Below are 230,686 nucleotides of genomic sequence, written 5' to 3' on the forward strand. Positions count from 1 at the left end.
CCCAGGATTTGCCCATGGACGGTGTGTTTTTGGCCATTGGTCACAAACCCAATACAGAAATTTTTAAAGGACAGCTTGAGATGAATGAAACAGGATATCTGGTGACCCAAGCAAAAAGCACCTACACCTCAGTGGAGGGTGTATTCGCTGCAGGTGACGTTCAGGATCATGTCTATCGCCAGGCTATTTCAGCTGCGGGCACTGGATGTATGGCAGCAATCGACTGTGAGCGTTGGTTGGAAGCGCAGGAGCACAGTTGATAAGCCGCAGGTTCACGTTCTAAGGAGGGGACGAAGGCCATGTCCAAAAATAAGAAGATCGACACAAAGGACTTTCTCGACAAAGTCAAAAAAATGGCCAAAGACAGAATGTCCGAGGGAAAAGTGGTCTCTCTGGACTCCTTTCGTGGCCTGGAAAAGAAGGATCCCCATCGCATCCTGATTATTGAGGATGACGAGACCATGAGGGCAGCCCTCAAGCGCATATTTGTGGCCGATGGTTTTGAAGTGGTGACGGTAGCCGATGGTACTCACCTCACCCAGGTGTTGGACGATTCCCCTATTGACCTTGTGATTCTTGATATAGGCTTGCCATGGATCAATGGATTTGAGTTGGCCCAACTGATGAAGGAAGATCAGGACTTGCGGCGCATCCCTCTGATTTTTGTTTCGGGTCGCACTAGCGATTTAGATGTGCGCAAAGGCTTTGAGCTAGGGGCCGTGGACTACATCAAAAAGCCCTTTGATGTGGAGAAGATCCGCAAAACAGTACAAACTCTACTAAAACTGAATAAGTAGCAGATCCCGCAAAACACGGGGGCTGAATCGATCTTCTGGGCGAGCCTAGTGGGTGACTTTTCCTTCCAATTCCTTTGGAACTCCCTTGGGAATCGCGCTCAGAAGTTTCTTTGTGTAGTCATCCTTAGGATTCTCATAAATCTCAACCGCATCGGCCATTTCAACCACTTGTCCTTTATTCATCACGGCAAGTTCATCAGAAATGAACTTCACAACCGCCAAGTCGTGGGAAATGAAAATATAGGTCAGATTAAACTCTTCCTGGAGGTCCAAGAGGAGATTCAAGATCTGAGATTGGATGGACACATCCAAGGCTGAAACAGACTCGTCACAAATGATGAATTCAGGCTCAACAGCCAGTGCGCGAGCAATGCAGATTCTTTGGCGCTGGCCGCCGGAGAATTCGTGGGGGTAGCGATTAAGCATACTGCGATCCAGGCCCACTCTTTCCATCAGGCGGCCCGCCATCTCAATGCGCTCGGTTTTATTTTTGCCAAGATTGTGAATCACCATGGGCTCCATGATGGCAGCCCCGACCGTCATGCGTGGGTTCAGTGAGGCATAGGGGTCTTGAAAGATAATCTGCATTTTGCGACGCATGGCCCGCAGCTCGTTGCGGTCCAGTCCCGTTAATTCTTTGCCATTATAGATGATCTCGCCGCCAGTGGGCTCAATAAGGCGCAGAATCGTGCGTCCCAGCGTAGTCTTCCCACATCCCGATTCTCCCACCAGGCCAAGCGTGCGGCCCCGACGAACCTTGAGGCTCACATCGTCCACAGCTTTCACCCATGATAGAACATTGCCAAAAATACCCTTCTTAAGCGGGAAATGCTTTTTGACATTGCGAATTTCCAGCACCACAGGATTTTCCTGGTCATTGAAAGGGCGAACACCCTTTGTTTGGTTGACGCTCGACATATCAAAAGACTTTTCCTTGCCGTCTTCGGTCATAAAATCTGAAACTGTGGGCAGACGGTGGGGATTGCGATCCAATCGAGGGCGACAAGCCAAAAGACCCTTTGTATAGGGGTGTTTGGGGTGGGTGAAAAGATCCATGGACTTCTCATTTTCGACGATGTCACCGCGATACATGACCACCACTTCGTCGGCGATATCAGCGATCACCCCTAAATCGTGAGTAATGAAGAGCACGGACATTTTGTATTTAGCCTGAAGGTCGGCCAAAAGATCCAAAATCTGCTTTTGAATGGTCACATCAAGGGCCGTTGTCGGCTCGTCAGCAATCAACAGGTCTGGCTCACAGGCGATGGCCATGGCGATCATCACCCGCTGGCGCTGTCCACCACTCATTTCGTGAGGGTAAGAATCGATCCGTTCAGAAGGATTGGGAATGCCAACCTGGTCCAGAAGATCTAGGGATTTGGCCAAGGCTTGCTTGCGATCCAGACTTTGGTGAAGCATCAGGGTTTCAGCGATTTGATCCCCCACAGTAAATACCGGGTTCAGGCTTGTCATGGGCTCTTGAAAAATCATGGAGATCCGGTTGCCACGAACCTTACGCATATCGGCTTCGCTGGCTTTGACCAGATCCTGCCCCTCAAACCAGATGGAGCCAGTGGTGATTTTTCCAGGAGGGTTGGGGATCAGCTTCATGATGGCCAAAGAGGTAACACTCTTTCCCGATCCAGACTCGCCTACCAAGCCGACAGTCTTTCCCTTTGGAATGTTAAAGGAGATATTTTTTACCGCCTTAACAATGCCGTCGTCGGTTTTGAAATCAACAGAGAGATTTTCAATTCTCACCAAGGTGTCCGCAGAATTCATCGCTTCCCGCCTTATTTATTTTTCAGTTTGGGATCAAGGGCATCCCTAAGTGCATCATTAAACAAGTTAAAGGCCAATACCAGAAAGAACATAAAGAGGGTGGCAGCCAAAAGGCCCCACCACACTTCACGAGCCAACTCCTGCTTGGCGTAGTTGATCATGGTCCCCCACGAAGGAGTGCCCGGCTCAACGCCAAGTCCCAGGTAGCTCAGAATTACTTCGCCTTTGACGGCGCCCACAAAGCCCAAGCTGAAGTTAATCAAGATCAAGTGGGAAACATTGGGGAGAATGTGGAGAAAGATCCTCCTGGCATTACTTGCCCCCAGGGCAAAAGCTCCTTGTACATATTCACGATCCCGGTGTTTCATAAACTCAGCGCGCACCACACGGCAGAGGCCGACCCAGCTGGTAAGACCAATGGCAATACAAAGTGTCTTGAGGCTCGGGCCCATGACCAGAGAAAAGGCCACAACCAGAAGGATGTAGGGAATGGTGTCGATGGTGGTGTAAAACCATACAATGAGATCATCAATTTTGCCGCCAAAGTAACCGGCAATGGAACCAAAAAAAGTACCTATGACAATTGCCAGGCCGGCACCAAAAAATCCCACAGTCAAAGAGGTTAGGGTTCCGTGGGCGGCACGAGCCAGTACATCGCGACCAAAAATGTCGGTGCCAAACCAGTGCGCCCACGTTGGGGCCTGGTAAGCAAGGTCGTGGCTGGTTTCATTATAGTTGGTGAAGATGATCCCGGCTCCGCAAAGAGCTGCCATCAGCACATACCCAACCATTACAAAAAAGCAAATGACGGCTACACGGTCCTTTTTGATGCGGCGGTAGGCATCCCACCACAATGAGTTGCGTAGGCCCCTAGTGGAAATCGTTGCGCTCTGTGCTGAAGCTGTGGCTGTTTGAACGGTACTCATCGACACACCTACCTCAACTGAATCTTAGGATCGACGACCGCATAGAGGACATCGGAGAGAAGTTGAAAGAACATGTACAAAATAGCACCCATAAAGGTCATGGCTTTAATTACAGGAAAGTCGGAGTTCTGAATACCCTGAAAGACCAAGCCTCCTAAGCCGGGAATGCCAAAGAAAGATTCAATCAAAAGAGAGCCCGTAATCAGGTAGGGCATCTGCATGACGACCAGGGTGATAATGGTCACCATCGCGTTACGTAATACGTGTTTGAACAAAATGGTTTTGGTGTCCAAACCTTTTGAGCGGGCCGTGCGCACATAGTCCTGATAGATCTCATCAAGAAAGGCTGTGCGATAAAAGAGAATGTTGCCGCCCAAGGAGAGGGAAACAAATATGATTGTCGGCAATATCAAGTACTCCCAGCGGCCAACCCAACTTGGGTCCCAGCCGGCAATGGGAAAAAGATCTAACTTATAAGCCAGGTAATACTGCCCATAGAGAATGTAGACCAGAGAGCTCAGGCTCATCAGGGCCAAACAAATAACCATCACAGACTTATCGAATAAGGTGCCACGCAAATGGGCGGTCAGCAATGCTAGTGATATGGTAATAAACAATGTTAGCAAGAAGGCAGGAATGGTCAGGCTTAAACTGACGCCAACACCATCGGCAATCATGGTCGAAATCAACTGCTTGGTCGACCAGCTACGGCCGTAATCAAAAGTCACGATCTGCTTAACAAAAAACAGGTACTGCATGTGGAGAGGGCGATCAAGCCCCAGCTCCTTTTGAATCTGGGCGATTTGCTCAGGAGAGGCATGTTTTCCGGCGGCCTGAGCTGCAGGGTCTCCACCTGCCACGTTAAACAGCAGGAAGGTGACAATGGTGATCCCGAACATAATCGGGATCATATACAGGGCTCGCCGGATTACATACTTCAGCATTAGAGTTTCGCCTTCAAATCTCCCTGTGCCTTGGTGTCAACGCGCAGGTATTTAAATGTGTCGTTCACAATCGAGTGAGACTTATAGTTCTTCAACCAGCCGTGATAGAGGCGGTAGCCCAAGCGGTGAACGCCGGGAACCCACGGAGACTGCTCAACCACGATATCGCGCATGCGCTGATAAACCTTTGTGCGGTCCGCACCTGGGGGCATCAGAGCCGCCTTTTCATACAGGTCGTCGAACTCTTTGTTCTTAAAGTTGGAACCGTTGGGTCCTGGGCTGGAGTTCTTGCCGTACAGCAGCTGCAGGAAGTTTTCCGCATCTGGATAGTCGGCCAACCATGCAATTCCCCAGATCTGGGCCTTCTTGTCGCGAATCTTTTCGGTGAACTGAGGCCAGGAAGACTGCTCAATCTTAACCTCGACACCAATCTGTTGCATATTGAGTTTGAAAAACTCAGCCATTTGCGCGGCAGTCGAAGAGTTGGTGGTTGAGAAAGTCAGAGCAGGAAGGTTTTTGCCGTCGGGAAACCCGGCCTTGGCTAAGAGCTCTTTGGCTTTTTCAACATCAAATTTTTTGTAGGGATTTTCAAATTTGGGATCGTAGGCATCAACTCCAGGGGGAATTGGGCTATGAGCAGTGACGGCCCGGCCATTGTAGAACTTCTCAATGGAGGTGGGAGTGTCAATGGCCATGGAAATGGCTTTACGCAAATTCTCGTTTTTACCGATTAGTGGGTCCAGCATGTTGAAGGCCGTGTAGGTCACGTCGGGCTCGACAGTTACTTCCAGCTGCATGCCCTTTTTCTTCATGTCCTCAGACAGATTGTTGTTTACAACTGCACTGTCGAAGTTGTCCTTGGGGATGCCCAGGATATCCAGCTGACCCTTTTGGAACTTCAACCAGGCCGGTTGATCCTCAATGATCTCGTGGAAAACCAGCTTGTCGACGAATGGCAACTTTTTGCCAGCATCGGCGAGAAGACCGTTGGCCTCGTCGGAAGCTTCGCCCTCAGTCGGATAGGTGTGGCCTGACCAGTTGGGGTTCTTAACCAAAACAACTTTGCTGTTTCGCACCCAGCTTTCAAATTTAAAAGGGCCTGTACCAACAGGGTGGTTGAGGAACTCTTTTCCATATTTATCAACAGCTTCTTTGGGAACGACAGAGGCGTAGCCCATTGCCAGCACATAATGCAGTTGATAGTAAGGCTTTGTGAGCTTAATCACCAATGTGTGATCATTGGTGGCCGTAATGCCTTCAATCTCGTCTTCAAATTTACCTTCGCCCTTGGAAAGTTTCTCGCGCCATTTATCCAAACCGACGATACGCCCTTCGAAAATCCATGCGCCATCTGAGGCCGCAGCAGGGTCCATCAGACGCTTCCAGGAGTAAATGAAATCCTGGGCTGTGATGTCGCGGCCCTTTCCTTCTGGGAAGGCGGGGTCGTCATGGAACTTAACCCCTTTACGGATTTTAAACGTGTGAGTGAGGCCGTCTTTGGTAACTTCCGGTAGGCTCTCAGCTAACAGGGGGGCCAACTCAAGAGGGCGCTTCAGGTAGTGGTAGTGAACCAGAGTTTCATAAATTTGAGAAACAACACTGTTGGAGTAAGTGTCGCTGGCGTAAACCGGATCCAACCCTTTGAGGTTGGCGCGCAGAACAGCATTGATTGTGTTCTCGCCTTCTGATGATTTTTTCGTACACGATGTTGTGGTCAATCCAAGGACTAAAACCAAGGCGGTCGTCATCCATGCTAGGGGCTTGAAACTTGCCATTTCCTCCTCCTTCCAAAGGTCCGTGTTGTGTAGCGTTATGGGTGATCAAAGTCAACGATCAGTGCGCCTACGGAGTGGGTTGTGCAGAATGTTATTTAGCTAAAATCTGATGGAGTTCTGAAAAGTATCGAATGCGATACGTGGCGCCCGCCTGCATAAGTTCTTCGATTGGGCCATAGCCAAAATCCACCGCCACACAGGGGATTTGGCAGGCCTTTGCGCCCCCAACATCAGGGAATCCGTCTCCCACCATGTAAGCATTTTCAGATGAAACTCCAGCCTTGGCCATGGCCGTCAACAGAGGCATAGGGTGGGGCTTTTTGTGCTGGAGTGAATCTCCGCCAATGAGAGCCACCCAGGGCAGGTCCATCAGGCCCAGATGATCAAGGATTTTTGGGATAAACCGCTCTCGCTTATTGGAAACCACGGCAATCTGGTAGGGGCAGTCTCGCAAAAATTCCACCGCGTCCCTGAGTGGGCGGGGGTTGTTCAGCACGTGGCGATCGTAGACGTCCAGGAATTCCCGCTCAATGGTTTTGAGTTGTAGCAAATCCGCAGCGGTCTCCGGAGCAATGGCCTGGACCAACTCGGCGAGGCCCCGCCCGATGTAGTTGATGATGGTTTCTTCAGGCAGCGCCGGTGCCTTTTTGATTGCAAGAAATTCATTCACAGCAGCCACAATATCGGGGCCTGTGTCGATAAGAGTGCCGTCGAAATCAAACATTAACAATGGAGTCATGAAAAATAGATAAGAAAGATGGGACAATTTGTAAACCAAAACCTGGAGTGCCATAAAACAGATTCAAAAGGAGGTCGAAAATGAAAGGTTGGACTCTTGTGACTGGCGCCTCGGGCGGAATTGGTTTGGATATGGCCGAAATGTTCGCCGAGAAGGGGCATAATCTCATACTTGTCGCCCGCTCGGAGGATAAGCTGAAGGCATTGGCCGGGACACTGAAAGAAAAATACAAAATTGAAGCCGAAGTCATTCCCTGTGACCTAGGGGTCCCCCGGGGAGCCGAGGCTCTTTACAAAGCGACACAGGACAAAGGCTTCAAAGTTCAGGTCTTGGTCAATAATGCGGGATTTGGTGAAATGGCGCCGTTTGCAAAGATGAGCGCGGGCCGAGTGAAACAAATGGTTCAACTCAATATTGCCACACTCGTCGACCTTTGCCACCTGTACCTTCAGGGCATGGAAGAGTTTGAAAAGGGTGCGGGAATTCTCAACGTGGCCTCAACCGCAGCCTTTCAACCCGGCCCGGAAATGAGCCTCTACTACGCCACCAAAGCCTTTGTTTTGTCTTTCAGTGAAGGCTTGCATGAGGAGATGAAGCCCAAGGGCATTCACGTGTCGGCTTTGTGTCCCGGTCCGACCCGAACTCAGTTTATGGCGGAGGCCGGAATAGAGGACGGCGCCATGTTCAAGCTTCCTATTGTCCTGGATTCAAAGCCAGTGGCTCGCGCCGGGGTGAATGGATTCTTGCGCAATAAGGCTATTGTTGTTCCTGGATTTGGCAATCGCAGTCTGATTTTCTCTCTCCGGTTGACACCGAGGTCATGGGTGCGGTGTATGGTTAAGAGTTTGCACAAGACGGCTGTGAAGTCGGCCGAACAATGACGGGTCTTGTAGGAGTAAAGAATGCCTGCAAATAGCTGGGGATCACGATTTGTGGTGACAAGCTTTGGTGAAAGCCACGGTGAGGCCATGGGTGTGGTCATCGATGGCTGTCCCGCAGGCGTTCCATTTGACCGAGAGCTGTTGCTGCATAACCTGCAGAGGCGCAGACCCGGCCAGCACGGAGATCCGCAGCGGGTGGTGTCCGTCCGATCTGAGGAGGATATGCCCCAGATACTCAGTGGTATCTTTGCCGATAAGACTCTGGGGACTCCAATTGCTTTGCTGGTTTATAACAAAGACCAACGATCACAGGACTATGATCAAATCGCCCACCAGCCACGCCCGGGTCATGCCGATGATGTGTGGCGCGAGAAGTTTACCCACGTCGATCATCGTGGCGGCGGTCGGGCTTCGGGGCGCGAAACCCTTTCGCGGGTGATGGCCGGTTCTGTGGCCCAGATGTACCTGAGAGCTGTTACCCCAGAAACTCGCGTGACAGCAAAGGCTCTGCAGATTGGACCCGTTCATCTTCAGGGCTCAGAGGTGATGACCCCTGAAGTGATTGATCTTTTGCAGAAGGCCCGAGCCGAGGGGAGAAGTTATGGCGGCAGAGTTTTGCTGACCATCACTCAGCCCCCAGCTTCGCTAGGCCAGCCGGTTTTTCATAAGCTCAAGGCGGATCTGGCTTCAGCGATTATGGGGATTGGCGCGGTCAACGGCATTGAAATCGGCGCTGGCGTTGTAGCAGCTGATGCCGAAGGAAGTGAATTTCACTCTCGTCCCGAACAAGATCAGTACGGCGGCATCAGAGGCGGGATCAGCACAGGTGAAGAGATTCAGATAACTGTTAGCTTCAAGCCGACGGCAACAGTCCTTGATCAGGCCAAGGCAGGTCGACACGACCCTTGCATCATTCCCAGAGCCTTGCCTGTCCTAGAAGCCATGGTGAACCTGGTTTTGGCCGACCATTACCTGTGGCGATTAACAGACAAAATCTAAAGAGGCCGATTTTAAGTGTTCAACCAAATCAGGAGTGGGCAGTTGGAGAAGGCGATGCTTCGGTGGCCACGGGAGTGGAAATAGAGGCCAAAAACTTTTCCACCCGGGGTTTGTATTCGTTAGGTGCGCGGCTCAGGCCCTGAAGATGACCGATTTCCGGAATGCTCAACACCTCGACGGCCAGGTGATCCAAGCCCTCCAAATATTCTTCCAGCGCTCGGGTAGAGACCATTTGGTCGTTCCAGGCGCGGACACTTAGAATTGGAAAGTCCTGAGGCAGATTCCTCAGGCGCGGTTTGGAATCGGGTAGAAAACTGGAGCCGCCTAAAAGTTCATAGACGAGAAAGGCCATGGCGCCGCGAAGAACCGGGTTTTTGATTTTAAACTCGTGAGTAAAGTAATTCCAATAGCCGCGCCGAACCTGGGTGAACGGACCACCTTCACAGACACAGCCCTTGATTTCGCCTTTAGGTCTTTCAGAGGCAGCATTGAGGGTGGCGCCCGATGGGCTGGAAAAACTCATAAGAATTTTTGGGCGATCAACTGCATTCAAAATGTCGGTGATCTGCTCCTCCCATACCTTGGCTACGCCAAATTTGTAATCTCTTGTCATTGGCAAGCGCAGGATCTGCCAGGGTGAGGCCAGGCGAAGTTGAAAGGCGACGGCATCAAAGCCCAACTCATTGACAAAACTGATGTGTCTTCCCAGGGTCTGTGGGGAGCCTCCAAAGTGATGGACAAAGACAATCACTTCTTGGTAGCGCCGATTTTCGGCGGCCTTAAAGACTCCAGAATGGGGAAGCTCCACGCTTAGCTATCTTTCCCTGGCCATAGTTCACGCCAGTTTCCAATGGTTGATTCGGAAACAGCTGTTTCATGGAGAACGCGTCGGCTAACTTCCACCTGCTCCAAAGCTGTCTCGGACAGAACCTTACCACAAGCTTCCACAATCGCCACCTCATCAATGCCATGATATGCATAAACGTCTACGGGGCGGCCACAGCGAGAATGCTTGCGCACAGCCAGAGACTCATGCCTCACCCCGATGATGGAGCCCAGATTGTCTAACAACCCCGGTTCACCATCGTGGACACTAACAACTGGAATTCTTCGGCCGGCCAGGGTGGCCATCTCGGCTCTCTCAGTGGAACCGTTCAGGTAGGGAACCAAGTGCAAGTTGCCATTCACACCGAGGGTGATTCTCAAGTGTGAATAATCAGTTTCATGTCCAAGGTTGCCGACCAACAAATCTGGGCTGGTGACGACAACGACGTTGGCGTAAACTCCTTTTTTAAGCAGGATCTCGGATGCTTCAATGGCTTCTTTGGTCATAGCACCCATGGCAAAGAGATTGACCACATTGTCACCAGGCTCGTAACCAGCATAGCCGCGATAATCAATCAAGTAGTAGGCCCCAGCTAAGACGTCCTGGCGGACAGTTTCCATCATGGAGTCCTCATCGATTGTCGCCACGTCATTGACCGAAATGCAGCCCGGGATCTCAATGTCGGCAGGGCTCAGCGATGTGCCCTCATCCAGGCCGGTTTTAAAGCGTCGTTGGCGGCTCAGGTATTTTAGGAAGTCCTTTTGTTCAATCCCGCGGGTCACGCCACGAATAATCACGCCAGAGCGACCTTGGTTATCATAGGTGAGGTGGCGGTGCATGGATTCACACAAAATCCAATCTAACTCCTGACAGAAGTAAGGTTCCCAGGTGATCTGATTAGGAACCTGGAGATCCGACTTCCAACCATGTTGAGCACCTTCAGGTGAGAGTGTGATCCCAGAAGGAGTTCCACAAAGAATGAAACTGGACTGCCAATAGAGATCATAAAAATACTGATCGAGGGCCCGCTTAATAAAAAAGTCGTAGACAGTCATCAGGGGCATCAGGGGAATCCCAAGAGTGTCGCGCATCCGGCCATAGGCACCCATGCAGGACATCACATTGCCTTCAGCAATTTCGAAGCGCAGGTAGCGGTCATCCGACTGTTCACCAGGAATCAGATCAGGAGTTTTGCTATCTTTAACGCCAACAGCAGCTTCATAGTCGTCTTCCACATAGGCGCCGAAAATGTGCCCATCCATAGCCGGATTCAGATTAGTGCTGGTGCCCACGTCAGGAGCCATGGCCACCATCATCTCTCCAGCCTGTTTGAAGGCAATCTCCTGGGGGGTCAGAGCCTTTTGCTTGGCCTTGAGTTGAGCAGGATCAAGAGGGGTGTTGGCAATCCTTGTGAGTTTTGCCGTCAGCTGACCCAACATCCACTGAGTGTGTGGATAGCTGGCCAGTTTCAGGCTGATACCAAGACTTGTGGGTACACCCCCATTGCGTTCTAGTTGATCGAGGAACATCCTTTTGTTCAACTCTTTAAGCTCATGTTGGCCCTTGATATCCTGATAAAGAGAAGATCCTCTTTCGCGCAGGTAACGGCCTTCGTCGCTGTTTTCAGCGAAGCGAACAAATGGATCAGGATTTGTGATCCCAACCTTTTGTTTAAGCTCTTCTACTTCATCCGCGTCCGGTAAGGCGGAATGGTTACCTGGAGTGGCGGCCATCTTTAGCCCCCAGCCCTTAAGTGTGTGCGCGATGATCATGCACGGGCGGCGGGGATTTTCTTTGCTCTTTTCCAAGGCCTCAACCAAAACCGCAAAATCATGGCCGCCAAGGTCGCGAATGGCGTCAAAGACCTCCCGGTCAGAAAGGGACCCAATAAACCCACTGATTTTAGGGTGGTTCTTTTCCAGTTCGGTCCTCAAAGCAGCGCCATCTGGAAGCTGCAACAACACTTGAAGGCCGTAGTCTGAAAGATCCTCCTCCAGCCACTGCTTCAGAGCATCGCCACCTTTTTTGGCGAAGATCTCCTGGCGCTTCCGTCCGTGACGAACCTGAATCACTTCCCAGCCATTGGCCTCTGCCGTTCGCTGGATGCGGTCATCGTCCGTACCGCCCATGATTTCCTTATTGGTGATGCGATGGCCGTCTAGGCTCTGGCGATTGTAATCGATGATCCAAGTGAGTTGGCCTAACTCCCGTTCTGCAAAATCAGGGATGGCTTCAAACAATGAACCTTCACGAAATTCAGCGTCCCCCACCACTGACCAAAAATGGGCATCTGGAACATTGTAGCCATGTTCTCGCGCATAGCGATAGGCGAGGGCCAGGTAGCCAGCCTTCACGGGTGGGATTCCCACTGTGCCACTGGGGAAAAAGTTGTGGTGATCTGGGTCATAGGTCGAGTGATAGGACTGAAACACATCTTCGCCCGCCTGGGGAAAGGCGCGAAGGCCATGCATGGCTTTGTTGCTTTCTTCAAGAGTCAGCTTGCTCAAGTCCTTGTGTAGGTGCAGATCAAGAAGATAGCTATAGGCATGATCTGTCGGTGAGGCGTGGGGTTTGTTGGCGATGTGGTCATAGCCGGATTTCACCACCAAATGGAGAGCGCCTAAGATGTGGAGGGCACTTGAGCAGGCGGCGGGATGGCCACCCACTTTGGGATCGCCTTTGGCTTTGTCACTGCGATGATTAGCGATATAGATCATCTGGTTGGCCAGGTAGTGGGCCCGACGGGCGATTGAATCAAGTAGTTCCAGACTTGGTTTTTTGCTCATATCCATCCCTTTGTATTCATGCACAATCAAAGTGGAGAAACCATTCACCGGGACCCATGGTCTTATCGGCACTTCACCCCCCCTGGGGGTATCTCCAAAAGTCTTGATATCTATAGGAAAAGTGCCTGTTTAGGCAAGATCTCTGAGTGGAGAATGTGGGGCGGGAAATAAGGCAATGATGTCTTGGGAAAGAATGGGGACACGGGAGACGGTGATTCTCTCATCAGTTAACGAGGTGAAGTTTCGCTCATCGCGAAAAAGCTTCAGGCCCTTGCGGGTAATCAACAATGGAAAGCCTGCAATCAATTCCCCCCTTTGGGGGCAAAAGGGTTGAAACAGAGCACAGGAGGATTCGTGGGCCTTCTTATAGAAATGGTGTTCCATCCTCAGCCAAGTGGGCTTGGCCGGAACAGGCGTATGCAAAGGGAGGGCAAAAAACCTCTCTTCGCTGCCATAACAGGCAGCCGAGAGCTGAGAGAAAAAGCCAGAATCTTCATTGGGATCAAAGATCAATTCGCATTCGCTCAGAAGCTTGCTACTACGGAGAATGTCTTCACAGTCCCCATAATTGAGAATCGCCATGACTTCCAGGCCCAATTTTTGGAGACCCGCAATTTGGACATCAATCAGGCGTTGGCCACCCAAATCCTCCAGTGCCCGCGTTGATCCCTGGTCGGCGCCGTTTTTATCTCCTGCTAAAAGAGCAACTTTCAAGGTCAGCCTCATTCACTCGTCGGTTGGCACCGGCGAGATTCCTAGGCCTTAGGCTTCAAGGATAAAATCCCACCTGATGCGGATGTGACCATCCTGTTCCACCATTCCCTGTGGAGGGTTGGGGAAAGGAGCCGCTGCCCGGAAAGCGTCTATGGCAGCGTTGTCTAGCTCCATGATACCACTCTCGCCGATCACTTGAACCTGGAGCAAGGTCCCATTTTTGTCCAGGGTGATCAGGACTCGAGTCCGTCGGTCGCGGGCCGAAGCAATGGTGCGGCCCTGGCGAACCACTCTTTGCACGTTGGCCTTGACGGTGGGTTCCCAATGCTGGCGGATCTTCTCTTTGATCCGTGCGTAGTAGGAGTAATACACAAATTCGCGGGTGCTTAATAGGGTTTGAACCCCAATCTGAGTGTCCTTCAAATAGTCATCTGTTTGGCTGGGTGTTCCCGGAGGCTGCTGATTGGGCTTTGTGGGGCCCGGAGGTGTGGGGCTAAAATTGGGTCGGAGAGCAGCCAATGTTGGCAGTTGCCCATTGGTAAGGGCCTTCAGATTCTTTTTGGGCTTCTCCTGCTTGTCCCCATCTCGACTTCCGGGCTTGGGGGCTCCGGCTTTGGCTGTATTTTCAAATTTTCCGGACTTGGCGGCCCGGGTCTCCTTTTCCACCCGCTGATTGTGGCGGCTGAGGAAGCGAGCTTTGTCGGGCATCTCGTCGTTGAGGCGATTTTTATCCTGCTCCACGATTTGTTGCGAAATCTTATCTTCAGGCTGGCTGGGCTGAGGCTTCTTCTCAGTCTCCATAATGACCACTTCAACCGCAGGGGCGGGCAAGGCCGTCGGCTGCGACCTGAAAATCTGCATTCCCCCCCAAATCCCCAAGTGTAAAAACAATGAACATAAGAGGAAGATGGCAATCGAATTTGTGAGTTTCCGGAGCATGAAGACCTCTTATTTAGCCTATCGGAAGGGGGTGGTGAAAAATTTAGGCGTTAATCCAGAAAATCCTAAAGTTTTAGGTCGATCGTCCGGGGGGAACTCGACCTGGGGAAATCTCTTGGTCGAAAGGTGTAGCTAACGTAAACTACTGTCATGAAATTTGACGTTTGGGCCAAGACGGATGTGGGTCTAAAACGGGACATTAACCAAGACACCATCTTGGTCGACCCGGAACTGAATCTCTTTATCGTGGCTGACGGCATGGGCGGCCATAAAGGCGGTGAAGTGGCTTCGGCCTTGGCCGTTGAGACAGTCCAAGAAGTCATTCGCACCAAGCTTCAATCTAAGGGAAGGCTAAACCCAAAAGATGCCATTCTTGAGGCCTATCGCGAGTCTAGTACCCGAATTCATGCCAAGAGCACCCTGGAGAACCCTGAGCTGATGGGCATGGGAACGACCATGGTTCTCATCTTTGGTCATGGCAACAAGCTCTATATTGGTAATGTTGGGGACTCCCGGGCTTATCTTTATCGGGACCCCTACCTTTGGCAGCTCACGGAAGACCACTCACTTATTAATGAACAGGTGAAGGCCGGGGTGATCAGCGAGGAAGATGCTCCTCATGTTATTGGCCGCAATGTTATCACCCGTAGTGTGGGTTATGAGAGAGACGTAATCGTCGACGTTTTGGTCCGGGACTTTCAACCAGGGGAGCAGTACCTGCTCTGTTCGGATGGTCTATCAAGCCTGGTTGCCGACCAAAAAGTGGCGGAAATCTTCAAGACCTCAGAGCCCCAAGAGGTTGTATTGCGGTGCATCGACAAGGCTAAAGCCGCGGGCGGTGACGACAATGTTTCCGTTGTGCTTGTACGTGTGCGACAATAACTAGGTGGGCCCGGCAATTCTTCAACTTTGGCATTGACGCAACCTGCTACCCCCCTTAGAGTCAATTTCGATCGGGACACAGAGTGACAGGGTGATGAGTGAAAGGCAGAATGATTCTGCACATTTCCCTCTGAAGGTCGAGGCATGGAGAAGAAGTCCTTTACGATTTTGGTGACGAGCAATCGGCGCGGTCGAACTCGCACTCTGACAGTTTCAGCTGCCTGGTTGAAGGCCCTCACTTTTCTGGGTGGGGTGCTGCTTGTGACTTTTGGTGCTGCCACGGTCGATTATGTTGGACTCTTGCTTGAGGCCGGCGAAAACAAAATCCTAAAAGCTGAAAATGCCCAACTGAAACGCCAGTTTCAGATTGTGGAAAGTAAGCTCCATTCTCTCGAAAACAGTCTTGAGCGGGTTAAGAGTTACTCCACTAAACTGCGTTTGATCACCAATATTGAAGACGAAGATCGGGCGGTCAAATTGGCCGTTGGCACGGAGCCTAAGCTCGGCCAAAAGGTCAACGAGTACGATGAGGAAATGGGTGAGCGTGGCCCGGCCTCAGAATTCTTAGTCAAAGACTCGATGTTTTTGGAAAAACCACCCTTGGATGAAATGCGGGGTGAGTTGAGTGCCATCAATCAAAAAGACTATGCCACCCTCTCGATCCGAATCGACCGTGCGGTTAAAGAAACTCAGCTACGTGAACTGGGGGTTCTCCAGTTGTGGGACTCCCTGTCTGAAAGACAGAGTTTGTTAAATGCCACGCCAAGTATTAAGCCAGCAGCCGGCTGGTTCACTTCCCGCTTTGGCTATCGAATTGACCCCTTTACTGGAAAGCCTGTGATGCACGCGGGACTTGATATTGCCGCCCCTCCGGGCACTCCGGTTGTCGCCCCGGCTGACGGAGTGATTTCCTTTGTTGGTTATGAAGCAGGATATGGAAAACTTGTCTCCATTGACCACGGTTACGGGGTCGTCACCCGCTTTGCTCACAACTCACAGATTTTTGTGGAGTCCGGGCAAAAGGTGAAGAGGCGTGATGTGATTTCCGCGATTGGAAGCACAGGGCGATCTTCGGGTCCTCACTGTCACTACGAAGTGCGGGTTCACGGTGTTCCGGTCGACCCGATCAACTACATCCTCAACGAATAGTCTATCGCCTGATAAATCGAGCAAGAAAAACGGCGGCAATGAACTGGGGCATGATCAATTGGATCAGGCCTTCGAGTATCATGAGTGGGTAAAACAGAGCCTTCTTGATGGGTTTCGACAGACGGAAAATCAGAGAATTAAAAATCAGGTAATAGGCGGGACCGCCGCCAAAGGCGAGCTTCTCGACCCTCATCTTTTCAGTGGTCAATTCAACGGGGGCAATAGCCCTTTCGTTGGATTCGTCAAAGTAAGGATCTCGCTTGTACCAGTAGTTGCGAATTGAATTGAGAATCGTCCCCGAGTAGGGCTCAACGGTCAGTAGCTTTCCGCCAGGCTTAAGCATGTTTTCAATATTGGCCACGGTCTGGGGAAGGTTGGCCACGCAATGGTGGAGCCCCCCTATACAAATCAGGTAGTCAAACCGGCCGACCCACTCAGGTCCAACAGGCCGAGTGAGATCTATTTCAAAGGCCTGGGTATTGAGGGAGACCCGGTAAGTGGCGACAGCCGTGGGGGAGATATCAAAGCCCGTAAGTTCAGCCTTAGGAAAGCGCCTTTTCACCGCCAGTGAGTTGATGCCGTCCCCGCAACAGAGATCGCCCACCTGTTTGCCGTTGAGATCCAGGCCCTGAAACAAGTAGCGAAAAAAGAACCGGTCCCGATAGCGGTCCGAAAACTCATCGTAATAGTGCTCAGCATAGGCCTTGTGGATCTTTTCGTAGTGAGCTTTTTGTGAGTTTGGGCCAGGCTCCAGTTGGGTCATGTGTTCATGCTAAGGTCATTGGCCGCACTTGGCCAGGCCAGGGCAAAAAAAAAGCACGTCTAGGACGTGCTTTTTTTCTTCTCGTTTCCAAGTCGATATTAACGCTTGGAGAACTGAGGGCGACGACGAGCGCCGTGGAGACCGTACTTCTTACGCTCAACCTTACGAGAGTCACGAGTCAGCAGACCAGCTTTCTTCAAAGGTCCACGCAGAGATTCGTCGGCGACCATCAGGGCCCGGGACAAACCGTGGCGAATGGCTTCAGCCTGACCAGTTGTTCCACCACCGCGAACAGTGACGTAAGCATCAAACTTGTTCTTGGTATCAGTCGTGCTGAAAGGAACCAAAATGGAAGATTTCCCAGAAGGAGTGGTCAGGTATTGCTCAGCAGGCTTACCATTGATGGTGATCTTGCCAGAGCCAGGCTTCAAGAATACGCGAGCTGCACTCGTCTTTCTTCTTCCAGTTGCGTAGTAGACTTTGTCGTTTGCCATTCTCTCGTTACTCCAATTCTAATTACAAAGTGTAGGCTGAAGGATTTTGCGCTGAATGAGGATGGCTACCATCCTTATATGTCTTCAGCTTGGTGATCAGACCGTTGGCCAGCTTGTTCTTTGGAAGCATGCCTTTAACAGCTTCTTGAACCAGGTGAGTGGAGTCTTTATCCATCCACTGCTGAGCCGTGCGCTCACGAACAGAGCCAAAATAGCGGGACATAGTGAAATACTTTTTGTCCTGCATCTTGGTGCCGCTCATCTTCAGCTTGTCAGTATTAGTAACAATCACGAAATCCCCAGTGTCAACGTGGGGGGTGAATTGCGGCTTGTGCTTGCCGCGCAGGAGGTTCGCAACTTGAGTGGCCAAACGACCAAGGGTCTGGTCAGTTGCATCTACAACCCACCATTTTCGCTCTACCTCACCAGCTTTCGCATTCCAGGTCTTCATTTCAATCCTCATTATTCGAAAAAACGCTCTTTTTCCGCGATGTAGTAAGACACGTGGTTTTAAAGGGTTCGGCACCTGTTGTCAAGGTCCCGGGGGTAGTAGACCCGGCAAAGATGCAATCCCTCTGGACGGGCCGTCCCAAGGGCTTTCTGGCGGTTCTGGGCAGCCAGGATGACCCCCATATCCGAGGCCGGGCGGCCAGCAAAGTGGAGATCCACCATGGTCCCCACCAGATTTCTCACCATCTGCTTGAGAAAACCCTGAGAAGTTACAGAAAAGCACAGTAAATTTGACGATTTACGTGTCCATGAAGCTTCCCTTAGGTGGCGCACCGTGGGCCCAGAATCCGTCCCGCTAGTTTGAAAGCTGGCAAAGTCGTGCTCACCCTTAATGGGGGTGAGGCAGGCTTGGAGGTAATCCAAGTCCAGGGGGCGGGGGATCCAGGTCAAATACCGGCCGCGGAGCGCCGAAGGGACTGGGCTGTTGTGAACCCAGTAGCGGTAGGTTTTGTGGGTGGCCGAGGCCAGGGCATGAAAATCATCGGGAGCAGCCCAGGCCCGACGGATGACAATGCCGGGGGGGAGAAGGGCATTGGCGGCGCGGACCAATTGATAACGGGAAACATCCTTTGTGGTTTTAAGGTGAGCGACTTGTCCAATGGCATGAACACCGGCATCGGTGCGCCCGGAACCCACAACTTGAATGGGCTCATCAAACAAGCGGCTGAAAACAGATTCGAGCGAGCCTTGAATGGTGGGCTTACCCTCCAATTGCTTTTGCCAGCCACCGAAGTCGGTGCCGTCATAGGCGAGAAGGAGGCGAATTTTTTGCGTCGGCTTTTGGCTCATCTGTTTTTGTTCCCAGTTTTTGGTCGTAACCAGTGGTGGTTGTATACCTTGATGGGCTTCTGGGTCCAGAGGGGAAAAGTTTTTCTTGAGAGCCGTTGTCGTAGTCTTTTTTCCGTAACCCGTGGTCCGTGATCCGTAAACGTTTCCGTGCCGGTTTCCGTTTCTGTATTTGGAACCTGGCACCTAAAAAAAAGCGTCGGTTCTGCTTGAACCGACGCTAGCACCCTAGACCCATTCGTTCATAAGCCAACCCTAGGCTTACTCAGAGGTAAAAAAGGAGGTGGTGTTCAATTACTACCGACGACGTTGTCGATAGGTTCAATGCCACTTTTATCATCCGTGAGGAGCAGTCGGCCGTGATCGCGAGTGTGGACCACGACTTCGCCGCTTAACCGTCCATCTGCATTTGGTTCGAGTGGTGATAAACTTGTTCTCAACTCAAGCCCACTCACACAAATGTTTTTAGGAACACGGTCGGTCGATCCATTTGCCAGATTTTTCTGCACCTTTGCCAGACTCACCTGGATGCGGCCAAAGCCGTTCACGGTGGGACCGTTTTGCTCCAGATCGTGGAAGCTCAGACGAACAGTGTGATCGCCCTTCTGTGCCCGCCAAAAACTGTAGCGAGGCATGACTTCAGGCATGAGAGGGCAGAGATGGCCGTCTTTCCAAAAGCAGTCCTCGTAGGCCTGGCCTTTGGCTTCGTAAAAACCGAACTTGATGTAGATCGGAAGGGCTCCATTGTTAGGATCACTGCCCGAGACGGATTCTGCATAGAGCATGCGGCCCCAGGAGCGGAACGGGAAGTTGTAAAAGGCTTCATTGGTGGATCCGTTCTCCACTCCCTGTAAAGGCACTTCCACGCAAGCCTGAGGAGGTGGAGGCGGAGGGGGAGGAGGTTGAATCTCGTCCTTCAGAGTGATCACGCCAGAATTGCGGGTCACAATGCGAACTTCACCGTGAAAGGAGCCAAAGCGAATGTAAGGAGGCTCAATGGGCGGCATGATTTCCGGAGGACCAATGTACTCGGGCGAGGACTCGGTTCTCTCCAGCGGTTGCCCACCATTTGACGGCTGTTGACCTTCGATGCCACCTGGATTGGCGGGAACACCGATCCACAAATCATTCATGAAAAGGGAGTTCTGCACGAACTCAATTCTTTGCACGCAGATCTCGCGCTGAGCGGGGCGTCCCTCATCTTCCAGGTTGGATACGCCTCCGCCGATGGAGTTGTCATCACGAAGAGTGATGTGTCCAACCGAACCCTGTTTGCCGGCACGCAGCTCGTAGAGACCGAAATTGATACTGTGATTACGCGTCTTGCGCGCAAACTGGTAGTTGGCCGGAGCAATGGCAATTGCCGGACAAATATTGTTGTAGCACAGTTCAAAGTTGTTCACCCGGCCTTCACCAGAGAAGATGCCCGCAAACCCAACCGGGGCAAATCCTGGCTCATTTGCGTTTTGCAAATGAGCGGTCGCCAGTAAATCCAACTCACCGTCTGCCACATAAGGAATGTGAAAGGTGCCCGACCCATCAGAGGTCACCTTGACACAACTGCCGAGCGATCCCCCACCGCCAGAGTCGTCTGTCGAAAACACGACTTTACAGGCGCTGAGCCCCATGGCCACAGCCAGACCTGTTATTAGCCTTAATCCCAAGAGTTTTCTCATAACTTTTACTCCCATTGTCGTTCTCTACCTACCGAACATCATGGGCTCACATTGACGTACCGAAGAGCTGTCCCATCTTCTGTATTCTTAGGATAAGTTGCTTAAAGGAAAGTTGCGACGGACAAGTTTGTCGCGATTATTGATTCTGCAACCAGCAGGTCAATTTGAGATCAACAACTTCACTGTCGAGATTGGCTTGCATGGAGCCAGAGGTGACAGTGTTATTGATAGGGTTTGGAGCAAAGACATCAAGAGAAAAGCCAATACCTCTATATAGAATGGGGCTTCCGCTGTCATCTTCATCCACTGGGATGGCACTCCAGATTTTGCGCAAGTTTGTATTCGAATTTGCGTCTGCCCGACCGCGAATGACCGTAGCCTCTATATTGCCCGCGCGACGCTGAATGATAACGTCCCAACCATAGTCAACACCGTTTGCTCCAGAGCCCGTGACTTGCCTGCAGAGAGCAAGGGTATAAGGAGTGGCATCGCTACTCACGGCCTGGTTGAGCAGCTGGTAGATCTTGCCATCAAGAATGACAAACCAAGGGTTATAGGATGAGACGATGGGCTGAACCATATCACTAGAGTTGGTTCGCGAACCGCAATCGTATTCCGTTAGAACAGTCCGATCCTGAAGGAAAGAAACCACTTCAACAGCGCTTTCCTGGGCATTGCTTGTTCCCAAGCAGTTCTTAGTCTGGGAGAACAAGTAGTAATCTCGCAGAGTCACTGGTCTTGGATCAGCGCCGTTGGCAGGTGCGCCGACTTGGTTCTCCTGGCCATAGTTCGGGAGCAACACGGTTGAACCGGGATTAAAGGGGCCGTAGGCGGATTCCTCTTGAAATCCAGTGTAGCCACCACCGTTACCGGTGCTTTCGAACTCGCAGTTTTGGAAGGCAAAAAGATAGAGAAAGGCCACGGCGGAAGCCAAAATAGTAGTGCTAACTGTCCAGGCCCGAGAGCGCATACCGATCCCTTCTTCTATTAATCTATATTACCCTAAGCAGAACCCCAATCTAACCGATAAAATTGTCGCGATTATTCCTCTTTTGTTTCACTTTGATACACTTTTTCTCAGATCACCTGGGCGTGCGTCTTGATTTTTCCAGGGGGCCGACCGACAAGTTTGTCGTGATGTCAGAAGACTGGAACAAGCAAATTCAAGACTGGGAAGATCAGATCAGGGCCGGCCACGGAGGCTTGGTTCGCCTCTCTCTTTTGGGACTCAAGCGCACGGAAATCCCACGCGAACACCTTTGTCAAATCGTGAATTTGTCACGAAGGACCCGTCTTGAACGCTGGGGGATGAAGCTTCTCTTTCCCTACGTGCGCGGGGATGAATCCAAAAAAGGGGCCTCGGCCCAGGAGATCTGCGAGTACTCAAGTGCTCTCATGGAGCTGGGCTCTTTGGACGAAGCAAAATCTCTTTTGTCCACAGTAGACCCAAAGCAGGAACCACGGGCTCTTTTGTATTTGGCCTTTCTTTGTTTTCGCAACTGGGATGGCGAAGGAGCCAGACAGTTCTTGCACGAGTACTTGACCCATGAAATGGGCGATTATGCTCGTTTGGTGGGAGAGGTAAATCTCGCTGCGGCTCTGGTGCAGACCCGAGGATCTGAAGAAGCCAAAAGGTTGTTGGCTCACCTCGAAGAGTCCGCCCGCAGCCAGGAAAAGAAAATGCTTCTGGGCAACATTCTTGAGCTCCGCTCCCAGATTGCAATTCAGGAAAGGGACTGGGAAAGGGCCAATAAGGATCTGGAGCAAAGTGCCCTGTTACTGCAGGCATCCCATCACGATTCGCTACTGTTTACTCTCAAGTGGCAGGCTGTGGTCGGTTTACATCAAGGCCATGCAGACGCCGTTCGACGCCTAGCTGAAGTTCAACAGAAGGCTCGGCGAATGAGGCTGTGGGAAACGGTTCGTGACTGCGACCGTCACCTGGCTGTTCACCAAGTCCGTCCAGATCTGCTTAATCGTCTCTACTTTGGATCTCCTTACAAAACCTTCCGGGACATTTTACTCGGCGAGTATCCCGACTCCAGCCACTTAAGGGAACATTACGATTGGATTGGAGGTAAAGAGGGAAAGTCATGGAAGGTATTGGTCGACTTGGGGAGTTGGGAGGGCGAAGGTCAGCCTCATCATCTACGCCCGGGCCACCTCATTCATTCACTTGTAATTGTATTGTCTGCTGACCTATATTCGCCACAGAAAATGGGAACACTGTTTGGTGCTCTTTTTCCAGGTGAACACTTTAATCCCCATAGCTCTCCTGAGAAGGTCTACAAAGTCATTCAGCGCTCTCGAGAGTGGTTTGAGGGTTCTGGCTTAGGGCTTTCTGTTGAACAAAACGGGGGGTTTTATCGCCTTAGGGTTTTATCAGGCACGGCCGTGCGCCTTCGCTGTCGACTTAAGGATTCCATTGCCAAGCCTGACAAGGTGGAGCACTTGGGTGAGTATTTGCTTCGTCACTTTGGTGAAGGTCGGTTTTCCGCCAAGCAGTTGAGTGAAAACCTGTCGGTTTCTCAGCGCACAGCCAATCGCTTGCTTAAAGAAGCTCAGGAACAGGGTTGGGTGGAAAAAACAGGAAAGGGCCCGTCGACCCGCTTTCGGGTGCAAAAGAAAGAAGCCTCTTAGAACTCGACGAGAAACCCAGCGTTGATGATATCAGCCGAAAAATCAAACTTGTCGCTGAGGCCTAAGAGCTTGCGGAATTCAGCTGTCAACCAAACGCTATTAATGCCAAAATCTCGGTCTAACTCAATCAATGATGAGCGATCCAAGAATCCAAGGTTGAATGCAGCACCAGCGGCAACGTGGGCAGCGGGGGCAAGACCGAATTTGGGAGATTTTCCATCATCCCGAATTTCGGCAAAGGTAAATACGTCACCGCCCCCTTCAACAAATGGGACCACCGGTTGAGTGTCCCAGTACTGAAGGCGATAGATCACGCCGATGGTGTTGGGGAAGGCTACAAAGGTAAAGTTCTCCCTCGGAGTCAGTGCCGCGTTCTCCGCACTCTTGAATGCTCCATTGCCGCTAGCCGCGTAAATACCTGTTCCCAATTTCCAACCCAGACGACCAAAGCCCTTCCATAACTGCCATTCATAATCAAAAAACAGCATAGGCATTTCTGATTCAGGGTAGAGATCCGAAAAAGCCACATCAGTATCCGGACTGGCAAGGTCGATGGGGTCAAAAAAGCCAAAGCGAACAGACGAGGCTCGGTCCTGTTTTGAAACTTCCGTTTGATAGAGATAAACTTTGTCTCGCGTAATACGAATAAGACCCTTGTCCGCAAACGGATGGGGAACCTTTTGTTCTGTCGTGACGTTAGGATCTATCTTTGGTTCCTGTGTTCGCGATGGGGGGAGGTTCTCAACCGGTCTGACTCGTTGTTCCGAGTAGACGCGGGAAGTGGGTTCATCAGCTTTGTCATCCGGAGGGCTGGCATAGATGGGCTCATCCAGATCCTCCACGTCCATCGGCTCATCCACTGGCGGTTCTTCTTCCTCGTCTGCTACATTCGAGGCTTCTGCTTCACCCTCTTCGCCCGCTACGGCTGGTTCTTCCTCAGATCCTTCAGTCTTTTCTTCCTCTTCCTCTGAGGACTGCTTGAGATCCTCATCTCCAGCCTCTTCGGCCGCGACGGCGGATTCGTCCTCTTCCTGAAAAAAGCCACTTTCAGTTTCCAAATTGGAGTTGTCTTCACCAACCGCAGACGGGGCTCCAATGGCTGAGAAAAGTGCCAAAGCGAAAATGAGATTGTTGGTGCAAAGCCTAAGGCACCATTTCATGCGTGCGTCTCCACATCAGCAGTTGACGTCCAAGGAGTATCATCAGGAGGAAACTCGAAAGAAATACCAGGGTCGAAAGCCAGACCCCGACTTTGAGCGACAGGGCTGTCCAAGCCCACACCGGCCAAAGAAGGAGGCGCGCAATTGGTTTAGCCCAGGAGTTGTTGTTCATCCAGCGGGCACCATAGGGGCCAAACTTGTAATAGGAACGAACAAGCCTCTTGCCGAAGTCACTCGTGAGAAGAATCTTGTGGCGAAACTTGCGGAAGGTCTTGAGGTGCCGATCAAGTGAAGAACCATAGGCCGCGGTGGCGATGAAACAATTCACGTCTTCGGAAAGGAGTCCCACCACTTCATCTGGACGGGCTATAAACTGGCAATTGGCATCGTCTGTCGCATCCGGAGCCAAGGTATTTGCCGCCTTGCCACAGCCAAACAAAATGGCATTGTCAGAAGTGATAAAGGCCACGTTTTTGGCCTGGTCGAGCATGGAGATGCGGAAAAAATAGTAGGTGCCATTCTCCAAGCCGTCCACATTGTTCTTAGACAAAAAGTATTCGTCACCTTCAGTCTCAATTTCGATGTCCACATGGCCAAACTGAGAGCCTGGATTGGCCCCATCAACTCCCCCAGTGAATCCGACGGTGGAATAAAAAAATCGTGCGTGGGAAAACTGGATGTTGCCTGAGTTGGGAAATGTGGTCGTCGGATCAAGGTCTTCAATATAAACCTTTTCGTCTCCCGGGAAAGCAGTGAAGGCGCAGATCCCATCGGTAAAGGTCGCCCCCGAGTCATTACAGTGATCAATGGTGTCGGCCGTCACCGGCATGTGGACCTTCACCTGGATAGTGTCGCCTTCTGAAGTGCTCAGTTGACCATCGTCGTTTTCATCGACGCCAATTTTGAGAGTAGCAATGTCGCTGGGATTGGTGGTGGTGGCACAGCTAGCCCCGGCCTTCCCGCTAAAGGCAGCACTACATAGAGTGGACCAGGACATCTTGACCGTTCCCACCGTGTCTTTGCCCACCCTATCCCCATCTGTTCCAATCTGGGTGTTTCCATCAGATGTTGTTATAATGACCGGCCCGATGCTGGCAGCAGAATCTGACTTGATGGTAATGCTCAAATCGGAGCCAACAAGTGCGCGACGCTCATTGCAGGCGACCAGTGAAACGGTGCAGTTGTTACAAGTCCCATCCTCGTTGGAGACACAAGAGGTGTCCGATCCGGCAAAGCCGCCATAGACGATAACACTTCCACCTTCTTCTTCCCAATTGGAAGCACCGGTCACTGATTCGACCTTAATGGCCGCCCATGCGGGCAAGCCCATTAAGGACCCGGCCAAAGAAACCAAAATGAAAAGTCGGTAGAAAGGGCGCAATAAGGTCATCATTATTATGAGATCACGGGTTTGCGCCCTTGTCAAAAAAGGCCCTCAATTAGAGCTTGTAGATTTTCTCAGCGATTCTAATGCCATTTAAAGCAGCACCGACCCGCAAGTTATCGGCCACAATCCACATGATCCAGGTCAGAGGATCATGAAGGTCTTGATGCAGGCGACCCACATAGACCGGATCGGTCCCTGAACATTTGGCGGCCGTGGGGTAGTGGGAATCAGTGGGGTTGTCCCACACTTCAATGGCAGTTAAAGACTGAAGGGATTTAACCACTTCCTCGCGAGAGGCCTGTTTTTTCAGTGTCACCCAGGCCGCTTCCGCATGGCCATTGAGGGTGGGCACGCGAACAGTGAAAGCGCTGACCTTGATATCTGCATCACGCAGGATTTTATTGGTCTCTTTCATGATCTTCATTTCTTCGCTGCAAAAGCCCTGATCATTAAAGCCACCGATTTGCGGAATGCAGTTGTAAGCGATGGTATGAGGAAAGGCGCTTGGGGCCGGAGCGGGTTCGCCCGAGACCACACACCTGGTTTGGTTGAGTAGCTCCTCCTTGCCCGCTTTTCCGGCACCACTGACAGCCTGGTAACTGGCCACATGTACCTGGGAAATGCCGAATGACTCTTTAAGAGGGGCCAGGGCTAAAACCAACTGAATGGTTGAGCAGTTAGGGTTGGCAATGACTTTTGGCAGCCCCGGTTTAGGCAGTAGATCTCCATTGATTTCTGGCACGACCAGGGCCGTATTAGGGTCCATGCGAAAGGCTGCGGAGTTATCGATAGCAAAGGCCCCGTCCTCAACAGCTTTGGGAGCCCACTCTTTGCTGATGTCGTCGCCCGAGGAAAAGAACACCAAATCAAGTCCCTTAAAGCAACCGGGCTCCAAGGTCGTACAGGTCCACTCCTGCCCATTGCAGATGACTTTCTTGCCTTTGCTGTCGTCACTGGCAAAGGGCTTTAGCTCTTTTAGAGGGAATCTTCGTTGTTCAATAAGGGAAAGGAACTCTTCTCCGACCATTCCGGTGGCGCCAACCACCCCGACACTGAGACTCACAAATCCTCCTCAACCTCCTCGTGGAGGTCATCTTCTTCGGCATAGGGGTCATCCTCTTCAAACTCCGGAAGGCGCTTTTTGATGGGGCGACCGAGGCGGAGGATGCCAAAAACGGCGCCTAGGATAGCATAAGTCAGAAATAAGACAAACAGCATGACTTCAGGTCGAATGGCAATCAGGGCCAACATAAAGACGCCCAGGACTAGGTAGGTGAAGGGTAGACGCTGTTTGAGATCGATGTCTTTGAAGCTGCGGTAGCGAAAGGTGCTGACCATGACGAACCCCAAAAGAAAGGTCATGGCAAGGAGCCAGGGGCTTCTATAAGCCACCAACTCCAAATCCTGAAAAGCCAGGACCGAGGAGGCCACAATACCAGCCGCCATCGGGATGGGTAAGCCCTGGAAATAGGCCTTTTCAATGATGTCCTGCTGGACATTAAAGCGGGCCAAGCGAAGGGCACCACAGGCGACAAAAAAGAAAGCCGCCAACCAGCCAATGCGGCCAAATGGTTGGAGGGCCCACAGAAACAGCAACAAACTTGGGGCAATACCAAAACTGACCAGGTCACAAAGCGAGTCGTATTCGGCCCCGAACTCGCTGGTGGAGTGGGTGAGGCGGGCCACGCGGCCATCCAACAGGTCGAAGACGGCCGCCGCGACAATGGCGTAGGCGGCATAAGGGAAATTACCCTTAATGGCATAGATAATGGCAAAAAAGCCAAAGAACATATTCATTGTGGTGAGCAGGTTAGGGAGCACATAAATGTGCATCGTGAGCCGGCGTCGGAACCTCTTGGTTCTTTGATTTAGTTTTTTGAAGCGTTTACGTTCGCCGCCCATTGGATCTCTATCTCCACTCAAGGAAAACATCGAATTAAAATCCCCCAAACAAATAAAACAGACCCCACAAAAAGGTGGAGCTGACGATTGGGAAGGTGAAATTGTCATCGAGCTTGAAAATCGGGATTAGCTCAGCAAAAGCACCAACCAAACCGGAGAGGATACTGACGATCAAAATCCGATCTGTCATCATATTGTGTGAAAGATAATAGGTGGCGGCGATCAGGGTGCAACACACGAAAGCAGCCACAAATCCCTGAAGGCTCTTTTGCCCGATGATCTTATCCCGTCCGTAGAGGACCCCCACATATCCAGCTAAGGGGTCAGCCATGGCCAAAAACAACAGGGCCAGGGTGACGATGGTTTTTGGGAACAGGAACATGACAATAAAGGTCCCGCTCAAAAGATAGGTTGTTCCCGCCAGGGCGTTGCGCTCATGTTCGCGCATAATTGGATGAAAGACCGACATCAAGACTTGATTAACGACCGGGAAATAGCCTCGCAAAATATCCAGCACGATGAACAGGCAGGCAGAGAAGGTCATTAATTGCAGAGCCATGGCTCGACTAACGTTGTGGTAGACCACCAAAATAAAAATGACTCCAGTGAAGTGCCAAATCTTACGAGCCAAATGCACATCAGACCGCTGTTTTAGTTGGTGATGACTCATTTCCAAAGGTTGCTCCTGGTTAGTAATCCGGCCCTTTTCCGGCACTGAACTGTTACCGTTCAGGTACAACTAAATAGTTGTTTTTATTAGATTTTCCCAGACTTATCCGGCTGGCCGTCAAATCCTTTTTAGAGCTTTTTTAATTCCTTGGCTAGTAAAACATAAGTCCTGCAATTTCAAAGGTTTACCCCATGCTCTTTTGGTCCAAGCGTTGCAATCTATTTGGTCGGAGGACTGCGTCTATGTGTTTTCGGCGAGTTATCGCATTCATCTTAAGCCTGATATTGAGCCAGGTGGCTCATGGACAGGAGCGTCATGTGGCCAAAGTGGTCGGTGAGCACTGGGGTTATTTGCCCACAATTGCCGAGGAGCGTAATTTACGGGTGGTGGAAATGGTCCTGATCGATGATCCGACCCGAAAAGCGACCCCCCTTAACGAGATCATTTTTGATGAAGAACTAAGTAAGGAATTCCGCCTGCGCTACGAAATGCAGTTTGGCCGGACTGAGGTCGAGCAGAACCTCAACGCCCCGAATCAGTATCAAACCTACGAGTACGCGACAGGAGTTAGAGTGACTCCAGAGGAAGATGTGGAAAAAAAGCAGGCCTATGGCGATTACATGATTCGTCGTCTGGCTGAACATCACGTCGATCAATATGCGAAGTCTAGTCCCAATCTTAGACCCGTTTATGAGCTTAAGGAGAGAGTGAGTAATGTGAATCTTGAGGTCCGCAAGGGTTATAAGGTGAAGCTGCACTATTCATTGAGCGGAAATTATGTGGACGTCAAGGTGGACAATCCCTATGAGGTTGCCACCCAGATCACATTGCAAATGAACGAGGAATCCTTTGGCCCCACCAGCGTGAGTGAGACCATTGTTTCCGTGGGTTACCCTGTGACCAAGTCCATTTCTGTGGGTTCGTACTACACCGTCAATGCTGGTGCCTTTTCACTCGCGGGATACAAGGTTCTCAAAGACAATCTGTCCACGTCCATTACCGGCTCCACCCATTTGGCGGACGCCGACAAAGAGTCAAAAATAATTATTGGCTTTACCTGGTCACAGTAAGGGGGTCTTGTTCGCGGACGATGACAAATTCAGAGTGAATTTTGTCACCTTCTTCGGTTTCCCAGATCAGGCGAACTTGGTTTTTCCCCTTGGCGAGGTAAATATAGTCTGAAGTGAAAAGGTTGGATTCGGGAACAAAAACCGTGGCCAAAAACCCATTGGTTTCATTGATAATATCGGGCACTCCGAACTTGCCATCTTTGGGAGACTTGGCCGGACAAAGTCTTCCCACAAGACGCAATTGCCGGGCCTGGGTTTGGTGTTCCAGCAATTGCCCATGGGTGATGCATTTCAGCTCCAGTGTTTCGGTCTGGCCATTGATCTTGTTATCCGCCGAGGACTCACTAATATTAATCGAGCTGGCGGGGGCTCGGCTTTTGTCGCCGGGAGCCTGATTGTCTGCCAATTGTGGTGGGCGGAGGGTGGCCCAAGTGATAAGCCCCAACACTCCAACAAGAGTGAATGTGACGCCTAGAAAGTGCACTTGAAAGGTTTTGTGAGCCATCGCGAAACTCATCGGAGTCTCGCAAGCAAGCCTTTAGTTGTGTCGGATTGAGACAGGCCTTAGGACCGAGGGCAGCCAAGGTTCAACAATTAAGGGGCTAGTCTTGCAGGTTTACTTTTCGTCCGCGCCTTCTTTTTTGCTTTTGGCCTCAGACTCGGCTTCAGCCTTGGCCTTGGCGGCAGCCCGTTCGGCTCTCTTCTTGGCTCGGGCTTCTTCGTCTTTTAGGATAGCACCGGCCGTGGTGGATGGGCTTTTTGTGTTATACATACTGCGAAGTTTTCTTTCGTTAGCCACCTTTTCCGGAATCTTGATGTTGGCGTCGCGGATTTTGGTGATGAGGGTTTTGAACTCTTCTTTGTGTTCCAGCTCCGGACGGATTTCGCTCATCAGGTTTTCCAATATAAACAAAGCTGTCCCTCGATACACCACGGGCAATTTATCGTTGGCAATGGTGCGGATCGACTCATCGGAGACGCTGGAAAGCGTGTCTTCAAAGGCGCTGAAGTTGTTCAGCTCGGAACGTACAATGGGTAGGAGTTTGGACACCATGTTGTCTTCATTAGGACGAGAAAGAATCAGCTTCAAAGTGGTGCGCAGGATCTCAATGGCTTCCCGGTCGCCTTCTTCGTCGGCCCCTTCAGCTTGCTTTTCCATGGAGACTTTTTTGGCGCTCATCACCCGGGCTTTCACCTCGGTGAGCATTTCGTCGTAGTCGCGGATTTGCAGCTCGCTGTACTTGAAATTTTCGGCCGAGACCCCCAAGGATAACAGAAAGCTAATTGCAAACGGAAACAGCCAGTTGATTGAGCGAAGCATTGGTGCCCCTCCATGTAGTGCTATTAAAAAGTTAAGTGGAAGTGCTCACCCCATCAAGATCGACTTTAGTCTTTGACATACAGCAGCCAGTCAGATGGTGGATAAATTTTTCCTCTGCCACTGTGTGGTCATCTGTGACACAATTGATGAGCTTAAAGACTCTATCTTAACCAGGAGAAGACCCTTGAGAAACCTTGCCCTCGTCCTTTCTGGATTCGTTATTACCGTATTGGCCTTCAGCTGTACGCCATCCCCATCACAATTGAAAAAGGCGGTTGAAGAAAACCCCGATATCGTTTTTGCCGCCATTGAAAAGGACCCGCAGAAGTTTATTGAGGTGGTGAACAAGGCTGCTCGTGAAGCCCAAATGAAGGGCCGCGAAAAGGAAATGCAGGAAGAGCGCGACCGTATGGAAGCCGAATTCAAAAACCCAAAGAAGCCAGAAATTGGCGACAGTCGGGTGATATTCGGCGCCAAGGATGCTCCGGTGACAATTGTTGAATACTCAGACTTTCAGTGTCCCTACTGTCAGCGCGGTTATAACACGATGAAAGAGGTATTGAAGGCCTATGAGGGTAAAGTCCGAGTGATCTATAAACACCTGCCTTTGGACTTTCACCCCATGGCGGAGCCGGCGGCCAGGTATTTTGAAGCAATTGGACTTCAGAGCCCGTCTAAGGCTGAAAAGTTTCATGATGCTGTGTTTGAGGACCAGCAGTCTTTGGGTGCTGAAAAGGGGGACTTCCTGGATAAAATGGCCAAGAAGGTGGGCGCAGATATGGGTAAGCTGAAAAAGGATTTGGAGAGCGAGGCCGTAAAGGGAATAATTGCTGCTGATATGGCGGAAGCTCGCAAGTTTGAATTTTCTGGTACTCCCGGCTTTTTGGTGAATGGCGTTTCTCTTAAGGGAGCCTATCCCCTTGATGAATTCAAGAAAATCATCGACCGTCACCTGGGTGAGAGTAAGTAAGGACCGATAAGGTTTCTTGGATTATGAGAGTTCAAAGCCCCCAGATGTTGGGGGCTTTTTTTATTGTCCCGTCGATTACAATTCCAGTTTCAAAGGTTGTCCGGTGTCGAGTTGAATGCCGGATTTTTCGAGGCGGCAAGGGTAGGCACTGACAACCAGGCCCTGTTTGACAGCCTGTCGTAGAAGCTTGCCATACTCAGGGTCAATGTCGTCGGCGGGCGAAAACACTAGGCAGTCCTCACGCTGAATAGTAAAGACGATCTCAGCTGAATGGCCTTGTATGATCAGCTCCATCAGTTCCTCCAAGTGCTTCTGGCCACGGGTGGTGACCGCATCCGGAAACAGGGCTCTGCCCCCTTCAGCTAAAGACACATTTTTGATTTCAACGAAGTGGAATTTACTGGTCATAAAATCCGCCATTGAAAGGCGTTTGGTGGGGCTGGGTGCACCGTCACGGTTCTCCCACAACACCAAATCAATGCGGGACTTATCTGAAATTTTAACTTCCCTTTGGCCGTTGTCCCAGTGTTCCCACCGCTTCACTTTGCCCGAGGTAAAGGCTTCCCACACCAGATCATTGCTGAGGCCTGTGTTGACTCCCACCCAACTGGTGGGGGTTTTGATCATCTGCAGAGTGTACTTGAGCTTGCGGGCCGGGTTGTCGTTGTGGGTGACCCGGCAGGGCGCATTTTCCGCCAAGCAGCCTTTAAGGCTTCCGGTATTAGGCACATGGGCCACCACTTCGGGATCGTCTCCCCCAAGCTGAACATCAGCGAAAAACCGCTTATAGCGCTTCAGGAATTGGCCCTCCAGGACCGGCTCTGAAAATTTCATAATCCCCACCTCCCTTGTCATGTCCTAGGGGTAAACCCGGGCATATGCAATCTTCCAGGGTTTGAATCATTTTGCGGGCCTGCGGTGCGCCGTGATGCAACCAGGCCCGATGAGTCAGGAGTTTGTAATATTTTATCAAGAGTTTTGTAAGGGTTCTTATTTTGACAAGGGGGGTTGTCGGGGTTATTGCAACTCATCTTGTTTGTCTATGTGGAGGCGCTTATGAAAAAATTTGTTTGGATTGGGTTGGCAGCCTGTATGGGATTGGCTGGAACCGCAGGGGCGAGCGAGTCGGTATTGAGAAAAGGGAATCCTGTTATGGGTCCCGTTCAGCAGAGCTGCTCCGGAAACTTTGTTGAGGACAGTGTTGCTGCCTTTTGCGCCCTTTTTCCAGGAAATTTTTGTAGTTTCACTCGTCGTGACTGTCGGAGTTACAAGCGTCAACTGTTCACAGGAACCAAAATTGGCCCCTCTCCCAACAATAACCCAAATGATTGGAATGGGATGGGCGGTTCTGGCGAAATAATGGCAGATGCTCTGCTTTGCACCCTACGGCAGACCCACCCAATGGGAGCAGGCACTATTCACAAAGATGTTGATGTCAATATTGGTTTAGGCACGGTAAAGGTGAGACACTCCTTCGAGTTCAAGAGCTTTGATCATCAGACTCAGAGATTTGAGGGACAAAGACGAGTGTACTTCGAGATGCCAGTTCTAGGGAGCCTAGAGGCAATTACCCAAAATATTGTGGTGGAAAAGAGAACATATGGACTCGCTGGTCTTCCCCAGTCGGCGGGGAATCGCCCCATTTACTCCGCCTACGCCTTAGATGTATCCTCTCAGGAAAAGAACAAGCATTTAGAAATCATTCCACCGGCGATACCAGTACACACCCCGATCGGCACCTTTAGTGCGCAGCCGAAGTTTGTATTCATGAACAACTCGATTGTGAGTGATGGCCCCTTTAACGGTGGTGCTGTGGATATTCCTCAGTTCTTGGGTGGAAACACGGTTCGGTTATTCGATATGTGGGGAGTGGATGAGGGAGTAATCCGCTCAGCAAAAAAGGTGACTCCGGCTAATCATGTATCGTTGAGAAATGGTTGGAATTCTCAGATTGGAATTGGTTCCCGTGGACGTTTGGTAGGAGGAGAGGTGTGGCAGCCGGGAAGTGGTCCCCTTCTGGATCGGCCCGATTTGGACCTAACCAGACCTCGTTCTTCTGAGGAGGGAACCCCTTCTCTCTATGCCCGGGCTGAGGCCAAAGTCACTTTCCCAACCAATCCTTGGGATATCTTGCCATCCTGGGTCGCCAATATTCCCTTCCTGCGACCACCCATTATTCAAGTTTCCCTGACTCCATTGGTGGAAGCAGGGATGGGTGGTGAACTGCTGATGTTTGGATCCGAGGGCAGTGATCTTAGAGAACATCAGGAGTTTCGGATTACGCCCTATCGGGCGGCAAACGCGGGCCTGGCCATGAATGCTACAGCCGAAGCATCGTTTAGAATTGACGCTGGATTTAGGTTTAAGTTGGAGGTTGGACTGCCCTGGCCGGTCGGTGACAAGACCTTGGTGGACATCAACAAGACGATCCCTATTCCAATTACGGGAGACAGAGCCCAATCACCTCAGACGATGGCAACAATTTGGTCAACCGGTGGTGAGTATCCGGAGTCACTTGATTTGTGGCAGAGCTTGAAGGGTGACCATGTTGGTCCTGTCCAAACAGGCCAGGCCCTCAAGGCTTGTTTATCCGTGCCCTCACAACAAGTGACGCCATCGAAGGCCAAAGAGCCTGAACTGGGAGATCCGGCGGATCTGTTTAAAGCGGATCTCTGGCATTGCAATATCTGTGTGGTGACGGAAAAGGCTGATTACTATGGAGACGATCCAAATCATCCGGATCCTGTTCATATTCCGAGCTACAAAGCAGTCCTCCTTCCGGCCGTCCAACCCCCGAGTTACAACTGCGCTTTCACGTACAAAAGCGGCTGCTTCGAGCTCTGTAAGTTTGATAAAGAAACAGGTAAACTGAATCGAGTTCGCACAGTCCAGCAAATCGCAAGTGGAATGCCAGCGGATCATCCTGATAAGAAGTTCATGGAGCAGTGTTCTTACGACCCCCCTCATTAATTGGGGAGTGGGTCGCAAGAGGGGTTATAAGGCCAGTTTTGCGGGAGCCGCCGAAGGAGCACTCCGGCAGAGCCCAATGAGCGACGTGTCACCATGCTCCAGCAGGGCTCTGCGGTGGACTTTTTGGCCAGTGGCGGCTAAGTATACCAATATTATTGTGTCCTGCGGAGAAATTGGATGCTGAAAACTGCCCCTCGTGGTGGCAAAGCGCCGGAACCCCGTCAGCCGAAACCGGATTGGATCAAGGTGAGGGCTCCGGGCGGGCAAAGCTATCTGGCCATCAAAGAACTTCTCGGTGAGTTGAAACTGGCAACAGTTTGTCAGGAGGCTCGCTGTCCCAACATGGGTGAGTGTTGGGGCGGGGGCACGGCCACCTTTATGCTTTTGGGTGAGGTTTGCACCCGAGGCTGCCGCTTTTGCGCGGTCAAGACTGGAAACCCCAGGGGTCAGGTCAGCCCGGATGAGCCGGACAAGGTGGGATACGCCATTAGCCAGATGAAGCTCGACTATGTGGTGCTGACTTCCGTCGACCGGGATGACCTGGCGGACGAAGGGGCCGATCACTTTGCTCGTACAGTTGAAGTGATCAAAGCCAATGCGCCTGAGATGATCGTTGAGGTTTTGACTCCTGACTTTCATGGCCGTCCCGAGTTGATCGAACGAGTGGTCAGGGCCAAGCCCGACGTTTTTGCCCACAATGTGGAAACTGTTCGCCGTTTGCAGCGACCGGTGCGCGACCCTCGGGCGGGATATGACTTGTCTTTGGGCGTTCTCCGCCAAATCAAGGAAGTGGACCCGTCGCGATTTACCAAGACCTCGATTATGCTCGGTCTCGGCGAAACTGATGACGAGATAAAAGAAACCTTGGCGGATTTACGCCAGGTGGGTTGCGATGTGGTGACCTTTGGACAATACCTGCAGCCCACATCCAAGCATTTAAAAGTCATCAAGTTCTATCGTCCTGAGGAATTTCAGTTTTGGCAAAAAACGGCTGAGGATATGGGATTTTTGTATGTTGCCAGCGGCCCCCTTGTGAGAAGCTCTTACCGTGCCGGTGAGTTTTTTATGAAGGGAATGATAAAACGTAATCAATCAACAATGGAGTGAACATGGCTACTCAAGAAGTGAATCTTCCTGATATTGGTGAAGGAGTCACAGAAGGGGAATTGGTGAAGTGGCTGGTAAAGCCCGGTGATAAGGTAGAGCCGGATCAGCCGGTAGCCGAAGTCATGACAGATAAAGCGACTGTCGAGGTGCCCACACCTGTTGCTGGGGTGGTGAAAGAGCTCCTTCGTCAGGAAGGGGACATCATTCCCATCGAAACGGCGATGTTGGTTTTAGAGACCGATGGTGCTGCCAAGACGGCTCCTGCGCCAAAACATGAAGAGCCTAAGCCCGCGCCCGCCATGGCCGCGGCCTCTGGCCCAGCGCCGACCGCAGCTGTGGTTGCCAGACCCACGCCCACTTCGGGAGGCATGGAAGTTTATCCGCCGGCGGCAAGTAGTAAGATTTTGGCCACTCCCGGGACACGTCGTTTGGCCCGTGAATTTGGAGTGGACATCAACAACTTGCCAGGCACCGGACCCTTGGGGCGAGTGACTCGCGAGGATGTGATTCGCGCTAAAGACTTGAGCAGTGGACTGGGTGCCACGGTTGCGGGTCGACCAACCATGCAGATGCCGCCAAAGGTGGCCTATCAAGGTGCTGGTGGGGAAATGGAAGAGAGAGTTCCTCTGCGCGGGATTCGCAAGAAGATCGCCGAGAACCTGCAAATGGCCAAGCAGATCGTGCCTCACTTTACTTTGATGGAAGAAGTCAATGTGACCGAGTTGGTCCACTTCCGAAATCAGGCAAAAGAGGCGGGCGAAAAGGCAGGGGTCAAGGTGACTTATCTGCCATTTGTCATGAAGGCTTTGATTGCTACTATTCGTGAATTCCCGATGTTCAACGCCTCAATTGACGATGCGGCTGGCGAAATCGTCTACAAAAAATACTTCAATCTGGGCTTTGCGGCCGACACCCCCAACGGACTTTTGGTACCGGTGGTGAAAAATGCAGATCAAAAGACGATCATTGAAATGAGCCGCGACATCAAAGACCTGGCACTTAAGGCTCGGGATGGGAAGTTGGCACTGGATGAGATGAAGGGCGCGACGATCACCATCACCAACATTGGCAGTGTGGGTGGGGTTTATGCCACTCCGATCATCAATCATCCAGAGGTCGCAATTCTCGGTATGTACAAGATCACCGAGCGTCCGATTTGGGTCGATGGCGAGTGGTGGCCAGCTCAGTTTATGAATTTCACTATTACCTGTGATCATCGTTTGATTGACGGAGCCGTCGCTGCCAACTTTATGAAGGCCTTTGCCACGCGAATTGAGAATCCTTCAACCTTGATGCTCGACATGATGTAATGGCCACCGAGGCCACCTACATGGCGGACCTTGGCTTTAAAGGAGATTTTTGTGAGTCAGACTTTTGATGTTTGTGTGATCGGTGCAGGTCCTGGTGGATATGTGGCGGCGATTCGTTCGGCACAGTTGGGATTGAACACTTGCGTGATAGAGAGAGAGGCCCTGGGCGGTGTTTGCCTAAACGTTGGATGTATTCCCAGTAAAGCCATGATCACTGCGGCCCACTTTCTTCACCGCGCCCAGCATGATGCTCCGGAAATGGGTTTTGAAATCCCCGGTGAGATCAAAGTGAATATGAAAAAGCTGGTCGCCTGGAAGCAATCAGTCTGCGACAAGATGTCTGGTGGCGTGTCCATGCTCCTAAAAGGGAATAAAGTGACCATCATCAATGGCGACGCCACTTTCAAAACCGCGCAGGAATTGACAGTGAAGTCTTCCTCGGGAACTCAGTCCGTTATGGCCAAGAGCTTTATTATTGCCACAGGTTCGCGCCCCATTGAGATTCCCGGATTTGCCTTTGATGAGAAGAATGTGTTGTCCTCGACTGGGGCACTGGCTTTGGACTCAGTTCCCAAACGCATTGCCGTAATTGGTGGTGGCTATATTGGACTGGAGATCAGCTCTTATTTGGCTAAACTTGGTGCCGAAGTGGAAGTCATCGAAGCCGCTAGTGGAGTTTTGAGTGGTGCCGCTGATCCAGAGTGTGTACAGGTGGTGCAGCGTCGCCTGAAGAAAAACGGCGTGAAAATTCATACTGGAGCCAAGGCTAAATCCTATAAGCAAAACGGTAAGACCATGGAAGTCCGCCTTGAAGTGAATGGCAAGGAAGAGGCCATCAAGGTGGACAAGGTGTTGGTCACTGTTGGTCGCAGGCCAAATTCTGACCAAATGAATCTCAAAGGGATAGGTCTGAACATTGACGACAAGGGCTTTATCAAGGTCAACGCCCAGAGGCGAACAAATCTGCCCCATGTGTTTGCCATTGGTGATATAGCCGGACAACCTATGTTGGCCCACAAAGCCAGTCATGAGGGCGTACTGGTCGCTGAAGTTATTGGTGGGCAAAATCGGGCCTACGATGCCAAGACTGTCCCCGCTGTCATCTTCACTGATCCTGAGATCGCTTCGGCGGGATGGACGGAGGAAGAGTGCAAGGCCCACGGTCACAAGGAGCTCAAAGTTGGCAAATTCCCTTTCGCAGCCAACGGTCGTGCAGTTTCGATGATGGAAACCGATGGTTTTGTTAAAATCATTGCCGACGCTAAAACTCACCTTGTTCTCGGTGTTCACATTGTTGGTCCCGAGGCGAGCAACCTGGTCAGTGAGGCCGTGCTGGCGGTTGAAATGGGTGCCACACTCGAAGACTTGGCTCTATCTATTCATCCTCATCCCACTCTTGGGGAAACCATGATGGAGGCAGCTGAGGCAGCTCTTGGACACGCGATTCATGTGATTCAACGTCCCTTGAATCGGGGAAACGGCAGTAATGCGAGAGCCAACCCGTGAAGAGACCCCATTAAGGGGTCCCTTATCTCAATTGCCCTTCCACGTGGAGGACTGGGGCCTTGTTGGCTATGGCGAGGCCCTGGCCAAGCAGGTGGAATTGGTTGAAGCGGTGAGATCTGGCCAGAGTAAAGACACTTTGGTCTTTTGCAGCCATCCTCCCGTCGTCACTCTAGGCCGCTCGTCGCAAGAACAGGATTTGGATGGCTGGCAGGGTGAAGTTCACGAGGTTTCGCGTGGCGGAAGGGCCACTTATCATGGTCCCAATCAGTTAGTGATCTATCCAATCATTTCTTTGAGTGCCGACAGCCGTGAGTTTCTTCACCAGAAGGACGTGCACAGTTATTTGCGCTGTCTGGAATCAGCCTTAGTCCGCACTCTTCAGTCGTATGGTTTAAAGGCAAGTGTTAGCTCATCTACAGCAGCAGAGGACGACTCGCTAAAAATGACCGGAGTTTGGGTGGGAGACCGCAAGGTGGCCTCCATTGGTGTCGCCGTTCGCGGCTGGGTCACCTATCATGGTGTGGCCCTCAATGTGGATCATGATCCTGATGCTTTTAAGGGGATCAGTCCCTGCGGTTTTTCTCAGGCGACCATGATTTCCCTTGAATATTTGCTTGGTCAAAAAGTGGATCGCTCCGAACTCCAAAGCCTCCTCATCGACTCTTTCAATCACTACTTTTCCTAAACGCTCTCACCATGCCAAAAATCGACTTCCTTAAGTAGCCATTCGCAAAATAAGGGGAGCTATTTTTTATCGATAGTGATGGCGAACTTTTTCACGCCGGCAGCTTTGACAATATCAATGAGAGTGACGACGCGGCCGTGAGTTACATCTCGGTCGGCGGTGATAATGGCCTGAACTTCTGGGTGAGTCTTCGACAAATTATTCGCGAAAATACTGATCTCTTCATCAACAGCTGCGCGACCGTTCAGCAGGGTTCTGCCATCGGCAGCAACGGTAATCGCAAGCTGGGAAGGTGTGGACTCATCGCCACTTGCGGCTTTCGGCAAGTTTACGTTGATACTTGGCTTCATGATGAAGGGAGTGGTGACCATAAAAATAATCAACACCACAAGAATAATATCAACAAAGGGGACAATGTTGATTTCGGCAATCGTACCGTCGTTATCTCCTGAGATTTTTGCCCCCATCAGGCCTTCCCTTTAAGAGATTTGGCGTAGGCAATGCACAAATCCCGAACACCCTCGAGATTCTGAAAAATACCCCGCACTTGTTTGTTGAAGTGGTTGTAGGCAATTACGGCGGGAATGGCCACGAGTAGACCGATTGCTGTGGCGACCAGGGCCTTGGAGATTCCAATCATCACGGCGGCAGCGTCCCCTTGGCTGGTGGCCAGGCCGCGAAAGGCATCCATGATTCCAAATACCGTTCCCAGTAGTCCGATAAAAGGAGCATTGGAACCAACTGTGGCCAAAAAGTTAAGGTACTTTTCCAGCTTTGGTCTCTCAGTTTGAGCGTAGGTGTTAAAGATTTCCTCAAGTCCTACGGCGCCGTTTTCTTTCACGTGGCGAAGGCCATAGGCCAGAGCCCGGCCCTCGAGAGTCTCTCGGTCACGGCTGAGGTCTTCCAGGTCGGCCAGATTGTTGCTTTGGAGAGTTTCGCGCAGCCGGTGTGAGATCTTGTTTGAAGACGCCTTGACCCGGCGAATGGAAATCAAGCGCTCCAAAATAAAGGCGATGCTTAAAATACTCAGTAGGATGAGAAGCCAAAGAGTTGCTTCGTGTCCGGCTTCGGCAATGAGGAAAAACTTGTCAGTTAACATGAAGAAAACTCCTTCTCGCAGAGTAGATCTCTATTATCCCCGGGGTAAAAATGGGTGGTCAAGGTCGGGTGGAGCATGATGATTAGCGTTAACAGGACTCATCATTTCACTTTTGAATCACCATCATGAAGACTGTGGAAGTGAGTAAGACGATTGTAATTTGCATTTGCGCATTCATAGTGACGTTGGTCCTGTCGGGCTGCAATTGGGGGGGGAAGCAGACTCCTTCAATTTTGATAATAGCCGTCGAGTACTTGGGCTTTGATTCCTTTTCCTGTGGATCAAATGAAGATCGGGATGGGCGAGGATTGGGAGGCTTTGCCGTCTTTTGTGACGAATCGGTGCGTTTCACTCACGCATTTACCCCATCTGTCATGAGTCAGGCCTCGCTTTCATCAGTTATGACGGCCCGCTATCCGTTTGAACATGGGGTCTGGCACAACGGTTCACAGTATTTGAGTTCCCACTTCAAAACTGTTGCGGAAATAGCCATTGAAAAAGGATATCGGACTTCATTTTTTTCCGGCGGCCCCCCTGTATGGCGAAAGTCTGGTCTCAGCCAGGGTTTTGAGGTTTTTGAGGATAACGTCAAGCCGGGGCTCAAGCTTCCTTATCGACCAATCATGGAAAATATTCGGGAGTTTCTGCAGTGGTGGAGGCGCGAAGCCAATGATCAGCCCTTTTTCTCGGTGATCTATGTACCTGATCTTCAGTTTCCTGACGTCACGACATTTAATGATCTTGGTGAAGCCAGAGAGAGATCGTCGGCGGGACAGTTGAAAGAGGTTGGGGAGAGCTTAGGTTCTCTCGTTCGCCACCTTAAAGATGCGCGTCGATGGGACAACACGACCGTATTTTTGATGGGACTCAATGGCCGGCCAAAGGTCGGGCGACCAGGAGAGCTTGAGTCTTACAGCCTCTACTCTGAATCCGCGCAGGTGGCCTTGTACATAAAGCCGGCACGAAAAAAGAGGGATCTGGCGCTAGAATGGAAGATCGATAAAAATGTTTCCCTTGTGGATGTGGGAGCCACCCTCTTTGATTTGCTCGGCTCACCAATTCCATCCTCGGCCGAAAAACGACTGGAAATTGCATCGCTAACAGGCGTTTTGGAAAAGCCCGAGGTTTCCTGGAATCAGGATCGAATTCTCATGGTCGAGTCAGGTTGGCCCCAGTGGAGGGGAGTCGGTGGGAGTCGGTTTTCACTGCGCAAAGGTCATTACTTCGTCCTTTATGATCGTCGGCCTAAGATTTTTAACACGCTTATTGATCGACAGGAAATATCCCCCCTGTCAAACAAGGACCCTCTCTACCGATCGCTTGAGCTCGATATATTGACTTATCTTCAGGACAAAGGATTTTTGCCCTGGTCACCCCTTCCGGGAATGCTTGTGGCAAAGCTTGAAATCGCAAAAAATCTTTGGCGGCAAAAGAAGGATTCCCAGGAGGCCCGACAACGGATTGGTCTGATCGCGAAGCAAAGATCCTGGGACCGTCAACTGAGCGGCTGGCAGGCGGAACTTGCCCTGAGTGCCGGTCAATGGGAAGATCTCAAGCAATTGGCTGAGGACTCGGGCGAGGACTTGTGGGAATTCGTGGCCGACGTTAATTTGGGGAAAAAGACCAATTTATCCGATAGAGGATGTGAGGCGGTCTTTCTGTTTGGCAGCAAACGTTTTCGTCGACCGGGCCCACAGGAATGTGAAGACGAATTGTTGATGGATTTATTGAAGTGGGTCGACTCGGGAAAGAACTCGAAACGGATTTCTCTCCAAGATCATTTTTTGCGTCAATACGTGCAGGCGAAAATTGAGCAGCGAATCGGGAAGTGGAATTTCATCAATGCATTAAATTGGGACGTCAATGTGGAGATCCCCGGAGGGCCGCTTCTGGCTGACCTATTCCTTTCTCTGCCTCGCAACCGCAAGTACGCAGCAATTGTCGAGAATCGTCTGTTACGGGAAAACTAAAGCCTCAATACTGGTTCTTCGCTTTAGCTTTGATGCGATAGTATAAAGGGTGTCCTCGTCGGCAGCCTTTAGTCCAGATATTGGCGGTATTCTTTTGAGGCCGTAGATATAAACCTTTTGAGGAGCCATCATGCCGATGACTTCCATCCACTCCTCTACAGCGACATTGGTGGTGTTGTCGATGGAGCCCTGAACAAAAAAGGCTTGGGCAGAGAATCTTTTCAACTTCCTGGTTCCGGCAATTATTTTTGTGATATTTGATCGAACGAGTGGGCTATTGACGGATTTAAAAACGTCCTCATTTCCGGCATCCACCTTGATCATGACTTCATTTGCCATCTCCAGACCCATAATGGTCTTGCGGGCGTCCAAATGGGCACCATTGGTCATGACAACAATAGGAATATCTGGCATTAGCTCATCCCTGGCTGTGGTGAGAAGCTCCATAGCTTCAAAAAACTGGGGATATAGAGTTGGCTCCCCATTTCCCGCGACCACGATACTCTCAACACCGGAATCCACCTGATCTCGCAAACCTTCACGAACCTTCGTTTCAATCTCCTCGGGTGAAAGAAATTGAATGTCCTTCTTTATTTGATTCATGCGGACATTGGTTCGGCCTAACTCACAATAGGGGCAGTCAAAAGAACAGATTTTCTCATCCCCGAGTAGGTTCACGCCAACAGTCATCCCCATCCGCCGACTTCCAATAGGTCCATAAAAGACAGAAGTCGGGTTTATGAGCTCGTCTAGGTGTTCATATTCAGGTGTTTTAACGGGGATTCCCATAATCTGATTAAGTCCTATTTTTTGGCGAAATTCAATACCTTCCATACCTTGCGCTGGTAGATAAAGGTCACTAGAATAGGCCTATGCCTAACTGCTGTCGAAGAGTCATCTTGTTTCTCGGTTTGGTCCTTTTCACGGTCACTGCTGTCGGTGAGGACGAGATTGCCGGACGTGGCTCAAAGTTTCCCGGATTCAAGAGTGGGCAGTACGGCTGGGGCGGTGTCGTTGGGCAGCCTTTTGCAGCCCGTTATCAACGTTGGATTGATTGGAAACGAGCGTGGTTTGCCGACGTAGGATTCACAATTGACGAGTTTCTTGTGACCCATGCCAACTATGCCATTTATCTGATTAGTGAAGATGATCGTTGGAAGATGGATCGGCGGGTGGGCACGGCTCTTTTTAATGTTTTTGGCGGAGTGATGGCCTCCGCTTACTTGGGCGACAAGGAGGAGGAGGACTCTCAATTGGGTTTGCGAATTGGCGGAGCCTTTGAGTATCTCATTCCCAAATCCTCCTGGTCGGTTCGTCTGGAAGTGGCGCCGGTCTTGTTTTTGAGTGGTCGTACAGCCGGTGGACTTGAAGGCGGAATTGCCGCCGTCTATTACTTTGACCCAAAAACAGGTAAGGGAGCGGTCAAAGACTATAGTGGGGAAAGCGGAATAGACGACAATACTCAGAAATTTCTTTCCGGTGAGGCGGACTTTGAAGACACTGAGTTATCTAAAGAAAAGCCCAAGCCCAAGGCCAAGAAGAAGCGCAAGGTGAAAAAGCGCAAGAAAAAGCCCCGATCCAAGAAGAAGACCAAACCGAAGTCAGAAGATGACTCCTACCGAATTGAAAAATTCGAGGAAAACGAAGAGGTCATGGTAGAGGAAGTGGAGCTCTAGGTATCAGGGTTCAAGATATCCAAGCCAATAGGGCTCATCCGGAGCCTGATTTGCCAATACAGAAGATAAGGAATCCAAATTTCTCTTTCCACGCTCCAAGGAAAAAAAAGGTGTGGGCACCCAGCTGTGACTCAGTAGTACGACACGGTCACCTTCGCCAATTCGCAAGGTGCGAATTGTTGGTGCTGTTGTGCTGTGAACTCCTAACAGTGTGTTGGGCAATGGAGCAAATTTTTTGCGTTTGGGACTAAAGTCTAAGGCCAGGTCAGTTAGGCATCCCGTGGTTATCAAATCAGCCCCTGGGCGATCGAGGAAGATTTGCGGATGGCCGACCTGAATAAATGAGAATTCATTGCCATCTTTGGCACCAACAAACAGCTCCAGGCCAGAAAGGTATTCACTCCGATTTTCTTCCTGATAGACAATGTCATTGGCAAGCATGACAGCAACGCGCAGATTATTTGCCATAGGAGACAGGCAAGTGAGCTTTTGAAATGGTGACGTCACTTCCACGTCGTCCTTGGCTGCAAGAAAGAATTCAGTAATGGATTGAATGGCCCTCCGGGCTCCGGACCGATTTCCCCAGGGCGTGGCAATAATAACCAGCGAGGCGTGCTCCTCAACGTGCACTTCTGGACGAGGTCGCGTGAATTGGCCATTGTAGGAGCGTTCCTGTAGGTTCATTTCTTACATTCCAATGCCGTACTTGCGAAGCTTTCGTTTTGCTTTTTGATAATAGTCGTCCGATTCAATGTCATTTTGGATGATCTTCTTCCACTTCTCTTTGGCGCCTTCGATTTCGCCAAGACTTTCCTCGAGGACGCTGTCTTCATATATGGCCTTCATTTCCCTTCTTAAGTCGGAGAGAACTGAGGCCTTGGTGCTATTTGCTTCCTTGTGAGTCGGGTCCTCGCCAAGGGCAGCGTTACAGGCTTCAATGGCCGGTTTGTAATTCTTCTTCTCGTAATGGGACTTACACAAGGAGAGCTTATCCTGAACCTTCACATCCAGCTGCTTGCGTACGCTGGCCAACTCACGTTTTGCTGTTGGGTTAAGTCCCTTCAAGTCTGGGAATCCACCACTTAAATACCTTTCATATTCCTTGATCGAGTCGCGGAGGCGTCCTTTCTGAAAGAGGTTTTTCGCCTTATTATACTGAGACTCACCGGCACGGGCTCGTGACTGAAGGGCATTCTTTTGCATCATTTGCTGGCGTTCTTGTTCCTCACGGGCTTCAATTGCAGTGAGGATTTCCATGATACCGGCATCTGTGGGGTCCAATTCAATAGCCGGACCCAAACACTCCTTGGCGGCATCCATGCTGGCATCATTGCCAAGTTTGGTACGGCATTCGGTGACGATATACTGAATTCTTTGTTGAGCTTCCAGGCGCATCCGCTCCTTGCGTTCAAGCTCTTGGTTTTCTCTTGTCATCTCCGAACCCGAAACGCAGTGGGTTTGTAGTGACTTGGAATCTTCATAAAATGGTATGATTTCATGTAGCTTGTTGAGTTCAGCCAGGCACAGCTCGTATCGGCCCTGCGTGTAATGATTTCGGGCGAGATTAAATATGTCTTTAACCGCTGACTTCTGCTCAGGTGTGAGGTTTTCAAATAGTAGACCATTTTCCTGCGAGGAATTCTCGGTCTGGCCGTTTTTGGGTTTGTCTGGCATCATCAGTCCAATGAGCACCAAAGGCACTAACACAACCAAAGCCATTCTCACTTTGTTCTTTTTAAGACCAATGAAAAATGCTTTCGCTCCCGTGGGCTCGGGAGCACCAAGCTTCACGGCCGAAGGGCCTTCTGGGTCGAAATACAGATTTGGATTGAAAGGCATCGGCGCGTTAAAATCAACCGTTGCAGGAACTTGTGGTGGAGGTAGATCACCAACAACCATCATCTTGTTTTTAAAGTTGGTATCTCGAAGCTCCATAACGACGGTGAGATCCATGATGGCGATGCGATCTCCGCTATTGAGTCGGAATGGCTCATGCGGAGTAATTGGCTGTCCGTTTACCTCGGTACCATTGGCGCTACCCAGGTCAGTAATGTAAATACCTTCATTTGTTTGGGTCAGCTCAAAGTGGCGGCGGCTAACGTGCCCATCATCAATTGGAATCTCACAGTTGGCATCCCGTCCAGCAACCCACAGGTTTCCTTCCAATTCGAGAACATCATCACGGTCGTGGCCAGGATAGCGAATCCGCAAATAGGGAGTTAGATCCGTTAAACCTGGAGAGGTTGCTTCAAGATTGCCTTCGGGTAGGTGCTCACCGCCGATGCCTGGTATACCTCCTCCAGAGGGCACCAGCCCATTTCCAGGAGGCTGTTTTGCTGGTGGAATTCCAGGGCCGTTTCCGTAGGGAGTCGGCATGGCACTTGTGGGCGCCGTCGATGTTGACGCCGATGTTAGATTGGTTTTTCCAGGGCTTGCCGGTTGGTCCTCGGTCTGAATCGGGGCAAGCTCGGCCGAGGGGGTCTCAGTATCGACAAATACAAATTCATAGGGGGGAACCTGGAAAGCGGTCCCATCCATAAGCTGAATGGCTTCAGCCTCTGTACCTTCGTAAATCAAGCATCCATAACGGGAGATGAGTTGGGCAATCCATGCATCTCCATCTTGATAGATCTTGAGATGGTGACGTGAAATCCCTTTTTGATTTGCTAAAGGAATATGGCAATCCTGGCTGCGGCCAGAAATGTATTCTTGGCCATCGACTAAGTCGATCACCGAAACATCTTTGCCATGTAATTTCAGTCTAATCCTAGCCATTAAAATCGATCCTCTAGCATCGTGTCACAGGCGTCATAGTTGGCCTTCGCCTCCTTATATATGGCGCTGTTTGTGTCCAGCACCATGACCATTACGTTTCGAAATGAAGCGCGGCAGGCTGAGTACTGAGCTTGTTCTCGATACTTTCTACCCAAAATCATGTGGTATTGGACAAGTTCGTTGAATCTTCTTCTTGCCAGACCAAGGTAGCGGTTGCACAGGACATGATTGGGAAACAGCGACAGACAAGCTTGAAAAGCCTCAGACGCGCGACCAAAATTACCTTGTTTGTAGTCACGAAATCCGCGTACATAGGCCGCCTGAGCACTTTCAAATTGCTGACTGTTTTCTCCAGCCTTGTTTTTCTTGGCAAGGGCAGCTTCCCTCAGTTTGTTTGCCTTCTCGATTTCAGCCTCAACGGCCTCATCAGTTCGAATTTCAGTGGCCTCTTTCTTATTAGTTGGCGTCGAGGTCATGATGTAGACAAACAGTAGGCCAAGGCCAACGACCAAGAGCTTAAATAGACCTCCGCCCCTTTTTTGCTTTGAGGGCGAAAAGGTGTTTTCCGTCGCCTGATTGCCAAACTCGGGAGGGGGCAATGGGGATCCGTCCGGGCGGGTAGCCAATCCGCCACTTACTCCAGCAGGCCCCAGTGCTGCTGGAGTGGGGGTCTTAACGTTGAGCCGCAATTTGGTTTCCCCAATTATGATTTCCGAACCATGTTTGATGCGTGCCCTGTGAATTTCCTTGTTGTCGACAATTACATGGTTTGAATCAGAAACATTCTCAATTTCAATACCGTTCTCATTAAACTCAATCACTGCGTGATGACGACTGCACTTCATGTCGTTCGGGAATTGAATAGCGTTATCCTGTCCGCGGCCAATGGTGATCTGTTGTCCCGTCAGACGATACACAGCTCCCTGGTCCTCGCCTTTGAGGACGACAAGCGAGAATTCAAATCCTGGTGCAAGTGCGGGTGCCGCACCACCCTTCATCATACGATTTCACCCCCCGATGGCCCAGGTAATAGGGTGATCAAAAAGTAAGAGACATTTTCACTCCCGTGAACCGCCTGGGCCGCGATTTCATAGGTTTCTCCCGAAATCTCCAAACTGTTTGTAGCAATTTGATAAGGAGTTTGAGTACATCGCTCAATTAAGTCAGCAATATTCAATCGTAGAGCCTGGTCGTTGATCTTGTCGACAGTTTGGAACACCAGATCCTGGGAATGCATTCCCGTTCTGGACTCAAACTCGGGATTTACGGCTTGAATGGTATTGTCATGGGCGGTGATGCCCATGCAGCCGAAGCCAACAAGCTGGACGAGGTTACTCAGCTCGGAACTGCGATCATATTCCATGGCCCGTCCGCCCCCCATGTCATCGCCGCCCATACGGCTGAGGGCGCTATTGATGTTTGAAACCAGCTTTTGCAAAGGTGGAAAAAGATAGCTGGTTTTGAGGTCGTCACGATTTTCCTTGAGTGCTCGATCCAGTTGGACGTTTAGACTGCGAATTGGGAATTCTATGGCCTTATAGAGGAAGAAAAACAAGATGGACCCAACAATCAGGGCGATGAAGAAGGTCTGAATAAAAAGACTCAAAGTCCTCGAGTCGTCAACGGCCAATGAGCCCATGTTGTAGATCACGGCGGCATAGGCGGTCACAGCTTGCGAGCCGGTTTCGGGATTGTAAAACTCAATAGGAACCAGGGCCCCAATCGTACCGTCATCAATTTGAGTGACAACTTCTTTGCCTTCGCGGCGGGCTTCGTGAATGAATGGCAAATCAGGAACCTGTCCGGCTCTTGATGCGGGGGCTTTAATGTTGCCATCAACGCTGTCAATGATCAGAGCCTGTTCAACTCCGGGTTCCCGAGACGCAATATCCACATTGATGGCAGACTCCATCCCCTGACTCAAGGGTGCCCGATTCACTTTGGCCAGCGTACGGGCGATGGTCAGGGCTCGGCGCTGACTTTCTTTTTCAATGCTTGCCTTGAGAATTCGCATTAAGGGTACAGCCGAGAGTGATGTTACAAAGAAAATAAAGGCGCCCATGAACAGTGCCAGCACCCACTTGAATTCCATGATCTCTGGCAATTTGTAAACACCTGGAAGGGCAACGTCGTCGATGTACTTCTGGGCCAACTTAAAAAGAGTGGGCTTGCCTTGAGCCTGAGCCGATGCACCCGGTGCCCCATGATGAACGGCCTGCGGCCCGGCTTGTGGGCCCGGCTGTTGGGCGTACCCCGGATTGTATTGGTAGGCGACGTTACCTTGGTAATGCGGCCCACCTCCGGGAATTCCCTGCTGATATCCGGCTCCGCCACCGAATGCTGGGGCCGCGACGGTTGCCTTGTTGATGTCAACGATGACATCGTGAAGGGCGATTTTTTCAGCACCTTGAAGGCGAATGCTCTGGACCTTAACGCCGTTTACAAAGGTTCCATTACGGGAGCCCAGGTCGGTGATAATCAGTTTGCCATCGAAAACGTCAATCTTACAATGCTGTTTGGAGACTCCACCACTAGCCAGGATGATGTCACAGCCCGGCTCGCGACCGATGACATTGGTGCCCTCAGAGAGTTTGTATGTTTGCCCCGCTTGTGGGCCTGAGAGAACTCTAATCACCCACATGCAGTTGATCTCCTACCTGAATATTCATTTCCCTCGCCAGGCCTGCGGCCATTTCAAAAACTGAGCTCGAACCAAATGTCGGAACGGTGATTCGCCCTGGAGGGATTTTGTCTTTGATGCTCGTTACCTTGAGCTGGTGGTCAACAAACACGGCATCAATTGTGAAGCGCATGAAGAATGTGTGTATACTCGGACACTGATGTATCCACATCGAGGTGTCCCGATCAATGCCGTCGCGGCCGAGAAGCCCCTTGCTTCTCTCCCAAAAAGTTCTGGCCTCAATGACCTTGGCCGTAATGATTTGGTTTTTGGTGAGGTTCTTAAGTTGTGCCATCACTTGCCCCCATAGAAAAACTGAAGGATGACTGGGGCAAATACCATAATGAAGACTGCAGGAAGAATAAACACCATCATCGGAATCAACATGGCCTGAGAGGCCTTTGATCCGGCCTTTTCGGCGCGCACAAATCGCTCTAGGCGCATTTGTGCAGATTGGTCTTTCAAAACCACGGAAATTGGGGCGCCAGTGTAATCCGCATCGGTGACCACGGCAACGAAGCTCGTGATCTCGGGTATGTCGAGCCTTTGGGCAAGAGCTTTCATCGAGTCAGCCCTTGAGCTTCCGAGCTTGATGTCCTTGAGCATAATGGAAAACTCATCCGCCAACACACTATTCTCGGCCTTTTCCACGATCCGCTGGATGGAGTTAATGAAATCCAGTCCCGCCTCTGTTGACAGGGCCAATAGGTCGATGAAGAAGGGAAGGTCGCAAACCACGCTGACGTAGCGCCTTTTCTTTTCGTTATTGGCGTACAAATGCGGGAACTGAAAGCCAACTAAGCCAAAGACAAGGCAGAACCAATAGGGGTATCCGAGTTGCAGGGCAAAGTTGAGTATCACCAAAACGATTGGGACCATGATGCCCCAAAGAATCTGCAGTCCAATGAACTCGTTGACGTTGATTTCCTGGGAGAGACCTGAAGTCAAAATGAGCTTTTCAACTTTTTTACGGTAGCGTTCATTCTTAAACCGCAGTGCATGTTGCAGAGTGAAGTTGTGAACAAGAGGGCGGGAGAAGTTCACCAGGGGCGACTTGGATTTGCGTGGTTCATCGCCAGAAGCCCAGGCGAGCGCATCGGCGTCTGAATTGTTTGTGAACACAGCTGTGGTGAAAAGGTAAACAGCCAAGGCTGCTAACCCCAATCCGCTTAATAGGATTAAGAAATCAAAGCTTAACATTCACAACCTTTTTGTGATCTATAGAGCTCATGCACAAACTCATCCTTGCTTCCCAATCTCCGCGTCGCCGTGATCTGCTAACAGATGCAGGTTTTTCTTTCCGCGTGGATTCAGTTAAACTATCGGAAATAATTGATAAAAACCTGAATCCACGAGCCGTCGCGGAATCCCTGGCCCGGGCCAAAGCCGAGGCCTACGTCAAAGAGGCTAAACCGCTGAAAAATAATGGTTTTTTAATTCTCTCCGCAGACACCATTGTGGTTCTCGACGGCGCGATCATGGGAAAGCCCAAAAATTCGCCCGAAGCCCAGCTCTTTTTGCGCCAACTTTCTGCAAAAACGCACAGCGTTATCACGGGAGTCTGTGTCTATGATGTGGACAACTGTCGATCTATTGTCGAGTCGGACGAGACCTTGGTCACCTTTCGGCCTCTCACCGAGGACGAAATTCTTGCTTACGTACAAAGCGGCGAACCAATGGACAAAGCAGGTGCTTATGCTATTCAGGGCGAGGGCGGAAAGTTTGTAATGAAGACAGAGGGGTCCTATTCCAATATCGTGGGACTTCCCATTGAGCTATTCAAAAAGTTGGTCAAAGACAATGGCTGGAACTTCGATCGCCAATAATTGGCAAAAAATCCAAGAACAGATCCACGAAGCGGCTCAGGCGGCGGGAAGAAACCCCACTGAGGTTCGTGTGGTTGGGGTCGCAAAAAAACAGCCGGTTGACTCCGTAGAAGCCGCTGTCCAAGCGGGTTTACGGATTGTTGGTGAAAACTATGCACAGGAGTTCTTGCGCAAGAGAGAGTCTTTAGAGCATTTGCCAATCACGTGGCACTTCGTCGGGCATCTACAGTCAAACAAGGCCAGGCACATTGTCGGTTCTGTGGATTTGATTCACTCTGTGGATCGCGTGTCCCTAGTAAGAAAAATTGGGGAGTTGGCAGCCGGAAGGGGCAGTGTGCAGGATATTCTTATCGAGGTAAATGTTGACAGCGAGCTGACGAAGAATGGGATCAATGAAGCCGACGGTCCAGCCTTAATCGGATCAATTCAACAAATTCCGGGAATCAGGCTTTGTGGGCTCATGGGAATGCCGAGTCTTGAGCAGTCTCCCGAGGAGTCCAGCCGCAGTTTTGCCCGTCTGCGTGAGTTGCGGGATCGATGGCGGTCGGAGTTATCCAGCGGAGATGTGGGTCATCATCTGAATGAATTATCTATGGGAACCACACACGATTTTGGTTATGCTATTCGAGAGGGTGCCACACTCGTTCGTTTGGGTACCCTGCTGTTTGGTCCCCGCCAGTAGGGGAGGAGAGTTCATGACTGAGCAATATCTGAAATCAAAAAAAGTTGGATTTGTCGGCACCGGTAACATGGGGCAGGCGATCATCCGGGCTTTGATCAACTCGGGCAAGGTGCCGGCCTCCAACATTTTTGCCACCAATCGCACACCGGGAAAGCTACAAAAATTGGTCGATCAACTGGGAGTTAATCCGGTCAATAGCATTGAGGAATTGCTCGATCGAAGCGACATTGTGATATTGGGAATTAAGCCTCAGGATTTTTATGCGGCCATTGAGCCGATTGCATCATCCTTTGGCCCTCAGCACATAGTTGTTAGTCTCCTGGCTGGTGTGTCGATCAAATCCCTACAGAAAGTAATGAGAAATGTGAAAATCCTTATTCGCGCCATGCCGAATACGGCCGCCACGATAAACAAATCAGTTGTTGGATACTGTTTGGCGGAGTCAGCTAAAGGCATGGATGGCCTTGCCGAGGACCTCCTCAGCCCCTTGGGTTTTGTGGTACAGGTGGAAGAAGGAGAAGAATTTGAGGCTCTCACTGTGTCCTGTTCCAGTGGAATTGGCTTTGTTTTTGAACTGATGATCTATTGGCAGGAGTGGTTAGAGGAACATGGATTTGATGCGGAAACGGCGAGGGCCATGACCGTCAAAACCTTTCTGGGCGCATCTTTGCTGGCAGATCAAGCGGAGGGCACCAGCCTGCAGGATCTTCAGAACAGGGTGGTATCCAAAAAAGGGGTGACAGCAGCAGGCCTTGATTCCATGGGCGAATTGGAAGTGGAGCGGGCAATCCGCTACAGCTTTGAAAAAGCCGTGCTGCGCGACCGAGAGCTAGGCCAGACCTCGGTCTAGTTTTTGCTTAAAACCAACCGTGCCTTTTCCAGTCTTTGTCATCACTCAGAAGGGGGATTATCCTCACTCTATATTGCAAGTTGTCAACAGGGAGCTCATCGAGCGAACAGGTTCTTGATTGGAGATGGGGTCTTCCTTAAGCTGAGAGAGTATTAGAACCCAGGGGGAAAAATGAAGATTGCGCCGATTGATATAGCCCATAAGACGTTTGGCCGAAAGATGATGGGCCTTGATCCGGATGAGGTGATGGACTTCTTGCGGATTGTAGCCGACGAGATGGAATCTCTCGTGCGTGATCGTAATAGCTTGCGTGAGGCGGTCAGAGAAAAGGAACTGGCCATAGCTGAATTCAAAGAGCGGGATGAGTTGCTAAAAACCACTATTACCACGGCAACTCGTATGGCTGAGAAGATTCGTGAGGATGCCGAGCGGGAATCCAAGCTGATCATTGGAGATGCCAATCAAAAATCGGAAATGATTGTTCGCGATGCTCGGGATTCCTTAAAAAAGATTTATGGCGAAATCACTGATCTTAAACGTGTGCGTATGCAGTTTGAAAACAATTTGCGTGCGCTCGTTCAGTCCCATCTCACTATGCTTGAGCAAGGTCAAAAAATCATGCCGAGCCCGGCTGTTGAAGCAGCCCCACTTCAGGCGCCGATGAATGAGGAAGATATCATCAAGGCGAAGGTGAGCGAGGTTGTTGCCAAGGCCGCAAAACCTTTGGATCTATAGTTGTCTTTGAAGAAATCCTATTTGAATTTTGTAAAGGGAGAGCTAAGGCTCTCCCTTTATGTTCAACCTAACGCCTCAAAAACATCCTTTGCCGGAGAATTTGACGGAGCCCTGAAGCTCAAGGTCCACGCGCCTCCTGTCGAAGGCAAGGCCAATGAGGAAATTATCAGATTTTTGGCCAAGTATTTGGGTATTCCCAAAAGTCGAATCACGATTGACAAAGGATCTGCAAGTCGAAAAAAACTGGTGGTCATTGGTGGCGATGGTCTGGAGGGCATTGCCGGCAAGTTGCAGCTCTATTGATCCAAATACTCTTCAGCTTCGTTGAGGATCTGGTCGACGGATTTTTTGGGCTTCTTGCCTTTCTTACGCACTGGTTTGGGCTTTTCTTCACGGAAAAGGCTTTCGTCGTATTCGGTTGCTTCCACATTGAACTTTTCCACGTCTTGATTGCGTCGGCTTTTGCGTCGACTCTTGGTGAACTCCTCATGAGTGGCATTCAAATCCCAGATAAGATTGAAAAAAATTGTCGTACCCTTGGCCATGCTCTTTCCCTGAATATCAAAACCATAACCTCCTTGCAGGGAAAAGGCGTCACTCATCTGCAGGCCGACAGTAAAATTGGCAGATAAGAGCGATGGATTAATTCCATAATACTTGAGGCTGCCGCCATTGACTTTGTCTGTAACAACTGTACGCTTAGTCGGTGTATCAGTGAATTCATCATCGGTGACACTTTCAAACCCTCTGACTTCTGCGCCAAACTCCAAGCCTTCTAAATCTTTCTTGGTGCCGACGGCATACTCAGCCAATGCCGATCTTCCCTCCGCACGATAGGTTGCTCCGACGTAAGCGTAATTATCCAGGGTCAGCCATTTTTTTTGCATCCACAGGCCGAGCTTGGCCGTAGGCACCCCTTCACTGGCAATGGATTCATCAGTTGTAACTTCCACTGATTTCACTGGGTAGGAGATAAACAGCTCGGGCTTCAACTTAAAAGGCCTGGCGATCCAAAAAAATTGGTAACCAAGCATAATGTCGGTGAGGGCTGAGTTTTTGCGCACAAAAGAACCATCAAAGCTCTCGGATTGTGCGGCATTGAATCCAAACCGCCACGCAGCTCGCTTGGAAACAACCTGATCCCATAAGACACCAATGCTAAGAGCTTTATAATATTTTTCATCTCCAAGGCGCACAAATGTACCGTCTTCGGGATCAAAATTAGCAGCAGAATCAAAGTAGGAGGTGGAAATGGATACCCGGTGGGTGTCCGGACGAAAAAAAATGGGCTCTGCCCAAGAGAAATTCGGAAGCGCCGCTGCGAAAAGCGCACAAAGCTGGAATGCGAGCCCAAACTGCACTAAGATTCGGGCATTTCGAAGAGTCGTCGTCAACATAACGTATATATTATAACAGGTTGGCCATTGAGCACAAAAAAGAAACCCCTTATCGTCATTTTCTTTACTGTTTTTATTGATCTCATCGGTTTTGGGATCATCATCCCTTTGAGCCCTTATTTGGCTTCTGAGTTCGGAGCAGATGCCCTTCAGGTTGGGCTGCTGATGACGGTCTATTCAGGTGCCCAATTCTTGTTCTCCCCACTATGGGGGCAACTGAGCGATAAGTTTGGCAGACGTCCAATTATTCTTATGAGTCTGGTCGGGGCGGGAGTGGCTCACCTTATCTTTGCCATGGCCCAGACTTATTGGCTGCTCTTTGCGGCTCGCCTTTTTGCAGGAGTATTTGGCGCTAACATTTCAACAGCTATGGCCTATATTGCAGACATTACTGAAGAGAAGGATCGGTCCAAAAACATGGGATTGGTCGGTGCTGCTTTTGGTTTGGGATTTGTTTTGGGGCCCGCACTTGGAGCTCTCTTTGGTTGGGTGGGTGAACTCCTTGGTACGGCACCTCCTTTTGGAAAAAGTTTTGCAGCAGTGGTGGCGTCGGCCATTTGTTTAGCTAATGCTGCAGTAGCCTGGAGAGTTCTTAAAGAGTCTCTCCCTATGGGCAAGAGAGGAATGCGCGAGCGGAAACCTCGGTTCGAAATGATCATGATTCACCTGAAGAGACCGGTAGTTGGCCAGCTCCAAGTGATGTATTTTTTGGCTTCGTTTGCGATGGCGCACATGGAAGCGTCATTGTTTCTGTTTGTACAGGATGATTTTCAGTGGTCATTGACAAAGGCAGGTCTTGGCTTTGCCTACGTTGGAGTGATCATGGTGATTACCCAGGGCTATCTCATTCGCAAACTTTTGCCCAAGATCGGGGAAAAGCGAATGCTGATGTCGGGACTCGTCATGAAGGCCGCAGGGCTGTCTGGAATTGCCCTCTCGGGGCAGATTTGGGGACTGGCGGTTGCGGTGACCTTGCTTGGATTGGGGACAGGCTTTATTAATCCCGCCTTGTCTGGGTCCATTAGTTTGCTGACTCCTGAGGACCAGCAGGGGGGCGTGATGGGGGTCAACCAGAGCCTGTCCGCCTTGGGGCGAATTGTGGGGCCGGTTCTTGGTGGGTGGTTCTATAGAGACATCACACATCAGACGCCATTTTGGGCTGGAGCCATGATTGTCGTTGTTTCCCTCTTGATCGGTCTTTCTGTGTTTACCCGGTTACCCGTGCGAGCTCAAGAGGGCCGATAATGAAGTTGTTTGGTCGGTCAGAAGTCTGGGAAATTGGCCCGTTTCAGCTGGAGAATATCCTTACCAACATTCCTGTTTTTTGGTTTTTTGATTTGTCCAAAAGCCCATTGGGGGAAGGGGTCCTCGAGATGATGGGGGAAGTTCTTTCCCCCTGTGTAAAAATCCGGCCTGAAGGGGTTTTGGAGGAGCTAAAGAGAAAGGGGGCTAGCCTGGAGCAGCCGGTAGTTCTCATTTGCGAAGATGGAAAACGATCGCGTAAGGTCGCTCTGAGACTGACAAAATCCAAATACCTCAATGTCTACGTTGTGGCAGGAGGCAAGCAAGCCTTGGCCGAGTACTTCAAGGCCCCTGAGTAATTTCGACAAAGGCCCAAGCTTCTTCCCTCCCATCTTGTCTTGAAGGCCTAAATAGTGATAATGTCTGACAATTACTGAAATTAAGGCCGGGATCAAGGGTCTTGGTGAGCAGGTGACGGGAGACCTTATGGAGTTGTCGGATCGTTATAATCCGGAAGAAGTTGAAGGACGCATTTACCAGTGGTGGGTCAATCAAGGCTACTTCAAAGCCGAAGATGTATCTACTAAGCCGCCATACTGTATTATTCTCCCTCCTCCAAATGTGACAGGTTCATTGCACATGGGCCACGCACTTAACCACACCATCCAGGACGCCTTGGTTCGTTGGAAGCGCATGAGTGGCTTTAACACTCTTTGGCTCCCAGGAACCGACCACGCGGGTATTGCCACCCAGTCAGTGGTAGAAAAAAACTTAGCCAAAGAGGGAGTAACCAGGCAGCAGCTGGGTCGTGACAAGTTTGTTGAAAAGGTATGGGAGTGGAAGCACCAATATGGAAATCGCATTGTCGAGCAGATGAAGAGACTGGGTGATTCCTGTGATTGGGAAAGAACCTGCTTCACACTGGACGAGGGTGTTTCTCAGGCGGTTCGAAAAGTCTTTGTACACCTTTATCAAAAGGAATGGATTTACCGAGGCACCCGTCTCATAAACTGGAGTCCCAAGCTTGAGTCGGCCCTGTCTGATCTCGAAGTGGAGTACAAGGAAGTAAAAGGAAATCTTTGGCACATTCGTTATCCCCTTGAAGATGGAAGCGGCGAGATCATCGTGGCCACCACCCGTCCGGAGACCATGCTTGGCGATACGGCAGTGGCCGTGCATCCGAGCGATGACCGCTACAAGGAGATGCTTGGTAAAAAAATCCTGCAGCCGCTGACCGGCCGTAAGATCACCATTATCGCTGACGACTATGTCGACAAGGAGTTTGGTTCGGGCGCAGTTAAGATCACCCCGGCTCACGATTTTAACGACTATGAAATGGGTAAGAGACACAACCTAGAGTTTCTCAACATCCTCAATAAGGACGGCACTCTTAACGACACCGTGCCGGAGGCCTTTCGCGGTCAGCCTGTTAAGAAGGCTCGTGAATTGGTGGTTCAGCATTTGGAGGAGCAGGGCTTCCTAGTACAGATTGAGCCCCATTTGCACTCGGTTGGTCACTGTTCTCGCTCAGGAGCAGTGGTCGAGCCGCTGTTATCTGAACAGTGGTTCGTCAAAACTGCTGATTTAGCCACTCCAGCCAAGCGGGTTGTGGAAAGTGGAACCATTCAATTTGAACCGGAAAATTGGACAAAGACCTACTTGCACTGGATGAACATCATTCAGGACTGGTGTATTTCCCGACAGCTTTGGTGGGGGCATCGCATCCCGGCCTGGTACTGCGGTGATTGCAACCACGTCACCGTCGCCGAGGATGATCCAGATTGCTGTGATAAGTGTAGCAGTCATAATATTCGCCAGGAAGAGGACGTGTTGGATACATGGTTTTCCTCTGCTTTATGGCCATTTAGCACCATGGGTTGGCCTGAGGAAAATGAGACGCAAAAGACCTTTTACCCCACTAATGTTTTGGTCACAGGCCATGACATTATCTTTTTCTGGGTCGCCCGAATGATCATGTCAGGCCTGGAGTTTAAAAAAGATGTACCTTTCAGAACCGTGTACATTCACGGTTTGGTGCGGGATTCGCAAGGTCGGAAGATGTCCAAGTCCTTGGGTAATTCGGTGGACCCGGTCGAATTGATTGAGAAAACCGGAGCAGATGCTCTGCGCTTTACGCTCTTATCTCAAATCTCAACCGGAAAAGACTTGAAATTCTCGGAGGCTAGGCTTGAAGGCTACCGGAATTTCATGAATAAGATCTGGAATGCCACGCGCTTTGCCCTAAATGCACTCGAAAGTGTGAATCTGAAGGGTGTAGATGTAAAGACGCCTCCTCCGGCCAAGGACCTTTCTCACGCCGATCAATGGATCATTTATAAGATGGGCGTTTGCATGAAAGAAGTTGATGCGGCCCTGACAGCTCACCGATTTTCCGATGCTGCCAATGCTGTGTACTCTTTTGCCTGGCATGAGTTCTGTGACTGGTATCTAGAGTTTATTAAACCGACGATGTATGGTGAAGATGGCGCGGAGAAAGCGGCCACCCAGACGATTTTAGCACAGACATTGAACCGCTTGATGAGGCTTCTGCATCCATTTGTCCCCTTTATTTCCGAAGAGCTTTATCAAAAGCTCCCGATCAAGGCTGAAGCCTGCATTGTTGATGAGTATCCCAGCACCATTAACGACAAAGAGTGGTTAAAAGCGGGTTCTGAAGAAAAAGCTTATGAACTTGATGTTGTAAAGGGAGTGATCACGGCCCTTCGAAACATCCGCGGTGAGAACCGGATCAAACCGGGCTTGGAGATTACGGCTCGCTTGGCCCCGAGTGACGATAAACTGCAAAAGATTCTTCAGTCTAACAAAGTGGCCATTTGTCGATTGGCAAAACTGTCAGAGTGCCTCATTGGTGAGGCTGGAGCTCTGCAGAAGTGTGCCTTGAGTCCTTTCGTTATCGGTGACGACAAAGTGGATGTGATTGTTCCCCTTGAAGGTCTGGTGGATTTTGACGAGGAGATCAAGCGCCTGGAAAAGGCCATCGAAAAGATTGAAAAGGAAATCTCCGGACTTAGTGGGCGTCTGTCTAATGATAATTTTGTCGCCAATGCTCCGGACGATGTTGTCGCTCAGGCCAAGCATCAGTTGGAGAGCCACCAATCAAAGGTGTCGGTACTGAAAGAAAGTTTGGCCCGGCTAAAGTAGTCATGTTCCCGGTAAAAACTTGTAATGCGGCACGGCCGGATAAGAGAATTTATCCGGCCACGCTGTATTACAAGTTTTGGATCGGGAATTTTACTAGTACTGAACCAGTTCACCCTCTCCAGATAGGAAGAAGGTGCTGGTCTTGCGATTCTCAACAAGGGGTGTTTTGACCATCCAGTCGAGATTCATTTCCATTCCAGCCTTCGGATTTTGCCTAGAGCCCAGATTCACGACTTGGCTAATGTTGACGTTTGCACCAAACGTATATCCCCAGACAACATTGACGTCGGCGGGCACAATTGTGGCGTTGGTGATATAGCGGCCTTTCCCTCGGTACTGGCCACCGTAGGTGAAAATTACCCGGAATGAAAAGCGCACAACTTCAATTCCCATGAGGTTTTTGTAGACGACTTTGTAGGTTTCCGCCTTTGGGAAATTCCAACTCTCAAGTTGATCCCAGCACTGGATTCCTTTGGGCAGAGCATTTGCGGTTTTGGTTTTGACCTCAACCACAGGTTTGTTGGCCTTAACGATTTCCCAGATTTTTTTACCAATGTTGATGATTTGATCCACCACTACAGTGGCGCTTTGTGGCTTTTGTTGTGACCAGGCTTCGCTGGTGCCACAGTCATCTTCTAGAGACGACAACCAGGACAGATCTTCAGATTTGTCTTCAGCGACTTTGCTTAACGTCACATCCGAAATAGTGTAGAAATTCTTTTCTAGCTCGGAGACAGGTGATTCGGCCTTAGCCGCAAACACGGTTAAAACAAGCGACCCGACAATGGCCACACCAGCCATGGTTTTGGCAACTCTCCCCATTTTAGACCCCCTTGATCACCAGCGCCCCCCGCTTGGTGTTTGTTTTGCTAAGCCTATCAATGGGGTCTCAAGCCACCTATGAAATTGGTTCACTTGAAGCTATTTCCAGCCCGTGATGTTCTTTCTCAGTTGGTTTTGGGTAATTTTTACAACCTAAAAAGCGCCCAAAATACCGGGACTTATGCCAACTATAAAGATATCTTCGCGCCGATTCTCTCCTTCAATAAAGGACCAGCGGAATTGGAGGGGCAAGCCGGTGAACTCCACTGTCATAGACCAGCCACTAAAGTCCCTTTTCTGGCCCGCGAAGTTGTAGGTCCATTGCTCCCAGGCAGGTACGACCGTCATTATAATCGAACGGGAGAAGGGAATATGCACCGCCCATCCTGCACCGAGAAGGTCATATTCCGGTTCATCATCAAAGCTATTCTCAAAGTACAATCTCAGCCGATCAAAGAAATCGATGTGAAAGTAATAGCCAGTGAGCCACGAATCCAGACCGGGAACATCGTCCATGCGGCTGTGCTGAGAGCCGGTCAAATACAGCCCCGCTCTGGATCTTCCGTCCCGAAGCCTCGGCTGAATGACCTCTTTCTCTGGCTCCTTAGCCATGAGAGTGGCGATTCCATCGGGACCAGGAGTGAGGCCAATTTGCCCGACCCCAAACCCCATGTGTTTGCGTGAGACAACGCCAACTTGTTCCCCTCGACGGTTAACGACCGGGCCACCAGAATTCCCCGGGCTGAGAGACATATCAGTGACAAATTCCTTCTGCTTTTTGTTTATTTTGGAAACGACCCCAGTCGAAAACAGACCCACCAACTCCTCATTCACTGAGCCTTTGGCAAAGGGTTTCATGGCCATTGGATGCCCCATCGTGGAGACGGGTTCACCAATCTTAAGTTTGCCTGGCTCAGCCAGAACCACCAAGGGTCGATCGGTCGGGCGAGAGAGTTTTAAAAGGGCCAGGTCAAGTTTTTTATGGGCCCGAATAATAGTGGCCGATGTTCCATTTTCAATGTCATCCTGCCAAGCCACTTCGATGGGGAGCATACGGTTCACACAGTGCCAGGCGGTGAGGACTTTGTCTGGTGCAACCAGAGATCCTGAACACAGACCTCCACCAGAAAAGATGACCGGAACACTCTTTTCCAGCTTTGGAGTCACTTCGGACCAGTCGACCTCAGCGAAGGAAGGGAGGGGGAGAAGAATCAACATGTAGAGGCACATCCTGATCACAATTTGCTCCTGTTTGTAGGGGGCCCAAAATCGGCTCCGCTTTTGAAATTAGAACAGAGGGAATTGCCTACTCTGTGGACAGTAAAACCTATAGGGTCTAGAACCCCGAAATAACACCACAATATTAGCTCACAATTAGGCCTTTCTGGCACCCCTTATGCTTTGCTTCTCCACTATCGGGTTAGCTGAAAACTAGGGGAATTAACGTGAGTACTTGGGCAAGACTTTTGAAAGTTTGCCCTGGGCCAAGAGGGCTTTGGGCAATGGCATGCGGGCTGTTTTTTGTGTCGGTTCTGACCGAGGCAGCCAATTGGCAGACCGGCTGGGTTCAGAACGATCTGGCGGATAAGCCGGCCTATAGCGGAAAATGTGAAAACAGGAATTTTGGCTCGTGGTCCTATCCGGGAACAGCCCCATGGGGTTGTGATGCAGATAATTACGGTGAATCCTACCGGGCCGAAATCGTTTACGCACCATTCACCTTGAATTTGGATCGATTACATCTGGGTATGGGTAGGGGCAGCGGGAGCGAATATGAATTGGCGGTTCTGGATCGGGCATCACACCTGAAAGACTACATGACTCAAATGTATCTTTTGGTGAGGTCCCTTGCGGCAAAGTACTATGCCCAACGACGGCCACAGGCTCCGGCAGACGAAGTGGATGCCTGGATTCAAGCCATTCTTGCCGTGGTGGCGCAGGAAAGCAATTTCAGTCACTTCCGCAAGGTGGACCCAAGCCTCCCTCTAAAAATTGTCATGGGTGATCATAATCAGTCGATTGGGCTCATGCAGATTTACCTGCAGGCGCACGCGGTAAGAACCCCTGATCATTATTTCGATTTAACCAAAAACATTCTCTTTGGGATGGATCAATTTTACCTCAGTTGGGAGAGGGCAGAAAAGGCAAGTGAGAAGTGTTTGCCGGTCAAGAGTCGGCAGGATCAGGCCAAAGCGGCTTATTCATCGTATAATGGAGGAAGAATTGCCATTTGCAGATGGTCAACGGCAAGTGCTCTTTGGCACCAAGCGAATCCTGGTTGCACCTTTGGCAGTCAAACGGACTATGAGGATAAGTGCAGTAAGGATTCGAATTTAAAATTCCTCCTCCATGATCTGCACTATGCAAAGAAGTTAAGTAAGTCGCCATGGATGAGACACATTGACTTGAAGCCTGATACAGAATTGGCTCTAGATGTAGATTGTCTCATGCGAGGTAATGATCTGTGTGCCATCAGTGAAGAGCAAAGAGTTGAGTATTTGTCTGGTCACATTCTGACCTTCTACAATCCCGAGGAGTCGACAAAAAATGAGTATTGTGTGATTGGTGAAGATGGTGACCTCCACTGCATCTATGGAGACCACGATGTCGCCTGTCTTAATCGCTACGCTGAAATCAAGCAGTACAACCGAGTTTATCGTCTCAATCAACCGGATTTGGACTTCACTCGGATCACCTACCAGAATCGACACTTCGTTTGTCAAAATGCTGTCGATGGTTTGGTTCCGGTTGGTGGCTTCATTAAAACCCACAAGGCCATTGCCATTCGCCGTGGACCGTCACGAGACTCTGATGCCATTGGCTCAACCGAAAATAGGGTTTTCCAAGTCATAGACTTTTTTGTTCGCCCTGGTCGAGAACTGGATCGCTATTATGTGGTCCCGGTCATGACCAAACAGGGCCTGGATTTTGGGTACATCTATGCTGGCTCAGTTAAGGCCAGCAAGAAGCCTCAGTATGGAGACTGGGACAGATGGGCGACGCCTATGACCGTAAAAGAAGCGCTAAGCTCCGAGGACCTGGTGCGACCATTGCCGGTGGTGGGGGAGTGGATGCGGGTCGTGACGGAAACCAAACAACCGGTCTTGGCGGACATTCTGAGTTCGGATCCTCACCCCCAGGCAATCAGTATGCTTGATTCAGGAGATGAGTTTGAGGTCTTGAATCTGGAGCTGCGTGGAGACGAGACAGCGAACAAGATGTATTTGAAAATTCGTGGGCCAAGTGGAGAGGTTGGATATCTTTACTCTGGTCAGACTTCACCCAACTACACAATTAATAGGTATGTTGAATCTGTGAGTGAAAAAGGAGTTTCACAATGAAAAACTGGTGGACGTCTATTCTGTTTGTCGTTGGTGTTACAACACTGTTTATCGGTGGGCAGGGCAGTATGCACCTGATCCAGTCATGGAAGCCATCTGGAGACAATGGGGAGAAAATTGGGTCGGCAGCTCGATCTCAAATGGGGCGAAGGTTCGTCTCAAGAGCAGGGTCAGACGCAAAGCGAGCTGCGCCAAAAAACCCCTCCTCTCAGGTGGGGCTCAGTGGTTTTCAGGCCATCCGACAAGACGTTGGTGAACTTAAGATGTGTTTGGAAAACCGGGACTGCTTCCAGTTTTTTCAGCAGGATGATGGAAAACTCGGTTACCACTTTGCAGTTTCAAAGGAGGTAGCATCGGCGGCAAGTGAGCTGTTGCCGTTATTGGAGCAGGGTGAATTGGCGGTTGATCAAGAGGTTATTCAGTTTGTCCATGAGCTACTTTCTTTCCCCGAAGATCATGTGCGTGATGCCGCCTTAAGATTGGTTCCCTTTTTGCCTCATTCTGAACAGACTTTGCGGGCCAGCTTGGCTGCATTGGACGATTCTGTTAGTGCGCCTCTCTACTCGCTTGGATTGCGCACTTTGAGGGATTACAGCCAGGACCCGGCCTACAACGATGTCATGTCTCAGTTTCTCGCCCACAAGCTGGTCAATGGTGGACACTTTGCGAGCGTTGAGGTTGCGAAAGGGCTTTTGCCCATTATCAACTCTGGAAATGTAGAGCTGTTTCAGGACACTTTGAAGAAAATGTCTCCAGCCTCAAAGGCACACGAATTCCTCCGAAGCGGTTTAGAAGAATACAAAATGCTCACGGCGGGCTTTTAATGTGGATAACTGTGGGGGCAATGTGCACAACATGGTTCCCGGTTAAAACTTGTAATGCGATACGCTCTGATAACCATAAGTAACCTGTGTGTGTCGCATTACAAGTTTTAACCGGGAACATTAAAGAGACCAAAAAAAAGAGGACCCGAAGGTCCTCTTTTCATTTCTCACCTAGTTAGCGGCGAGGTGGTCGTCCTGGATTTCCAGGTCTTCCTCCAGGAGGAGGGCGCCGAGGTGGCTCAGGTCTTACTGGCGGATTAGGCCTAGGGTTCGGACGCGGATTGGGTCTTACCGGCGGCGGATTAGGCCTAGGGTTCGGACGCGGATTGGGTCTTACCGGCGGCGGTTCAGGCCTAGGGTTCGGACGCGGATTGGGTCTTACCGGCGGCGGATTAGGCCTAGGGTTCGGACGCGGATTGGGTCTTACCGGCGGCGGTTCAGGCCTAGGGTTCGGACGCGGATTGGGTCTTACCGGCGGCGGTTCAGGCCTAGGGTTCGGACGCGGATTGGGTCTTACCGGCGGCGGTTCAGGCCTAGGGTTCGGACGCGGATTGGGTCTTACCGGCGGCGGTTCAGGCCTAGGGTTCGGACGCGGATTGGGTCTTACCGGCGGCGGATTAGGCCTAGGGTTCGGACGCGGATTGGGTCTTACTGGCGGCGGATTAGGCCTAGGGTTCGGACGCGGATTCGGTCTTACTGGTGGCGGTGTTGGTCTTGGAGGACGAGGGCCTGGTCTCACGGGTGGTGGAACCGGGCGTGGATTAGGAACGGGTCGGCGGTAAATCACACAACGACCTAATACAGGATCCCAACGACGATCACCTTCACATCTGCGGATGGGTCCACCCGGGCGCACGCAACGTCCCAGCACGGAGTCCCACACTCTTCCGGGGCCGCAGTAACGAACACGATCTACGCAGCGGTTACGAGCAGGATCCCACATTTCTCCAGGATAACAGTTGCGCACTTCACGCACACAAACGCCACGATAAGAGTCCCAGTGGGAGCCAATCGGACAAGTGCGAGAACGGGACACGCAACGGCCGTAGTAGGAATCCCAATAGGAATCAATCGGGCACACACGATGGTGGTGGCGGCGCACACACATTCCCAGATCCCAGTCATAGCGTTCGCCTACACTGCAAGTGTAAGGCAGACGGGTACAACGACCATAGTAGGAATCCCAGCGGTAATTGATGGGACAGCGGGGCACGCCACTGCGTACACAGCGGTCAATGTAGTGATCGTAGTAATAGCCGGGCTGACAACGAATAGTCGGAGGAGGCGCCGGGTATTGGATACAGGCATTCTCATCGGGATTGTAGTAAGAGCCATCCGGACAAGTGTCGAGACGAATTTGTACACAGTAGCCGACAACGTCATCGTAATAGTATCCGGGAGGACAGGAGTAGCGATCTTCGTCTTCCTCAAGGATATTCAATTCAAACTGACGGGTGTTTTTGCGGCCATCACTATCGGTGACCTGAAAGGCAAAGTGGAAGAGGCCGGCATCGCGAGGTTCATCCTTAATCTTGATCGCATTTTTTGACCATCTCTTGCGCCAGTCCATACCAGGTGGCAGTTCAGATTCAAAGAGTTCGGCATCCCAAGATCCCCAAGAAGAGGACAGTTCAACATCAATGTCCTCTTCATAGTCCTTACCCACTTTTGCTGCTGGTAGGAGACGTGAGGTTTTAAAACGCGGGTACTCAAGACGATCATTGTCTTCGGCATGCATACAGATGTTGCTGGTCGCCATCAGCTTGTCGTCAAGGCGGGCGCCCAAAACAAAACACCAGGTTCCGGTGAATTCAGGCGTTCCATAGATTAGAGAACGATTGCTATCGATCTCAGCTAAACTCAATCCCGCAGGAAGAGTGTTGTAAAGAACCTCCCAGTGCACGGGTCGTGCAGGGGCGTCGTCGAGTGCGATTTCCAATTCCTGGTAATCACCAATTCTACCTACTAGTTCTTGCTCGTCATAGAGCAGCTGTCCACCCTCGTCGGTCGACTCATTAGTATAGCGATTGTCATCTGTTGGATGAAAATCGTTGTCGCGAGATTCGGCACATGCGGATGTCGCAAAGCTGAGTGCCACCAGCATAGAACACAGCGTCGTCCACATGGACGAGCTAGAACGTCTTTTCATGTATTTCCCCCCGATTCAGACTTTTGTCGTAATCGGTTCCATATTCAGCAATGTGGGTGCCATGTCGAGGAAGATTTTACGAGGTGGTGACAGAATTGCACCTGGTGCATGACTTGGTGTGCGGAGAGCTTTTGACACCAGAACGGGGGTGCAGATTGGCTCCGTTATTTTTTGACGGGTTTCTCCTGAGAGCGGATTTGCGCTGCGCGCAACTCGGAGTCCAACCATTGCTTAACCTTCAATGGGTGATTGGTAAAGACCCAATCGATGCCCCTACTGAGCTCTCGGCGAAGGCTATTGCGGGAGGCAACAAAGCCAACGCCAACCTTTTGCTCGGCCTGATGGTGCTCGTCGATCAACTTTTGCTTGAGTAAAAGGTAGTGGCCGGTCAATCCGCCAAATGATCGCTTCAGACACTCTTGACTCATTTCCTTTACATTGAATTCGGCAATCCCCAAGCAGGCTTTTGGTGTCACAAAGTCCACGCGCTTAAGGATCTCTGTCGAAAAAGACATAAAGTGATAATCTTCAGCCGGACGCAACCGACTCAGGATCTCCTGCAACCTCTTGATTTTGACATTGTCTGGGTCAGACAGACTTTCTTTGAGCTCAATCATCAAATGCAATTGCAAACCAAAGTGATCGACGACCTCGGCGAGAGTGGGAATGTGGGGTGCATGTTGCCGGAGCATCTTTAGAGTGTAGCGAGCCGGCGAGATGTTGGGCCGCCCAAAAACCCGACCACAATCGGGGTCATGAAGGACAACCGGCTCCAGGTCTTCAGTCCAGCGCAAATCAAACTCGATGCCCCAAATCTTATTGCGCGCACAGGTTTCAAATGCCGGAAGAGTGTTTTCGATGACGTTAAAATTGTCGTGTTGTCCGCGATGAGCAACGGGACGGCAATGCATGAGCTGCTCCAACGACGGCTTTTTTTGGGGCCAAAGGGAGAAGAAGTCGTCAGCCCGATTCTGCAGGAATTCGTTGAATGATGCGGAGCTCATGATTCGATTGTAGGGTTTGCCAACGGAGAGGGTCAATTGCCGCCGAATACGGGTGGACAGGAATCAGAATTTTGAACAGACTTAAGACCGGAGAAAGGCCTTAACAAGGAGAGTTTTATGGCTGGAAAAATCATCGGGATGATCGTGATGACTCTGATGGCAGTCAGCCTTGTGGCTTGTGGCGGAAAGGAAAAACCCAAAGCCCTGTCGCCTTTGACATCCGAACAGCTGGACCAGGTTGAGTCTTTGACCCGCTCCATGGATCAGGTGGAAGAGGCCATCGGTAGAGCAAAGACCACCGGTAATTTTGCAGAGTTCAATACGCCCTTGCCAAAAGCCAAAGTGGGCTCAGCCCGCAAGATGGCGGAGAAAATCAGCAAGACATTTTGTCGTTACCGGGAAAACCCAAACAATCCTGGCGGAGTTAATAGGGAAAGCTTTTTAATTGTTGATGGAGCGGACTGCCCCGTTCGTTACGAGACCCGCAGTCGTGAAGTGGAATCAAACACTGAGTTCAGCACCGCTTTGTCGATGGACTATGAAGTTGTGGGACTTGATTTTAAAGAGATGAATGACATCGAGGCTTTTAAGGTCGAAGGCACCATTGGTGCCAGGGGGACCATTCGTGGCGCTGAATTCTTTGGTCGAGTTCAGGGCACAGCTAGGTCCCAGTCTTTTGGTACGATCCACATCATTGTCGATAACGGTGGTCTGGTGTCGCGCGACGGCGGCAGTCAGATCTTAAGTCTAACTCTCCGCTATCTGGATGTTGTGGCAACAGGTCGGGTTGAGACCCAGTACAACTCCAATGGTGATAAAGTAGGGCATAGCTACTTCATCAACGATGTCCCGTTTGCCGAGAAGGACTTTCGCGACATCATGGGCTCAACCCTTCTCGACAAATAGCTAAGTTCCCTCTCTAGATTACTGTTACACGGGGGCTGTAGATAAAAGTCCAGAGTCCCCCGCCCTGGTTGAACTCCCTGGCAAACTACCTGAAAATAATATGGTCAACTTCCAGGGGGGAACACAAAATGGGGAACAGGGTTTTTCGTGCATTTGTTCTGATGGCCGCACTCATTGGTGCGGGAAGTGCTTTCGCCGCTCGGGGCGGTGGTGGCGGTTGGTCACTTGGGGCCAACATCGGTATTACCGCGGCCGACCAAAAAGATTTGGATACACTGGTGACTCGCTCGAATCAGCGTGCAGGTGGTATTACCACTGGTCAGCTGGGCAATGCCTGGGAAGGCAATGGTTATATCAGTTACCGTTTTGGTGGAATGACAGCGATTCAGCTGCGCATCGGATTTCTTTACCAAAATGAAGATGGTTCTGATACGTCTGGCAACAATTACGAATATGGACTTTTCGGTTTCACCATCTTCCCCATGTTTCGCTTTTATCTGTTAGAGGACACGATGATCAAATTCTACACCCAGCTGGGATTGGGCTGGGGAAGTGTCAGCGGGGATATCAAAGAGGGAAATAACTCAGTGGAATTCTCTGGCAGCGCCTTGGGTTACATGGGCGGTATTGGAGCGGAGTTCTGCTTTTGGAGTTCCAGTCACTGCATTACTGTTGAGGGTAATCTGCGCATTCTTGGCGTTGAGAGGCTGATCGCCGACAGCGTATCTGGTGACTTCCTTGCCGGTCCACCAAGCCCGGCCAGTTTGAGCCAGGCTCAAAAGGGCAAAGAGGTGGAGCTCGATGGGCGTGACCTGGGTGTGACCTTGTCGGGGATCGAAGGTTTTATTGGTTACGTCTTTTACTTCTAGAGAAGCTCAAAAATGAATATGAGAGTCAAACTTTGGGGTGTTCGCGGATCGTTGCCCTCACCCCATTCTCCCGAGCAGCTGACGGACAAGTTCCGCGCTCTGCTTGAGGAGTATGATGAATTCCGCAAAAACAACTCTGGTGGTGTTGACGAATTCTTGAGGCGGACCCCCGATTACAAGGTTGGCGGTTTTGGTGGTCATACGGCTTGTGTGCAGGTCACTACGCCCAAGAGGGACATTGTGATCGACGGCGGCAGTGGCATTCGCCGATATGGCGAAGCCCTTTTGGTTGGACCTTGTGGAATGGGTAAAGGTGAAGTTCATATTTTCATGACCCACTTTCACTGGGATCATATGATTGGCCTGCCTTTTTTTGTGCCTATTTTTATTCCTGGCAACATCATTCATTTTTATGCTGTTCAGGACGACCTAGAGGACCGGGTGCGGGCCATGTTTTGTAAGCCCCATTTTCCGGTTCCTTTTGAGCGCCTAGGTGCCCAGGTTCTCTTTCACAAGCTTGAGCCGCGGCAGCCGAGGAAAATGGAGGACCTCACCATTACTCCCTACCAATTGGATCATCCCGATCCCTGTTGGGGATTTCGCTGTGAGAGTGGGGGTAAGGTGTTTTCTCACTGTGTGGACACGGAGGGGACCAGGGTCAGCCAGAAGGATTTGGACAAAGACCTGCCTCTTTATACCAATGCGGACCTGGCTATTTATGATGCCCAGTATTCCTTCTTGGAAGCTGCAGAAAAGATCGACTGGGGACACGCTTCTGGGCCCATAGGTATCGATATTGCGATGCGGGAGAAAATCAAAGAGATCCTCTTTATTCACCATGACCCGGCCGCATCAGACGAAAAGGTGCAGCGAGCAGAGGATCAGACCAGGGCCTACTATGATTCCTGCGTTCGCATGGCCAAGGATCAGGGAATTGAGGTCCATGAATTTAAATGGTGTTTCGCTCGGGAAGGTTTGGTAGTAGAGTTGTAGTCCACTTGGGGTATTTGCATGGAAGACGGATTACAAATTGACCAATCCAAGAGCGGAGATCAGCTCCTTTTGACCTTTCGTGGTGATATTAATGAAAATGCGGACTTTTCAGGTGTGGAGCTCAGCGGGGCAAAGGAAATTGTCCTGGATATGGCGCAAATTCGCCTGTTGAACTCAGTGGGCCTTCGCTCCTGGCTATTGTGGATCAAGACTTTTGCTGGCGACCGGAGCCTGGTCTTCATTAACTGCCCCCGCCACGTAGTCGATCAGATGAACATCCTGGATGGGTTTTTGCCCCTTTCCGCTCGGGTGGAGTCTTTTTTTGTCCCCTATTTTTGTGAGCATTGTGAAAAAACGGACTCGGTACTGGCTGTGCGAGGGAAAGACTACATGGAGGCAACTGCCAATGCCAAAGAGGGCGTAACCCTTCCCGATGAAAAGACCTGTCCTCACTGCAATCAGCAGATGGAGATGGATGTCTTGAAAGATCGGTATTTCAGCTTTCTTAAGCACAAGAAGTGAGATAGCCTGCCCCAATCAAGCATATCTCAGGTTCCAGATGACTAACGGTAATTCATGAAGAAACAGCAAAACAGTATGAAGGATTCCCAAGAAGGAATCGTCAAGCGCCACCCGGACGGATTTGGCTTTTTTATTCCCGATAACCAAGATCTTCCCGATATCTACGTTCCCAAAAGGCAGATGCGTGGGGTGATGACCAATGATCGGGTGTTGATTCGCGTTGTACCTGAGAAATTCTCAGATCGCCTCAGGGCTGAGGTATTGGAAATTAAAACCCGGGCGCAAACGAGGGCTACCGGTCAGTACTACAGCTTGGGTGGCAACAAAGGAATTTTGCGCGACACCAGCCACGGTTGGGGTGAAGATCTACTGGCCGTATGCCCCCCCCATCTCAATGTGGAAAATGGTGAGTGGGTGAGTGTTCAGATTAAAGGCTATCCTGGAGACGACGAAGGCTTTTACGGAGACGTAGTGGCCGTGATCGGCGACGGATTGAACCCCTTAAACGATTCCATGCGGGTGCTTCACACCCATTCCATCCCCTATGATTTTTCGGTGGCCACCCTCAAAGCTGCCGAGGCTCTGCACGAAGATTTGAACGAGGCCGAATTTAAGGCTCGCCGTGACCTTCGTCATTTATCCTTTGTGACCATCGACGGAGTGACAGCCAAAGACTTTGACGACGCGATTTTTGTTGAAACTGACAACCAAGGGTTTCACCTTTTGGTCGCCATTGCTGATGTCAGCCACTATGTGCGCCCGGGGACAAGCATTGACGATGAGGCCTACGAGAGGGGAACAAGCGTTTACTTCCCCAACTTTGTTTCGCCCATGTTGCCTGAAGCCCTCAGTAACGACTTGTGCTCCTTGAAGCCGGGAGTTCCTCGCTTGGCTTTGGTCGCTGACATGAAATTGGATTTTAGCGGCACATTAGGGGAAACTCAGTTCTATGAAGCTGTCATCGAAAGTAAGGCGCGGGTCACCTATGGTGAGGCCCAAGAAGTTTTAGAGGGAAATCACCCGGACAAGCACAAGCACGTGGCGGAGATGATCCTCAGGGCCGGGGATTTGGCCAAAATCCTCATGGCCAAGCGTTTCCGCGAAGGCTCTTTGGATTTGGATATCCCAGAAACAGAGATCGAAGTCGATCAGACCGGCAACCCGGTGGATATTATTAAGGCCGAAAGGCTCTTCTCTCACAAACTTATTGAAGAGATGATGTTGGTGGCCAATGTGGCTGTGGCCCGCTTTTTTACTGAAAAGGAAATCGATGCTCTTTATAGAATTCACGAGGAGCCAGCCGCCGACAGCATTCACGACCTGGAGTCCTATTTGGCCACCTTTGGTTTTCAAAAGAAACTCAGTGGCGGCAAATTGCAGAAAAAGATCAGTCGGGCACTGGAGCACTTTTCCGGACAACCTCAGGAGCATATTCTTCACATTTTGACTTTAAGATCCATGAGTCAGGCCAAGTACAGCCCGGACAACGTCGGCCATTTTGGTTTGGGTTTTCCCCTCTACACTCATTTTACCTCACCGATCCGCCGCTACCCTGACTTGGTGGTGCATCGCCTGATTAAGGCCCTGATGATTCCCCAGAGGGGCTATCAGCTGATTCCCTATGGGCTTCTCCAATCCATGGGGACTATGACCAGCGCTAGGGAACAGAGGGCGGTTAAGGCGGAGCGGCAAGTCATTTCCATCAAAAAAGCCCGCTTTATGACCCAACATATTGGGCAGGAGTTTGAGGGCACGATCAGTTCTGTGGCCAAGTTCGGTATTTTTGTAATTCTCCGCCAGTTTGATGTGGATGGTTTGGTGCGAATTGAGGATTTGCCCCAGCGGGATTTGATCTTTGATGAGGAACATCTCCGATTGGTTGGTAAAAAGTCAGGAGTGTCGTATAACATTGGAGACCACATGAGGGTTCAGGTGGCTGCCACCGATACCCAGGATGGAAAAATCGACTTTTTGCCCATAAGGGATGGCGACCGTGTTGAGAGTCCTGCTGAAGAGACAAAACCCGCTGGCAAACGCGGCAAGGTTAAAAAACATCGTGGCCGTGTTCGCAAAGCACGGGTTTCAAGAAGTCGCCGTAAAGGCTAAGCTCGGCCGATTTGTTATCGAAAAACTGACCTCGCAAGAAATGGAAAACCTCTCCCTTGGGGAGAGGCTACGCCTTTGCTTTGAGCAATTGGGGCCGACCTTCGTTAAATTAGGTCAGCTATTGGCCACCCGACCCGACTTGATACCCCAAGATGTGGCCGATGAGCTTAAAAAGCTCCACGACCAGGTGGCAACACTTCCCTTTAGCCAGATTCGCACCGTTTTGGAGAGTCACTTTGGAACCGACCTCAACGAAGTGTTTTTGTCATTCGATGAAGACCCTTTGGCTGCGGCCAGTATTGCCCAGGTTCACCGGGCGGTGCTCAAGGACGGCTCCAAGGTGGTGGTCAAAATCCAGCGGCCGGGAATTCAAGACATCATCGCTGAAGATCTGAGTGTGATGTACACCCTGGCTGAGCTTCTGGATAAATATATTCCCGAAGCTCGGTTGTATCAGGTCAGTTCCATTGTGAATGAGTTTTTTAAGGCCTTGGATCAAGAGACCAACTTTGTCATTGAGGCCAACAACATCCGGCGGTTTCATAAGAACTTCATCAATGAGCCGAATATCAAGATCCCCGAAGTCTATATGGAACAAACCGGTCGCAAGGTGCTGGTCCTGGAAGAGCTTCAGGGGATTCCTCTCAGTCATAAAAATGCTCTGGAACAAGAGGGGATTAACCGCGAAGCCATTCTCAAAGTGGGTTTGCGCTGTTACCTGAAGATGGTGTTTACCGACGGTCTTTTCCACGGAGACCTTCACGCAGGCAACTTGTTGGTATTGCCGAATAATCAAATTGGCTTGATTGATTTTGGCGTGGTCGGCCGGCTCAACAAAAAAACCCAGGCGGCCATTGCCAATATGCTATTGGCCTTGTTCTCCGAGGACTACGAGCGCCTGGCCTACGAGTACGTGGATCTAGCGCCCTATTCGGGACATGTGGACGCGGACCGCTTTGCCCGAGACCTGAGGGACTTGATTGCTCCTTATCACGGACTGACTTTCAAGAACGTCAATGCAGGACGATTGCTCCTGGACTCAACCGGGATTGCCGCCCGCCACGGGCTGCAGCTGCCCACGGAACTGGTGTTATTCTTTAAATCCATCGTCGCCATTGAGGGAATGGGACGAATTGTGGTGCGGGACTTTGATTTTCTCTCTTACTCCCTGGAGTTCGCCGACGAGATCGTGCGTGGCCGACTGGAAACGACAAGGGTTATTCGCGAGCTGACCAATACAGCTAAAGACTTAAGCTCGGTGGCAGGCGGTTTTCCTCGGCACCTTAAGCAGTATTTGCGTAAGATTAACAGCCCGTCTTATGCCATAAAGATTGAGCTCTTGGCCCTGGAAAAGCTTCGTTCCTCGGTGGTCAATTCGGCTCATACAATATTTCTGGGCTTGGTTATTGGGGGATTTCTCATTTCCTCGTCTATTGTCGTCATCGTTGACCGGGGGCCCCGCTTTTTCGAAATCCCCATTCTTGCCCTTCTCGGCTACAGCTTTGCCGGAATTCTCGGACTGGTCGCCTTTTATCGGTATTTGCGGCAGTAGTAAGGTGACCGTCACTTTTTGGTATTGTACTGCAATACCAAAAAGTGACGGTCACTCTACAGCTTGTAGGCTAGTCCAAAGCCTTGTTGTTCGAGGGCAAAAATAATGCTCCGTGACCCAAGAAAAAGAACCTGGAACCTCTATAGGGGGTTTTCTATAATTGGAGGTCATGAAAAAGGGCTTACTGATAGCTGCCGGGGTTGTGGCCCTGGCGGTTTTACTTGGGGTTGGGGTACTGGCCTGGGGCTATCAGTATTTGCAGAGTCCGGCGGGGCTTCGCTGGGTGGTGGGACAGGCCAACGAACAGGTTCTCAGTGATCAAAAAATTCAAATGGCGGTGGAGTCGGGTGGGATTTCGCTGTTATCGGGAATCAAGCTACAAAACATCAAAGTGCAAATGGAACAGGGGGGAAAACCTCTTGAGATTCAGATTGGTGAACTGGTGGGGGAATGGAACATCAGTTTTGTCACTCGTCATTTGCAGATGAAGAAACTCTATCTCACCGGCCTTGAGATCAAAGGTGAGTTGGCCGCCGGCGGAGAAGAGGCTCAGGTTCAAGTCGGTGTTGAGGCGCCCTCGGGTCCATTCGGCTTTCTCGAAGATCTACCGGTATCGGTGGAAATTGAAGACTGTCGGATCAGTCAGTCGTCGATCGATTTGGTGATGGACCAGGGTGAAGAGAAAACTCACATTGTGATTTCAAAACTTGAGGAGCAATTAATAGCCCGGGTGGAAGACAAACATCTGTTTGTCTCAAGTCAGATGGCGATTGAGCAAAACGTCAAGCAACAGGTGTCCAAGCTCGATTTGGCCTTGAATCTTGAGAACCGGTTGGTTTTGGATCTGAAACTTGTAAAGAGCACTCCTCAACTGGTGATGGAAAATTACGGTCTAAAGCTTCAAGCCGAGATGAAAGGTCCCCAGGCTCCGCTGAGGGCGTTTAGTTTGACTGGGGAGAAGATTGCCGATGGCAACTTATCCCACAAGTGGCAGGCGCGGGGAGTGAAGCTCGGTGAGGGGAAGCGAAAGGACCTCGAAGGTGAACTGGATTGGACCTTTGAATTTCCCATGCACAACCTGGTCACCCGGTTGGTTGCCCGCATGGGTGGGGAACCTCTGCTCAACTTGTCCAATCACTTCGTCCTTGCCGACCAACACTTGAAAACTAAAGGCGAAGTGGTGGTCCCCAGGGAATTTAGGCCAGCCGACATTGGTTTAAGCCCCTTGGCCATCGACTTGGAGGTCCGCCTTGGTGAAATGAAACCCAAGGTGAGTGTGGTGGCCGAGAAAGTGAGTTTTCAAGGTCAAGAGTTCAAAACTTTGGTTGAACTTACGGCTGATGTTCTTGATGCCACCAAGCCCAAGTTTGATATTCAGGTTTTTGTCGCCGATCAAAAGTGGGTGGATCTAAAGGGGCAGGCGGAAGTTACAGAAACAGTGAGTGCTATGGATTTTGATCTTCATGCCACGCCGGCCGGCCCTCTTTGGCAGAAGTTTAATCCGGGCGTGATAAAGCTTCCTCAGGGTTTGAACCTGCGTGGTCGGGCCGTCGCCGGTGCGGAAACCCAGATTGACGTAAGGGTGGACAATCAGGCTCCCAGTGAAAAAGCCCATGTGGATCTGCAAGCTCGGTTGGCGGCCAACGAGGATTTAATCATCCAAAAGCTGTCCGTCAACTATATGAACGACGACATTTTATTTGATCTTTCAGGCCGCTACAACTTGGCGAGGGAAAGAGGTCAACTCAAGGGAAAGTTGGAGATCAAAGGGGCTGGCGCGGGACTTGAGGCCTTCATCCCAAATTCCAGCTACAGTGGGCGGGTCTTGTTCCCCTTTGAGCTGGCAATTAACCGGACAGGGACTATGGCCCTCAACGGAGCCCTTGAATTCTCAAGTTTCAGTTTCAGTATGCCCAAGTATCGGGTGTCGGGCCTGAATGGAGCCATGGCCATCTCTGAGGAGTTTAAGGTCATGGGGGACAAGTTTTCATTTAGTCGTCTTCTTCAGCGCAATGCTTTTGAGCGGGTGGACTTTGAGAGCTTTCGGCCACTATTGGCGAGCAAAAAGCCACTTAAGATTAAATCCATTCATGTGGAGCAAAGGGCTTTTGGCCCTTTTGTTGGCTTCGTCAGTCTTCATCAGAATCTTTTGAGTTTGCACAAGTTTGATCTCCAAGCCGGCGGTGCCCGCTTCGCCGGCGAATCCTACGTGGATCTGCAGCCGCAAAATCTTCAACTGGGTTTTCTGATGCGCTTCTCCCAGGTCGACTTTCTAAAGCTGCTGCCGGACCGCTTTCTCACCAATTTGAAGCCCGGCCCTCCCCTTCATGGTCGCACGAATTTGTTGGTGGATCTCACCAAGGCTTCCGTGGTCGGTCGGGCCGATGTTCTGGAGATCAGCTCCAATCAACTTCTGGCTATGCTCAACATCGTTGATCCTGAGTATAAGGACGACAAGATCAATAGTGTGCGTACAGCACTGGCTTATGCCCATCCTACCTATGTTGGACTGGATTTTAATCACAGCTACGTGGATGTTCAGGTCGATACAAATGTGGGTCGTCTACCCCAGGTGAAGTCAATTCCCATTGGCAGTGCTTTAGTAGATGTTTCCACCGAAGTGAATAAAGTCATGGCGGAGGTGCCCTTATTATGAAAAAGATTTTTCTGTTGATCCTTTTGTCTCAGGTCGTGGCCTGTGCTCCGGTGATTTACACGATCGATCGGCAAACGGTGATGGAGGCCGATGCCTCTGGTGATTGGCCGGACGTGGAAAAAAAGCTCCTCAAAGCAGGCTTGAAAGAAGGCACAACCTTTTTTGCCAAAGTCAGACCAAAAAAAGGAGCTGAAGAAAATGAAAACATCCTCAACGGGGAGTTGAGCGGCAAATGAGAATCCATAAGCTGATTGCCAGTGGACTGGTTGCTTGGGGGTCCTTTGTCGGACAAAGCTCTGGCGAAACCATTGTTCAAAAAAGACTCAACGAGCTACCCCGAATCCTGACCCCAACGAAAATGACCGTGGGGCCAGATGACAACTTCCAGGTGGACGTGGATAGCGGTGAGAGTCTGATGGTCTTTACCCGCAGAGCTAACCTTTCGACTCAGCTCTACTCCCAACGTTTGAATGAAGTAACGGAACACAGGATTCTCGATGATTCCGCTGACTCCCGCAGTGCGATCTTAAGCCCCAGTGGCAAGACCTTGGCCTTTATCTACTACAAGGCGGATGCCCAGGGAGATTTGTGTGAAATGCCCGTCGGGAGTCCCGCTTCTGTCACCTGTTATAAGATTGCGGGCTCCCTGGAGTCACCGAGCTGGTTTGGTGAAGATAAAATTCTTTTTGTCCGCCGCAAGGATGCTGAAAAGGGCGAGCTTGTCCTCCTGGATCGTAAGTCAAAGAAACAGGACGTCCTCGATGAGGGAGACCTGTGGTCCACAGCCGTTCATCCAGCGCAAAGTCACATTGCCTACGTCAAGGCGGACCAATTCGGTATCCAGGTGAGAGTGCGCAAGGTCGGTCAAAGTGAAGTCACGGTGATCAATGTGGATCTACCGGGAGTGTCGGGCTTTCCTGAATTTTCGCCCGATGGCCAGTGGATCTATTTTAGTCATTACTTTAGCGACTCCAACCGCGATCAAAAGATTGATGCCAGTGACAATAGTGTTATTTTTCGTGCTCGACTGTCTGATGTGATGGCCGGGAAACAGGTCATTCCTCAACAGCTGACCTCGTCCAACGAAAATTGCAGTTTCCCTAGGGCGCGGAAGAGCTTTCTTTACGTGACCTGTGACTTCGAGGGCTCTTTGGATGTCTACCGACTTCCCTTAACCGGTGTGGTTCCCGAAAGCTGGGACGCAGCCATGGTGAGTAACGCCCACAGAACATCGCGGAACTACGGTCAAAGAATCCTTTTGGCTAATGGCCTCTACTATCGAGGTCAGATTAAAAGTCGCAGTGAGTACCTGTGGCTGATGCTCAGTAACTTTGTTCTAAAAGAGGATGCGGTGGCCGGTCGCTACTACCTGGGTCAGTTGATCCGCGAGGATAAGTCGGTGAATAAGTCCCAGTTGGCCATGACTGACTTATTCCTTCAGGCCTCAGCTGAAAAGAACCTACAGATCTCAAATCAAATCACCTCTGAGTTTCGCAGCAAGGCGCAAAAGTGGTTGAGCAAGGCCAAGTCTTCGTCGGGGGTGACTGCTAGATTGACTCAAGCGGCAGTGCTCGGCTTTTTAAATCAGTGGAATCAGGTCCGCGGGATATTGAAGTCGATCAAAGGTAGTCAGCTCAGCGGCTTGGATCACTATCTCTATCACCGTGTTGTGCAGAACCTGACAGCTGCTGGGAAGTTGCCTCCCGGCGAACTGGTCGCCGTTTACCAGCCCCTATTTTTGGGTTCAAAGATGACGGACGAGTCCCGGCTTTATTACCTCTACGAGATCTTGAGTGAAGCGCAGCTTCGCTATTCCCTGGCTGAGAGGCAGTCAACGGTCGTGCGTTTAGAGAAATTGGTTTCAGGGGTAAAGGTTTTAGTGCCGCTACTTAATGCAGAAGAAGTTGCCTTAAAACTTGTGGCCGACAAGACCCCCGCAGGAAAGGCCGCCGCCTACAGGGAACTTGATAAAATCATGAGTGAAAATCGCGCCAAGTACTTTGTTTTTAGGACCTTGGCGGTGCGGTCGATCGATAATTTTATTGCTGATGACGAGTTCAAGTACCTCAACTATGTGGCGACGACTTGGCTCAAGTACACGCAGAAGTCAGACACTGAGTTTGCCTACGCCCGGCAAATTTATGTGGACAAGGTCCTGGCCCGTGCTTATGGGAATTTTGGTGAGAAAAAATACCGGTATGCCTCTAATCATTTCTATGGCTCCTTGAGTCTCACCGATGATTTGGAATCTCACTACGGCTACATCAAAGCCATGGAATTGGACGGCAAACAGGGTGAACTAGCGACTGTCTATGACAGTCTCACCAAGCGGGGATTTGTCAGCGACAATCTGGGTTATGTGCAATCCTTAATGGAAATCAGTAACGGCAAAATGAGCTCAGAAAATGCCGATAAGCTTCTCTCTGAACTCCATAAAATTGATTCGGCCTATCAGTCGCCCATGTATCAATTGCTACTGGGTTACCTGTACCTAAAAAAACTGGAGTTGAGCTTGGATGGCCTCGGGTTCTCCCAGGACCTTTTAGCTTCTTCCCACAAACATTTAATGCTGGCCTATGATTTGGGACGGGAAAACCGCAGGATTGCCGCCTCGGCCTTATCCAATCTGGCCACTCTGCACTTTTTTGTCGCTAACTGGGGTTTGAGTCGTCGTTTCTTTGAACTCCGGGAGCCCTATGGATTTGTCGACAAAGAGGAAGAAGGACACTTCCGCTGGTTCTTTGCCCGAACTCTTTACCAATTGGCTGACGGCAAGGCGGCGGCCGAGCAAATGAGAAAGCTCCATAAGGGAGCCGATCCCTCCATGCGGCCCCTATTGGAACAACAAATGGGGTTTTACCTGCTGGAGGCCGGACGCTATTCGGAGGCGGCAAAGTACTTGTCGGACTTTCTTAAGGGTAAGGGCCACAGCCAATGGAATCTAGCTAGAGCTCGATTGGCCTTGGCCTACTCATTAATGAAGGCCGCGACAGCCGGCAAAAAAGCTCTTGGCGCAACCGAGAAAAACAAAATTGTTCAGCATCTTGACCGGGTTGTTGCGGATTCAAAGAGCCTCACTGTTGTGCCGGCTAAGGGTCGACAAAGAGTGCAGCTCACGCCATTGCGAATTCGTCTTCTGGCAACGGGTCTCAAGGCTCAGTTGATTTCCGGAAGCAAACGGACTGAGAGTCTTAATGAGTTGGCTCGGCAGCTGGAGGAGGTCAAATCTCAACTTAAAGATGTTTCCATGACTCCAGAAAATTGGTTGGTGTTTCGCCTAAAGGGGCAGTACCAGATGGCTGACCTGGAGCACAGTCAGGGCAACAAGACTGGTGTTCATCAGATCCTGGATTCCTCATGGCCGCAGGTCGTTGAGTTGGCTGAAACCGTTGGTTATGGTTTTCACACTCAGTTGATTGAGGCTCTGGTGGGCTACTGGGGTTTTGCCCGTCTGTCGGGTTACGAAGGTAAGACGAAGTCCGATGCTGAAAAGCTCACGCAAAATGTCTTAGCCAAAATGGCTGAAATGGAAGACCCCAGTGGCGTGGTGAAGCACCACTCCGGGCGAATTCAGCGGGTGATGAAGTAACTTGTCTTAGTTATTTTGCGCGCCGGCGTTGATCCAGTCGACAATGGCGGTTTCTTCGCTGCTGGAAAGATTCTGGTCACTGAGGTGAACACTATAGGGAGTGCAGCCTGAGACTCCGGCAAAATTGCTGATGTGGTAAGTGCTAAAGAGAACCCCAGCGAGAAAGCTGGTCTGGGGAGTGGTGTTTACGATCTTGACCGATCCACAGGTGCCGACACTTGTTGCTCCAGTTACATTTTTGGTCGTCAAAGTGCTGTGGGCGAGAGCCTGGGTGGAGAAGTCCAATTGAACCCCGTCCGTGTCGTAGGCCGAGCCGCCAGGGGAGTGGCAGGAATGGCAATTATGGAAGCGCAGGATGTTAGTGTAAATACTGGAGAATTTCGAAGGATCGGTGGAACTCGGTTTTTCATCACCGCTACAGCCCCAAAGGCCCAGAGCCATTAATCCACCGAAAACAATAACCAGACTTCTTTTGCTCATAAAACTCATCCTCATGGGGCGGTTTTACTTCAAATTTTAGGCCAAATTCAACCTGAAAGTGGCCTTGCCACGGAGGCAAAATAGATGTGATCCTCAATAGATACAATGAAGCGCATTATTCTCTGGTCTGTTTTGTTTCTTTTCTGCCTGGAAGTCGCCATGCGCTTGGCCGGCTGGATTCTCATGTCGCCCACAAGAGAGATGAACCAGGGTGGGGGAGGGTTCCGAATCCTCGTCCTTGGGGAGTCCACCTCGGCTGAAGCATTCGCCGACACTAGTAAGGCGGCCTGGCCGCGGGTTTTGGAAAAGCTTCTCCGTGATGCCGGTCGAGACGTGAAGGTCATTAACAAGGCCCTTCCTGCGACCACCACCTCATTGATTGTTTCTCACCTGTCTCAACAGCTAGATGAAATTAAGCCTCAGCTGGTGATTTCCATGATGGGGGTCAACGATGCAGGATACACGCGCTTTGTTGGTGATCCCACCGCCTGGAATCTATTTTGGAATCGAATTCGCCTGGTAAAACTCGTGCGCAGCCTAGTTGATCAGTACCAGCTTCGCTACCGATATCCTCAGGTTCGAGAAGGTTTGCCAGTATACAATCTCAAATCAAGCGAAGAAGGTGTTTTTCAACGACTAAGCAACCAATCCCTGTCAGTTGACCAGTTGTCAGTCGAGATCACTGATCAAGATCATCCACCATGTGGCGAAGCCAAGTTGTTGATTGATCTGGTGCAGAGAAACAAAGACGGAAAGAGTTTGAACGAAGATCAAACATTTTCCTTACTCAAACGTTCTCTGCAGCTGTGTCCACAATACAGTATGCTGCAAATGCTGACTCTCATGGAGGCCAGAGAAATCAACAACTACCGCGGCTGTGGTCAATTGGCCAATGAACTTTTCAAATTTGGTCGTAACCTCCGCGACGATGTGATTATTGCTCTGGCAGATTGTTATTTCGGCAAATCTGAAGTTCCAGAACCTCTTCTCGATGTGATGAGGTATCGCGGTCTGGAGTTTGGAGATCCAAATACGGAGGATATCGACCCTTCACAGGCTCGATCGCGCACCACTGACAAAAACTACCGCCGCGTTTACGCGATTTTAAGATCACGCGCCGTCCCCTGGATTATCATGCAGTACCCAACTCTACCCCTGCAGTCGCGGATAAAAATGTTCACTGAAGAAGAAGTCAGAACTTTGCCCATCTTTTTTGTCTCTAATGAAGAGAACTTCAAAAAGGTCCTTTCAGAGAAGCCCTATGACGAAGTCTTCAATGATCGGTTCGCCCGAACCTGGGGACACACCACCAACTACGGTCACGAACTCATCGCCCACCAAGTTCTCCCCGCCGTCCTCCAAGCCCTCAACAAATAAGTTCGCGGAAATAAAGCTGGTGTGCAGCTGATGACTGTACAAAAAATACCTAATTTAATTGTTGATCCGCAAAACTTGGGGCCGCCTTTGTCTGGGAATAGGTCCGGTTGCCGAGCCATTCTCCGTGAATCCGAATCCTCCACCGTCGCGCATGGGCGTATCCGAACTGCGGCAGCAATGCTGACGCAGTCCGAAGACGCGCCTGCGGCCGTAAGGTGCGTGAGGATTTACGGAGAATGGTCGGCAGAGGGCCAGTTTCACTGACAAAGGATTTTGCGGATTAAAAAAGCCCCGGTCTCCGACCGGGGCTCCGCGATCACTAGGCGAGTAGTTTCAAGGCAACCTGCTGGATGCTGTTGGCTTGACTGAGAACCGAAACTCCAGCCTGGGTCAGGATTGAGTTTCGTGTCAGCTCGGCCGACTCCGCAGCAATGTCCGCATCCCGAATTCGGGAATTGGCTGCCGACAGGTTCTCGTGGGCGATGTTCAGGTTATTAATCGTCGACTGCAGTCTGTTCTGCATGGCGCCGAAGTTGGCCCGCATCGCATTCACCGAGATCATTCCTTGGTCCACCACATCGATACTGGACTGTGCCTGTTCCTTTGTGGAGACCGACTCGGCGGTCATCCCGAGAGCTTCCAGGGTGGCGTTGGCTGCCGAGGTGTTAAACGAGATCCGGTCTTTGAAGGGATCATTATGCACACCCACTTGGATGTCGATGATCCCGCCGCTTCCGTTTAGCAAATCGTAGCCGTTGAACGCAGTCACTTCTGAAACCCGCTGAATCTCAGATTTCAGTTGCTGATACTCGACGTCCAAGAACTTTCTCTCCACATCCCCAATGGTGTCTGAAGATGCTTGGATTGCCAGTTCGCGGAGTCGGATCAACATATTGCTGACCTCGTTCAGTCCGCCTTCCGCAATTTGTACCAATGATACTCCATCATTGGAGTTGCGGTTTGCCTGTCCCAAGCCGCGAATTTGGGCCCGCAGGTTTTCGCTGATCGCGAGTCCGGCGGCGTCGTCGGCGGCTTGGTTGATTCGGTAACCCGAACTCAAGCGTGCCAGTGACTGATCCAATGCACGGTTGGTGTTGACCAAATTTTTCTGGGCGTTGAGTGACGCCACATTGGTCGTTATTCTGAGTGCCATTGTTATCCTCCTTGCATGGCTGATCCTCCTTGATTAGCTGCCATCCGTTGGCTTATGAGCACATTCTGTACTCAATGGTTAAACTCGTGAGTGCTTCCCAATGAAGTCACTCATCACTCTCGGGCCTGACGTCAATCAATAGACGAGAGTACCCAATAACGGATCGGAATTTTTTCCCTTGATCTCGAGTCCAGTTTTTATGAGGAGTTTTTTCTTTTCAGCTGCAGGAGATTTTTCCTGCTCTTGCCCTGGCTGTTGATAAGAAGAAACAACTAACCTTTGAGTGTACAGAGAACCATTTTGATCACCACTCATCACTTCATCTGTGATGCGCTGTCATCATCGTTGTCTCTTTCTGCCAACTTCTTGAGGTGGGCAGAGTTATTCTCAACATCTCCAACCCCGTTCATAGGTTGGACCATTTTTGTCTCTTCATTCTCCCATGACCTGCCAGAGTCATGAAGTACTCTCCTGCTATTGGCATTTCTCCACCAAATTTGGAAGTCGCCGCCTTTTACGGGGCGACCCCCCGCAGGAAACAGTGTTCGTTCATTCAGTTACCCACCGACATATTGCCGGGGCGGTGAGTTTGGGTCGACACCCGTATCTCACCAGTGAGCTAAAGTTCGTGAACTAAGGTTCACTCAGCTAATCAGGGATTAGCTGAATGACCGGTTCAAGAGACCCAGTGCGACTTGCGCTGACTGATTCGCTTGTGCAAGGACAGAAGTGCCTGCGTTCAACAGAATGTTATTTCTGGTGAGTTCGGCAGTTTCTTCGGCCACATCCACGTCACGAATTCGGCTATTCGCGGCAGACATGTTCTCGACGGACACAGCTAGGTTGTTCAGGGTCGACTGCAGACGGTTTTGGATGGCACCAAAGTCCGCACGCATGGCCGAAACACTGACAATAGCTGAGTCGATCGCACTTAACGTGTTCTGCGCGGAAGCCTTGTCGGCCACGCTCGTCAAGTTGACCCCAAGGGCTGCCGCATTGGCATCCGCTTTGGAAGCGTCAAAACTCAATCTATCAATATTGGGATCGTTTTTGGTTCCCACTTGGAAATCCAAGATGGAGCCGGTTCCACTCAAGAGCTGAGTGCCATTGAACTCGGTGCCATCGGCGATCCGGTCGATTTCCGAAACCAGCTGATCGTATTCCACGTTTAGGAATTGTCGTTCCACTGGTCCGATGGTGTCTGAAGCAGCTTGCACTGCCAATTCACGCAATCGAATCAGGATGGAGCTGATTTCGTTAAGGCCCCCTTCCGCCACCTGGACCAGTGAAACACCGTCCTGGGCGTTCCGCGAGGCTTGCTTTAAGCCGCGGACCTGAGCCTTAAGGTTTTCTGATATGGCGAGTCCGGCGGCGTCGTCACCAGCCCGGTTAATCCGGTAACCCGATGACAAGCGTTCCAGACTCTTGTCGAGTGCTAGCTTGGTGCCCGTCAGATTCCTCTGGGCATTCAAACTAGCCGTATTGGTATTGATCCTTAAACCCATTTTCCTCCTCCTTGAAGAACAAGGCATCGTTCCTTGATGCCAGCGGATCACTCCTGTAATCCGAGGGTTGTCTCTTTTCTCTCCCAATTGATCGGCGTCTCATTGTGAGGCTTGAGTCAAAACGAGAAAAACTGGACCTTCACCTAGTGCGCCGGGTCAGGGTTTTCTCGCCGACCTAGTGGTTGAATTGGTCGTAAAATACTGATTTCATGAACTTTGCTCTGGGGGATGGCTCTTGGCCGAAGATAAGAAAAAAGACAACTACGAGACCTATGATTTCAAGCCCGATATCGGCGATCGTGTGTCTCCGACCTTTTGTGCCCTGGCCTGGCTTCATCGCTTTACTAATATCGCTGGAGAAGTTCAGCTTTGCTGTGTGGCTGAAGAGTACGACAGTGATATCTTGGACAGTAAGGGTATCAAGATGAACCTGGATCGGGTTCAAGATGATGAGACCATCATGAACTCACAGTGGATGAAGGACCTTCGTCTAAAGATGCTCAAAGGGGAATGGCCTTCCTATTGTGAACGTTGTCGTTTGACTGAAGCAGGGGGCGGCTTTAGTCGCCGTCAGTTTGAAAATGCTGGGAATTCTCGCTTTATAACTAAACTCATTAATGACACCAAGTCTGATGGCACAATCAACGTTCAGGTACGATCAGTAGATTTTCGTTTGGGGAATTTGTGCAACTTGGCATGCCGAATGTGCACCCCCCGATCTTCGTCCAAATGGGTGCGTGACTGGCCAAAGGTGGACCAGGATTGGTTTGGAAAGACTGAGCAGGAGTTGGAGCAGTATCGACGCTATCGTTATTACGAAAACCCCAAGGTTTGGGAGAACTTTAAAAAGCAGGTTCCCTATCTTCGTCACCTCCACTTTGCCGGAGGTGAGCCCATGATTGTGCCCCAAATGGTCGAGGCCTTGAAAACCTGCATTGATTCCGGCAATGCGGGCAATATGTCTTTGACCTACAATACCAACGTCATGCTCATTCCCGACGAAGTTAAGGAGCTGTGGCAGAAGTTTGGCTATGTGCGCATTTACGCCAGCATTGATGCCTTCGGAAAGCTAAACGACTACATTCGTCACCCATCCAAGTGGGAGGTCATCAGTCGAAATCTTGAGGACCTGGAGGCTAATTTTGACAAGTACCACTTGCGCCAGGTCCTAGTGATGAGCACGGTTCAAGTTTATAACATCACTCAAGTGGGAGACTTATTTACCTACTTGCGTGAAAATTTTGAGCGCATCACTCCAGTCCCTCATTTGATTAATCTCCATCATCCCCATCACTACAGGACGCAAATTCTCCCTCCAGAGCTCAAGGCCTTGGCCAAAGAGAGGTTGATGGAACATAAGATATTGGCTAAGGAAAAAATGCTCAGCATCCCTCGTATGCATCGGTTCTTGTTTTATCTGGAAGCCATGGATGAAGCCGTTCACTTCATGGAAAGTGAGGATCGACAGGATTTGTTGCCTGAGTTCTTGAGGTCGGCACTTTCAAAAGATCGTTTTCGCGGAGAGAACATGTTTGAGCTTCTTCCGGAATTTGAAGTGCTCAAAAAATGGTTGCCTCAAAATTTTGACAAATCAGTTCGTCAAGGGGCTCCTTCAGTAAATCTATAGTTGGATAACCTTTCATGCTTGGGCGCAGACCATTTCACAACTTTGTTTTGCTTATAGGATCCGTTGTTCTAACGTTGGCACTGGCTGAATTGAGCATCCGGGGATACTTTACCATTTCTGGCGGAGCGCCCGAGGGGGCGAAGAGCCTGTTTAACAAAATCAGCATGATTGATCTGAAGGGGGAAAGCGAATGTTCCGGTACAGGATCAGAAGTTATTCCCCATCCTTACTTTGCCTTCACCAAGAACCCATATCATCCGTGCAACAGGCGCGGGTCCACTACAAATCGGCATGGATTCCTTAACCCTTCTGAATTTCCAGAATTTAATGAGGATACACACTTTGACATTGTACTATTGGGTGGTTCCGTGGCCTCCATTATGGCACTTGGTTGGGATCATAAAGATCGAGCGGCCAACTATATCGAAAAAATCCTTAACGATAGATTTCAGCCACCTCATGGTCAGTCTTTTCGAGTTTACAATGGCGGCATGGATGGTGGCAGTCAGCCCTTACAAAATGCGGTACTGATGAATTTGGGTGAACGGTTTGATGGGGTGATAATCATCGATGGCTATAACGAGAGCCTGCATTCCAACCATTTTCTTATGGGAACTCCGGCAATTGGGCTGTACCTGGATGGATTTAAGACTTTAAACAATCAGGTAAACGCCGGATTAATGGTCAAATTGGCAAAGATATTGCGTTCAAATTCCGCATTTAGCTGGTCTTATCTGGCCGGGTCACTTCACGGGTCACTGCTAAATTTGAGTGTTCACTACGAGATGAACCAGTTAGCTGAAGACCTTGAGAAGATTTATTATGGTGCTGCTCAGCCGCCGGCGACCTGGTCAAAAGAGGATTTGCATTCCTATAACGCTGAAAAATACGCTCAACTGACCTTGATGGCCCAGTCTATGAGCAATGTGATGGGTCTAAAGTTTGCTCACTTTCTGCAGCCCATAAGATGGCTCTATAAGCCCCTCACCGAAAGGGAAAGGTCTTTTCAGAAGTATTGTGAGGTTGAGTTCTACCAAAAAATGGAAGACGCTCTGAGGATGGCTCGCGAGACCAAGGGATTACAAACCTTTAGCCTCTTGAAGCTCCTGGAAGGCAATGCCAACGAATTCTATGGCGACCACATTCACTTTAAGTTTTCCGATGACGGACAAAACGAAGGCAATCGTTTGATGGCCGAGGCCATTGTCAAAGAGCTGGAAAAGGTCTGGGCCCTTCAGCCCAATCAATAGGGCCGATTTGAATAAATGGACTAGAGAGTGGTTTCAGCCTGGAGGCGGATCTGAACGGCTGGATTCGCCTTAGGTGTTAAAATATCCGTGCTGCAATGACAGAAGTCTTTATTGCAAACAATAGGTCCGGTTGGAAAGTGCCAATCTTCATCGAACATATGTCCTAAAATGCCACCCACCTGGCAGCCGGCGCGCCAGACCTGGCCTTTGAAATCAATAAACAGCTGATCAACACCAATGCCACAATTCCATCCCTTGAAATGGGCCAAATCATGATTGACCAACAAAGTAGGGTCCAAATGCTCAACAGATCCATCGGCATAGACAATCTGTGAATCCAACTTGGATTCTTTCAGATACTTCATGGGCTTCCCGCCTAGCGTGTCCACGAACTCGCGATCCTGATTGATGAAATACTCTTCCTGCCAGGGCTCATACTCCTGTTGAAAAGGAGCCTCTGTTCCAAAACCGCCCAACACCCGAACTGGCCACAGGGAGTACCAATGGTCGCCAGGTGCGGCCTTGAGTCGCTTCATAAAATCAATCGATTTGTCCCACAGCTCTTTTTGTGGGGGCATCATCACGCGGACACCCAGGTGACACTTGCCAGACAGGTTGGTGGCATTTTGAATAACGATGTCATCCCGGTCTGCTTCAGGGTGATAGCTGATAGCCACCACATCAAACATATGGGCACACTTGGCAAAAAACTCAGGTCGCCGAGTGGCATTGGTGGTCAAGGCAATATTGACGCCACGGTCATATAGGTACTCACAGAGCTTAAAGAAGTCAGGCCAAATGCAGGGTTCACCGCCCGTAAATGAGACCAAATACTCCTTGCCCATGGGATCGTAGTGCTTAAACACCCGCTCAAGAAAGGAAACCACCTGCTCGTATTTGAGCCATTTGTGGGAGCCTTCGTAATTGGCCGGATGGCAGTAGGAGCACTTCTGGTTGCATTGGTTGTGAATCATCCACATGACATGGAGAAGATTGTCTGACCGACTGTACTCAATGCGAGCAATGGGTTTATCGAGGTTCAAGACATTCTCCTTGGGCTTGTTTGTTCAAAAACTCAGGCGCAAACTTGGAAATCTCAATGTTGGTGGGGCAGTTGCATGAGTGAGTCGTGCAAACTAAGGGTTTGGTCGGAAACCGAATGTTATTAGGCTCCGTCGCCCAGCCAATCACTCCTCCTAGTTTACAACCGCCACGATAAACTTCCCCACCATAGCCAATAAATAGACTTTCCAGGCCCACATAGCAAGTCCACCCCCAGAAATCCGTGAAACCGGCGTTGATAAGATCGTTGGATTTGAGGAGCGCCTCTTTTCCATCGGAATAGGTCACAGAGTACTGCAAATAGGTGGAGGGCTCATATATCCACTCTGGGTAGGACTTATGGTGCTTCTGCGGAGTGTCTTGAAGGAGCCTGAGCTGTTCAGGCGTATATTGTTGCTTCACAATGTCGACGCCAAAATCATCCTGAAGGTGGACGTACTCATAGGCGTAATTTTGTAGTTCGGTTTGTATGCGATCAGTAAAATCCAGGCACTTCCTCCAGTAGACGGGATCGGCCATCATTGAAAAGCGAATTGCGGGCAGGCAGATTTCCCGATCTTTCTCAAACTGTTTGAGGGTTGCCATGAGTCTATCGTCATCAACAAATTCCGGTTGATAGGAAAAAGCCAGCCACTCAAACTCTTTGGCGAAATCGACCCAATAATTGGGATGAACACTGGCATTGGTGGTCAATCCCAGGCGAATGCCCTTGCCGCGGGCGTAAAGGCACAGCTCTTTGAAGCCCTTCCAAAGAGTGGGTTCGCCACCGGTAAAAGAGAGAAGAATCTCCTTGTATCCGAGCCTTCCGCAGTAGTGTTCGACCAATTTATCAATCAGCTGCCTGGCCAGCTCAATAGACAGCCACTTTTCCGAACCAACTTTGTTGTAATCAGGGCAGTAGTTGCAATCAAAGTTACATCGGTTGTGGAGTGACCAACAGATATGAAGATCAATCTTGGACCCTCTGGCCTTGGTAATCTGAATGGGGTAGGGTTGCGCCTTAGTCATGGGCTTACTCATCTAGCAATGTATTGCGGTCACTCTTACTACTGCGTGGTCGAAATTTAGAAATATTGACCTTTTCCTTTTTGGCATTTTTTTGCGGGAAGTAGTCTTCGAGCCAATCGCCCTCAATCTGTTGCAGTTCCTCGGTGGTGTAGGATTCAGGGTAGACTTTGCCCTTTGAGGCTCCGCCCCCTTCGAGCATGGGAATTAGCTTAAACTCAATCCCCTGTTTGCCAAATTCTTCGCGGTATTCGTCCAGGCGTTCAAACAGTGAGGGGTGGGCGACGGCGGTGATATAAAATCGCTCAAACCCGGAATCCACCATGGCTTTGTAGCTATCGAAAAACTGCTGAGTGATGTTCTTGCGTTGCATGGGATGAATATGCAGGGAAATATGAACATTGCTAATCTGTTCGTGGGGAACCCTGGTCCAAAATTCATGGGGTACCGCACATAGGTTTGTGTTGGCTCCTATCATATGCCCCCGCTCAGCAAGACGCTCGCAAACCTCAACCACATTGGGCACGAGAAAGGGTTCGCCACCCATCAGTGAAAAACAAAACTTCAGGCCGGACTCATCAACCACCTTGAGCATCGAATCAATGGGCACTGGCTTGGAGCGGGTTTTCTTGTCTTTGGTGTCAGTCGCACGATCAGGACCCGTCACAATACAATACTCGCACATCATTTGGCATTCGTAGGTGATGTGCCAGTGGGCAAACACATCGTAGGGAACCGGTCGTGTTGCGGGCTCGCCCTTGGCAATGGCATGGAGGTCTTTTTCAAAGGCCCAAAGGGGGCAAGCGCAGTGAACCAAATCACAATTGATCAGCTGGTTGCGAAGCTTAAAGCCGCCCTCGTAGATGTTACCCAGATTTTCAGACTTGCGGTCCCAGCAAACATTCATACTGCCGTCTGGCAGAATCGATACGGCGTTGATCCCGGCATTGCAGACCCACTTGGAGCCAGCCTCTGGTTTTTCCATCTATATTATTCCTCCATGAAATCAGGCAAAGGCTAGAATCCATCACCCTTTCAGGTGATGGCAACTATTTTCTTTTGAAGGTGAGAAAGGTGAATGGAACGGGCTCCTGGCGCTCGTTACGCTCGATTTCCTCAAATTTATCCAAAGGCATTTGAGGGTAATAGGTGTCGCCGGGGATTTCCTGGTGAATGCGGGTCAGGTAGATCTTATCCACCATATCCATCGATTGTTCAAAAATTTCGCCGCCACCGGCGATAAAAATCTCTTCACCCCAAGTGGCAGATTCTCTTTCGCAGTAGGCTATGGCTTCCGCAAGGGAGGGAAATACAGCAGTCCCTTCCGGATGGTAATCTTTCTGTCGAGTGACGATGACATTCAAGCGTTTGGGCAGGGGACGGCCGACGGATTCGTAGGTTTTTCTGCCCATAATAATGGCGTGACCCAAAGTCTTATCTTTAAAAAATTTGAGATCTTCAGGGATATGCCAGGGCAATCCACCCTCACGACCAATAACGTCGTTCTCTGCTGCCGCAACAATGTGGGAGAGGGTTACGGTCATACCGATACCTCGGCCTTGATATGGGGGTCAGGATTGTACTCAACCAACTGAAAATCCTCGAACTTAAAATCAAAAATGCTCTTAACTGAAGGGTCAATCAACATTTTTGGCCCTTCTTTGGGAGCCCTGGTTAACTGAAGGCGAGCTTGATCGAGATGGTTCAGATACAAATGGGCATCACCAAAAGTGTGAATGAATTCACCAGGAGCCAAATCACAAACCTGAGCCATCATCATGGTCAATAGACTGTAGCTGGCAATGTTGAAGGGCACACCCAGAAAAACATCGGCCGAACGCTGGTACATCTGGCAACTAAGGCGGCCATTGCTGACGTAAAACTGAAAAAAGGCATGGCAGGGAGGTAGTGCCATCTTATCCAACTCTCCAGGATTAAATGCGACCACCACCAGTCGACGAGAGTCAGGATTCGCTTTGATTTGCTCAACCACTTGAGAAATCTGATCTACGGTATTGCCATCGGGAGTTTTCCAAGATCTCCATTGGGCACCATACACGGGCCCTAAGTTACCTTCTTCATCGGCCCACTCGTCCCAGATGCGCACATTATTTTCTTTGAGATACTTGATGTTGGTGTCGCCACTTAAAAACCACAAAAGTTCATGAATGATTGAGCGTAAATGAAGTTTTTTGGTGGTCAATAGTGGAAAGCTCTTTTGCAAATCAAAGCGCATTTGATGCCCAAACACACTCAGGGTGCCCGTGCCCGTGCGATCCGCTTTCTCTGTGCCTTCGTCGAGTATCCGTGACATCAGGTTCAGGTATTGTTTCATGGAGTCTCCTTCTTAACTGACTCGACCATAACGTGTGGATTTTTGCCAGCCAAGTCCGGACATAAGGGGTCACAAAACAAGTTGAGAACTAAATCTAGGAGTGGTCCTGCGTCATTGGTGGAGCCATCGGCAAAAGCTGAAGGCCATCCTTTACTCGGCGCACCAGGTTTGCTATGAAAATGGGCTTCTAGCTCGGGAGTGAGAAAGCAAAATGGAAATTCGTGATCCCATCCACGGCTCGTTGCCCCTGGAAGACGGCGAGGTCGCCGTCCTGGACACCGCTGTCTATCAGCGGTTGAGGGCCATCAAACAGCTCGGTTTTATGGAGTTTAGCTTCCCGGGCGCTACCCACAGTCGCTACCTCCACTCCCTTGGGGTCTGCCACTTGGCGGGGCAAGCCTTTGATCACATTTTCGCCCATTACCCTTTTCGCTCAAGCGAAACTTATAGGAGGCTGAAGCAATCGCTTCGTCTCGCAGCTCTGCTTCACGATGTTGGCCACGGTCCTCTAAGTCATACCACGGAGGAGGTGATGCCTCCACTGAGGGATTTGGGTGTCGGGGTCTACAAGAGGCGCCGGGCGGGATGGGAAAAAGATGACGATCATCACCGTCAGGCTAACCACGAAGATTACACCATCAAGTTCTTAACTGACTCCAGTCTAACTCCAGTTCTAAAGCGCGAGTTCCCAGGTATTGATCCCCTCCATATTGCCTGTCTCGTGGATAAGTCCCTTGAATGTCCCGATGACTTTTTCCGTGAGGACGACCACGATTTTCGCACCATTCTCAGCCAGATTGTAAGTTCTGAAATGGATGTGGACCGCATGGATTACCTGGAGAGGGATGCCTATTTTTGTGGAACCAACTACGGTCGGGTGGAGCTGAACTGGTTGTTGGGCAATTTGACCTACCATGAGGTCGAGGGGAACCTCCATTTGGCCTTAAATCGCCGGGCTCTTTATACCTTCGATGATTTCCTCTTAGCCCGTCACCATATGCACTTGATGGTCTATTTTCATCACAAGTCGATCATCTATGAAGAAATGTTGATGCGCTATCTGGCCAGTGATGAGTGCCAGTTTTTCTTGCCATCCGATATTGAGGAATACATTGGCTATACGGACTATGCCTTGTTTCAACACCTCTCCCAGGTGGACAACCGTTGGGCGCGTCGGGTTGCGGAGACTCGACCTTTCAGAATGCTGTTTGAGTACCACTCGACCGAAGCCAACAAACGCACAGAAAAGATGGAGAAATTCCTTAACGGTGAGGGAGTTGAGACCATTTTGGCCAGTACGACGACGCGATTGAGCAAATACCATAGTCCCAGTGCGGAAGAGCGATCCGTTCAGATCTACGTAGTGGACCAGTACGATCGCCAGGCGAAGCCCTATCCCATTGAGAAATCCACGGAGATTTTTCAAAAATACGAAGAGATTCGCCGCATCGAGAGGATCTATGTGGCACCAGAGGACTTTGATCGGGCGGAAAAGGTCATGCTCGACAATCGACTCTAAGTTAGCCGTTGTGACCTATTCATCGCCTTGCTATCCTTTGTAGTGGTTTTGTGGGCCCAAGGCGGGCTGAGTAAGCCAATTCAAGGATGAGAAAATGTTGATTCTGGGGATATCATGCTATTATCACGACAGTGCCGCCGTTCTGTTAAAGGATGGCGAGATTCTGGCTGCCGCCCAAGAGGAAAGATTTACGAGAAAAAAGCATGATCCGGCCTTCCCTAGGGAGGCCGTTCTCTTTTGCCTAAAGCAGGCAGGGGTTAAACTTGGTGATGTGGATTACATCGCTTATTACGATAAGCCCTTTTTGACTTTTGAAAGGCTCATCGAAACCTACATTGCATTAGCGCCAAAAGGGTGGAGAAGTTTTGTCACCTCAATGCCGGTTTGGTTAAAGGACAAGCTGAATCTCAAATGGTTGCTCAAACGTGAACTGGCCGATCTCGAAGAAGGATTAAAGACCAAAGATCTACCCCCCTTGCTATTCTCCCGTCACCATCTCTCCCATGCAGCCAGCGCATTTTATCCCAGTCCCTTTAAAGAAGCAGCGGTGCTTTGTTTAGATGGGGTGGGCGAGTGGGCAACAACTTCAGTATGGACCGGGCGGGGAAAGGATTTGAAGCCCGAATGGGAAATTCGTTTTCCTCACTCTTTAGGGCTTCTTTATTCTGCTTTTACCTACTTCACCGGGTTCAAAGTAAATTCCGGTGAGTACAAACTGATGGGATTGGCGCCTTACGGTGAGCCTCTGTATGTGAATCAGATCCGCGATCATCTGATTGATATTAAAGAAGACGGCACATTCAGGCTGAATCTTGAGTACTTTGATTTTGCTACCGGCCTTAAAATGACAAATAAAAAGTTCAACCAGCTTTTTGGAGGGCCCGAGAGAAAAACCGAAGCTCCGGTCACGGTTCGAGAAATGGACATTGCCCGTTCTATTCAGCAAGTCACCGAAGAGGTGGTCTTAAAACTGGCGCGAACCATTCGCAAAGAGACGGGCATGACCAACCTGTGTATGGCCGGCGGAGTGGCCCTCAATTGCGTCGCCAATGGGAAGCTGGTGGACGAGAAAGTTTTTGCAGGATTATGGGTGCAGCCCGCAGCAGGTGATGCCGGAGGCGCACTGGGGGCGGCCCTCTGTGCCTGGCATCAGCACTTGGGTAATGAAAGGGCACTGGCCGTCGGCGACAAGATGCACGGTTCCTACCTGGGGCCAGAGTATGGACCAAAGGAGATCGAGCAATTTTTGGCTGCTCAGGGGGCGCCGGCCCATCGCTACTCTGAGGTGGATCTGGTCGAAAAAGTCTCATCACTTTTAGCTGAAGGCAATGTCATCGGATGGTACCAAGGCCGTATGGAGTATGGCCCAAGGGCTTTGGGCAACCGGTCGATTTTGGGTGATGCGCGAAGTCCTGAAATGCAGACGACAATGAATTTGAAAATCAAATTTCGCGAATCCTTCCGGCCTTTCGCCCCGGCGGTCCTTGCTGAAAAAAGCGATCAGGTCTTCACCTTAGGTGCGGAAAGTCCCTATATGCTCCTGGTCGGTCATATCGGCGAGGGTTGGCGCAAACCGACCAACGGATCTGAGAAGGGGAAGCGGGGGTTGGATCAGCTAAAGGTCCAGAGGTCAGCCATACCGGCGATCACCCATGTTGATTACTCCGCTCGGGTGCAAACTGTTCATTTAGAAACCAATCCCCTGTTTCATCAGCTTCTTGAGAAGTTTGAGGCGAAAACCCAGACGCCCGTCCTGGTAAACACTTCTTTCAATGTTAGAGGTGAACCAATTGTCTGTCGCCCTGAGGAAGCCTATAATTGCTTTATGCAGACCAATATCGATTACCTTGTGCTTGGCCCCTATGTGCTTGCCAAGACTGAGCAAAAGGGAAGTCGTGAGGACTTTGCCCAAAAGTTTGAACTGGATTAGCGGATGAAAGAGTTTTTTAAATCAATCTACGCCAAATGGATGAAGTTCAGTCATTTCCTTGGTCTTATAGTCACCGGGTTTTGGTTAACCGTGTTTTACTATTTGGTTCTTACTTCTATTGGATTAATGTGGCGATTATTGGGTAAAGACCCCCTTCGCCTCAAGTGGGATTCGAATCTTGAGAGTTATCGTGAACCAAGCGATCTTCTTGATCCGCGACACATGGAGCATCCCTATTGATTAAAGACCTAATGACAGACTTCTGGGGATTCATGAAAGTACGTAAGAAGTTTTGGTTAGCGCCAATTATTCTCGTACTGATTTTGCTCGGGCTTCTGCTGGTGTTTGCCCAGACGAGTCCTCTTGCCCCCTTTATCTATCCGTTGTTTTAGCGAGTTAGGGTGAGATGAGACCACTGAGCCCATTGGTCGAAAAATTCCTGGTTCCCGGACGAAAGGGTCAGACCCTTTTAATAGCCTTGGCCTGTACTATTTTTGTCTGGTATTCGCAGAAGGCCTACTTCGCAGACTCAGAGATCTTTTCTCTCACTATTGCCAGAACCAAGCAGGCTTTGGATATTGGTCAGGCCTACAAGCTTTTGTTCTCCCTGGTTTTAAAGGCTACTGTTTGGTTTGACCTCAAGGAGGAGCAGCCCCTCCTGTTTGCCCGCTTTATTTTTGCCATTATCGGCGTTTTCAATTTATTGTTAGCCGCATCTCTCTACAAATTAGTTTTCCGTCGACCTCACCTGGAAGTAACACCGATCCTTTTTATTCTCGGTTTCACTGTGTTTTTCGAGCGAGGCTTTCGTATTCGTGCGGACAATCTGTCGGCGACCTGGCATTTGCTCATACTTTGGTATTTCATGCGCTATTGGTATTACCGGGTTGACTTCAAGAACTCGGGAAGTCTCCATATTGTCGCCCTAACGCTGATGGAAATCCTCATGATTCTAACATCAGTGAAGGCGGGGATGGTTTTATTAGCTCTTCACGTCTTTTATTTTACATCCATCAAGGGTCTAGGATCCGAGCGATACCAACAAGTCAAGAGGGCTTTGTTTTGGAAGATTCGGAATCAGGTGGATTTGGTCCTTCTGGTGATGGTTTTCATTTTCTATTTTGATGCTTCATTTGACCTTCTTGATATTCTGTTTGGCTCAACCACTTACCTGGTCGAGGCCACCCATGCCAGCGCGGGCATGCCCGACTACTTGTCTCGTGTTTCGTTTTATCACGTGACGAAATTTTTGCAGGAGAACCCTTTTTCAGCACTGTTAATGTATTTGCCCTTGGTTTTCGTTGTTAGTCGCAGTCTGCGTCGGTTCCTGTCCCGCCAGTCCTGGGCTGATCGGGTCAGTTCCTTTTATCTTTACTGTTTCGTAGTTACTCTTTTCTTTGTTTTGTTTCCCGAGAAATACCCATTCTTTCTTGCCAGCCTCCTTCCGGTATTAAGTCTGCCGGCGGTCCGCTTCGGAAGCCTTCTGTTATTCTTGACCACGAGATTTTTGAGGCGATGGCAATGGACTCGCCGTCAGCGGTACGCTCTTGCTCGGATTTTGTTCATTGTTTGTAGTATTGGCTCAGTTATCATAGGGGCACAAACCGTTATCAGTCGCAGTAGCAATGCCGGACAGATTCACTTCATCAAAAATATGACCAAGTTCCTTAATCAGTTTGGCCGGGTCAAGTATTACGATGTCATCGGCACACTGCCGGATCATGACCCACTCATTGCCTTTGCGGGTCCCAATCAGGATGAGGAAAATCGTCAGGCGTTTTTTCGGGTTATGGCAGAGCTTCCGCCTTTTATTTTTTATACCCGTAAGATCACTTTTCTTGAGCCTCACATCAATTCACTCTTGTCGCGCCGGTATCTCAATTTAGGGCAGGGAGTGTTTGCCCGCGGAGTGCGACATATTCCTAATGAAATGGAAAAGCGGGAGTGGATGGGAGAAACCTTTTGGGCGGTTCCCCTTAACGACATCAATGATTCATTAGGCGAGCTGGAGGTCCCATTTAAGGATATTGAGACCTTTGTTGAACCCAATGAGATTGAACCCCTTGTCGACAAGGTCCCCATCTATTTCTATATGATTGAGGCCACGGGGGCGGTCTTTCCTCTTCATGAGGTTTGGCTTGAGGATGAGTCTGGGTGGATCACCCTCTATGATGAAATTCAGCCTTGGAAGTATGTGCGGGGTAAGTATAAGTACCTACTGATTCCCAAAACTGGTAAAAATATCGGGATTAGTATTTATCCGCCTATTGGGTTCCAGGCCAAGGACTCCCTGCTATTCCTTTTCGCCTTCGATGTGGAATTTTAGTGCCTGTTGAAAGGCCGGGTTCTCTCTCCAGCCTTGATTCCTGTACTCCTTTGGGAGAAAGTTAAAGATCGGCCCTCTCGGGGACTGGATTAATAGGGGGATATTCTGGATCTCAGTATTGTCATACCGACTGTTGGACGCCTTGCGCCTTTGCGGGCCTGCCTGCGCTCACTCTTGAATCAGCATCGCCCTACCTATGCCTACCAGATTTTAGTCGTCTGTAATCCAGGGAGTGAGTCTGTTCGTGCGATGACGCTTGAGTTTCGCGCCATGGGATTACCCGTCCAATACTATTTCAGTGAAGGCCGCGGTGCCAATAGAGCTCGAAACAAGGGGGCCAAGATCGCAGAAGGCCGTTATCTTCTCTTCTTGGACGATGACACAGAGCTGCCGGATTGGGATTTTCTCAAGCGCATTAGGGATCGCGTTGTCGGTCATCGTACAGAAGTGGCACTTGGTGGCTTCTACTTGAGTCCTCAAGGGAGTAGTCTTCCTGCCCGTGTCTACAATTGCGCCGCAAATCTATGGATGATGAAGGCTTCGAAAAGCCCTCACCGTCGACCTGTGATGGTTGGCGGCTGCACTCTCATTGATCGGCAGATTTTTTGGGGAGTCGGAGGATTCGAGGAGAGCCAGGAAGGGGCGGCTGAGGAGCTCGCCCTGAGCCAGCGCATTCAAGCCCGGGGCCACAAAGTTGTTCTGAGTCCGCAGATTTCGGTTCATCACTATTTTCAAGGCGGTTGGACGCGGCTCTATGGCAACGCTTTTAGACACGGCCAGGCAAAGCCTGCCAACCAGAATCAGCGGCTGGATTCCATCTCGTCGCGTCAGGTTCTTTCCCTTTTGAGGCGCGGTAGGGCCATTGACCGACGCTTAGGCGAGAGTGCTCTCGCTCGGCTCTTGATTCCCAGCCTTGCTGCCTATTATTTTGTGGTATTGACAGGCTCCACTGTTGGAAAATGGTTGGGGCGAAGGTCAAATGCTCAAGATGGTTACTTGGAAGCAGTCGGCTCCCAGTCCCATCCCGACCTTTAGGCCCAAGGAGTTTGAGAATATTATGGTTAAAAATCTAATTAGGAAGTTTCCTCTTGCTCGTCGGGCCTATCGCCAGACGGCAGATGTTGCCAAGCCTGATATCTCGATCGCTCATCCCAAGATGATCCGCATCGAAGCATCCTCCTACTGCCAGTTAAAATGTCCTGCTTGTCCCACAGCCCAGGGTGATATCCATAAGAGCATCGTAGGTTCAAAGTTCCTCAAATTTGAAGATTTCAAAAGAATTGTGGATGCCGCTGATTGGATTATGGAGATTGAATTGAGCAATTGGGGAGAGATCTTTTTAAATCCGGAGATCGTCAAAATTTTCAATTATGCTTACAAAAAGGGAATAGACCTTGTTGCCTATAACGGAGTTAATTTTAATACCGTCAAAGATGAGGCACTCGAGGGCCTGGTTAAATATAAAGTCAAAGCTCTTACCTGTTCCATCGACGGTGCCTCTCAGGAAACCTACGTTCAATATCGTCGGCGTGGCAACTTTGACCAGGTGATAGCCAACATCCGTCGTCTCAATGAGTTTAAGAAGGCTTATAATTCTGAATATCCACGCCTCACTTGGCAGTTCGTTCTATTTCAACATAACAAGCACGAACTCGAAGCGGCACGGGCTATGGCCAAGGAACTCGGCATGGAGTTTTATACCAAGGTGTCTTGGGATGATAATCTGGCCGCCAAGAACGAAGACGGTGAAGTCATTCAGGAGGTGAGCCCGTGAGTGAAGAACTGAAGAGTCACCAAGAAGCCAGTCAACCTCAAGCGGAACGCCCTAAAGAGAAGTCGGTCAAAGACACCATCTCTGAGCTGGAAGAGAACAAGAATCAATATTACAAAGGTATTTGTTACCAGCTCTGGACCCAGCCCCAAATTCACGCTGACGGCAAAATCCTCGGCTGTTGCTCCAACTTTTGGGGAGATTTCGGCAGCGTATTTGATTTTCCGACTCTTTTAGAGGCTATCAATAACGATAAGATACGTTATGCACGCAAGATGTTGGCCGGCATTGAGCCTGAAAAAGAAGGAATCCCTTGTACTGATTGTCATCACTGGAAGGTGATAAGAGACATGAAGAATTGGGTGACTCAGGACGAGATCAACTCCTCCTACTAGAGGATCGCTGAAAACAGCTCATCTGCGGCGTTAATCGCCTTCCCGCTCACTCCATCTAGCATTGCGGGTCTTCGACCCGGCCAGTTGAGCCTACTCCCTCCGGTCGCTCAACTGACTGCCTATCCTCCAATTGGTCTCACGCGCCTCGTATTTCGGCCCTTTTGACGAATTTATCTACTTGCCTTGCATCAATCTGATGCCCGAGGCACCTGAACTGTTTTGAGCGATCCTCATATCTAATCTTTCTCAAAGTGAATACAGGGATGAGATAGGTGCTTTTGCGGATCTGTTTTTGGAGTCACAGTCCCTTTGAGACGCGTCGAGTGCGCGCGACGGAGCGTATTGGACTGCGGGATCACATTAAGTGATCGTGCTGTCCGAAGACGATCCGCGGCCGCAAGCGGGTGTCGAAAAGGGAACTTTGACTCCAAAAACAGACAGGAAAAAGTACTTCGAAGGGAACTAGTGAGCCTTGCTTTCTTCCATTGGTTGGCGCAGAATCCGCTTGCGGTATTGGTAAGAGATCATATGGAAGGGCTTACGGATAGGCCAGGTGAGCTTGAATAACAACCAACCAACTGGCAACAAAACCTTGCCGTAAAGGGGGCGGATCGCCTTGTGATATATGTTGGCGATAACCTTCCAGTAAAAAGGCAAGAGGAGCTTTCCGTAAATCATACCGGCAATAAATCGGAATGGTCTCGTCACCTGCCAATAGATCGGCACAATGGCTTTCCAGTAAAAGGGCATCAAAACTCGCCAGCGGAGATTGCCAATGACCCGCCAACGAAAAAGATTGGTTAGGCCATAGACTCGCCAATAGGTCCAATTGGCGATGGCCTTAATCCTCCAGTAAATCCAGCAGGCCGTGGGCCAAATGGCCCGCCAATAAATGAGCTGCAGGGTTCTGCGGGTCAGTCCACCTGTCAGTCGCACGGTCGCCTTGGGGGCTGGGTGAAACAGGAACCACATCAGGCGCCAGCGGAACTGATGATACAACTGGGTCAGCCAAAACAAGGTGGCCTTGGTATTGATCGCAGGCATATCGATCTTCATATTTTCACTGGGAGCCAGCATTCCGCGAAAATCCTGAAAGGCCGAATCATCCAAGCTGTGATGAAAAAAGATTCGACAGGTTTTGGAGAGAATCATCTGTCGACGAGCCGGTGAGCGATTGTACTCCGACTGGCTCGGCGGCGGATGCAGGTGGTAAATCTCCACGTCATTGAGCAAAAATCGGCAGCCATCTTTGGCCAACCGGTAGCCCAAGTCCACATCTTCAAATCCATAATACAAAAATGTTTTGCGAAACCATCCCAGACGTTTAAAGTCAGCTGCTTTTACCGCCAGGGAGTGGGTACATACGTACTTCCAATGATTGTGGAGCTTGTTCCAGTCATCCGTGGCCTGAAATTGGGCCCAATAGGGGTCCTCTGGATAAGTGTCGATCTCCGGGTCAACCAACTGGTAACTCGTGAGCTCGTTGCTGACGTCTTCATTGAGAAACAGCCTCTTCCCCTGAATGACGTCATAGTCCGTCATCTTTTCAATCAAATCTGACAGGTAATGGGGGGGGAGAAGCATATCCGAATCCAAAAACAGGTAGACCTTACCCTTGGCATTCTTGACTCCCGCATTGCGGGCAATTCCAGCACGAAACTGGCTGTCTCCCCTCTTGCGTGGGGTGAGCCTTGAAAAGAACAGATATTTAAAATTTCTCACACCCTGAAAAGGGGCAATGAATTTTAAAAGCTCCTCTTGGGTGCCATCGTCACTGCCATCGTCAACGACAATGACCTCATATTTGTTGGCATCCAGATTTTGTTTAAAAATATGCCTCAACACATTTTTCAGATAGTCCCGGCAGTTGTAGGCTGGAATGATGACCGAGACTTGCACATCCGAAGTGTCTTCGGTTGCGGACTCAATCAAGGGTGAAAGGCTTGGCTCCAGTTCACGATCATTAGGGATGTGAGGCTCAAACACGTCCACGCCTTTTGGTCCCTTGATTCGCAAAGACTTTCCAGCCTTTCTCACCAGCTGAGCGGTTTTTCTTAAAGTCTGATTAATCTCCGGAGTGATAAACATTCTTTTGGTTTCAATGGGGTCCAAAGGAAAATAAAAATGCAGGTCGTTCAATACCGCATGAGGAAGTGAGGCCACGTATTTTGGAATCTTTCTCGGGTGGGTACCTACAATCGTGTAATAGGCGTAGTCAGCCTGATCCTTCATAAGCTGAAACAGCTTATCCTCTTCATCGCCGGGAAAACCAAGCAGCACATTGAAGAAGACCCGTTCCTGAGCCAAACGAATGAGTTTGTCGTGAAAACTTGGGCTCCAACTTTTCGCAGAGACCTGAAGCACAACTTCTAACCCCAGATCGTGGCATTGCTTAACTATCTGATGAGACTTGGGATGATTCAGAAAATAGCAGGGGAAGACCACCGCCTGATACTGGCCGTCTTTGGCCCTTTTGAGGCTGGCGGTAATCTCTTCTCCTGATTTGTCTTCGCTCCGTCCACCGGTTTCGCCACAATATCCGCAAATACAAACTTCATCTTGGGCGAAAGGAAGAAAGTAAAACCGGCAAAACTCGGCCTCAATCTCCCTTCCCTGGAAATGGCTGCCAATCCCCAAATTTCGGTCGCGAACTTCTAACTGCATCCTGCGTTTTCTTAAGTTTTAAGCCTCAATGGTGCGGCCGCAAACGGAGCCACTCTTTGTATCTATTAAGGGTAAAATCCTTTTTCAATATAAAAATAAACAGTGCAGAAACCTCGTGGGGTTTCGGTTTCCGATTTTGGTTCTTTGCCGCCCACTCCTTTCCCATTTGAAAAGAGTGATCATAAAAAACTAGCAGGAGTTCTGTGAGTTTGGAAGGATAAGGACAGGCATCAAAAATGGAAGATGGTGTCATTTCCAGGGACACACCGGCCTGTGATCTTCTTTCGGCTCCAAAACCCTGCCAAAAGGCCTTGGCAAAAAATCCCTTTAGACGCAGGTTGAGGCGATGTTCGACAGTTAGGTTTGGATCAAATTTTAGGCGATGACCTGACTTCACCAGACGAATGTTGAGTTCGGTTTCTGCCCCACCAAACTGAATATCGGGGTTAAAGCGAATTCCACTGTCAAAAACGGAGCGGCGGAAAGCCATGTTGCCCCCCACCAGATTGGTGGTAAACCCACTGCGTCTCACCGAGTTGTCCAACCATTGGCGGCAGATAGAATTGTAGACCTGCTCCATATTGTTGGATTCCTCCGGAATTGTGTAGGGGCCGCCAACCGCTGAGACCTCCGGCCACCGTTTGAGTTGGGCCACACAGCGACGCAGGTGATCCTTCTGATCCAAATAGCAATCATCATCAAGAAACACGATAAAATCGCCCTCGGACTTTTTGAGGCCAAAGTTTCTGGCATGATTGACCCCAAGCCGCCCCACTTCCCAGAAATGCCAGTTCGAATAATCAGACAGCTTGCTCTTTAATTTCCTCCCCAGGCTGTAATCAGGAAGATTGCTGACGATATGAACTTCGAATTCATCAAGAGGAAGGTCCTGAAGATAAATAGAAGTGACCAGGTCGAGTATGTTCTGGTGCCGCTTATGAGTAGGAATGACAACTGAAACCAACATAGAAAATTTCTATCAAGTCCTCTGCCTATGGTGCAACAATCCTCTTCTTAAGTAAGGCCTTGATTGACACTGATCGTCTGTCCGGTCAGTGATTGGCTCAGGGGAGACAGCAAATAGGCCACCATATTGGCCACATCGGTAATTGAAGTCGTGCGTAGGTGTTTGATATTGTGGCGCAATTTCTCCTCAGTGGCTGACTGGGAGGCACTTCCTGGGTGTCTGGACAAATAATAGTCCTCGCTAAACCCTGTCGTCACACAGTTAACAGTAATATTTTGGTCCATCACTTCACGAGCAAGAGAGAGGCAAAAGGCTTGGAGCCCGGTTCGGCAGGCGGCTCCAACAGCTTCCTCGGGAAAGCCAAGTCGGAGTGCGTCTTGGAGAATAAAGATCAATCGCCCTTTTTTTCGCCCCTCTAAGAACTTCAAGGTCGCGTGGGCCATGATCAAGGTTGGACGCAGGCACGTGTCGATGACTTCGTCCAGAGCACTGAGGGCATGAGGGTCATTCAAAGGTTTGCCCGGTGGACTGGCATGAAGATCCACATAACCCTCGATAGTCCCAAATAGCTCAGCCACACGAGATACAGTTTCATGAGCCTGCTTGGGATCACAAAGATTGGCCGCCATCGCGGCTGCCCGGCCATATTCCGGATGGACTTCCCGGGCATCGCTCAAATTTTCCGCAAATCGGCGGGCATGGTCCACATCCTGAGCAATCATCACCACGTCAGCCCCAGCCTCGGTCAGGGTTGTCGCCAGAGACCGGGTTAAACCCGAAAACGGGCCGCCAATGATAATGGTCTTTTCCGTAAGGCGAATGCCAATTTGGGCTTTCATGCTGACTGTCTCCGTGAGTCTGGTGAGGTGAATGTGAGTGTCATGAGAATAGAAACATTATCTAAGACGGTCAATTGACAGTCCGCAATGAGTTCAATACAAGCGAGACCGGAGGTAATGCTATGAAGGTTCTGGTCATTGGTCAGGGGGGTCGCGAGCACGCTCTGGTGAGAGCCCTTAAACTTTCGCCGAGTGTGGTGGAAGTGCATGCAATACCAGGGAGTGCAGGGATGGCAGGAGATGCCATTTGCCATGAAATCTCCCCATCTGATCCTCCTGCTGTTGCCAAGTTTTGCCATCAACATGAGGTAGGTTTGGTGGTCATTGGTCCCGAGGTTCCACTGGCGGAAGGGCTATCAGATCAGCTAAGAGAAAAGGGTCTCCATGTTTTTGCCCCATCACAGGCGGCAGCCCAACTGGAAGCCTCAAAAGTCTTTTCCAAACAATTTATGGAGAGAGCTGGTGTGCCCACTGCCCGATACTTTGTGGTCAAAACCTTGGCTGAGACGATGGAGAGATCTAAGGAGTTTTCTCCCCCCTTTGTTCTCAAAGCCGATGGTTTGGCGGCCGGCAAAGGTGTTTTCATCTGCAAAACCGAGGACGAGTTGAGACGAGCTGCGCACTCTTTGTTTGAAGAAAAAAGCCTTGGTGAAAGTGGAAACCAAGCTCTGCTTGAAGAGTTTCAGCCCGGTTGGGAGCTGAGTTATTTGATTTTGACTAACGGTCAGTCCTATCAACCCTTGCCTCTCAGTCAGGATCACAAGAGATTGGGTGATGGGGATTTGGGTCCCAATACCGGAGGCATGGGGGTCGTTGGCCCCCTGGAGGTTTCGCCCGAGTTGCGAAAAAAGATTCATGAGGAAATCCTCGCTCCCTCGGTGCGCCAGTTAGCAGCAGAATCTTTGCTCTATCGGGGAATTTTGTATGTTGGGGTCATGGTCACGGAAAATGGCCCCAGCGTATTGGAATACAATGTGCGTTTTGGCGATCCCGAAGCGCAGGTGGTGTTGCCGCTTTTGAACGGCGATTGGGGCCAGGTGATGAAGGCCGTCAGCCTTGGTGAGCTACCCGAACTCGAGTGGAGGCCCCTTCACTGCGCGTGTGTGGTTTTGGCCGCCGAAGGATACCCTGATCAACCCAAAAAGGGTGTGGTGATTGATGGCGACCTGAGCGCTCAGACAGCAAATAGTTACTTTCTCCATGCCGGAACCAAGCGCAATGCTGAGGGTGAGTGGGTGACCGGTGGTGGTCGAGTTTTGAATGCAATTGGCATAGGTTCGAGTCTCAAGGAAGCCTTGGGTACAGCTTACAATCAGGCAGAGAGGGCGCAGTGGCCGGGTCGTCAAATGAGAAGTGATATTGGCCATAAAGTTTTGGGTTCGCAATGAATTTTGATGATGTTCACCAACACTTGGAAGGTGGTGGAATAATTGCTTACCCCACAGAGACGGTATGGGGGATTGGGGTCTTGTTCGATAATGAAAGGGCCCTGGAATCCCTGATTGAGCTCAAAGGACGTGAGGTGAGCAAGGGTGTGAGCTTGTTGGTTTCAGATTTTTATATGGCTAACGAGATTGCTCAAATCGACAGTGAAGAAGTGAAGAGGTTTTTGCAGATTGTTTGGCCAGGCCCTTTGACCGCCGTTTTGCCAGCAAAGGACTTTGTTTCTCCCGTTATTCATGGGGGAACAGGATATGTCGGGCTGCGATTATCCAGTCACCCATTGGTTTCCCGCTTAATGGGAGTTCTACAAAAGCCTTTGACCACAACCAGCGCCAATAAATCTGGCGAAGATCCCGCGCTTTCAGAGGATGATTTGTACTGGTTGCCCGAGCAAGTCAGGGTAGTGTCTGAAATAGGGGAGGGGGCTGGAGGGCAAAAGCCCTCCACTGTTGTCAGAATTGATGGCGCAGGAGTCGAGATATTGCGGGCTGGGGCAATTGGCGAAGAGGAGTTAACCCGCCTCGCTCACATTTGCGGTTTGCACCTTGTTGAGTCCAAATAAGAGATCCCAATATCCACGCAGACTTCCCCATCCATAGCTAAAATGGGTGAGCGCCATCAGAGCGATAACGGGAAACACTTGATCTATTTTGCGATGACTTCGATAGAGCCGCCAAGACTCGATCATTAACAAGGCTCCATAAATGGCATAAAGGTGTAGCGCTCGTGGCTGAAAAAAACCAATAAGAGGCAGAAGGGCAAATGTCAGTGTGCCTGCCGCTGAGGCAATCGATGGCAGATGGAGTCCTCGGCGCTTGGCGGAAATCCACCTTGCCTGGCTGTATCCGAAGCGCACCATCCTTGAGCCCCACTCCCTCCAGTCGTTGGCACAACGATTGATCACCACAGGGTCAGGCCCCATAAATAGGGGTGAGCCCGATTGGTTCAGACGGACTCCTAGATCCACGTCCTCGCAAGTTCTGGAAAATGAAGAGTCAAAGTTACCAATATCCAAAATCCGTCGGCGAACAAAGAGGGCATTGGTCGTAGGGATATGGTCCGCTGGAGACAGTTCGCTCACCCACTGAGCCTGAGCCGAACCTCCGTGGCCGAGGGGGCTACTCAAAACCAGATTGAGAGTCTCACCCAATCGAGTCGTAGCATCCATGCGATTTGGCCCCCCCACGCCTCCGGTCTTGGCTTGTCTCACCTGGCAGAGACGAAGATTTTCCCGGAGCCGGGCCAGCCATCCCGGGGGAACCTGGCAATCACCATCAACAAAGGCGATCAGCTCACCACAGGACCCATTAACTGCCATAGCCCGACTATGACCCAGGTTATTTTGAGGGGCTTCAAAGATTTTGAAAACAATCGGGCTCAAAGCCTGAGCTTGTCTGAGAACATCCAGTGTGGAATTTTTCCCGCCATTGTGGACCACAAGAACCTCAATCGGGCGACTGTCCTGGGGTTCAGAGAAAATCTGACGAAACAAGGGCAATAAGAGACCACCCTCATCAAAGGTGATGATCGCTAAGCTAATGCTTGCTGTTTCGCTGTGCAAAATACCTCCAAAGGGCGAAAAATTCCCTTTCGGGGGAAAAAGTCGTTTACTGAGTCTCATCCAACCCTTATCTTTTAATAGCCTATTTCCTCAGAATTTCGAAGTCCTAGAGGTAGATGAAAAAGCAGACCGTTTTTATTTCAGGAATAGCCGGGTTTCTTGGCAGTCACTTGGCCGACGCGATGTTAGCTCAAGGCCACCGAGTGGTGGGCTGTGACAACCTATGGAGCGGTGACATAAGCCATGTACCCAGCGACGCGGACTTCTTTGAGGCTGACCTTAACGACTATAAGAAGATCAACAAGATCACCCAGAATGTAGATGTGATTTTTCACACAGCCGCAACGGCCTACGATGGACTTAGCGTCTTTAGTCCCCATTTTGTAACGCAAAACGTCTATTCCAATACTGTATCCTTAGCAGCTGCGGCAATAGATAATAATGTTCGGCGGTTTGTGTTTTGCTCCTCAATGGCTCGTTACGGACGCCAAGAAGTTCCCTTCCGCGAAGAAATGACCCCATCCCCGCGGACTCCCTATGGTGTGGCCAAGTATGCGGCGGAAAAAACAATTGAAAGCCTCTGCCGCATCCACCAGCGTGAGTTTGTAATCTGTGTTCCTCACAATATTATTGGACCACGTCAAAAATATGATGATCCTTTTCGCAACGTTGCTGCCATCATGATCAATCGGATGCTGCAGGGTAAGCAGCCCATCATCTACGGAACCGGCCAGCAGAAGCGTTGTTTCAGCTATATCAAAGACACTCTCCAAGTTTTGGAGCAACTGGTCTTTGCCGATCAGGCGGCTGGACAGACCATTAATGTCGGTCCCGATGAAGAGTTTGTGACCATCCTTGAGCTGGCTCAAACCATTGCTGAAGTCATCAATTTTGATCTTCGGCCCATCTTTGTCGATGGTCGTCCCGGCGAAGATACCTTTGCCAACTGCTCCGCTGACAAAGCCCGCCGCATGTTTAGCTACGAAACCAAATACAGTCTTCGTCAGGGCATCGTAGACATGGTGGAATGGATTCAGGCTAAGGGGCCCAAGCCCTTTCAGTACGATATCGAAATCGAAATCAAGAACGAACTACTACCCTGCACCTGGCGCGAAGCCATCATCTAAGTATGGCTGGTGAAAATGGGTCATCTGCGGCGTTAGAGACCCCTCTCTCTCACTCCAACGTACATCTATGTACGCCTCCGCTCATTCGAGGGGCCTCTGCCTTGCATCTAACCCATTTTGACCAGCCATAGACTGCCGAAAAGAGCCCATCTCCATCGTTGAACGGGATTTTCTAATTGTTGATCCACAAAATCCTTTATCCGTTAATTCGGTCCTTTGCCGACCATTCTCCGCAAATCCTCACGCGCCTTTCGGCCGCAGGCGTGTCTTCGGAGTGCGTCAGCCCGCTGCCGCACCCCGTTCGGCTGAGCCTATTCCCTTCGGTCACTCAGCCTCCCGCCCTGCGCGACGGCGGAGGATTCGGATTTCCGGGAATGGCTCGGCAATCGGGCCTCTTCCCGGACAAAGGCAGCACATAGTTTTGTGGTTCAACAATTAGGGGGGCCAGATTTTAATGAAAATTGCCAGGGGGCAGCTCTCCATGAGGCGAACTCCCGCTTTCCCAGTGAGTGAAAATCGAGTTCGGCTCGGTGCTGCACACTGAGAGAGAGCGCTGCTGCCAGACGCAATGTCTGAAGATTTTTACTCAGCTGGGATAAGAGGGAGAGAGACTCATGGACTGACCCATCAATACTGCAGGCGGTTTTTTTCGATCAGCCTAGGTTTATTGGAAGGAGTAGCGGAGGAGGGTCCAGAGGAACAATGGGCCATCGGTGAAGACCGAGAGTTTGGATTCTCCCAAGCGGCGATGGTACTGGATGGGAATCTCCCGGTAGGTACCACCGCTTTTCAAAAAGCGAATGGTCATGGCGAGGGAGAAATTCAGATCATCGGGTAAGGTTTGGCAAAACTCTTCCCGGTAGCCGGCTGAAAAGACCCTCATGCCTGTGCAGCAGTCCTGGACCTCGTGTTTCAGGAGGGCTCGGGTAAGGTTCCGGTAGAGCCAATTGCCCAGATAGCGCTGGGGAGGCATTTTGGTGTTTTCATTGAGGCGATTGCCACAGACCATGCCCGCGTCTTCTTCGTCGAGAGTGCGCACCATGGGAATCAAATCTTCCGGTTGGCAGGTATCGTCCAAATCGTAAAAGCCCAGGAGTTGTCCCCGAGCGGCGGTAAACCCAGTCTTCAATGCCCGACCATAGCCTTGGTTTTCTTCCAGTCTAATGAAGCGAATCTCGGGTTCCAGTTTTCGTAACAAATCAGCACTGCCATCAGTTGATCCGTCGTCGACGACAATGATCTCCAAATCAGTGAGCCCCGCTTCCTCAATGATTCGCGAACGGTCACGCAGCAATTTGTCGAGAACAACGGGAATGGCCTCTTGTTCATTGTGGCAAGGTAAAACTAGGGACAAAACGGACACGCAGGCCTCCTGGCAGAGTCAGGTCTGAACCTCTAGTTTAAAACCAAGGGTTGGTGCAGGGGCAAGCCCTAACTGCGTTTCCGGTCCTGGAGGCAGGTTTAGCCCATCTTAGGGCGGTGCGCGTAAGATTGCGATTCGTTGATAAAGAACTTGTGAAGTTCCTCCACCAAAGGCGCCACAGCCGGGAGGCATACACATCTTAATCTGAATGCAGCTAATATTGGGATCAGCGCAGCGAACACAGAAATCAGGTCCTCCGGGAGCATCGGCACAAGCGGGAACATTGGCCGTATTGGTGGTGGCGCCGATCGCTGGCTTGTTGGGGCGAGCGTCGAGAAAGGCCTCAACACCTAACTGAGCATAGGCCTTTTCCGGATATCCGGTGTAGGGAACTGCCTTTTCAAGGGCCGGTTGGGCCGATTCCAACAGTTGATCCCAGATGGCTACAGCCTGATTTTTGATTTTCTTGTGAATGGGAGTGACATCTTTGATGTTCATTTCCAAAGTGGGAATAGCCGTGCCGTCCGCATCATATTCATTTTTGGAAATCACTCCCGTGGTATCCAGACAATAGTCGCTTCCGTTGGTGGAACGAATACAGAAGTTGGCACTGGCCGCATTGCCATCAATGTCATTGGTCACACAGATTGCGTTCAGTCCAGCATCAATATTCACTTGCGTCGTTCCAAGAGGGCAGGGCTGAGCTGGCCAGGCACAGTACTGAGACCCTGGAGGGTAGGGTGGTGTTGGGGCAGCGCCTTGAGCTACACTATTGATCGGTCCGGGTGCCGTTGGGCAAGCCACGGTTGGAGGACTTATGACAAACCAAGAGGGATTGCGCAATTCAAAGGCTCCATTAAAACGCACGGCGAACTGTTCCATCATGGTGTAGGCCTGAAGAGATAGGCGTAATTTACTTCGTGTCTTAGACGACATTTGAATATCGGACATCATCAGCGACACGCCCGTTCCCAAAATAATTACCGTGGCCATAGCCATAGCGAGAGTCGAAACACCACGTTGATTAGCTAGGGGAGTTTGAAATGAAAGAAGTTGCCTGACCTTCATCAAAAGCCCTCCGTTGAATTAAAGCGGGTGATATTGGGAAAGTTAAAATCAAAAAAGTAAAGCCCACCATTGACCCGCTCAAAAAATCGCCTGTCAGCAGGAGGGTTGGTGGTATGCAATGGTGGCCCGAGAATATTATTGCGGAAGACCACATGGATGGTGCGGTCCATTTCCGAATAAGGGGCCAGATTGGCGCACATGGCAGAGGCGCCCATCTCGTTTGGTCGGCAAAAGCGCCATAGATCCCGTTCAGGCGTATTGAAGACTCGCATCACTAGGCGTATATCGACTCCTCTTAAGGGAACCGCTAGGGAGGCCGTGGGAGGATCAGGGTTGTCGACCATCACATCGACGATATTACCAAAGGAAATAGAGCTACCAGCGGCCGAGTTGTCGCCGGCTCGTAAGTTTCCAGCGCCCGGCCCTAAGGCTTCGGTGACCCACAGGACACCTGAGAAGGCAGAGGTCTGATGCTGGTAATAAACTCCCACGGCGTTAACATCTGTTAGTTTACTGGCCGCGGCGTTGACGCCACTTCTTTGAGCCTCTTTTAAGAAAACGGCCAATGTGGTGACGGCCGGAGTTGGAGGAGCAGCAAGAGAGGATGCGACGGTATTTGGTGCTTGAACAAGCTGGCGGACCCGTCCGCAGGTACTGCCCGTAAAGCAGGATCCACCGGTCACCTGAGCACCAAAGGCGTTTAGATTAGCTGCACCTGACCAGCGCATGCCCAAACCTTGTCCCATATGGCGAAGGATGGCCATGTTGGCAGACATCAGATTGTCGATCATATGTTGACGTTGCTGGTTGATCTTAATGCCTTCATTGGTTTGAATGATGAGACCACCGACACTGACAAAGATCACCGAGGCGACGACCATGGTGATCATCAATTCAGGAAGGGTATAGCCCTTCTCATCTAGGTGAAAATAGGATTTGCAATTACCAATCCCCAAAGGAAATCCTCCCGTTCCAACTCTAGGATCAAGAATACCATCACTAGCCAATCAGAACCCAGTCGGGTGGTATCCATGTCTCTTGTTTAGACATAATTTCTGCCGACCCCATGTCGATCTTCACAATTCCTTATCGGCCCGATAAACAAATCATTGCAGTCGGTTTTCGTTTGTTGGAATTCTCAATGTGAGACGTAATCCCTTAGAAATTGTCGTTACAGCCTGAGACGCGGATAATTTTTTAGTGTTGTGATGGGTCATTTATGCCGATGATAGTAACAGGTAGAAAGTACTTAATTTTGGGTACTTGTTTGACGTTACCTGGACTTAATAACTTGGGGTAGTGAACTTGTCGCGTTGGGCACCAGGTTCGAACAATAGCAGAGGTTTCTCTCTGCCTGAGGTGATGGTATCGATTGCGATCATTGGCGTGACCGCATTGGGTATCTCTCGCCTTTTTATCAGCGGAGCCGCCGGCACCAAAGCCATGAACCAATCCAGTGCTTGTGTGAACCACCTAAACTCGGTGATCAATCGCATCCGTGCTCTCGGAACGCGGGTAAATATTGGTGACTTTATTCCGCCGGCCGGTAGTTCTCCTGTCAATCGTTGGGCGGTTGTTGGTGGAACGATCCAGGTGGAGCAGGATGCGGCGACTATTGATCCTGCCCATCGCTATCCGCCTTCTACGGCCTATAACATTACCAACGTTCCTGCGGGGCCGGCTGCACCAGTCCTTGTTCGAACACCTCATCTTATTCAAGGTATTATGGGTGGTATGCTCGCCATCTATAACAGTAGTACGGCCAATTTCTGTACCAACGTAAATGGATCCGTTTACAGTGTCGCCGGCCCAGCGCTCAGTAGTTTGTTTGCTCCGGCCTCGAACACCCAAACATTAATTAATTTGTCGACCACTGTTCGCATTCAACCCTTTGATTTGGGTTCTGGAGCGATTGTCGGCTGTCCGGCAGCACCACTGTTTATTGCACCTCGTGGTCAGCCGTCCAATATGTCTACAGCGATGACCACCGGACGAGGAGGAGGATTAGGTAATGGTCTGGACAACACCATGGCTCCTCAGGGGATCGCCTGGGCTGCCGGTGTTCGAAACGATGTGGGCTTGCTCGTGACCTTGCGAGCTAGTTATGAAGATGTCAATGGAGTGGCTTTGGGTTGTACTGCGGAAATGCGGCTTCAATATCCAGAAGACGGTGGTGTCCCCGGCGCACCCACAGTGAGCATTGAACGGAACTCTACCTGGGATGACCCTGGTATCGGCCTTCCTGCTGATCAGCGCGTTGGCGAATCTGGTGCTGGAACAGGTCCGGTGACACCCACTTCAACTGATGTCGATTGTTCGGCATTCAACACTAACACCATCCAACTTAATGTGGGATATCAGGATGCGGTCAATAACCCCAATGAGGCAGGTACAGTTCTTCTCTGTCGAGACAGATCCTACCGTCTTCTTCATCCGCGCAATGATGTGGGCTATTTTGCGGCCTGTACAAATGCGGGAGGCGCAGTGATAGCAGGTCGAGAGCAGTTTCCACCCATGGCTTACTTTTCGGGCGCCGCTCCTGGTGACCAGGGTTTGCCTCGCCCCCAATGGAACCCAGCTGTTCCATATGTTAATGGTGGATTTGTCGACGTGCCTTACCTGGATACGGCAGCCCACCCGGGGTACTTCAATCTGGCTATGTCCAACAACACCTGGACCCCTTGTGATCAAGCGCAGGTTTGTGGTGTTGCTCCCGGATTAGGTCCGGCCACTCTCGGTGCTGGCACCAAATTCTATTCTTTTACATGGACCAATTTACCTTCGGGCTGTGTGATGCAGATGGATGTTCGCTCCATGGATACAGCTGGTAACCTTTCTCCCATTTCTTCGGTGGACAATACGACAATTTCTTCTTCTGCTAACATCGTTCAGTATCCACGTTGTGGTAACTGGTGTGGTACCGGCGGTGGGTACATTGGTGGTCAGGCCGGATATTTCCGTTGCGGACCTTGTCCTTAATCTCCCTGTCTCATTTTTCGCCAAAAGTAAATATTCTGTCTCATGCTAGGAGCTTAGACAGCATTCGTGCGCTTTTGAGACAGCAAAACTGTACACTCTGTTGACGATGTATTGTTTTGAAATTCGTCGATTGTTTTGACGACCTCAATGGGTTCGACAACTTACCATTCACCAGAGCTAAAGTTCTGCGTTATGACAAAGTGAAGCCTGGCCTATTCCTTGCTCATTCCTATTGTGTACCGGGGAATTTAAGTGTCTCAAGATGAGACCGGGAATAAGAGCATGAAATTCAAGGTTTTCAAGAAATCCATTTTAATTGTCAGCATCGCCTTAATGGCTATGCCTACAGGGTTGTGGGCAGCGGTCAGAAATCCGTTTGTACTTCCTCACGAAGCAGGGATTGAGTTGGATCTGAGTGCCATCGAAAAGATCCGACCCAAAGAAGAACTGGCCCGCATTCAGACGGAACTATATATTCCCGTCAACATCGCAGCCAGTTCGGACGAGACCTACGTTGCCACCCGCATTCTCACTCATAGTGTAGGAACACTACTGGAGTCACCTGAGTTGCGCAAAACCAGCGTTGGCTATGCGGCCTACACTATCAATGAGTCCATGAACACTCAGGTAACCTTCAGGCCCGACGGTTCGGATGTGAAACACAGGGTTCGCTTTCAGGTGAAAGCTGCAGAGACCGTTGCAGCTGTGAACTATGAAGGTTATGTGAATGCAAAACTGGCCTACCGAATCGACAATAGTAATCTGGACTTCGAAATGACTAAGTCACTGGACCCGGCCACGACCCTGGTTTTTAACCACTCGGACGTGCCAGGAGAGACAAAAGATCTGTTGTCTCTGCGCTGGGTATTTTAATTCTCTTAAAATCAAACTTGCTTCCAGGAAGGAAACGGGCGCTAACAGGCCATGGATGGCCTTATCAAAATCACGCCGATGCTTCTGGCGGAGCCAGGCCCTTCTTTTTAATCTTCTCGACCAGCGTGGTTCGATTCAATCTCAGCAAGATGGCTGCCTGATTTCGGTTCCAGCCAGTCTTTTCTAAGGCCCGCAAGATGAGGGCATTTTCGAAACCATCGACCGCAGAATTGAAGTCCATTCCTGATTCGGGAATTTCAATCTTCTCCGGATTGGTTTGCACGCTGCCACGGCTTTGGTACTTTATGGGCAAGTCGCTCAGGCCCACAATGCCCTCGCCCTTCAGAATCGTTAGGCGTTCGACCAAGTTCTCCAACTCACGGATGTTTCCCGGCCAGGGATAGGAGTAAAGCACTTCCATGGCCTCGGGAGCCATTCCAGAGAGTTTTCTCTCTCTGCCTTTATTGAATTGCTCCATGAAATGGTGGACTAGGAGTGGAATATCGGAGCGGCGCTCACGAAGAGAGGGGATGCCAATAGGGATCACATTGAGCCGATAGTAAAGGTCCTCGCGAAAGCGTCCTTCCTCCACCGCCTTTTCCAAATTAGCATTAGTAGCCGCCACGACTCGCACGTTGGCGGTGATGGTCTTTGTGCTTCCCACTGGCTCAAAAGTTCTCTCTTGTAGCACGCGCAGGAGCTTTACCTGCAGGTTGGCACTCATATCGCCAATCTCATCCAGAAACAGAGTCCCGCCCTCGGCCATTTCAAATCGTCCTATGCGATTGGCGATAGCTCCCGTGAAGGCTCCTTTGACGTGACCAAAAAGCTCACTCTCCAAAAGCTCGCTGGGGATAGCTCCGCAATTAATTGGGATAAATGGCTTGGTGGCCCGAGGTGAGTTGAAATGAATGGCCTTCGCTACCAATTCCTTTCCGGTTCCACTTTCTCCAGTTATGAGAACCGTGGAGTCGGACTCGGCTACTCTTTCGATGAGATTGAGGACCGAAAGTATCTCGTCACTTTGACCAATGATATTGTCGAATCGGTATTTCTTGTGCAGGGCGGACTTAAGTTGATGGTTCTCCGCCTCAAGCTCCTTGTGTTGAAGGGCCTTATCGATCAGCGAGAGAATTTCATCCAGATTAAAGGGCTTGCTGACAAAGTGGTAGGCGCCCTTTTGGGTCGCCTCCACGGCAAGTTCAATAGTTCCAAAGCCAGTGAGGATGATGACTTGAAGCTGAGGCTGATACATTTGCAGCTTGGTCATAAGCTCAATGCCATCGCCATCGGGCAAACGCAAATCGACAAGAGCTAAGTCTAGCGGCGTATCTGACTGTGAGAAGCTTTCAGCCTCAGAACAGCTGGAGGCTGTAATAACCTGGTATCCCCTTCGGTCCAAAGCCCTGAACAGGGCTGTACGAAGACTTGTTTCATCGTCAACTATAAGGATTCTTCGCGCTTGCATTCCGCTCCCTTCCTTGGTTTTTAGTCACCTCAATCCTTGAGATGCATTATTGTGCCACTCATACTTTGCAAGCTGTTGTCTCTTGTGAATTTGCTTGGAATCGTCGTCTTGCACTTAGGCGAACCAACGTTCTACTAGGATCATGTTAAGGCTGAAGATTTGGCAGTGTCAAATTTTGCAGTCAAAAACTTGGCTCTAAGCCTTTAAATCTGGACGTTTCAGGGAAATCCTTGCCGAAGTACCAGTGCCTGGCTGGGAAGAAATTTCCAGAACTCCCCCATGGTCCGATATGATTGTAAACGCGACCGTCAATCCTAAGCCTGGATTATGGCCCGTACTTTTGGTGGAATAGAGGGGGTTAAAAATCTTTTGTTGATCTTTACTGGGAATACCAGGGCCGTTGTCATCTATATTGATCTGATAGGAATTCCTTTCTGCGATCAGACGAACATCAATACAGCCGGGGTATCCAGGGTCCTGGATCATCTTTTCTGTCACCGCATCTATTGAATTTTGCAGGAGATTGCGCAGGGCCTGGCTCAGGTGTGAGGGTTGTCCTTTTATTTGACAGGACTCCTCCGGGATCTGGGCTTTGAGCGTGATTCCCTGGCTTCGCGTCTGTAGCTCCATAATTCTAACCGCCTGGGTGATCACGTCACCGAGGTCAAACGTCTGGCTGTCAGAGGCCCCATCCCAGCGGGCAAAGCCGAGAAGGTTTTCTACGATTTCCTTGCACCGCCGAGCGGCCTCTTCCATGGCCTCGATATCCTCTTTGATTTCGGAGTCCGGATCGAGGTCCATGCGGATTAGCTGTAAAAAGGACATGATGCCACCAAGAGGATTATTGAGTTCATGAGCAATGCTGCTGCCAATGGTTCCCAATTCAGCCATCTTTGCCCCTTCCAGAACCTGCCGTTCCATTCTTAGCTGGTCGGTAACGTTACGAAAGAATAGGATTCTAACCTTGTCCGGATTGGATCGTAATGACAGAGGTTTTTGGGAAATGTCCCACACCTGTCGGTCCTTGTCGTTAGTCGGAAAAACCTCCCAGCGCTGTACTTGTCCACTCTGGACATCCTCTGGGGCCTTGCGGCCGCTTAAAGCTTCAAAACAATCTTTGCCAAGAAGTTCATTGTAAGGGCGTCCCGAGGAGATCATATAGGCGCGGTTCATGCGAATCACTTTGTATTGGCTATCGGTAATACACAGGGGCTCGGCAATCGCATCAAAGGTGGCTTCCCACTGGGCCTTCAGGCTGCGTGTTTGTTCAAGAGTTTTTAGTCGATCAATGGCGAGAGCCACGGTTTCAGCAATCTGATTGCAGAAGTCGATTTCGTCACCGCCAAAGTCGGGTTTCTCAATTGGGCGGGCAAAGCAAATCGATCCAGACCTCTTTTTGCCAATGTGCAAGGGTGCTTTATAGACCCGTATAGAGCCAGAGGCAGAAAACTGATCGTTCCCCAAAAGACTGCTTTGCGAGGAAAACAGTATGCGTGTCCAGCTCAATTGCAGGTGTTTGGCAAGCGCCTCATTCAGATGCCTCTCCATTTCACTGACACTTTGGGCCTGGTGAATGGCGAGGAGGGCCCCATGAAGGGCCTCAACTTGCAGGTTGGTTCGCAAGACCCGCTCTCGGGCGCGAGAGAGATACTTTTGTCTCTTTTCAACTTTGACTTCCAACTCTTTATTGAGTTTTTTTAATCGCTCATTTTGATCGTGAACGAGGTTGAGCAGATCGGAATTCTGGCGCGTCAGTTGAAACTCTTCAAGAGCTTGAGTAACCAAATCAGGGAGAAGATCCTCACGGAAGCCAATAAGAATTTTAAAGGGGTGGTTTCGGTTAATCAGTTTTTTCAGATTGGTTATCGACAGGCCTTCGTTGATGAGGATGACCTTTGTCTCTGGGGCGTCCTTGCGAAGTTCATCGAGAATTCTACTCAACAGAGGAAGCTCCTGATCCCTGGCCACGAGCACCACCACCCAATAGTGGTGTTCTTTTAGTTGAGGTTCGGCCTGAATCAAGTCAGGTACCCAATCGGCGCCAAGAGGACCCTGTAAATGACTGCCGCCACCGGTGAGTAAAACGCTGGAGCGTATATCCGTCGCCATGCTTTTATTTTACGGGAAGAGGAATCTCCTGCTCAAAGATCTTTTGCAATCCCGGTCCGAAGCGGGTCCAGGTTTCGTCAGCCGATGCACCTTCAGCTTCTTCAGTACAGATGACAGGTATCCCTTGGTCCAGCCATCCCCACTGTCCCAGACTTCCTGGTGTGGGATAGCCGATATCGGGCTGAATAGGGTAGCCTGAACTTTGGGCGAGATAGCCAGGTGCGGGGTGAGTGGGGTCCCCAGCGAATATAACTCCAGGTTTCCAAGAGTGGAAATGCACGATCAAGCGAGGGCGGTACTTGAGAGCGAGAGCGACAAGAGCCTGAACCTCGGGTTCACTTCCAGGATTGGGGCCAGGATAATAGCGCTGTCCCTTGGACTCTGAAGACCAATCCCGCGAGGGGAAATTGCGATTCAAATCCACACCATTGCCGTTGGTTCTTTGCTTGGTCGCTTCTCCATCAGGGTTAATACATTCGATCAGGAGCCAGGGATTATGAGACTGTACAGTGTTGTTTTTTAGCCACGCGAGTAGTTTTTTGGCCAGAGCAATTCCTTCAGGTTCATCTCCGTGCACCCCACCGACAAAGAGTAGGGGTCTCAGCCTTTCTAGTTCAGAAAGTGGAACGGAGTGATGCAATTGGATGTTGCGGCCACTAGCGGAGTGGGCCCAATCTTGAACCACTAAAGACATGTCTCTAACACACAGTCCTTTCTTGACCTTTCACAGAGTCGATCATAACAAGAATACATGGCAAAAAAGGGATTTTCCACCATTCTATTGGCAGCGGGTAAAGGGACACGAATGAAGTCTCCTTTGCCTAAGGTTTTACACCCGGTCGCAGGCCACCCCATGATTAGTCGAATTGTGGGTGAGGTTAAAAAGGCAGGCGCTAAAGAAATCCGGGCCGTTCTTGGTTTCGGTGAGAACCTGGTGAAGCAGGTGATCGAGCCCCTTGGAGCTTGCTCCTTTCACCAGAAGGAGCAAATGGGAACAGCGGACGCGGTCAGAGCAGCCCAGCCGGAAAGTCTGGAAGGTACAGTTCTTATTCTTAACGGCGATCATCCCTTGATTGAAGCTGATGAAATTCGAGCCCTGGTGAGCGAGTTTGACGAGTCCAACTATGACCTGTGTGTTGTAACAGCGGTTGTGCCCAACCCCAAGGGCTTCGGACGCATCGTCAGGCAAAATGACACCATCAAGGCCATCGTTGAAGAGAAAGATGCCTCCCATGATACCAAGCAAATTTGTGAAATCAACACTGGTGTTTACCTCATTAGGTCCGAAGTTCTCAACGAGTACTTGCCTCAGATTAAGAGTGAGAATGCGCAAGGCGAGTTTTACCTTACAGATATTATTTCATTGGGTCTAAAGGGTGGTTCTTCTGTGGGAACTTTGCGGGCCAGTCGCAAAATGGCCTTTGGAGTCAACAGCCAGGAAGAGTTGGCAAAAGCAACGGGTTACATTTTTCGTCGTAAAGCTCGTCAATTGATGGAATCAGGTGTGATGATGGTTGATCCAAAAGTCACTTACATTGAAGACGACGTGGAGATCGGTGAAGGCACCGTAGTCTATCCAGGAGTCCTAATTAAAGGGCCTGCGCAGGTTGGCCGCTTCTGTGTATTGGAGCCAAATTCGGTGATCAATCGCTGTGAGTTGGGAGATTCAGTTCAGGTGAGAGCTGGCTGTTATTTGCAGGAAGCCGTGATTAAGGAAAAGGCTCAGCTTGGCCCTTATGCTCACATCCGTCCGGGAAGTGAAGTTGGGGTTGATGCACGAATTGGGAATTTTGTTGAGCTGAAGAAAGTGAAGTTTGGTGATCGCGCCAAAGCATCTCACCTGACCTACCTTGGTGATGCAGAAATTGGCGAAGATACCAATATTGGATGTGGAACCATTACCTGTAATTATGCTGTTGATCGCAAGAAGTACAAAACCATCATTGGCAAGAACGCCTTTATTGGCAGCGACACTCAGTTTATTGCCCCGGTGGAAGTTGGTGATGGCGCCGTTGTTGCTTCAGGATCAACTATTACCAAGAATGTTCCAGCCGGAGCCCTGGCTGTGGCTCGTGGCAAACAGATCATCAAGGAGAACTACAAGCCCGCGGGCACTTCGAATGTGGTTACTCCCGTGGGACCTGACGAGGTGGCCCCATCATCACGGAAGGAATAGATCATGTGTGGAATCGTCGGATATTTGGGTCACCGTGATCCGAAAGTCGTTCTGTTAAACGGATTAAAGAGTCTTGAATACCGGGGATACGATTCTGCAGGAGTCGCAATTTTAGACGGTGGAGAATTCAAGAGAGTTAGAGCCGAAGGTAAATTGGTCAATTTGGAAAAGAAGGTTAAAGACGAATCCTTTGATGGCCGCCTTGGGATTGGTCATACCCGCTGGGCGACTCATGGTCCCCCGAGCGAGAGAAATGCCCATCCCCATTGCGTGGGAGGAGTGAGCCTAGTTCACAATGGCATCATTGAAAACTACGCGGAGCTTAGGGAAGAGCTTGCAAAAAAAGGGGCCACCTTTGACTCGGATACGGACTCAGAACTGGTGGTTCACCTTCTGGCCCGGGAAGTGGCCAAGAGTCAAAGCCTTTACCAGTCGGTGTTAAAGGTCTTGCCTCAGTTGCGTGGTGCCTATTCTATTTTGGCAGTTTCAAAGGACGAACCCGATGTCCTGGTGGCTTTTAAAAACGGCCCACCCTTGGTTGTGGGGAAGGGCCAGGACGAGGTGGTGATTGCTAGTGATGTGCAAGCCCTTCTTCCCTACACAAAAGATGTAGTATTTTTGAAAGATCATGAGGTCTTAGAGGTAACAGGGGCGGAGTTTCGCCTGACCAGTCCCGATGGGAAAGATCTTCCCGTTAAACCGATTCACATTGAGTGGAGTCCGGAACAGGCTGAAAAACAGGGCTACCCACACTTCATGTTGAAGGAGATTTTTGAGCAACCTCGCGCTGTAGCTTCGGCCATCGCGCCACATGTAAATCTGGTGACCAAAGAGATTCAGCTCAATCGAGTAGGTTTTTCCGGTGTCGCGGTTGAGGATCTTGCATCCATCGACGAAAACAAGGACTGGCAAATCACCCGCAAGACTTTGTGTGAAATCGAGAGGGTGTTTGTCGTTGCCTGCGGAACAAGTTATTACGCAGCCATGACAGGTGAGTATCTGATCGAACGATTGGCCCAAGTGCCGGTGGAAGTGGACCTGGCCAGTGAGTTTCGCTATAGGCACCCGGTGTTGCCTAAAAATTCACTTTTGATTGTGATTTCCCAGAGTGGTGAGACGGCGGACACCTTGGCGGCGCTCCGTATGGCCAAGGAGATGGGCACCCGGACACTGAGTATTTGTAATGTCATGAATTCCTCCATTGATCGTGAGGCGGATGGGCACATGTACATGAACGCCGGTGTTGAAATTGGGGTGGCCAGTACCAAGGCGTTGGTTTCGACAATGGCTTTACTTAATGTGCTGGCCCTCGCTTTAGGGCAGGAGAGAGGATGCCTTGCCGCGAATCAAATTAGGGAGAATGTCGAAGCTCTTCAGGCTGCTCCAAGTCAGATGGAGAATGTTCTTGCCTACAATCAGTGGTTTGCCGAGGCCGCCGATACCTTGAAGCAACACAAGGGTTTTCTCTATATGGGTCGGGGCGTGAGTTACCCCATGGCGATGGAGGGTGCCTTAAAACTAAAAGAGCTGGCTTATATGCACGCCGAAGGCTATGCCGCGGGTGAAATGAAGCACGGTCCACTGGCTCTTATTGACGAGCGCATGGCTGTGGTGATGCTGGCTCCACAGGATGATTTACAGGAAAAAACCATCAGTAATTTGGAAGAGGCCAAAGCCCGTGGCGGCAAGATTATTTCCATCGGCACGGGTGAGGATGAGAAGCTCAGACGAGTGTCCGAGCATTACCTGGCATTACCCGAGGCCCCCTGGATGGTGAACCCGCTTTTGGAAGTGATTCCTCTCCAATTGCTTGCCTATCACGTGGCCTCAAGCCTCGGCCACGACGTCGATCAACCCCGCAACCTGGCCAAATCTGTAACCGTGGAATAAAAGTCGCACAAGGTACCGCTTATCTATGAAAATGGGGGTAGACTGGTACAGGTGACCTTGGATGAATTCACGTAACAATTTCCAGATCCGTCTTTGGCGTAAATTCCGCTTGTGTCGACGGTGAAAGTCGCGGCATCTGCATCCACAAGGTGGGTTGTTTGGTAGAAGACCTTTGTCGCATCCTTGTAAAACAATCCATTCAAATTTTGAATTGATCCGCTATCGGCAGTGACGAGGGTGAGATTGCCACTCCCATACCAGTAGACTTTTACACCAACGAGCAGGTAATAGTTGACACTCACTTTTTGCAGAAAGGTCATGTTGGTACTAGTTTCATCTGCAATGGGATTTGATCGAACAAACACCTGATCGTCATCTTTAGCTAGATACCCGCTGATTAGGGTGAATTGCGCCGGGTCGGCACCAGCTAGGGTCACCCCATAATAGTAGACGTTATTCTTGTCCTTATAGTAATAGGAGGAAGTGGGGACTTGGGTAAACGTTGAGGGATCCGAGTTGGCTAATAGAGTTCCATTATAGTAGATGCTGGTTCCACCATAATAATTTCCAGACAGGTACTTGAAATTTTGCGGGTCCTCGCCGGTGAGAACGTTACATCCATAGACAACCGAGTCGTTATCAAAATAGTAGCCACTTCTGAATGACTTGAACGAGTTGGGATCGATACCGTTTACGACCTTTTCCATGCAATATAATTGATTTTTGTCAGCTCCATAGGTGGCACCGACATAGTGAAATGTTGTAGGGTCACCACCGGTGACTTCAGTGATCTGGTAATAAAGTTTGTTACCAGCAGACCAATAGGAGGATGAAAACTGGCGGACCGAAACTGGAGCCACCCCGTCCGCCACATCTTGATCATAGTAGACTTGACTGTTGTCGTACCAAAGATTGTCGCTAATGGGTACAAAGCTATGGGAATCGCTGACGGAGAGAGGACCATCTTCCCAATTTCCTATCCAGAAAACCTGATCGCCCAGGCGAACGAATTGCCCCAGGTAAAATCGGGGGGAGATGTCGCCCAAGAGGTCTATGGACTTAATCTCAATGGGACTAGAGCTTCCAATGGACCGCCCGTAATAGAGTTTATTGCCATAGACGAGTTCAAGATCTCCCGTCACGTCGACGAGGTCACTTAATGGGCCAAGGACTTCATTACCATTAACAACATTGCCACTCTCAACTCGGTGGATATAATTGAGGGCTGTCCAATTGGGATCTACAATATCGGCTACCGGCCCGGAGCGCACGACTGTTGTCGAATTGGTGTTGCCTGAAGGCATATTGGTCATTTTAATGTCGTCGTAAAAGATTGCCCCGCCGACTGACTTGGTCTTTTTGGGATCGAAGGCATTAGTATTCTGAATGGCGTTTCCAGATGTGGTGTAGAATCCAGTGGCATCCGCGAGAACTGAATCTGGGGTGAGACATCTGACGGTCTGAGGAGAGGGGCCAGAGACCGTGTAGTATCCAAATCGAATGGTATCGTTGATGACGCTCAGGGCGCCCTCAGCCTTAGTAACCATGTCTGGAGTTGCTCCATCGATGGTTCTATCTCGGCTCCATACTCTGTCCTTGTCGACCGCGATATAGGATGAAAGAGGCTTAAATGTTTCGGGGTCCGGATTGTATCGAACATCATCATCCCCGCGATAGAATGTGCGGCCTACCCGGGAATAACCAAAACCTAGATTGGCGTATCCTGAAAAAGGTCCCGCCCGTTCATCCCAATAGAACACATCTTTCCCGTTGGTCCACAGGCCTTCTACTCCGCTACCTAGAGTTTCAATCTTACCGAGTCCCGAGTCAAAAATGACATAATCCTGGTAATAGACATAGTTTTTATCAATGGCCACAGATAAATAGGATCCAACCGGGCCTCGAAAGGAGTCTGGATCGGCTTCGTAAATCGGGAATTCATCCAGGCCTTGGTAAAAATATATTGTGTCTCCCCGACGAAAATAGCCCCCGCCGACATAAGTCAAATCGCTTCCGGGCTGTCCGAGTGATGCAAACCGGGAGTCATGGGTGAGCCGGGTGCCATTGTAAACCCCATAGCGGTCAACGGCCTCATCCTCTTCACCTGGCATGAAGACGAACGTCTCGAAGTCCCCATGAAGGATCTCGCCATCGTAAAATATGAGGTCAGGCCCATGGAGCTTGAGGTAGTAACCCCCTGGGTAGGACTCGGCAACATCACCAGGATTCAATGTTTCAAGCGTGTGCTCCTGTGAATAGAGGTAATCTTTATCTCGGGCAAATGAGTCGTTGAAAGCTCGGAATGTTTCGGGATCTGCCTGTGGCATCCATCGGTCGTAGTAGAAGACTCCCTTCCCATTCGGTAAGTGTGAGTTCTCCCTGACGTGGTAGCCGTGCCCATTGACCACCCACAGGTCCTCACCGCAGTGCTCCTCAGAGTAACTCTTGAGTATGGCTCCATACGACTCTTGAGGGCCAACTTGAGTAAGGCCACCGGGCCCAGAACTGTTGCTTTCCAGCTTTGTGGCCACATATCCTTTTCCGCAGTTTTGAAATGCCAGGAGTGTCGCAAGGCCAATAACGAAGAGCCCGGAAAGGATGAGAGATTTTTGCACATTCGCCCCCATTTGCAGGATTGGAGTCAGAGCCAGCCTCGTGGATTCAATCTGTCTCAGTCTGAGTCGCTGTTGAGAATACCCCGGCCATTTGTTCTTCAATTTATAGACGAATCGGTCGCAACAGTTGTTTCGTAAAGGGGGCCGCCAATGAAAATTAAAAGGTACCTCTTAGAACAAATGGGCGCCGGGCAGTGGGCGTGTGGGCCTGGGTGGCAGCACCCAAGGCTTTTTCTCAGCCAGCCACTGAGTCAAATCAAAACGGGCCCGTTGGATTTGCTTGCCCCTTTTGAGTTCACGGCGATTACGCCTTTTTCCCTTGATGCGTGGAACCTCAACGTCTGGAAGCAAACCAAAGTTGATGTTGGTCGGCTGGAAGTTATCCTTGTCCTCACCGAGGGCGTGAAGAAGCGAGCCAATGGCTGTGGTCCGTGGTGGTAAGTTGGCAGCTCGGCCATTCAATTGATCATGAATAAAATGGGCAACCATCAATCCCATACAAGTGGATTCAAAGTATCCCTCTACACCGGTGATTTGACCAGCAAAGTAAAGATCAGGATCCTTGCGGCTGGAAAGCCATGGTGTGAGTCGACGAGGGGAGTTGATGTAGAGATTTCGGTGCATGCTACCTAGCTTCAAAAATTCAGCCTCTTCAAGACCAGGGATCATTCTGAAGACCCGCTGCTGCTCCGGGTAGGCCATCTTAGTTTGAAACCCCACCATGTTGTAGGCTGTTCCTTCTCGATTGTCCTGGCGCAATTGCACGACGGCATAGGGTCTTTCGCTGCTCCGTGGGTTGGGCAATCCCTTCGGCGAAAGGGGACCATAGCGCAAGGTCTCCGTTCCTCTTTCAGCCATTACCTCAATGGGCATACAGCCTTCAAAGTAGGGAACATTCTCAAATTCCTTTGGTTCCACTTTTCGCGCGCTGTGAATTTCTCGAATCAGGTTTTCGTACTGCTCTTTGTTGAGTGGGCAATTGAGGTAATCACCGGTTCCCTTGCCCCAGCGGTCGCCTCGCCAAATGATGTCCATGTTGAGGCTGTCGGTGTCCAACACAGGAGCAATGGCATCAAAGAAGTACAAAAACTCTTCATCAAAGTGCTGAGCCATGGCTTCTGCGAGTTTCGAATGAGTCAAGGGGCCTGTGGCAATGACAGCCGGACGGGGAATTTGCTCAAAGCTCTCTACCACTTCATTGACAATCTGGATGCGCGGATGATGATGAATAATATCAGTAATCTTTTGCGCAAATCGCTGCCGATCCACGCCCAGGGCCATCCCGGCAGGAATGGCTGTATCCTCGGCAACTCGCAGTATGAGTGAGTTGAGACGGTCAGCCTCCCACTTCAGTTGGCCCGGAGCAGAATAGTCCGTCTGGCTGCCAAATGAATTGGAGCACACCAATTCAGCAAATAGGCCGGTCTTGTGAGCTGGAGTCGTCGTCTTTTCACGCATTTCATGCAGGACGACAGAGTAACCCATATGGGCCAACTGGTAAGCACATTCACTTCCAGCCAGGCCAGCGCCGACAATATGAATTTGCTGTGTCCCAGGGCTCATGGTAGGCCTTTCCAGGTATGGGTGATAAAAATCGCAATGGACGGCTCGAAACCGCTGCTGATGTCCTACAAAGTCTTTTGGCCAATGGCAAGTCGGGTCTTTCTGACCAATTTCAACGCTGGCGTCTGTGGCGTCAATGGCCCCGAGTGGTCGGCGACTCCCTGTCGCAAAACACCTGTCCTGTGGGCTATCAGGGCGGAATCCTTATCATTTGGGTCGATCACCCGGCGCGGATGCAGGATCTCCATTACGTAAAAAAGGCGATGATTGATCGAATAAACAATCACTTAGGCCGAAGGTGGGTCAAAAATTTACGCTTTACGACTGATCGCAAAGCTGTTCCCACTGTTGAAGAAAGTGAAAAGGGTCTGCGTGATTACCTTTCCAAATCACCTCCCAATGGAGATGGGGAGCCTCCACACGGCCGGTAGCTCCTGAAAGGCCAACGATTTCCCCGGCCTTAACCACATCGCCTTCTTTCACCTTGATCTTGCTCAAATGCATATACCGGGAAAACAATCCGCCGCCATGATTGAGAACGACTACATTCCCAGGAACAATCATTGGGTTGGCGTAGCTGACCCGCCCCATGGCCATTGCCATGATAGGTGTGCCGCTGGCGGCCCGAAGATCCACCCCAGTGTGATGGTAGGAGCGGCCGTTGGGCAAAGTGCGAGGAGAGGCAAAGCGGGAAACAATTTTTGAATCCAGGGGCGGACGAAAGCACTTGGTTGGCGGGTCTCCAGCTCGCTGGGAAAGAATATTCGCCATAAGATCCCGTTCGTGTTTTTTTTGCGGGGCAAACTTGTCATTCATTTTCTTCCAAGTACTGCTGGGAATCCTCAGCTTTGAGGCCTTTGCCAGCTCTGGGTTTTCCACCGGAATATAGGCTCGATAATAGCTGACTGTTTTGTGAAAGGCTGAGAAGGATTGGGGAGATCTGGATTCTCCGTAAATCACCGTTGCCTTGGCATCAGTCAGCCCAGCGATTCCCCACCAACGATCACCCTTTGGCGACACCGTAAAGGACTCCCCATTTATACGGGGGACACCAAGGTTTTTGCTCATCGGAATAGTGAGGATTTCACCTGGCTTGATGGTGGCTGGTAGTTCCCACCGAGGGCTTTCCCAAACTTCGCGGACTAAATCATAGGAGGGAAAGAAGGATAGCAGGCATAGGCCTGAGTAGATGGCCAGGAACAGTCCCGCATCCGTCAGCCACGCCCGAATCAGGGAGACTTGTCCTGACTTTGAATGGTGTCCCGAATGAGGGGTTTGAGATACTTGTTCCGTGGCGACTCTCCCAACAATGACATCAGTCTCTCGTGGACGGAGGGGTCATTGATAATTGCACCTAATGTGCCTTGGCCTTTGTCCACTTTCTCCAAAATACTGGCTAAATGAACCATGGCTTCTCTAAGGTTCTTATTGTCTCTTTCACCGCCGCGAAGATCTTTGACCGCCAATCGGGACTCTACCAGGAGATGATTCAAATTCTCACTGGAGTTCACCAAATTGGCCATCAACTTGGCTCCGCGGTTGCCTTCATTTAAACTTCTTATCAGAAAATGGACCTCTTTGATAGCATCCACCAGATGTCCCAGCTCAGGTCCTTTTTCTTTAATCATATCAATAATATCCCCGCTCTCATCAGCGAGTAAATAATCCCCGTCTTTGAGGGAGTGGGTATCCGTCGGACCGGGCTCAATATAAATATATTTGTCTCCTAGGGCCCCTTGAGTTCTGACTGAAGCTCGGCTGCCATCGGTGATTCGCACGGCAAAATCCCGATCAATGTCGAGCACCAGCTCCAGCTTGGAGTCTGGGGTAAAAGTGATCTCTTTGATATGTCCGACATCCACTCCAGACAGACTGACCACGCTCCCTTGGGTGAGGCCCTGGACCTGTTCCATTTTCACATGAAGATTATAGGTGCTCTTAAATAGAAGGCGGTCACCACCCAGCATAAGAATGGATGTGAGAAGCAGTGCCAAGCCACCGGTGACGAATAAGCCCACGCGTATTTCGTCTTTAAATGTGGACTCCATATTTTCTCCTCAGTAGGCAAAAGATCCATTAATAAAGCGTTGCAAGAGACCATTGGGATCAGCCTTCATATCTGCGATCGTCCCAATAGCGCGGATCTCCCCATTTAGCAGCAAAGCAATTCGATCACATACCGCAAAGGCGCTGGGCATATCATGCGTCACGAACATAGAGGTCACGCCTTTGTTTTTGAGACGAAGAATCATCTCCTGAATCTTCTTGGTATTGAAGGGGTCAAGTCCCGCCGTCGGCTCATCATAGAGTACCACTTTTGGTCGAGTAATGATGGCTCTCGCCAATCCCACACGTTTTTGCATTCCACCAGACAGCTCAGCCGGCATAAGTTTTTCCGCATTCTCCAGGCCAAACTCTGCTAATTGCTCCTTGATGCGAGCATCAATCTCATTCTTGGTCATCTCCATATGTTCGCGCAAGGGGTAGGCCAGGTTGTCGTAGACACTCATGGAGTCGAAAAGAGCTCCACCCTGAAAGACATAGGCCACCTTTTTTCTCACTGGTATGAGCTGCCGTTCACTGTATCGAGAAATGCGCTCACCATCGATAGAGATCAACCCTGAATCTGGCTTTTCAAGGCCAATCAGACTGCGCAAAATAACACTTTTTCCGGCGCCCGATCCGCCGACCAAACCCAGGCACTCGCCTTCATTGACATCAAAGTTGACACCTTTGTGGACCAGCTTCCCTTCGAATGATTTGCGAAAGCGGCGGACCTTAATCATGAGATCCACCTTTCAATGAGGAAAAAGAGCTTAGTGAGGAAGAAGTCTCCCACCATGATAAGGATGGAGGCCGTCACCACAGATTTAGTGGTGGCCTGTCCGACGCCCTGGGTTCCGCCGCGGACCCGGAGTCCGTAGTAGCACGCTGGAATACTTATGAATAGAGCAAAGAAAAAGGTCTTACCTAGGCCCGACACGTAATCAGCAATCTTGATTGTTGAAACCACTTTCTGAAAATAGAAATTGGGATCTAGGCCCAAATCGATGGCGCCCACTAAGAGGCCACCGATGACACCGATGGTGTTAGCCACCACACAGACCAGAGGAACGGCGATTAGGGAGCCGACCACACGGGGAATCACAATCTTTTTGAGCGGAGAGGTGCCCAGTGCCCGAATGGCGTCAATTTGTTGGGTCACCTGCATCGAACCGATTTCAGACGTGATTCCAGCTCCCACTCGACCGGCGAGCATGAGGGACGAAAACACAGGTCCTAATTCGCGGATGATGGATAAGGAGACTATTTTGGGAACGTAAAGTTGGCCACCAAACTTTTCCAAGCCAATACCGAACTGCAGGGCCATGACCATGCCTGTGCTGGCTGAAACGATAATGATCAAGGGTAGGGACTTAACTCCGATCAGGTAAACCTGCTCGATGATGAGAGAGAGGTAAAGAGGTCGTCGCATGCTTTCAAGAAACGACTGATAGGCGAGGAGAGTCGTCCCACCAAGAAATTCAAAGAGTCTGAGGGTGCCTCCAAATCGCTTGGACATCATGGTGCCTGAAACCCCCGGACAAAAGAATCAAACTCCTTCTGATTTGTCCCAAAGTGAGAGTCCAGACCCACGTAGGTAAGAACATATATGCATTTGTTCTTCCTCAGGATAACGAGCTTAATCTGGCTGGGAATTCCATCCACCTCCCCCTTCACTTCAGTGAAAAGGGCTTGGCGTCCATTGAAACGCTTGTACTCGGAGAGCAATACCTCTTGTTTTTGGATGCCTTGTAGGATTCCTTTTTGAATACTGTTTAGTGAAGGGTCATTTTTGGGATCGCAATCAGACAAATAGGAAATGCTGTTGCCGTTCTTGGGATTCTTCCAGGCGGCATCCAAGTGGTCTGGAGAAAAGGAAGCAAAGTCCCCGCCGGGCGCGGAATAGCGCACACCATCGGCCTTTTTGACTTCAGGATTAGCAAGCCGGACGGACACGCAAGAAACACTGAAAACCAGTGGAATTGCGAGCCAGAGGAGAACTCGTGACGCAGTATTCATGAAGCTGTATTCACCACCTGTGTTGTCAGTCTATTTATCGGAAAAGACTGGGTTTGCCCTAAAGCGAAAGAGAAAAATGGAGCTTTAGTCTGGGCGGGGGTGCGCACGGACTTTCGAAGAGTGTCATTGCTTTGTCGTAGTGACAGAATTCCTGCTGGCCCGGACCCGTCTTACTGAGGTCAGAAGGCATTTCTTTCCTATTCCAGCTTGGCATCCATCCTGCTTTATATCTTGTTAGGCAAAAACCAGACATGAGGTCGAGGTTGTGAGAATTCAGGAAGAATTCAGCAAAGGGTTGAAAATTCAACCTCTTAAGCAGATGTCAAAGTTGAGTTTTTTCAGCTTAGGATGTCGCATCCTTGACGTGACCTTCTTTCGTCTTGTCTGTGCCTGGATGATGATCTTGATTTCCGGGCAAATGGCCAGTGCCGCCGATGTCAGCGGCCACGTCTCTCGCGTCGGTGATGCGACTCACGTCGAGTTTCGTGGGAAAGATCAATGGAATTATGAACTCGAGAAGTCGGGGAAACAAAAAGTTCGCCTCGTAGTTCCTCCATTTGATGTTCCGACCGAAGCGGTGATGAAAACCTGGTCAGATGCACTGGTCAGCGGAATTTCCGTCGACAAAAATGGTAAGGACGGCAAATACATCATTACTTTTGATCTTGCCAGTGACAAGGTGGAGAGCTTTGACTACCTCACGGACGAGCCCTCCCGACTGATTGTCGACTTTTATTTGCCGGAGGTCCCCAAACAAAATAAGCCGGAAGAAAGCAAGACGGCGGTTAAAAAGGGCAAGGCAGCGAAGGGTAAAAGGGTTGCCAAAAAAGGCAAGATTTCCAAAGACCGTGGTGATCAGGATTACACAAAACGAAACGCCGATCGTGACCCGGCCGGAAGCGAGCTATTGGGTGTGGATGATTCTTTGAAAGGATCACGAGTTGCCGGGATCGCAGGTCTGACAGGCGTTTTCGACGGAAATGATCCTAGATACTCACGGTTTATTGTTAAGGACCATGAGATTAAAGAAGAAGCGATCATCGCCAGCAAACAAAATATCTACATACGCTTTCCTATGCTCAGTATGTCAGCCAGTGAACTTTCGACATTGGTCGAGAATTCTCCTGAATATGCCATTCGGCCAAACGATGAAGAGGAAAACAAACGGGCTCGTTTTCTTCTCACCCTGTTTATGAAAAACCGTCCGGCCGCATTTTTGAAAACCTACGACTTCTTTGTGCGTCAGTATCCGGATTCCATCTACGATGAGATCGTTCGCAACTTGTCGGCAGAAACTCACTATCGCCTCTATACCGAAACAGGAGAGGCCTTGCACTATGCCAGGGCTAAGTCTGAATATGAGTATTTGCTGGCCAAGTATCCAGACTCACCATTGGCTGAAAGAACAGAGTTGTTTTTGGGTTATATGGACTTGGAGCGTAAGGATGGTGTGGGTGCTTTGCAGGTCTTCCAGAGGTTTCTTGAGACCAAGCCCAATTCAACGGAAAGGGACAAAGCACAAAGAGCACTTGGCGCAGCATACCTGATGCTCAAGAAGTTCGCTGATGCGACCAAGGCTTACAAGGAACTGGAAAAGTCAGCCAAGGACAAAAGCATGAGCAAAGAGGCCACCTATCGATTGGGTGACGTGGCCTTTAGTCGGCGTGATTATCCCGAGGCTATTAAACTCTATCAAGAAGCTCTCAAAACCCATCCCGAATCCGAGTCTCAGTTCCCCAACGCTCACTATAATATGGCAGAGTCTTTCTTTTGGACAGGTGATTATCCAAAGAGCCTTGAACACTATTTGGCCTACCTGCGCTTGTTTCCATCCCATGACCACGGAGGGTATGCCATCACTCGTATTGGCGAATTAATGGAAATTATGGGTGTGGATCAAGGTCGTGTCATGGGCGCATTTCTTGAGAGCTACTTCCGTTTTCGCGAAAATCCGGGCGCCGGAGTGGCTCGGGTCAGAATGCTTAGTCAGCGCATGAAGGGCATGAAGGAAAATGAGCTGGAGAGATCAGTTAAAGAAATGCGGGAAATTGGCGACAAATCTGAACTTCCCAGAATGGGTGAATTCGTTAATCTAATGATTGCTGATGGCTACCATCGTCGAGGGGAGTATAAAAAGGCCCTGGATTTCCTGGTGAGCTACTACCAGCAGAATCCCACTTCTTCCAATCTCGATTTCTTCCATCGTAGAATCTTGCGTAACATCACTGATGATCTCGGTGGCATGATTGCCCGTAACGACTATATGGATGTCCTTGGTACGTTCTCCAAACACTCAGCCACCTGGCTCAAGAATCCAGATCGCCTAGATGTTCCTTACTTCCTGGGCCAAGCCTATGAGAGGGCTGGGGTGTTTAAAGAGGCGGGAAAGATATACGGAAGTCTTTTGGCAAGCTTGGATAAAATTAAGGGAACCTCGGAGGAGAGGGAGCGAAGGGTCAATGAGCACCTCCCGACGATGGATGAACTCTATCTCCGGCTGTCTTCTGTCGCTTTGAAAGGGCGACAAACCACTGAGGCCAGCCAACATCTACAAAGGATTGAAAAGCCCGACCAATTGAAGCCCGAGAATCAGGTCGAGTGGGTGGAAAATATGGCCCATGTAGCCGAGGAGCGGGGCAAGACTAAGGAAGCCGTTAAGCACCTACTTTCACTTACTGACAGTTGGAAAGATAAGCCTGAGCTTCTACCGCCAATTTATTTACGTCTCGCTGAAATGCAAATTAAGGGCGGTCAGTTAGACGATGCGGAAAGCTCCCTCGGATTGATTAAGAAAATGCAGGCCAACAAGGTGAGTGTTGATGAGGATGTTTGGGCAAAGGCCTTAGAAAGAAGAGGGGATGTACTCCTTCACCAGGGAAAGTCCGTGGCGGCAGTCGAGGCCTATTTGGAGATGTTGGACGAGTTTGAGGACAAGCGCCCACTGGCCTATGTTCGTTACAAGGTTGGCTCCATCCTCTACGAAAAGGGTGACCTAAAGGGTGCCGAGAAGATTTGGGCATCACTCAGTGGTGATAATGGCCAAATGTATCGCAAGCTTGCTGACGAGCGTTTAACACAGGCCCAGTGGCAAGACGATTACAAAAAGTATATTAACCGAATTCCCGCGATGTCGGGTGTGAAGAAGGGGAGATGAATGGCTGAAAGAGATTTCAGTATCATCCAAACGGCTGATCCAAGAATGAAAAATGTGTTGGCGATTGCCGAAAATATCGCCGCCAGCAGAGCTGCCGTACTGATTCAGGGTGAAAGTGGCACGGGCAAGGAGCTGCTGGCGCGGTACATTCATGCTCGGAGCCCTAGAGCTTCACAGAGGTTCGTTGCCATCAATTGCGCAGCAGTTCCTGATAACTTGTTAGAGAGCGAGCTTTTTGGATACGAAAAAGGCGCCTTTACGGGTGCAGATGTTCGTCGCGCAGGGCGGTTTGAGATTGCAAATAATAGTACCTTTCTGCTCGATGAAATCAGTGAAATGCCCATACTACTCCAGGCAAAGTTGCTGAGGGTTATCCAGGAGGGCGAGGTTGAAAGGCTGGGCGGCAGTGGCCCGATCAAAGTCAATGTCAGAATTGTTGCTACCTCGAATCGGGATCTCAAGCAGCTGGTCGAAGACGGGCGATTTCGAGAGGACCTGTTTTACCGCCTGAATGTGATACCTCTTCAGGTTCCACCTCTGCGCTCCCGTCCTCTGGACATCGAGATGTTGGCCCAGATGTTTATGGAGATTTCTTGTCAGGAAAACGGCCTAGGTCGCAAAAGTTTGTCTGCTGAGGCGCTGGATAAACTCAAATCCTGGAAGTGGCCTGGAAACGTCAGGGAACTTCAGAATGTGATTGAGCGCAGTGTTCTGCTGTGTGCAGACCCATCCATCCCCCGCGATGGAGTTTTAATCAACGGCTACGAGGAAATGGTGGATGAAAACCGCTTGCGCCCAGGTATGACTGTTTCCGAGGCTGAAAAACTACTTATTTTAAAAACCCTAGAACACACGGGGCAGAATCGAACCCACGCGGCCGAAATGCTGGGAATTAGTATTCGGACCTTGCGTAACAAGATTAATGAGTACAAAGAGGTGATTGCTCATGAGCGATCTGTTTGACAAAACAACGGATGCTCTTGGTGCATCCATCAATTTACGTCTTCTCAGGCAGTCGATTACTTCCTCGAATATCGCCAATGCCGAAACGCCGGGCTATAAGGCCAAAAAGGTTGATTTTGAGGAGGCCCTATCCCGGGCAATTGACGTCGAAGGACTGCGGCAAATGAACTCATCCTCAGGTGAGCACTTTGCCACGGGGCCAGGTTCGATCTCGCGGGTGAGAGCCGACGTCTACGACAATCCGGACATCAATGTGACCAACGATGGCAACACGGTGGATATGGAGAAGGAAATGGCGACCTTGGCCGAGAACAGCATTCTCTACAAGGCGGCCTTGCAATTAATTAACAAGAAGATGGCAGCGCTCAAATATGCTGCAACAGAAGGGTCTAGGTAATGGATTTTTCTAAATCAATGAACGTTTCCGCCAGTGGTCTTTCAGCACAAAGAATGAGGATGAACACCATTTCATCCAACATTGCCAACATCAACACCACCCGGACTCCTGAGGGAGGTCCCTATCGGCGCAAGGACGTGGTTTTTGAGGCGATCCCAGATGCTCGTAATTTCGGGGAAATTGTCACCAGTCAGCCAGATAGAAACCTGCAAAGGGTTCAAGTAACGGACGTTGCTGTAGATCGAAAAGCTCCTCTACTAAAGTATGAGCCCGATCACCCGGATGCAGATCAGAACGGTTATGTGGCCTACCCCAATATCAATTTGATGGAGGAGATGGCCAATATGATTCAGGCCACCCGGTCTTACGAGGCTAACGTCTCGGCCATGCAGGCAACAAAGGACATGGCCTTGAGTGCTTTGGAAATCGGTAGGTAATGATACGAATAGTTGAGGTATGGGAATTTATTTTTTGGTAAACTAAACGAGGGGCTAAACCATGGATGGTTTGACGATCAGCAATGCTGAGGGCCTGTTGGAAACAGGTAAAACCCTTAGTGAACAAAGAACCTCACGAATCAACAAAGATGCGGGAATTCCTGCTGCATCTGCGGAGAAATCGTTCGCCGACACCTTGAAAGATGCTGTTCAGAACGTCAACGAACTCCAGCAGACCGCTGATGTGGCCATGCAAAAACTCGCCACTGGTGAATCTAAGAATATTCCAGAAGTCATGATTGCCACAGAGAAAGCGGACATTGCATTGAAATTAATGGTCCAGGTGAGAAACAAGATTATCGACGCTTATCACGAAGTGATGAAGATGCAGGTTTGATGGTTTGAGGGGGTAAGTTTTGCAGAAGTTGTTCGGACAAATTGTCATACAGTTCAAGGACTTCTATAAGAGTCTGACGCCCGTCAAGCGGATGTCGCTCCTGGGTGCAACAGCTGTTGTCATTGTATCTACGGTGATTGTGTCACTTATGGTTACAGGTACCAATCATGTACCCCTCTTCCATAACGTGCCGCCAGATCAGCTGGCCGTGGTTCTTGAGAAGTTACAGAAAAACAATATTCCTTTTCAGCTCGATAAGGGCGGTACGACTGTTCTCGTCCCTTCCGATCTACTTCATTCCACCCAAATGGTGGTAATGACAGAGGTCGGGTCTTCTGAAGTGGGCCAAGTGGGACTGGAGCTATTCGACAAACAGGACTTTGGCGTAACCTCTTATGCCCAGAGAATCAACTATCAAAGGGCTCTGCAGGGCGAGTTGATGAGAGCAATCAACACCCTATCGGCCGTCAAGCAGTCGAAGGTCATTTTGGCCATACCGCCGAAGAAGACCTTTCTCGAAGAGAGCGGGCAGCCGACGGCCTCTGTTGTCGTCGACCTCCATCCGGGAAAGAGCCTTTCCCCTGATCAAGTTAAGGGAATTACCAATCTGATTTCCAGCGCGGTTGAAAACCTGGATCCAGAAAGAGTCACTGTGGTCGACTCAAGGGGTAAGTCCCTAAGTCGGCAATACACCACAGAGGCGGGTGCTTCGTCTGAACTTCTTGATCTAAAGCGAAAGATCGAAGAGGGCTTGGAGCAGAGAGTGGAATCCATCCTCTCTAAAGTGGTTGGCTCGGGTAAGGTTGTGGCCAAGATCGACGCCGCCCTTAATATGAAACACATGAATATGATCGAAGAAAAGGTCGATCCGGATATGACCGCTGTCAGTAGTTCGGCAACTGAAGAAGAACTTCTTGACGGTGCCAGAACAAATCCAACTGGCATCCCAGGCTCGCGAGCCAATCTCCCAGGAGCTGATGATACAGGACAGGTGGGTTTTCGCCAGAATGTGCGTAAGGAACTGAAGACCACCAATTTTGCTGTACCTAAGACAACAAGGAATATTAAAGAGGCTGCTGGCAATGTGGAGAGGATTAGTGTTGCGGTCCTGGTTGATGGTCTGACCGTCCAACAAAAGGGCGAAGATGGCAAACTTGAGACAAAGTATGTTCCTCGTTCGGCCGAGGACCTGGCCAAATATGAGACGATAGTAAAAAATGCCATTGGTTTTAGCGCAAGTCGTGGGGACAGTGTTAAAATTGAGAATATTCAGTTCCAGGTAGAGGACTTCACGGAGTCCGAAAGGCTGCTGACGAATCTGGAGAGGAAGAAGCTTCTTCATTCCTTGTTTAAGTGGTCGATTCTAAGCTTGAGCTTGGCCCTTTTCTTCTTCATCGTTGTCAGACCCTTTATGAGGTGGATCACTGATTCCTTCCAGGACACGGTGGAGGACATGTTGCCACGTACTATCGAAGAGTTGGAAGAACTGCAATCGGTCGACAATACCTTACCAGGTATGTCCGGTGCTCTTCCGGTACTTGAGGAGTCCATAGATCCGAACAAAGCCGAGAGTGAGCTCCTCCGCGAGCGGATTATGGCGATCATGGAAGGGGATGAAGAAAAGTCAGCTGGGGCCTTTAGTCTATGGTTGTCGCGGAGGGATTCGTAAATGGTTCGCTTGATCAAAATTGATGATATTCGGTATGACAGCTTAAGAGGCTTTGAAAAGGCAGCCATTCTGCTGAACTACCTTGGTCCGACGGCAGCCAAATTGCTCTTTAAGCATATTGACGATGGCGACATCCGAAAGCTCCTAGGGACAATGCAGAAATACCGCATTGTCCCGGTGGAGATCACCAAGCGTGTGCTTGAGGATTTCTATGAAATGGTCAGTGAGTCAGAGGAGTATATCTTTTCAGAGGCCACAACTAATAAGGAAACAGTTATCGATGCCGTGGGAGAGGAGAGAGCTCGCGGCATCTTGGGTCACTTAAATGTGAATTCCCCGGCTCAGCGGCAACTTGAGAGCTTGGAGATGGTCGATGCAAAATCTCTCTCAAACTTCCTGCTTAATGAACACCCCCAGACGATAGCGGTGATTCTGGCTCACTTGGAACCTGAGAAAAAAGGTGAGGTGCTCAAGCGGCTGCCTGAAACCCTTCAGTCAGAAGTGGTTCTTCGTTTGGCCAACCTAGATCATGTGGCTCCAGAACTGATTGCCGAGGTGGATCGTGTGCTCAAGCAAGAGTTGTCGACCATGGGTACGGTGGAGCAAGCGGCCCTTGGTGGTGTCCAGCCGGTGGCAGAAATGCTGAACGTCATGGACAAGAATACTGAGACGGCAATCATGTCGCGGATCGAGGAAAAGGATCCCATCTTGGCCGAAGAAATTCGCAAGTTGATGTTCGTCTTTGAAGACATCGTCAAAATCGATGATCGTGGTATCCAGACCCTTCTCAAAGAAGTTCCCAACGACAAACTTTTGCTGGCCCTCAAAACGGCGAACGAAGAAATTCGCGGCAAGATTTTCAAGAATATCTCCCAGCGTGCAGCCAACCTGCTCAAAGAGGACCTGTCCAACATGGGCCCCTCTCGATTGTCAGATGTGGAGTCCGCTCAGGTGGAAATTGTCAATGTGGCAAGAAGACTGGAAACAGAGGGCAAGATCCTTATCGCTCGTGGAGGTTCCGAGGATGCTCTTGTTTAATAGCCTTTTGGCGGTTGTATGAAGAAGTGCAGTAACATCGTCAAAAGCGAAAAATCTGGAGATATCGTTTTCGATTACAACCCGAAGAGCTTTCCAATTGTCATTACCCAGCAGGCCAACGATTTTCTTTCCTCCCAAGGAAAGGGGTCTACCGATTTCGTTATTTCTGATCTGGTAGCCGCTCAGACTGGGATCGCGGATCAGCAGAGAAAGGGTGTTGAAGATAAGATCGAGGAAATCGCCCTGCAAAGGATGCAGGAGATTGAGGAGAAGGCCTACAAGGAAGCCTATGATTTGGGATTGATAGAAGGAAGTGAAAAGGCATTTGCCGAAAAGAAGGAAGAGCTAGAGGGCCGCCTCAACCAACTGGACCAGCTGCTTAAGATGTTTGATGAGATCAAGAAAACCTTAATGGCGGACAACGAGCGTCAGCTCATGGAGCTGGTCGTGCAGGTTGCCGGCCGTATCGCCCTACAGAAGATAGAAGAGGATCCGTCCAGCATTTTGAAGACCATGGATTTGGTCCTTGACGATATCCACAAGGACGAGAGCGTCACCATCTACCTTTCCAAGCAGGACCGAGACTTTCTGGAAGATCTGAGAGCTAAAGGCGGAAAGAAGGCTGAAGAGCTCCGTCATGTTAAGCTCGAAGCCGTAGACCACATTCAGTCCGGCGGCTGTCAGGTTGAGACTAACTACGGAGTCATCGATGCCACGCTTGAACAAAGGATTGAACGGGTCTTGTCGGCCCTGAGGGAAAAAATGCCCAGAATCAAGAACACACCGAGTGAATAATGGATTCCAAAGCGCTGCTAAATGTTGAAAAGTACGCCACCACTCTTCGGTTGACCAAAGTCACCAAGGACATTGGCAAAATCACTCAGGTGACGGGATTTACTCTTAAGGGTTTCTTGCCAGGTGCCTGCGTGGGAAGCGTTTGTGCTGTTTATCCAACGGGCAGTGCGGAGTCCTTTCTGGCTGAGGTTGTTGGGTTTCAGGATCGGCAAGTCGTGATGATGCCGCTGGGGGAAATGCGTGGAGTGGGATTGGGTTCGAAGGTTGAGCTTCTTCGTCAGCGAGCGACGGTCCCGGTTGGAACGGAACTTCTCGGCAGAGTGATCGATGGCTTGGGCCGTCCCATTGATGGCAAGGGAGAGTTAGAGGCCCTTGAGGATCGTCAGCTCTATGGCGAGGCCAGCAACCCGCTGTTTCGTCCTCCCATCGATCAACCACTGAGCCTTGGTGTTCGTGCGATCGATGGTTTGATTACAGTAGGGCAGGGACAGCGTGTGGGAATCCTGGCCGGCTCCGGAGTTGGTAAATCTGTGCTGCTTGGTATGATTGCCCGCAACACAAACGCCGATGTGAACGTTATTGCTTTGATTGGTGAGCGTGGACGCGAGGTGCGTGAATTCATTGAGCAGAACCTGGGTGAGGAGGGCCTTAAGCGGTCCGTGGTGATTGTTGCCACTCCTGATCAAAGCCCCTTAGTGCGGATGCGGGGGGCCTTTGTAGCAACGACGATTGCTGAGTACTTTTGTGATCAAGGTAATAACGTGTTGCTGATGATGGACTCTCTGACCCGATTTGGTATGGCGCAAAGAGAGATTGGCCTAAGCACGGGTGAGCCACCAGCCTCTAAAGGTTACACGCCGAGTGTTTTTGCTCTTCTACCAAAGCTTTTGGAAAGAGCCGGTCGATTTGAGGGCAAAGGCTCGATCACTGGTCTTTACACCGTTCTCGTCGAAGGGGATGACATGGACGACCCCATTGGCGATTCAGTGCGCTCGATCGTCGATGGTCATATTGTACTGGATCGAAAGTTGGCACAAAAAGGACATTTTCCAGCTATAGATGTCCTGCAGAGTACAAGTCGAGTGATGAGATTTATCATCTCGGATCACCACCTGGCCATGGCTCTGTTTATACGCGAAAACATGGCTGTCTATAAGGAAGCCGAAGACCTTTTAAATATTGGAGCTTACAAGGAAGGGTCAAACCCCAAGATCGATCAAGCCGTTCAGATTCACGACGGTATTGAAGCCTTTCTACGTCAGGGAGAGAGAGAGGCAAGCCCTCCCGGGGAGACTCTGGGCGGCATGCAGAATTTAACGGGTGGGTGATGGGTGAGCTATAAGTTTCCCTTTGAAACATTACTCAAGCATCGCAAGCGCATCGAGGAGGCCGCCCAACGCGATTACTTTCAGGCGAAATTGGCCGTGGACGAGAGTCTGGACAAGATCAATGGCATGTACAAAAGTCTGGATCAGACGCGAACGGAAATTCAACAACTGCAAAAAGGCGGTAACCAGGCCATCGCTTCGATCAATCAAAGAGAAGAGTACATTAATGGTTTGCGGGTGCGAATTGAGCAGGAACGTCAGGTTGCCCGGCAATTGATGATGGTGGCGGAGGAAAAGCTACATATATTGATGGAGGCCGCTAAAGAGCACAAGTCTTTGGACAAGCTCAAGGAGAAGCGCAGCCAGGAACACCGTCAGGCTAAGAAAAAGAAGGAAATCAAGGAAGTGGATGAAATGGTGACCATGAGACATAAGAGGGGGTCGGTGGCATGAAGTCGGGATATGATCAGTTCTTCCAAAAGGCCAAGGAAACGGCCAAGAAAGAAGCCGGTCCAAGGGCCCCCAATGGAAAGGCACAGCAGCCTAGACGTCCCTCGGCACCCCCAACTGATGCCGAAATTGCTATTAGACAGGCCCTGGGGATTTCCCAGAAACAAAGTCAAAAAAGGCGTAGGAGGCCGGCAAAACTTTCCTCAATCCTCGGAATGGCTGGAGTAACGGCCGGAGTGGCCGTCATGGTGTGGCTGGCCTTTGAGCCCTGGAGACTGGACGATTGGTTTGAAAGGATTGAGGTCGGCTTCCTTGGTAATGTGATGGCATCTGAAACGGGTCAAAAAAAACCGGAAAAATCAGCCGACTCGAAAAACCAAAAACAGGAAAAAAACGCCTCGTCGGAAGGTCGGGAACCGAGCTCCATCAATGAATCTGTTCCACAAGATCTGAGTTATTACGCAAAGTTAAATGATAAGCGACAGGAGCTGGATTTAAGAGAAAAAGAGCTCAACGAGTTGGAAGAGGAATTGCATAAGCAGAAGTTGGAAATAGAAGCGCGTATTCAGCACCTAGAGAAGTTGCGCGACCAGATTGCCGGGGTGCTTAAAGACAAGGTCGAGGTCGACCAGGAAAAAGTAATGAGACTTGTGGAGTTTTACTCAAATATGAAACCTCAGCAGGCGGCCAAGATTATCGGTACGCTCAATGAGGATTTGGCGATTGAGGTCCTGGGTAAAATGAAGAAGAAAAGTGCTGCAGAAATTATGAACCTTCTAGAGCCCAACAAGGCTCAGGTCCTGTCTGAGAAATTTGCAGGATACAAAAGGCGTTAAGGTTAGCAAATGAGTGTTTCGTCCGGACTCAATTTAAACTCATTCTCCCGAGGTCAGGCTGACTCCCTGTCATCTTCGGGGCAGGGTTTGGAGTTCGGCCGCAAAGCAAACAAGTCCCAAGCTTCTGAAAAGCCCGAAGCCAAAGATTTTGATCGTGAACTAAAGGCTCAATCCAGTCGACGAAGTCACGAGTCTTCAGGCGCTGCCAGCAAACCCCTTCCCAGTCGTCCGGTGGTACCTTCGCAGAAATTCAATGAAGTGAAACCCGTGGAGACATGGGAAGCCAGAGAGGGGTCACCTGACCAGTCCCCGGTGGCGGAGAAGCAGACTCAGGCTCCTTGGCCGGTAAAGATGGAAGGTGCAGGAGAGGTAGATCCACTCACTCGCCGTGCAGCGATGCAAAGCTTTTTGCGCAAGATGGAAGATGAGCTAGGAATTGATGCCAGCGAAATCGTCAATGCCTTCTCAAAACTGTCTGTGGAAGAGCTCATGATGCCACCCGAGCAGACGGTGGGTCGGGTTCTGGATCAGATGGGACTTGAAGGCGAGGACAGGCAAAAAGCACTTCTCTACTTTGAGGACATGCTCAAGAAGTCAGCCTCTTCAAGTATGGCAGAGTATCTTAAAGGCAACGACAGACAAATCTCGCTTGAAGTTCTTTCTCGTTCGGAAGCTCGCAAAAAGCGTATAAACGAGTCGTTGGATCGCATGTCCCAGTCCTTCTTTGTCGCTCATCGGCCTGAGGCTCAACAGTCTGAGTCCAGAAATGCACAAGATGGAGCTGTGGTAACGGCGGCGGGTTTTGGTGCCCAAAATCAATGGGGTAAAGCGGTGACGTCTGTAGGCGCTGGTGAGGTTCTGAATCCGATGAGCTCTAATCCAGCCTGGGGGACAACTGCAGAAGACATGAGTTCACCATTTAGTTCTATTGATTCAGTGGAATCATCCCCACAGCAGATCATCCCTGAGGGCTTTGAAATGGTTCCAGATGGTCAGGTCGTTGAGGACTCTCAAGACCTGGATCAAGCGGTCGGGAATCAGGTAGATAACACGGAAGTGAAGGCGATGGATGCGCCAGAGATGGCTCTACCATCTGCAACCATGGATCTTGATGCCCTAGGGCTGGACCCGGAAGTGGGAGAAGAGCTTAATCAAATTCTCTCGAAGGCAAAGCTTGAGAACCTGACCTCTCCTAATGGTGAACCCTCCCAGGCGGTAGAGGGGGACAAGTTTGTGGGAATGTCTCTTGCTGCTGAGGGTGATGACTTATCCGGCGACTCATCCAACTCAGAAAGTCAGGCCACTACCGATGAAGGAGTCAATCCCCAGCAAATTGACCTTAACAAATCTGATGGCAAAGCCTCGTTTATTCCACCCACCGCGCCAAAAATGACCGCCAACCAAGAGGCCCAGAATGTTCGTGAGGTGGTGGACCAGGCCCAGGTGATGGTCAAAAACGGTGGCGGTGAAATGAAAATCAAAATGAATCCTGAAGGAGTGGGTGAAGTCACGTTGAAGGTGGCCACCGAGGGCGGACGGGTCAATGTGGAAATGATTGCCTCCAATGCCGAAACCAAAAAGATGTTGGAGAAGGGCTTGGGTGATCTCAAGGAGACTTTGGCCTCTCACAAACTGAATGTAGATATGGTTAAAGTCGGCGCTTCGGAAGAGATTTCAAAACACATGGACCAACAACTGCAGGATCAGCAGTCAAGATTTGCCCAGCAATTCATGGAAGAATTCCGTCAAGATAACAGGTCTTGGCGACAGGGATTTTTAGACCTCCCTGGAGTTCGCAATTACAAATCCCAATCAGCTGGCGAGGCCTCAGAAGAGGGGCTGACACCTCATCAGATCACTCAGAAGCGAAGTGGTCGAAGATTGGACTTGGTGGCATAGGAAACTGAGAAGGTTAAATGATTAGTATCAAAGGTTCCACACAAACTTGGTCAAATGCTCAGCAGGATCCCAGCTGGAAGGCAGATAACGTCCAAACCGTTGGAGCTGAGGATTACAAAAAGGCCTTTGGTGAGAAGGATATTGGCGAGGTTCTCAATAAGGTCGCCGACCCCAACTGGGTGGATCCGGCCAAGACCAGAAAAGTGGGCAACAACCAGTTGGATAAAGACGCTTTCCTAAAGCTACTTTTGACCCAGCTGAAGTATCAGGACCCGACCAATCCCATGGAGAGTCATGAAATGGCGGCCCAATTGGCCCAGTTCTCCTCGCTGGAGAGTTTGTCCAATATCGATAAGGGAATCGGCAATCTGCAAAAGGCAGCAGCGCCAAAGAACGACTTTGCTGCATTAAACCTCATTGGCAAAGCTGTGAGTGGTGATTCATCAAAGATTAGCCGAACAGATGAGGCCGAGACCCACGACATTCGCTATGATCTTCTGAATGATGCCCAAAAGGTAGTGGTCAAAGTGTTGGACGCCAACAACCAGCCAGTCAGAGAGCTGGAATTTAACGACATCAAAAAGGGAAAAAATGAGGTGAGTTGGAACGGTCTGACCGAAGATGGGCAGCCTGCGCGCGCTGGACAGTATCGCCTACACATTGAAGCAGTGGGGTCAAATGGTCTCAAGGTTGCCGCAATAACCCAATTTGAGGGCCGAATTAGCGGAGTAAATTTCACACCCCAGGGACCGGTATTGTTGGTGGGTAATCAGAGTATCCGTTTATCTGATGTGAAGAAGATCGTGGATCCAGCTGTTTTGGCCGCTCAGCAGGTACAAAGAGCTCCGGCTGCGGCTGGAGTTGCGAAACAAGGGGTCATGGCGAAGGCTCCGTCGGTTCCTGATGGTAGTGAGCCGGCTCAGGTGGAAAGTAATTTGGAATCCGTGGGCATGAGCCGCGGTATGGTCAATGAGATGAAAAAACAAGGTGTAAAGGCAGGGTTGTGAGCACCATCAACACTTTTGGAAAAATCGGTCAAGTCAATGGCCTCTCTCCAGAGAGGCAGAGTGGACTTGCAGATGCCAAAGGGGTTAAGGGCGAAGGATTTAGGGAAACACTTCGTCAGGTGCGTGATCAGGCAGTTTTGGGCGCCGATGGTGTCAAGGGTGCCCAGGCTGAACTGAGCTTGAAGTTTTCGGGTCACGCAATTGATCGCATGAGAAACCGTGGGATTTCCTACGGTCCGGAGGCATTGGCAAAGTTGAACCAGGCAGTGGAAAAGGCCGCAGCGAAAGGAGCCAAAGAGACACTCGTACTGACTGATAATTCGGCACTGATCGTCAGTGTCAAAAACAATACGGTTGTTACGGTAATGGACAAGGGTGCATTAAAAGACAATGTATTCACCAATATCGATTCAACCGTTGTGATTTAGATTGGTTTTTAAACAGGAAGTTTAAAATATACAGGGGCTGGACCTCGTAGAGGGGGCCCCTCCATAACACCACTGATTGATTGATGTGGTGCAAGACATGGAGGTCTTATGGGAGTTCTTTCATCTCTTTATACCGGTGTGTCCGGTTTGAGTGCTCAGGGTGAGGCCCTGGGGGTGATTGGTGACAACATCGCCAATGCCAATACGGTGGGTTTTAAGGCCAGCCGTGCCGAGTTCCAGGACATAATATCCAAAAGCTTAAAAGGAATTCTTGGTGGAAACCAAATCGGTCGCGGTGTGAAGATCGGTGCGGTTAACCCTATTCTTATCCAAGGTAACGTGGATGCCACGGAAAAAGCCACGGACCTGGCCATATCAGGTGACGGCTACTACATTCTGCGTGGTTCGGACGGAGAGTCCTACACCCGCGACGGTTCCTTCCACTTTGACAAGGAAGGATATCTGGTCACCAATGACAACCAGCGTGTCCAGGGCTTTGAGGCTGATGAGTCGGGAACAATCATTAATAAGGTTGAGGACATAAGGTTCCCCCGCGCTCTGATTCCAGCTCGGGGCACAACCAAGGTCAAACTGGAGCTCAATCTGGATTCACGGGTCGCCCAAGAGCCTAATTCAGTCAAGACATTTGACCCTAAGAACCCCTATGATACTTCCAATTACTCGACCGGTGTTGAGATCTATGACTCTCAGGGTAACAAACACCTGATGACCATGTTCTTTAACAAGTTGGCCGACCGGACTTGGGAATACCGCGGAATGGTGGACGGGAAGGAAGTCACAGGCGGAGTCGAAGAAACCTTGTCTGAAGTGTGTAAAGGTAAACTGACCTTCACCGTTGATGGAAAACTGGACACTGAGGAACTACAGGCTTCGAATTTCAACTTCAAAGGCGGAGCTCTTCAAAACCAGCAAATCAAAATTGATTTTGGTGACTCCATTACCACTGACAAGGGCAAAGGTCTTGATGGGACCAAGCAGTACGGAAAGGATTCCGACATGATTGCTTGGCATCAGGATGGAAGTGCCGCTGGTACCATTACCAATCTGTCATTTAATGATGAAGGGGTTTTGACGGCCCTCTACAGTAATGGACAAACCAAAGATTTGGCCCAGATTGCTCTGGCCAAATTTGAAAACCCGGAAGCTCTATTTAAGGTTGGTAACAACCGACTAAAGGAAGCCCGGGATTCGGGAGCACCTGCTATTGGTAAACCAAATCGTGCAGGAAGAGGAAAGATCTTTGCCAAGTCATTGGAGAGGTCAACTGTGGATTTGGCGCTGGAATTCGTTAATCTGATTCAAAATCAGAGAGGCTTTCAGGCGAATGCAAAAACGATTACGACCACTGATGAGTTGTTGGCGGAAGTCATCAACCTTAAGCGGTAATCCTAGATGAATGGTTCAGGGCTGGGAGGCTCTTTGCTGAGCCTCCCAGTTCATAGATTTGGGCATTGAGGATTCAGTTGTGAATAAAACGGTCGTATGTGCTTATAAACTTCGCTTCCTGACGGCATTCTGTTTGGGCATTGTAAATGCCGGATTTCCGGCCCCAACCCTTGCAAACTCCAAATGCTCGGTTGAGGCTTTGACCGATGACTGCCGAGTGTTTGAAGGAGAACCCATCCGGTTCGCTGACGGAACTGAGATTCCCACCCTCAAGGCCGAGGGGGATCGAATGCCAAAGGTTAAAATTATTAAGGGAAAAAAAGGCTCGCCTTCCGCGAATGCAATTCGGGATGAAGTTGCAGAAGGACTTCAGCTTCAGCAGTCTCAGGCTGATTGGGAGTTGCGCATGGACTTGATGTACACCCTGAGCGAGGAAAATAAGTACAGCCTGAGCCGTCAGGCAGTACTTTTTTTGGGCAACCATCCGGAATTGGTGAGGCAGATTCTTGACGATAAGAACGACAATGGCGGCAGTGACGTCATGCTGCCATGGCCGATGGATGGTCGCGCTGATTTGACTGAGCAAACCAAACTAACCTGGGTCAAGCTGGCTGATGTTAGAGATTACTTTGATCGAAGTGTCTCTAATCGGGTGAAGACCAAGGTTCGTAATGTATTAGAAAGGTACGATGAAAAGTCAGAGGTCATCTATTCAGCCTTTAAGGATCAAATGGCAGGCTCAGAGCCGGTCGTTGATGAGGCCAAGCTCAGTCGCGCAAGGAATCTGGTCGTCGAAGCCAAGGCGACCATCGAGAATGCCCTGTTGGCCGGTCGCCGGGAGCAGGAGTTGTCGACAGAGGAGCGCGGGCAGCTGACCCGCATTCGCAAAATTGAGGCTAAGTTTCCAAGCAGATTCGATGGAGAATGCCAAGGCGAAGTGGGTAACGCCTACTATTCCTCAATTGATAACACCATCAATATCTGTCCTCAATTTATGAACTATCCAAGCTCATCTCTAATAACGGTGATTGGCCACGAGCTGGGGCATGCTGTTGACCCTTGTATTTCCCAGTTTGCATTTTGGGAAATCGACGAGAAGATGGCCTCTACTTTCGATATCAACAATCCCCCCGAGGAGGCGCAGAAGTCGGAGGAGAGACTGTTGATATTTTCAGCAGTCGTCGGTCTATCTCAAATCAGTAAAGTCAAAGAGACGAGCTTACCCTTTGAAATGATGTCTTCGTCTCCGGAGGACCTGCGATATTTGCAGGACATTGGACTCTTAAGGTTAAAAGCGCCAGGAGTGCCATTCACCCATTACCCCCTCAGGGACGTCTACAAATGCCTGACCAGACCAGAAGGCGGAGGGTTTCGTGAGGTCACCAAAGAGGATCTTGAGCGGATGGCAGAGGAGGTCACTCAGTATAGGGCTGAAATCCTTGGCAAGGGATACAGGGCCAAACGGGATCAAATGCGCATTGTTGAGGCCTTTTCCCGGTACCCCCAGTGCACCGGTCCCGCCAAGTCTTCGCAGATGGGTGAAGCCATCAGCGACTGGTTGGGAGCAGAGGTGTTGGGGGCTCACTTGAAAGGCAAAAAATTGAAGACCAACCAGGAACGCTTGGCGGGAATAGGAGTTTTCGCCGCGGCCCTTTGTGAAGATCGGAAAATTGTCTCACGACCCTTGGCCACGGACATGGATGTGATGTCCGCTGCGGCTGCGGACTGGGCCTCTCACCGTGGTCAACACCCGCCATCGGCAAGAAGAATCAATGAAGTCATTTTGCGCCACCCGGATGTCAGGGAATCGATGGGGTGCGGGCCCGGCGATCCAAATTGCGTACACCATGCAAAGGCGGGAACGACGAAAGAAGGCGGGGGCATTGGCCGTGATCAGGGAGTGAAAAACTGATGAGTGTCTTTAGAGATATTTTTGTGCTCATATTGCTTGGTTTTTATCTTTTGATGGCGTGGACATCTCAGGCCACGACCTTGCCAATCAAGACCTCAGAGGAAATTGCCCTAAGTATGGGTCATCAGACTCGCGAGACGATGTTGGTGGCTAAGGGAAGGCTAAATAAAAAAGATCTGTGGTTTATTGAGTACCGAGTTGGGCAAAAGATTGTTGGTCGAAAAATTCTGCTTCCCGATTACTACAATCAGTTTAAAAAGGAGCTGGACAATCATCTCAAGTATCGGCGCACAAAAAGCCTGGCGGGATCCATGAATTGCCCTTCCCCGGTTTTAGTTCATCATCGGAACAACCGGGGAAAGATCGATAGGAATGAAATCTGCCCGCCGCTTCTTTCCCAGGAAAATCGCATCAAGTTCGGTCAGTGGTACAGTCGCTGGCGCAACTTGGTGAATCGCAGCCAGGTTTTTTAAAACCAAACCTCAGCCTGAAAGCCATAGGCCCCACCACTGGTCAGGTCGGCGTAGGCCGGAGCTCCAGTTGCAATTTTGGCCTTATTCTCTTTGTTCCACCAACTGTGAGTGTAGAAGGCTCGCAAAACAGGGCGCCCCCACACGCTGCGGTTGATCGCCAATTGGGGAGCGACTGTGGCACGAATGAGAGTCCGAGCTCCGAGGGGATCGCCCATACCATCCTTTTCACTTTCAATCTCCACCTGGGAAAAGCCGACTTGCCCGGTCAGGTGAACATGATCAGTGAGAAAGTAAACGGGATGAACTCCTATTCCAGTCCAAGTTCCTGCGCTGTCGGTGTCGGCGCCCGTGTCCCATTGTTCGTGCATGGCCATGAGATGAAAGGCCCACTTGGAATCGGGAACAAAATGTGTCCAGTGGTCGGCAATGCGCAATCTCTGTGCTTTATCCTGGGTGCTCACGTTTTTCACAGGAGCTGTGTCGCCACTCAACTCCAATGATTCCATCAGACCCTGTCCCGCAACCAAAAGGGCAATATTAAATCCCTCGCCCAACTTGGTGTGAAATTTGGTACCAGCCACATAGCCGGTGGCTTTTTCATAGATGGTCGCTCCGCTTGTTCCGTTAGGAGCATGGGCATAGCCCAACCAAACCTCTAGCTCTGTATTCTCGGTGACTTCGATCTTGGAAACCCGTGCATCCCATAGAGTCAAACCATGGCGGCCCACGTCCGATTGGGTCGTTCCGATTTGGCGAATCTGGGCTAAGGCAAGTTGACCAAACCCTAGGGGTACGTCCTCAACTCCTGCTCCATTGCCAATTGTGTTTCCCCAATACCACCAGTCATTCATGTAGAGGTCCGGTCCACGATAGAATCGCTTGCCCGCCCAAAAGGTGTAAGGGGTGTCATGAAAGCGCCCGCCTTTAACAAAGGCTTCGGTCAGATGCAGCTCTTCATTGGTTCCTTCATAGGCGGCATGACCGGGAGAAATATAGGCCAAGCGAATGGTACTCTTGAAAAAAGGGTCCGTTTCTCCCTGAGCCTTGAGATGATGAGCTGTAAAGGCGGCCTCACCATAAATGGAACATTCGTTGCCCAGACGAAATTCGTTTCCCGTGGTTCCGGAGTTAGTGAAACACTCCTGATCTCCGCCTTTAGAATTGGTGCCCGTACTGGCACGAAAATACCCGTTGTACTCAAAGTTCTCTGAGTGAACCGCGCCGGCGGCGAATGAAACACAAAGACCCACCCCAAGCAGGAGGCTGCGACAAAAGAAATTCATTTGCTGTCTTCCTTGTTTGTACTTGTTTAGGTTGTTGACCCGAGAGTTTGGGAGAACCCCCGTTTCGCGCGGGAATGTAGCCCGCCCATGGGGCTAGGTAAAGAAGACACTGGACTTGGTGGAATGCGTTGGAAGAGGTTTTTTAGCGATTCCGTTTCGCGGCCCGAAAGGGCTCATCCGCCGGGGTGCGGCCAATGATCATTGGGGACCCTAGGCCCTGACTTCCGCGCCGTTCCCAAACCAGATAAACAGTGCCCTCAACAATTGTCGAAGTTCCCAGCTGGGAATCGGTACGGGCAATGATCCGTGCCTTCAAAACATTCTTATCCAGTTCATGAGAGGTCTTAGGGTCAACAGTGAAGGGCAGCAGTCCGTACTCGATGGCCGAGCCATCGGCGTAGACCACTTGAAAAATCTGAAAGTCATGAATCGCCTGATCGAGAGTTTTCGTCGAGTGCAGGCAGATGGAAGTCACTTTCTTGTTGGCTTCGACACCGGGATGACTGAGTTCGTTGGGGGCGCAGGTGCGGTAGAGCACAGACTCTTCCTTGTGTTGTTGCGGTCCGTGCAGAACAGAGATCTTCTGCTCAAAGGATTCTTCACCATGTGCGGAGACACCAACAAATAGAGCCAAAGTCGCCAAGATGAGGCTGCGCATAGACCTTCCTTTTGCAGAAATCGGGTGGGAACCCGGTTAGGAGCCCTTATACCTCAAGGTAGAGGGATGCGGCCAGTCAGTGGTGAGCCATGGGGTAGTATTTACAGGAGTGTCAGTCTGAGCTGCAACCTACTGAGGGGCGATGGTGGTCACAAAGCGATTGACCGGTCCGTCGATCTTGAAGATCACCGCCGGTTTTTCTGCGTTTCTCTCCGAATTGAGGCTAATGGCGCCTGTAACCCCCGGAAATCCCTTGGTTTCAGCAATCTTATTGCGGATCTCTTCACGGGAGAGGACCTTAGCTTTGCGAAGGGCCTCTGCCAGTATGTGGGTGGCATCAAAGGCCATGGCGGCAAAGCCGTCAGGTCTTTCTTTGTACTTGGATCGATAGAGTTCGACGAAGTCCTTCACCTGGGGCTCTTTGCTTTCAGATGTAAAGTGACTGGAAAAATAGCTACCATTGACCGACTCCCGGGCCAGTTCAAAGAGCTTGCCCGAGTCCCAACCATCACCACCGAGCAAGTGAGCCTTTAAACCCATTTGCCGTATCTGACGGGCAATCAAAGCCACTTCCGTATAATAACCGGGAATAAAAATGGCAGAAGGTGATTGGGAACGAATGTGGCTAATTTGATCGCGAAAATCTAAGTCTCCTGAGACAAACTCTTCTTCGGCGACCACTTCACCACCAAGGTTGAGGAATGTTTTTGAGAAATACTCAGCCAAGCCCATGCTGTATTCGGACTTGCGGTCACGAAGGATGGCCACCTTATCAACTTTTAGGTGGCTGCGGGCAAACTTGGCCATCACGTAACCTTGAAAGGGATCAATAAAACAAACGCGAAAAACATAGTCTCCCGCCTCAGTTACCCGTGGATTAGTTGAGCTGGGGCTTATCATGGGAACTTGCTTCTTCTGGGCAATGGGAGCAGCGGCCAGAGATAGCTGGCTGGCGGCTTGGCCAATGATGGCCACCACGTTGTCCTGGTCGGCTAGAGCTTCCACCAATTGAGCGGCAGTTTCCGGTTTTCCCTGATCATCTTTAATGATGAGCTTGAGCCGTCTTCCTTTAACTCCGCCTTTGGAGTTGATCTGTTCAATAGCCAATTCCAAGCCTTTTTTGGTGCTGCCACTAAAAGAGGCGTCTGTACCAGACAGGGACAGGAAGGCTCCAATGGCAATCGGACTGTTGTCGCCATCCGAATCAGATGAATCTCGTTTAAAACAAGAAACCAGCAACAGGCAGGGTAGCAGGACTAAACAGAACCGCCGGACCATTCTCATTGGGCAAGCCATCTCCACAAGTCAGAAAACAGTTAGGAAAGTGTTTTCTTAACAACTTGTGAACACTAGGTCAAACCGGCTCTTCGCGGGGCACTTGTCCCATGTGTCATGAGCGACACAGCATCTTAATATATAAGGACAGAATCAGCGCAGGCGATCGACCAAATCCATGACTCCGGGGGGAAGTGGTTTGGTTTTGCCTAGGCAGCTGCTCATCTCCACATCGAGGATCTGGCCACAGCGGATGCCCACCATCACGTCACAAACGCCCCTATGCAGGAGCTCGACCGCGTAAACTCCCATGCGGCTGCCTAAAATTCGATCAGCCGCCGTGGGTGCACCACCGCGTTGTATGTGACCCAAAATACAGACCTTGGCTTCGTACCCGGATTTCTTGCGAATGGCCTCCGCCAAATCGTAGGCTCGGCCCGGCTTCTGTCCCTCTGCTGCCACCAGAATACTCGATGTCTTTCCAGCCTTCATGCCGGCTTGGATCTTATCAACGGCCGTCTCAACGGGCAGTGGCGATTCAGGGATAAACACGGCTTCGGCACCCCCCGCCACTCCCACATCAACGGCGATAAAGCCAGAGTTGCGCCCCATAACCTCAACAATGAAAAGCCGGTCGTGGCTGGCTGCCGTATCGCGAATGCGGTCAATGGCTTCAAGAGCCGTATTCACAGCTGTATCAAAGCCAATGGTGACGTCGGTTCCAGAGATGTCGTTATCAATTGTTCCGGGGATTCCCACATAGGGGATTTGGTGCTCATTCCATAGGGTGTGGGCGCCAGTAAAGGAACCGTCTCCACCAATGCACACCAGGGCCTGAATGCCTCGGGCGCGTAATTGATCGGCGGCTATCTTGCGTTGATCCGGCTGGTGAAACTCGGGACTGCGTCCAGTCTTGATGACAGTACCACCTCTTTGGATAATGTTGGCAACGCTGCGAAGGTTGAGAGGGGTAAAATCCCCTTTGAGTAAGCCTTTGTAACCTTGGCCAATGGCCTCAATTTCGAGGCCAGAGGTAATTGCCGTTCGCACCACCGAGCGAATCGCTGCATTCATCCCCGGTGCGTCTCCACCACTTGTGTACACGGCGATTTTCTTTAAATTGCTGGAATCAAAATTTGCCATAGTCGGCACCAATATGGACTAGTTTTGGGCAAAAAAAAAGGACCAATTTCTTTAAGAAATCGGTCCCTTCTTAAAAGTTCGTCCGAACTTAACTAGCGCACAGATTCTTTGAACTCAGCGCCTGGACGGAACTTGGGGTACCAGCCAGCAGGAATCTTGATGGCTTTACCAGTTTGAGGGTTACGGCCAGTGCGGGCCTTACGCTTGGTCTTTGTGAAAGTACCAAAGCCGACCAACTTCACATCGTCGCCCTTTTTAACGGACTTGCGGATGATTTGGATAGTAGCATCCAAAACGCGCTCAGTTTGAGCTTTGGTCATATTTGTAGTTTCAGCGACTTTCTCGATAAGTTGCGCTTTGTTCATTCTAGGTTACTCCCGTTGAATAACTAGGTTGGTGAATAAAATAGTAGGAAAATTGAACTGTTTATTGCTTCCGGGGTCAACGGGTTTTTTTCAAAACAGTTGGGGAATTGCCGCCAGACCTCGGCGGTTTTTCGCTCCAGGGGTGAATTTGAGATGTCGCATTAAGTGAAAATGGCTCTAGCTGACTAATCTGAATCAATCCGAATGGGGGTCGATGTGATCGGTATTATTCTCTATTTCGGTGACATCTGGGGGTTCATCACTGGGTATAGTGTACTTCTCATCCGCCCACTGGCCCAAATCCAACAATTGACAGCGGTGGGAGCAAAAGGGGCGGAAATGGTTTTGCGATGAGTATTCACAAGATTTTCCACATTGCGGACAGTCGACCATTTTCATGTGGTTGACTTATCCGCCTGTGAAATACCTGTCAATTGGGAATCCCAGCGGATTCTTACTGAGAAACCTCAGAGTAGCCGAACTCTCCGCCTTTGTATTTGAGGCGCACACGAATGCGAGAGGCAAATGTGCCATCAGAATTCAAGCTGCCATTGTCTTCGGCAATGACGCTAATGACGTCATTGTAACTAGGGGTAAAGCCCATGCCTGTGGTGCGCAGCTCAAACCCAGAGTTGTTGTTAATAGGTTGGAAATTGCCGGTCACTGAAATGGGAACGCCTCCATAATAATAGGAGTAGTCCGAATAAGCGACGATGGTGGCAGCCCCGTAGACGGGAGGCTTGTTACCTTGGGCTTCAATATAGAGATAGCCGTAAGAGTCCCAAGACTTACAGTTGGCTGATCCCCAGTTCCAGCCAATCACAATCGGATTACAAACACGGCCGTACTCTTCCAGAAAGTCCCGGTAGAGCCCACTATTGGTAATGACCATGCGTCCAGTCCAAATGTGTCCAAAAGAGCCGTAGTCGTTGTTAGGAATTCCGCCTTCGATATGGACGCATTGATTGGTGTTGGGATCAACCCCATAGCCAGCCTGAGCGCACTGCTGAAGGCAGGCGTTGTGGGCCGGTGAAAAGATCTGTCCCACGCCACAAGCCTGTGGTGTGACGACTCCAGGTGAAGAGCTTTTCTTGCTCTTTTCCCCACAGCCGACGCCAATGCTGATGAGCAGGGCCATCGTGCCAAGAACGAGAATTTGGTAGAGTGCTTTCATCCTATCTTCTCCTCGGGCCTATTTCGCGGCCCAGGCCTGCTGCCCGATCAATAGACAGCACTCGCCTCTACCCAGGGAATTTCACGTCCCGTACCACCTCAAAACGAAATAAGGGGCTGTAGAGCCCCTGTCAAACATTAGACAAATAGGAAATTGTTACTCAGAGTGACGATAAACGTCTCTTTTGAAGACGTTAACCTACTCCATGCAGGTGTAGTCGACTTTGACCTTGGTGCCCTCAGGAAGAGGGGGGTTAAAGTAAACCTTGTCTCCCGCAACCGTGGGCACGGAGCCATTGGGGTTGGGAGTGATCTCTATCTTCTCCACTGAGGAAGGAGCACAGCGGAGTGTGACCGATCCCAATGAAGTCACTGTTCGTTGGCCAATCGCTGTGAGCTGACTGGCATAGTCGGCCGCACAGATATTACCTTTGATACCATCTGTGATGTCGCTCAATGATTGAATGATGTGACCATAGAAAGCGGGATGGTCCTTATCCTGGGCATCGTAGCAAGCTCGGTCGTTGCGTAAGATGGAAATCGAGTGACCCGTAAATGGTTTTTGCGGCCACTTAGCCTGAATCTTCGCCACCAGAGTCTGCGGATTGTCGTTTTGGTTAAGCGGGCGATACTGATTGGTGTAGTCCGTGAGTGGCCGCCCAGGATAGGGGGCCAACTCGTCCGGCTTGGTCATACAGCGGCCGCCACAACTCTTCTGGTCTTCGTCTGTCACAATCACCATGGCCAGGGCGGCATCAGGGCGGAAGCATTCGCCGCTACTCACCCGTTCAACAGCATGTGAGGCGGCGACGATGGCTTGTTCGTTACCACTTCCCTTACCGAAATCCCAAACGGCCAAAGTGCCGAGTGTATCGCCGAAGATCCTCTTAGCATCTGGTGTGTCTTTACGCAGAACCTTTGAGCCTGTTGACCGATAGTTCCATCCAACTGTGTGTTCGTACCAATCTCTTATCGCCCCCGCATCACTCTTTAGGGAGCCGTTTTCATTAACCGTGTGGGTGAGGGTGTAGCAGATCTGCCAGTCTACCCCGTTGGTGTTGAGAACATCGACAAGGTTTTCCAGTCGTTCGGCAAGCTTTTGATGCTCAGGCTCCATCGAACCGCTATTGTCGAGAATCATTAGGATGTCGGCCTTGGCCGAGGAGGTCGGAACAGTGAAGTTGGAGCTATAGGGAACTGGATGCTTAGGTTCACCGCAATTATTGGTGTAGCAAGGTTCACATTCCTTGCCTTCGCAGAACTGCGGACAGTCAGGGCCGGTACAGCCATTCGGATCTATTCCATTATTAACTTGGCTGGGATCTGGAGTTGAAAACTCCACATCGGAACACGAGTTAAACAGGCTGCCCGTCAGAAATAGCAGTCCGGCTATGGTAAGAGTGGTGAAAATCCTTTTCCTATGCACTTCTAGCCTCCCAGAACACCCCACATAGATAACTACCAATAATGATGCCAAGTCTCCTGTTGGTAAGTCGCTGAAATGAGAGGGACTTGGTGTCGAAGTCAAAAAAACTGGCCACGAGTTTGACGATAAAAATGTGTCGCTTCGAGACTTGTCGATGAATTGATCAATTTAAGAGTGAATCGCTTGATATCAGGGCGGAATCTTTGGTGTCAGAGACTGAAAATTGCCTCAAACCCGAACACCATTAGGAACTTTTATTAGGTCGGGGCCACATGAAGAAGACCATGGAGCTCAACAAAAGGCCGAGGCTGATCCAGGTGGAAACACTGATTCCCAGGGGCATAGGCCCTCGGTCGTCAACTCTCCAGTGTTCCATAATGAGACGGCCCAGCCCGTGAAGGAATATCCAGACGAAAAACAAACTTCCCGGGCGGGAGATCCATTTCTTGGGTGATCTTTGTTGCCGAGCTTCTAGAAAAAGCAGCAGAGCCAGAGTCGGCAATTCCCAAAGGCTGGCGTACAAGGGTGTAGGATGGCGGCCCGCAATGCTCCAAGGGAGTTCGCAATGATCCCCAAAACAGCAGCCATTGAGGAGGCAGGCGAAGCGTCCCGAGGCATAGCCAAAGGCTCCTATGGGAGCATAAAAGTCAGCCCACGCTAGCCAGTTTTCGCCCTTTCGATTGAGCCAAACCACCGAAGCAAAAAAGGCAGTCAGGGCGCCCCCATAAAAGACGAATCCCCCTTGCCAAACGCGAAAGATGTCTCCCGGGTTTGCCAAATAGTAATCGGGCATTTCATAGACGACATGAAAAAGCCGGGCCCCCAAAAAACCACCGATCATGATGATGAGGGCAATATCCAAAGCAATCGTGCGGTCGCGCTCCAGGCGCTCTGCTCTTTTGACCACCCAGACCAAGGCCAGGCAGTAGACAAGGCTGATCACCAACATGTAGGTGGGAAGGGAAACATCCTGTGTCAAGCGAATGGCTGGGTACAAAGGCTACCCCTTGGCCTCTTCGGCTTCAGCAGGTGGAGAAGGGGCCTTGTCTGCAGCCCGGTCTTCAAGAAACTGGCGGGTCATGATGATCATCAGCAGGCCAACACCACCAACAATGCAGGCATCGGCAATATTAAAAGCAGGCCAAGTGAACTTGTGTTGGTAATGAACATCGAGAAAATCAATCACGTAACCGAAGCGGAGTCGGTCGACATAGTTGCCTATGGCTCCACCAAACACATTGCTTAGAGCAAAAATCTGCAGGCGGTCGTTTTCCTTGACCCCCCAAAGGATGGAGAGAATCACAATAATGGCCAAAGGAGGCATGGAGAGGAAAAAAATATTGCGAAAAGTCTCGCCCGCGTCGCGAAAGATCCCAAAGGCCGCGCCCGTATTGCGCACATAAGTGACGTTAAACAGGTCGTTGATTACCGAAACGGTTTCACCCAAATAAAACTGGGTGTGGATGTACATCTTGGTGGCTTGATCCAAAGTGACAATAGCCCCGGCGAGAGCTGCGAGAAGCAAGTATTTCTTGCTAATTTTCATGCCAGAGCCTCAACACACTTGGGGCAAACATCTGGAAAGCGGCTGTCCTTGCCCGTGTCCACACTGTAGTGCCAGCAGCGGACGCACTTGTCACCTTGGGCGCGAACCGCGTCGATCTTCCTCTCCTTACCTTCCTGAATTTTCACATTGGAGACAATGAGAAATTCACGGAGGTCCTTCTGATACTGCTCAAGCACTTTGAAGACTGGTCCTTCGGCTGTAATTGTTAGCTCGGCGTCAAGGCTGGAGCCGATCACTTTGTTTTTGCGTAGGTCTTCGAGCACCTTTGAGGTTTGGGATCGAACTTCCAGAAGGGTGGCAAATTTGTCCGTGAGTCCCTCTTTTGTCCACTCGGGATTCACCTGAGGAAAGTCACACAGGAAAATGCTTTCATGCTCCTTGCCAGGCAAAAACTCATAACCCTCCTCAGCTAAAAAGGACACAATCGGCGCCATCAGAATGAGAGTCTTCTCAGTCAGTTCATAGATCACGGTTTGAGCCGCCCGGCGATGAATGCCGTCTGTCTTCCAGGTGTAAAGCCGATCCTTCAGCACATCCAAATAGGTGGCCGATAGCTCAACGGTGAAGAAGTTATTGAGAGCGTGGTAAACCTTGTAAAAATCGTAGTTGTCATAAGCTGACCGAACCTTGCCAACCAAATCATTCAGTCGAACCAGAGCCCACTGATCAAGTTCGGGCATATCCTTAAAGGCCACGCGATCTTTGCCAGGATTAAAATCATCCAGGTTCCCCAGCATAAAGCGTATGGTATTGCGGAATCGGCGGTAGGTCTCGGTCACCCGTTGAAAGATCTCATCGCCAATATTGACGTCCTGACCGTAGTCTTCATAGGCCACCCACAAACGCAGGATCTCGGCCCCAGATTTATTGATCACTTGGGCTGGGTCAATCACATTGCCCTGGGATTTGCTCATCTTATACCCTGAAGCATCGGTCACAAAGCCATGGGTGACCAGAGCTTTGTAGGGGGGCTTTCCCACCGAGGCAATGGCTGACATCAGGCTAGTCTGAAACCATCCGCGATGCTGGTCGCTGCCCTCAAGATAGATGTCAGCCGGAAAAGCCAGCTTGTCCCGCTTGCGCTGAACGGCCGAGTGGCAGACGCCACTGTCAAACCACACATCGAGAATGTCCTGCCCTTTGGTGAATTCGCTACCACCGCACTTGGCGCAGATCTTCCCTCGCAGGAATTCACTGGCTTTGCGGTTATGATAGGCGTCGATACCTTCGCCCGAAGACTCCATCACATCGGCGATGCGTCTCATGACTTCACTGTCGGCTAAAGCCTCGTCGCACTTGTTGCAGTAGAATACGGGGATGGGAACTCCCCAAATCCTCTGTCGGCTTAAACACCAGTCTGGAGAATTGGCAATCATCGAAGTCAGTCGCTGAATACCCCAGCCGGGAAAGTACTTAATGTCTTTCTCGGCGGCGCTAAGAGCCATTTGGCGGACAGGATATTTTTCGTCATCCATGCGCACAAACCACTGGGGGGTGGAGCGAAAAATCAAAGGCGTCTTGGACCTCGGATTGTGAGGGTAGCTGTGAGTGATCTCTTTGTGGGCCAACAAGTGTCCAGACTTCTGTAAGTCTTCGACAATTACCTTGTTGCCTTCCCAGATCTTGATGCCCTTATACATGGGCACTTCGTCAGTAAAACGTCCGGCCACATCAACGGGACTGTGAACTGGCAATCCATACTTGAGACCGACTTGGTAATCCTCAAGACCGTGACCAGGGGCTGTGTGGACACAGCCTGTGCCGGCCTCAAGAGTCACGTGGTCACCAATCATCACCAAGGAATCCCGACCCATAAAAGGATGATCGGCCTTCATGTTTTCAAACTCACTGCCCTTGATGGTCTTGGTCGGATTAAGGCTGAGTCCCGTGTCTTGTTCAACGGCTTCTTTTAGGTCTTCAGCGATGATCAAATACTCGGAGCCAGTGTCATAAAGATTGTAGGAGAAGTTCTCGTGAACGCAGATCCCGTAGTTGGCAGGAAGTGTCCACGGAGTGGTCGTCCAGATGACAAAGGACACGGGTTTATCGGGAGCCCCCAGCTTCTCAAGCCCTTTGGTTACCGGAAATTTCACATAGATGGAGGGGCTCTTGTGATCGTGATACTCCACTTCGGCCGCAGCCAATGCTGTCTGCAGGGCGGGACACCAGTAGACCGGCTTTTCACCCCGGTAAAGAACGCCATTGTCGAGAATTTGCGCTAACACCCGCACTTCTTCCGATTCGTACTCCGGCTGTAGAGTGAGATAAGGGTTGTCCCAGTCGGCCAAGACACCCAAGCGGACAAATTGTTCTTTTTGTTTTTCCACCCAACTCAGGGCTTCCTCTCGGCACAGCTGGCGAACTTCGCTGTCCGGGGTCTCCTCGCGCTTTTTGCCAAGTTTTTTTGTAACGTTCAGTTCAATCGGCAAACCATGACAGTCCCATCCAGGAATAAATGCGGCCTGGTAGCCAGACATATTGCGGTACTTAATGACAATGTCCTTAAGTACCTTGTTCAGGACGTGGCCCAAATGCAAGTTGCCATTGGCGTAGGGAGGCCCATCCGGCATGACATACAGAGGACGGCCTTCATTCTTCTTGATGATCTTTTGATAGAGCTCGTTCTTGTTCCACTCACTAATGCGTGCGGGTTCCGTCTGGGGGAGATTTCCCTTCATGGGAAAATCAGTCTTAGGTAAATGGATGGAGTCTTTATAGGTGTCAGCGACTTTGTCGGCCACGGGATCCTCGCTTGTGCCTTGTCTCACAGACAGTGAGCTCTTCTTAGTGTTGAATCTCAATAAGCTAGAATATTAGGTGCGCCTTGTCAATGAATGGGCCGGGTCATCAGGGGAGGATATTGCGAAGTCTGTCGTATCCGAGGCTCACCAACATTCGCAGAGCCTCGCTCTCAGAGCTTAGGTTCATGCGGGCTTGTACCCGACGAATGGCCTCATAGCTGCGGCCGTCGAGCTGCAGGGGCTGCTGGGGTCGAGGGGCTGGAGCCTGTTGTTGGGGTGGAGGAAAGCTCCCTTCGGTCAGGTAGGGGTCCTCATCATAGAAATAAGCCCGGTAGGCCGGTGAGGGCTCGCTGTAGTTTCCGGGTTGGGGATAGGCGACCTGGGCTACCGGTGGCGGCTGAGGGGCCGGGTTTTGTGGGGGAGCCATCTGAGGAGCTGGAGCCGGTTGGGATATGCGAGCAGCTTCCACGGGCGGAGCCGTTGGCGTCTGTTGCTGTGGAGGCCGAGTTGTCCGCGGCGGAGCCTGCTGAGCCTGTGGTGCTTGCTGACTGCGAGGCGCTGGCTGTTGTTGTACCGGAGCCTGCGGTGCTTGTTGTTGGGCCTTTTTGCCGTCATCAAACTCAAGCATCCCTTTGGAAAGATCGGCCAAAGTTTTTTTAAAATCTTGGGTGGATCTTGGCGCCTCAGTTTCCAGATCAGTTTTAAAAACATCCAAGCCGTGGCGAACGGCATGAAGATACAAACTTACCAAAGCATCTGGGTTCTTCGCCCGATCTTTGATTTCCTGGGGTTGACTGCGGAGCCACAAAAAAGCCTGTGACAAAGTCTCCCGGGTGTAAGCCTGTGGTGCTGTTTTAATATCTGTCATGGAGCCGAGCACACTAAGGCATCTTTTGGGTTCTATCAAATGGAAAAATAACTGGTTAAAATCACGAGGAAAAATACCCCGATAATATTATCTATTGGTTCTTGACAAGGGCAGGACGGGTAGCCCTGCCCCGTGAAGAGGCTGTTTTACTCAGCGTAATCTTTGGCCACAATCCCGTATTTTTCAATTTTCCGTAACAGGGTTTTCTTGGGAATATTGGCGTGGAGCGCCGTCTGGTTGATCCGGCCTTTAAATGTTTTCAGGGCCTTGATGATAAACTCTTTTTCGAAGGCTTCTTTGTGACGATTGAAATCCAGAGTATCCCCAGAAATAGTCACAATGTCTTCGCTGTCGCTATCGGCTTCGTCTATGGCGCCGTTGCCGTTGCCGTTGCCGTTGCCGTTTCCACCGGCCGCCATCGGCGCAAGGATTTCAATCTGGTGAGAGTCCAAATCAATCCCTGTGGCGCGCAAGAAGGGCTCAGGGAAAGAGTGAATGGTCAGTTGATTGGACTCCTCAAGAATAAAGGCGTGCTCAATCACATTCTCCAATTCTCGGATATTTCCGGGCCAGTTGTACTTCTTAAGTGCCGCCATCGCTGAGGGTGTTGTGCCAATGATCTTTTTGCCATGAGCCTGATTGAACTTTTTGACGAAGGTATTGACTAGGTGATCAATGTCCTCGCTTCTCTCCGCCAGTGACGGCAGAAAGATGGGCATGACATTCAGACGGTAGTAAAGGTCCTCGCGAAAGGTTCCTTTTTTAATCATGTCCTCAAGGGGACGGTTGGTCGCAGCAATAATCCGCACGTTAGTCTCAATCTCCCGGTTGGCGCCCACGGGTGTGAACATCTTCTCCTGGAGCACCCGCAGGAGTTTAACCTGCATCAATATGGGCATATCACCCACTTCGTCCAGAAAGACGGTGCCGCCTTCGGCGTATTGAAACTTTCCAATTTTGCGTTGATCCGCACCGGTAAAGGCCCCCTTTTCGTGACCAAAGAGCTCACTCTCAAATAGGTTTTCCGGAATGGCCGAACAGTTGAGGGCCACAAACTTGCCCTCTTTGTTGCCACTATTGTGGTGAATCGCCCGCGCCACCAGTTCTTTACCAGTTCCCGAAGCTCCGCGAATCAAAACCGGAGTGTCCACTTTGGAGAGGCGGTTAATGATATTGTAGACCTTCTGCATTTGAGCCGTATTGCCGATGATCTTGCGTCCGGATTCATGAAGAATGGGGGCGCTCGCCGCCACATCCGAAATCAGGTTGTGGGCCATACTGGCCTTTTCCACCATGCTGACCAACTCTTCCCCTTTGACGGGCTTGGAAACATAATTGTAAGCCCCATCACGAACCGCTTGAACCGCGTCATCAATAGTCGCATAGGCAGTCATGATAATCACAATAATCGAGGGGTCGTGTTCCTTAATTGCCTTCAAAGCCTCAAGGCCCGACATGCGAGGCATGTCCACATCAAGAAGAACGGCATTGTAGCGGGTTTCCTTGACCTTCTCGACGGCGTTCATTCCGTCAAAGGCCTCGTCCACCTCAAATTTGCCGGCGGCTTGCAGTGTGGACTTCACGGATAGGCGCAACCCGGAGTCATCATCTACAACCAAAATTTTAAACATGACCTTCTCCTTTAATGTGACAGTGACATAAGCTCGCTATTTTCTAAATCCATTGGCAGTTCAACTGTAAAGGTTGAACCCTTCCCAAGCTGACTTTCAACTGAAATCCGTCCGCGATGCAGTTCAACAAAGTATCGCGACAAATAGAGACCAAGTCCCGATCCCTTGACCGGCGAGTTCTTAACTGCATAGCTGCGGTAAAACTTCTCAAACACATTGGGCAGATCCTCAGGAGGAATTCCAATCCCCTGGTCCGCTACCTGAACAACAATACGGCCGTTGATTTCCTCGGTGCTGACCAAAATCTTTGAGTCCTCAGGGCTGTACTTGATGGCATTCTCCACAAGATTCGTAAACACTTGGCGCACAAGGTCCTCATCCAGCTTGATGCTGAACATGGGTTCAAACTCAGAAATAATCTTAATGTTCTTCTTGGCTGCCAGGTACTCACTTTTCTGGATAATCTCAGCCAGCAGAGTGTTCACGTCTTTACTGTGAAGCTCCAGCTTGATCTCTTTAGACTCAATACGGCCAAGGCTGAGAATAGAACCAATAAAATCCGACAACTCTTCACTGGACTTGTGAATGCGGTCCAGAGCTTCCTTCTGCCCCGAGCTCAAGGGGTTGTTGTCAGACTTCACCATGTCCGTCATCCCCTGGATCCGCGCCAGAGGAGTCTTCAAATCATGGGACATCATGCGCAGAAAGTTGCTCTTGAGCTCTTCCACCTGGGTGAGCAGACGGTTGCGCTGATAGTACTCCCAACTGCGCCGGTTCTCCATGATGAGGCGGTAAGGAATAAAAAAGTAATAACAAATAAAGATGGCCAACAGCGGGTGGGCCATGCCGATCCAAAAAGAAAACAACACAAACGACAAATAACAAACCAGAGAAAAGGAAATCATGGTGGCAATTAGAATGCCCAAGCCACGAGCTGGGCGCACAGTCAGCACCACATAAACAGTCAAAATGGAAATAAGGGCTGTCAGCAGCAGATCCAACCAGCGGTTGGCCTTTATGGGCGCCGAATTTAGAATCAATGTGTCGGTCATGTTGGCGTGCATTTCCAGAGTGCTCATGGCGACGATCTCTCGGGAGAAGGGTGTACGGATGTAATCCGAGGAAGACATCACGGTATCAGCGCCAATAAAGACGATCTTGTCCCTAAACGTATCCGGCTGGAACTTGCCCTGAAGAATATCGACAAAGGAAAGAGGTTTGTAGGTATTGGAAGGCCTGAAATCGATATAGGCCTGATAAGTGCCGAGGAACTCAAAAAGCCCACTGTACAGCTTCTGCGCTTTGGCCTCATCGTGGCTAAGCCCGTTGTAGCTACTGGCCAGGACAGCATGAAGGCTGGGTGAGTTATGATAAGAAAAAATCAAACGCCTGGTCACATCATCTTTGGCGAAAATCTTTTGGTCCGAAGTTTTAGGACCAGGCATGACGGTGAGGTTTTCCAGTGGAGGATCGAGCCTGAGCTGATCTTCCTGTCCTTTGATGGGCAGGCGGTTGGCAGCGACAAAGAACTGATTCAAAGTTTGCGCTGACTCACCAAGAAGCCGCATTTCCTCGTAGGTGCCATCAATTTCGTTGGGTGGATTGACGTAGACCACGGCCCGGGGGTGTACCGCTGCCAGGCGATTTAACAGGTGAACGTGATCCATCGCATTTGGATCACGTTTGAGGGCTTCGACCGTCGCTGGATCAATGGCGATGGTCACGATGTGGCCCGAGGTAGGAGTCATGGGCTTACTCTGCACCCGAAGGTCGTAGGTCCATGACTCCAGATAATCGAGATCAAACTGGCACAACAGCACGGCAATGCCGAGCGCAAGGGTGATCCGCAATATACGAATCAACCACTCTTTATGCTTTTGTGCCAATCTAAATAGCTTCAATCAACTTCCTCTTTTCAGGTTCCCAGCGGGATACAACCCGGATTAGGACCACTTTTGATGACGGATGATTTGTCAGAGCCGTCGCTGTTTGCGCCTTTACCCTTGGTGTCTTCACCAGACTTGGCGTTTAACTTCTTTATGTGCTTCATAGGACCCCCTACTTTGCTGAGACTTGGTTAACTCCATTGCTAAATACTGAACACTCAGGGCCGCTAACCCCCGAATGCGATCACAAAAGTAATGATCCCGCAGGTTGGTCTGGCCGGTCTTGGTGCGAAAGACCGAGGCACAACCGCCCCCACAGAGATTTTTGGCCCAGCAGGTCTGGCAGTCGTGCCGGGCGGTTAAGGCTTCAGACCACTCCTGGCGCTTGGATTCATCCAGGCGGTCACCTTGTCCTAGTTTTTCTTTCTCGTCACCCGAAAACCAATTGCAGGCGTAAAGACCTCCACTGGTATCGGCGTGAATAAAGCTCTTTCCGGCGCCACAGAAATTCTCGACCGGATGGCCACTATCTAAGGCGCGAAGGAATCTGCCAAAGGGCTGAATGCGAGCCAGGCCATTGATGCCATCGGCGCGGAAGACCCGTTCGGCCAAAACCGCCATTTCCCGCAGGTAAATGGGCGAGGCCTTGTGGTCATCATCACCGGCTGCAAAGCCAAAATTGTAGAGATCAAAATCAAACTGGCGCAAATAAGAATAGGTTCCCAAAATATCCAGGTGATGGGAGCCCATCACCGCATTCACATGCAGGGAGCGCAGTCCCTGCCGTACGCGTAAAAGCTCTTTCAGGCCTCTCAGCACTTCAGGAGACGAAGCTCCACCCTTGCGTGTGGGGCGGAGACGATCCTGCACTTTGGGATCACCATCGAGGCTCAAGGTCACCTGGTAATTTTGTTCGGCCAAAAAGTCAGCCACAGCCGTACTGACGCGCGTACCATTGGTGACCAGGGAGAATTGAATCTCCACGCCTTGGGCGCTGGCAAGTTCAGTTGCTCTTTGGGCAATCTTCTTCATCTCATCGGCGTAAAGCAGAGGTTCGCCGCCCACAAACTGCAGGCGAAACACATCGCCCCTGCTCAGTCGCGTAATAAAAAAGCGTAGCTGTTTTTCTACAATGTCCAAATCAGCGCGCGCTTTGCCGGAACCATAGGTGCCATCACCATCGGCTCCGCAGTAGGTGCAACGTAGGTCACAGACCTGAGCCAGGTTCAAAGAGAATTCGCGAATGGTGTGGGTTGTTGGGTTGGTCTGAGAAGCGAGAGGGCCGGTCTCTTGACTCCAGCGCTTCAGCTCCAGGTGAGCTGTGGTTTCCCACTGATCGGAAGCGTTCATGGCTTCCCAAGCTTCTTCGTCCAAAGTGGCGATCTCCAGGTTTTGGGTGTTAAATCCCATCACCTGGCCGGTGGGCCCTCTAAAGGCTACAATGTCTTGGTAACGCCGTAAGTTCACGTGAGTCCCCTGGTTCGGTCCCAACAGAGAGCAATTATTCTGCCAGAGTCAAAAGGTGACCAGATTCCTTCAGATCGAAATGATTAGGGTTTTAGGCCACCAGTCTCATGGGTGAGCCCCTTAACTGGCGCCATTTTTTACCTACCCAGGGACGAAAAGTGTCAAAATGACACCATCCTTAAGTGTCGGTACCTGGCGTGGTTTCCGCAGACTTGGTGAAGATCAAAACGATGGAGCGATAGCCCTCAGCGCTGTTGGCCGGGTTTTCGATCAGAAAGCGAATCTCGCCGTTACCCGAAGAACGGATAAAAACCCGATAGCCCTTTTCCGGAGTGTTGGCCTGTCCCACATAGGCGTTAGATGTCACATCAAGAAAGGTCGTATCCAAAGCTAATAGGGGTTGGGCCGCTGTTGCCGGTGGCCCCTCATGAACGAGGATATTGCCGACGTCGCCACTGGGGACTTCCATATTGTAGTAGAAGGTCTGATTGAATTTGAGTTGGTAGTCACCTTCTTTGGTCAATTCGAACGGGATCACGGCAGCCGCGGATAGGGGGCTGGGGCTACCATGAGATTTGTTGTTAGCCAAAAACACTTCGCGCTCAAGACCGGGTTTTGCCGGGTCACCCACCATTTTCACTTTGGCGGAAAGCAATGCGCGGTAGGAATTTGAGGTATGAATGATGGTGCTCACCACTCGCGACAAGCTGTAAGTGCCGACAGGAATATCCTTGATGTGAATCTGGGGAATGGAGGAGCTGTTGAGATCGGCAATGATCTCGTCGATTTGTTTATCAGCAGAGTTGTCGGCTCCAGCAAGATTGGTCATCGCAGTGGCGGCAGGATCAGTAGTCACTCCAGCAGTGGGGCTGGTGGCGACGGGTTGAGTGCCGGTTGCTCCCGCAGGCGTTGTTGTCGCACCAGCTGCTGCCGGTTGCGGAGTTTGCTTTTGCCCCTGGGGAGTAGTTTTGTTCATTAGGCCGCGACCCTTGCGGATGCGCGCCTTCTTGTCGTTGCCAGAGGGGGCACAACCCACCATCAGAGTTGTGGCCAAAAAGCAGGTCAAAATTAGGGCAATCGCCATCAGATTTTTCATCAACAAAGTCCTCCGCTGAAGGCACTACCTTACAAAGCCAATGCCGACATCTCGGGCTCGAATCCCCTCTCAGATCGGATATAACGATAGGAGGCCGGTCTCCGGAGTCAGAAAGCTTACAGGCTTCCGCAAATTGGCACGAGGGAGGGGGGTAGCTGAGGCCGGTGGCGGTAACCCGTGGTCTGTAACCAGTGATCCGTAAACGTTTCCGTGAGTGTGTCCGTTTACCGTGCCGGTTTCGGTATCCGTACCGTGATCCGTTTTCGTTTGTGGCAGTGGTTGGCCCACTATTCTCTGTAACCAGTGATCCGTAACCCGTAAACGTTGTCGTGACAGTTTTCGTAGCCGTTAAAGGTTTTCTCCTTTGTTACGTTCGTTGTCCTCCCTTCGGGTAAAGACCAACTCACTTCACAACGGAGACTTAAATGATAAAACATGTACCCAGTACCCAGTACCCAGTACCCGGACGCGGGCACGAACACGGAAACAGACACTGATACGGCCACAGCCACGGCCACGGCCACGGAAACGTTTACGGGTTACGGGTTACTGGCAACAGGTTACGCAAACGGGAATTCTGCCTTGCCGACCACCTTGGCACATCTATCTATAAACTGACTTCTGCCACCTAGCCGGGCAAGGGGCCGGAAAGATGTTGTGCTTGGTGATGTCCCGAGCAAAGCAGAGTCAGGTTTTCTAGGTGGTCACCTCCTCCAAGGGCAATGGGTTTCAGATGATGAATCTCCAGAAATTTAGTTTCCCGACATCGCTCACCCTGGTGGTTGACATGGCTACATTGACCCGCAAATTTCAGCATCACTCGGTGCTTTGTGGCGGCCGGTACGGGTCTTCGTTTAGATTTTGCCTTTTTCGTCATGGACCTGGCCTGAATTTGCGTGTTGCGGTTCAACTTATACGGTCCCTCAGAAACCGCAGAGGTTCTAGTCTTGCCATCTCTTTGGTCTTTCTTCGGCCCTTCAGTTGACGCAGTCATTTCGGGAACTCTCCTTAAGGAGAGTTCAGGAGCGGTTTGGGCTATTGAGGGCTCGATGGATGTTTGGGCCACTGAGGGTTCGGTTGATCTTTGGTCCTCGTGGCCTGCCACAGAGGCCGCTTGAATCTCAATCGCGATTTGGGTTTTTTCATCCAATCTCTTTTGGCAGAGCTTTCCGCGAATAATTTGCCGTTCCGCTTTCTTCAGTGGATCATGCTTTGCCAAAAACAAATCGACCATGGATTCCAAGGTTGCTTCCAAGTTGGCTGGCTTTTGGGCCTTCTGACTCATGAGGTCCTGAGCCCGGCGAATTTTAATCATCAGTGTTTCTGAGATTCCGACTTGGAGTTGCACCCGAACAGCTGTCGGTTGTTGCTGGATGGCCACCTTTTCCTGGATCTCATTTTGCGGGTGGACATAGGTCATCTTCCCCTTGCGAGCCTCCTGAGGGTTTACCTTTGCCACTTCCCGCTCCACTTTGGATTGGGTTGAGGTTTTGGCTAATTCAAGCCATTGGGTTTTGTTTTCATTGGTGATCACCGAAGTGATTCGTTTGGCCTTTGAAACCGTAAGTCTGCCCTGTTTAATTTCTTCCTTCAGTTCGGGAACCTCGCGAGATTTACGAGTCACAGCAATCAGAGCATAGACCACGCCGTCCGAGAGCCCCAGGCATTGGACCCCATATTGAAAAAGAGAGTTGTAACCATAGCGAAGGTAAACCCGGTTTTGCTCTACTTGGTCTAATATGTTGATGAGGTCAATTTCAGCCGTTTTATATCTGGCCGAGGCTTGCAGGGCTTCCCGATGAATTTTACGAACATTTTGAGGCAGGTGATCTTCGAAAGGACTATGGGTCTGCAAGAATATTCCCCCTGGAAAGGACTAGGAGATTTATAGCACAGGTTTTTCGACCTGCTTTCCAGGGTCGAGCCTAACGCAGATCAAATCGCCTGGGAGTCGCACCAGGAAAGGCATTGTGGGGTTCGAGATGAGAATGAGAGGAAAAAATCAAAACCGCGAATAAAAGTGAATGTTGGGCGTTTTACGAAGACAAAAAATGCGTCAATACCAATGTTTAAAATATTTTTGAGAAGATCTGAATTGTTTTCGTTAGCCAAGAGCCGTAACCGGCGATCGGTAAACCGTAAAGAGTAACCAGTATCGTTTCCGTGAGCGTGTCCAGTTGCACACCGCTTGCGGTGTGTCTCAATGCGGTTCATTACAAACTGTACCTCTGATAAACCGATGCATTACTCTTGGAGGTATGCTTAAATGTTAACTTAAATAGTTTATCGGTGTTATTGAGACCCTGTGTAAATTCATTTTGAGAATCCGTGGAGTAGGAGTAATGGCGGCTCGGTTATCAGCTTTTTTCATCGTGACGGTTCTTGGCTTTTCTGCCACTGGAACCGAGGGTTCGTCGAAAGTTCCGAACGGGGAGGTTGGTCAAAAAAAGGACTGCATACCGGTTACTATAAGATCGGCTCCGCCAAACTATAACCCCTATAGTGAAACGAAGCCGTCATCTAATGAGTCATGTCTGCCAGTTTTTCCTTCTGCCGTGAGTGAGATTGCGCAATTAGATCCCTCCTCTGTTAGAGTCACTTTGAAAAGATCGGTCAAAAGCCAGCACCTGGTCTTTCCGAAGGGAAGCATTATTGAGTTTATTGGCGATAAATTCTCTTCAGTAAAGCTGGGAAGCCCTCTTGCCTATAGGGGTTTGAAGATTTCGCAGGGCCACACTTCTATGCTGTATTCCAGGGGAGAGATTAAGACCGCGGTTCTTGACGAGCCAACGATGACCAAGGACCTGGTTGAGATTCCTAAAGGGGCCTTGGTTGTGCTAGATCAATCAGGGAAAGTCCTACATGCTTTTAAAGTTAGTGACCCAGTGCCAACTCATTTGTATGGCCCCAGACGGTCTCGTCTCGACGTAAGCGATCTAAAGAAGTCTTTCTTAAGGATTGAGCGAGAATACTCAGCGGGAGAGGGCCGACCCCCTGAAGGTCAACACCACGTAGACATCGGTGGTAGCTATGGCTATACAGGAGGCCTTGTTGTCACGACGATCGGCCCGAAAGGAATCGGTTGGGCGATCCATCATGGCGTGGGATACCGGTGTTTTGAACTCATAGTGTCCGAAACATGTTACGAGGTCTCCAGGTATTTGCCCGTTGGTGGAAACACTGAGGGTGCTCTCTTTGCGACGGAGGGAGTATTCGGCAGAACATCGATAAAACCTTACAAGCCTTCTGGTGCCTACAGGTACTCGTCGGAAAAGGGTGCAAAACTCTACCATTTATACGGTACATATGGGACCAGTTTTGCAAGCCTAATAAAGCGAACCCCGCTTTCATCACTCAATGCGGATGCTGTCGCGAAAATCCGAGAAGGGGGCGAAGTTCACACCCTGAAATATGCCTACGGAGCCCTTCTAATCAAGGATGTGTATCTGGAAAACGGTCTTGCAGTTTTGGATTCGTTTCAGGCTGACGGGTTTCAGGCCTACTTTGTCAGCCAATCTAATGGGGAGAAGTGCGGAATCCATCAGGGGTTGCTCATCGGCAAGGGCGAGGAATGGTATTTCATTAATTCAACTAATTCCTACCCCTGTATGTGCTAGGATTTTGTGCCAGGTTCCGAATATGCGTCTACCTGCGTAGATTTGGCTAAGCATAGCTTGGCCATATCTGCGCAGGTAGACGCAGATTCACTACGTTCACCGGAGAACAGTTAGATGACGAGTAAGAAGCTAGTAGAGGGTGGTTTATCAGTTTTTCTTTTAATGTTTGGGCTGCCTTCTTTTTCAATGGGGGAATCGTTTTTAGGTCCATGTGATGGAGCCAAGTTAAAAAAGGAAAAGTCTAGCTGGGGGATGGAATGCCAGCATTGTACACCATGGATGTCTGACGGAGTACCACGTTGTATCCCTAACTTCCTGCCTGGTGACATTCTTGACCTATCGGGAATTTTTGGTTCCGATAGTATTAGATTTACCTTGGCAAGGCCGGTTGACAAGTATGGTATAAAGTGGCCCAAAGGATCAACGTTCACTACTTCAGGCATGGATGCCGAAATCATTTCCGTTGATTTCCCAGAAGAGCAGAGAATAAAGGGGGTTCCCGGTAAGAGATTTGAGTTCTCAAACTTCGGTAAGGTTCATCTCGAATCAGTCAAAATTACCGGTGATTTCTCCTCTGGCGGATATACCTGGCCTGGAGGCAGTGTGCTCGGTTTTGCTCCACCAGTGGGCCATGAGGATCAGAAGCTCTGGTATGTAGAGTTGAAGCAGGATTTGGTCTTGGATGGAAAAGAGTATCCTAAGAATTCGTTTGTTTGGTTTAATGTAAAGGGAAAGGTAGACCTTTCTGCTCCGATGCCACGGCCACTACAGTAGGTATGGACGCACTTTTGAGCCACGGGGTCACTCTACCCCATCTATAAACTGGTCCTCGCTACTTAGGGGGCTCGACCTTTCCTAGGGTCTTGAGCAGACAGTAAATAATACAAAAAAAATAGTATTTCTAGCTATTTATATGGTGTATTGACATTATATATTTAGATGTTATCATAGTGGATATGAAGAAGTTATTGGAAGAGATTTTCACTGAGTTGGATAGGTTCATCGATGGTGAGAACGAGCGCCGTCGGTCTGATGGTGGGGTTGCGCTACCTAAAGTGGAGATTGTGATTCTGGGTCAGGCGAGCTTGTTTCTGGATGATCAGGTGTCGGCCAAGTTGAATCTTGCTCAGACATTTGATCTGGATGCACTGGTTCGATCTGAGCATCTAGTAAAGAAAAAACTGAATGATCTTTTGCGAAGTCATAGGCTCGAACTTGAGATCGAGCCGGAGAAGATTTGGATTCCGCCTAATTCAAGGTTTAACCTGTTTTTGGATTTGCCGGATACTCGGGTCACCTTTCAGGACCCCATTTTCACTTTGGTGAGCAAAGCAATTAAGGCACCTGAAAAGAATCGGTTTTTGATCGAAGAAGCACTTGGAAATGTGGATGGATTGGAGGAGGCCATTGTCAAATATGGTGGTGATCCGGAGGAATTCAAATCATGAAGTTGAAAGAAAGACAGAGAGATTCCAGATTCTTGAAGACCATGGGGTTTCTTGTCGCCAAAAATCTTTTGAAGACCAATCGGGAGGACATTCAGCCAAGGGCTCGGGTGAAATTGGCCATCAAAGATGTGCTTTGGGCGGGCAATAATGTTGAACCTCGAATCCTTGAAGTGCTCCCAGCAGCCTTGATTCACTTTCCGAAGACCTTCAAAGGGCTGGATCAGCTCCCTAAGGAATTATCCAGCATTGTCGAGCAAATCAGAAGACAGCAGACCGATGGGCCCGATTACAAGGGGCTCAAGTACAGGGATATGTATCGGTGGGCCAATTTTGATCTACCAGATAAAAGAACTCGACCGGTCAAAGACAAGAGGGTGACCAAGTCTTTTAGGCTTCACCCAGATGCATACAAAAAGTTGAAGGAAAAAGCGGAGGAAGCCGACCAGACGATGACCAGTTATTTGGAGGGCCTGATATTAGCGTGAGTTAGGTGCCAGGTTCCGAATATGCGTCTACCTGCGTAGATATGGCCAAGCTATCCTGAGACAAATCTACTTCAAGCAATCAGAGGGAACGTAAATGGATTTGCGGCGGCGGAAGCCGCGGGTCCAGTCGGTGTCAACACCTTCGAGCCAAATGCGGGTGCCCTTGGCGAGAGTGCCAATGCGAGGGCTCATGGGGTTGGGGTGGCGATAGACGGGACACTTGTTGCTGATGATGCGATAGCCGGCAGAGAAGGCAGCGGGACCACGTTTAGTGGGAAGCTTTTTAGGAATGGCTTTGGGCTTAGGCTGCAGATCATCGGGAATATCACCAGAAGATAAAACCATGCCCTGAAGTTGTTCGCCCGAAAACTCCTCATTGGCAAAAGCGCAAATTGAGATGAGACTGGCCAGCACCAGACCGATAAGTCGCACACTCATATGCTTACCTATCGGTGTATCAAACCGGGGGCCTTAGGTACCAAGTACCTTTTCCGGGCCTAAGGGCCCGGAAAAGGTACTTGGTACCTATCAAAGTCCGGGTTGTTCGCCTTCCCGAAAGACCAGTTCAAATTCGCTGATGGGCAGGTCTTCAGGTTTAGCAAGGTGAGAGTTGTACTCCTCAACCGAATAGGGAAAGACCACCGTTCCTTCGGGCCAATCGAAGTCTCGCTTGGGCCAACGGGGAGCCACCTTGTTCATGTAATCAGCCCAAATGGGAACCGCACCCGAGGCGCCAGTTAATCCATGGGAAGTGTTGTCGTCATAACCGATCCAAACCACAGTGAGAACATCGGGAGTGAAACCACCAAACCAGGCGTCTCTGGAATCACTAGTGGTGCCGGTTTTTCCTGCCGCCGGAAAATGGAATCCGCGGTAGGCGAGAGAGCGAGCCGTTCCTGCCAATACGGTTTGCTTCATCATGCCGACAAGGACGGCGACATTCTCTCGTGCAAAAGCCTGTTCCACTTGCGGCTCAACTGCGTAGATGACTTTGCCAGCGAGGTCCTCCACCCGGCGAAGCATGGAGAGAGTCACATGAGATCCCATACGCGCCAAAGTCGAATAGCTTTCGGCCACTTCCATTGGAAAGAGTTCGAAAGAGCCCAAAGTGAGTGAAGGTAGAGGTTTGATTTCTGATTTAATGCCGGCTCGCTTGGCCACATCAATAATCGCCTCAAGGCCGACGTCGAGACCTAGGCGAGCCGTGGCCGCATTGATGGAGTTTTTAAGCCCCGTCATAAGTGGGATGGTACCCATAAATTCTTTTTCGTAATTCACCGGCGACCAACTCTGCCCCTCATACTTGTGAGTAAAGTTGGCGTCCTCTATAGGTGTGAGAGGATTGTAAGAGTCGCCTTCCGGAGTGCGAGATTCAAGGGCTGTTAAGTACACAAATGGTTTCATGATCGAGCCCACCTGCCGGTGACCATCGATGGCGCGATTGTACTGGGTGCGCTTAAAGCTGCGACCGCCAACTAAGGCAATGATCTCGCCACTTGCCACATCCACAGAAATCAAAGAGGCCTGAAGATCTTTGCCCTGGGCTTTTTTATCGAGCAAAGATTTGAAACCATTTTCCAGTTTGTCGAGCTGGCTGGCCACTGAAACCTGTGCAGCTTCTTGAGCGGTCACATCGAGCGTGGTGTAAAGTTTAAGCCCGTTAGCCGTATCGATACCGAGTTTTTCGATTTCTCTTTCCACAGCTTGAACAAAGTAAGGTGCAGGTTCAGTGAGTAGGCGTGGTGGTCGGTCAGGGAGTGGTGTGGCCAAAGCAGCTTCTGCTTGGTGTTTGGTCACCATGTTGAGTTCAAGCATTCGGTTAATGACTTTTTCTCGCCGTTTGGTGGCGTTTTCCCTTTTGGTAAATGGGTTGAAGCGGCCGGGGCTGTTCACAATTGAGGCCAGTAGGGCGCACTGAGGGAGATCCAAATTTTCCAGTGGTTGGCGAAAATAATGTTGAGCTGCGGCTCCAAAGCCTACGACCTGGAAAGGGCCGTTTTGTCCCATGTAAATGGCGTTCAGGTAATTCTGCAGAATTTTATCTTTTTCGATCCGCGCCTCCAGCAGTAGGGCCATCATCATTTCGGTGATTTTACGTTTGAGGGTCTTTTTGCTGGTCAGGAAGTAAACTTTGACGAGCTGTTGAGTGATGGTGGAGCCCCCTTGAGCATAGCGGCCCTTGGTAACGTTTTTCACCAATGCCCGAAACAATCCGGCGGCACTCACGCCGTGGTGAACCAGAAAGTCACTGTCTTCAATGGCGGTGACGGCCTGCAAGCAGTAAAGAGGGATTTCACTGATTTGCAGAACCCGGCGCAATATCGGCTTTTCGCCGTAAAACTGGGCAAACAGGTGGGGCTTTAGTTCAATAATCTTTTGTGCTACTAGGGGTTGTCCCGCGTAAAGAGCGGCGACTTTGTCTTCGTCGCTAAAGCCAACGAGCAAAAGTCGGGCATGGTCGGCCCCGTCCTCGTTAAAATAAAACGTGACACAGGCGCTCACTTCTTCGGCCAACTCCTCAGAGAGATGGGCTTGGCATTGTTCTCTGTCCCAACGGGTAAAGTCGCCCTCCAGAAGCTTCTGGTGGGCCGCCCTCTCTCGCAAGCCCATTTGCTGAAGCTGGGTGGTGAATTGTTGGGCTGAAAGGGCCTGCCCGATGCGCAGTCGACTCGGGGCCGAATAGATTTCAATCGGAGGGAGAAACCAGTCTCCGGCAATACGTTCCTGAATGTCCCTGTCCAACTTAAAGGCCCAGCCGGCAATCAGTACAACTACAAGCGTCAGCAAGATGAGGGCGAACAAGAGAACTTTTTTAAGGCGTGGCGGTAATTTCATGGCGTTTTTCCTGAAGAACTTCTCATTGACAATAGGTCGGGGTGTCCGTTTAGTCAAAGGCATGAAAATGACAGACAAACAAATGAGTCGATTGGCAAAGGTGATCCTGAAAAAGCTCGAAGAGCAGAAGCAGATCACCTATAAGGAAAACGAGGACAAGGTTCTCAGCCGGGCAGTGGAAATCATCCGCGCCGACTTTGAACGGGAGCGGGGTTTGGATGAAGAGGTCAACAAGATGATGGATGACCTGGAGAGACAAAACCCTGGATCCTTCCAAAGGTTTAAAATGTTCCCACTGCTGAAAAAGCGGTTGGCCAAGGAGAAAGGAATTATTCTGTGATTTTATCAGAAGAGCGCCAATCCCACCTGGCCCATATCGTGGTGGACGGCCTGTGGAATGATGATCTCGTTGATTACGAAGATGATGAAATGGCTATGCGCTTTGCTAAGCAGGCAGTGGTGGCCTTTGTCGCCGAATGTGAAAGCATCGATGCTTTTGCCCGGGAAAAGGTGGCAAGCCTCAAGCGTGGTGTGACTGAAGGCAGCCCAGAGTGGGATGTCATGTATGGAAAATACTTTGAAGAGGAGATGGTTCGTCGTGGCAACAAGTAAGAAGAAAAAGAAAGTCGCCAAAAAAAAACCGGCGGCAAAAAAGCCTGCCAAGAAAGCCGGAAAGAAACCGGCAAAAAAAGTAGCCAGGAAATCAGCGGCGAAAAAGCCCGCTAAAAAAGCCGCAAAGAAGGCAGCAAAGAAACCAGCGAAGAAGGCTGCAACTAAGAAAGCGGCAAAAAAGCCGGCCCAAAAGGCAGCGAAAACACCGGTAAAAAAGACTGGGAAGAAGCCGGCGAAAGCGGCGGCTAAGAAAACGGTGAAAAAATCGGGCAAAGTGACTAAGACCACTAAAACGGCCACACCAGTGAGTAAAAACCTACGTCCTATGGCGATGCCAACAAAAGCGGCAAAAAAGCCCTTGGTGAAATGGGACGATTTTTTCTCGCCTTTGGATGATCGCCTTTTGGTACAGGTCACCGGTGATTCAGATCGCACCGCCGGTGGACTCTACATTCCTGAGACGGTGGAAGATAAACCGCAAATGGGAACTGTGGTTGCCATTGGGCGAGGTCACCAAAACCGCAAAGGCAAAGTTCGCCCCATGGATGTGAAGGTGGGCGATCGGGTGTTGTTTCCCAAGTTTTCTGGAATGACCTTTGAGATGAATGGAGTCACAGTGCTCGTGCTTCGAGAAGGCGATCTGTTGGGAGTGAAAAACTCTTAATGGACAAAGGTCCAGTGTTCATTTCTCTGGGTGTGCTTTGTGCTGAAAAACTAAGCACACCCGATGTCAAAAACCTATTGTATTGTAATGTATGGCAAGGCAGCCTTTTGTTTGACTGAAGTCACCGGAATGTTAGTCTGGTGGCGTTTGCGCGTGAGGTTAAGATGAAACGCAAAGCGCTTTTTGCATCCGTGCTATTGGTAGCCCTCAGTGGCTTGTTCCTGATGAAAGCTGAAGCGGCAGATCTGGATTGGACAGGGATCTACCGCATTGAAGGCTATCACATTGTTAACTCAGAAGTTTCTGGTGACGATAGAGAAAAAGACTATGGTCTTCATCATCTTGTCTTGAAGCCCAAGATTGTCGCCGGTGATGGCCTGACTATTTATGGTCGCTTTGATCTGTTTAATTCATCTGATGTGGCCTTGGCCAATTCGCAAATGGGTCAGGTCTTTGGTAGCGGCATCGGTGGAGCAGCAACTAATGCCAACGATTCCGATGCGCTCGCGCAGAGGCAAAAATCCGAGAACCTGGAAGTGACTCAACTATATATGACGTATGTCCAGGAACATGGGGCCTTCATCGCTGGCCGTGCTCCTCTGCATTTTGGTTTGGGCGCCACTTACAACGCCGGTGAAGGCTTGTGGGATCACTGGTTTGATACTCGTGATCTGGTTGGCTACAAAATGATGTTCGGCAACCTTTATCTATTACCGATGATGGCCAAGATTGATGAAGATGCCTTGAACCGGGCGGATGATGTTACTGAGTACATGATTCAGCTTCAGTATGAAAATCCTGAAACTGATTTGGAAATGGGTATCTTTTATTCCACTCGTAAGGCCAACGATTCAGGTAACGATGCTCCAAAGGGAACGGCTCCTGGTGAGCCCTTTGGTGGTGCCTCCGGTGCTCGTCGCAAGCTCGATTTGCAGACCACGAGCCTATACGCCATTCGCGATCGGCAAAACATGCGCATCGGTGTTGAAGCCTCTATTCAAGGTGGAAAAACCGGTGTTGAGACCGCAGCCGGTGGCAACACTTCCATGTCCGGATTTGGCGTAGCAGTGGAATTTGAATATCGTCCTGAATCTTCGAAATCTCGCTATGGATTTTTGGCTGGAATTGCCAGCGGTGATGATCCCACCACCGACGACAAGTTTGAGGGTTTTATCTTCGATAAAAACTACGATGTGGCCTTCTTGATGTTTAATCATCCTCTCGGACAAGCTGACTTTCTGCGCACTTCTCTGGCTGGTAGTGGCGCAGGCACCGTGCCGATCTCCGGCGCAGATACTGAGGCCATTAGTAACGTGATCTATTTTGCACCCTACTTGAAGTACGCGTGGAAAGACAATTGGGAGGTGAATTCCACTCTGATTGCTGGATTTCTCAACCAAGACCCCATTCTTGGAGTCGATGTTGATAAAGATCTGGGCTATGAACTAGACGTGGAATTGAGTTATTCTCCTAAAAAAGGAGTGGTTTGGTCTACAGAGATGGGACTTCTCATGCCTGGAAAGGCGTTTGAAGGGGGAGGTTCCTTCGATGCAGAATTTGGATATGGGTTATCGACGAAAGCCGCCATCAGCTTCTAGTATGCATCTCGAATGCATCTTCGTCCGGCAGCTTAGAAACACAACGTGAAAACATCATCTAGATTGGTGGTAGCAAGGCCCAGGGGGTAAAACCCCTGGGTTTTTTTATGGGTTCTTGGTCGCCATGAACTCACTAATGATTCGCGCCATCTCTTCGCTCAGGAGCCGATTTCCTTCGGCATTGATGTGACAGCAGTTGTCGATATAGATGTCCTGGGTTTCATTGGCAAAGACTTGGGCGAGGTCAAAAACTGGCAGCCCCTGCTCGCGAAGCTGACGCCCTCTTTCGATCATTTTGGCGTAGACCGGTCCAAAAAGGCTGCGATGGCCGGCAAAAATATTGGCCTTTTCCCATTCGCTAAAGGGTTTAGTGTTTGCTAGGTACTGATTGGGTTGCAGAAACACAAAAAGGGGAGCGTTCCGCGTCTCGGCAATTTGGTGTTGCATGGTCACATATCTCTCCCAGGGGCGAATCATCTCATCAGCCATGTCGATACCGTATTGTTTGAGATCTGGATGGGCTCGGCGATAAGTCTGGCGAAAAGAGTCTTCCAGTTTGTAGTACAGAGGTTGAGCCACTTTGGGAACAGTGACCACTAGAAGAGAAATTAATGGGCTGTTTTGTAGACTGGCAAAGGAAAGATATCCAAAGTGGAGATCGTGAATCAATCTCACGAGGACTTGCCCACTGAGAATCTGCCACCGTCCCGGTCCCGATCTATAGAAATCACGGAATGTAGTGAGTGGGTATTCGTAAGGAAAAGGGCCGCCGAGAGAGAAGTCAGAAGTCTCATTTACGCCTTCGATGTTAATGACAAGATCTAAGTTTTCGCCATAGAGGGAGTAAAGAAGAAACTGCTGAGGCTGCTTGTAGCCGCCATGTCCAAGGTTGAAGGCTCGAACTTTTTTTCCATGGGTAAAATCCAAGCCACTGAGTCTTTTCTCCAGCAACTGCATGGCATCGCGGTCTCGGCCATACATAAAGGCCAGACTTCCTCCAAAAACACCTACCCAGTATTCATCGGCTGGTTTTTCTTTGCTGATCTCAGGCAGTCCTGGGGCTTCATACTGGCTCTTAAACCCCAGGTAGGGATGGGGTTTCCAATCGTAGGAGAAGAACACAAAGGCGGCGGTACTCTCGTGCCTTTTGATTAGCTCCAGATACTTAAAGGGTGGGGCGCCAAGAAATATCCACAGGACGAGCAGAGCGAGGGCTTCGCAAATGACATAGGCCACTGCCATTCCACCGAGAAAATAGAAAATTGATTTCAAGCTTTTCACTCAGCTCTCTTCCTCAGCATGGGCGAAAATGAAAACAAAAATTCGCCGTGGTAGCCTTCGGCTTGTTGCACGGTGACACATCCATACGGACTTACAGCCTGGAAGCCATCTCCGTGCTGCCCAACCGATGGGAATGGGGGATAATGCCCCTATGGCATCGACGAGCAACCGCCGGAATCAGAATAGGAAGTGGCCCCAGAGTGTGACAATGACTTTTTTGTTATTGATGGCACTCTGTGAGATGGCATCTGCCTCCCAAGCCCCATCCACTGTGGCTGAGCAATTCGGTGCCGGTCGAGCTGGGCGCAAATCCTGGGCTCATTTCCAGACCTACGCCCCACAAAATAGGGAGTACTTCCTCGATATAGGTTCCATGTGGGAGAACCGCAATATGTATTGGGTCGGCGGCTTGATGGGTTTTCACCTGGGCCGCTGCGTGTTCTCCAAGAGCCAAACCTGCCAGCAGTTTTTTGATGGCGTTATCGGCATCGCCGGCTCTGATGGTTTGACGACAGGTGTGGCTCTCGCCGGTCTCCGCTGGCAGTTTGTGAATTTCCCTGACGCATTTTCTCCTTCCGTGAGTATTTATGCGGGTCTTGAAAATTTTCATGACAGTATTCGCAATAAGGAAGCTTTCACCTACGGCCTTGGCTATGGGCTGACAACAGCCGTCCATGAGCGGATGGATCTCAAGTTTGAAGTTCGGGTGGGATACGGCCACGACGAAGCCATTTGGAGCCAGGCTTTTGTGTCTCTGGGTCTCAAGTTAGACAAGTGGGTAGACTACTTCGCTGAGAAACTAAAGGGCCTGGGCGAGGGAACCGCCGAAGTCACGGGTAAAGCCATCAAAAAGACCTTCGAGACCTCCGTTGACGTCGTCGACACCGTCGTTACCCAGCCAATCAAAAAGGCAGTCGAGACCACTGGTGAAGCTCTTGGCGTCAAAGAAAAGCAAGAGAACAAAGACAAACCCGAGGAGGAGGAGAGCTCCGAGCCTCCGGCGGCGAGTGAGTCTCCCTGAAAGCACTGGCCTACTTACATGTTAACCCGCAGAACTGTGGCTGAATATTTAAGTAGGCAAGTTTGAAAAAAAAAGCCAGCCCTGGGTGGGCAGGGCCGGCTGGAGGGGTACGTATGAAGCAATTGGGTCTGTATGAGTATCTTTAGTGTCTAAAAATCAATTCTGTCTCAATCCTGCACCTGTAACCCGCTGATTGATCTGCGGGATCGTCAGGCCGTTGGTACGTCCGCCTTGGTTGACGTAAGGGTTGACGGTCAAGTACTGCTGCCAGTTTTGTGGAGCTGTGACTTGAGCACCAAACCACTGATCACGGTTGTAGAATACGTCTGCTGTATTTCCTCTTAACAATCGATTATTCACATTCAAAGTTCCAGGCAAAGCCGGGCCCAGTCCGCTGCCGCTGAATCCGGGAAGGTTAGTGGCGCTTGGATTCGTCACAATCGCCTGGAGATTTCGATCCAGAGCCTCTTGCCAGTAGCTAAACTCAGTGGCCGCATCAGGGTTAAAAGCCACACCATAGGAATCCATCTGATAGCGTTGGTTGAGCATAGTGAGTTTACCTAAAGACATTTGCTTAATCATGGGGTTGGTGGTCGTCATAAAGGTCCGCATCTCAGTGGTGTATTGATCCAAGTAAGCAGCGCCGGCCCGCATGGCTCTAAGTTGAGCGTTGATGGAGCGGGAGTAACCAGAAGTGCCCATGGCTTTAAGCAGAGCCTCTCCACGCTTGCGCTCTAGGGGATCACTGCTAGACAAGTAGGCGCGAATCTCACCGGCAATGTCGGCGAACTCTAGATCCAGCTCTTCACCGGAGCGGTTGCCAAGTTTGCGGGCGCGGCAAGAGAGGGCCTCATAGCCACTAATAGTATCGCCCTCTTCGTTGCGTTTACAGGCAGCGATTTCCTTTTCTTTCTTTTCTTCCAAAGCCGCCTCGCGAGCTTCTTCTTCCTGTCTTTTCTTTTCAGCCTTTGCCTCGTCAATGCGTTTACCGGTGGCGGTGTCGATTTCAGGGTCGTACTTTTCTTGGATTCGAGCCAAGACCGCTTCAATATTGGTTTTGTTGTTAAAGTCAGCCTCTGACATACCAAGGTCTTTGGCGCGGATCAGACCGGGTGAATTAATACGACAGTTTAAGCCATAGCAGCCTTCAAGGCGGGCCGACCATTTGTAGGCGGTTTCAGTTTTGCCTTCAGGATCGACATTGCCCCACACGTCAGTGCGAGTTTGTGTGACCTGGGTGATATTGGCTTTCCATTTATGACTATCTCCACTGGGTGCCGAAACATTGCGGTCATAACTATAGGAGTTAGCCGTTTCAGAGGCCAAGTCCGTATTGCTTCCTGGCTCCGATACAAAGTCGTGAAACCAGGACATGTTCAAGCCGAGCAGCATGAACAACAATAGTTTTAGCCCTAGGTTTTTCTTGAGCCGGGCTTTCATACATATCTCCTCTCGTAACCGAGAATCCATCCACTGGATCCACCAGTGTCACTAGAACCTAATCCAAATTCCCTTCCAAATTGGCACGACTGGTAACTACATGAAATCAGAGTATTTTTGATGATTCGCAAAACTAAGCCTGGTTTTCTCAAGTGTTGCTCTGGTGACAGAGGCTTTTCAAGCATTCGCTAAAAGCCCCTTATTTCAAGCCCCTAGCTTTGACCAAAATCCTAACAGGGGGGTGTGCCGCAAATGCGGAGCTGATAGGTAAGAACGTGAAATGGTTGGGGAAAGCATTGAGGGGAGAGGCTTTCCAGGCTATGAACACGGGCACTGAGGATGGCCTTTCATGCTGACATTTGCTCCCACAACTCCATTTGCCCACGTGAGCCCAGAGGACTGGCTCGATCCCCAATGGCAGATGAAAAACTGCCTGGAGTCCAAAGAGGACTTTGCCGCCCACTTTACTTTGTCAGCGGAAGAAGAGCTGGCCTTTGCCCAGCTCCATGAACTCTTCCGCATCCGCGTGACCCCCTACTACGCCAGTCTGGTCAATCCAAGCGACCCTTTGGACCCCATCAGGCGGATTCTAATGCCTCATTCTTTGGAGTTGGATTCTGGTCCTTATATATTAGAGGACCCTTTGGGGGAGAGGCGCCACCGTCCGGTCGAGAGGATCGTTCACCGTTACCCGGATCGGGTTTTGTTTTTGGTCACCGACTTCTGTAGTGTCTACTGCCGCTATTGCACACGAAAGCACTTTACGGGTCAGGACCAGGTATTTCCCAAGCGCGAGGAATATGTGCAGGCCTTGGAGTATATCAAGTCTCACTCCTCGATCCGGGAAGTGATCTTAAGTGGCGGAGACCCCTTGACCTTGTCGGACTCGCGCCTAGATCAGGTTCTTTCCGATCTTCGCCAGATTCCCCATGTGGAGATCATACGTATTGGTTCGCGTATTCCTGTTGTGAATCCTATGCGCATCACGGAAGAATTGGTTCAAATCATTCGACGGTCATCCCCGGTATTTTTTCTCGTTCACTTTAATCATCCCCGCGAGCTGACGGCCGAGGCTGCCCAGGCCCTGGGTTTACTGGTGGATCACGGTATTCCGGTCATGAATCAAATGGTTCTTTTGAATGGCGTAAACAATCATCCAGCCATTGTGCAGGCTCTGTCCCGAAGGCTTTTATATTTGCGCGTGAAGCCCTATTACATGTTTCAATGCGATCCCTCTGAAGGTACCCGCCACTTGCAAACTTCGGTGGAGCAATCAGAAGACATTCAACGCGAACTGTGGGGGCGGCTTTCCGGTTTGGCTCTCCCCAATCTTTCGTTAGACATCCCCGGGGGTGGGGGAAAAGTCAGTTTGGTTCCCGACTTTGAGGTGGGGAGGCAGGGAGTCACGCGTACTTACAGGGGATGGGATGGATTTGGGTCGGAGTACGTAAGTCCGGATTTGCAGGAGATGTTGACCCCTTCGGACGTGGATCAGTACATTGCTGAATGGAACACCATTCGTCACGCCCCCTATGGATTACCGAAAAACAGGAGATCGCCCCATGATGCTGAATCAGCAAATTCACGATCTAAAGGACAAAGTCCTCTCGAGTGTTGAAACCTATTGGGGTTTTGTTCCCCCAAACATCAAAGACACTTTAAAGCTGACGGCCTTCACTCTATGGAAGGTGCCGATGATTGCCTTTTTGTCGCCGCGTGTTCTGTGGTCTTCGGACGACAAAATGGAAATTAAAATTCCATTGAACTATCGAAGTAAAAACCATTTGGGCTCCATGTACTTTGGTGCATTGGCCGTGGGAGCCGACCTAGTGGTGGGAACACTCGCCTTGAAACACATGGAAAGCTTTGACGAAAATATCCAGCTGATCTTTAAAGACTTCAAGGCCGAGTATCTCAAGCGCGCTGAAGGCGATGTTCATTTTATTTGCGACAAGGGCGCTGAAATTGAAGAGTTGGTTCGCCAGGCCGCCGAAGGGGACGAAAGGGTTCATCTGCCGGTTGAGGCCTACGCCACGGTTCCGTCCATTTCAGACGAAGTAGTAGCCAAGTTTGTTCTCACTCTGTCGCTGAAGAAAAAGTAAACGGCCAGGATCTCTAAGCCAGTATCTGTAGGCGAGCGTACTTAACCACGAACTTTTTGGTCAGTGAGCTGCGAAAGAGCACGCTGACCTTTTGGTTTTCGCCATGTCCTTCAACCGCAAATACGGAACCGTCACCAAAGGTCGGATGGCGCACGCGCATCCCTTTAGCCAACTGCTGGGTTGGTGTAGCTTCCGCCTCTTCATCCGTGTCACTAAATCCTTCATAGTCGGGAAATGGATCTGACTTGGGAATCTTTGATCCGCTGTAAGGGGATTTAGGGCTACGTCGGGTGGCCGGTCGTGAGGTTGTGAACTCCTGTTCCCCATATTTTTCGCGAAAGCGATTGAGGAAATCCTGGTTGGAAACACTACTGGTGGTTTCAATAAATTCGCGTGGAATTTCTGACAAAAAGCGACTGGGCGGATGACTTTGCTCCTGACCCCAGACCCTTCGAGTGCGGGCGTGGGTCAGAAAGAGCTTTTCCCGTGCGCGGGTGATCCCCACATAGGCTAAGCGGCGCTCCTCTTCCATGGCTTCTTCATTTTCATTTTCAAAGGCCCGTCCACTGGGAAAGAGTCCCTCTTCCATGCCAACAATAAAGACCACTGGGTATTCCAGCCCCTTGGAAACGTGAAGAGTCATCAAGGTGACTGAGTTCTCCTCATCTTCCATTTGGTCCACGTCTGAGACCAGGGCCATTTCCTCTAAGAAATTCTGTAAAGAGGCCTCGTCACCGCGTTCCTGTTCAAACTGGCGAATGGCATTGTCCAACTCTTCTAAGTTTTCCAGACGCGACTGAGCCTCGGGTGTGTTTTCATCTTTAAGCGCAATGGCGTATCCTGTGCTATCAAGGACTAAGTGATAGAGTTGGGCCACGGTCATGTCGCCCATTTCAACCCGCATTTTATCCATGAGAAAGCGAAAATTCTGCAGCTTTTTGCAGGCTCCAGCGTGGACGATTCGTTGCTCGGCGGCCCACTCCAAAGCATCGTAAAAGGAGATATTGCGATCCAGGGCGACGGTTTCCACCTTTTCAATGGTGGTCTTACCAATCCCCCGGGCAGGGACATTGATGATCCTTTTGATAGAAACATCGTCGGCCGGGTTCAATAACACCTTCATGTAGCTAATCAGGTCTTTGATTTCTTTGCGCGCATAGAACTTCATGCCGCCGACAAGTTTGTAAGGCACACTATGGCTGCGCAAGAGATCTTCCAACACCCGCGATTGGGCATTGGTGCGGTAAAAGACAGCGAAATCACGATAGGACTTATCGGGCCTTGCCGCCATGATTCCCTGAATGCGTTCGACCACGTAGCGGGCTTCTTCGTACTCGTTGCGTTCTTCGCGGACAGTGATCTTTTCGCCCTGATCGTTGTCGGTGAACAGGGTTTTATTCTTGCGGAGATCGTTGTTTTGGATCATGGCACTGGCTGCAGAGACAATTGTCTTGGATGAGCGGTAGTTCTGCTCAAGCTTAACGACTTTGGTTTCCGGGAAGTCTTTCTCAAAGCTCAAAATGTTAGTGATGTCGGCACCCCGCCAACTGTAGATACTTTGATCTTCGTCACCCACAACGCACAAGTTGCGATGCCCTTCAGCCAACATCTTCACAATTAAATATTGGATGTGGTTGGTGTCCTGATACTCGTCGACCAGAATGTACTGAAACCGGTCCCGGTAACGAGCCAAGACCTCAGGGTAATCGCGAAAGAGAATGTAGGTCTTAAGCAGAAGATCACCAAAATCCAGACTGTTGGCCTTTTCCATTTCCACTTCGTAGCGGGTGTAAACCTCAAGGCTCTTGTCGTCCATAAAGAAGCCCTTGCGCCGACCCACCTGATCAGGCAATAGGCCCAATTGCTTGGCTTGATTGATGCGCGCTTGGAATCCTTTAGCCGGATGAACCTTGTCGTTGATGTTGAGTGCATTCAAAACTTTTTTGATCATGCTCAGCTGATCGGCATCGTCGTAAATGCCAAAAAAGGGCTGATAGCCCAGGTGATGAATATCCTCGCGCAAAATACGTGCGCAGATCGAGTGAAAGGTGCTGATCCACATTTGTTCGTAGACGGGAATTCCCACATCACTCAAGAGCTGAATGGTTCGCCCTTCCATCTCCCGGGCCGCCTTGTTGGTAAAGGTGACGGCTAAAATCTGATTAGGGGTGGCCTCCCCCAGGGCGATAAGCTGAGCAATTCGGTAGGTGAGGACCCGGGTTTTCCCCGACCCAGCGCCCGCCAAAATCAATAGGGGGCCTTCGATGGCCTTGACGGCCTCGGCCTGGGAGGGATTGAGGTACCCTGAAAATATTTCATGCTCCATTTAAATGTCCTCAAATAGGGGGTTTTTCACCCGCTGGGCATTCCCCCCTTGCGTTTTAGGGGGTCTGCGTTTATATTGATGCGCCGCATAATATAGTCCCGAGGTTGCGACTTTGCCCTGGATGAGTGAGGGCATAATGGAGGAGATTGGCACGAATGTCGAGAGTCAATGCAAAGAGATATGGCTGGTTCCTCCTGGCCCTATTCCTTGGGATCACGCTTGCTGCCTGTGAAAAGGACCACCAATCAGGTCCCATCACTTATCTCCTGCCATGGCCGGGCCAGGACGGAGAGTACCGTATGCAAGAGGTGGAGCTTCACACCATCCGCTATGCGGACAGGCTGGAAGGCGCTGCCGCTAAAATCTACCTCAAATCAGGAATCAAAGACGGAGACTTCCAGGGTGAAGTGGCTCGCCCACGGCTGATCAAAAAAAGTAAAAGGCGCTACGTGGCGGCCGATTACGAGAGTGCCATGGCCATTGCCGTCTACGCTCACTACGAACGCTTTATGATGTGGGACAAGGAGTTGGGAATCGACTCCGACCTGAGTTGGCCGCGCAAAGTGGGCATCGAGATGAATATGAGAACTAAGACGGGTGATCGTGAGCACAACAATGCTCGTTATGTGGCCAAGTGGGATGTGACTTTGGTGGCTCCCACTTCCGTTGATGGTTTACCCATGGCCCTTAATGGTGGAGTCCTTGCCCACGAGCATTTTCACGCCCACTTTCACGCTCGGGCAATTCGCTATCTCCAGGAAAACTGGTCAGCTGGCAGTGACCTTTCAGGTAACGAAATCCGCGATACCAATGTGTATTTGATCCGCTCATGGAACGAGGGCTTGGCCGACTTCTGGGGCTATCTCTATACGCGTGACCCTCGCTTCATGGTGAAGACCTTTGTGCGTGAGTATCACGTGCGCCAACTGGACGAGGGTCAAAGTGGTCTTCCGGATGCCACTGAATTCAAGGGCCGAATTGATGGAAAGGTCAAAGGCGACTGTGTTAAGCCCACTTGCCAGATCTACCGTGTGGGTACAAGGGTGGCGCGCATTCTCAAGCAAGTTCTCGAATCCGGTGTCGCTTCCCAAGAGACACAAGGCGAAGATATGGAAGCCTCTCTTGCCCGCCAGTTGATGGGTTCCCTTCCTCTATTGGCACAAAGGATTTCTCAGCATAAGGGTGATCAGGTGATCGACCCTAACTGGGTTTTTGAGTCCCTGTTTCCGGCAGAAAATCCAATGCCCGCATGGGCCTGCAAGCCTCTTGAAAACAATCTACAAAAGGCTTCCTGGGCTCGATTCTCCTCTCGATGTGGAGAGAGGGAGGAGAGTCCATGAAGCAATTAAAGTGGCTCGCTCTATTGTTGACCTTGTTAACTGCATCTCTTGCGCAAGCGGAGTTTAGTGTTGCTGTGGGTTTTCACAACATCTATGAGTTGGAGCCCAACGGTGTACAGTACTCGCGCATCACTGTTCCGGGTGTTGAAGCCAGTTACCTGCTATTACCTGAACTCAAACTGTCCGGTGAGTTTCGTCAAATGAGTGAGTCTGACGGCAACTCGACTTTTCAGGTGCGCCAAGAGCGATACGAATTCATGGGCTGGGCCCAGTACATGGGTCGACGCCGTCCGACCTGGCAATCGAGCATTGGCCTTGGTGCTGGCTGGATCTATCAGAAGGTAAAGACCCGACTCTATTCGGAGTCGCGCAACGATGTCGCGGCCGATTACTTTAAGCTCGGAGCACGAGTGGGCTATTTGTTTTGGTTCACTGATCAAATATTCCTGGAGGGCACCGGCCAGTTTCACTGGTGGAACTCCAACCCTGGCCGCAGCTGGCTCCTCGGCGTACTCGTGGGCTTCCGGTTTTAGGTGTCTAACTAAGGCACTTAACTAAAAAAGGTTGCGAGTTTTCTTAAAAACCAAAGGCACCAAGTAAAACCATTGATAATATCCAGCGATGAGGATGATTCCCTCCACGAGCCGGCTCTCAACCACGTGAGATGACATCGGTCCGAAGGAGGAACTAAATGCGCTCGCGATTAAACCTACGATAAATGAACTTGGGAACGTCAGTACACCAAATAACCCCAGACCCAAAAGTCCCGATTCAGGTTGAGTTCTAGCGGCAACTTCGGACCAGATAATGAGAGAAAAACTCACACCAAAATAACCAACGATCAGTATCGACTTCAAAGACATAGTAACGTTCTTCCCTAAATCTATATGCCCACATCTTGTTTACTTACAATTAATCGGTGTAGACGGGCTCCCCAAAACCCGACTCCCTAGTTGCAGAAATCCTCCAAGATCGGCCCAAATTTCTTGGAGGTATGGAAATCTGCTAAAGCCCCGCAAATCGAGGCGCCCTCAAGACTGCTCCAGTCAGCCATGTCCGATCGAATTTCACTCTTGGCAACTGAAACCGTCCCTAAAGCAGCAAGATAACAATCGGGACTTTGGGTAGCCAGTTGCAGTTGCGTCTCACGAAACATTTCAACACAGTGTGAGCACCTAGATACATACTTCCTAAGTTCAAGCAGGCTCGCCGTAGAGGACGGATTACAGCTTGCAGCTCTCAAAGAGGCCATCAGGTAATTGATCTTTTCCAGTTGTTGGGCGGGATCAGAGTCTAAAACATTTTCCGGGTGCTTCACAAGGCACTCGACAGTCATGAATCTGCCTCCGCAGGTAGTTGGGTCAAATGACCACAGAATTGAAAGGTAAACCACGGCGAACACAATCAGGGTCGTCACAATTCCTACAACTGTCTTTTTTCTAACGGACATAAGACAAAACTCTAAGTCATCAATTAGGTTCCAGGTCCTATTCGTGGTCACGCTGCATATCAATCCGACTACCGATAGCCAGTGCCTTACCTGAGACGATAGTTATGCCTGAATGGGTGGCATGATGTGGTTTTAACCATTCGATGTCTATTTTGGATGCAAATAGAAAGGGAACTTCAAGTTAGGAGCGGTGTGACCACGAATAGGACCTGGAACCTGATTGATATGCGGTGTGACCACGAATAGGACCTGGAACCAAAAAAAAGGATCGGGTTTTACGCCGATCCTAGAACCATACTCATCGTCTCAGTCTAAATTATTGAACAATCCGCTGGATGATCGCTGAGGAAATTGCTGACTGTTTCATCAGCTCCTCGCGAAAGCTCATGGCGCTCTTCTGATTAGTGAACAGGCCAATACTCACTCGAAACCAGGTTCTACCTTTAACGTCAGCGGGTACATAAAAGGCATTCCATCCTTTTTGCTTCAACTCAGAGGCATGGGCTTTAGCCTCTTCTTCGGTGGCATAAGAAGCCACCTGAACGGTGTATTTGCCAACTGAAGAGGTGGCAACAGAGGGTAGAACACTCGTTGGAGTTCTTACTTTTGCAGGATCAGCAACTGGAGCCTTGCCATCAGCGACCCTCTGGGCTTCTTTGGTCACGGGCGAAGGTGAATGTGCCGCAGTTGTCTCATGAGACTTGGCTTCATGGGATGCCGCCTCGTGAGAGCCACCCTTGGTGTCGACCTGATGAGGTGACTCTTTCTCATGTTCAGCCGCCTTCAATTTCTCTTTATATGCCGCCACTTCGTCTTTCTTAGCCTTGTCATGGGCAACGAATTCCTCACTGGGCTTACCCTTAGAGTACTTTTTATAGCCGGCGTGTTCTTTGCTGGGCTGGCTTTCAACCTTGGCCTCAGGATGATCATCTTTAGTACTGGCCACATCACGAGGCTTCTTCTCGGCAATGGCGGCCTTTTCCTTTTTGACGAACTCTTCAGTCAAACTGGTGAGTTCCTCGTCGGTCACCTTTTCTTCGTGATCGACCTTTTGGTCTTCACCATGACCCGCCTGACGGAAGCTCTTGTAGTCTTCTTCGAGAGCCGCCCGTTTGTAATCACTGTCACTAACTTGTTTGCCGACAAAGGTTCCGACTGAAAATGAAAGCAACGAGATGAAAAAAATCAGAACCAGCTTAACGATTGTGTCGGCTTTTGATCCGCCCACTTGATTCAGCATGATAGAATCCCCTCCAAAGAGTATCTCTTGACTCTTTAATGGTAGCGGCTTAGACGGAGGGGGTCAATCTGTCAAAGTCTTGACGAGCCTGCCAAAGCGGGAATTGAAGGAGAGTTGCAATGACGGACTCAGGGCTGGATTTGGACAGCGCGCTGGCGCAAGCATTGTCGGCTGCGCAAATTGGTCGGGAAATATTGTTGGATTATTTCGGACACTTAACTCAGGTTGAGGAGAAGGAGCAAGCCGGCCTGGTTTCCGAGGCTGATCTTAAGAGCGAGGAAGCCATCATCAAATGTCTTCTTGAGAAATTTCCTCAGCACCAAATTATGGGCGAAGAACAAAGTTTTAAATCTTCCCACCAAGGCCCAGTCCTGGAAAATAATAAGACACCCATCTGGATCATCGACCCGTTGGATGGCACGACTAACTATGTTCACGGATTCCATGTTTTTTGTATTTCGATTGGTCTTCAGGTCAATGGCGAGTTGGTCGTCGGCGTGATTGACGTGCCCAAGCTGGAACAGACCTTCTATGCGGTTAAAGGGAAGGGAGCTTTTGTAAAAGAACAAGAGGGTCAGAGGAAGTTGTCGGTGAGTAGGCGCACCCAGCTCAAAGACTCTCTTCTGGCCACCGGTTTTATTGGTATGTCCAATCAGGCTTTTGAAGAGCAGCTAAAAGCGTTTTCCGCTCTCCTAAAAATGACTCGCGGAGTGCGGCGCCCGGGAGCCGCGGCCTATGATCTCTGTCAGGTGGCCGATGGTGTCTACGATGGCTTTTGGGAGAGAAACCTCAACCCATGGGACACGGCTGCTGGAGCTCTGTTGGTCAAAGAGGCGGGTGGCCTGGTCACCAACTATTGGGGTGAGAGTTTTGCGGTGGAAATGGACTCCATCCTGGCTGTGAATCCCCATATCCAGCAACCCATGATCCAGGTCCTGGGCGACTGCCACCAGCGTCAGTAGTGCCTGCAGTCCTGTCAAGTTTTCGTCCCTAACAGAAGTCCTAGGCAATATTTTACCCGCGCCATTGGACTGGGAAAAAACGCTCTACCGCAAACAATCGTGGGTTGAGTTTTCCCACCCTCATACAAAGTCGAGTTGGCATCTGAGTTGCTCTACCAGTCGGTTGAGGGACTAGATTCATGTGGGATTCCTCCGTCCGGTTATGGCTAAGGACTGGCGAACCCGACGGATGTCAAGGAGGACAAAAGTGGCAGAGACCAACCCGGCACCTCAACAGGAGGCCCAGGCTGCACCGGCACCATCGGGGCAGAAGCCGACACTCTTTATTATTCTCGCTGTGGTGAACATGCTCATCGTGGCTGGCGTCGGAACAATGATATACCTGGGAAAGAAAAAGGAAGCCGCCCAGCCTGGAATTGACGATGTGATCCAGGGCGAGAGCGAAACCCAAAAGAAGGAACAGCTTGAAGAGGACTTTATCGGCAAGCTGATTCCGCTGGAAACATTTCTTGTCAATGTTGCCGGCAGCAGGGGCCGTAAGCTCTTAAAAATCAATATGGAGCTGGAAGTTGACGTGGATGAGGTTCAGGCGGAAATCGAAAATCTGAAGCCAAAAATTCGCGACATCATAATTATTACCTTGTCCAGTAAGACGTACGCGCAGATTAGTACGCGTGACGGCAAGGAAGCCATGCGTGACGAGATCCGCGATCAGGTCAACCTGTTCCTGACACGCGGAAAGATTAAGAGAGTTTATTTTACTGAGTTTATTTTTAACTAAACCGGGGTCAGGATGAGCCAGGTCTTATCACAAAGTGAAGTGGATGCGCTACTCGCCGCGGTTTCCGAAGGCGAGTTAGGTGAAAGTGGTGATCAAGCGGCCCAAATGGGCGGTCCAGATGACAAAGTCGTTGTCGTCTATGATCTAACAAGTCAGGACCGGATCATCCGCGGTCGACTGCCGCAGCTGGATGTCATTTACGAAAAGTTCATGCGCGCATTCCGCGTGTCTCTGTCATCTGCTCTACGCAAAATTGCCTCGCTTAACCACGCCAGTACGGATTTTTTAAAGTTTGGTGAGTTCATCAATACCCTGCCCATGCCAACCTGCATGTCGGTCCTTCGTTTTAACAATCTCAGGGGATCAGCCCTATTTGTGATTGAAAGTAAACTGGCCTACGCTCTGGTGGACAACTTTTTTGGAGGAGCTGACCGTCCTTATACCAAAATTGAGGGTAAGGACTTCACCCCCATTGAACTGTCCATTGTGCGTAAAGTTGTGGATTTGGCGATTGAGGATTTGGAAAGTGCCTGGTCTTCTGTGGAAAAGATCGACTGTTCCTTTGTGCGAACAGAAATCAATCCTCAGTTTGTGGGTATTGTGCCTCCCACAGATATCGTTATTGCCTCGACATTCGACGTTGAGCTGGAGAACGCCAACGGCACTATTACTTTGGTGATTCCTTATTCGACCATTGAGCCCATCAAGCAAAAGCTTTCCACGGGTTTTCAGGTCGAGTCTGACCAAACTGATAAAAAGATGTGGACTAATACCATTACCGATCAGCTGATGGGCACCCGAGTTGAGCTCAAAGTCAACCTAGGTCAGTCCTCTATTACATTAGAGGAGCTCATGGAACTTAAAGTCGGTGATGTCATCCCGCTCGACCAGGATGCGACTGGTGAGCTGGATGTTCAGGTGGAACAAGTTAAGAAGTTTAAGGGCTATTACGGAATTCATCATGGCACAGTTGCTGTGCAGGTGACCAGACACACAAAGAAGTGAGGAAGATATGGCTGATGACAGTTCAAATGCCGTTAAGGATCTCGAAGCTGAAATGGCCGAGATGGCAGCTGAGGCTGAGGGGGTTGAGGAGGCAGCGGAAGACGCAATGCCCGATCATTCAGACAGTAACCTCGGTTTGATCCTGGACATCCCACTGAGGGTTACAGTTGAACTCGGTCGCACCAAAATGGTGGTGAGCGAGTTGCTCAACCTTGGGCAGGGTTCGGTGATTGAGTTGAGCAAGCTGGCCGGTGAACCCATGGAGGTCCTGGTTAACGATAAGCTTGTTGCACGGGGAGAGGCCGTGGTCGTCAACGAAAAGTTTGGTGTACGTTTGACAGACATTATCTCTCCCACCGAGCGTGTTGAGCAGTTAGGTAATTGATCGTCCAAATGCTGAATTTGTGGAGGCGGTGTGATTCGTTGGACATGGATGTTCTCAATCATATGTGGGTTTGTTGTCGGCAATGCTTATGCTGGCGAAGAGGCGGAGCTGCAGGATGTTCGTTATTTGGCAACCGGCAGTGGTTTTCAGTTGGAACTGGAATTTGACCGCCCTTACAAGGCTGATGGCGTGACCGTTGAACTGATAAATCACACAGTACAAGTCAACCTCCCCAAGGCTTATTATGAACAGGGCAAGGAGTTGCAAAGGGTCAAAGACAAGAAAATCAAAAGTATTTTCACTTACCAGGTAAACGCCGGTCTTCTTCGATCTCGGATCATCTATTATCCCGCTCATCCAGCTAAGGACCTGGAGGGTCGGGTAAAAATAGAGCCCAAGGGTAACTCGGTCTTTGTTTCGGTGGTTGATTCCAGTGTGGCGGCAGCCGCCCCTGCACCTGTCACGGCAAGAGAGTTTCCTGTTATTCCTCCCAACGATCTGAATGGGGAGTTGGAAAAGGCATTGGAGATGGCCGTACCCGAGGACGTCGAAGCCAGTTCAGTGCAGACATCTAGCGCCACAGATATTCTCAGCAAAGACATGGATTTCCCGGCAAAGTTGCCTGAGAAGAAGGTCACGGCCAAGCAGGCAGACGAAGTAATCCCTGCGAAACAAGAGGCGACCGCGAAATCTGAGATTTCTGAAATGCCTACTGAGGGAGTTGCCGAAAAGGACATCCCTGTTTTGACTGAAGCTAAGGTCAGCAAATCGGAAAAGGAAGAAAGTTCCACCTATTGGCGCATGGCCATGAGTCTTGTTGTCGTCCTGGTTTTTGCCGGCGCACTGGTGATCGGAGCAAAATACTGGACACGCAATCGTGTAGGCGCACAGGATCAGACTAAAATCCGGGTTCTCACTCAGCATCACATGGGGCCGAAGAAAAGCTTGGCCATTATTCAGGTGGCAGGAGAGAGCATTCTCATCGGTGTCACCGATCACAACATTAATTTGATAAAAACACTAGCCCTTTTGGATGAAGAAATACCCACGGATACCCCGAACTCCTTTGCCAAGGAGATGACAAGAGCTGGAATCGGGGAAGACCAAATCGTGGACAAGGTAACCACTCAAATTGTAGCTTCCAACAAGCAGCTGCCCCCAAGCGAGGACGATGAGTTTTCGTTTGGTCGAATTCAGAGTCAGATTGCCGACCGCCTAAAGGAAATGAGGTCTTTGTGAAAAAGGGGCGCATATTTTCCTTTCTGCTTATTGCGCTTGGGGTCTTTGGCTTTTCCTACGTCGCATCTGCTCAAGTCACTCTACCGTCGGTGAATCTGGGTTTCAAGACCACCAACGATCCCAATGAAATGGTAAATGCCATCAAGATTTTGGTGATCTTAACCGTTCTGACATTGGCCCCGGCGATTTTGATTATGATGACGAGCTTCACTCGAATCGTCATTGTCCTGTCCTTTGTTCGACAGGCACTTGGTACTCAACAGATGCCGCCCAATCAATTGATGATAGGATTAGCCCTATTTCTCACTTTGTTTGTTATGTCGCCATTTCTGACAAAAATTAACGAAAACGCCATCCAACCCTACTTAAAGGGAAGTATTAACCAGGAGCAGGCCTTTGACGCCGGGGTGGCACCTTTGCGCAAGTTCATGTTCAACCAGACCCGCGACAGTGATTTAGCCTTGTTTGTCAAGATGGCCAAGATTGAGAGACCCAAAACTCGTGCGGACGTTCCTACCCAGGTTTTGATTCCAGCCTTTATCGTTTCAGAGCTAAAAACGGCCTTTCAAATAGGGTTCATCATTTATCTGCCTTTTTTGGTAATCGATATGGTGGCGGCAAGTGTCCTTATGGCCATGGGTATGATGATGCTCCCACCGGTAATTATTTCTCTGCCATTTAAAATTATGCTGTTTGTGATGGTCGATGGATGGACTTTATTGGTTGGCGGACTCGTAGAAAGTTTTGGGTGATAGGAAATGACGGAAGAGCTGATCTTAAAACTCGGACAAGAGACAATTAAAACGACGGCAATGATAGCAGGACCGATGCTGGGTGGCGCTCTGGTGATTGGTTTAATTATCAGTGTGCTACAGGCGATCACCCAGATCAACGAAGCCACTCTGACTTTTATTCCCAAGATGGCCATTGTCGCTTTGGTGGTGGTGCTAGCCGCCCCGTGGATGCTGGATGTAATGAGTCAATTTACCACTGAGCTGTTGCAGAACATTGCTCATTATGTGAGGGAGTAGATCTTGCCCAGTCTGTATCAGTTTAATGAAACTGAAATTCTTGCTTTCTTCCTCGTTCTTTTGAGGATCTCGGCCTTTCTCGTTACATGGCCGGTATTCGGCGTAGACTCGGTGCCGGGTCCGGTTAAGATTTTATTGGGGTTGATCATTGCGGTTGTGCTTTTCCCGACAGTGGGTTGGCACGCGATTCAAGATACCGTCGGCTCAGAACAGATTTTTTGGTATGCTATTCGTGAGGTATTTATTGGATTGGCGATTGGCTTTCTCTCGCGCTCGTTCTTTTACATATTGAGTGTAGCAGGTCAGGTCATCAGCGTCAGCATGGGCCTTTCCAGTATTCAGTTGTTCAATCCGGCCGTAGGCGACAGGTCGAGTGCCTTCGACCAGTTCTTGGTGGGCGTGGGTACTTTATTTTTTCTGGCCATTAATGGTCATCATATTTTCCTTGGTGGATTAAGAGACAGTTTTCACTTGGTCCCGCTTTCCGGTGAGCTGATATCAACGACTTATTTCGGCCACATGGGAGCCATCATTCATGAAATTACCGCAATAGGCGTAAAAATCTCCGGACCAATTCTAATCGCCATTTTATTCATGAACATCGCCATGGCGGTGATTGGCCGCGCGGTTCCCCAGATTAATGTATTGATCACCAGTTTACCGGTGAACATCTTAGTTGGTTTTATGGTGATGTTTGTTTCTCTGCCACTGATTATCTGGCAAATGCACGATTTGGTCGATCTGACGGCAGAGCGGGTGTTTCAAATGATGAGGAATTTTTAACTAATTAGCGGTTCTAGGAAGGAACATGGCCGATAGCGATCAGGACGAAAAAACGGAAGAAGCGACTCAGCAGCGTCGCGAGGATTTCCGCAAAAGAGGGCAGGTGGCACAGACCAAAGAGCTTGGTTCTGTTTTTGTCCTTCTTATGTCCGTCCTGGCCATTTGGATGCTGGGCCGGTTCTTTTTAGAGCAAATCCACGCCGTGTTTACCAGTTCGTTTGGCACCTACCTGGTGGCGGCCACTCGCGATGGCGACTGGATTGCAGCTATTAAGTTTGCGGGTATGAAGGGCTTTATCATTGTCGCACCCATTTTTGGCATGATGTGGCTTTTGTCCTTTGCCTCATCCACCTTGCAGGTTGGCTTTTTGGTAAACGAAGAAGCCATGAAGTTCGACGTCGAAAGACTAAATCCGGTTGAGGGATTTAAGCGGGTCTTTAGTTTACGATCCTTGGCTGAAGGCATTAAGGCCGTGTTTAAGGTACTCATCGTCGGGTCAATTGCGGCTTTGATTTTGCGGTCGGAGATTGTGGTGGTTCCGCAAATGGTGAACTACACAGTCAATCAAATGTTTGTCTACGTGGGTGACGTGTTCTTTAAACTATTTGGCGGAGTCGGCTTCTTTATGGCCGTCCTTGCGGGTTTCGACTACTTATTTCAGCGCTGGGAGCTGGAAAAGAAAATGCGCATGAGCAAACAGGAAGTGAAGGAAGAACTAAAATCACGCGAAGGTGATCCTCTTATTCGCGCGCGAATTCGTCGTGTGCAAAGAGAGATGGCCAACAAGAGGATGATGGAGTCCGTGCCCAAGGCTGACGTCATCATTACCAATCCGACACATATTGCTGTGGCCCTCAAATATGACGACACCACCGTGGCACCCAAGCTAGTGGCAAAGGGCGCTGGCATCATTGCTGACAAAATTAAGGAGATCGCAAGGGAAAAGAATATTCCCATTATTGAGAACAAACCCCTTGCGCGGACGATTTACAAGACACTCAAGCTGGGACAGGTAATTCCGCGGGAACTTTATACAGCAGTAGCTGAGGTGCTCTCTTACGTTTACAAGCTGAAGAAAAAGGTGTTGAACTAAATGGATCAGATATTTCAGTTTATCAAACGCTTTGAGCGATTGACAAAGAACATCGACCTACTGGTGGCCGCAGGGTTGGTCGGTATATTGACCGTCATGATGATTCCATTGCCAGCTTGGTTTATGGACATCTCCCTAACTCTATCTCTCACCTTGGCCCTGTTAGTGTTATTGGTCGCCATTTACACGGATCGCTCCCTAGATTTTAGCGTCTTCCCGAGTCTTTTGTTGATGACAACCTTGTTCCGCCTTTCGCTGAACGTGGCCTCAACCCGCTTGATTCTCACTGAAGGTCACAATGGTCCGACGGCTGTAGGTCAGGTTATTTCGGCCTTCGGAAACTTTGTCGTTGGTAACAACTACGTCATTGGTCTCATTGTTTTCGTCATTCTTGTGATCATTAACTTTGTGGTCATCACCAAGGGTTCTGGCCGTATTGCTGAAGTTGCCGCCCGATTCACCTTGGACGCCATGCCCGGTAAGCAGATGTCCATCGACGCCGACCTAAATGCAGGACTGATCTCAGAGAATGAGGCTAGAACCCGACGAAAGGAGATCGAGAGAGAGGCGGATTTTTACGGAGCCATGGATGGTGCCAGTAAGTTTGTTCGCGGTGATGCGATCGCGGGCATTATTATTACCTTGATCAATATTGTGGGTGGTCTTTTGGTTGGTATCTTTCAAAAAGATCTAAGCCTGGCTACGGCTGCTGAATACTACACCATGTTGACTATTGGAGACGGTCTGGTCAGTCAAATCCCGGCGCTGATTATTTCTACTGCCGCTGGTACGGTCGTTACCCGTAGCTCGACTGAGAACAACATTGGCGTAGAAATAGCCAACCAGTTGTTCCTCAAGCCTCGTGCCGTTGCAATTGTAGGCTCGATTCTCGGCTTTTTGGGACTCATTCCTGGCCTTCCTGGCACTCCGTTCTTCCTCCTCGGTGGCATCATGGGCGTGGTCGCCTGGGTGATTCACAAATACGGGGAGGAGAAAGAGGAGATCCAGCGCCGGGTTGATGAAGAGCAGGCCCTAAAACCCCAGAAGGAAAATGTCGAAAGTCTGCTGCCACTTGATCTGGTTGAATTGGAAGTGGGATACGGCCTGATCAACATTGTTGAGTCTGGAGAGTCGGGCGATCTCCTTGAGCGGATTGTGAGCATTCGCAAGCAGTTTGCTTTGGATATGGGAATTGTCATCCCCAGCGTTCACATTCGGGATAATCTCCAGCTGGAGCCAGGCGAATACCGTGTTCTTGTCAAAGGAAATCGAGTTGGAGGTGGCAGTCTGCGCTCGGACTGTTATCTGGCCATGGATCCCGGTGGTGTTATTGATCCTATCAATGGGATACCCACCCATGAGCCGGCGTTTGGCCTGGAAGCACTCTGGGTCTCCAAGGCACAGAAAGAACAGGCCGAAATCAGCGGCTACACCGTGGTGGACCTTCCCACTGTCATGGCCACTCACTTAACTGAGATTCTGCGAACTCATGCCCATGAATTGTTCGGACGGCAAGAGGCCGATAGTTTAATTGAAAACTGTAAAAAAACCTATCCCAAGGTCGTTGATGACCTGGTTCCCAATGTTCTGCCGCTTGGTGCAGTGGTTCGCGTTCTGCAGAACCTTCTCAAAGAGCAGGTTTCTATTCGGGATCTGCGCACCATTCTGGAGACATTGGCTGACGAAGGTTCTAAATCCAAGGACCCTGAGGTGCTGACAGAAGCTGTGCGCAAATCCCTAAGTCGTGCCATTACTAATAAGTACAAAGGCGATGATGGCGCCCTGCCGGTGATGACCCTTGACTCTAATATTGAGGAGTTGGTCGCCAACTCCCTGTTGCAGACGGAGCAGGGTGTTCAGTTGGTCATGGACCCCCATGTTGCGCAAAATCTGATTACTGGAATTTCGACGACGATAGAACACCATCCGGAGATCGCTGGTCAGCCTATTTTACTTACCAGCCCGACGATCAGACGGCATCTGTACAAGCTGATCTCACGGTTTATTCCTCAGTTGATTGTTCTGTCTCACAGCGAGGTCTCGACAGATGCCCGCGTGTCGTCGGTCGGCTTAGTGGAGATTGCTCATGCAAGTTAAGAAGTTTGAAGCCCGCTCGATGAAGGAAGCCCTAGAAATGGTCAAGCTCCACCTTGGTCCGGAGGCCATTATTCTCGCCGCCCGCGATCACAACAAGGGATTTGGCTTGGTAGGGCAGACCAGTGTCGAAGTGACCGCGGCAGTATCGGAAGAGACTTTGCGCAAAAAGCTTCTCGCGGAAAAGAAAATGAACCAGGAAATTCGTGCCAAGTTTAATAATAGTCCAGCGAGAATTCAGAAGAAGTTTATCGATAAGGCCTTTTTCGTAGGAATGGAGGATGTCATGCGGAGACCCATTACCGCAATCCCCTACATTGACATTGGCGACGAGGGTGAGGAGGCAGCAGCCTCCAGAGAGGCTCAGGTTGCCGTGCCCAAACCTCCAGTCATTGACGAGGAGGTGGCCGCCCAACGGATTCGCTCGGCCGTAAAAAGCGCACTTTCAGCAGGTTTGGCAACCATGGAGGAAAAAAAGTCTACCAGGCCGGTTCGAGCCCAAGCGGCCCCCAAGGCAGAAGTTGGTGGGCGTGACACTGCTGAGCTAACGGCCCTAAGAGGCGAAATAAGTTATCTCAAGGGGATGCTGGAAAAGTTCCAACAGGTGCCGCAAAATTTTGTGACCATGCACCCAGGGGCCGAGGATGGAATTCCCTATGAATTGACCCCGGCCTATGAAAAGTTGAAGCGTGCGGGGATATCCAAGGAAAACACGGTGGAGATCCTCAAACAGTGCATGAAGCGTCTGGATTCCAGCCAGCTCAAGAAGCCACCCTTTGTCGATGCCTGGGTTGCCAAGTATTTGTTGGATGAAATCAAAATCGCCGAACACAGGACAAGGGCACGGTACCATGCCTTTGTTGGGCCATCGGGACAGGGTAAAACCACTTCTCTTGTTAAAATAGCCAGTCATCTGGTGATTTGTGAGAAAAAGAAGGTAGCGATTATGACTACCGACTATGGCAAGGTGGGTGCGGCCGAGCAATTGAGAATCTATGCCCAGATTCTCAACATTCCCTTTGCCATTGTTCGTCGCAAGCGGGATTGGGAAGTGATTCAGCAAAAGCTGGGTCACATTGATCACTTTCTAGTGGACTTCCCCGGCATGAACCTGCGCTCAATTGGCGAGTTGGACTTTTTACGTGATATTCTTCCTCCTGAGGGGACAGACCGTCGCATACACTATGTTCAGTCCGTATTGGCCAAGGACGCGGATGCCTTTGAAATCGCCGGTCGCTATATGACCCTCGGCTTTCAAGACGTGATTTTCACCTGTTTGGATGAGTCTGTTCAGCATGGGTTGATTTTTAACTTTCAGAAGAAGTTTGGTGTTCCTCTGCACTCTTTCGGGATTGGTCCCAAGGTGCCCGAGGATCTTGAGGCGGCCACCAAGGAAAGAGTCGTCGACTTGATTTTTAAACTAACTAAGATCCGCAAGCCATAAGGAGTAGGAAGACCATGAGTGCATCTGCGAATGCCATCAGTTCAAGACAGGGTGTCACCCGCACCATCAGCATCACCTCTGGCAAGGGAGGTGTGGGCAAATCCACAATGGTAGCCAATTTGGCGACCTACCTAAGTCGGGCCGGGATGAAGGTGCTGATGCTAGATGGGGATCTGGGAATGTCCAATCTGGACATTATGTTTGGGCGTCGTGCGACCAAGTCCATTCGCAACGTTCTATTTGATGGCGCTAAAATGGAGGACATCATCTGTCAGGTCGGACCTAATCTTGATTTGATTCCCGGCGGAAGCGGAATCTATGAACTGCAAAGGCTGCCTCTAGCTGCCAGGCAGGGGATCATGGACCAGGTAAGCCAATTGCCAGGGCACTACGACTTTCTCTTGATCGACACGGCTCCAGGGATCGACGACAATGTCCTGTACCTCAACGCGGCCGCCGGTGAAATTGTTGTGGTGGTCACTCCAGACCCTTCGTCCCTGACAGATGCATATTCCCTCATCAAGGTCCTGAATCAGCGATGTCGTGAGAATCGCTTTTCAATTGTCTGCAATATGGTGAGAGACGAAAGAGAGGCTATGCAGGTTTTCCAAAGGCTCAGCGAGGTCGCAGATCGATTCCTTTGTGTCAGCCTCGTCTACCGCGGCTTTGTGCCAGCAGACCCAAGTCTGCGAAAAGCAACAAAGTTGCAACAGTTGGCCCTTGATTATAACCCTCGCTCTCCGGCCAGTATTGCCATAGGCCAGATAAGTAAAAAACTGAGTGGTTTTGAGCATCTGCATGAAGTTAAAGGTGGAATACAGTTCTTTTGGCAACAGTTGGTGGGCGTGGCATGAAAAGAATAGGACTTTTTGCCCTGTTCTCATTTTGATAAACTGAAAGTCGGTAAGGTGGGAATTTGATGGCTAATAACAATAATAATTCCTTGTTACAGAAATATAAAGAGGAACCGAGCAAACTTACGCCTCAGCAGAAAGACAAGCTGATCATGGAGTATGCTCCCCTCATTAAGTTTATCGCTCAGAAGATCGCGATCCGGCTTCCTTCGAATATTGAGCTTGATGACCTCATTTCCAGTGGAGTGATTGGTCTCATGGACGCGATTGAAAAGTATGATCCAACTCGGGACAACAAGTTTAAGACCTACGCAGAATTCCGTATTAGAGGATCTATCTTGGATGAGCTTCGTGCCCAGGACTGGGTTCCCCGTTCGGTGCGCGATAAGGCTAAAATGTTGGATCGCACCTTGATCCAAATGGAAGCCGAGCTTGGTCGCTCCGCCACCGATGAAGAAGTGGCTGAGCAGCTGGGAATGTCGATGGATGAGTTCTACGATCTCGTCAATCAGGTGCGCCCGGTTTCCGTGCTCTCTATTGATGATGCAGCCACATTTAGTAATGTGGACAAAAAGTCGATTTTGAGTCTGCTTGAAGGGTGTAAACTCAATAACCCCTACACGCAGTTAAACATTAAATCGGTTAAAGAGGTGGTAACCAAGGCCATTGAGGACCTGCCCGAAAGGCAGCGTCTGGTGTTGTCGCTTTACTACTACGAGGACCTCAATCTTAAGGAGATTGGGATGATCCTTCGCGTGACCGAGAGCCGTGTTTCTCAGCTTCATGCTCAGGCGATTGCCCGTTTGCGGGCTAAGCTTGCCCAGCACTTTGAAGATCAGGAGCTAGAAGCGGGATAATATGAAGTTTGGTATCAGGACAAAAAAGCCGACTGAGAAATCAGTCGGCTTTTTTTATTTCCAGCTGTCTGCGACTATTACTGGATTTCCCAACGGTACTCAATCAAAGCCTCAAGGCCATCAAGAAGAGTCTTGATGGGCTCTGCCTTCCAGAGGTTGTCCGCATTTGGCAGCACCCACTCGTGGCAGCTGGCCCAACGATAGAACTGAAGCTCAGTGCCATCGGCCTTCACCATCTTGTAGGACTTTGAAGGCGCATCCAAACACTTGGGTTGATCTTCTTCCCAGTCCTTTAGAACCTCGGGAGTCACATCAGCGATGCGTAGCTTTAGAGACTTAAGTGCTGCAGGGCTCAGCGTGGCCAGATCATGGAACTCAACTTTATTTTCCATAACGTAGCGGATTTCGGCAACCGAAGTTCCGTCGTCCATAATAGAGATCTTGGAGTTAACAGGATTTGGCGAAAAACCAGCCCAGAACTCCTTTTGTGCGATCACTGAACTAGCAAAGGCACTGGATGAAACGAGTAACGTTAAAGCAATCATCAATTTTTTCATGTTATTTCCCCCTAGATATTTTTGCTGGGCCATCCCAGTGGACGTCAGCCCAGTTGTATGCAGTAAATTCAATTAGAAGCGGCTTGGATTTCCAAAGAGAACCTGCTTTTGACCTTCAGGTGACTCGATGGTCACGAGGATCTGAGCAGGAGGAAGATCGCGGCAAATGCGGGTGCGATGGTCAATCACAGTAAGCTTTTCCATTCCACTTTCGGTAATGCGTGAGGCCTCGTAGTGACCAGAACCGCATGAAACACTCTTCAGCTGCAGGTGATAAATGCGCTCATTCGGAAATACATAGATTTCACAGAATCCAGCCACGCCATTTTCCAACAGAGCAAAGGGGCCGATCATCTCGCCCTTGTCCAGGGTCAACTGGGTGTAGACGTCGCAATTGGGATTGGGCACTTCTCCCTTTGTGCGGAGAGTCCAAACTCCGGATTCAAGATTATGCATCATAGGTGTCAGAGCGTTGGCTCCAAGACTGGCAACAGCAAGCAAACAAAGTACTAACTTCTTCATGGTTTCCCCCCTAGAATTTTGATTCTTTTCCGGCAAAGCGCCGCAACGGGGCCAACATAGGGGAAAGCCTTGTGGTCGTAAAATTATTAGCTGTGAATGGAATTTATCAAGTTCACTGATGGGCGTCCGGGCCCAAAGGGGAACCGTTTCGGTAATATTTTCTAATTAAGGTGAAGATTCTGTAGGGTCGGCAATGCCATTTTCCAGCAAAGTCTTGCGGATTTTGGCCAGAAGCCGTGCCTCCATTTGGCGCACGGCTTCTCTTGTCACACTCCAGCCCTCCCCAATCTCCTGCAATGTCATGGGGTTATCAGCAAGGAGACGGTTCTCTAATATATAAGTCTCTTTATCAGTGAGATTGGGCCGCAATTGATCAAGGGCGGCATTAAGCAGTCCCAAGTGCTCCTTAAGATCAATCATGGCGTCCAGCTCATTGGCCGACGAGTCATCTGACTGCAAATCCATCAGCCGCGATCCTTCTTCAGGTCCCAGGGGTTGATTGAGACTGACATCTCGACCAGAAAGGCGGTTATGCATATCTGCCACCTCCTGTTCGGGAATTCCCAAGCGACCGCTCAACTGTTTGATTCCAGCTTCTTCTCCCAGGCGTTCCAACTCCTGTTTTTCCTTTTGAAGCTGGTAGAACAGCTTGCGTTGGTTCTGCGTGGTCCCGATGCGCACTAAAGAATATTGGCGCATCAGATATTCCTGGATGTACCCGCGTATCCACCAAACCGCATAAGTGATAAGTTTCACACCCTTGTAGGGATTAAACTCCTTCACCGCATGCATAAGACCCACATTTCCTTCTTGGATAAGATCAATCAAGCGGGCGCCAAACTTAGAGTATTCGGCCGCAACTTTGACCACGAAACGCAGATTTGATGTTACCAGCACTTCAGCCAGACGAGGGTCTTTGGTTTCATAGTAGCGTTTGGCCACTTCTTCTTCCTGTTCTCGGGTGAGCATGGGATAGCGGCTGACTTCGGCCATATAGCGGGCCACTGGGTCGGTCAGCGATAGGGCTTGTCCTCCGGTTGGGACCAGTGACTTTCCTGGGTCCTCTGTCTCTGGAATGTCTAGGTCGTATTCCTGGGCCAGAGCCTCCCGGTCATCAATGTAGGCGTCTTCTTCCTCAAACTCTTGTTCATCCTGATGGCGGGAGCGATCGTCGACGATCTCAGGTGTGAGCACTTGGGCTCTGGATTCCTCAGCGCGGAGCGAGATCTTTTTTCCTCTTTTTGGGGCTGCGGTTTTACGGGTTTTCTTAGTGATCTTTTTCGTGGATTTTGATTTTTTGGCCGAGGATTTATTTTTGCCAACAGACGCGGGTCTTTTGGCGGTCTTTTTGGACTTGGATTTTTTTCGGCTGGCTTTGGTTTGCGTGACTTTCTTGCCCTTCGTTTTCCCTTTGGCCGCCTTCTTCTTGGCCTTCTTTGCCATAGTCCCCGTTATCAGGTCAGAGCCCGATCCAGTTTGCGTTGCAAAGTTTTTTGAACAATGCCTTTAGCTAACGACAGGGCCAGGGGGAGTTCGACCGTGATCTGTACGTTAGACCCCGGATTTCCCTCAGAAATGGCCATTGAGGCTTTGAAATGCTTGCCCGTAGCCAGGCCACTCAGCTTGGACTCATCAAACTCACATTTGTATTGGGCATCAAGCTTGTGGAGCTCTTGATCCTCCTCCAGAATCTTGCGGACTCGGTCGAAGGCTTCCTTGGAACTCACTGTGGATTGGCAACTGACTGTAACTTTAGGCATGGGACCGAAGATAGTCCCATCCGGGCCAGCTGTCCATTCTTTCCCTGCCGCATGCAGAATTTGGTTCGAAATTGGCACCAGGTGGGAAGGCATTGGTGGACGAGGGTCATAAAAGTCCCTAAAGGCCCCCCTAAAATTAGTTCATGCGGGAGGGGCTGATCGATGGATTCTTCGACCGAGTGGACCGGGAAGAGGCTCTCGCTCTTGATCGGACCTTGTGATCGTGAGAGATTGGGTGAAGTTTTTTAAGGAGTCTCCAGTGAAATTTGTCAGCGAGCATAAGCGCACCCATCGATGTGGTGAGCTGCGAAAAGAGCATGTGGGTCAGGAAGTCATTCTCATGGGCTGGGTGGACACCCGCCGCGACCACGGAGGTCTGGTGTTCGTCGATCTGCGCGATCGGGCAGGGCTGGTCCAGGTGGTCCTAAATCCGAGTTTGAATGAGACAGCTCAGGCCAAAGATTTGCGCAATGAATATGTGGTCGCCCTCAAAGGAGTGGTGAGAGCTCGTCCTGACGGAATGGTAAATAAAAAGATTGCCACTGGAGAGGTGGAAGTAGAAGCCCAGATTTGTCAGATTTTGTCTGAAGCTGCCACGCCCCCAATTCACATTGGCGACAGCAAGGTGTCAGAGAACTTGCGACTTAAGTATCGCTATTTGGAGTTGCGTTCTTCTCAGTTGCAAAGTCATCTGATTGTGCGCCATCAGGTCGCGCACCTGGTGCGGAACTTTTTGTCGGACAATGGTTTTTTGGAAGTGGAGACCCCCATACTTTATAAGAGCACTCCCGAGGGGGCTCGGGACTACCTGGTGCCTTCACGTGTTCACTTGGGCCATTTTTATGCTCTTCCTCAGAGTCCTCAGACTCTGAAGCAACTTCTCATGGTTGGCGGCATGGATCGGTATTTTCAGATTGCCCGATGTTTCCGCGATGAGGACCTGCGGGCCGACCGCCAGCCTGAGTTTTCGCAAATTGATATCGAAATGAGTTTTGTCGATGTGGATGATTTGTTGGAACTTAACGAATCATTGGCGCGAAAACTTTGGCAGGAGATTAAGGGCAAAGATATAGGCCCGATTCCGCGGATGACCTACGTTGAAGTGATGAATCGCTTTGGCAGCGACAAGCCGGACTTGCGTAATCCTTTGGAACTCAAAGATTTGGCTGATCTTGCAAAGGGGTGCGGATTCAAGGTGTTTGAAGACGCTTTGGCTCGTGGTGGAGCGGTACGTGCCTTGGCCGTGCCAAAAGCGGGATCTTTTAGTCGCGGACAAATTGATAAGCTGACGGACATGGCCAAGCAATACGGGGCAAAAGGTCTGGTTTGGATCAAGGCAGACGAAGGCGGTGGCCTGACTTCTTCAGTTGCCAAGTTTTTGAGCGCCGATCTTCTTGAAGATATGTTTGTACGTGCGGGCGGAGAAAAAGGCGGCGCAGTATTTGTTGTGGCCGACGACTTTGAGGTTTCCTGTCATGCGCTGGCGGCATTACGTGATCATCTGGGTCACCAATTGGGTTTAGTGGATTTAACCAGCGACAGTTTTTTGTGGGTTATTGACTTTCCGTTGTTGGAATTTGATCCCAATGAAAAGCGCTGGGTGGCTCGCCATCATCCGTTCACAGCTCCGAAGGATGAATTCCTCCAGACTCTCCATCAGGAAAATGAACAAGAATATGCGGGACTTCTTGCCAAGGCTTACGACTTTGTCTGCAATGGTCACGAAATCGCTGGTGGTAGTATCAGGATCCACAATCAGCAAGTGCAAAAGGCTTTGTTTAAGGCGCTTGGCTTAAGTGAAGAGGAAGTTCATCATAAGTTTGGCTTCTTTATTGAGGCGCTGTCGTATGGCACTCCTCCTCATGGCGGTATTGCTTGGGGCATGGATCGACTGATTATGATTTTGTGCGACACCGATGCCATCCGCGATGTGATTGCCTTTCCCAAAACGGCAAAGGCCACTTGTCTTATGTCGGATGCGCCAAGTACCGTGGGTCGCGATCAGCTTATTGAGCTGGGTATTCGTCTGGGTAGTGCCGCTGAAAAGAGCATCACCGAAGGTAAGGGTTCCTGAGGAACCCTTACTTAAGTCGAGTCGTGTAGCAGAATTAGACGATCGGACCGTTTGGTAAAGCCTCCCGTGACCGATAAGAAAGGTGAGAGCATGAGGTTCTCACCAAGCCGCACATGGAGGTGTGGAATGCAAAAGATCAGTGGGATTCTTCCCAATACACCCCGAATTGCTGCTGTTGATATGAGGGACGGCCACGCTGCCCGCCCAGGGGGACCGACGTTTGGTCGGCCAGAGGGGTCATCGGGAGCGAGTCGTCGGGATACCTCGGTCACCACAGCTCAGTTGGCAGCTCAAAAGCATGCTGAAGTCATGAGTGGGCGTTCCAAGGTTCAGCAGGAAGCTGAGATCGTTCGTCGCCTCTCGGATGGCTTTTTTATGCGTCGGATGAGTCCGGAGCCCGACCAGCGCTATGATCTCGGTCTGAGTGAGCCCATGGAACCTGTTGTAAGCCCCTCGGGTCAAACTCTCTACCAGGATCCAGAATCCGGTGAAATGGTCGAAGGCGATGTTATGCCTCCGGGTAGCTATCTGAACGTCAGTGCTTAAAACTCCCGGTCGAGCAGAAACCCACAGGACTCCAGAGATGCTAAACGAAAGGCGCCAGCAAACTGGCGCTTTTCTGCGTTTCGTCCTGTCAAAATGACATAATCTATTCCATGAAAAATCAATCGACGAATAGTCTCCACCTGCCATTGTGGGGCCCCGAGTTGGATGAGGATTTCCAAACGAAGGAGAGCCTCGATGGCACTATCGGCGTGTAGGGTGGCCATTCCTCCTTTGTGGCCCGTGGACAGGGCGAGCACCAGGTCTTTGGCTTCAGGACCTCTGACTTCCCCGAGGATGATGCGGTCCGGGCGCATTCGCAGAGACTGACGAATGAGATCGCTGAGATCATAGACAGGGTATTCGCTGCGCAGATCCTGACGGGTCAATAGGCGCAGGGAGATTGAGTTTGGAATGGAGATTTCAGGAGTGTCTTCCAAGATGAGAGCCCGGCAGTGACCTGGAATTTCTCGCAGGCAGGCACTCAAAATTGAAGTTTTGCCACTACCAGTAGATCCGGCAAACACCAGAGTCTTTTGTTGTTGGACGAGCTCGCGCAGCTTGTGAGCGGTGTCTGCCTCGCACCAGCCGACGCGTTGGAGTTCATCCACGCTCCAGGGGTTACTGGGGTGTTTGCGTAGGCTCAGGCATGGGGCATCGGAGGTAAGTGGTGGGCCGATAGCATGAAGACGCAGTCCTCGCCAGAATCCGTCGACAGAGGGCTGAGCCAAGTCAATGTGAACCCCTGCCTCCTGGAAGATCCGATTAACAAAATTTTTGTAGGTGGCAGGGGAATGAAACTGGTGTTCGGCCTTTTTTAGTCTCCCGTGTTCCTCAATCCAGATTTCCCTGGGGCCATTGATCAAGATTTCGCTGATGTTTTCCCTCTGCAAAAGGAATCCAATTGGTCCATCACCACAGAACTCCTCGATCACTCGATTTAACTCTGCTTCAGCCAGGGAAGAGCTATGGGATCTTAAGATCTCTAAAATGTGCTGGCTACCGCCATGGCCTTGATCGTCCTCAATGGAACGCAGGTTAACTTGGGGAACGTGACCGATCTTTTCCTCGACGATTTCACATAGGTCAGAAATATCAGTCACCATGGCCAGGTGGTCTTTCGATGAGAGACTTATCTTCAGTTGAGGTGACGATTTCAGGGGTAACAAATATCATCATTTCCGAACGATTTTCCAGGAATTCCTTGCTCGAAAACAAATAGCCCAGAATGGGTATGCGTGAGAGTCCGGGCCATCCTGAGGAGGACTCACCTTGTTCATTGCGAATCAACCCCCCAAGGGAAATTGTCGACTTTTGTTTGAGGTTAAAATGGGTTTTGATTGAATGGGATTTGAAGGCAGGAAGACCGTCCGAGCTGAGCCCTGGGTCCGGGCTGGAGACTTCAACCGAAAGGTCCACATCGAGATAACCACGATGGTCTGCGCGGGGGAGAACCTTAAGACTAACGCCGTATTTGTGCCAGCTCACCTGCCGGGACTTGTAACGTGTTACGCGCAGGGGAATTTCCCCACCAGCCAGAAACTCCGCTGAATCCCCGCTTCTGGTGAGAAGACTGGGGCTGGCCAACACCTTGCCAACGCCACTTTGCTCCAGGGCGGACAATGTGACTTGCCAGTCGTCAGCCAAGCGAAATTGGGGAGTGAGGTGAGCAGCATAGCTACCGGGCCAGCTCAGTCCCAATTGTCGGGCCATTTGTCGACTGACTTCTGCGACTACAATCTGCACGCGAATCAGGGGACGAAGTGAAATTGTGTGTTCACTAAATTCGGCCTTAAGGCCCCAGGGATTCAGGAGAGAAGAAATCTGCCCCCTGCTTTTTTCCATTTCAATCGAATACCTAACCAGAACTTTTCCCTGGAGAGAGATGCTTGGGGTGTGAAGCCCATCTTTTGTAAGTTCTCTTTTGAGTTGAGTCATGACCTGAGAAGTAATTTCTGGAGCTATGTGAGCCTCAAAGGTATAGCACCCGTTGTTGGAGTTGGTCATCGCGGAAAGAGCGACCCAGTCACTCCATCTGAGAAGTTCTCCGCTCACCAGATGGCAGGGGTGCTGGGCATGAAAAATCAATCCTGGTCGATCTCTGAAATAGGCTAAGGCATCCTGAGCAAAAGTCTTCTGACTCCCCGTGGTTACGAGTACATCGAGTTTGGTGCCTCCAAAGCTGATTTGACTGGAGCCATAGGATTTTCCCAATAGTTGCAAAGATGCTCCCTGGTCCTTTATCTGCACGGTTTTTCCAGAAGAGTTGTGTACCGAAGCACCAATGGGGGCATTGATTGTCGTGTACTCGCCTTTGTTGAGAAGCAAAGGCTCACCGGCCATGGCGGAAGAGATGAAACAAAGAACAAGGAAAATGAGGAGGTGGTTCATGGAAACCCGGAATTGCAACAAACGTAGCAGCAAATGCTGCAAGCTGAGGGGGCTGGTGAGCTTAGAATCCGTTAACCGGACGGCAGCCGGAAAGAGACTTCAATGTAACCCTTAGGGCAAGTGATGTCGATTTCGCTACCAAGCACCTTAAGCAGGGCTTGAGATAAGCTGAGACCCATTCCCAACCCCTTGGAATGGTGAAGTAGGTCTTCATCCAGTGTAAAAGGTTTCAATACCCTGGCAATGGTGTTCTTGGTCATAGCCTTGCCTTTGTTGCGAACCTTGAACAGGCAGAAATCAGCCTCGCTATCGCAGGTCACTTGAATCTCGACATCACTCCCTTTGGTGCCAAACTTGACCGCGTTGTCGATCAGGCGGTTGAGAATATTGACCAGCAGAGTACGATCCGTCTTTATTTTGTCGACCTCAATACTCTCGCTCCAGCCCAGGGATTTGCCCTCGAGGCGAAGCTTCCAGCTTTCGTGAATGTCAGTGATCATCTCTTGGATATCGATCTTGGACGACGAAATCTTGATTTGACCGGTTTCCGCCGACACCAATTCCAGCACCTCGTCAATGATGGTCTTGAGTCTCTTGGCACTCTGGTCGATGCGATTGACGTAGACCTGCTGTTCATCGTCTAGTGTGCCCTCTTGAAGTAGCTCCAGAAAACTCAACAAAACTGTAAGTGGCGTCTTGAGCTCATGATTGATCAGTACCATGAACTGAGTTTTCGCTTGATCCAGGGATTTAAGTTCCTCGAGGGCGGCCTCGAGTGCCTTATTTTTTTCAACCAGTTCTCTTCGTAGATCAAATTTCTCGATAGCCTTGTTGATGGTATTGGCCAAGTCCACAGAGTCCCATGGCTTGGTCAAATACCGGTAAACCTCTCCGGAATTGATGGCATCAATCACAGATTCAATGTCGGTATAGCCAGTGAGAAGAATGCGTATGGCGTCCGGGTGGGTCTTGATCGTTTTTTTAAGAAACTCGACACCCGTCATTTTGGGCATTCTTTGGTCACTGATAATAACTGCGACATCTGTCGCTTCTTTCAACAAGGCTAGACCTTCGGCCCCTGAAGTTGCCTTCAATACCCTGAAATGCCTTCTGAAGATGCGTTCCAGGGCATCTACATTATCTATTTCGTCATCAACGCAAAGAATGGAATGTTTCATCAGATAATATAGTGTAGAATTGAGGTGTTGGTGAAGCAATCCAGATTCGTCATCACGGCAAAAGGGCATCCGGTAAGGACAAAAGTAAACTCGACTTTGGTAAAGAGAAACAGGCTTTAGGTCCTGATCGATTAGAATTGAGTCAAGCCTTTTGCTAGGGCGGTCGATAAGGTGAGAGTCAAGTACTCTAATATTTTTGAGGAGTTCTGGTTTATGAGACGACTTGTCCTCATTTTTGTAATGGCAGCCTTTGTGTTTTCAGGCAAGGCCTGGGCGCAATGGGGCGCTGGCGTTTATGGCGGAATGCAGGCTTGCCCTTACGATTACGGCGGCGCTGAAGGTTCGGTTGATGACGATGATGGAATTCAAAACATCAAGCGAATGAAATCCCAAAAACAGAAGTCTTATGATCGCAAGAAAAAGCGGCAAGATGATTTGCGCAGGCGCATGAAGGGTTACGAAAGAGCCATTCGTAAAACGCTTTTGTCTCAGGCTGCAAGCGCTGTACTGGAACATTTAGGTGATCGCGACAGGGGGCCCGGTAGTTACGCTACAGAATGTAATCCAGGAAATGTTTCTGCGGCAGGTTCGGCAGGTCTTTCTCGCGCAGATCAGATGCGAGTGAGTCGCGGGATCGGACGCAATATTGGCGGCTCTGCGAGCTATCCACCAGCCTCTGTTTTTTGTGTTCCTGTTGAGCATGACGTTAATGGTGATGGAAAAATTGGTAATTGTAATGCGGGTCAGACCGAAGGCTGTGATCCGGTTGAATATTCCAACTGGTGGCCTGACTATGCTCAAGACGGCGGCGCCGTGGATCCTGAAGTATGTAATAGCCCCTTTATTAAGAGTTCGGCTTCGACTGAACATAAGTTGGATTGTAAGGCCGCTATTCAAGACTACTACGAAACCGCTGAAGAGTTCAGTGAGCTTGCCGTTGAATTGGCGGAGATGAAGGAAGACCTTCGCGAATTCGATCGCACTTTGGATCGGGAGCGTGAGCGCCTTCAGTCTAAGTATTACGACTCTATGGAAGACGAGAATTCTGAGGCCTGGTGTCCTTGGTGTGAGTCTCGTCGTCGTGGTTATGCTCGTTCTCCCACCATGTGGGAGACCATTGGTTCCATTGGATTGTCTGTGCTCGGCGGCGTGCTGGCCTACAAAGGGGCCAAATACGCCACTGATCAAAACTCTCGTTTAGGTTGGCCCACGAGTCCTTATATGACGGCGGCCATCGGTTATCCATTCTTGATGAACGGACTCTATGGAGTTCTCGGGGGTGGAGTGAACGGTGGGTTCGGCTGCGGAGGTGGCGCCTTTGGTGGCGGATTCCCCTATGGCCCTATGGGCATGATGGGTGGAATGGGCGGCATGTATGGCGGCATGGGCGGAGCTTTTGGCTATCCTCCTTGGATGGGTGGCGGCTTTGGCCTTGGCGGCGGAATGTTTATGCCCGGAATGGGCCCTTGGGGCTGGCCAGGTCCTTGGGGCGGAGGCGGCATGTGGCCCGGCATGGGGGGCGGCTTTGGCATGATGGGTGGCTTCGGCATCATGGGTTCCATGGGCATGATGGGCATGATGGGAATGCCTGGAATGATGGGCATGATGGGAATGCCCGGTATGATGGGTGGCTTTGGTCTCATGGGTACCATGGGCATGATGGGTACGATGGGCATGATGGGCATGATGGGAATGCCTGGTATGATGGGCATGATGGGAATGCCCGGTATGATGGGTATGATGGGCATGATGGGAATGCCTGGTATGATGGGCATGATGGGAATGCCTGGTATGATGGGCATGATGGGAATGCCCGGTATGATGGGTACAATGGGTATGATGGGTATGATGGGTATGATGGGAATGCCTGGTATGATGGGCATGATGGGCATGCCTGGCATGATGGGTATGATGGGCGGCCAAATGGGTATGATGGGCATGATGGGAGGACAAATGCAGATGCAAATGCAGCAGATGTACTTCCAGCAAATGCAAATCTACATGCAACAGCAGATGCAGGCGCAACAACAGATGCAGGCTCGTTACCAAACTGTAGCTAACCTCCAGCAGGAGCTGTATCGCATTCAAATGCAGATTCAGATGATCTCCATGGGTGGATACGGTGGTGGCTACTATCCTGGCACCTTGATGCCGGGCAATCCGGAGATTCTGCCTTACCCAGGTTCCAGCCCGCTTCCTGGAGGCGGTGGAACAACTCCTGGCGTAAATCCGCGAGGACGAAACATTCGCTAAATCGCATTAGCCATTGAGCTTGATTGAGAAAAAGGATACCCCTGAAGGAAACGTCTTTCAGGGGTTTGTTTTATGTCTCACACCCAAATCGACAATTGCTATGACAGCCATGTGCACTGGCAAGCCACTGGGCAAAATGCCACGCGATTGCTTTTGCATCACCTTCAGTCAGCAGGTGGAATTCGCGGATGTGAGATTTCCCAGGCTCACTTTCTCGGCGATTGGTTGGTGGGATTTGGTTGGGACAACAATCGCTGGCAGGACCAGACTTACCCCACCAAAGATGTTCTCGACGAGTTGTTTCCGGATCACCCGGTTTCATTTTCTAGGGCCGATGGCCACGCAGCCTGGGTGAATAGCAAGGCTCTAAAACTCATTGGAGTTCTTGATGAACAAGGGCAGGTCAAAAATATTCCTGAAATGAGTGGCGGTCGGATTGTTGTAGATGAGCAGGGGAAACCAACGGGTATTTTGATTGACCTGGCTAAATCAATGGTGGACCAACTTATTCCGGAGCCTGACTCCAATCAAGTTCGCAGCTCTCTTTTGCAGGGAGTGCAAACCTTTAACCGTGCTGGTTTTACCCATATTCGCGATGTATCTTGCTCGGAGATACAGTTTGATGAAACTTGCCACTTATTTGAAGCAGGTCTATTGACTCTGGCGGTTGAACAGTACTTCTCAGCTGACGATCCTCAGGATTTTGACAAGGCTCTCCATTTGGCTAAGCGCGCTCGGGCGGAGAATGTTCCCCTCGTTCGAGCCGTGGGACTTAAAATTTATTATGATGGGGCTTTAGGCTCAGAAGGTGCCCTAATCAGTGCCGATTACCCCTCGGGATCGGGGATGGGCCTGGAACTGTTGAATAGGTCTGAGCTTCAGAATCTCATGAAGCTCACCTGGGAAAATAAATTCGACATCGCTATTCACACTATCGGTGATGAGGCCGTCCATCGGGTCGTGGTGGCGGCCGAAGAACTGTGGACTCAGGGATATAAAGGTCACTTGCATCTGGAACATGTGGAAATGTTAAGGCCTGAAACCGCGAAAAAGATGACGGGGAGACCGATCACCTGTCACATCCAGCCCTGTCATTGGCTATCAGACAGGCGTTGGCTAGGCGAAAAGTTGGGGGACCTTGAGCGGTTTGTATTTCCCTGGCGGCTGTTACAGGAAAGTGAAGTGGCCTTTGATTTTGGGTCGGATAGCCCAATCGAGGAAGCCAGCCTGCGTACCAATCTTTTGGCCCTGGATGAGAGTGCTGTACAGGGCGTACCCCCTCTTTTGGGCTCGGCCCTTGATTATCACTCCCACCCAGATAAGGCCTGGGTGCCCAACACCTTTAGTCAGTTCAAAGAGGGAGAGTTGCTATCGGTGGTCTTTAAAGGCACCCACCTCTTTTAGAAGGCCAATGAAAATCGGGCCAGCACCGGGCTGAAGGATTCCAACATCAAAATCCCTGATGAGAAATCGGCGGCCTGTAGGTCGGCTGCTGCTGGGGCTGATTGTTCCGGTTTCTGTTGAACCGCTGAATGCCCACGGCTCCAAGGATGAGACCACCTATTAGGTACCAAGGCCAATAGGAATTTGACTCAGTCATGGTTGAATATCGCGTGGGAACCTCGAGTTGTATCGAAGATGGATTTGGCCGGGGCTTTAGAGTTGCCAGGCCGAACGCCGGCTCAACGCCCACCTTTTCCCGTTCCTCAATACAAGAATCCGAAAAGTATGCCGCGTAGTTTATCTTGAAGTCTAGGCGGTGATTCCACGTGCTCTGTCCGCAAAGACCGGTCACAAGAACTTCCTTTTTCGGTTTCCACTTGATCAGCTCTGCGCCCTTGATGATTTGATCAATGGGAAAATACTGATTTGAAAGTGCTGTCAAATGGATCTCCTGTGCCGGAATGAGGAGTTCCCTTTGGACATTAAGATCTACGACCCGACCGTTAATAACGAGGTAGCGGAATCCATCCCACTCGCCACCAATGGTCCAACTAAGAAACTGAATCCTCTGAGTTTCAGATTTCCATACTTCCAGGATTGGAGGAGAGAATTGGGAGCCGGAGGGTTTGAAGTCGGGATGAAATCGCAACAGACCCATGAGTAGGCTGCGCTTTTTTTCTCCATCAGGCTCAAGAGAGAAGGCCGTCAACCATAGACGTGAAAGATTCTCGCGAACTTGTTGAGGCCAGTTCTTTGTAAAGGCTAAAGCCAGGTGTTGATGAATTTCCTTGAGGAGGAGAGGAGCTGGTTGGGAGTTCAGCTTCTCCATCAAGGTCATTGTCTTTTGGCGAATCTTGTTCGCTTCAGTGATGGCAATCCAGCCATCGAGAAGGTGTTTGGAGAATGAAATCACATTTTGCTCAGAGTGCAAATAGGCCGCATAACTGACCTCATCACTGCCATGGGGTAAAATAAGCACTTGTGGTGATGGTTGAGCCCATGCACAATTGGCCAAAATGCATTGGGCAAAGATCCAGGACATAATAGTTCTAATCACTCCACTCCTCCATCGACGATCACTCGCTTTTTGCGGGGTTTGGTCGAAGCCCTTTCAAATTGTGTTCCAAAGCGACTGGGATTTTGTACAACAACCCAAAAGGGTCCGGGTTCCCGGACAATCAGTTGGGCCTGGTCTTCAGGAGCTAAAACTGCAAACTGTTGGGGATTGAGGGGAGCGCGCAGAATGGGTAGGCGCCTCGCCACCACTCTGTTTTTTCCTCCAGGCTCTCTTGCCGGACTATGCAGATCGACTATCCCCTTTTGTCCGAGAATGGAGTCCAAAGACTCGGAATTCTCAACCTGGATGGGAATCAGGACAGAACCGCTCGGGATAAGTGTGTCGATTGACTCCGGGGAAGTGGATTCAGGTGATTGGGTGGGCGATTGATTAGTGAACAGCTGAGAAACAACCGGCAAGAAGCTGAGTAAGATCATAACAACCAACTGCTTCTTGCGCGAGATTCCACGAAACCATGCGAGTGGACTCATTTTTTCCATTTGGAACTCTCCCAGGATTGAAATTGCTGCTTGGATTGTTGTTCGTCCACGCGAAATGAGAAGTACGTGAGAAACAGGAGAAGTGAAAAGACAACCAAGCTGATCCATAGGACTTCAAGGGTCACTTGACCGCAATCAGTTGAGGAACCCATTTGTCCTTCTCCTTTACAATTGTTGAGGCACAGCTTGCAGGCCACGTCAGGTGAAAATTCTCAAATCCTCCTATGAGGGGATTAATCCTGATTTTCCACTTAGCACCCTGCCTTTGAAGGTCCCGGGCGCCGGGGAGAAGAGCATAGCTGGGTGACAGGGAGGTGGGGGGCATGGGAACGAAAGCGGACCGCGGGTGAATAATCACAAGCGAGTCGGCATTTTGCCTTCTTAGGGCCGTACGAAGACGGTACTCCCCTTGTTCCCACGCAGAATCCATTCTAGCAATCAAGGCCCTTTGCTTGGATCCGAGAAGTGTCTGTTGATAGGTAATTCTTTGTAGATTGGCTTTCGCCAAAGGAACCAACTGGGGTGAACTCAAATGAGCTAGGGCCAGGGCCGACTGGGCTGAGCGACGGTTAAGGCGCAACCTTCGCGCTCGATCGTTGTAACTAAGAAGCTGCTGCAGTAACTGCGCCACTTGGACCTGAGTCTCAAGCGTCTTTGTCCTGCAGGTGTGACGGGCGCGGGACTGGCTGAGCAGGGCACGACCCATGACACTAAATATGAGAAGTAGGCATAGGAGTATGGGAAGCAATCCGACCAGGACGACAAGGGCAAAACCTTTATTAGATTGAAATGGAGCCTCTATCATATTGCTTTCTCCAGTCGGCGTGGAATTTGGTGGCGCAGCTTGAGGCGAAGTTGAGATCCAAAGCTCCACGTCAGATCTCCGCGAATTGTGTAGGGTCCTCGATGAAGGCGCAGATTTTCACACCGACCCCAGACAATGATGCGGCGTAACTGCATTTTCAGCTGCCTTTCACAATGGTGAGGAGTTTCCCCCTGGGCAATGCAAATGAGACTTTCATAGAGCGCCTGATGGCCTATACTCTTCAGCCCCGCCACCACGCTGATGCCGAAGCCTAAGGAGAATACCGGTATCAACATGGACAGGATCAGGGTGGACTCAAGAAGACTCGTACCCGCCTGGTTGGGAAGTCCCCTCATTGCCGATCCTTGCGCCTGGCGGCTCCGTTCATGAAGTCAGAGAGGTCCTTGCGTTTTAGGTCCGAATCCTGAACCTCGACGCTGGATTCTCGTTTGCTAGACCCTTGTAGGGCATGAACCACATTCGCATACCGGGAGTTGAGAGCCCCTTGGAGGGTGCGGACAATGCCAATTGTGGCCACGCCCATCAGGGCGACGATGATGAGATACTCAATTAGACTTTGGCCACGTTCATTTTGCACAGGTGCATTGAGGTTTTGCATTTGGACTCCTCGTGGGAAATATCTTTCGTGGAGTCCATGCAATCAAAATGCAAAAGCCCCGAAAGGAATATTCCGGGGCTTACGGGTTGGCTGTCCGAATAGTGTCCGATAATCGGAAAACTGCGGATTAAGATTTCTTGCGTTTGCTGGCTTTCTTTTCCTGGCGGCGACGAAGAATGATCTTATCAAGGATTTCCCCAGCCTCAAATCGCAGGTCATTTTCATAGACAAAGCGGTAAAATCCCTCAACCTCTGGGCTACGACGAAACTTTTTAAGTGATGATGGGAGTGTGTCGGAGGTTTGGAAGTCAATGGAGCTGCCATCTTCGGCCAGTTTAACTCGTGCCATATTTTATTGCCCTTTCCCTGTTAAGCCACCTATGCCCGAATGATCGTGTCACCCCTAAGTGATCTCGATTGTGGCTGTAACCCTCATAAATACGGGATTTTACAAGGCGGGTCAATGGTCATCGTCGAGGGTCCTGAAAATTCACTTGGCTCATTGGAAATATGGCTTTTTCAGCCTATAAGGGACCATTCCAATCCATGTCCCAGGGAGAAATCATGCTTAGACTTGACGGCAAACAGGTGAGTGCAGCGCGCAGAGCGGTGTTAAAGGATAAAGTTCGGGACTTCTCCCAGAAAACTGGTCACACACCGGGCTTGGCCGTGGTCCTGGTGGGTGATGACCCGGCAAGCCAGGTTTATGTGGGTGGTAAAATCAAAGCCTGTGCAGAAGTAGGATTGGAGAGTTATGAGCATCGACTTCCTGAAACAACCTCACCTTCAGAGTTAAAATCCCTGATTGATCAGCTCAACAGTGACAACAAGGTTGACGGCATTCTGGTGCAGCTTCCTCTGCCAAAGAGTTTGGATGCGGATGAGGTCCTAACCTGGATTGATCCCAACAAAGATGTAGATGGCTTAACTTCAAGTTCTATGGGCTTGTTGTGGATGGGAAAACCTCGGGCGATTTCCTGCACGCCCGCCGGTGTGATGGCCATTCTTGAGCATTACAAAATCACCGTGGCCGGTAAGACCGCTGTGGTTGTTGGTCGCAGCAATATTGTAGGTAAGCCCATGGCGCACTTGCTCACCCAAGCAGATGCCACGGTGACGGTTTGTCATTCGCGCACCAAAGATGTCTCCTCTCACACCAAGTATGCGGACGTTGTTGTAGTTGCCGCAGGACGCCCACGCATGTTGGGTAAGGATGATTTTAAAGAGGGCAGCATTGTCATCGACGTCGGTATTCACCGTCAGCCTGGTTCTGATGGTAAATCCAAGCTGTGCGGAGATGTACGCTTCGAAGAGTTGGAAGGTTGGGCTCAGGCTGCCACTCCCGTGCCGGGAGGAGTTGGCCCCATGACCATTGCCATGCTATTGGAGAACACTTTGAGGCTTGCGGAGCTCAACCAAAACAAATAGCACTTGGCCAAGGTGTTTTATTTTACTTCAGCATTGTTGGAATCAGGTTTTCTTGATTTTGGCCTTCACGATAGAGTTTGGGAAGTTCCTTGGGAACCTTGGCCTGATCAAACTGCAGATTGAATTCACTCATATTGGCGCCCACAAACTTCAGTGCCAAGTAAAGCAAAACGTAATCAAGCTTTGCACAAGGGGCCATCTTGAAGCGAACAATGTCGTCTAGAGTGGCGCTTCTGTAGCGGTCACGCTGGTTCATCGCTGCTCCTGCATTGGAGCTAGCTTTACATGACTCTCTCTCTTCAGCAGTGTCCATCAAGGAGCATTTCATTGAAACGGCGAGAGCCCCTTGCCCCTCGGTATAGCCTAGTGGCCATAGCTCCGGGTGTTCCGGAAACCAGCCCATGAGGTCCTTAGTATATGAGGCCGCGGCATAAGTCGTAGGTAAGAAGAACCCCCTGTCATCTTGGGGGTTAACACTGCGATCCTCTTGAATCGGAAATGTCACAAAGTTGAGATTTGGCGACCGTTCATTGCGCAAATAGCGCGAGGCGGTCTCGGTAATCTGAAATGGACCAGCGGCTGTGTAGTACTTAGGGTTCGCACCTGCGGGGAGTTTTGTGGCTTCAATAATCCAACCCTCGGAGATGGCAAACTGGGATTCCAAAGCACTGATATAGAGCATTTCAGGAGTCACATCCAGGTGTTGAAAGATGGGCGTGGTATAGGGGACGAGGGCTTTCATCTTGTGGAAGAAGTTCATCGCCCGAGGTTTCATGTTGTAAGAGGCGCCCTTGCCACACTGGCGGTATTTTTTTGCCCCGGTCCAATACTGAATAAACTCTTGAACGTAGGGGTTAACGCGAAATTTTTCCAGCTGCCGAGTCACTTCTTGGGCTTTGCTCAGTTTGGGATCGGAAAAATTCACCGCAATCACAGCGCTTGGGTGACTCGACCAGACTTCGCTGTCGACAACCTTGAATTCAGGTTGTACTGGTGGACGGTCTGTTCCTGGCCGTTCAAAGAAAACTGTCACCTCACCCTCTTTGCCCTCGGCATCGGATCGAAGGCGAATGGCAATATCCCCCTTTTCGTTGTTGCCCAGGAGGACTCCCTTAAGGGGGTGGTCGCCAACCTCTGCTCTCTGTAGATCCGAGGTTTGATCGGTGGTGCGCAGGAGTTCACCCTCGACGACCAGAACATCCTGTCCGGGTTTATCTCCAGGCACACGAACGCGAACATAGGCCGGTCCATCAAGGACTTCTACGGACTCTTGAATTGCCGATCTTTCAGTTGCGCCGGATTGAGTGAGGGCAGTAAGAACTGGGGTCGAATTCGTACCTTTGGTTTCGCGCACTCGATACTGAGTTTCGTGGCGGGTGTAGAGAATTCCAGTTTCGTCGGAGACTGTGGGCGCCTGGTGGCTAGGAATGTTGAGGTCGATCTTTTGTAGGATCAATTGAACCTCGTCGCACTGGATGTCGCGACAGGCGAGAGCTAGTTGGTAGCGGGCCTCTGTATATTGATCCGAATTCTTGACCAGTACTCCAGCGTTTCCGAGAGATCCGTTAATCAAGGGCTTCAGTGGCCCTTCAAACTCCAGAGGTCTTGTCCAACCACCGCCCTCCGGCCTGAGACCAATCACCACCTTTACGGATTCGGGTTTCTGGGCGTTGGCTGCGCGAATGATGTTCACATGAGCGTAGGCGATCTGCTTGCTCAAATCAGGATTGAAGGTTTTCGGGTTTACCTGCCGACGGATTTCACGCATCACCTCTGTATGGCCAGTACCGGTGTAAGGGACCAGGTGAGTGATCTGTTCCTGTGGATCGTAGCTAATCTTGGAGGCCCCGGTGAGGTGTGGATCGTCGCTTTCAGTGGCGACTAACCCGGTGTTCTGGGAGCGCATTCCCCCCTGACAGCTGGCCATTAAGGCTGCCAAAGCCAGGGCCCAAAGGGGTTTGATTAGAGTGGGTTTAATCCTGGAACGTGCCAAAAATACCTCCGCGGAGATCCAAAGAGCAAGATCAGGGCCAAGGCTGGAGGTCTATCTATTGGTATTTCCAGGCATTTTTTGACAATTTCGCGCCTCACGCGACGAGTCATTGGCGAATTTTGTCAACTCCGGGCGAGGCTCCGCTAGGGCTTTGACAGCCCTGCCGGGAGGGAGCAAAGTGGTCCTTTTCCTGTTGTGGAGGCGTATATGAGTGAGGTGAAAGAAACCCCTCTGTGCAAGAGTCATGAAGCCCTTGGGGGCAAAATGGTGGAATTTGCTGGCTGGAGGATGCCGGTTGAATATCAGGGCTTGCGCCAGGAACACTTGAACACGCGAAAGAACGTGGGTTTGTTTGATGTCTCTCATATGGGAGAGATTCGCGTGAAGGGCCCAAAGTCCCTTGAGACCCTGGAGTGGTTAACGACCAATCATGTGGGAAAGCTTGAAAACGGACAGGCCCAATACACTCTGCTGACCAACTTTGCAGGCGGTATTGTGGACGACCTTATCGTCTACTGTTTGGAGAAGGGTCAGGATTACCTTCTTTGCGTGAACGCTTCCAATGCCGACAAAGATTACGCTTGGATTGTGGAAAACAACAAGGGCGCTGAACTCAAGAACGAGAGTGATGACTGGGGGCAAATTGCCGTCCAAGGCCCGAGGGCCGTGGAGCTGGTGTCTCGCCTATTTGGTGAGACCATGAAGTCAGTGGCGTCCTTTCACTTTGTCCCCGCACAATTTGATGGCGACCAGGTTTACCTGGCCCGCACGGGATACACTGGTGAGGAGGGCTTTGAAATCTTTGTTCCGAAGGCAAGGGCCATGGCCCTGTGGAACCTGCTTCTTGATAAGGGTCAGGATTTGGAAGTGTGTCCAGTGGGCTTGGGAGCCAGGGACACACTGAGAACTGAGATGAAATACCCGCTTTACGGACACGAAATTGACGACACGACGAACCCCTATATGGCTGGGCTGGGTTGGGTTGTGAAGCCGGCGGCCAAGGATTTCATCGGTCGGGACAAGATTGTGGCTGGCAAAGAAGCTGGCTTGAGCCATAAGTTGGTTGGTCTCAAGATGCTGGATCGGGGGATCGCAAGACAGGGTTACTCCTTGTTTTCTTTTGACAATAAAGAAATCGGCAGGGTAACAAGTGGCACGGTTTCCCCCAGTCGTGGTGACAATATTGCTGTGGGCTATTTGGCCAAAGAGCAGGCCGAACCCGGTACTGAGGTGATGGTGGAGATTCGTGGTCGCAAGCTCAAAGCAGTGGTTGTGAAGACCCCCTTTGTGACGAAGGCCTAAGAGAAGAAGTTGGCAATTGGGAGTTCCTTTTAAAAAGGCGTTGGGAGGCGAAAAGCATGGCGAACTATCACATTCCTGAAGAGAATTACTACACCAAAGATCACGAGTGGGCTCAGGTTGACGAGAACGTCGTCACTGTTGGTATCACAGAATTTGCTCAAGATCAGTTGGGCGAAATTGTTTACGTTGAGCTTCCCGAAGAAGGTGCCAAAGTCACTCAGGGCGAAACCTTCGGTGTAGTAGAGAGTGTGAAGGCGGCCAACGATTTGTACGCTCCTGTTTCTGGAACCGTCATTGAAGTGAATGCTTCACTGATGGATGAGCCAGGCACTATGAATGACGATCCTATGAATGATGGTTGGATGATTCGCATCGAGATGGACACTGAAAAAGAGTTGGCCAACCTCATGCGCGCTCCCGACTATAAAAAACTGATCGCCAAGTAAGTGTTGCTCGCCCCTTTTTTTGGGGTTACAACTTTATTGATTTTTGATCACGCCCTGCTGGTGGAATTGGCAGACATCGCGAGACTGGATGTCGGACAAAGCCCGGGTGGGGAGACAAAACAAGATCACGCCCTGCTGGTGGAATTGGCAGACACGCTAGACTTAGGATCTAGTGCCGAGAGGCGTGGGGGTTCAAGTCCCTCGCAGGGCACCAAATAAAAAAACCAACCATGTGGTTGGTTTTTTTATTTGGGGACCTGCGAGGGACTTGAAGCGAATGACCCGGCCGCCAGTGGCGGCAGGTTGAGCTGGAAGCGAGACCTAGGGTCATGAGGGTGGTCAGGCAGTCAGTTGAGCGACCGCAGGGAGTAGGCTCAACTGACCGGGTCTCCGACCCGTGAAGCGTGTTCTTGCAAAAATCTCTATAGCCTACCGCAGCCCGCTTTCAATGTACCACCCATCCACTGGGGAGCCGGAATACCATGTCTGGTATCCAGTCCATAGGCGATTAGACCGTCTCCGGGATTGCAGCGAACCAGCTCCACTTGGTTTAGAATGCGAAAGTACCTGCTGGAGTTCACATCATCTTCACGGGAAAGAAAGCCTTCAACGGCCAAGGATCCCAAGTCGCGCACGGGTAGCTGAACACGTGTGGGGACCAAACTGTAGTCCTGGCCTGAGTGGCAAAGAGCGATGGTATCATCCTGCATGACCAGCTCAAGGCGCTTAGCTACGTTTTCATCCTGAGTGACCAGGTTGATCTGAAAGAGTCCGTAGTTTTGCCCCTGATACCTGATGGTGTAGGTTCCTGAGGTCCAAGTGCTAAATTTGGATTTGGATGCAAAGACGAATGTCTTTCGGCCTCTTTGGAGTCCTTGGATCTCCTCGCCATCATAGGCCTCAATGATTTGTTTTTGTAGAACCCGCCCGATGCGAGTTGTGCCGTACTCATAGCAGTAGGCACCTTCACCCAGGGCTGTGCCCATGGAAAACACGACGAAGCCCACAAGTAGGCTTGCAAGAATAGCTTTATTCATTTGTGATACCCCATTTGTCTGACCCGCACCACCGGGTCGGTATTTATCCTAATGTTCAAAATCTTCTAGCAGAAATAATCCCCCGGGACGTGAAAAAGGGACCCCCTATAGATCATGCAATTCACACATAAAATTTGGACAAGAGGGAACTAAGAGGCTGGTTTAAGTGAGGAAATTATTGGCTATTTCGGTCCTGTGGGTGAAATAGGTGAGTAAATTTTCTAAGTCCAAGCTGTCCCTATCCCCACCCCTCTCCCGGGTGTAGCTAAATTGAGAAATCTAAACTCAACGAATAAGCAGTCACCTATAAAATCCGGGAGGGGAAAATGCGTCAGGTATTGTTGGCCCTATTTGTATTTGCCAGTGCGGCTCAGGCATCAGCCGCGAGTTCAAAAGTTCTTAAGAATTGCTACGGCGACGATGGTGCCCAGTTTTTTGTTTCCGAACTTGAAGACATCTCAATTGCCGGCCAGATTCCTGTCTTGTTGTTCAATGACCTGAACCAGGTGGTCGGCGTGATGGCGGTTGAGCCCAAGCGGGCCGAGAGATCTCCCAACCAAGCAAAATCTGTCGAGGTCCACTTGATGTCTCTGTGTGCCCTGGGGCTTGAAGTGGATACATTCTACTATGCTGAGGACAGCTCTGCGGATCTCATGAAGTGGACAGGGGAAAAGGACTGGTCTTTGGCCATCACTCAGGACGAGGGCATGATCACCATGAATGCCACTGTGGAAAAAAAGAGTGAGTATGCGACTAAAATCAAAGTCGACTTTAGAGGTTACGATGTCTTTCGCGAAGAAGAGGAACTAGAGCCCAGCAACGATCCGACATTTGTTGAGGACTGGGGTCCAGCTCGTGGAACGGGATCTTTTTACTTTTACATTCCCAGAAACTGGCTACTCAAAAACTAAGATACCTTTAGAATTCGTCTCCCGCACTGCTAAAGAACCTGTGGTAGGTCCTGCGACAACGAAAATAGGAGGAAGGGGCGCCTTCCTCCTATCCAACAACTGATTAATCTTGCGGGATGTAAATCAGTCGTTGATTGTTCTCAACATGTCGTCTGCATCATCACGATCGTAAGCTCCAGGAACATAGGGCTGTCCTTTGGAGGGCTTCACTTCCGGACTCCAATCGTCGCCACGCTGCTCTCCATCCCAAGGCTCAGAGGGGCTGGGGATCACGGGGTTGTCACAGCGGCTATACAGAATATCATCGCAAAGATCATTGTTGCTGTAGTGTTGTGCGGAAGCACCCATGGGAAGAGCAAGTGCCAGTAGGGCAACAAGAGTTGCTACTTTCATAATTATCTCCTTACTTTTTGTTTGTCGTAAATAACGACATGTTTTTTTATTGGGTACTTATGGCTTAAAAGGAGATTGTTCTTTGAGCAAGATTAATTTTGACTGCGAAGTAATTTTATTTTTTCACATCTCACGGCGTTCTAATTTTTTCGCAAAGCCAACGAAGACAAAGGGAACACACTCTTCGTCGACTCGTGTCGCTGCAAGAGATTGAACCCAGTCCTTAAATTGATTCAATCTGTCTAGTACTTGGTCCGCTGCCCATGATGGCACAAGCTGCATTGCAGAACACAGAGCTTGATTATCTGTGCCTTCACGAGAAACGTAACTCGACATATGGCGCATAATAAAGTCAGTGCCTTTGGCAACACTGCGTGGACGACTGTTAATCACCGAAGGGATTCTATAGACCCGCCCGAATCGTTTGATTTTTTTGTTTGTGACCTGAATCAATTCAAGTGTTTGCAGGTTCTTGACCAGGCTCTCGTCATCAACTTCAAAACGGTCAACTTCTCCAAACAGCAAAACCTTTTTGAATAGTAAAAAAGCCTCTTCATTTTCGGTTAAGTACTTCAACTGCCGATCGGAATATATAGATGTGTTGCCTTTGAGTTGCCACAGTCCAGTGGATTTTTTTGGTCGGATCGACAAGAGATTTTGTTCAAGGAATCTAATGACCTGCTGTCCCTCGTTATAATCACCCTGTTCATAGAGGTCAAAGGTTGTACGGAACATAGCCAGCAAGGCATCACGCTTAAGCCCATCGTCCATGCGACCAAATAGCAGTGCAAACAGTTTGAAGCTGGGAGTGCGCTGACCAGACTCGATCTGCTGATAATGACGCAAACTGATTCCCAGATCACCCTCGCCACCAAGGTGATTGAAAAACTTCGTTGCTGAATCGAACCCAGAGTTCGTTCTCCAGGAAATCAAAAAGTCCGCCAAGTTCATGACTTAGCCTCTACTGCGAACAATTTGTTCGTACAAGAAATATTTGTTCATATTGTCATTTGACCAGGGTGGGGCTGTAAGTTACGACCGGTCTACCTAAGAGGGTCCAAAATGATATCTCGCTTTTTTAAATGCCAGGCCTTGCTCATCCTATTTGCCACTCTGTGGGTAGATGCTGCCTTGGCCATGGATTGGAAGGAAATCCTCAAAGACCCGCGCCTTTATGTAGAGCAGCCAAGTGTTACCGTTGGAGTCAATCGTAACCTGCGCATGTCGGTCCCTATTACCGACACCTGTCTAACTAGTGGGGTTTTGCGGACCCGGGATCTGGTTGGTATTGAATCCCGTGTCAATTACCGCAGCGGCGGTGATCAGGATGTCTGGCGGACGGAGTACGACTACCTATTTGCCAATGAGATGGGTGAATTAGTCTGCGGGGATTGGTCGACTAATGAGATTTGTTCTAGATGGTTAAGAGAGCCTAAAGAAGTCCCTCGTGAATTGGAGTTAAAGATCTATCGAACCTCGGGCGAGGTCGGTAAGAGTTTCTTATTTGATAAGGTGTTTAATATCCCGTCTTGTCGACGGGAAGGCGGAGGTGCCGGAGGTGACGGAACATAAAAAAGGACCACAGGAGTTAATGAAAGTAATCGCCAGAATACTTTGATTCTCGTAGATTTATCCCAATAAAAAAACAAGAAGATATTGACCCCTGCGGTCCAGGGTGGATTTTTAGCATCGGCCTCGGTTGATGTAAATGGATAAGTTGAAGGCGTTGGTTGTCACCCCTATGGACAGCTAACAGACTCCTCCTTCTCGAAGGCGTTGTTTCGTTCTCCGGCCCTTCTCCTGTTTTATTGCGGCTTAGTCGAAGTCGTGGAAAGAGGAGGTACGGTGAAAAAAGTACTTAAAAGTGTATGGTTGGTAGCCATGGTGGCATTGGCCAGCGGCAGTGTTGTGGGGCACATGTCTTCATCTGCGGGTGTCCAAAGAGAGACTATTCCGCCACCGGCTGAGGTGGTTCACGTCGAGCTAAAGCCAATCAACGAAAATTCCCAACAGGGCAGTTACGCTCCGAAATACAAGAAATACTCGAAGCTACCACGATTCACCCAGGGTTTAGTCTTTGATGAACAGACGGGGACCTTGTTTGAGAGCGTAGGGTGGTGGCGCCACTCGTCTCTCATCCAATACACTTTGGATCAGACCCAGCTTACGTCCAGCTATAGGGAGCTCTCTTATCTTAATGACTTCTATCAAAGAGACAATCTCACTCCCGAGGAGGAAAATGCCACCGGCTGGATGGCTGGCATATGGAAAAACTTTTTTGCCGAAGGATTGGCACTGGTCGGAAACTCCCTGATTCAGTTCTCATGGCGGGGAGAGAAGTATTTTGTTTACAAAAAGGATAGGGTCATTGGAGGAAAAAAGAAACCGCGAGCCTACCAGAGAAAAGGTGAGGGCTGGGGGGCTACGGTCTACAAGGAAGGTGCGAAGGAATTCTTGCTCCTCAGTGACGGCTCAAGTCTGATCACCTTCTATGATGCCGGTGATCTCACAAACTTGAAAAAAGTGGGTTTTATCGAGGTGGTCAATGGTGATCGACCGGTGAGTCAAATCAATGAACTGGAAATGGTTGGCAACAAGTTATTGGCCAATGTCTTTATTGATGTTCGCAATGAGAATGGGGCGGGGGAGTATTATAACGGTCATCAGGTTTTGGTCATTGACCCAAAAACTGGGTACGTGGAAAAGGTGCTGCAATTTCATCCCGACCACACGGAGATGAAGACCTTCGCCGACAAGGCTTTGGCCACCAGTCCGTCGGCTCATGAACTGGCCTGTCCTCCAGACTCTCAACTTCCGGGGATGTTTTTGTGCCGTGACCGGCACTTCGCCTTTAATGGTATTGCTTACGACTCCCGACAAGACTTGGTTTACTTTACGGGAAAGAACTGGCCCTATTTTTATGAATTTAAGGGATCTGATTTGGTTGGCCCATAAGGGTGAGGGATGAGACTCGTGAAACAAAAAGCGGGCCTCCTTGGTGGGCCCGCTTTTCTTGGGTTGCGTAGTCGGTTTTTAAATCTCAGTTTTAATTACACACACATATCAGGTGACAAGCCGTCATCTTTGTTGGGATCAGTGGTTCCATCCCCGTTGTCAGGTGTTTCACCGCCTCCAGAGCCACCGCCAGGAGAAGTTCCGCCGCCGGTACCGTCATCGTCGTCGTCATCGTCACCAGACGGGGGTTGGTTTCCGCCGCCTGATCCGCCGCCGCCGGGGGGAGTGCCACCGCCGACGCCTCCGTCATCATCGTCGTCGTCATCGTCACCAGACGGGGGTTGGTTTCCGCCGCCTGATCCGCC

General features: G+C 50.3%; 210 protein-coding genes and 1 tRNA gene (2 of these 211 running past the window's edge). 107 read left to right on the forward strand and 104 right to left on the reverse strand.

What is annotated here, in order from left to right; translation table 11 throughout:
* Both trxB and H6624_18555 read left to right on the forward strand, forming a co-directional pair.
* On the forward strand, positions 1 to 260 hold the 3' end of the coding sequence (trxB, locus tag H6624_18550; protein ID MCB9086346.1) for a thioredoxin-disulfide reductase. The gene continues 679 nt to the left of window position 1, outside the view; only the last 260 of its 939 coding nucleotides appear in the window; its start codon lies beyond the left edge, outside the window; it ends in the stop codon at positions 258 to 260.
* Positions 261 to 299: 39 nt separating this feature from the next.
* Complete coding sequence (locus H6624_18555) at positions 300 to 797, forward strand: response regulator (GenBank protein MCB9086347.1); 498 nt, start codon at positions 300 to 302, stop codon at positions 795 to 797.
* Positions 798 to 842: 45 nt separating this feature from the next.
* Here H6624_18555 and H6624_18560 read toward each other — a convergent pair whose 3' ends face one another.
* From H6624_18560 to H6624_18580, 5 genes are all read right to left on the reverse strand, one after another.
* Positions 843 to 2,582: an ABC transporter ATP-binding protein gene (locus tag H6624_18560; GenBank protein ID MCB9086348.1), complete on the reverse strand. Its 1,740-nt coding sequence runs from the start codon at positions 2,580 to 2,582 to the stop codon at positions 843 to 845.
* 11 nt (positions 2,583 to 2,593) lie between these two features.
* Positions 2,594 to 3,508, reverse strand: coding sequence for an ABC transporter permease (locus H6624_18565; protein MCB9086349.1), 915 nt, complete (start codon positions 3,506 to 3,508; stop codon positions 2,594 to 2,596).
* A gap of 8 nt (positions 3,509 to 3,516) precedes the next feature.
* Entirely contained in the window at positions 3,517 to 4,452 is a 936-nt protein-coding gene (locus tag H6624_18570; GenBank protein MCB9086350.1) for an ABC transporter permease, read from the reverse strand.
* Positions 4,452 to 6,227, reverse strand: coding sequence for an ABC transporter substrate-binding protein (locus tag H6624_18575; GenBank protein MCB9086351.1), 1,776 nt, complete (start codon positions 6,225 to 6,227; stop codon positions 4,452 to 4,454). The genes H6624_18570 and H6624_18575 overlap by 1 nt, the downstream gene beginning before the upstream one ends.
* Before the next feature lie 91 nt (positions 6,228 to 6,318).
* On the reverse strand, positions 6,319 to 7,020 hold the full coding sequence (locus tag H6624_18580) for an HAD hydrolase-like protein (GenBank protein ID MCB9086352.1): 702 nt from the start codon (positions 7,018 to 7,020) through the stop codon (positions 6,319 to 6,321).
* A gap of 26 nt (positions 7,021 to 7,046) precedes the next feature.
* On the opposite strand from H6624_18580, the gene H6624_18585 reads away from it, so the two are divergent.
* Positions 7,047 to 7,847 carry an SDR family oxidoreductase gene (locus H6624_18585; protein ID MCB9086353.1) on the forward strand — a complete coding sequence of 267 codons (801 nt, stop codon included), beginning with the start codon at positions 7,047 to 7,049 and terminating at the stop codon, positions 7,845 to 7,847.
* A 21-nt stretch (positions 7,848 to 7,868) separates the two neighbouring features.
* The gene (gene aroC / locus H6624_18590; protein ID MCB9086354.1) at positions 7,869 to 8,846 is read left to right on the forward strand and encodes a chorismate synthase; all 978 of its coding nucleotides are present in this window, start codon (positions 7,869 to 7,871) and stop codon (positions 8,844 to 8,846) included.
* Between the two features lie 28 nt (positions 8,847 to 8,874).
* Here the strand turns inward: aroC and H6624_18595 are convergent, their stop codons facing one another.
* The 4 genes from H6624_18595 to H6624_18610 form a co-directional block, all read right to left on the reverse strand.
* Positions 8,875 to 9,654 (reverse strand): hypothetical protein, encoded by a 780-nt coding sequence (locus tag H6624_18595; GenBank protein MCB9086355.1) that lies wholly within the window; start codon positions 9,652 to 9,654, stop codon positions 8,875 to 8,877.
* 2 nt (positions 9,655 to 9,656) lie between these two features.
* Positions 9,657 to 12,389 (reverse strand): pyruvate dehydrogenase, encoded by a 2,733-nt coding sequence (locus tag H6624_18600; GenBank protein ID MCB9086356.1) that lies wholly within the window; start codon positions 12,387 to 12,389, stop codon positions 9,657 to 9,659.
* A gap of 198 nt (positions 12,390 to 12,587) precedes the next feature.
* Entirely contained in the window at positions 12,588 to 13,172 is a 585-nt protein-coding gene (locus H6624_18605; GenBank protein MCB9086357.1) for a hypothetical protein, read from the reverse strand.
* A gap of 48 nt (positions 13,173 to 13,220) precedes the next feature.
* Positions 13,221 to 14,033, reverse strand: coding sequence for a TonB family protein (locus tag H6624_18610; GenBank protein MCB9086358.1), 813 nt, complete (start codon positions 14,031 to 14,033; stop codon positions 13,221 to 13,223).
* Between the two features lie 228 nt (positions 14,034 to 14,261).
* Between H6624_18610 and H6624_18615 the strand changes: the two genes are divergently transcribed.
* Together H6624_18615 and H6624_18620 are read left to right on the forward strand one after the other, a co-directional pair.
* Positions 14,262 to 14,993 carry a Stp1/IreP family PP2C-type Ser/Thr phosphatase gene (locus H6624_18615; protein ID MCB9086359.1) on the forward strand — a complete coding sequence of 244 codons (732 nt, stop codon included), beginning with the start codon at positions 14,262 to 14,264 and terminating at the stop codon, positions 14,991 to 14,993.
* A 144-nt stretch (positions 14,994 to 15,137) separates the two neighbouring features.
* A complete protein-coding gene (locus tag H6624_18620; GenBank protein ID MCB9086360.1) occupies positions 15,138 to 16,142 on the forward strand; it encodes a M23 family metallopeptidase in 1,005 nt (334 codons plus the stop codon).
* A 1-nt stretch (position 16,143) separates the two neighbouring features.
* On the opposite strand, the gene H6624_18625 is transcribed toward H6624_18620, so the two are convergent.
* The 6 genes from H6624_18625 to H6624_18650 all read right to left on the reverse strand — a co-directional run bounded on the left by H6624_18625 (position 16,144) and on the right by H6624_18650 (position 21,341).
* Positions 16,144 to 16,905 carry a class I SAM-dependent methyltransferase gene (locus H6624_18625; GenBank protein ID MCB9086361.1) on the reverse strand — a complete coding sequence of 254 codons (762 nt, stop codon included), beginning with the start codon at positions 16,903 to 16,905 and terminating at the stop codon, positions 16,144 to 16,146.
* A gap of 98 nt (positions 16,906 to 17,003) precedes the next feature.
* Entirely contained in the window at positions 17,004 to 17,399 is a 396-nt protein-coding gene (gene rpsI, locus H6624_18630) for a 30S ribosomal protein S9 (GenBank protein MCB9086362.1), read from the reverse strand.
* A gap of 22 nt (positions 17,400 to 17,421) precedes the next feature.
* Positions 17,422 to 17,850 carry a 50S ribosomal protein L13 gene (gene rplM, locus H6624_18635; GenBank protein MCB9086363.1) on the reverse strand — a complete coding sequence of 143 codons (429 nt, stop codon included), beginning with the start codon at positions 17,848 to 17,850 and terminating at the stop codon, positions 17,422 to 17,424.
* A 59-nt stretch (positions 17,851 to 17,909) separates the two neighbouring features.
* Positions 17,910 to 18,698, reverse strand: coding sequence for a tRNA pseudouridine(38-40) synthase TruA (gene truA / locus H6624_18640; GenBank protein MCB9086364.1), 789 nt, complete (start codon positions 18,696 to 18,698; stop codon positions 17,910 to 17,912).
* Positions 18,699 to 18,985: 287 nt separating this feature from the next.
* Complete coding sequence (locus H6624_18645; GenBank protein ID MCB9086365.1) at positions 18,986 to 20,371, reverse strand: hypothetical protein; 1,386 nt, start codon at positions 20,369 to 20,371, stop codon at positions 18,986 to 18,988.
* 136 nt (positions 20,372 to 20,507) lie between these two features.
* Entirely contained in the window at positions 20,508 to 21,341 is an 834-nt protein-coding gene (locus H6624_18650) for a hypothetical protein (GenBank protein ID MCB9086366.1), read from the reverse strand.
* 167 nt (positions 21,342 to 21,508) lie between these two features.
* Here H6624_18650 and H6624_18655 point away from each other — a divergent pair, with 167 nt between their 5' ends.
* Positions 21,509 to 23,011 (forward strand): hypothetical protein, encoded by a 1,503-nt coding sequence (locus tag H6624_18655; GenBank protein MCB9086367.1) that lies wholly within the window; start codon positions 21,509 to 21,511, stop codon positions 23,009 to 23,011.
* On the opposite strand, the gene H6624_18660 is transcribed toward H6624_18655, so the two are convergent.
* The 5 genes from H6624_18660 to H6624_18680 all read right to left on the reverse strand — a co-directional run bounded on the left by H6624_18660 (position 23,008) and on the right by H6624_18680 (position 28,130).
* Positions 23,008 to 24,171, reverse strand: coding sequence for a hypothetical protein (locus H6624_18660; GenBank protein ID MCB9086368.1), 1,164 nt, complete (start codon positions 24,169 to 24,171; stop codon positions 23,008 to 23,010). The genes H6624_18655 and H6624_18660 overlap by 4 nt on opposite strands.
* On the reverse strand, positions 24,155 to 25,501 hold the full coding sequence (locus H6624_18665; GenBank protein MCB9086369.1) for a hypothetical protein: 1,347 nt from the start codon (positions 25,499 to 25,501) through the stop codon (positions 24,155 to 24,157). Before H6624_18665 ends, H6624_18660 begins: the two co-directional genes overlap by 17 nt.
* Positions 25,502 to 25,610: 109 nt before the next feature.
* Complete coding sequence (locus tag H6624_18670) at positions 25,611 to 26,585, reverse strand: aspartate-semialdehyde dehydrogenase (protein MCB9086370.1); 975 nt, start codon at positions 26,583 to 26,585, stop codon at positions 25,611 to 25,613.
* A 32-nt stretch (positions 26,586 to 26,617) separates the two neighbouring features.
* Complete coding sequence (gene pssA, locus H6624_18675; protein MCB9086371.1) at positions 26,618 to 27,460, reverse strand: CDP-diacylglycerol--serine O-phosphatidyltransferase; 843 nt, start codon at positions 27,458 to 27,460, stop codon at positions 26,618 to 26,620.
* 34 nt (positions 27,461 to 27,494) lie between these two features.
* Positions 27,495 to 28,130, reverse strand: a complete 636-nt coding sequence (locus H6624_18680; protein ID MCB9086372.1) for a hypothetical protein — start codon at positions 28,128 to 28,130, stop codon at positions 27,495 to 27,497.
* 242 nt (positions 28,131 to 28,372) lie between these two features.
* Here H6624_18680 and H6624_18685 point away from each other — a divergent pair, with 242 nt between their 5' ends.
* Positions 28,373 to 29,200, forward strand: coding sequence for a hypothetical protein (locus tag H6624_18685; GenBank protein ID MCB9086373.1), 828 nt, complete (start codon positions 28,373 to 28,375; stop codon positions 29,198 to 29,200).
* Here the strand turns inward: H6624_18685 and H6624_18690 are convergent.
* Both H6624_18690 and H6624_18695 read right to left on the reverse strand, forming a co-directional pair.
* On the reverse strand, positions 29,184 to 29,705 hold the full coding sequence (locus H6624_18690) for a hypothetical protein (GenBank protein ID MCB9086374.1): 522 nt from the start codon (positions 29,703 to 29,705) through the stop codon (positions 29,184 to 29,186). The two genes, H6624_18685 and H6624_18690, sit on opposite strands and share 17 nt — an antisense overlap.
* Positions 29,706 to 29,816: 111 nt before the next feature.
* Positions 29,817 to 30,521, reverse strand: a complete 705-nt coding sequence (locus tag H6624_18695; GenBank protein MCB9086375.1) for a hypothetical protein — start codon at positions 30,519 to 30,521, stop codon at positions 29,817 to 29,819.
* A gap of 94 nt (positions 30,522 to 30,615) precedes the next feature.
* Here H6624_18695 and H6624_18700 point away from each other — a divergent pair, with 94 nt between their 5' ends.
* Complete coding sequence (locus tag H6624_18700; protein MCB9086376.1) at positions 30,616 to 31,491, forward strand: thioredoxin domain-containing protein; 876 nt, start codon at positions 30,616 to 30,618, stop codon at positions 31,489 to 31,491.
* Between the two features lie 75 nt (positions 31,492 to 31,566).
* On the opposite strand, the gene H6624_18705 is transcribed toward H6624_18700, so the two are convergent.
* Positions 31,567 to 32,325 carry a DNA/RNA nuclease SfsA gene (locus H6624_18705; protein ID MCB9086377.1) on the reverse strand — a complete coding sequence of 253 codons (759 nt, stop codon included), beginning with the start codon at positions 32,323 to 32,325 and terminating at the stop codon, positions 31,567 to 31,569.
* A 222-nt stretch (positions 32,326 to 32,547) separates the two neighbouring features.
* Between H6624_18705 and H6624_18710 the strand changes: the two genes are divergently transcribed.
* From H6624_18710 to lipB, 5 genes are all read left to right on the forward strand, one after another.
* Positions 32,548 to 34,461: a hypothetical protein gene (locus tag H6624_18710; GenBank protein ID MCB9086378.1), complete on the forward strand. Its 1,914-nt coding sequence runs from the start codon at positions 32,548 to 32,550 to the stop codon at positions 34,459 to 34,461.
* Positions 34,462 to 34,638: 177 nt separating this feature from the next.
* The gene (lipA, locus tag H6624_18715; GenBank protein MCB9086379.1) at positions 34,639 to 35,568 is read left to right on the forward strand and encodes a lipoyl synthase; all 930 of its coding nucleotides are present in this window, start codon (positions 34,639 to 34,641) and stop codon (positions 35,566 to 35,568) included.
* Positions 35,569 to 35,570: 2 nt separating this feature from the next.
* Positions 35,571 to 36,878, forward strand: a complete 1,308-nt coding sequence (locus H6624_18720) for a 2-oxo acid dehydrogenase subunit E2 (protein ID MCB9086380.1) — start codon at positions 35,571 to 35,573, stop codon at positions 36,876 to 36,878.
* Between the two features lie 45 nt (positions 36,879 to 36,923).
* Positions 36,924 to 38,384, forward strand: a complete 1,461-nt coding sequence (lpdA, locus tag H6624_18725) for a dihydrolipoyl dehydrogenase (GenBank protein ID MCB9086381.1) — start codon at positions 36,924 to 36,926, stop codon at positions 38,382 to 38,384.
* The gene (gene lipB, locus H6624_18730; GenBank protein ID MCB9086382.1) at positions 38,365 to 39,069 is read left to right on the forward strand and encodes a lipoyl(octanoyl) transferase LipB; all 705 of its coding nucleotides are present in this window, start codon (positions 38,365 to 38,367) and stop codon (positions 39,067 to 39,069) included. Before lpdA ends, lipB begins: the two co-directional genes overlap by 20 nt.
* Before the next feature lie 59 nt (positions 39,070 to 39,128).
* Here the strand turns inward: lipB and H6624_18735 are convergent, their stop codons facing one another.
* Both H6624_18735 and H6624_18740 read right to left on the reverse strand, forming a co-directional pair.
* Positions 39,129 to 39,536: a biopolymer transporter ExbD gene (locus H6624_18735; GenBank protein MCB9086383.1), complete on the reverse strand. Its 408-nt coding sequence runs from the start codon at positions 39,534 to 39,536 to the stop codon at positions 39,129 to 39,131.
* The gene (locus tag H6624_18740) at positions 39,536 to 40,168 is read right to left on the reverse strand and encodes a MotA/TolQ/ExbB proton channel family protein (GenBank protein MCB9086384.1); all 633 of its coding nucleotides are present in this window, start codon (positions 40,166 to 40,168) and stop codon (positions 39,536 to 39,538) included. The genes H6624_18735 and H6624_18740 overlap by 1 nt, the downstream gene beginning before the upstream one ends.
* 125 nt (positions 40,169 to 40,293) lie before the next feature.
* Between H6624_18740 and H6624_18745 the strand changes: the two genes are divergently transcribed.
* Entirely contained in the window at positions 40,294 to 42,138 is a 1,845-nt protein-coding gene (locus tag H6624_18745; protein ID MCB9086385.1) for a sulfatase-like hydrolase/transferase, read from the forward strand.
* Here H6624_18745 and H6624_18750 read toward each other — a convergent pair.
* Positions 42,124 to 42,834 (reverse strand): radical SAM protein, encoded by a 711-nt coding sequence (locus tag H6624_18750; GenBank protein ID MCB9086386.1) that lies wholly within the window; start codon positions 42,832 to 42,834, stop codon positions 42,124 to 42,126. The genes H6624_18745 and H6624_18750 overlap by 15 nt on opposite strands.
* Before the next feature lie 203 nt (positions 42,835 to 43,037).
* On the opposite strand from H6624_18750, the gene H6624_18755 reads away from it, so the two are divergent.
* Positions 43,038 to 43,814 (forward strand): hypothetical protein, encoded by a 777-nt coding sequence (locus tag H6624_18755; GenBank protein MCB9086387.1) that lies wholly within the window; start codon positions 43,038 to 43,040, stop codon positions 43,812 to 43,814.
* Positions 43,815 to 43,817: 3 nt separating this feature from the next.
* Here H6624_18755 and H6624_18760 read toward each other — a convergent pair whose 3' ends face one another.
* The 6 genes from H6624_18760 to H6624_18785 are packed head-to-tail and all read right to left on the reverse strand — an operon-like array spanning position 43,818 to position 50,469.
* On the reverse strand, positions 43,818 to 44,498 hold the full coding sequence (locus H6624_18760) for a hypothetical protein (GenBank protein MCB9086388.1): 681 nt from the start codon (positions 44,496 to 44,498) through the stop codon (positions 43,818 to 43,820).
* 3 nt (positions 44,499 to 44,501) lie between these two features.
* Positions 44,502 to 46,589, reverse strand: a complete 2,088-nt coding sequence (locus tag H6624_18765) for an FHA domain-containing protein (GenBank protein MCB9086389.1) — start codon at positions 46,587 to 46,589, stop codon at positions 44,502 to 44,504.
* Complete coding sequence (locus H6624_18770; GenBank protein ID MCB9086390.1) at positions 46,589 to 47,590, reverse strand: FHA domain-containing protein; 1,002 nt, start codon at positions 47,588 to 47,590, stop codon at positions 46,589 to 46,591. The genes H6624_18765 and H6624_18770 overlap by 1 nt, the downstream gene beginning before the upstream one ends.
* Positions 47,587 to 49,230, reverse strand: coding sequence for an FHA domain-containing protein (locus H6624_18775; protein MCB9086391.1), 1,644 nt, complete (start codon positions 49,228 to 49,230; stop codon positions 47,587 to 47,589). Before H6624_18775 ends, H6624_18770 begins: the two co-directional genes overlap by 4 nt.
* Positions 49,217 to 49,564: a DUF192 domain-containing protein gene (locus H6624_18780; protein ID MCB9086392.1), complete on the reverse strand. Its 348-nt coding sequence runs from the start codon at positions 49,562 to 49,564 to the stop codon at positions 49,217 to 49,219. Before H6624_18780 ends, H6624_18775 begins: the two co-directional genes overlap by 14 nt.
* On the reverse strand, positions 49,564 to 50,469 hold the full coding sequence (locus tag H6624_18785) for a type II secretion system F family protein (GenBank protein ID MCB9086393.1): 906 nt from the start codon (positions 50,467 to 50,469) through the stop codon (positions 49,564 to 49,566). Before H6624_18785 ends, H6624_18780 begins: the two co-directional genes overlap by 1 nt.
* A gap of 29 nt (positions 50,470 to 50,498) precedes the next feature.
* On the opposite strand from H6624_18785, the gene maf reads away from it, so the two are divergent.
* From maf to H6624_18810, 5 genes are all read left to right on the forward strand, one after another.
* Positions 50,499 to 51,095 (forward strand): septum formation protein Maf, encoded by a 597-nt coding sequence (maf, locus tag H6624_18790; GenBank protein MCB9086394.1) that lies wholly within the window; start codon positions 50,499 to 50,501, stop codon positions 51,093 to 51,095.
* The gene (locus H6624_18795) at positions 51,040 to 51,777 is read left to right on the forward strand and encodes a YggS family pyridoxal phosphate-dependent enzyme (protein MCB9086395.1); all 738 of its coding nucleotides are present in this window, start codon (positions 51,040 to 51,042) and stop codon (positions 51,775 to 51,777) included. The genes maf and H6624_18795 overlap by 56 nt, the downstream gene beginning before the upstream one ends.
* A gap of 13 nt (positions 51,778 to 51,790) precedes the next feature.
* Positions 51,791 to 52,627 carry a pyrroline-5-carboxylate reductase gene (locus tag H6624_18800; protein MCB9086396.1) on the forward strand — a complete coding sequence of 279 codons (837 nt, stop codon included), beginning with the start codon at positions 51,791 to 51,793 and terminating at the stop codon, positions 52,625 to 52,627.
* A 171-nt stretch (positions 52,628 to 52,798) separates the two neighbouring features.
* Entirely contained in the window at positions 52,799 to 53,362 is a 564-nt protein-coding gene (locus H6624_18805; protein MCB9086397.1) for a DivIVA domain-containing protein, read from the forward strand.
* Between the two features lie 21 nt (positions 53,363 to 53,383).
* A complete protein-coding gene (locus H6624_18810; protein MCB9086398.1) occupies positions 53,384 to 53,665 on the forward strand; it encodes a YggU family protein in 282 nt (93 codons plus the stop codon).
* Here H6624_18810 and H6624_18815 read toward each other — a convergent pair.
* On the reverse strand, positions 53,659 to 54,759 hold the full coding sequence (locus H6624_18815) for a hypothetical protein (GenBank protein MCB9086399.1): 1,101 nt from the start codon (positions 54,757 to 54,759) through the stop codon (positions 53,659 to 53,661). The genes H6624_18810 and H6624_18815 overlap by 7 nt on opposite strands.
* Before the next feature lie 27 nt (positions 54,760 to 54,786).
* Between H6624_18815 and H6624_18820 the strand changes: the two genes are divergently transcribed.
* From H6624_18820 to H6624_18830, 3 genes are all read left to right on the forward strand, one after another.
* Positions 54,787 to 56,004, forward strand: a complete 1,218-nt coding sequence (locus H6624_18820; protein ID MCB9086400.1) for an MFS transporter — start codon at positions 54,787 to 54,789, stop codon at positions 56,002 to 56,004.
* Entirely contained in the window at positions 56,004 to 56,360 is a 357-nt protein-coding gene (locus tag H6624_18825) for a rhodanese-like domain-containing protein (protein MCB9086401.1), read from the forward strand. Before H6624_18820 ends, H6624_18825 begins: the two co-directional genes overlap by 1 nt.
* Before the next feature lie 127 nt (positions 56,361 to 56,487).
* On the forward strand, positions 56,488 to 59,163 hold the full coding sequence (locus tag H6624_18830) for a valine--tRNA ligase (GenBank protein ID MCB9086402.1): 2,676 nt from the start codon (positions 56,488 to 56,490) through the stop codon (positions 59,161 to 59,163).
* 93 nt (positions 59,164 to 59,256) lie between these two features.
* Here the strand turns inward: H6624_18830 and H6624_18835 are convergent, their stop codons facing one another.
* Positions 59,257 to 59,985: a hypothetical protein gene (locus tag H6624_18835; protein MCB9086403.1), complete on the reverse strand. Its 729-nt coding sequence runs from the start codon at positions 59,983 to 59,985 to the stop codon at positions 59,257 to 59,259.
* A gap of 153 nt (positions 59,986 to 60,138) precedes the next feature.
* On the reverse strand, positions 60,139 to 61,224 hold the full coding sequence (locus tag H6624_18840) for a trypsin-like peptidase domain-containing protein (GenBank protein MCB9086404.1): 1,086 nt from the start codon (positions 61,222 to 61,224) through the stop codon (positions 60,139 to 60,141).
* Positions 61,225 to 61,487: 263 nt separating this feature from the next.
* Between H6624_18840 and H6624_18845 the strand changes: the two genes are divergently transcribed.
* Together H6624_18845 and H6624_18850 are read left to right on the forward strand one after the other, a co-directional pair.
* Positions 61,488 to 63,326, forward strand: a complete 1,839-nt coding sequence (locus H6624_18845) for a transglycosylase SLT domain-containing protein (protein ID MCB9086405.1) — start codon at positions 61,488 to 61,490, stop codon at positions 63,324 to 63,326.
* On the forward strand, positions 63,323 to 64,150 hold the full coding sequence (locus H6624_18850) for a hypothetical protein (GenBank protein ID MCB9086406.1): 828 nt from the start codon (positions 63,323 to 63,325) through the stop codon (positions 64,148 to 64,150). Before H6624_18845 ends, H6624_18850 begins: the two co-directional genes overlap by 4 nt.
* 175 nt (positions 64,151 to 64,325) lie before the next feature.
* On the opposite strand, the gene H6624_18855 is transcribed toward H6624_18850, so the two are convergent.
* Complete coding sequence (locus tag H6624_18855) at positions 64,326 to 66,299, reverse strand: hypothetical protein (protein MCB9086407.1); 1,974 nt, start codon at positions 66,297 to 66,299, stop codon at positions 64,326 to 64,328.
* Positions 66,300 to 66,463: 164 nt separating this feature from the next.
* Positions 66,464 to 67,303: a glycerophosphodiester phosphodiesterase gene (locus H6624_18860; GenBank protein MCB9086408.1), complete on the reverse strand. Its 840-nt coding sequence runs from the start codon at positions 67,301 to 67,303 to the stop codon at positions 66,464 to 66,466.
* A 117-nt stretch (positions 67,304 to 67,420) separates the two neighbouring features.
* Between H6624_18860 and H6624_18865 the strand changes: the two genes are divergently transcribed.
* From H6624_18865 to H6624_18905, 9 genes are all read left to right on the forward strand, one after another.
* Positions 67,421 to 68,209 (forward strand): hypothetical protein, encoded by a 789-nt coding sequence (locus H6624_18865; protein ID MCB9086409.1) that lies wholly within the window; start codon positions 67,421 to 67,423, stop codon positions 68,207 to 68,209.
* Positions 68,210 to 68,337: 128 nt separating this feature from the next.
* Positions 68,338 to 69,078 (forward strand): outer membrane beta-barrel protein, encoded by a 741-nt coding sequence (locus H6624_18870; protein ID MCB9086410.1) that lies wholly within the window; start codon positions 68,338 to 68,340, stop codon positions 69,076 to 69,078.
* Positions 69,079 to 69,096: 18 nt separating this feature from the next.
* Complete coding sequence (locus tag H6624_18875; protein MCB9086411.1) at positions 69,097 to 70,071, forward strand: MBL fold metallo-hydrolase; 975 nt, start codon at positions 69,097 to 69,099, stop codon at positions 70,069 to 70,071.
* Positions 70,072 to 70,089: 18 nt separating this feature from the next.
* Positions 70,090 to 70,593 carry a hypothetical protein gene (locus tag H6624_18880; GenBank protein ID MCB9086412.1) on the forward strand — a complete coding sequence of 168 codons (504 nt, stop codon included), beginning with the start codon at positions 70,090 to 70,092 and terminating at the stop codon, positions 70,591 to 70,593.
* Positions 70,594 to 70,647: 54 nt separating this feature from the next.
* Positions 70,648 to 72,699: a ribonuclease R gene (gene rnr, locus H6624_18885; protein ID MCB9086413.1), complete on the forward strand. Its 2,052-nt coding sequence runs from the start codon at positions 70,648 to 70,650 to the stop codon at positions 72,697 to 72,699.
* Between the two features lie 40 nt (positions 72,700 to 72,739).
* The gene (locus H6624_18890) at positions 72,740 to 74,251 is read left to right on the forward strand and encodes a phosphotransferase (protein ID MCB9086414.1); all 1,512 of its coding nucleotides are present in this window, start codon (positions 72,740 to 72,742) and stop codon (positions 74,249 to 74,251) included.
* 169 nt (positions 74,252 to 74,420) lie between these two features.
* The gene (locus tag H6624_18895; protein MCB9086415.1) at positions 74,421 to 76,907 is read left to right on the forward strand and encodes a hypothetical protein; all 2,487 of its coding nucleotides are present in this window, start codon (positions 74,421 to 74,423) and stop codon (positions 76,905 to 76,907) included.
* Complete coding sequence (locus H6624_18900; GenBank protein ID MCB9086416.1) at positions 76,904 to 77,143, forward strand: hypothetical protein; 240 nt, start codon at positions 76,904 to 76,906, stop codon at positions 77,141 to 77,143. The genes H6624_18895 and H6624_18900 overlap by 4 nt, the downstream gene beginning before the upstream one ends.
* On the forward strand, positions 77,140 to 80,496 hold the full coding sequence (locus H6624_18905; protein ID MCB9086417.1) for a PD40 domain-containing protein: 3,357 nt from the start codon (positions 77,140 to 77,142) through the stop codon (positions 80,494 to 80,496). Before H6624_18900 ends, H6624_18905 begins: the two co-directional genes overlap by 4 nt.
* Before the next feature lie 6 nt (positions 80,497 to 80,502).
* On the opposite strand, the gene H6624_18910 is transcribed toward H6624_18905, so the two are convergent.
* Positions 80,503 to 80,976 carry a hypothetical protein gene (locus tag H6624_18910; GenBank protein MCB9086418.1) on the reverse strand — a complete coding sequence of 158 codons (474 nt, stop codon included), beginning with the start codon at positions 80,974 to 80,976 and terminating at the stop codon, positions 80,503 to 80,505.
* Positions 80,977 to 81,081: 105 nt separating this feature from the next.
* On the opposite strand from H6624_18910, the gene H6624_18915 reads away from it, so the two are divergent.
* A complete protein-coding gene (locus tag H6624_18915; protein ID MCB9086419.1) occupies positions 81,082 to 82,353 on the forward strand; it encodes a hypothetical protein in 1,272 nt (423 codons plus the stop codon).
* 319 nt (positions 82,354 to 82,672) lie between these two features.
* Here the strand turns inward: H6624_18915 and H6624_18920 are convergent, their stop codons facing one another.
* On the reverse strand, positions 82,673 to 83,506 hold the full coding sequence (locus H6624_18920; protein MCB9086420.1) for a flagellin FliC: 834 nt from the start codon (positions 83,504 to 83,506) through the stop codon (positions 82,673 to 82,675).
* Between the two features lie 659 nt (positions 83,507 to 84,165).
* Positions 84,166 to 85,011 carry a flagellin FliC gene (locus H6624_18925; protein MCB9086421.1) on the reverse strand — a complete coding sequence of 282 codons (846 nt, stop codon included), beginning with the start codon at positions 85,009 to 85,011 and terminating at the stop codon, positions 84,166 to 84,168.
* 235 nt (positions 85,012 to 85,246) lie between these two features.
* Here H6624_18925 and H6624_18930 point away from each other — a divergent pair, with 235 nt between their 5' ends.
* Both H6624_18930 and H6624_18935 read left to right on the forward strand, forming a co-directional pair.
* Entirely contained in the window at positions 85,247 to 86,638 is a 1,392-nt protein-coding gene (locus H6624_18930) for a radical SAM protein (GenBank protein ID MCB9086422.1), read from the forward strand.
* Between the two features lie 14 nt (positions 86,639 to 86,652).
* The gene (locus H6624_18935) at positions 86,653 to 87,888 is read left to right on the forward strand and encodes a hypothetical protein (protein MCB9086423.1); all 1,236 of its coding nucleotides are present in this window, start codon (positions 86,653 to 86,655) and stop codon (positions 87,886 to 87,888) included.
* Between the two features lie 20 nt (positions 87,889 to 87,908).
* On the opposite strand, the gene H6624_18940 is transcribed toward H6624_18935, so the two are convergent.
* From H6624_18940 to H6624_18960, 5 genes are all read right to left on the reverse strand, one after another.
* Positions 87,909 to 88,931, reverse strand: a complete 1,023-nt coding sequence (locus H6624_18940) for a radical SAM protein (protein MCB9086424.1) — start codon at positions 88,929 to 88,931, stop codon at positions 87,909 to 87,911.
* Entirely contained in the window at positions 88,918 to 89,958 is a 1,041-nt protein-coding gene (locus tag H6624_18945) for a radical SAM protein (GenBank protein ID MCB9086425.1), read from the reverse strand. Before H6624_18945 ends, H6624_18940 begins: the two co-directional genes overlap by 14 nt.
* Before the next feature lie 4 nt (positions 89,959 to 89,962).
* On the reverse strand, positions 89,963 to 90,940 hold the full coding sequence (locus H6624_18950; GenBank protein ID MCB9086426.1) for a hypothetical protein: 978 nt from the start codon (positions 90,938 to 90,940) through the stop codon (positions 89,963 to 89,965).
* Positions 90,941 to 91,004: 64 nt separating this feature from the next.
* Positions 91,005 to 91,499, reverse strand: coding sequence for a dihydrofolate reductase (locus H6624_18955; protein MCB9086427.1), 495 nt, complete (start codon positions 91,497 to 91,499; stop codon positions 91,005 to 91,007).
* Positions 91,496 to 92,290 carry a thymidylate synthase gene (locus H6624_18960; protein MCB9086428.1) on the reverse strand — a complete coding sequence of 265 codons (795 nt, stop codon included), beginning with the start codon at positions 92,288 to 92,290 and terminating at the stop codon, positions 91,496 to 91,498. The genes H6624_18955 and H6624_18960 overlap by 4 nt, the downstream gene beginning before the upstream one ends.
* Before the next feature lie 211 nt (positions 92,291 to 92,501).
* Between H6624_18960 and H6624_18965 the strand changes: the two genes are divergently transcribed.
* The 7 genes from H6624_18965 to H6624_18995 all read left to right on the forward strand — a co-directional run bounded on the left by H6624_18965 (position 92,502) and on the right by H6624_18995 (position 100,231).
* Positions 92,502 to 93,809, forward strand: a complete 1,308-nt coding sequence (locus tag H6624_18965) for an HD domain-containing protein (protein ID MCB9086429.1) — start codon at positions 92,502 to 92,504, stop codon at positions 93,807 to 93,809.
* Between the two features lie 94 nt (positions 93,810 to 93,903).
* On the forward strand, positions 93,904 to 95,739 hold the full coding sequence (locus tag H6624_18970; GenBank protein ID MCB9086430.1) for a carbamoyltransferase: 1,836 nt from the start codon (positions 93,904 to 93,906) through the stop codon (positions 95,737 to 95,739).
* A 3-nt stretch (positions 95,740 to 95,742) separates the two neighbouring features.
* Positions 95,743 to 95,979 carry a hypothetical protein gene (locus tag H6624_18975; protein ID MCB9086431.1) on the forward strand — a complete coding sequence of 79 codons (237 nt, stop codon included), beginning with the start codon at positions 95,743 to 95,745 and terminating at the stop codon, positions 95,977 to 95,979.
* 166 nt (positions 95,980 to 96,145) lie between these two features.
* On the forward strand, positions 96,146 to 98,065 hold the full coding sequence (locus H6624_18980) for a hypothetical protein (protein MCB9086432.1): 1,920 nt from the start codon (positions 96,146 to 96,148) through the stop codon (positions 98,063 to 98,065).
* A gap of 102 nt (positions 98,066 to 98,167) precedes the next feature.
* Positions 98,168 to 99,100: a glycosyltransferase family 2 protein gene (locus H6624_18985; GenBank protein ID MCB9086433.1), complete on the forward strand. Its 933-nt coding sequence runs from the start codon at positions 98,168 to 98,170 to the stop codon at positions 99,098 to 99,100.
* Positions 99,101 to 99,122: 22 nt separating this feature from the next.
* Positions 99,123 to 99,839 carry a radical SAM protein gene (locus H6624_18990; GenBank protein ID MCB9086434.1) on the forward strand — a complete coding sequence of 239 codons (717 nt, stop codon included), beginning with the start codon at positions 99,123 to 99,125 and terminating at the stop codon, positions 99,837 to 99,839.
* Positions 99,836 to 100,231 carry a hypothetical protein gene (locus tag H6624_18995; GenBank protein ID MCB9086435.1) on the forward strand — a complete coding sequence of 132 codons (396 nt, stop codon included), beginning with the start codon at positions 99,836 to 99,838 and terminating at the stop codon, positions 100,229 to 100,231. The genes H6624_18990 and H6624_18995 overlap by 4 nt, the downstream gene beginning before the upstream one ends.
* Positions 100,232 to 100,693: 462 nt before the next feature.
* Here the strand turns inward: H6624_18995 and H6624_19000 are convergent, their stop codons facing one another.
* From H6624_19000 to H6624_19010, 3 genes are read right to left on the reverse strand one after another with little or no spacing between them, the layout of a single operon-like run.
* A complete protein-coding gene (locus H6624_19000; protein ID MCB9086436.1) occupies positions 100,694 to 102,895 on the reverse strand; it encodes a glycosyltransferase family 2 protein in 2,202 nt (733 codons plus the stop codon).
* 25 nt (positions 102,896 to 102,920) lie between these two features.
* Positions 102,921 to 103,862, reverse strand: a complete 942-nt coding sequence (locus H6624_19005) for a glycosyltransferase (protein ID MCB9086437.1) — start codon at positions 103,860 to 103,862, stop codon at positions 102,921 to 102,923.
* Between the two features lie 47 nt (positions 103,863 to 103,909).
* Positions 103,910 to 104,701, reverse strand: a complete 792-nt coding sequence (locus H6624_19010; protein MCB9086438.1) for an SDR family oxidoreductase — start codon at positions 104,699 to 104,701, stop codon at positions 103,910 to 103,912.
* A 122-nt stretch (positions 104,702 to 104,823) separates the two neighbouring features.
* On the opposite strand from H6624_19010, the gene purD reads away from it, so the two are divergent.
* Both purD and H6624_19020 read left to right on the forward strand, forming a co-directional pair.
* Positions 104,824 to 106,089 carry a phosphoribosylamine--glycine ligase gene (gene purD / locus H6624_19015; GenBank protein MCB9086439.1) on the forward strand — a complete coding sequence of 422 codons (1,266 nt, stop codon included), beginning with the start codon at positions 104,824 to 104,826 and terminating at the stop codon, positions 106,087 to 106,089.
* On the forward strand, positions 106,086 to 106,706 hold the full coding sequence (locus H6624_19020; GenBank protein MCB9086440.1) for a threonylcarbamoyl-AMP synthase: 621 nt from the start codon (positions 106,086 to 106,088) through the stop codon (positions 106,704 to 106,706). Before purD ends, H6624_19020 begins: the two co-directional genes overlap by 4 nt.
* Here H6624_19020 and H6624_19025 read toward each other — a convergent pair.
* Entirely contained in the window at positions 106,656 to 107,705 is a 1,050-nt protein-coding gene (locus H6624_19025; protein ID MCB9086441.1) for a glycosyltransferase, read from the reverse strand. The genes H6624_19020 and H6624_19025 overlap by 51 nt on opposite strands.
* A gap of 116 nt (positions 107,706 to 107,821) precedes the next feature.
* On the opposite strand from H6624_19025, the gene H6624_19030 reads away from it, so the two are divergent.
* Entirely contained in the window at positions 107,822 to 108,832 is a 1,011-nt protein-coding gene (locus H6624_19030; protein MCB9086442.1) for an NAD-dependent epimerase/dehydratase family protein, read from the forward strand.
* 664 nt (positions 108,833 to 109,496) lie between these two features.
* On the opposite strand, the gene H6624_19035 is transcribed toward H6624_19030, so the two are convergent.
* The 3 genes from H6624_19035 to H6624_19045 form a co-directional block, all read right to left on the reverse strand.
* Positions 109,497 to 110,195 carry a glycosyltransferase family 2 protein gene (locus H6624_19035; protein ID MCB9086443.1) on the reverse strand — a complete coding sequence of 233 codons (699 nt, stop codon included), beginning with the start codon at positions 110,193 to 110,195 and terminating at the stop codon, positions 109,497 to 109,499.
* Positions 110,196 to 110,303: 108 nt separating this feature from the next.
* Positions 110,304 to 111,263: a hypothetical protein gene (locus H6624_19040; protein MCB9086444.1), complete on the reverse strand. Its 960-nt coding sequence runs from the start codon at positions 111,261 to 111,263 to the stop codon at positions 110,304 to 110,306.
* The gene (locus H6624_19045) at positions 111,263 to 112,219 is read right to left on the reverse strand and encodes a prepilin-type N-terminal cleavage/methylation domain-containing protein (GenBank protein MCB9086445.1); all 957 of its coding nucleotides are present in this window, start codon (positions 112,217 to 112,219) and stop codon (positions 111,263 to 111,265) included. Before H6624_19045 ends, H6624_19040 begins: the two co-directional genes overlap by 1 nt.
* Positions 112,220 to 112,625: 406 nt before the next feature.
* Here H6624_19045 and H6624_19050 point away from each other — a divergent pair, with 406 nt between their 5' ends.
* Together H6624_19050 and H6624_19055 are read left to right on the forward strand one after the other, a co-directional pair.
* Positions 112,626 to 114,242, forward strand: a complete 1,617-nt coding sequence (locus H6624_19050; protein MCB9086446.1) for a hypothetical protein — start codon at positions 112,626 to 112,628, stop codon at positions 114,240 to 114,242.
* 282 nt (positions 114,243 to 114,524) lie between these two features.
* Positions 114,525 to 115,115, forward strand: a complete 591-nt coding sequence (locus H6624_19055) for a hypothetical protein (GenBank protein MCB9086447.1) — start codon at positions 114,525 to 114,527, stop codon at positions 115,113 to 115,115.
* 70 nt (positions 115,116 to 115,185) lie between these two features.
* Here the strand turns inward: H6624_19055 and H6624_19060 are convergent, their stop codons facing one another.
* The 3 genes from H6624_19060 to H6624_19070 form a co-directional block, all read right to left on the reverse strand.
* The gene (locus H6624_19060) at positions 115,186 to 116,583 is read right to left on the reverse strand and encodes a sigma-54-dependent Fis family transcriptional regulator (protein ID MCB9086448.1); all 1,398 of its coding nucleotides are present in this window, start codon (positions 116,581 to 116,583) and stop codon (positions 115,186 to 115,188) included.
* 195 nt (positions 116,584 to 116,778) lie between these two features.
* A complete protein-coding gene (locus H6624_19065) occupies positions 116,779 to 118,692 on the reverse strand; it encodes an ATP-binding protein (GenBank protein MCB9086449.1) in 1,914 nt (637 codons plus the stop codon).
* Positions 118,693 to 118,696: 4 nt separating this feature from the next.
* Positions 118,697 to 119,386, reverse strand: coding sequence for a DUF2817 domain-containing protein (locus H6624_19070; GenBank protein ID MCB9086450.1), 690 nt, complete (start codon positions 119,384 to 119,386; stop codon positions 118,697 to 118,699).
* A gap of 57 nt (positions 119,387 to 119,443) precedes the next feature.
* Here H6624_19070 and glmU point away from each other — a divergent pair, with 57 nt between their 5' ends.
* Positions 119,444 to 120,868, forward strand: a complete 1,425-nt coding sequence (glmU, locus tag H6624_19075) for a bifunctional UDP-N-acetylglucosamine diphosphorylase/glucosamine-1-phosphate N-acetyltransferase GlmU (GenBank protein ID MCB9086451.1) — start codon at positions 119,444 to 119,446, stop codon at positions 120,866 to 120,868.
* 3 nt (positions 120,869 to 120,871) lie between these two features.
* A complete protein-coding gene (gene glmS, locus H6624_19080; protein ID MCB9086452.1) occupies positions 120,872 to 122,758 on the forward strand; it encodes a glutamine--fructose-6-phosphate transaminase (isomerizing) in 1,887 nt (628 codons plus the stop codon).
* Between the two features lie 23 nt (positions 122,759 to 122,781).
* Here the strand turns inward: glmS and H6624_19085 are convergent, their stop codons facing one another.
* Positions 122,782 to 125,373 carry a DKNYY domain-containing protein gene (locus H6624_19085; protein MCB9086453.1) on the reverse strand — a complete coding sequence of 864 codons (2,592 nt, stop codon included), beginning with the start codon at positions 125,371 to 125,373 and terminating at the stop codon, positions 122,782 to 122,784.
* A gap of 171 nt (positions 125,374 to 125,544) precedes the next feature.
* The gene (trmFO, locus tag H6624_19090) at positions 125,545 to 126,936 is read right to left on the reverse strand and encodes a methylenetetrahydrofolate--tRNA-(uracil(54)-C(5))-methyltransferase (FADH(2)-oxidizing) TrmFO (protein MCB9086454.1); all 1,392 of its coding nucleotides are present in this window, start codon (positions 126,934 to 126,936) and stop codon (positions 125,545 to 125,547) included.
* A 17-nt stretch (positions 126,937 to 126,953) separates the two neighbouring features.
* Here trmFO and H6624_19095 point away from each other — a divergent pair, with 17 nt between their 5' ends.
* A complete protein-coding gene (locus tag H6624_19095) occupies positions 126,954 to 127,367 on the forward strand; it encodes a DUF721 domain-containing protein (protein ID MCB9086455.1) in 414 nt (137 codons plus the stop codon).
* Here H6624_19095 and H6624_19100 read toward each other — a convergent pair.
* The 5 genes from H6624_19100 to H6624_19120 all read right to left on the reverse strand — a co-directional run bounded on the left by H6624_19100 (position 127,255) and on the right by H6624_19120 (position 130,998).
* Positions 127,255 to 128,004, reverse strand: a complete 750-nt coding sequence (locus tag H6624_19100; protein MCB9086456.1) for a M23 family metallopeptidase — start codon at positions 128,002 to 128,004, stop codon at positions 127,255 to 127,257. The genes H6624_19095 and H6624_19100 overlap by 113 nt on opposite strands.
* A gap of 161 nt (positions 128,005 to 128,165) precedes the next feature.
* The gene (locus H6624_19105) at positions 128,166 to 128,984 is read right to left on the reverse strand and encodes an MCE family protein (GenBank protein MCB9086457.1); all 819 of its coding nucleotides are present in this window, start codon (positions 128,982 to 128,984) and stop codon (positions 128,166 to 128,168) included.
* Positions 128,985 to 128,993: 9 nt separating this feature from the next.
* Positions 128,994 to 129,722: an ABC transporter ATP-binding protein gene (locus tag H6624_19110; protein ID MCB9086458.1), complete on the reverse strand. Its 729-nt coding sequence runs from the start codon at positions 129,720 to 129,722 to the stop codon at positions 128,994 to 128,996.
* On the reverse strand, positions 129,719 to 130,501 hold the full coding sequence (locus H6624_19115; GenBank protein MCB9086459.1) for an ABC transporter permease: 783 nt from the start codon (positions 130,499 to 130,501) through the stop codon (positions 129,719 to 129,721). The genes H6624_19110 and H6624_19115 overlap by 4 nt, the downstream gene beginning before the upstream one ends.
* Positions 130,498 to 130,998 (reverse strand): hypothetical protein, encoded by a 501-nt coding sequence (locus H6624_19120; GenBank protein ID MCB9086460.1) that lies wholly within the window; start codon positions 130,996 to 130,998, stop codon positions 130,498 to 130,500. Before H6624_19120 ends, H6624_19115 begins: the two co-directional genes overlap by 4 nt.
* Positions 130,999 to 131,263: 265 nt before the next feature.
* Here H6624_19120 and H6624_19125 point away from each other — a divergent pair, with 265 nt between their 5' ends.
* The 17 genes from H6624_19125 (at position 131,264) to H6624_19205 (ending at position 149,588) form a co-directional block, all read left to right on the forward strand.
* A complete protein-coding gene (locus tag H6624_19125; GenBank protein ID MCB9086461.1) occupies positions 131,264 to 134,152 on the forward strand; it encodes a tetratricopeptide repeat protein in 2,889 nt (962 codons plus the stop codon).
* Positions 134,153 to 135,115, forward strand: coding sequence for a sigma-54-dependent Fis family transcriptional regulator (locus H6624_19130; GenBank protein ID MCB9086462.1), 963 nt, complete (start codon positions 134,153 to 134,155; stop codon positions 135,113 to 135,115).
* Positions 135,099 to 135,512, forward strand: coding sequence for a flagellar basal body rod protein FlgB (gene flgB / locus H6624_19135; protein ID MCB9086463.1), 414 nt, complete (start codon positions 135,099 to 135,101; stop codon positions 135,510 to 135,512). Before H6624_19130 ends, flgB begins: the two co-directional genes overlap by 17 nt.
* Complete coding sequence (gene flgC / locus H6624_19140) at positions 135,512 to 135,949, forward strand: flagellar basal body rod protein FlgC (protein MCB9086464.1); 438 nt, start codon at positions 135,512 to 135,514, stop codon at positions 135,947 to 135,949. Before flgB ends, flgC begins: the two co-directional genes overlap by 1 nt.
* A 61-nt stretch (positions 135,950 to 136,010) precedes the next feature.
* Positions 136,011 to 136,346 carry a flagellar hook-basal body complex protein FliE gene (fliE, locus tag H6624_19145; protein MCB9086465.1) on the forward strand — a complete coding sequence of 112 codons (336 nt, stop codon included), beginning with the start codon at positions 136,011 to 136,013 and terminating at the stop codon, positions 136,344 to 136,346.
* A 19-nt stretch (positions 136,347 to 136,365) separates the two neighbouring features.
* Positions 136,366 to 138,015 (forward strand): flagellar M-ring protein FliF, encoded by a 1,650-nt coding sequence (fliF, locus tag H6624_19150; protein MCB9086466.1) that lies wholly within the window; start codon positions 136,366 to 136,368, stop codon positions 138,013 to 138,015.
* Positions 138,016 to 139,053, forward strand: coding sequence for a flagellar motor switch protein FliG (gene fliG / locus H6624_19155; GenBank protein MCB9086467.1), 1,038 nt, complete (start codon positions 138,016 to 138,018; stop codon positions 139,051 to 139,053).
* A gap of 18 nt (positions 139,054 to 139,071) precedes the next feature.
* Positions 139,072 to 139,848 carry a hypothetical protein gene (locus tag H6624_19160; GenBank protein MCB9086468.1) on the forward strand — a complete coding sequence of 259 codons (777 nt, stop codon included), beginning with the start codon at positions 139,072 to 139,074 and terminating at the stop codon, positions 139,846 to 139,848.
* Positions 139,848 to 141,176, forward strand: coding sequence for a FliI/YscN family ATPase (locus H6624_19165; protein ID MCB9086469.1), 1,329 nt, complete (start codon positions 139,848 to 139,850; stop codon positions 141,174 to 141,176). The genes H6624_19160 and H6624_19165 overlap by 1 nt, the downstream gene beginning before the upstream one ends.
* Positions 141,177 to 141,179: 3 nt before the next feature.
* Positions 141,180 to 141,629 (forward strand): flagellar export protein FliJ, encoded by a 450-nt coding sequence (gene fliJ, locus H6624_19170; GenBank protein MCB9086470.1) that lies wholly within the window; start codon positions 141,180 to 141,182, stop codon positions 141,627 to 141,629.
* Positions 141,626 to 142,462, forward strand: coding sequence for a hypothetical protein (locus H6624_19175; GenBank protein ID MCB9086471.1), 837 nt, complete (start codon positions 141,626 to 141,628; stop codon positions 142,460 to 142,462). Before fliJ ends, H6624_19175 begins: the two co-directional genes overlap by 4 nt.
* A 9-nt stretch (positions 142,463 to 142,471) precedes the next feature.
* Entirely contained in the window at positions 142,472 to 144,361 is a 1,890-nt protein-coding gene (locus H6624_19180) for a flagellar hook-length control protein FliK (protein ID MCB9086472.1), read from the forward strand.
* A 17-nt stretch (positions 144,362 to 144,378) separates the two neighbouring features.
* Positions 144,379 to 145,368: a flagellar biosynthesis protein FlgD gene (locus tag H6624_19185; protein MCB9086473.1), complete on the forward strand. Its 990-nt coding sequence runs from the start codon at positions 144,379 to 144,381 to the stop codon at positions 145,366 to 145,368.
* Entirely contained in the window at positions 145,365 to 145,796 is a 432-nt protein-coding gene (locus tag H6624_19190; protein MCB9086474.1) for a hypothetical protein, read from the forward strand. Before H6624_19185 ends, H6624_19190 begins: the two co-directional genes overlap by 4 nt.
* Before the next feature lie 108 nt (positions 145,797 to 145,904).
* The gene (locus H6624_19195) at positions 145,905 to 147,203 is read left to right on the forward strand and encodes a flagellar hook protein FlgE (protein ID MCB9086475.1); all 1,299 of its coding nucleotides are present in this window, start codon (positions 145,905 to 145,907) and stop codon (positions 147,201 to 147,203) included.
* Positions 147,204 to 147,282: 79 nt separating this feature from the next.
* A complete protein-coding gene (locus H6624_19200) occupies positions 147,283 to 149,115 on the forward strand; it encodes a hypothetical protein (protein MCB9086476.1) in 1,833 nt (610 codons plus the stop codon).
* Positions 149,115 to 149,588, forward strand: a complete 474-nt coding sequence (locus tag H6624_19205; protein ID MCB9086477.1) for a hypothetical protein — start codon at positions 149,115 to 149,117, stop codon at positions 149,586 to 149,588. Before H6624_19200 ends, H6624_19205 begins: the two co-directional genes overlap by 1 nt.
* On the opposite strand, the gene H6624_19210 is transcribed toward H6624_19205, so the two are convergent.
* The 17 genes from H6624_19210 to H6624_19290 form a co-directional block, all read right to left on the reverse strand.
* Complete coding sequence (locus H6624_19210; protein MCB9086478.1) at positions 149,585 to 150,871, reverse strand: carbohydrate porin; 1,287 nt, start codon at positions 150,869 to 150,871, stop codon at positions 149,585 to 149,587. The genes H6624_19205 and H6624_19210 overlap by 4 nt on opposite strands.
* A gap of 142 nt (positions 150,872 to 151,013) precedes the next feature.
* The gene (locus H6624_19215) at positions 151,014 to 151,529 is read right to left on the reverse strand and encodes a hypothetical protein (GenBank protein ID MCB9086479.1); all 516 of its coding nucleotides are present in this window, start codon (positions 151,527 to 151,529) and stop codon (positions 151,014 to 151,016) included.
* A gap of 129 nt (positions 151,530 to 151,658) precedes the next feature.
* On the reverse strand, positions 151,659 to 152,813 hold the full coding sequence (locus H6624_19220; protein MCB9086480.1) for an ABC transporter substrate-binding protein: 1,155 nt from the start codon (positions 152,811 to 152,813) through the stop codon (positions 151,659 to 151,661).
* A gap of 144 nt (positions 152,814 to 152,957) precedes the next feature.
* Positions 152,958 to 153,947 (reverse strand): 6-phosphofructokinase, encoded by a 990-nt coding sequence (gene pfkA, locus H6624_19225; protein ID MCB9086481.1) that lies wholly within the window; start codon positions 153,945 to 153,947, stop codon positions 152,958 to 152,960.
* 92 nt (positions 153,948 to 154,039) lie between these two features.
* Entirely contained in the window at positions 154,040 to 154,312 is a 273-nt protein-coding gene (locus tag H6624_19230) for an HU family DNA-binding protein (GenBank protein MCB9086482.1), read from the reverse strand.
* A gap of 195 nt (positions 154,313 to 154,507) precedes the next feature.
* Positions 154,508 to 154,711 carry a DNA gyrase inhibitor YacG gene (locus H6624_19235; GenBank protein MCB9086483.1) on the reverse strand — a complete coding sequence of 68 codons (204 nt, stop codon included), beginning with the start codon at positions 154,709 to 154,711 and terminating at the stop codon, positions 154,508 to 154,510.
* A gap of 55 nt (positions 154,712 to 154,766) precedes the next feature.
* Positions 154,767 to 155,486 (reverse strand): hypothetical protein, encoded by a 720-nt coding sequence (locus H6624_19240; protein ID MCB9086484.1) that lies wholly within the window; start codon positions 155,484 to 155,486, stop codon positions 154,767 to 154,769.
* A gap of 198 nt (positions 155,487 to 155,684) precedes the next feature.
* Entirely contained in the window at positions 155,685 to 156,911 is a 1,227-nt protein-coding gene (locus tag H6624_19245; protein ID MCB9086485.1) for a hypothetical protein, read from the reverse strand.
* A 244-nt stretch (positions 156,912 to 157,155) separates the two neighbouring features.
* Positions 157,156 to 157,908, reverse strand: coding sequence for a prolipoprotein diacylglyceryl transferase (locus tag H6624_19250; protein MCB9086486.1), 753 nt, complete (start codon positions 157,906 to 157,908; stop codon positions 157,156 to 157,158).
* A gap of 3 nt (positions 157,909 to 157,911) precedes the next feature.
* On the reverse strand, positions 157,912 to 158,451 hold the full coding sequence (lspA, locus tag H6624_19255; GenBank protein ID MCB9086487.1) for a signal peptidase II: 540 nt from the start codon (positions 158,449 to 158,451) through the stop codon (positions 157,912 to 157,914).
* Positions 158,452 to 158,453: 2 nt separating this feature from the next.
* Positions 158,454 to 161,219 (reverse strand): isoleucine--tRNA ligase, encoded by a 2,766-nt coding sequence (gene ileS, locus H6624_19260; GenBank protein ID MCB9086488.1) that lies wholly within the window; start codon positions 161,217 to 161,219, stop codon positions 158,454 to 158,456.
* 106 nt (positions 161,220 to 161,325) lie between these two features.
* On the reverse strand, positions 161,326 to 162,087 hold the full coding sequence (locus H6624_19265; protein MCB9086489.1) for a hypothetical protein: 762 nt from the start codon (positions 162,085 to 162,087) through the stop codon (positions 161,326 to 161,328).
* Positions 162,088 to 162,233: 146 nt separating this feature from the next.
* Positions 162,234 to 163,718, reverse strand: coding sequence for a sigma-54-dependent Fis family transcriptional regulator (locus H6624_19270; protein MCB9086490.1), 1,485 nt, complete (start codon positions 163,716 to 163,718; stop codon positions 162,234 to 162,236).
* 11 nt (positions 163,719 to 163,729) lie between these two features.
* A complete protein-coding gene (locus H6624_19275) occupies positions 163,730 to 165,562 on the reverse strand; it encodes a CHASE2 domain-containing protein (GenBank protein MCB9086491.1) in 1,833 nt (610 codons plus the stop codon).
* Between the two features lie 168 nt (positions 165,563 to 165,730).
* Entirely contained in the window at positions 165,731 to 167,071 is a 1,341-nt protein-coding gene (locus H6624_19280) for a radical SAM protein (protein MCB9086492.1), read from the reverse strand.
* Positions 167,072 to 167,249: 178 nt separating this feature from the next.
* A complete protein-coding gene (locus tag H6624_19285) occupies positions 167,250 to 168,167 on the reverse strand; it encodes a hypothetical protein (GenBank protein MCB9086493.1) in 918 nt (305 codons plus the stop codon).
* A 628-nt stretch (positions 168,168 to 168,795) separates the two neighbouring features.
* Positions 168,796 to 170,022: an HNH endonuclease gene (locus H6624_19290; protein MCB9086494.1), complete on the reverse strand. Its 1,227-nt coding sequence runs from the start codon at positions 170,020 to 170,022 to the stop codon at positions 168,796 to 168,798.
* Positions 170,023 to 170,485: 463 nt separating this feature from the next.
* Between H6624_19290 and H6624_19295 the strand changes: the two genes are divergently transcribed.
* The 4 genes from H6624_19295 to H6624_19310 all read left to right on the forward strand — a co-directional run bounded on the left by H6624_19295 (position 170,486) and on the right by H6624_19310 (position 173,717).
* Positions 170,486 to 171,784, forward strand: coding sequence for a hypothetical protein (locus H6624_19295; protein ID MCB9086495.1), 1,299 nt, complete (start codon positions 170,486 to 170,488; stop codon positions 171,782 to 171,784).
* A gap of 114 nt (positions 171,785 to 171,898) precedes the next feature.
* Positions 171,899 to 172,558: a hypothetical protein gene (locus tag H6624_19300; GenBank protein MCB9086496.1), complete on the forward strand. Its 660-nt coding sequence runs from the start codon at positions 171,899 to 171,901 to the stop codon at positions 172,556 to 172,558.
* 182 nt (positions 172,559 to 172,740) lie between these two features.
* Positions 172,741 to 173,232 carry a hypothetical protein gene (locus H6624_19305; protein ID MCB9086497.1) on the forward strand — a complete coding sequence of 164 codons (492 nt, stop codon included), beginning with the start codon at positions 172,741 to 172,743 and terminating at the stop codon, positions 173,230 to 173,232.
* The gene (locus tag H6624_19310) at positions 173,229 to 173,717 is read left to right on the forward strand and encodes a hypothetical protein (GenBank protein ID MCB9086498.1); all 489 of its coding nucleotides are present in this window, start codon (positions 173,229 to 173,231) and stop codon (positions 173,715 to 173,717) included. Before H6624_19305 ends, H6624_19310 begins: the two co-directional genes overlap by 4 nt.
* A gap of 66 nt (positions 173,718 to 173,783) precedes the next feature.
* On the opposite strand, the gene H6624_19315 is transcribed toward H6624_19310, so the two are convergent.
* A complete protein-coding gene (locus tag H6624_19315) occupies positions 173,784 to 174,155 on the reverse strand; it encodes a hypothetical protein (GenBank protein MCB9086499.1) in 372 nt (123 codons plus the stop codon).
* A gap of 90 nt (positions 174,156 to 174,245) precedes the next feature.
* Positions 174,246 to 176,552: a transglycosylase domain-containing protein gene (locus H6624_19320; GenBank protein ID MCB9086500.1), complete on the reverse strand. Its 2,307-nt coding sequence runs from the start codon at positions 176,550 to 176,552 to the stop codon at positions 174,246 to 174,248.
* Here H6624_19320 and H6624_19325 point away from each other — a divergent pair.
* The 4 genes from H6624_19325 to H6624_19340 all read left to right on the forward strand — a co-directional run bounded on the left by H6624_19325 (position 176,551) and on the right by H6624_19340 (position 179,426).
* The gene (locus H6624_19325; GenBank protein MCB9086501.1) at positions 176,551 to 176,892 is read left to right on the forward strand and encodes a DUF507 family protein; all 342 of its coding nucleotides are present in this window, start codon (positions 176,551 to 176,553) and stop codon (positions 176,890 to 176,892) included. The genes H6624_19320 and H6624_19325 overlap by 2 nt on opposite strands.
* Positions 176,889 to 177,164: a DUF507 family protein gene (locus tag H6624_19330; protein MCB9086502.1), complete on the forward strand. Its 276-nt coding sequence runs from the start codon at positions 176,889 to 176,891 to the stop codon at positions 177,162 to 177,164. Before H6624_19325 ends, H6624_19330 begins: the two co-directional genes overlap by 4 nt.
* Positions 177,118 to 177,828, forward strand: a complete 711-nt coding sequence (locus H6624_19335; GenBank protein MCB9086503.1) for a co-chaperone GroES — start codon at positions 177,118 to 177,120, stop codon at positions 177,826 to 177,828. Before H6624_19330 ends, H6624_19335 begins: the two co-directional genes overlap by 47 nt.
* A gap of 164 nt (positions 177,829 to 177,992) precedes the next feature.
* Positions 177,993 to 179,426 (forward strand): hypothetical protein, encoded by a 1,434-nt coding sequence (locus tag H6624_19340; protein ID MCB9086504.1) that lies wholly within the window; start codon positions 177,993 to 177,995, stop codon positions 179,424 to 179,426.
* Positions 179,427 to 179,531: 105 nt separating this feature from the next.
* On the opposite strand, the gene H6624_19345 is transcribed toward H6624_19340, so the two are convergent.
* Positions 179,532 to 180,707 (reverse strand): hypothetical protein, encoded by a 1,176-nt coding sequence (locus tag H6624_19345; protein MCB9086505.1) that lies wholly within the window; start codon positions 180,705 to 180,707, stop codon positions 179,532 to 179,534.
* Positions 180,708 to 180,915: 208 nt separating this feature from the next.
* On the opposite strand from H6624_19345, the gene H6624_19350 reads away from it, so the two are divergent.
* Entirely contained in the window at positions 180,916 to 181,728 is an 813-nt protein-coding gene (locus tag H6624_19350; protein MCB9086506.1) for a hypothetical protein, read from the forward strand.
* Between the two features lie 156 nt (positions 181,729 to 181,884).
* Here the strand turns inward: H6624_19350 and H6624_19355 are convergent, their stop codons facing one another.
* Positions 181,885 to 183,168: a hypothetical protein gene (locus H6624_19355; GenBank protein ID MCB9086507.1), complete on the reverse strand. Its 1,284-nt coding sequence runs from the start codon at positions 183,166 to 183,168 to the stop codon at positions 181,885 to 181,887.
* A 349-nt stretch (positions 183,169 to 183,517) separates the two neighbouring features.
* On the opposite strand from H6624_19355, the gene H6624_19360 reads away from it, so the two are divergent.
* Entirely contained in the window at positions 183,518 to 184,786 is a 1,269-nt protein-coding gene (locus H6624_19360; GenBank protein ID MCB9086508.1) for a KamA family radical SAM protein, read from the forward strand.
* Positions 184,734 to 185,270, forward strand: coding sequence for a DUF4442 domain-containing protein (locus H6624_19365; protein ID MCB9086509.1), 537 nt, complete (start codon positions 184,734 to 184,736; stop codon positions 185,268 to 185,270). The genes H6624_19360 and H6624_19365 overlap by 53 nt, the downstream gene beginning before the upstream one ends.
* 13 nt (positions 185,271 to 185,283) lie before the next feature.
* Here H6624_19365 and H6624_19370 read toward each other — a convergent pair whose 3' ends face one another.
* A complete protein-coding gene (locus tag H6624_19370; GenBank protein MCB9086510.1) occupies positions 185,284 to 187,596 on the reverse strand; it encodes a UvrD-helicase domain-containing protein in 2,313 nt (770 codons plus the stop codon).
* Between the two features lie 155 nt (positions 187,597 to 187,751).
* Between H6624_19370 and H6624_19375 the strand changes: the two genes are divergently transcribed.
* Positions 187,752 to 188,936 (forward strand): hypothetical protein, encoded by a 1,185-nt coding sequence (locus H6624_19375; GenBank protein MCB9086511.1) that lies wholly within the window; start codon positions 187,752 to 187,754, stop codon positions 188,934 to 188,936.
* Positions 188,933 to 189,469 (forward strand): hypothetical protein, encoded by a 537-nt coding sequence (locus H6624_19380; GenBank protein ID MCB9086512.1) that lies wholly within the window; start codon positions 188,933 to 188,935, stop codon positions 189,467 to 189,469. The genes H6624_19375 and H6624_19380 overlap by 4 nt, the downstream gene beginning before the upstream one ends.
* A gap of 416 nt (positions 189,470 to 189,885) precedes the next feature.
* Here the strand turns inward: H6624_19380 and H6624_19385 are convergent, their stop codons facing one another.
* Complete coding sequence (locus H6624_19385; protein MCB9086513.1) at positions 189,886 to 190,272, reverse strand: hypothetical protein; 387 nt, start codon at positions 190,270 to 190,272, stop codon at positions 189,886 to 189,888.
* Between the two features lie 430 nt (positions 190,273 to 190,702).
* Positions 190,703 to 191,626: an SPOR domain-containing protein gene (locus tag H6624_19390; protein MCB9086514.1), complete on the reverse strand. Its 924-nt coding sequence runs from the start codon at positions 191,624 to 191,626 to the stop codon at positions 190,703 to 190,705.
* 119 nt (positions 191,627 to 191,745) lie between these two features.
* On the opposite strand from H6624_19390, the gene H6624_19395 reads away from it, so the two are divergent.
* From H6624_19395 to H6624_19455, 13 genes are all read left to right on the forward strand, one after another.
* Entirely contained in the window at positions 191,746 to 192,588 is an 843-nt protein-coding gene (locus H6624_19395) for an inositol monophosphatase (protein ID MCB9086515.1), read from the forward strand.
* A gap of 229 nt (positions 192,589 to 192,817) precedes the next feature.
* The gene (locus H6624_19400; protein ID MCB9086516.1) at positions 192,818 to 193,369 is read left to right on the forward strand and encodes a flagellar basal body-associated FliL family protein; all 552 of its coding nucleotides are present in this window, start codon (positions 192,818 to 192,820) and stop codon (positions 193,367 to 193,369) included.
* A gap of 12 nt (positions 193,370 to 193,381) precedes the next feature.
* On the forward strand, positions 193,382 to 194,374 hold the full coding sequence (gene fliM, locus H6624_19405) for a flagellar motor switch protein FliM (GenBank protein MCB9086517.1): 993 nt from the start codon (positions 193,382 to 193,384) through the stop codon (positions 194,372 to 194,374).
* A gap of 7 nt (positions 194,375 to 194,381) precedes the next feature.
* Entirely contained in the window at positions 194,382 to 194,759 is a 378-nt protein-coding gene (gene fliN, locus H6624_19410; protein MCB9086518.1) for a flagellar motor switch protein FliN, read from the forward strand.
* A gap of 30 nt (positions 194,760 to 194,789) precedes the next feature.
* Positions 194,790 to 195,998 carry a flagellar biosynthetic protein FliO gene (locus H6624_19415; GenBank protein ID MCB9086519.1) on the forward strand — a complete coding sequence of 403 codons (1,209 nt, stop codon included), beginning with the start codon at positions 194,790 to 194,792 and terminating at the stop codon, positions 195,996 to 195,998.
* 11 nt (positions 195,999 to 196,009) lie between these two features.
* Positions 196,010 to 196,750 (forward strand): flagellar type III secretion system pore protein FliP, encoded by a 741-nt coding sequence (gene fliP, locus H6624_19420; protein MCB9086520.1) that lies wholly within the window; start codon positions 196,010 to 196,012, stop codon positions 196,748 to 196,750.
* 6 nt (positions 196,751 to 196,756) lie between these two features.
* The gene (gene fliQ / locus H6624_19425) at positions 196,757 to 197,029 is read left to right on the forward strand and encodes a flagellar biosynthesis protein FliQ (GenBank protein MCB9086521.1); all 273 of its coding nucleotides are present in this window, start codon (positions 196,757 to 196,759) and stop codon (positions 197,027 to 197,029) included.
* A 3-nt stretch (positions 197,030 to 197,032) separates the two neighbouring features.
* Positions 197,033 to 197,812, forward strand: a complete 780-nt coding sequence (gene fliR, locus H6624_19430; GenBank protein ID MCB9086522.1) for a flagellar biosynthetic protein FliR — start codon at positions 197,033 to 197,035, stop codon at positions 197,810 to 197,812.
* Between the two features lie 25 nt (positions 197,813 to 197,837).
* Positions 197,838 to 198,905, forward strand: coding sequence for a flagellar biosynthesis protein FlhB (gene flhB / locus H6624_19435; protein ID MCB9086523.1), 1,068 nt, complete (start codon positions 197,838 to 197,840; stop codon positions 198,903 to 198,905).
* Positions 198,906 to 201,002, forward strand: a complete 2,097-nt coding sequence (gene flhA, locus H6624_19440) for a flagellar biosynthesis protein FlhA (protein MCB9086524.1) — start codon at positions 198,906 to 198,908, stop codon at positions 201,000 to 201,002. It begins immediately after the preceding gene.
* Positions 200,992 to 202,443, forward strand: coding sequence for a flagellar biosynthesis protein FlhF (gene flhF / locus H6624_19445; protein ID MCB9086525.1), 1,452 nt, complete (start codon positions 200,992 to 200,994; stop codon positions 202,441 to 202,443). Before flhA ends, flhF begins: the two co-directional genes overlap by 11 nt.
* Before the next feature lie 14 nt (positions 202,444 to 202,457).
* Positions 202,458 to 203,297 (forward strand): MinD/ParA family protein, encoded by an 840-nt coding sequence (locus H6624_19450; protein ID MCB9086526.1) that lies wholly within the window; start codon positions 202,458 to 202,460, stop codon positions 203,295 to 203,297.
* 65 nt (positions 203,298 to 203,362) lie between these two features.
* Positions 203,363 to 204,154: a FliA/WhiG family RNA polymerase sigma factor gene (locus tag H6624_19455; protein MCB9086527.1), complete on the forward strand. Its 792-nt coding sequence runs from the start codon at positions 203,363 to 203,365 to the stop codon at positions 204,152 to 204,154.
* Positions 204,155 to 204,231: 77 nt separating this feature from the next.
* On the opposite strand, the gene H6624_19460 is transcribed toward H6624_19455, so the two are convergent.
* From H6624_19460 to H6624_19475, 4 genes are all read right to left on the reverse strand, one after another.
* Positions 204,232 to 204,711, reverse strand: coding sequence for a hypothetical protein (locus H6624_19460; GenBank protein MCB9086528.1), 480 nt, complete (start codon positions 204,709 to 204,711; stop codon positions 204,232 to 204,234).
* A 72-nt stretch (positions 204,712 to 204,783) separates the two neighbouring features.
* Positions 204,784 to 205,233, reverse strand: a complete 450-nt coding sequence (locus tag H6624_19465; GenBank protein MCB9086529.1) for a hypothetical protein — start codon at positions 205,231 to 205,233, stop codon at positions 204,784 to 204,786.
* Positions 205,234 to 205,398: 165 nt separating this feature from the next.
* Complete coding sequence (locus tag H6624_19470) at positions 205,399 to 206,676, reverse strand: RNA polymerase factor sigma-32 (protein ID MCB9086530.1); 1,278 nt, start codon at positions 206,674 to 206,676, stop codon at positions 205,399 to 205,401.
* An 11-nt stretch (positions 206,677 to 206,687) separates the two neighbouring features.
* Complete coding sequence (locus H6624_19475) at positions 206,688 to 206,993, reverse strand: polyhydroxyalkanoic acid system family protein (protein ID MCB9086531.1); 306 nt, start codon at positions 206,991 to 206,993, stop codon at positions 206,688 to 206,690.
* Between the two features lie 259 nt (positions 206,994 to 207,252).
* On the opposite strand from H6624_19475, the gene aspS reads away from it, so the two are divergent.
* Complete coding sequence (aspS, locus tag H6624_19480) at positions 207,253 to 209,067, forward strand: aspartate--tRNA ligase (protein MCB9086532.1); 1,815 nt, start codon at positions 207,253 to 207,255, stop codon at positions 209,065 to 209,067.
* Positions 209,068 to 209,193: 126 nt separating this feature from the next.
* Positions 209,194 to 209,613, forward strand: a complete 420-nt coding sequence (locus tag H6624_19485) for a hypothetical protein (GenBank protein MCB9086533.1) — start codon at positions 209,194 to 209,196, stop codon at positions 209,611 to 209,613.
* Here H6624_19485 and H6624_19490 read toward each other — a convergent pair.
* The 3 genes from H6624_19490 to H6624_19500 form a co-directional block, all read right to left on the reverse strand.
* Complete coding sequence (locus H6624_19490) at positions 209,610 to 210,716, reverse strand: CpaF family protein (GenBank protein ID MCB9086534.1); 1,107 nt, start codon at positions 210,714 to 210,716, stop codon at positions 209,610 to 209,612. The two genes, H6624_19485 and H6624_19490, sit on opposite strands and share 4 nt — an antisense overlap.
* Positions 210,706 to 212,001 (reverse strand): type II and III secretion system protein, encoded by a 1,296-nt coding sequence (locus H6624_19495; protein MCB9086535.1) that lies wholly within the window; start codon positions 211,999 to 212,001, stop codon positions 210,706 to 210,708. The genes H6624_19490 and H6624_19495 overlap by 11 nt, the downstream gene beginning before the upstream one ends.
* Positions 212,002 to 212,072: 71 nt before the next feature.
* The gene (locus H6624_19500; GenBank protein MCB9086536.1) at positions 212,073 to 213,179 is read right to left on the reverse strand and encodes a hybrid sensor histidine kinase/response regulator; all 1,107 of its coding nucleotides are present in this window, start codon (positions 213,177 to 213,179) and stop codon (positions 212,073 to 212,075) included.
* Positions 213,180 to 213,560: 381 nt separating this feature from the next.
* Between H6624_19500 and H6624_19505 the strand changes: the two genes are divergently transcribed.
* Positions 213,561 to 215,432 (forward strand): hypothetical protein, encoded by a 1,872-nt coding sequence (locus tag H6624_19505; GenBank protein MCB9086537.1) that lies wholly within the window; start codon positions 213,561 to 213,563, stop codon positions 215,430 to 215,432.
* A gap of 72 nt (positions 215,433 to 215,504) precedes the next feature.
* Positions 215,505 to 216,836, forward strand: a complete 1,332-nt coding sequence (locus tag H6624_19510) for an amidohydrolase family protein (protein MCB9086538.1) — start codon at positions 215,505 to 215,507, stop codon at positions 216,834 to 216,836.
* Between the two features lie 46 nt (positions 216,837 to 216,882).
* On the opposite strand, the gene H6624_19515 is transcribed toward H6624_19510, so the two are convergent.
* The 6 genes from H6624_19515 to H6624_19540 form a co-directional block, all read right to left on the reverse strand.
* Positions 216,883 to 217,932: a hypothetical protein gene (locus tag H6624_19515; protein ID MCB9086539.1), complete on the reverse strand. Its 1,050-nt coding sequence runs from the start codon at positions 217,930 to 217,932 to the stop codon at positions 216,883 to 216,885.
* Positions 217,929 to 218,432, reverse strand: a complete 504-nt coding sequence (locus tag H6624_19520) for a hypothetical protein (GenBank protein ID MCB9086540.1) — start codon at positions 218,430 to 218,432, stop codon at positions 217,929 to 217,931. The genes H6624_19515 and H6624_19520 overlap by 4 nt, the downstream gene beginning before the upstream one ends.
* Positions 218,433 to 218,553: 121 nt before the next feature.
* Positions 218,554 to 219,237 carry a hypothetical protein gene (locus H6624_19525; protein ID MCB9086541.1) on the reverse strand — a complete coding sequence of 228 codons (684 nt, stop codon included), beginning with the start codon at positions 219,235 to 219,237 and terminating at the stop codon, positions 218,554 to 218,556.
* The gene (locus H6624_19530) at positions 219,234 to 219,593 is read right to left on the reverse strand and encodes a hypothetical protein (protein ID MCB9086542.1); all 360 of its coding nucleotides are present in this window, start codon (positions 219,591 to 219,593) and stop codon (positions 219,234 to 219,236) included. Before H6624_19530 ends, H6624_19525 begins: the two co-directional genes overlap by 4 nt.
* Positions 219,590 to 219,856, reverse strand: coding sequence for a Flp family type IVb pilin (locus H6624_19535; protein ID MCB9086543.1), 267 nt, complete (start codon positions 219,854 to 219,856; stop codon positions 219,590 to 219,592). The genes H6624_19530 and H6624_19535 overlap by 4 nt, the downstream gene beginning before the upstream one ends.
* Before the next feature lie 127 nt (positions 219,857 to 219,983).
* Complete coding sequence (locus H6624_19540; GenBank protein MCB9086544.1) at positions 219,984 to 220,205, reverse strand: hypothetical protein; 222 nt, start codon at positions 220,203 to 220,205, stop codon at positions 219,984 to 219,986.
* A 212-nt stretch (positions 220,206 to 220,417) separates the two neighbouring features.
* Between H6624_19540 and folD the strand changes: the two genes are divergently transcribed.
* Positions 220,418 to 221,284 carry a bifunctional methylenetetrahydrofolate dehydrogenase/methenyltetrahydrofolate cyclohydrolase FolD gene (gene folD, locus H6624_19545; protein MCB9086545.1) on the forward strand — a complete coding sequence of 289 codons (867 nt, stop codon included), beginning with the start codon at positions 220,418 to 220,420 and terminating at the stop codon, positions 221,282 to 221,284.
* Positions 221,285 to 221,306: 22 nt separating this feature from the next.
* Here the strand turns inward: folD and H6624_19550 are convergent, their stop codons facing one another.
* Positions 221,307 to 223,277 carry a hypothetical protein gene (locus H6624_19550; GenBank protein ID MCB9086546.1) on the reverse strand — a complete coding sequence of 657 codons (1,971 nt, stop codon included), beginning with the start codon at positions 223,275 to 223,277 and terminating at the stop codon, positions 221,307 to 221,309.
* A gap of 207 nt (positions 223,278 to 223,484) precedes the next feature.
* Here H6624_19550 and gcvT point away from each other — a divergent pair, with 207 nt between their 5' ends.
* The 3 genes from gcvT to H6624_19565 all read left to right on the forward strand — a co-directional run bounded on the left by gcvT (position 223,485) and on the right by H6624_19565 (position 225,239).
* Positions 223,485 to 224,579 (forward strand): glycine cleavage system aminomethyltransferase GcvT, encoded by a 1,095-nt coding sequence (gcvT, locus tag H6624_19555; GenBank protein MCB9086547.1) that lies wholly within the window; start codon positions 223,485 to 223,487, stop codon positions 224,577 to 224,579.
* Between the two features lie 56 nt (positions 224,580 to 224,635).
* The gene (gcvH, locus tag H6624_19560) at positions 224,636 to 225,025 is read left to right on the forward strand and encodes a glycine cleavage system protein GcvH (GenBank protein MCB9086548.1); all 390 of its coding nucleotides are present in this window, start codon (positions 224,636 to 224,638) and stop codon (positions 225,023 to 225,025) included.
* Positions 225,026 to 225,154: 129 nt separating this feature from the next.
* Positions 225,155 to 225,239, forward strand: a tRNA-Leu gene (locus tag H6624_19565).
* Between the two features lie 208 nt (positions 225,240 to 225,447).
* Here H6624_19565 and H6624_19570 read toward each other — a convergent pair.
* Positions 225,448 to 226,062 carry a hypothetical protein gene (locus tag H6624_19570; GenBank protein MCB9086549.1) on the reverse strand — a complete coding sequence of 205 codons (615 nt, stop codon included), beginning with the start codon at positions 226,060 to 226,062 and terminating at the stop codon, positions 225,448 to 225,450.
* 326 nt (positions 226,063 to 226,388) lie between these two features.
* Between H6624_19570 and H6624_19575 the strand changes: the two genes are divergently transcribed.
* A complete protein-coding gene (locus H6624_19575; protein MCB9086550.1) occupies positions 226,389 to 226,973 on the forward strand; it encodes a hypothetical protein in 585 nt (194 codons plus the stop codon).
* A gap of 123 nt (positions 226,974 to 227,096) precedes the next feature.
* Here H6624_19575 and H6624_19580 read toward each other — a convergent pair whose 3' ends face one another.
* Together H6624_19580 and H6624_19585 are read right to left on the reverse strand one after the other, a co-directional pair.
* On the reverse strand, positions 227,097 to 227,366 hold the full coding sequence (locus tag H6624_19580; GenBank protein ID MCB9086551.1) for a hypothetical protein: 270 nt from the start codon (positions 227,364 to 227,366) through the stop codon (positions 227,097 to 227,099).
* A gap of 123 nt (positions 227,367 to 227,489) precedes the next feature.
* Positions 227,490 to 228,317, reverse strand: a complete 828-nt coding sequence (locus H6624_19585; GenBank protein ID MCB9086552.1) for a hypothetical protein — start codon at positions 228,315 to 228,317, stop codon at positions 227,490 to 227,492.
* Between the two features lie 111 nt (positions 228,318 to 228,428).
* On the opposite strand from H6624_19585, the gene H6624_19590 reads away from it, so the two are divergent.
* Positions 228,429 to 228,938 carry a hypothetical protein gene (locus tag H6624_19590; GenBank protein ID MCB9086553.1) on the forward strand — a complete coding sequence of 170 codons (510 nt, stop codon included), beginning with the start codon at positions 228,429 to 228,431 and terminating at the stop codon, positions 228,936 to 228,938.
* A gap of 273 nt (positions 228,939 to 229,211) precedes the next feature.
* Positions 229,212 to 230,321, forward strand: coding sequence for a glutaminyl-peptide cyclotransferase (locus H6624_19595; GenBank protein MCB9086554.1), 1,110 nt, complete (start codon positions 229,212 to 229,214; stop codon positions 230,319 to 230,321).
* Between the two features lie 95 nt (positions 230,322 to 230,416).
* Here the strand turns inward: H6624_19595 and H6624_19600 are convergent, their stop codons facing one another.
* A protein-coding gene (locus tag H6624_19600; GenBank protein MCB9086555.1) for a hypothetical protein crosses the window boundary here: on the reverse strand, positions 230,417 to 230,686 show its end. 432 nt of this gene lie beyond the right edge of the window; 270 of the gene's 702 nt are visible here — the last part of the coding sequence; the start codon falls outside the window, past its right edge — the gene reads right to left on this strand; it ends in the stop codon at positions 230,417 to 230,419.

It is taken from the genome of Pseudobdellovibrionaceae bacterium (assembly GCA_020635075.1).
Classification (GTDB): Bacteria; Bdellovibrionota; Bdellovibrionia; order Bdellovibrionales; family UBA1609; genus JADZEO01.

Bases quoted from the DNA above. Each gene is read 5' to 3' on its own strand.
- H6624_19385 (MCB9086513.1), bottom strand. From the start codon at position 190,272: ATGACTGTCGAGTGCCTTGTGAAGCACCCGGAAAATGTTTTAGACTCT.
- fliM (MCB9086517.1), top strand. From the start codon at position 193,382: ATGAGCCAGGTCTTATCACAAAGTGAAGTGGATGCGCTACTCGCCGCG.
- H6624_19320 (MCB9086500.1), bottom strand. From the start codon at position 176,552: ATGAAATTACCGCCACGCCTTAAAAAAGTTCTCTTGTTCGCCCTCATC.
- H6624_18855 (MCB9086407.1), bottom strand. From the start codon at position 66,299: ATGAAAAGACGTTCTAGCTCGTCCATGTGGACGACGCTGTGTTCTATG.
- H6624_18830 (MCB9086402.1), top strand. From the start codon at position 56,488: ATGGAGTTGTCGGATCGTTATAATCCGGAAGAAGTTGAAGGACGCATT.
- H6624_19500 (MCB9086536.1), bottom strand. From the start codon at position 213,179: ATGAAACATTCCATTCTTTGCGTTGATGACGAAATAGATAATGTAGAT.
- H6624_18740 (MCB9086384.1), bottom strand. From the start codon at position 40,168: ATGTTAACTGACAAGTTTTTCCTCATTGCCGAAGCCGGACACGAAGCA.
- trmFO (MCB9086454.1), bottom strand. From the start codon at position 126,936: ATGAGCCCTGGGACACAGCAAATTCATATTGTCGGCGCTGGCCTGGCT.
- maf (MCB9086394.1), top strand. From the start codon at position 50,499: ATGCACAAACTCATCCTTGCTTCCCAATCTCCGCGTCGCCGTGATCTG.
- H6624_19395 (MCB9086515.1), top strand. From the start codon at position 191,746: ATGACGGACTCAGGGCTGGATTTGGACAGCGCGCTGGCGCAAGCATTG.
- H6624_18935 (MCB9086423.1), top strand. From the start codon at position 86,653: ATGCTTGGGCGCAGACCATTTCACAACTTTGTTTTGCTTATAGGATCC.
- H6624_18895 (MCB9086415.1), top strand. From the start codon at position 74,421: ATGAAAAAGGGCTTACTGATAGCTGCCGGGGTTGTGGCCCTGGCGGTT.
- H6624_18575 (MCB9086351.1), bottom strand. From the start codon at position 6,227: ATGGCAAGTTTCAAGCCCCTAGCATGGATGACGACCGCCTTGGTTTTA.
- H6624_18865 (MCB9086409.1), top strand. From the start codon at position 67,421: ATGGCTGGAAAAATCATCGGGATGATCGTGATGACTCTGATGGCAGTC.
- H6624_19315 (MCB9086499.1), bottom strand. From the start codon at position 174,155: ATGAGTGTGCGACTTATCGGTCTGGTGCTGGCCAGTCTCATCTCAATT.
- H6624_18660 (MCB9086368.1), bottom strand. From the start codon at position 24,171: ATGAAATGGTGCCTTAGGCTTTGCACCAACAATCTCATTTTCGCTTTG.
- H6624_18815 (MCB9086399.1), bottom strand. From the start codon at position 54,759: ATGTTGACGACGACTCTTCGAAATGCCCGAATCTTAGTGCAGTTTGGG.
- H6624_19375 (MCB9086511.1), top strand. From the start codon at position 187,752: ATGTCGAGAGTCAATGCAAAGAGATATGGCTGGTTCCTCCTGGCCCTA.
- H6624_19490 (MCB9086534.1), bottom strand. From the start codon at position 210,716: ATGGTGACTGATATTTCTGACCTATGTGAAATCGTCGAGGAAAAGATC.
- H6624_19120 (MCB9086460.1), bottom strand. From the start codon at position 130,998: ATGAATACTGCGTCACGAGTTCTCCTCTGGCTCGCAATTCCACTGGTT.
- H6624_19340 (MCB9086504.1), top strand. From the start codon at position 177,993: ATGAAACGCAAAGCGCTTTTTGCATCCGTGCTATTGGTAGCCCTCAGT.
- H6624_19355 (MCB9086507.1), bottom strand. From the start codon at position 183,168: ATGAAAGCCCGGCTCAAGAAAAACCTAGGGCTAAAACTATTGTTGTTC.
- H6624_19400 (MCB9086516.1), top strand. From the start codon at position 192,818: ATGTCAAGGAGGACAAAAGTGGCAGAGACCAACCCGGCACCTCAACAG.
- H6624_19100 (MCB9086456.1), bottom strand. From the start codon at position 128,004: ATGAGCAAAAACCTTGGTGTCCCCCGTATAAATGGGGAGTCCTTTACG.
- H6624_18600 (MCB9086356.1), bottom strand. From the start codon at position 12,389: ATGATCTATATCGCTAATCATCGCAGTGACAAAGCCAAAGGCGATCCC.
- H6624_19000 (MCB9086436.1), bottom strand. From the start codon at position 102,895: ATGCAGTTAGAAGTTCGCGACCGAAATTTGGGGATTGGCAGCCATTTC.
- aroC (MCB9086354.1), top strand. From the start codon at position 7,869: ATGCCTGCAAATAGCTGGGGATCACGATTTGTGGTGACAAGCTTTGGT.
- H6624_18585 (MCB9086353.1), top strand. From the start codon at position 7,047: ATGAAAGGTTGGACTCTTGTGACTGGCGCCTCGGGCGGAATTGGTTTG.
- H6624_19570 (MCB9086549.1), bottom strand. From the start codon at position 226,062: ATGAATAAAGCTATTCTTGCAAGCCTACTTGTGGGCTTCGTCGTGTTT.
- H6624_18770 (MCB9086390.1), bottom strand. From the start codon at position 47,590: ATGATGAAGGGTGGTGCGGCACCCGCACTTGCACCAGGATTTGAATTC.
- H6624_19005 (MCB9086437.1), bottom strand. From the start codon at position 103,862: ATGTTGGTTTCAGTTGTCATTCCTACTCATAAGCGGCACCAGAACATA.
- H6624_18745 (MCB9086385.1), top strand. From the start codon at position 40,294: ATGAAGACTGTGGAAGTGAGTAAGACGATTGTAATTTGCATTTGCGCA.
- H6624_18875 (MCB9086411.1), top strand. From the start codon at position 69,097: ATGAGAGTCAAACTTTGGGGTGTTCGCGGATCGTTGCCCTCACCCCAT.
- H6624_18650 (MCB9086366.1), bottom strand. From the start codon at position 21,341: ATGCGCTCTCGGGCCTGGACAGTTAGCACTACTATTTTGGCTTCCGCC.
- H6624_18925 (MCB9086421.1), bottom strand. From the start codon at position 85,011: ATGGGTTTAAGGATCAATACCAATACGGCTAGTTTGAATGCCCAGAGG.
- pfkA (MCB9086481.1), bottom strand. From the start codon at position 153,947: ATGGCAAATTTTGATTCCAGCAATTTAAAGAAAATCGCCGTGTACACA.
- H6624_19175 (MCB9086471.1), top strand. From the start codon at position 141,626: ATGAAGTCGGGATATGATCAGTTCTTCCAAAAGGCCAAGGAAACGGCC.
- flhB (MCB9086523.1), top strand. From the start codon at position 197,838: ATGGCCGATAGCGATCAGGACGAAAAAACGGAAGAAGCGACTCAGCAG.
- H6624_19180 (MCB9086472.1), top strand. From the start codon at position 142,472: ATGAGTGTTTCGTCCGGACTCAATTTAAACTCATTCTCCCGAGGTCAG.
- H6624_18580 (MCB9086352.1), bottom strand. From the start codon at position 7,020: ATGGCACTCCAGGTTTTGGTTTACAAATTGTCCCATCTTTCTTATCTA.
- H6624_19540 (MCB9086544.1), bottom strand. From the start codon at position 220,205: ATGGCACGAGTTAAACTGGCCGAAGATGGCAGCTCCATTGACTTCCAA.
- H6624_19460 (MCB9086528.1), bottom strand. From the start codon at position 204,711: ATGAAAAAATTGATGATTGCTTTAACGTTACTCGTTTCATCCAGTGCC.
- H6624_19575 (MCB9086550.1), top strand. From the start codon at position 226,389: ATGCGTCAGGTATTGTTGGCCCTATTTGTATTTGCCAGTGCGGCTCAG.
- H6624_18620 (MCB9086360.1), top strand. From the start codon at position 15,138: ATGGAGAAGAAGTCCTTTACGATTTTGGTGACGAGCAATCGGCGCGGT.
- H6624_18860 (MCB9086408.1), bottom strand. From the start codon at position 67,303: ATGAGCTCCGCATCATTCAACGAATTCCTGCAGAATCGGGCTGACGAC.
- H6624_18555 (MCB9086347.1), top strand. From the start codon at position 300: ATGTCCAAAAATAAGAAGATCGACACAAAGGACTTTCTCGACAAAGTC.
- H6624_18765 (MCB9086389.1), bottom strand. From the start codon at position 46,589: ATGGCTAGGATTAGACTGAAATTACATGGCAAAGATGTTTCGGTGATC.
- H6624_18760 (MCB9086388.1), bottom strand. From the start codon at position 44,498: ATGAACCTACAGGAACGCTCCTACAATGGCCAATTCACGCGACCTCGT.
- H6624_19165 (MCB9086469.1), top strand. From the start codon at position 139,848: ATGGATTCCAAAGCGCTGCTAAATGTTGAAAAGTACGCCACCACTCTT.
- H6624_19060 (MCB9086448.1), bottom strand. From the start codon at position 116,583: ATGCAAGCGCGAAGAATCCTTATAGTTGACGATGAAACAAGTCTTCGT.
- H6624_19520 (MCB9086540.1), bottom strand. From the start codon at position 218,432: ATGGAAAAAATGAGTCCACTCGCATGGTTTCGTGGAATCTCGCGCAAG.
- H6624_19505 (MCB9086537.1), top strand. From the start codon at position 213,561: ATGAAATCCCAAAAACAGAAGTCTTATGATCGCAAGAAAAAGCGGCAA.
- gcvT (MCB9086547.1), top strand. From the start codon at position 223,485: ATGAGTGAGGTGAAAGAAACCCCTCTGTGCAAGAGTCATGAAGCCCTT.
- H6624_18680 (MCB9086372.1), bottom strand. From the start codon at position 28,130: ATGAGTCATCACCAACTAAAACAGCGGTCTGATGTGCATTTGGCTCGT.
- H6624_18905 (MCB9086417.1), top strand. From the start codon at position 77,140: ATGAGAATCCATAAGCTGATTGCCAGTGGACTGGTTGCTTGGGGGTCC.
- H6624_19215 (MCB9086479.1), bottom strand. From the start codon at position 151,529: ATGCGCAGCCTCATCTTGGCGACTTTGGCTCTATTTGTTGGTGTCTCC.
- H6624_19240 (MCB9086484.1), bottom strand. From the start codon at position 155,486: ATGAAAGCACTCTACCAAATTCTCGTTCTTGGCACGATGGCCCTGCTC.
- H6624_18880 (MCB9086412.1), top strand. From the start codon at position 70,090: ATGGAAGACGGATTACAAATTGACCAATCCAAGAGCGGAGATCAGCTC.
- H6624_19535 (MCB9086543.1), bottom strand. From the start codon at position 219,856: ATGCAAAACCTCAATGCACCTGTGCAAAATGAACGTGGCCAAAGTCTA.
- H6624_18775 (MCB9086391.1), bottom strand. From the start codon at position 49,230: ATGTGGGTGATTAGAGTTCTCTCAGGCCCACAAGCGGGGCAAACATAC.
- H6624_19305 (MCB9086497.1), top strand. From the start codon at position 172,741: ATGAAGAAGTTATTGGAAGAGATTTTCACTGAGTTGGATAGGTTCATC.
- H6624_18695 (MCB9086375.1), bottom strand. From the start codon at position 30,521: ATGCTTCGCTCAATCAACTGGCTGTTTCCGTTTGCAATTAGCTTTCTG.
- H6624_18975 (MCB9086431.1), top strand. From the start codon at position 95,743: ATGAAAGAGTTTTTTAAATCAATCTACGCCAAATGGATGAAGTTCAGT.
- H6624_19590 (MCB9086553.1), top strand. From the start codon at position 228,429: ATGATATCTCGCTTTTTTAAATGCCAGGCCTTGCTCATCCTATTTGCC.
- H6624_18835 (MCB9086403.1), bottom strand. From the start codon at position 59,985: ATGGGGAGAGTTGCCAAAACCATGGCTGGTGTGGCCATTGTCGGGTCG.
- H6624_19365 (MCB9086509.1), top strand. From the start codon at position 184,734: ATGCTGAATCAGCAAATTCACGATCTAAAGGACAAAGTCCTCTCGAGT.
- H6624_18670 (MCB9086370.1), bottom strand. From the start codon at position 26,585: ATGGTCGGAGAAGAGTTCCTTTCCCTTATTGAACAACGAAGATTCCCT.
- H6624_18710 (MCB9086378.1), top strand. From the start codon at position 32,548: ATGAAAAAATTTGTTTGGATTGGGTTGGCAGCCTGTATGGGATTGGCT.
- H6624_19040 (MCB9086444.1), bottom strand. From the start codon at position 111,263: ATGAAGGTCAGGCAACTTCTTTCATTTCAAACTCCCCTAGCTAATCAA.
- H6624_19370 (MCB9086510.1), bottom strand. From the start codon at position 187,596: ATGGAGCATGAAATATTTTCAGGGTACCTCAATCCCTCCCAGGCCGAG.
- H6624_19270 (MCB9086490.1), bottom strand. From the start codon at position 163,718: ATGTTTAAAATTTTGGTTGTAGATGATGACTCCGGGTTGCGCCTATCC.
- H6624_18845 (MCB9086405.1), top strand. From the start codon at position 61,488: ATGGCATGCGGGCTGTTTTTTGTGTCGGTTCTGACCGAGGCAGCCAAT.
- H6624_18735 (MCB9086383.1), bottom strand. From the start codon at position 39,536: ATGGGGGCAAAAATCTCAGGAGATAACGACGGTACGATTGCCGAAATC.
- H6624_18965 (MCB9086429.1), top strand. From the start codon at position 92,502: ATGGAAATTCGTGATCCCATCCACGGCTCGTTGCCCCTGGAAGACGGC.
- lipB (MCB9086382.1), top strand. From the start codon at position 38,365: ATGCGAGAGCCAACCCGTGAAGAGACCCCATTAAGGGGTCCCTTATCT.
- H6624_19265 (MCB9086489.1), bottom strand. From the start codon at position 162,087: ATGACAGATATTAAAACAGCACCACAGGCTTACACCCGGGAGACTTTG.
- H6624_18950 (MCB9086426.1), bottom strand. From the start codon at position 90,940: ATGGAAAAACCAGAGGCTGGCTCCAAGTGGGTCTGCAATGCCGGGATC.
- H6624_19465 (MCB9086529.1), bottom strand. From the start codon at position 205,233: ATGAAGAAGTTAGTACTTTGTTTGCTTGCTGTTGCCAGTCTTGGAGCC.
- H6624_19325 (MCB9086501.1), top strand. From the start codon at position 176,551: ATGGCGTTTTTCCTGAAGAACTTCTCATTGACAATAGGTCGGGGTGTC.
- flhA (MCB9086524.1), top strand. From the start codon at position 198,906: ATGGATCAGATATTTCAGTTTATCAAACGCTTTGAGCGATTGACAAAG.
- fliQ (MCB9086521.1), top strand. From the start codon at position 196,757: ATGACGGAAGAGCTGATCTTAAAACTCGGACAAGAGACAATTAAAACG.
- H6624_18700 (MCB9086376.1), top strand. From the start codon at position 30,616: ATGGTGGATAAATTTTTCCTCTGCCACTGTGTGGTCATCTGTGACACA.
- fliG (MCB9086467.1), top strand. From the start codon at position 138,016: ATGGTTCGCTTGATCAAAATTGATGATATTCGGTATGACAGCTTAAGA.
- glmU (MCB9086451.1), top strand. From the start codon at position 119,444: ATGGCAAAAAAGGGATTTTCCACCATTCTATTGGCAGCGGGTAAAGGG.
- gcvH (MCB9086548.1), top strand. From the start codon at position 224,636: ATGGCGAACTATCACATTCCTGAAGAGAATTACTACACCAAAGATCAC.
- H6624_18945 (MCB9086425.1), bottom strand. From the start codon at position 89,958: ATGACTAAGGCGCAACCCTACCCCATTCAGATTACCAAGGCCAGAGGG.
- H6624_18920 (MCB9086420.1), bottom strand. From the start codon at position 83,506: ATGGCACTCAGAATAACGACCAATGTGGCGTCACTCAACGCCCAGAAA.
- H6624_18890 (MCB9086414.1), top strand. From the start codon at position 72,740: ATGGAAAACCTCTCCCTTGGGGAGAGGCTACGCCTTTGCTTTGAGCAA.
- H6624_19205 (MCB9086477.1), top strand. From the start codon at position 149,115: ATGAGTGTCTTTAGAGATATTTTTGTGCTCATATTGCTTGGTTTTTAT.
- H6624_19030 (MCB9086442.1), top strand. From the start codon at position 107,822: ATGAAAAAGCAGACCGTTTTTATTTCAGGAATAGCCGGGTTTCTTGGC.
- H6624_18565 (MCB9086349.1), bottom strand. From the start codon at position 3,508: ATGAGTACCGTTCAAACAGCCACAGCTTCAGCACAGAGCGCAACGATT.
- H6624_18960 (MCB9086428.1), bottom strand. From the start codon at position 92,290: ATGAAACAATACCTGAACCTGATGTCACGGATACTCGACGAAGGCACA.
- H6624_19020 (MCB9086440.1), top strand. From the start codon at position 106,086: ATGAATTTTGATGATGTTCACCAACACTTGGAAGGTGGTGGAATAATT.
- H6624_18870 (MCB9086410.1), top strand. From the start codon at position 68,338: ATGGGGAACAGGGTTTTTCGTGCATTTGTTCTGATGGCCGCACTCATT.
- H6624_18990 (MCB9086434.1), top strand. From the start codon at position 99,123: ATGGTTAAAAATCTAATTAGGAAGTTTCCTCTTGCTCGTCGGGCCTAT.
- H6624_19095 (MCB9086455.1), top strand. From the start codon at position 126,954: ATGGGTGATAAAAATCGCAATGGACGGCTCGAAACCGCTGCTGATGTC.
- truA (MCB9086364.1), bottom strand. From the start codon at position 18,698: ATGAGCCAAAAGCCGACGCAAAAAATTCGCCTCCTTCTCGCCTATGAC.
- H6624_19055 (MCB9086447.1), top strand. From the start codon at position 114,525: ATGAAATTCAAGGTTTTCAAGAAATCCATTTTAATTGTCAGCATCGCC.
- H6624_19130 (MCB9086462.1), top strand. From the start codon at position 134,153: ATGGCTGAAAGAGATTTCAGTATCATCCAAACGGCTGATCCAAGAATG.
- H6624_18645 (MCB9086365.1), bottom strand. From the start codon at position 20,371: ATGAGAAAACTCTTGGGATTAAGGCTAATAACAGGTCTGGCTGTGGCC.
- H6624_19580 (MCB9086551.1), bottom strand. From the start codon at position 227,366: ATGAAAGTAGCAACTCTTGTTGCCCTACTGGCACTTGCTCTTCCCATG.
- H6624_19475 (MCB9086531.1), bottom strand. From the start codon at position 206,993: ATGCCTAAAGTTACAGTCAGTTGCCAATCCACAGTGAGTTCCAAGGAA.
- H6624_18610 (MCB9086358.1), bottom strand. From the start codon at position 14,033: ATGCAGATTTTCAGGTCGCAGCCGACGGCCTTGCCCGCCCCTGCGGTT.
- H6624_19220 (MCB9086480.1), bottom strand. From the start codon at position 152,813: ATGAGAATGGTCCGGCGGTTCTGTTTAGTCCTGCTACCCTGCCTGTTG.
- H6624_19210 (MCB9086478.1), bottom strand. From the start codon at position 150,871: ATGAATTTCTTTTGTCGCAGCCTCCTGCTTGGGGTGGGTCTTTGTGTT.
- H6624_18980 (MCB9086432.1), top strand. From the start codon at position 96,146: ATGAGACCACTGAGCCCATTGGTCGAAAAATTCCTGGTTCCCGGACGA.
- H6624_18615 (MCB9086359.1), top strand. From the start codon at position 14,262: ATGAAATTTGACGTTTGGGCCAAGACGGATGTGGGTCTAAAACGGGAC.
- H6624_18800 (MCB9086396.1), top strand. From the start codon at position 51,791: ATGACTGAGCAATATCTGAAATCAAAAAAAGTTGGATTTGTCGGCACC.
- H6624_18785 (MCB9086393.1), bottom strand. From the start codon at position 50,469: ATGTTAAGCTTTGATTTCTTAATCCTATTAAGCGGATTGGGGTTAGCA.
- H6624_19065 (MCB9086449.1), bottom strand. From the start codon at position 118,692: ATGGCGACGGATATACGCTCCAGCGTTTTACTCACCGGTGGCGGCAGT.
- H6624_19530 (MCB9086542.1), bottom strand. From the start codon at position 219,593: ATGAGGGGACTTCCCAACCAGGCGGGTACGAGTCTTCTTGAGTCCACC.
- H6624_19510 (MCB9086538.1), top strand. From the start codon at position 215,505: ATGTCTCACACCCAAATCGACAATTGCTATGACAGCCATGTGCACTGG.
- pssA (MCB9086371.1), bottom strand. From the start codon at position 27,460: ATGGGCGGCGAACGTAAACGCTTCAAAAAACTAAATCAAAGAACCAAG.
- H6624_19050 (MCB9086446.1), top strand. From the start codon at position 112,626: ATGGTATCGATTGCGATCATTGGCGTGACCGCATTGGGTATCTCTCGC.
- H6624_19310 (MCB9086498.1), top strand. From the start codon at position 173,229: ATGAAGTTGAAAGAAAGACAGAGAGATTCCAGATTCTTGAAGACCATG.
- H6624_18570 (MCB9086350.1), bottom strand. From the start codon at position 4,452: ATGCTGAAGTATGTAATCCGGCGAGCCCTGTATATGATCCCGATTATG.
- H6624_19335 (MCB9086503.1), top strand. From the start codon at position 177,118: ATGGAAAATACTTTGAAGAGGAGATGGTTCGTCGTGGCAACAAGTAAG.
- fliN (MCB9086518.1), top strand. From the start codon at position 194,382: ATGGCTGATGACAGTTCAAATGCCGTTAAGGATCTCGAAGCTGAAATG.
- H6624_18805 (MCB9086397.1), top strand. From the start codon at position 52,799: ATGAAGATTGCGCCGATTGATATAGCCCATAAGACGTTTGGCCGAAAG.
- H6624_19185 (MCB9086473.1), top strand. From the start codon at position 144,379: ATGATTAGTATCAAAGGTTCCACACAAACTTGGTCAAATGCTCAGCAG.
- H6624_18955 (MCB9086427.1), bottom strand. From the start codon at position 91,499: ATGACCGTAACCCTCTCCCACATTGTTGCGGCAGCAGAGAACGACGTT.
- H6624_19360 (MCB9086508.1), top strand. From the start codon at position 183,518: ATGCTGACATTTGCTCCCACAACTCCATTTGCCCACGTGAGCCCAGAG.
- H6624_18560 (MCB9086348.1), bottom strand. From the start codon at position 2,582: ATGAATTCTGCGGACACCTTGGTGAGAATTGAAAATCTCTCTGTTGAT.
- H6624_18690 (MCB9086374.1), bottom strand. From the start codon at position 29,705: ATGGCTCACAAAACCTTTCAAGTGCACTTTCTAGGCGTCACATTCACT.
- H6624_19070 (MCB9086450.1), bottom strand. From the start codon at position 119,386: ATGTCTTTAGTGGTTCAAGATTGGGCCCACTCCGCTAGTGGCCGCAAC.
- H6624_19300 (MCB9086496.1), top strand. From the start codon at position 171,899: ATGACGAGTAAGAAGCTAGTAGAGGGTGGTTTATCAGTTTTTCTTTTA.
- rplM (MCB9086363.1), bottom strand. From the start codon at position 17,850: ATGAAGACCTGGAATGCGAAAGCTGGTGAGGTAGAGCGAAAATGGTGG.
- H6624_18910 (MCB9086418.1), bottom strand. From the start codon at position 80,976: ATGAGCAAAAGAAGTCTGGTTATTGTTTTCGGTGGATTAATGGCTCTG.
- H6624_19585 (MCB9086552.1), bottom strand. From the start codon at position 228,317: ATGAACTTGGCGGACTTTTTGATTTCCTGGAGAACGAACTCTGGGTTC.
- H6624_19455 (MCB9086527.1), top strand. From the start codon at position 203,363: ATGGCTAATAACAATAATAATTCCTTGTTACAGAAATATAAAGAGGAA.
- H6624_19195 (MCB9086475.1), top strand. From the start codon at position 145,905: ATGGGAGTTCTTTCATCTCTTTATACCGGTGTGTCCGGTTTGAGTGCT.
- H6624_18780 (MCB9086392.1), bottom strand. From the start codon at position 49,564: ATGGCACAACTTAAGAACCTCACCAAAAACCAAATCATTACGGCCAAG.
- H6624_18900 (MCB9086416.1), top strand. From the start codon at position 76,904: ATGAAAAAGATTTTTCTGTTGATCCTTTTGTCTCAGGTCGTGGCCTGT.
- H6624_18625 (MCB9086361.1), bottom strand. From the start codon at position 16,905: ATGACCCAACTGGAGCCTGGCCCAAACTCACAAAAAGCTCACTACGAA.
- H6624_19285 (MCB9086493.1), bottom strand. From the start codon at position 168,167: ATGAAAAATCTGATGGCGATTGCCCTAATTTTGACCTGCTTTTTGGCC.
- rpsI (MCB9086362.1), bottom strand. From the start codon at position 17,399: ATGGCAAACGACAAAGTCTACTACGCAACTGGAAGAAGAAAGACGAGT.
- H6624_19495 (MCB9086535.1), bottom strand. From the start codon at position 212,001: ATGAACCACCTCCTCATTTTCCTTGTTCTTTGTTTCATCTCTTCCGCC.
- H6624_18825 (MCB9086401.1), top strand. From the start codon at position 56,004: ATGAAGTTGTTTGGTCGGTCAGAAGTCTGGGAAATTGGCCCGTTTCAG.
- H6624_18665 (MCB9086369.1), bottom strand. From the start codon at position 25,501: ATGGGCTTGCCCGCATGGGCGGCCATTAAGGTCGAATCAGTGACCGGT.
- H6624_19230 (MCB9086482.1), bottom strand. From the start codon at position 154,312: ATGAACAAAGCGCAACTTATCGAGAAAGTCGCTGAAACTACAAATATG.
- H6624_19235 (MCB9086483.1), bottom strand. From the start codon at position 154,711: ATGAAAATGGTCGACTGTCCGCAATGTGGAAAATCTTGTGAATACTCA.
- H6624_19160 (MCB9086468.1), top strand. From the start codon at position 139,072: ATGAAGAAGTGCAGTAACATCGTCAAAAGCGAAAAATCTGGAGATATC.
- H6624_19110 (MCB9086458.1), bottom strand. From the start codon at position 129,722: ATGATTAAGGTCCGCCGCTTTCGCAAATCATTCGAAGGGAAGCTGGTC.
- H6624_19350 (MCB9086506.1), top strand. From the start codon at position 180,916: ATGACTTTTTTGTTATTGATGGCACTCTGTGAGATGGCATCTGCCTCC.
- H6624_19525 (MCB9086541.1), bottom strand. From the start codon at position 219,237: ATGATAGAGGCTCCATTTCAATCTAATAAAGGTTTTGCCCTTGTCGTC.
- H6624_19485 (MCB9086533.1), top strand. From the start codon at position 209,194: ATGCAAAAGATCAGTGGGATTCTTCCCAATACACCCCGAATTGCTGCT.
- H6624_19010 (MCB9086438.1), bottom strand. From the start codon at position 104,701: ATGAAAGCCCAAATTGGCATTCGCCTTACGGAAAAGACCATTATCATT.
- H6624_19450 (MCB9086526.1), top strand. From the start codon at position 202,458: ATGAGTGCATCTGCGAATGCCATCAGTTCAAGACAGGGTGTCACCCGC.
- H6624_19470 (MCB9086530.1), bottom strand. From the start codon at position 206,676: ATGGCAAAGAAGGCCAAGAAGAAGGCGGCCAAAGGGAAAACGAAGGGC.
- H6624_18750 (MCB9086386.1), bottom strand. From the start codon at position 42,834: ATGGGGATGACTGTTGGCGTGAACCTACTCGGGGATGAGAAAATCTGT.
- fliE (MCB9086465.1), top strand. From the start codon at position 136,011: ATGGATGGTTTGACGATCAGCAATGCTGAGGGCCTGTTGGAAACAGGT.
- H6624_19380 (MCB9086512.1), top strand. From the start codon at position 188,933: ATGAAGCAATTAAAGTGGCTCGCTCTATTGTTGACCTTGTTAACTGCA.
- H6624_18685 (MCB9086373.1), top strand. From the start codon at position 28,373: ATGTGTTTTCGGCGAGTTATCGCATTCATCTTAAGCCTGATATTGAGC.
- H6624_19105 (MCB9086457.1), bottom strand. From the start codon at position 128,984: ATGGAGTCCACATTTAAAGACGAAATACGCGTGGGCTTATTCGTCACC.
- H6624_18655 (MCB9086367.1), top strand. From the start codon at position 21,509: ATGTCAGAAGACTGGAACAAGCAAATTCAAGACTGGGAAGATCAGATC.
- glmS (MCB9086452.1), top strand. From the start codon at position 120,872: ATGTGTGGAATCGTCGGATATTTGGGTCACCGTGATCCGAAAGTCGTT.
- H6624_18850 (MCB9086406.1), top strand. From the start codon at position 63,323: ATGAAAAACTGGTGGACGTCTATTCTGTTTGTCGTTGGTGTTACAACA.
- H6624_18970 (MCB9086430.1), top strand. From the start codon at position 93,904: ATGTTGATTCTGGGGATATCATGCTATTATCACGACAGTGCCGCCGTT.
- H6624_18705 (MCB9086377.1), bottom strand. From the start codon at position 32,325: ATGAAATTTTCAGAGCCGGTCCTGGAGGGCCAATTCCTGAAGCGCTAT.
- H6624_19390 (MCB9086514.1), bottom strand. From the start codon at position 191,626: ATGCTGAATCAAGTGGGCGGATCAAAAGCCGACACAATCGTTAAGCTG.
- H6624_19115 (MCB9086459.1), bottom strand. From the start codon at position 130,501: ATGATGTCCAAGCGATTTGGAGGCACCCTCAGACTCTTTGAATTTCTT.
- flgB (MCB9086463.1), top strand. From the start codon at position 135,099: ATGAGCGATCTGTTTGACAAAACAACGGATGCTCTTGGTGCATCCATC.
- flhF (MCB9086525.1), top strand. From the start codon at position 200,992: ATGCAAGTTAAGAAGTTTGAAGCCCGCTCGATGAAGGAAGCCCTAGAA.
- flgC (MCB9086464.1), top strand. From the start codon at position 135,512: ATGGATTTTTCTAAATCAATGAACGTTTCCGCCAGTGGTCTTTCAGCA.
- H6624_18915 (MCB9086419.1), top strand. From the start codon at position 81,082: ATGAAGCGCATTATTCTCTGGTCTGTTTTGTTTCTTTTCTGCCTGGAA.
- rnr (MCB9086413.1), top strand. From the start codon at position 70,648: ATGAAGAAACAGCAAAACAGTATGAAGGATTCCCAAGAAGGAATCGTC.
- lipA (MCB9086379.1), top strand. From the start codon at position 34,639: ATGCTGAAAACTGCCCCTCGTGGTGGCAAAGCGCCGGAACCCCGTCAG.
- purD (MCB9086439.1), top strand. From the start codon at position 104,824: ATGAAGGTTCTGGTCATTGGTCAGGGGGGTCGCGAGCACGCTCTGGTG.
- H6624_18720 (MCB9086380.1), top strand. From the start codon at position 35,571: ATGGCTACTCAAGAAGTGAATCTTCCTGATATTGGTGAAGGAGTCACA.